The sequence below is a fragment of the Helicobacter pylori genome, assembly GCF_001653475.1.
GTDB classification, from domain to species: Bacteria; Campylobacterota; Campylobacteria; order Campylobacterales; family Helicobacteraceae; genus Helicobacter; species Helicobacter pylori_CM.
This window is the reverse complement of record NZ_CP011487.1, coordinates 115,344-346,029: the sequence shown is the minus strand read 5'-3', so window position 1 is coordinate 346,029 and position 230,686 is coordinate 115,344. Positions and strand designations below refer to the sequence as shown.

The window sequence follows — 230,686 nt, the reverse complement described above, 5'->3', positions numbered from 1 at the left end:
CTAATTTAAATGCAATCTTATAAAGGAGAAGCACTTTGAAACTACTGGTAGTAGATGATAGCTCAACTATGAGGAGAATTATTAAAAATACGCTTTCACGCTTGGGCTATGAAGATGTTTTAGAAGCTGAGCATGGGGTGGAAGCTTGGGAGAAACTAGACGCTAATGCGGACACTAAGGTGCTTATCACCGATTGGAACATGCCTGAAATGAACGGATTAGATCTCGTTAAAAAGGTGCGAGCCGATAGCCGTTTTAAAGAAATCCCTATCATTATGATCACCACAGAGGGCGGTAAGGCTGAGGTCATTACGGCTTTGAAAGCTGGCGTGAATAACTACATTGTAAAGCCTTTTACCCCCCAAGTTTTGAAAGAAAAATTAGAGGTTGTTTTAGGGACAAACGATTGAGTGTTAAAGCCAATGTATTATGAGTTTTTCTTTATCTTCCCTAAGGAGCAAGAGCTTTTTGAGAGCTTTCTTTTAGACACCACGCATCTAGCCTTAGAAGAATCAAGTCTAGAAAATTTAAAAGCGTTTGACGATAAAGAGACCATTGAATTTATAAGCCAATCCAGCTGGCGTTATTTTGCCACTCATGACCCTTTAAAAGAAAATTTAAAAGAAAAACCCCCACATCTCAAAAATTTCGTTATTTTACGCTCTGAAAAGGATTTGAACGACTCGCTCATTCCAGCATTAGAAGCGTTTTGTTTGAGCTTGCAACAAAACCTGCAAAGCGGGTTTGATTTTTTCCATCTTTCACGCAATCTTGCTTCAAAAGACTGGCTAGAAGCCTACAAACAAGCTATTTTACCGGTGCAATGTGCCAAATTTTACATACACCCTAGTTGGCATCAAAAACCAAGCCATGTCGCTATAAATGATAGCATCATGATTGATCCGGCTCTCGCCTTTGGATCAGGCCATCATGAAAGCACTTCTATGTGTTTGGAATTGCTCTCTAACCTTGATTTGAAACGCAAAAACGCTCTAGATGTGGGCTGTGGGAGTGGGATTTTAAGCATCGCCTTAAAAAAACAAGGCGTTAGCGTTTTGATTGCTTGCGATACGGATAGTTTAGCCGTTGAAGAAACCCTAAAAAATTTTAGCTTGAATCAAATACCCCTATCAGTGCAAGATCAAGTCATTCATGGCTCTACGCAAAAAATTAGAGGGCGTTTTGATATTATTGTGGCGAACATTGTCGCTGATGTGATTAAGAGTTTGTATAGTGAATTTGTGCGGCTTTGTAACCACACTCTTATTTTATCAGGGATTTTAGAAACCCATTTAAACTCTGTTTTACAGATCTATTATAATGGATTTGAGGTTTTAGAGCAACGGCAGCGTAACGAATGGGTCGCTCTAAAATTGCTTAAAAAACAACCAATAAATTAAGGATTATAATGAAACCAACGAACGAACCTAAAAAACCTTTTTTTCAAAATCCCGTTATCCTTGCGGTTCTTGGAGGGATTTTACTCATCTTTTTTCTACGCTCTTTCAATTCTGATGGCAGTTTTTCGGACAATTTTTTAGCTTCTAGCACTAAAAATGTAAGCTACCATGAAATCAAACAGCTCATCAGTAATAATGAAGTGGAAAATGTGAGTATCGGTCAAACTTTGATCAAAGCCAGCCATAAAGAGGGTAACAATCGTGTGATTTATATCGCTAAACGAGTGCCTGATTTGACCTTAGTGCCTTTGTTAGACGAGAAAAAAATCAATTATTCTGGTTTTAGCGAGTCTAACTTTTTTACGGACATGTTAGGGTGGCTCATGCCTATTTTAGTGATTTTAGGGCTATGGATGTTTATGGCAAACCGCATGCAAAAAAATATGGGTGGGGGTATTTTTGGCATGGGGAGTGCGAAAAAACTCATTAACGCTGAAAAACCCAATGTGCGTTTTAATGACATGGCAGGCAATGAAGAAGCCAAAGAAGAAGTGGTAGAAATCGTAGATTTCTTAAAATATCCCGAACGATACGCTAATTTAGGGGCTAAAATCCCTAAAGGCGTGTTATTAGTAGGGCCTCCAGGAACCGGTAAAACCCTTTTAGCAAAAGCGGTAGCCGGCGAAGCGCATGTGCCGTTTTTCTCTATGGGAGGGAGCAGTTTCATTGAAATGTTTGTGGGCTTAGGGGCAAGCAGGGTTAGGGATTTATTTGAAACCGCTAAAAAACAAGCCCCCAGCATCATTTTTATTGATGAAATTGATGCCATAGGTAAGAGCAGAGCGGCTGGAGGCGTGGTGAGCGGGAACGATGAAAGAGAGCAAACCTTAAACCAACTCTTAGCCGAGATGGATGGTTTTGGGAGCGAAAACGCACCTGTGATTGTCTTAGCCGCAACGAACCGCCCTGAAATCTTAGATCCAGCCTTAATGCGTCCAGGGCGCTTTGACAGGCAGGTTTTAGTGGATAAGCCTGATTTTAACGGCAGGGTAGAAATCTTAAAAGTGCATATTAAGGGCGTGAAACTCGCTAATGATGTGAATTTGCAAGAAGTCGCCAAACTCACTGCAGGGCTTGCGGGGGCAGATTTAGCGAATATCATTAATGAAGCCGCGCTTTTAGCAGGAAGAAACAACCAAAAAGAAGTCAGGCAACAGCATTTAAAAGAAGCGGTTGAAAGAGGGATTGCAGGGTTAGAAAAGAAAAGCAGGCACATCAGTCCTAAAGAAAAGAAAATCGTCGCCTACCATGAAAGCGGGCATGCCGTGATTTCTGAAATGACTAAAGGGAGCACTAGGGTGAATAAAGTCTCTATCATTCCAAGGGGTATGGCGGCTTTAGGCTACACTCTTAACACGCCTGAAGAAAACAAATACTTGATGCAAAAACACGAACTCATCGCTGAAATTGATGTGCTTTTAGGCGGGAGAGCAGCTGAAGATGTCTTTTTGGAAGAAATTTCTACTGGCGCAAGCAACGATTTAGAAAGAGCGACTGATATTATTAAAGGCATGGTGAGTTACTACGGCATGAGCAGTGTCAGTGGGCTTATGGTGTTAGAAAAGCAACGGAACGCCTTTTTAGGAGGCGGTTATGGAAGCAGTAGGGAATTTAGCGAAAAGACCGCAGAAGAAATGGATCTTTTCATTAAAAACTTGCTAGAAGAACGCTATAAGCATGTCAAACAAACCTTAAACGACTATAGAGAAGCGATTGAAATCATGGTCAAAGAATTGTTTGACAAAGAAGTCATTACAGGCGAAAGGGTGCGTGAAATCATCAGCGAATACGAAGTTGCCAACAATTTAGAAAGCCGTTTGATCCCTTTAGAAGAGCAAGCGAGTTAAGAGTGTGGGCTTACAAGCAGATTTTTGATAAGGGTTTAAAGCCTTATTATAAACATTCTGTTTGTTTAAAGCTTTTTTTTAGGTTTTGTTTTCTAAAAACTCATGCTTATCAACAGCGTTATAAAGCGTTTGCTCTGACGCTCTTTTTTTGTAAGTTTTTTAACGCTTGTAAGATTTTTATTCTTGCAATTGATTTTAAAATCGTTTTTATTCCTGTTCTAAAATACCAAGCCAAGTTGAAAAGAGTCTCTAATGCCTATTAACCCTCTCTATCTTTTCCCTAATCTTTTTACCGCTAGCAGTATTTTTTTAGGCATGATGAGTATTTTTTACGCTTCCAGTTATCAATTTGTCATGGCGTGTTGGTTAGTGGTAGCGAGCCTTATTTTAGATGGGCTTGATGGGCGTGTCGCAAGGCTTACCAACACCACTAGCAAGTTTGGTATTGAATTTGACTCCTTAGCTGATGTGGTGGCTTTTGGAGTGGCCCCGAGCTTAATCACTTACTTTTATGTGGGGTATAACTTTGGACGCATAGGCATGGCGGTGAGTGCATTGTTTGTGATTTTTGGAGCGATACGATTGGCGCGATTCAATATCAGCACCAACACAAGCGACCCCTATTCTTTCATCGGTATCCCTATTCCTGCTGCGGCGGTATTGGTGGTGCTTTGTGTGTTATTGGATGACAAGTACCATTTTTTAGAAGGAAATACGGAAAAGTTATTTTTAGGCTTTATTGTCTTATTGGGGGTGCTTATGGTGAGCAATATCCGCTACCCTAATTTTAAAAAAGTCAAATGGAACCTCAAGCTTTTCATCTTAGTGTTGATTTTTTTATCGTTAGTGTTTGTGCGCCCTTTAGAGGCTTTAAGCGTGTTTATGGGGTTGTATTTGATTTATGGCATCATTCGGTGGCTCTTTTTAATGGTAAAAATTATTTTTAGTAAGAATAAGAACGCATGAAAGAATCTTTTTACATAGAGGGAATGACTTGCACGGCGTGTTCTAGTGGGATTGAACGCTCTTTAGGGCGTAAGAGTTTTGTGAAAAAAATAGAAGTGAGCCTTTTAAACAAGAGCGCTAACATTGAATTTAACGAAAACGAAACCAATTTAGATGAAATTTTTAAACTCATTGAAAAGCTAGGTTATAGCCCTAAAAAAACTCTAGAAAAAGAAAAAAAAGAATTTCTTAGCCCTAATATTAAATTAGCGTTGGCGGTCATTTTCACGCTTCTTGTAGTGTATCTTTCTATGGGGGCGATGCTTAGTCCCAGCCTTTTATCCAAAAGCTTGCTTACGATTAACAATCATAGTAATTTTTTAAACGCTTGCTTACAGCTTACAGGCACTCTCATTGTCATGCATTTGGGGAGGGATTTTTACATTCAAGGGTTTAAAGCCTTATGGCACAGACAACCCAACATGAGTAGCCTTATCGCCATAGGCACAAGCGCTGCCTTAATTTCAAGCCTGTGGCAATTGTATTTCGTTTATACCAATCAGTGGTCTTACGGACATTATTATTTTGAAAGCGTGTGCGTAATTTTAATGTTTGTGATGGTGGGCAAACGCATTGAAAATGTTTCTAAAGACAAAGCGTTAGACGCTATGCAAGCCTTGATGAAAAACGCCCCAAAAACCGCCCTTAAAATGCAAAATAACCAACAGATTGAAGTTTTAGTGGATAGCATTGTGGTGGGGGATATTTTGAAAGTTCTCCCTGGAAGCGCTATTGCGGTGGATGGCGAAATTATAGAGGGCGAAGGGGAATTAGATGAGAGTATGTTAAGCGGTGAAGCGTTGCCAGTTTATAAAAAAGTCGGCGATAAAGTCTTTTCAGGGACATTCAATAGCCACACGAGTTTTTTAATGAAAGCCACGCAAAATAACAAAAACAGCACCTTGTCTCAAATTATAGAAATGATCCATAACGCTCAAAGCTCAAAGGCAGAGATTTCTCGCTTAGCGGATAAGGTTTCAAGCGTGTTTGTGCCAAGCGTGATCGCTATCGCTATTTTAGCGTTTGTGGTGTGGCTCATCATCGCGCCTAAGCCTGATTTTTGGTGGAATTTTGGAATCGCTTTAGAAGTGTTTGTATCGGTTTTAGTGATTTCTTGCCCTTGCGCTTTAGGATTGGCTACGCCTATGAGCATTTTAGTAGCGAATCAAAAAGCGAGTTCTTTAGGATTATTTTTTAAAGACGCTAAAAGTCTAGAAAAAGCAAGACTGGTCAATACGATCGTTTTTGATAAAACCGGCACGCTCACTAACGGCAAGCCTGTCGTTAAAAGCGTTCATTCTAAAATAGAATTATTAGAGTTATTGAGTTTAGCGAGCAGTATTGAAAAGAGCAGCGAACATGTCATTGCTAAAGGGATTGTAGAATACGCAAAAGAGCATAACGCCCCCTTAAAAGAAATGAGTGCAGTTAAAGTGAAAACGGGTTTTGGCATTAGCGCTAAAACAGATTATCAAGGCGCTAAAGAGATCATTAAAGTAGGTAATAGCGAGTTTTTTAACCCTATTAACACGCTAGAAATTAAAGAAAACGGGATTTTAGTGTTTGTAGGTAGAGTAATCAACGAAAAAGAAGACGAGCTTTTAGGGGTGTTTGTTTTAGAAGATTTGCCCAAAAAAGGCGTGAAAGAACATATCGCTCAAATCAAAAATTTAGGCATTAACACCCTTCTTTTAAGCGGGGACAATAGGGAAAATGTCAAAAAATGCGCGCTTGAATTAGGGATTGATAGTTATATCAGCAACGCTAAACCACAAGACAAGCTCAATAAGATTAAAGAGCTTAAAGAAAAAGGGCAGATCGTTATGATGGTGGGCGATGGCTTGAATGACGCTCCTAGTCTTGCTATGAGCGATGTGGCGGTGGTGATGGCTAAAGGAAGCGATGTGAGCGTGCAAGCAGCGGATATTGTGAGCTTTAATAACGATATTAAATCGGTTTATAGTGTGATCCAATTAAGCCAGGCGGCCATTAAAAATATCAAAGAAAATTTGTTTTGGGCTTTTTGTTATAATAGCGTATTTATCCCTTTAGCTTGCGGGGTTCTTTATAAGGCTAATATCATGTTAAGCCCGGCGATTGCGGGTTTAGCGATGAGTTTAAGCTCTGTGAGTGTGGTCTTAAACTCCCAAAGGCTAAGGAATTTTAAAATTAAGGATCATTGAATGAAAGCAACTTTTCAAGTGCCAAGTATTACTTGCAACCATTGCGTGGATAAAATTGAAAAATTTGTGGGCGAAATTGACGGCGTGAGCTTTATTGATGTGAGCGTGGAAAAAAAGAGCGTGGTTGTAGAATTTGACGCCCCAGCGACACAAGATTTGATCAAAGAAGCTTTATTGGATGCTGGGCAAGAGGTGATATAGAAGTAGCGGATTAATGATAAAGGTGGTTTGATGCAAAAATAATCCAGATACTGCAACATTCAAAAGGGTTGTTGTCTTTTAATATTTGGGTTTGTTTGGGGTGTTTTTACGCCTTTCAATGGTGGTTTATCATAACGATAAGAGAAAAAACTATCACTTTTTCCTTTTGTTTTTGTTGTTTCTGGATTGCGAACGAATATCTCCAAACATTTCAACAAGCAATAGGCATAGCTCGTTAGGTTTCATATTGCCAACACCGTATAAGCGAGAAATGGATCCAATAGGGACATAAACACGAGAGTCACCATCTTTTAAGTCATTGTCTAATCGCTCCGTTAAGTTATCCACGCCCTTTTGGATTATCGCATGCATTCCTCCTAATGAATGCATGGTATTAAGGCTTATTTCTCATTCCGCATAGCCTCTTTTTTAAGTCAGGTAATGATAAATAAAGACCTCTAATGTCTAGCATAAGTATATTTGTCGCTATCGTATTTTATCATGCGTTGCCTTAAAAACGCTATGAGTTTTGGTAAGATTTAGTCATTCCTACACAAATTTCACTAAGATCATCCCGCTAAACGCGTTGTTTTTATAAAATTCTATGCGATAGATCCTTTCTTGCCTATCCAGTGAAAAGCGTTTTTGAAAATCTTTAAATTTAATCGTATAACCCGCTTCATTAGGCTTGCTCTCATTAGAAACGCTAAAGCCAATCACATTCGCGCGGATATTGTCAATAGCATGGATATAAAAACTCTCTTTCACTTCAACCACGCTCCCTATTTTAACCATTTGATCCTTATTGTCAATTTGCATTTTCACTTCTTCTAGAGAATGATCAAACTCTATGTAGAAAGGCGATAATCGTGTCATGAGCTTATTGCCATATTTTAAAAACACTTCTTGTTTGTTTTTGACTAGCCCCACAATGTAAGCGTTGCTCTCTATGGGGATTTGTGGGATTTTAGTGTTGTGGGGTAAGGGGAAATGATTGAGTTTAGGGCGCAAGTTAAAAAGGGGCATTTTAGGCAGAGAGCTGATTTTTGCCCACAAGCTTTTATTATTGATTAGGGCATGCACGCTGCTAGGGTTAAGCTCAAAATCGCGCTTAAAAGGGATATTGAGCTGATTGAGTAAGCCCTCAATGGCTTGCAAGTGGTAAAACACCCTTGATTCTAAAGGGAGCTCTTTGCTGGTCTCATTGGCAAAAGCGCTCTTTTTTTGATTGATCGCATAAAAAGTTAGGGCTTTTTGCATTTCTGTATTGCCTTGTGCGGTGCGCGTGTTTTTTAAATGATACTCTTCAATGGGGTGCAATAAATGGGCGTTGATGCTCTCAATCGTATTGTTTGCAAAAGCAAGCAGGTTAGGGAATTTCGCCCCTTTAACCTCATCTTGATCAATGATAAAGCAATTCCCCCAGCGCTTAGGATTGAGCATCGCATCAACATAAACAGGGCGATAATACCCACCGCCATCATGCAAGTGCAAGACGGCATCTATATTGGGTTTTGCAATCAAAGATTTGATTTCTTGGATAGTGGGATATTCAGGGTCATTCTTGTCTAAAGCGGCAAATTTGCGGTTCATATCCCCATACAAGCCCCTATGATTTCTTAACATGGAAGGCTTATTCAATACTGGAACCACTTCAACCAAGCCTTTTAAAACGCTATAGTGCATTAAAAACAAATTAGCCGCATTAAACCCTCCAGGCTCATCGCCTTGAATCCCTGCTAAAAGCAACAAATGGGGGGCTTTGTCTCTATCCTCTACATCTATAGGGGCTTTTTCTATCGTTTCTATCGCATGCAAAAACACCAAAGAATACAAGCCCCACACTAAAAGCCATATTTTTTTCATCCAATCTCTCTACTATTTGAAACTAAAAGATCGCTAATTATACCTAAAAACCTTTTTAAGGGTGTTTTTTAAAGTTTTCATAAAAAGGAACGAAAAATGCTTGTGAATAATTAATTCTATTTAAAAGGTTTTTTATGGATATTTTAAAAACTCTTCAAAAGCATTTGGGCGGTGTTGAAACAAGCGATTTTAAAACCAATGCGATAGAAAAATCCCAACAAATCGCCAAATTCAGCAGGGACATGAAAAATATAAACGAGAGCGTTGGAGCGTTACAAATCTTGCAAATCGCTTGCAAAAAGCTTTTCAATAAGAGCATGGGTTTAGAAGATAAAGACGCTTTGCAAGCTTCTATCATTAAACAGGAATTGCAAGAAATTGTAAAAAATTGCCAGTTTTTAGCCTCCCCTTTGTTTGACACCCAGCTCAACATTGCAATCAATGACGAAGTTTTTTCCATGATTGTGGCTAATCCTTTGAATTTATTGGAAAATGCGGGCGAATTTCAAGCTTATTTGGAAGAAAAATTAAACGAAATTAAGGAATTATTAGGTTATTTGAGCGAAAGCCTTTCAAACCCTAAAGCCTTTATGCCAAGTTTTTCAAATAAAAGCCTTAAAGATTTGTTAAGCGATAATTTGAGGGCTTAAAATCTAGCTCTCTAATTTAGAAAACTTGATTTTCCATAAAAAGAATGAGCCTAAAAACGCTATTACAAATAAGCCCACCAAGTAATAGCCCAAGTCTGTAAATTCTAGACTTTGTAAGGTGTTTAAAAGGCGGTTTTCAAATTTTAAATGGAGTTTCTCGCTAATGACTTGAAAAAGTTCAATCAATCCGATAAAAAGTGCGATAAAAACGCTTAAGGCGGTGATGGAGATATTGTAATAGATTTTTCTTAAAGGGGTTTTGAACGCCCAGTCATACGCCTTGAGCATGAACGCCCCATCTAAAGTGTCAAACAAACTCATGCCAGCGGCAAAAAGAATGGGTAAAGAGAGCATGCCCACCACACTCACTTTAATCGCACTGCTAGAGAGAGCCAAAAGCGCGATTTCACTAGCGGTATCAAAACCCAGCCCAAAAAGAAAACCCACAGGATAAATATGCCACGATTGAGAAACAAAATTAAACAAGGGTTTAAAAAAGCGATTGAGTAAGCCCCTACTCGTTAAAAGCCGTTCAATCTCTTCATTTTGTTGCTGACTCAAGCTTTCATTAGAATGCGATTTTTTGAATATTTTTAATAAATCCACCAGAATAACCGCATTCAACAGCCCTATAATGAGCAAAAAAAGCCCAGAAACTAAAGTCCCCACTACCCCCCCTATTTCTTCTAGCATCGGCGTATGCTCTTTAGCCCAAGCGATCGCAAACGCACTGATGATGGTCATTAAAATCACCACGCTTGAATGCCCCATAGAAAAGTAAAACCCCACACCATAGGCGTTTTTGCCTTGTTGGGTGAGCTTTCTGATGGTGTTGTCTATGCAAGCGATGTGATCAGCATCAAACGCATGCTTTGCCCCTAGCATGTAAGCCATAGACGCCGCCGCATAAAACGAAGCGTTATTGGCCATAAAGAGCAACGCTAAACCTAATGCATGCAAGAACACAATCGCTAAAAAATAAGGAAACCACAATTTCACAGCGTGCCTTTTTGTAAAAATAGTATTTTTTAGATAATTGTAATATATTTTGTTAAATTAGAAAATTTTAGGATTTGTTTTTTGATCATTTTCTGCAGTAGATTAATTTTCCCCACCCAAAAATTTGATCCATTCGTCTCTGTCAATCAAAAGCACTCCATTAGCTTGAGCCAGTTTTTGAGCGGCTTGTGTGAAATAGCTATTGGTGATCACACAAGCTTTTTCGCAAGCGTAGTAAGCTTTAGAAGAGACCACCTCTTGAATAGCTTTGGGCGAAACTTTATGCGAGTAGCGTTTGGCTTGAATTGCCCACTTGATGCCGTCTTTTTCTACAATCAAATCCGCTCCATAATCGCCGCTTTTTTGCGTGATGCTCACTTCAAAACCCTTTGAAGTGAAAAAGATTTTGGAATATTCTTCAAATTCAAAGCCATTCATGGCGTCTATTTTTTGTAAAGCGTGTTTGAGTTGGCGCTTCTTATACGAAGAAATAACGCCTTGAAAAAGCACTAACATTGAAAAAACGCCAAGAATCGCCAACAATTTTAAAAGCAAATCATTAGCTGATGTTACTAATTCCAATTCTAGGGCTTTTTCCAATAAAACATGCCACGCTAAATCAATCCCTACCGAAAACAAAATGACAAAAATAAAAAATACAATCTTTTTCATGCCTTAAAGCCATTGTGCATTTTCTGTAGCGTTCAAACGCTTTTCTAAACCCTCCATAAGAGAATAGTAAGCCTTATTGAGGGCTTTGATTAAAGCGTTATGGTAGGATTTATCCTCTTGGGAAAAAAGAGAGGGGTTATCGCCCAAACGATTAGCGTAATAAACAGGCACGCTGAAAGCGGTGGGGATTAAAAGGGTGTCAAACGGGCAAGTGGTTTGTGGGACGCATTCTAAAATCAAGCTCGCTTGAAGGTTTAAAAAATGCATGACGGATTTTGGGTCAGCGTTAGGCTCAATCGTCTTTTTAAGCCTTTCTTTAATGGCTTTTAAATTTTTAGGACTCTCTTCAAAAGAAAAAAAAACATTGCCTGAAACATTGAGAGTGAAAGCGCTTTTATCTTTTAAAAAATAAGCGATTTGTCGGGTGAGCGCTTTTTTAAATTCTTTTTGGTAAAAGGGCGGCACAAAACGGGCATTAAAAAAGATTTTAGGAGAACTTAAAGTGAAAGCGGTTTTTAAAGTGCTGTTTTTGGGGTAATCTTTATATTTTAAATGCAGCGTTATTTTGTTGAAAAACTGACACCCTAGTAAAATAAAAACAACACCAACGCTTAAAATCCTTAGCATTCTGTCAAACGCCCATGCTCTAATTTCACATGCTTAGTGGCTAATTCTAGCGTGCTTGGGTTGTGCGAAATGAGAATGATCAAGCGATTTTGTTTCAATTCTAAAATGCTTTGTTTGATGCTCTCTTCTGTGTTATTGTCCAAAGCGGAAGTGGCTTCATCAAAGATTAAAACTTGAGCGTCTTTATACAAAGCTCTTGCAATGGCGATTCTTTGGCGTTGACCGCCGCTAAGATTAGCACCAAATTCATCTAAAACACTCTCTATCCCATGAGGCATTTTTTCCACAAAATCTAAGGCTTGAGCTTTTTTTAGGCATTCTTTGATTTTTACCTCATCAATTTCTAAACCATACGCCACATTTTCAGCCACGCTCCCGTTAAAAATAAACACCCTTTGAGTGACAACGCTAATCTTTTCTCTTAAGGATTTTTGCGTGATGCTCTCAATTTTTTGATCATTGATGAAAATTTCGCCCTTGCTTGGCTCATAAAGGCGTAAGATTAGATTCACTAATGAGCTTTTACCGCTCCCGCTTTCGCCTTTTAAAGCGATGATTTCATTTTGTTGGAATTTCAAACTAATATCGCTTAAAACATAACGCTCTTGATTATCTAGCGTATAAGCTAGCCATACCTTTTTAAATTCTATGGTGTGTATAGCGTTATCTAGCGTTAATTCCCCATCAACAATAGCTGGCTCTCTTTCTAAAATCTCATGGATTCTATCGCTAGCGACTAAGGCTTCTTGAAAATTAGAAGCGATCCTAGTTAAGCGTTTAATCGGCGTATAGAGCATAAAAAGGGCCGTGATGAAAGAAAAAAACGCCCCCACGCTAATATGACCCTTAATCACTTCATTCCCCCCTAAATAAATCACTAACGCTATAGCGATAGAGCCTAAAAACTCCATTAAAGGCGAAGAAATTTCAGCCACGGCGATGTTTTTGATACCGATTTTAAAAAACGCTTCATTTTCTTTCACAAAAGCCTTATGCTCTAATTTTTCGCCATTAGAGATTTTAATCGCTTCCACATTGTTAAAGACTTCACTCAAACGAGCGGTGATTTTGGCGTTACTCTCTTGATGGGATTTAGCGAGTTTTTTAACCTTACGAATGATTTTGCTGATAGGAATGGCGGCTAGCGGCATGATCACTAGCCCCACTAGCGCTAATTTAGGGCTTTGATAGATCACCACCCCCACTAATCCAACAATCGTTAGCCCCTCTCTTATGCTCTCTGAAAGGTAATTGGACAAACTCGCTCTAATCACACCTATATCATTGGTGATCCTTGCGATCAATTCGCCCTTTTTAGTCCTGTTAAAAAAAACCATTTCCATTTTTAGAAGGCTTTCTAGCATAATGTTGCGTATTTTTTTGACAATATCAAGCCCGATAAAGTTAGTGAAATAAGTGCCTAAATACATGCCCCCACTCTTGCCCAAATACGCCAAAATCACCAAAAAAGGCAGGATTTTGAGCATGTGAGTGTCTTTATTGATAAAAATTTCATCTAAAGTAGGCTTGACTAAATAAGTCCCCCAAGCCGTGCTTAAAGCCACCACTAAAGAAGAAAATAAAACCACTATAAAACTTTTATAATGCTCTTTAAGATATTTAGAATAACGCCTGAAAAAGAGTTTCAAATGTTTAACCTTTGGATTTGATTAAACTCGTATTATAGTGTTTTTATTAAGGGATTTTTAACGCTTTAATAAACAGCTTAAAGCTATTGATTAAAATTTAGCGCTAAGAGTTGTCATCAAATGGCTCCTGTCTGAATAAAGCGCTTTAGAGCCGGGCGTGGGCCTGTAACTCCCTACCGTAAAGCCTGCATGCGTCATCACGCCTAAATATTCTAATTTCACGCTCGCTGTCAAACTCTTACTGATCTTATAGCCCACATTAACAGCCGCGCTCGCTTCATTGGCGATGGTGCCGCTAGTCCAACGCCATAAAGTCCCCCACAGCCACTTTTTATGCACGCCCCCACCAAAAACCCAACCAGAGATGGCATCAGCGGTTACCACATGGCTTATCGCTTGCCCTATATCATAAACGCTATTGGTCCAAAAATCAATGCCTAAAGGGTTTCCTGTCGTGCCTATGTAAGCGTTTGCGTTTTTCCATACTTTATAAAACGCTCCCCCAAAATTGAATTCATTGTAATCAAATCGTTGCCTAATGAGTAAGCTTTGCCCGGCGATGCCAGCCTTTATAGCATAACGATAAGTATCCCTTTTTAAGGGGGCATGGACAGGGAGCAAGACATAGGCTTTTGTTTCTGATCTAAAGCCCACGCCATTAAAATTAGGGTTACTATCATAGCCCACAACCACCCCAGGGCTATAGTAAGTCCCGGGCGAAAATTGGAAAAAAGGGCTGACGCTAACCCCTTTTCTTTCATAAGTGTAATTTACTAAATGGATACCATAATTCAAAGTACGCCCATTTTTAATCACGGTTCTTGGAGAATAAAAATCATAAATCCACTCCCCATAAGCGAACGCCCTACCCCATGAGCTAAACCACCATAATTTGTGGCTTCCTTCATTTTTATCCTTAACTTTAACACTAATTTCAAAACCTTGCGTGTAAGCGCTCATATAAGGAGCGCTGGATTGATAACGCCCCCCTTTAGCTAAAAAAATATCTTTATAGCGGTATTCTAAAAAAGCGTTATTCATCAAGTAATTACGGCGGATTTTATTGGCCCTAGCGTTCCCGCACGCTATAGAATCAATCACCTTGCCATCAGACCCAAGCGCGCACTCATGGATACTCGTGCCATCAAGCAAGGCTCTTTTACCCCCTAAATAGCCATCCCAATAACCGATGTAGTTATAAATAACCGATCCGCCTTGATTGAATTTGGTGTCATCATAAGCGACCCCTCCTAGCGTGCCACCGACTTTTCCCTCTAAAACATGCCCTTGATCTTTAAGGCCTTTGGATAAAAAATCCGCATAGATATTGCCCTGACCTACAGCGGTTACAAAAGTCTCTGTAGGATAAATCCCCCTAGAAATATCAATCTTTTTTTTATTAAAGCCAACTTTAGAAAAGGACTCCGCTAAAACTTCAATTTTATAATCAAACGCTTGCAAAGAAGCGCTCAAACTTAAAACATATAACCCACAAAAAACTTTATTCTTTAAAGGCGTACTATTTTTCATTTTTTTCCTTGTTAATAGCAAATACATCTTAAAGATTATAATTTAAAGACTATACAATTCTTAACTGATTTAAAAACAAAGAAGCGTAATCAAGCTATTTATTTACTTTTAATTAGCTCAACTATTTTAGATTATAACGAAATTTTTTTAGTTTCATACTAAAATGAGATAAAGTAAATCAAAATTTAATCAAAGTGGGATTTTTGTGCCGTCTTATAACCAAACTGATTTTTTTAATATGAAAATTCTCATATTGATTGTAAAAAATGCCAAAAAGCATTTTTTAAGTTTGATGATCAGTCTAATAGCAAAAACTCCAACACCGCCATGCGCATTGCCACGCCATTTTTGACTTGCTCTAAAACTTTAGATCGCTTATCTTCTAACACCGCGCTTTCTATATCAATATCCCTATGCACCGGGCCTGGGTGTAAAATAATTACCTCTTTATCTTTAGCGTGAGCCTCTAGGCGTTTTTGGGTGATGCAATAAGCGTTGCCATAATCTTTCAAGCTCGCAAAAATGGGTGCGTTGTGCCGTTCGGTTTGGGTCCTCAAACTCATTAAAATGTCTGCAAATCCTATCGCTTCTTCAATGTTATGCGTCGTTTTTAAAGAAGTGCTAGGGAGCATGGAGCTTGGAGCGCACAGCATGATCTCAAGCCCTAGTCTTTGGAGTAATTTAATGTTGCTATTAGCCACTCTTGAATTTTTCACATCGCCTATAAAAGCGATTTTCTTCCCTTTTAAATTTTCTAAACTGCCAAAATGCTGATAAAGTGTGAGCAAGTCTAATAACGCTTGGGTAGGATGAGCGCTAGTGCCGCTTCCTGCGTTAATCAAGGGGCATTGTGAAAACTCGGCTAATTTAAAAGGCGCGCTTGAAAAAGCATGCCGTGTGATGATAGCATCAGGCTGCATGGCATGGATATTTTTAAAAGTGCCTATTAGAGTTTCACCCTTTGAAGTGGAGCTTGTTTGCATGTTTAATTTCACTATTTTTGCCCCCAATCTCAAGCTTGCGATTTCAAAACTAGACACCGTTCTGGTGGAATTTTCAAAAAATAAAGCCACGATGATTTTATTTTGCATTTTTTCTTTTGTTTCTAAAGATACGGCGTTAAAATCGTTCGCATAAACGCTCGCCTTTTTTAATAAAAGCTTGATTTCATCTAGGCTTAAATCGCTGGTTTGGAGCAAGTGTCGGCATTTTTTTGGCATAAAACCCCCTTTTAGTTATAATATAGATTTTATTTTAGCTAAAAATGGCATGGGTTTTAGCAAGGAATGGGCTTGAAAAATCTCTCAACACTTTTGGTGTTTTTATTCTTTTGTTTAGGGTGTGTGAGCAATTTTAATGAAGAGACTTACACGCTAGACTTAGTTTTAGAAAAAAAGATCCAAGCCAGTAGGAAAGGCGAAATCACAAAAGATAATGTGCCTATCATCACGGCTATCGCTACGCATTTAAACGATGTGGATAGCGGCACTTACTATGACCATGAGTATTTTTTAGTGGAGATTTTCACGCAAAATAACGATTGGATAGATGATGGCTATATTTCTTATGAACTTTTTGGCACAAAACCCATAGGCTCAGAGCCTTTATGGGTGCGAGAAATCACAAAAGATGAATTTGATGGCATTTTAGAAACCACGAATAGGTGGAGTAGAGCTTTTTTACTCGCTTTTAATAAATTGGATTATTTAGCGGTGCAAGAAGCCAAACTAGAGCTTGATGCCTATAGTTTAGGCAAGATTGTTTTTAATTTCGCTTATCAAGTCCCCTTACCTCAATTTTAATGCGATTAGATTACGCCTTATTCAACCAGCATTTAGTGAGTAGCAGAGAAAAAGCTAAAGCGTTGGTTTTAAAAAATCAGGTTTTAGTCAATCAAATAGTCATCTCTAAACCCTCTTTTATCGTTAAAGAGGGTGATAAAATTGAACTCATCGCTGCAAATCTATTCGTTAGCAGGGCTGGGGAAAAATTAGGGGCTTTTTTAGAAGATCACTTTATAGATTTTACAGAAAAGGTTGTTTTAGATGTGGGAGCGAGCAAAGGGGGTTTTAGTCAAGTGGCTCTTTTAAAAGGGGCTAAAAAGGTGCTTTGCGTGGATGTGGGGAAAATGCAATTAGATGAAAGTTTGAAACAAGATAAGCGCATAGAATGTTATGAAGAATGCGATATTAGAAGGTTTAAAACACCAGAAAAAATTGATTTAGTGCTTTGTGATGTGAGCTTTATTTCTTTATATTGTATTTTAGAAACGATTTTACCTTTAAGCGGTGAATTTTTGGCGCTTTTCAAACCGCAATTTGAAGTGGGCAGAGCAACAAAACGCAATAAAAAGGGGGTGGTTGTGGATAAAGAAGCCATTTTAAGCGCTTTAGAAAACTTTAAAAACCATTTAAAAACAAAGGATTTTCAAATCTTAAAGATCCAAGAAAGCTTAGTGAAAGGGAAAAACGGGAATGTTGAATTTTTTATCCATTTCAAGCGCGCCTGAGATTAAAAGCCTAGCTATCGGTAAATTTGATGGCTTGCATCTAGGGCATCAAGCCCTTTTTAAAGAATTAAAAGACCCCAAAGCCCTTTTAATCATAGAAAAAAAATATTACACGAAAGGCTATTTAACCCCCCTAAAATACCGTGCTAAACTCGTGGGCATGCCTTTATTTTTTGTATATTTAGAAGAAATTTCGCAATTAAACGCTTTAGAATTTTTAGATCTTTTAAAAAAGAAATTCCCCAATTTAGAACGCCTGGTTTTGGGCTATGATTTCAGGTTCGGGCATGAAAGACAAAATGACGCTTTATTTTTAAAAGAGCGTTTTGAAAAAACCATTATTGTGCCTGAAGTGAAAATCCAAGAGATTAGCGTGCATTCTAAAATCATAAAACTAGCCCTAAGTCATGGCGACTTATCTCTAGCTAACAAGCTCTTAGGCAGGCCTTATGAAGTGTGTGGGGAAGTCATTAGTGATCAAGGCTTAGGGCATAAAGAATTGGCGCCTACTTTAAATATAAAGACTAAAGATTTTATCCTCCCTAGTTTTGGAGTGTATGCGAGTTTGGTGAAAATAAAAGATCCAATTTATCAAAAAAGCGTGAGTTTTATAGGCAATCGCTTAAGCACGGATCAACATTTCGCCATAGAATGCCATGTGCTTGATACCATCATAGAAAACCCACCCAAAGAAATCGCTTTGCGTTTGGTTCAAAAAATACGAGACAACATGCGCTTTTCTTCTTTAAAAAAGCTTAAAAATCAGATCCAACAAGACATCTTAACAGCCAAAGAGATTTTGAGATAATTTGTGTTAAAATGGCTTTTAAAAACCTTAAAAATGGAAAAATTTGATGCGATTTAATAACGCTGACTTAGAACGATTGAAAAGCATGGCTAACACGCTTCGCTTTTTGTGCGCAGACATGATAGATAAGGCTAATAGCGGGCATCCGGGCGTGTGCTTGGGGTTAGCCGATGTGATGGTGGTTTTAAGCTTGCACCTCAACCTCAACCCCACTAACCCTAAATGGCTCAATAGGGACAGGTTGGTTTTTAGTGGAGGGCATGCGAGTGCGTTAGCGTATAGTTTGTTGCATTTGTGGGGATTTGATTTGAGTTTGGAAGATTTGAAGCGTTTCAGGCAATTACACTCTAAAACCCCAGGACACCCTGAATTACACCACACCGAAGGCATTGAGATCACAACAGGCCCTTTGGGGCAAGGTTTTGCTAACGCTGTGGGCTTTAGCATGGCGAGTCAATACGCTCAAAACCTTTTAGATAAAGAAGCCATTTCTCATAAAGTCTATTGCTTGTGTGGGGATGGGGATTTGCAAGAAGGCATTAGTTATGAGAGCGCTTCTTTAGCCGGGCACCTTCGCCTTAATAATCTCATTGTGATTTATGACAGCAACCAGATCAGCATTGAAGGTGCTATTAATATTAGTTTTAGCGAACAGGTTAAAACGCGTTTTTTAGCGCAAAATTGGGAAGTGCTAGAATGCGATGGGCATGACTATCAAGCGATTCATAACGCTTTAGAAGAAGCCAAAAAATCCACCAAACCCGTGCTTTTAATCGCTCATACGATTATTGGTAAGGGGGCTATTGGCTTAGAGGGGAGTGAAAAAACGCATGGCTCGCCTTTAAACAAAGAAGTGTTAAAACGATCCAAAGAAAACGCTCGAATCAATCCTAATGAAAGCTTTGTAATTAGCCCAAAAAACAAAATGCATTTTGAAGAAGTGAAAGTTAGAGGCGTTAGTTTAGAGGCCTTATGGGAAAAATCTTTAAGCCCTAAAGCAAAAGAAAAGATTCATGTGTTAAAGGATTTTGATTTTAGTGCCATCAATTACCCCACCTTTAAAAAAGGCGAATCTCTAGCCACTAGAGTGAGTAACGGCATGATTTTAAACGCTATCGCTAAAGAATGCGAAGGCTTTTTAGGGGGGAGTGCGGATTTAGCCCCATCCAATAACACGCAGTTAAAACACTCTGGCGATTTCCCTTTAGGGCAAAACTTGCATTTTGGGATCAGAGAGCATGCCATGGGGGCTATCACTAACGCTTTAGCGGCGTATGGCTTGTTTGTGCCTTTTTGCGCGACCTTTTTTGTGTTTAGCGATTATTTAATGCCAAGCATTCGTTTGAGCGCTTTAATGAAACTAAAAGCCCTTTTTATTTTTACGCATGACAGCATTGGCGTGGGCGAAGACGGAGCCACGCACCAACCCGTAGAGCAGTTGAGCCATTTACGCGCCTTGCCCAATTTCTATGCTTTCAGACCCAGCGACGCTTTTGAAAATATAGCTTGCATGCAAGTAGCGTTAAGTTTGAGTGCTCCTAGCGGGCTGATTCTATCGCGCCAGAATTTACCCGTGCTTGATGAGATTTCTAAAGAGCAGGTTTTAAAAGGTGCATATGTTAAATATGATGCTAAAAATCCCGTTATCACGCTAGTTGCGAGCGGGAGCGAAGTCTCTTTGGCTTTAGAGAGCGCTAAAATTTTAGAGCGAGAAAATATCCCCACTCAAGTGGTGAGCGCACCTTGCTTTGATTTATTGATAGAGCAAGAAGAAAGCTATCTTAAAGAACTCTTTAAGGGTAAAGTCTTAATGATTGAAGCGAGCCGTGCGATAGAGTGGTATCGTTTTGCGGATAAAATCATTTGCATGGATTCTTTTGGGAGTTCAGCAAAGGGCGATAAACTCTTTGAAAAATTCGGCTTTAGCGTTGAAAACATCACCACTCAAGCTAAAAAGTTACTCAACGCATGAACTTAGAAAAACTTTTTTCACAAAAAGCCCCCTTGTTTATTTTTAGCTCCACTAGGCGTTTAAAACATTTCTATTTAGAGCAAGGCGAAGGGTTTTTGCCTCATGCGATGAGCATGGGGAGTTTTTTTGAACAGGCTTTTTACATCCCTAATAAAAAGAAAATCCCTAACAGTGCGCGCCAAATTTTAATGATAGACACCATTAAAGCTATCGCTAAAGAAAAAAAATCCGTTCTTGAAGGGCTTTTGCTTTTTGAAAATAGCTTTTTGGGGTATTTGGAAAGCACTTCTTTTTTGTTTGATTTGTTTGATGAGTTAAGCTCTGCTTGTATCAAGATCAATGAACTTTCTTCTAAAGACATTTATTTGGATTATGAAAAGCATTTAGAAGTCTTAGAAATGATTTATAACCGCTATATTAAAAAGCTAGAAGAACTAGGCTTTTATGACAAAATCATGCAAGAAAAGCCCGCCATTTTAAAAGAATTTTTTGAGCATTTTTCCTCCATTGAATGGCATTTAGACGGCTTTATGAGTGTTTTTGAAAGGCAATGCCTATTAGAAGTGACTAAGTTAGTGCCCATCACTTTACACCTATCTTGCGATAAATACAACCAAAAATTTTTGGAATTTTTGAATCTCAAATTAGAGACAGATTGCGATTATTCCATTGATTTTAAAACCCAAAAGATCCTTTCTCAAACTTTTAATGATCAAAAAATAGAGCCAAAGTTTTACGCCAACTCCAATTATTTAAAACAAAGCGCTTTAGTTTTACAAACCATAGAAGAGTATTTGCAAAAAGATAACGACCCTAATAAAATGGCGATCATCACGCCTAATGCGGATTTTTTGCCTTTTTTAAAACTCTTAGATAAAAACAATAATTTGAATTTCGCTATGGGTTTAGGGGCTAAAAACAGCCCTTATTATACAGAGCTTGTAAAAAAATTAGAAGTTTTAGAAACAAGCGATTCCAATTTGAGTGAGTCTGCGTTATTAGATTTAGAAAACCTTACGCTCCAGCTTTTAGAACAACAAAGCTCTAAAGAAAAAGCGCCATTAAAAGAAGCGCATTCTCAAATCATGCACCAGTTTCATCTTTTAAAAGACACGCTTAAAAACTACAGCCTTAAAGATTTATTGCATTTGTATTTACAAGAATTTGAAGCCAATTTCCGTTTAGACGATTCTAGCGGGGGCAAAATACGAGTCATGGACACTTTAGAGACAAGGGGCATGCAATTTGATAAAGTGGTTATTGCGGATTTCAATGAAACTTGCGTGCCAAGCCTTAAAGATTGCGATTTATTTTTAAACTCTGCTTTAAGAAAATCGCTCAATCTCCCCACTTTATCAGATAAGAAAAATTTGCAAAAACACTATTACTACCAGCTCTTTAAAAATTCTAAAGAAATGGTGCTTTCTTATATAGAGAGCGAAACTTTAAAAGCCTCTAACATGCTTTTGGAATTAGATTTGTATATAGAGCCTATCAAAGACGCTTACACGCTTTTTGCACCAACCCCCCTAAAAGACTACCAAGAAGAAGAAATCAAAGCCACTATCCCTAAAGATTTTAGCTTTAGCGCTAGCTCATTGAACGCTTTTTTAACTTGCAAGCGCCGTTTTTACTACCACTACATTAAGCGCTTCAAAGAAAGCCCTAAAGATGAAAGTAATAGCGCTGTGGGCAGTTTGCTCCATGAACTTTTAAAAGAAGCTTATGAAAAAGATAAAACCCCCTATGCATTAGAAGAGAGACTCATTCAGCTATTAAAAACAAAAAACATTACCCCTAAAGAGCGTTTAGACACTCTTGTAGCGCTCAAAAAAATCCAGGCTTTTTATATTAAAGAAAAAGAACGCTTTAATGCAAAAATCAAAATCCTTGATCTTGAAAAAAGCTTTGAAACAACCATTCAAGGCATTGCGTTTAAAGGGCGTATAGACAGGATTGACAAAACGGCTGACAATGAGATTATTTTATTGGATTATAAATTCAAAAGCGATTTGAAATTAGACAACATGAGTGAAAAACAAAGAGGAAGTTTAAGCCCCATAGAAATCGCTCAAATAAGCACCGATTATCAAATGGCTGTTTATGCGTTTGCCCTTAAAAATTTGGGTTACAAAGAGCCTATAAAAGCCTTTTTTTATGATTTAAGAAAGGGCAAGTTACTGGAAGAAGAAGGGCCTGATTTACAGGCTAAAATGGATTATTTGGAATTTTCTCTTATCCCCAAGCTCAAACAAGAAATTGATTTTGAAAAAACTCCAGAAGTTAAAGATTGTGAATACTGCTCTTTTAAAGACATGTGCAACCGATTTAAAGACATGTGCAACCGATGAAATCTAAAAAACTTTATTTAGCTTTAATTATAGGGGTTTTATTAGCGTTTTTAACCCTATCTTCATGGCTAGGTAATAGCGGTTTAGTAGGGCGTTTTGGGGTGTGGTTTGCCGTAATCAATAAAAAATATTTTGGGTATCTTTCATGGATTAATTTACCCTATTTAGCGTGGGTTTTATTCCTTTTATACAAGACTAAAAACCCTTTTACAGAAATCGTTTTAGAAAAAGCTTTAGGGCATCTGCTTGGCATTTTATCTTTGCTCTTTTTGCAATCTAGCATGTTGAATCAAGGGGAAATCGGCAACAGCGCGCGTTTGTTTTTACGCCCTTTTATAGGGGACTTTGGGTTTTATGCACTTATAATGCTTATGGTAGTTATTTCTTATCTGATCTTATTCAAACTGCCCCCTAAAAGCGTTTTTTATCCTTATATCAACAAAACACAAAACCTTTTAAAAGAGATTTATAAACAATGCTTGCAAGCCTTTAGCCCTAATTTCAGCCTAAAAAAAGAGGGTTTTGAAAACACCCCATCAGATATTCAAAAAAAAGAAACTAAAAACGATAAAGAAAAAGAAAACCCTATTGGTGAAACCTTAAACCACAAAACCCCTAACGAAGAATTATCTCTAGCGATCCCTACCCCCTATAACACGACTTTAAACGCTCTAGAGCCACAAGAAGGCTTAGTCCAAATTTCCTCTCACTCTCCTACCCATTACACCATTTACCCTAAAAGAAACCGATTTGATGGTTTATCCCATCCCACTAAACCCCCTTTAAAAGAAACTAAACAAGAAACTAAAGAAAGAGAACCCACGCCTAAAAAAGAAATTCTTATGCCCACCACACTCAAACCTATCATGCCCGCACCTGTGCTAAACACAGAAAATGACAATAAAACAGAAAACCACAAAGCCCCAAACCACCCCATAAAAGAAGAAAGCCCACAAGAAGAAATGATAGAAGAAAATATAAAAGGAGAAGAAAAAGAGGCGCAAAACGCTCCAGGTTTTAGCCCCATAACCCCCGCAAGCGCTAAAAAACCCGTTATGGTTAAAGAATTGAGCGAAAATAAAGAGATATTAGACGGATTGGATTATGGCGAAGTGCAAAAACCCAAAGATTATGAGCTTCCCACAACGCAATTATTGAATGCGGTTTGTTTGAAGGACACTTCTTTAGATGAAAACGAGATTGACCAAAAAATCCAGGATTTATTGAGCAAGCTACGCACCTTTAAAATTGATGGCGATATTATCCGCACTTATTCAGGCCCTATTGTAACCACTTTTGAATTCCGCCCAGCTCCTAATGTTAAGGTGAGCCGCATTTTAGGCTTGAGCGATGATTTAGCGATGACTTTATGCGCTGAATCCATTCGCATTCAAGCCCCTATCAGGGGTAAAGATGTCGTTGGCATTGAAATCCCTAACAGCCAAAGCCAAACCATTTATTTAAGAGAAATTTTAGAGAGCGAATTGTTTCAAAAAGCCAGCTCGCCCTTAACTCTAGCTTTAGGCAAAGACATTGTGGGTAACCCTTTCATCACGGATTTAAAAAAGCTCCCCCACTTGCTCATCGCTGGCACGACAGGAAGCGGTAAGAGCGTAGGCGTGAATGCGATGATTTTATCCTTACTCTATAAAAACCCCCCTGAACATCTCAAATTAGTGATGATAGATCCCAAAATGGTAGAATTTAGCATTTATGCGGATATTCCTCATTTACTCACGCCCATTATCACCGACCCTAAAAAAGCTATTGGGGCTTTGCAAAGCGTGGCTAAAGAAATGGAGCGCCGGTATTCTTTAATGAGTGAATACAAGGTTAAAACCATTGATTCTTATAATGAGCAAGCCCCAAATAATGGCGTTGAAGCGTTCCCCTATTTGATTGTAGTGATTGATGAATTAGCGGAGTTGATGATGACAGGGGGCAAAGAAGCGGAGTTTCCTATCGCCAGAATCGCTCAAATGGGGCGAGCGAGCGGCTTACACCTCATCGTAGCGACCCAACGCCCAAGCGTGGATGTCATAACCGGCTTGATTAAAACCAACTTGCCTTCAAGGGTGAGTTTTAGGGTAGGCACTAAAATTGATTCTAAAGTGATTTTAGACACCGATGGGGCGCAAAGCTTGTTAGGAAGAGGCGATATGCTCTTTACCCCCCCAGGAGCGAACGCCTTAGTGCGCTTGCATGCCCCCTTTGCCACTGAAGATGAAATCAAAAAAATCGTGGATTTTATTAAAGCCCAAAAAGAGGTGGAATACGATAAAGATTTCTTGTTAGAAGAATCGCGCATGCCTTTAGATTCGTCTCACTATCAAGGCGATGACATTCTAGAAAAGGCTAAAGCGGTGATTTTAGAAAAAAAGATCACTTCTACGAGTTTTTTACAACGCCAGTTAAAAATCGGCTACAACCAAGCCGCTACCATTACTGACGAATTAGAAGCTCAAGGCTTTTTATCCCCAAGAAACGCCAAGGGCAACAGAGAGATTTTGCAAAACTTTTAGGATTTGTTTTCATTGGATATTGGCAATAAAAACATTATTTTTAATTTTTAAAATTCATTTTCTTTAAGGGGATAGGGGGTATTTTGAAATAACTCTCCCCCTACAACCCCCTTAAAATCCCCCTAACCCCCAAAAGCGCTTTAAAAAGTTACCGCTGATACCGACCTTTCATCTATTAATCAAATATTATCTGTGCATTCCCTAACTCCTAGTAAAATTACCTAAAAATTTCATGTTCAAGGATAGCCATGAACCCAGAAACCCAAAAAGCCACCAAAAAACCCTTAAAATCCCTTTTAGCCGCTAGTTCAGGTAATTTAGTAGAATGGTATGACTTTTACGCTTATGCGTTCCTTGCCCCTTATTTTGCTAAGGAATTTACCCACACTAACGACCCCACTCTGGCGCTAATCTCAGCTTTTTTAGTTTTCATGCTAGGGTTTTTCATGCGCCCTTTGGGGAGTTTGTTTTTTGGTAAATTGGGGGATAAAAAGGGGCGTAAAACTTCTATGGTGTATTCCATTATCCTTATGGCGCTAGGCTCTTTTCTGCTCGCATTGCTCCCCACTAAAGAAATCGTAGGGGAATGGGCGTTTTTGTTTTTATTATTAGCCAGGCTTTTACAAGGCTTTAGCGTGGGAGGAGAATACGGCGTGGTCGCTACTTACCTCTCTGAATTGGGCAAGAATGGCAAAAAAGGTTTTTATGGCTCTTTTCAATATGTAACTTTAGTTGGAGGGCAACTCTTAGCTATTTTTTCACTCTTTATCGTTGAAAATATTTACACGCATGAGCAAATAAGCGCGTTTGCTTGGCGTTATTTATTCGCTTTAGGAGGTATATTAGCCTTATTCTCACTCTTTTTAAGAAATATCATGGAAGAAACTATGGATAGCGGAACCACTTCCAAAACCACTATTAAAGAAGAAAGAGGCAGTTTAAAGGAATTACTCAACTATAAAAAAGCCTTAATGATAGTCTTTGGGCTCACTATGGGAGGGAGTTTGTGTTTTTATACTTTTACGGTGTATTTAAAAATCTTTTTAACCAACAGCTCATCATTCAGCCCTAAAGAAAGCAGTTTTATCATGCTTTTAGCGCTCAGTTATTTCATCTTCTTACAACCCTTATGCGGGATGCTTGCAGACAGGATCAAACGCACCCAAATGCTGATGGTTTTTGCTATCGCAGGGCTTATTGTAACGCCCGTTGTCTTTTATGGTATCAAGCATGCCACTGGCGTGTATGAAGCCCTATTTTATGAAATGCTTGCATTGAGTGCGATGAGTTTTTATACTTGCATTGCTGGGGTTGTTAAAGCGGAATTATTCCCTGAACATGTGCGAGCGCTTGGCGTGGGTTTAGCCTATGCGATCGCAAATGCGCTTTTTGGAGGGAGCGCGAGTTATGTAGCGTTGCAATTCAAACAACATGGTTTTGAAGCGGGGTTTGTGGGCTATGTCATGTTGAGTATTGTTATCTTTATGGTTATGGTTATCATATTTCCTAAAAAAACCTATTTGGAATAAATCATGGTTTTTATTTGATTTTTGCTATAATTTTTCTTTTAAAAGGATTCTTGCATGCAAAATGGGTATTATGCGGCTACTGGAGCTATGGCGACACAATTTAACCGCTTGGATTTAACCTCTAATAATTTGGCTAATTTAAACACCAATGGCTTTAAAAGAGACGATGCGATTACAGGCGATTTTTTAAGGCTTTACCAACAATACCGAGAGCAACTGCCTTTAGAAGATCAAACTAAAGCGAGCGCGAAGTATTTAAACCGTAACCTCAATCGTGTGCCTGTTTTATCAGAAATCTATACGGATAGGAGTCTTGGCGCGTTTGAAGAAACGCATAACCCCCTAGATTTTGCCCTAACAAGCCCTAACCTCTATTTTGCGATACAAACTAATGAGGGAGTCGCTTATACCAGAGACGGGCATTTTAGCGTTGATAAAGACGGCTTTTTAGTGACTATTAATGGCTTTAGGGTGCTTTCTCGTTCGGGCTTGAACGAAAAAGGGGGGATCATGCTCATGCCTAACGCTGAAATTGAAATTAATCAAAATGGTGGAATCACTTTTAGGGATAATGAAGCCCCCATTCAAGCAGGCGCATTAGCTTTAGTGAGTTTTAGCGAACCTAAAAATCTTAAAAAAATAGGGCAAAACCTCTATGCTTATCAGGGCGAAGGCGTTCATCAAGCCTCTGATTCTGGCGCGTTAAGACAATACATGCTAGAGAAAAGCAATGTCAATGCGGTGCGTGAAATGAGTGCTTTGATTGGAATCAACCGCTTTTTGGACATGTATTCTAAAGTGCTAAAAACCCATCAAGATGACATGAACGCTGAAGCGATCAACAAACTCGCTACAAAAGCTTAAAAACGAATGATTTAGGGTTATTTTCAACTTGTGAGCCTTCAAAAATTTCTTTTGTCTCTTTGACTTGTGAAAAATTTTCATGCGTGCGTGTTTGCATGTTTATTTTTTCTCTTTTATTGTTTAGTTTGTTGTGGTTCTTGTGTTTTAAACTCGTTTGTGGTAGGATTATTCCCATTAAGGTTTGAGACGCTATAGTTGGTGCCGTTTCTGTAATGATTAGAGAGAGCCGCAATGGTCTCTAATCCCCTTAATGTTTTTGATATTCAATTAAATTAGAGCCATTGTAGAACTTCTCTTTTAGTCATTCTTTTCTGATTTGATTGCACCCTTTTAGCATAACCAACACCATATCTAAAGAGATCTTTTTTCTTATCTATAAATGTAATTTTATATTTTTACTCCAACGCCAAGTCAATCAAAATCTGCCAATTCTCTTTATAGTGTTGGAGCTGCGACAAGCTCTTTGCGTTGCCCCATTCTTGTATGTCTTCAATAGGGATAATATAACATTCGCTTGTGCGAGTGTCTATCCCTAAAATCAAATCGCAATCTTTTTTGGTGTATTTGTAAGTGCGTTTAGGGGCATTCCTATCAATTTGAACCCCACTCCTATAGCCCCCTGTAAAATTCAAAGCTATTTTATTTGCCCTATTAAGTGGTATTCTAAAATGCTTTTTTGCTTTCTCTCGCATGCCTTAAACTCTAAATGCTTTAAGGGGTTAGCAATGGATAAAAGATGGGGTTTTTCACTCAAACCCAATACCACCACAAGCACACAATCATGACTATAAGTTTGTGCTTGCTCGTATTCTTTTTGGGTCAATCTCAATGTCCCTTGCTTTTCTCTAATCCCCTTAACTTCCACTAAAAACGCTTGCTTGTTGGTTTGAATATAGAAGTCATACCCATCGCCAAAAAGACGCATGTCTTTTAAATGCCCACAAGAAAATATTTCGATGTTTTTATAGTGGTTTAAGAAATACAATTCGGCTTCTAAACCTGTTTCTTGCATGCTTTTATAGCGGGTTTTAAGGTAAGCGTTAGGGGTAATGCCTAAATCTTTGACGCCGTATTGTTCTTGCAAAAACAATTTCACAATATGGCTAAAACCCTTAACGCTTTCATTTTCAAACAAACTATCAATCCATAATTTTCTATGGATATAGGCATCGCCTTTTTGCCACCAACCTTTGCGTTTGTTAGGAAAAAAATAATCAAATAAATCCATGCGATTTTTGATAACGCCAGTCGTGTCAGCCAAGCCAATTTGGACGCAATATTCAAAAAAAGCATTTTTAGTAGAAAAACCAAATTCTTTAATAAAGTCATTATCAAATTTTGCCAAAGCATAGATTATGAGATTTAAAATTTCATAGTTCTTATGTTTTGCCATAGAAGCTAAACGCCCTAATCAATCTTTAATATCGCTAAAAACGCTTCTTGGGGAAGCTCCACCTTGCCGATAGCTTTCATGCGTTTCTTGCCTTCTTTTTGCTTTTCTAAGAGTTTTCTTTTTCGTGTAATATCGCCCCCATAGCACTTAGCCGTTACATTCTTACCGACAGATTTAATCGTCTCTCTGGCGATGATTTTATTCCCCACGCTCGCTTGGATAGCGACTTCAAAAAGCTGTCTTGGGATAAGCTCTTTCATCGTTTCCACTAAGGCTCGCCCCTTTTCATACGCCTTGTTTTTATCTATAATGATAGAAAGTGCATCCACCACATCGCCTGCCACCCTAACATCCAACTTCACTAAATGAGCCTCTCTGTTTTCTATAGGCTCATAATCAAAGCTCGCATACCCTTTAGTGCAAGATTTGAGCTTGTCATAAAAATCCATCACAATTTCATTGCTCGGCAAGGAATAAGTGAGCATGACACGAGACTGGTTCAAATATTCCATTTTTTCTTGAATGCCTCTTTTATTATTCAATAATTGCATTAAATTACCCAAAAATTCACTCGGCGTGATGATCGTCGCCCTCACAAAAGGCTCTTTGATACAAGCGATATGGTTTTCAGGGGGCAATTCGCTAGGGTTTTGGACATATTTGATGCTGTTATCCGTTAAATGCACTTCATACACCACCGTGGGAGCGGTAGCGATGAGGTTAAGGCCAAACTCCCTCTCCAGCCTTTCTTTAATCACTTCCATGTGCAATAGCCCTAAAAAACCCACCCTAAAGCCAAAGCCAAGCGCCACAGAGCTTTCAGGCTCAAAATTTAAAGCGCAATCGTTAAGCTGGAGTTTCAATAACGCTTCTCTTAAATCTTCAAACCTGTCCGTTTCTATAGGGTAAAGCCCCGCAAAAACAAAGGGTTTAGCCGGCATAAAGCCTTCAATAGGTTTAGGGGTAGGGTTTTTAGCGTCTGTGAGCGTGTCACCCACCGCAATATCAGTAACGCTTTTTAGCCCTAAACTCACAATGCCAATCTCGCCGCATTCTAAACTTTTAGTAGGGATTTTTTTCAAAGGGTTAGGGTAGTATAGCCCTAAAACGCCATGTTTTTTACCCGTTCCCATCACTAAAATTTCTTGCTCTGTATTAACGCTCCCATCCATGATGCGCACCAACGCTAACGCCCCTAAATAATTGTCAAACCATGAATCATAAATGAGCGCTTTTAAGGGAGCGTTAGGATCACCGCTAGGGGCAGGAATGGTTGTAATGATTTTTTCTAACAAATCTTTAATGCCCAGTTTAGCTTTAGCGCTCACTTCATTAGCGCTAGAGCAATCAATCCCTATCGTATCCTCTATATCCTGTTTGACTTCTAAAACATTCGCATTGGGCAAATCAATTTTATTAATCACCGGTAAAATTTCTAAATTGTTATCTAAAGCGATATAAGTGTTGGCGATGGTTTGCGCTTCCACGCCTTGAGTGGCATCCACCACCAATAGCGCCCCTTCGCACGAACACAAAGAGCGAGACACTTCATAGCTAAAATCCACATGCCCTGGGGTGTCAATGAGGTTTAAAACATAATCCTCCCCCTTAAGCGTGTAATTTAAGCGCACGCTTTGAGCCTTAATCGTAATGCCCCTTTCTTTTTCAATATCCATAGTGTCCATCACTTGGCTGGTCATTTCTCTGTTACTGATAGCGTTGCATTCAGCGATCAAACAATCCGCTAAAGTGCTTTTACCATGGTCAATGTGGGCGATAATGGAAAAATTGCGGATATTTTTCATTGGCGCTTTTGATTTCATCTCTCTTGTCCTAAATCTTTTAAAATAGCGTCAGTCAAACTCTCTGTGTCTAATCCTAAGGATTTTTCCACTAAAGCGGTATTCCCATGCATGATAAATTCATCAATGATTTCAAAGCTTTTAACAGGCTTTAAAATATTTTGTTCGCTCAAAAACTCTAAAATCGCGCTAGCCACCCCCCCAAGCTTGTAATTATCGCTAAAAACATAGAGCTTTTGATAAGGGGCAATGATCACGCTTAAATTTTGATCTAAGGGTTTAAGGAATCTCAAATCCAAAAGCGCGCACTCTATGTTTTTTTCTTTTAAAGCCAGTTGGACTAAATACGCCCTCCCCACGCCATTACCATAGCCAATGAGTAAAATTTCGCCCTCTTTTTTCAACAATTCGCTTTGCCCTAAAACAAAACCGCTAGGCTCAAAAACCCCCTCTTTTAACGCAAACGACCCCCTAGGGTAGCGGAACGCGCAAGGGCTTGAATCGTGTTCATTGGCAAAATGCACGGCGTTTTTTAAAGTCTCATTGTCTCGTGGGGCAAAAATGACCATGTTGGGGATAGAGCGCAAATACGACACATCTAAAAGCCCTTGGTGCGTTTCGCCATCTTCACCCACAATCCCAGCCCTATCAATGGCTAATTTAATCGGCAAGCTAGAAATGCAAGCGTCATGCACAATGGAATCATAAGCCCTCTGCAAAAAAGTAGAATAAATACTCACAAAAGGCTTAAACCCCTCTTTAGCCATAGCGCTGCTAGAAGTTAAAGCATGTTGTTCAGCGATAGCGACATCAAAAAAGCGCAAAGGGTAAGCGTTAATGAGTTTGTCTAATCCTGTGCCGCTCGGCATCGCAGCGGTTACGCCTACGATTTTTTCATCTTTCTTGGCTAATTCTAAAAGGGTGTTAGAATACGCTTCAGTGGGCGATAAAATCGCGCTTTTGGATTTTTTAGACAAACCGGTATCCAAATCAAAAGGCCCCACCCCATGCCATTTTTCATACCGCCCTTCAGCGATTTTATAGCCTTTGCCCTTTAAGGTTTGCGCATGAACTAGCACCGGCTCTTTAAGCTCTTTGGCTAATTTTAAGGTTTCAATAATCGCGCTCAAATCATGCCCGTTAATAGGCCCTATATAGTTAATGCCTAATTCTTCAAAAAACACGCCCGGGGTGATGAGTTTAAAAGATTCTTCAAAACGGCTCGCTAAGTAATTCACGCTTTCAGGCAAAGTGTTTAAGATTTTTTTAACTTTAGAGCGGAAAGACTGATAAAATGGGCCTTTCATCAGCTGGCTAAGGGCTTTGGATAAGGCTCCAATAGGCGTGCTGATACTCATTTCATTGTCGTTCAAAATCATGATCATGGGGTATTTCCTATCGCCCAATTCGTTTAAGGCTTCATAAAAAATCCCTGCACTAATGCTCCCATCGCCCAATAAAGCTATAGGCATGCCTAGCGCTTGTTTCAAACAAAAAGCTTTAGCCACCCCCACGCCTATAGACACAGAAGTGGAGCTATGGCCGGCAATGAAATAATCGTATGCGCTCTCGCTGGGTTTAGTAAAACCGCTCAAACCTTTGAATTGCCTTAGAGTGCTAAAGCTTTCAAAGCGCCCGGTTAAGAGCTTGTGAGCGTAAGCTTGGTGCGAAGTGTCAAAAATGAAAGGGTTTTTTTGACAATCAAATAAGGCATGCATGCCTACAATCAGCTCCACAGCCCCTAAAGAAGAGCTTAAATGCCCCCCATTAGCGCTCACCACTTCTAAAATACGACTCCGCAGCGTTTGACACACCAACTCCAAGCCTGCAATATCATTAGGGTTTAAATCAAAAGTTTTATTTTGCAAAATCACACCTTAAAATTTTCCAACACGCTTTCTTTGAGCGTTTTAAAGCGTTCCATTAAATTCCCATCAAGGCTCCCATTAGAGCTAGTGATCATAACGCCTCCTTTAGAAATAGCCTCATTGCTCTCTAATTTGATTTTAGAAGCGTTTTGCAAATGCTCGTTTAAATAAGGGTAATCCAAAGGATTGACTTTTAAATGAATATCCGTTGCGTCTAAAACATTTTTTAAAAGCTCTTCAGCTAAAGCTAGGGCCACTTTTTGGCTGTTGTCTTCCACTTCTTTAAGGATCACTTCTTTAGCTATATCTATCGCAATCGCGCTCAGTTCCTTTTCTAAAGCCATTAAATGATCTTCTGATCTTTTCATTTTTTCATCTAAAGCCGTGATCGCATGCAAAAGCTGGTTTTTTTCTTCATTCACGCTATGAGTGAGTTCGTTACGCATTTTTTCTTCGCCCTCTTTAAAGCCGATTTTATAGCCATCGTTTTTAGCGTTTTCAATCAAAGCCTTGCTCTCTTCTTGGGCTTTTTCAAATTGCATTTGCAATTTCACTAAATGGCTTGAAAGCTCATCGGTTTTTTTTAATAAGCAATCAATCAAATCGTTTTCTATCGCTTTTTTTTCCAAAGGCTCTTGGGGGTTAGGCGTTTCTGAAGACGCGCTATTAGGATTAGTTTTAGGGGGTAAGTTTGCCATGCTCTTAAATTCGTATTTTTGAATGTCATGCTTACTCAAATGGTCTTTTTGGATCAAATTTTTACGGCTATTCAATGACATCTTCCTCTTCACCGGTTTGGATCACGCCTTTTTCTTGCAAGCTCTGCACGATTTCAATGATTTTCCTTTGAGCCACATCCACATCTTTGATTTTGACTGCCCCTAAATATTGCATTTCTTCTACAAACTGCTCTGCAGCCCTACTGCTCATGTTGTTTAAGAATTTATCGGTTAAATCTTGGGTAGAAGTTTTTAGCGCCAAAGACAAATCTTTTTTATCTGCTACTTTCAAAATCTCTCTGATAGCGAAATTGTCTAGTTTGGCGATGTCTTCAAAAGTGAACATCATTTCTTTAATCGCACCGGCGAGCTTGTTATCCACGCTTTCAATGCGAGCGAGCGTGGTTTTAGCACTCTTTTGACCCAAGCGGTTAAAGATTTCAGCCACCGCTCTTAAACCACCCACTTCAATTTTATAGCTAGTGAGCGATTCTAGTTTGTTTTCTAACACCGTGGAAACCCTTTTAACCACTTGGGGCGATATTTCGCCTAAATTCGCCATTCTAATAGAAATCTCCGCTTTCATTTCATCAGGGAAATAGCTCAAAGTCTCAGCCGCATTAGGGGCTTCCATGTGGGCTAAAATCAAGGCAATGGTTTGAGGGTGTTCGTTAATGATGAAATCAGCGAGTTGTTGGGGCTTGATTTTGCCTAAATAAGCGAAGTTTTTTTGCGTTTGCAAGCTTTTAGTGAGTTTATCCATCACTTTTCTGGCTTCTTCGCTCCCCAAAGTCCTGGTTAAAAGCTCTCTGGCGTATTCTAAACCGCCGGTATTGATGTATTGGTTAGACTGAAAAATCGCAAAAAATTCCTCTAAAACTGCCGCGCCGATTTGCTTGTCTGTGCCGTTTAATTGCACGATTTGCTTAGAAATCTCTGTAATGGAGTCAATGTCTAAATGCCTTAAAATCTCGCCTGTAGTGTCTTCGCCCACTTGAATGAGTAAAATAGCGATTTTTTCACTCATGGAAAGTTCGTCTAATTGGGCCTTTTGTTTGGGGGTAAGCTTGGTTGCCATTTTTAACCTTTTGTCTTTTAGCCTTTCGCGCTGTCTGAAGAAATTTCATCTTTGATTAGGAGTTTAAAGAGCATTGCGATTTCATCAGGACGCTCTTTAAGGGTCCCTCTAATCTTTTCTAAGATAATTTCGTATCTTACTTCTTCTTCGCTAAAGGTTGCATTAAGCCCTAATTGATCTTCTACTTTTTTTCTCAAATCGCCTAGTTTGTTCAATTCATCTTCTTCTTCATCCATTTCTTCAAACATGGATTTCACTTCCTTATCTTCATCAGGTACCACTTCTAGCATGCGTTCACTGAAAGGCACAATCACTTTTTTATAGAAAATGAATAGCACTATAAACACCAAAACATACTTGATTAAAGGCGTGAATGAACCTAAGATTTTTTGAGTCTTGTGCATGATTTTTTCGCTCAAAGTAGCGTTATCAAGCATGGGTATTATAGGGTTAAACTCAAAATTACTCACCGCCACATCATCGCCTCTATTTTGATTATAGCCAATGGCTTGTTTCACCAGAGCGTTGATTTTTTGAAGCGATTCATCGCTCAAGGGCTCGTATTCTAAAGTATTTGCCCCATCTTTAAGCGCAATCTTATACTTGCCATCCACCACAACCGCCGCATTCAAACGCACTAAAGTGCCAAACTCGCCCTTAATCTCGCTAATGGTTTTACCCACTTCATAATTGGTCGTGTTTTGAGACTTTTCGTATTTTTCTGGCTCTTTATTGTCTTTCAATCCTTGCACAGGCCCGATATTGCTCACAACCCCAGGCACACCGCCGACTTGTTTTTTAGAAGCGCCTTCTTTTTTTTCTTCTAAATTTTGCTCGCTCCTTACGACATTATTGGGATCAAAAGTCTCTTTAGTGCTTTTCTTCTGGCTGAAATCAAACTCCGCATTGACCCTTGCGACCACCTTGTTTTTACCCCCCACAATAGGGGCTAAGATATTGACAATCTTATTTTCTAAAATGTTTTCAAAATTTTGTTTGTAATGCAATTGCTCTAGGGCTAATTCTTTGGAGTTTTCCAGTATATCGCCTTCGCCTATTGATTCGCCGTTTTCATTCACGATTTTCACATTTTCTATCGTGAGTTTAGGCACAGCTGCAGCGATTAAATTTTTAATCCCTAAAATTTGAGTGGGTGAAAGCTTCATGTCAGGCTTGAGTTTGAGCATCACTGAAGCGCTAGGAGGCACTTCTTTAGCCACAAACACGCTGTCTTTAGGGATTGCAATATGCACATTGGCTTTAAGAATGGGGTTTAAACTTTCAATCGTGCGCGACAATTCCCCCTCAATGGCGCGAATGAGTTTGATATTTTGATCAAAATCAGTCGCCCCAAAGTCTTTAGTGTCAAAGATTTCAAAGCCCACTTTACTCGTTTTAGGGATCCCTTGAGAAGCCAGAGTGATCCTTTCTTCATACACTTTGTCTTTAGGGATAAGAATGGTGTCATCTTTTGAGACTTTATAAGGGATTTGGTTTTGCTGGAGATGCTGTAAGATTAAAGCGTTATCGCTAGAGTCTAATCCTTCAAATAAAACCCCATAACCCCCTTGCGCGTAGTCTTTTTCTTTAAAGGGATAGAGCAATAAAAACACAAGCAAAGCCGTGATCAAAACCCCCGCTGCAATCAGGGCGATTTTTTGCTTTTTATTGAGTTTGATGAAAAAATCAACAATCCGTTGCAATAATACCTTTAAATCCAATATTAAAACCTTGATAAAATTTTCATTCTTTTAAGCCGTTCGCTTAGATCTTTTGAAACACGCTCAAATAAATCCCTATGGAAAAACAAGCCCCTAACGCCCCTAAACAAAACCCTCCTAAAACACTGCTAAAAGAAACCCCTAAAACAATCAGCACTAACCCTATTAAAAAAATCAAACAAAGAAAACTATAAGAAAGAATGTTTTTAAGCGTTTGATGCGTGATCAAATGGGGTATCAATAAAATAAGCAACCCGTAAAATAGCGTTAAAGAAAGCGCAGAAGCGTTAGGGAAATTAGCGTTGTGCGAAAACCACTGAATAAAATGCGCCAAAAGGTGTTTTAAAGATTCTAAAAGAGCTTCAAACAAGACCACGCTTAACACAAACCACACTCCAAGCACTAAGTTTGTGCGATAAAGGCTTAAAAACGCCCCCACTAACAAACTCAAAGGCAACACAAATTGAGAAGAGCCTAAAAAAACAATGCGTTGGAGCGTTTGATCTAAAATAGGGTTAGAAGAGTTTGAACGCATCAATCTAAAAATCGCATTATCCATTAAATTAACATAATCAAAAAAAACCAAGCCAACCATAAGGATAAAAAATGCGCTAAAAACGCCTCCTAAAAGAAACAGGGTTTTAACTTGTAATAAGAAAAATACTTTGGGTTGTGTAGAAACATTTTTGAAAGAATTTTCAGCCATTATTTAAAACCCTTTTAGTTAGTTCATTCAAACTTGATATTATACGCCAACGAACTTTAAAATTGCTCTTAAAAGTTTTAAGACAATGAAGTTTAAACACATAAAAAGCTTTTTATTTTAATCAAACCTAGCTAATAAGAAACTGAAATTGTTTTTTTTTTTTTTTTGAAATCGCTTTAATTTTTACTCTCTTTTAAAGCTTTTTAACCCTTTTTAGACTACAATTTAAGAAGCAAAAATTAAAGGAACACGACATAATGGATAGAGTCAAATTTATATTCGTTACAGGGGGCGTGTTAAGCTCTCTAGGGAAAGGGATTTCATCTTCTTCAATCGCTACGCTTTTACAGCATTGCAATTATCAGGTTTCTATTTTAAAGATTGACCCTTATATCAATATTGATCCAGGCACCATGAGCCCTTTAGAGCATGGGGAAGTGTTTGTAACTAGCGATGGCGCTGAAACGGATTTAGACATAGGGCATTATGAACGCTTTTTGAACAAGAATTTAACAAGGTTGAACAATTTCACTACCGGGCAGATTTTTTCAAGTGTGATAGAAAATGAAAGGAAAGGGGAATATTTAGGCAAAACCATTCAAATCGTCCCCCATGTAACCGATGAAATCAAAAGGCGCATTAAAAGTACGGCTAAGGGGTTGGATTTTTTAATCGTGGAAGTGGGCGGAACCGTGGGCGATATGGAGGGCATGTTTTATTTGGAAGCGATCCGCCAGCTTAAATTGGAATTAGGGAATGAAAAAGTCATCAATGTGCATGTAACCTTGATCCCCTATATCCAAACCACTAACGAACTCAAAACCAAACCCACGCAACATTCCGTCCAAGAATTACGGCGCCTTGGCGTAACCCCTCAAATCATTTTGGCGCGATCGCCTAAACCTTTGGATAAAGAATTGAAAAATAAAATCGCTTTGAGTTGCGATGTGGAGCAAGACAGCGTGATTGTGGCCACAGACACTAAAAGCATTTACGCATGTCCTATCCTTTTCTTGCAAGAAGGCATTTTAACTCCCATTGCCAGACGCTTTAATTTGAATAAATTACACCCCAAAATGGCGGCTTGGAACACTTTAGTAGAAAAGATTATCGCTCCTAAACACAAAGTCAGGATTAGTTTTGTGGGCAAATATTTGAGTTTAAAAGAATCTTATAAATCCTTGATTGAAGCCTTAATCCATGCGGGTGCGCATTTGGATACGCAAGTCAATATTGAATGGTTGGATAGCGAGAATTTTAATGAAAAGACTAATTTAGAGGGCGTTGATGCGATTTTAGTGCCTGGGGGCTTTGGAGAAAGGGGGATTGAAGGCAAAATTTGTGCCATTCAAAGAGCGAGGTTAGAAAAACTCCCTTTTTTAGGGATTTGTTTGGGCATGCAATTAGCGATCGTTGAATTTTGCCGCAATGTTTTGGGTTTAAAAGGGGCTAACTCTACGGAGTTTAACCAACACTGCGAATACCCTGTGGTGTATTTGATTGAAGATTTTATTGATCAAAACCACCAAAAACAGGTGCGCACCTATAATTCGCCTTTAGGAGGCACCATGCGATTAGGCGAATATGAATGCGAAATCGTGCCAAATAGCTTGTTAGAAAAAGCTTATAAAAAGCCTAGCATTAAAGAAAGACACCGCCATCGTTATGAAATCAACCCCAAATACCGCCAGGAGTGGGAAAATAAGGGCTTGAAAGTGGTGGGTTTTGGAGCGAATCATTTGATCGAAGCGATTGAATTAGAAGATCACCCTTTCTTTGTGGGGGTGCAATTCCACCCGGAATTCACCTCTAGGTTGCAAAGCCCTAACCCTATTATTTTGGATTTCATTAAGAGCGCTCTTCATAAATCCTAATCTAAAACATGAAACAAAAGCTTAAAGCTCAAATCAAAGAGCGAGTGGCTTCTATCGCTTATAGTGGAAAAGGGTTTCCTAGCCCCTTTTTATTTAAAGACTTGAAAAAAGCCGCGCTCAAAATCATAGAAGCCATGCACGCAAACACAGAAATTTTAGTGGTGGGCGATTATGACGCTGACGGCGTGATTAGCTCTACTATCATGGCAAAATTCTTTGAAAGTCTAAACTATAAGCATGTTCGCATTGCAATCCCTAACCGCTTCATTGATGGCTATGGGATTTCTAAAAAATTTTTAGAAAAACACCACGCCCCTTTAATCATCACGGTGGATAATGGGATTAGCGCCTTTGAAGCCGCGCGATTTTGTAAAGAAAAAAACTACACCCTTATCATTACGGATCACCATTGCTTACACCATGATGAAATCCCAGACGCTTATGCAGTGATCAACCCCAAGCAAGAAGATTGTGATTTTATCCAAAAGGAAGTGTGCGGGGCGTTGGTGGCGTTTTATTTGTGCTATGGAATCCACCAGCTTTTAGGAAAAGAAAAAAGCCATTCTAGTGAGTTGTTATGCTTAGCGGGTGTGGCGACTATTGCTGACATGATGCCTTTGACTTTTTTTAACCGCTTTTTAGTTTCTAAAGCCTTGTATTTTTTGCAAAAAGAATCCTTAGGGGCGATGGGGTTTTTGCGCCAAAGAGAAGTTTTTAGAAAACGCTCTTTAAAAGCGAGCGATATTTCTTTTAATATCGCCCCCCTAATCAACTCCGCAGGGCGCATGCAAGACGCAAAAATGGCTTTAGATTTTTTAAGCGCGAATAATTTTCAAGATGGCTATTTTTTGTATGAACGCTTGAAAGCATGCAATATGAAGCGTAAAATGATCCAACAGAAGGTTTTTGAAGAGGCTTTTAAGCATGCGATGGTTGGAGAAAAGATTATCGTCGCTTTTAAGGATAATTGGCATGAGGGCGTGCTTGGAATTGTGGCTTCAAAATTAGTGGAAGCCACTCAAAAGCCAAGCCTGGTTTTTACCTTTAAAGAAGGGGTGTATAAAGGGAGCGGGCGCAGCTCTCAAAATATTGACTTGATTGACGCTTTGAATGGGGTTTCTTCTTTATTACTCGGCTATGGAGGGCATAGGCAAGCTTGCGGGTTGAGCGTTGGAAAAAACAATATCATCTCGCTCTTTGAAACTTTAGAAAATTTTGATTTTAAAGTCTTACCTTTTTGTGAAAAAGAACCCCCTTTAACGCTAAAATTAAAAGACATTGACAGAGAGCTTTTAGAGATTATAGAAGCTGGCGAACCTTACGGGCAAGAAAACCCTGAACCCCTATTTCAAGCACAAAATTTAGAAGTCATAGAAGAAAAAATCATTAAAGAAAGCCACCAGGTTTTGCGTTTTAAGGATAAAGAATGCGTCAAGGAAGCTATTTATTTTAACACTGAGCGGTTTTTGAAAGCGGGCGAAAAGGTGAGCGTGCTTTTTAGCGTGGAATTAGATGAATATTCTAATGAGCCTAAAATGTTTGTTAAAAGTTTGTTGTAGTGCCTTTTGTTGAAGAAGAATTTGAAATTTTAAAACCCACCAAAGCCTTGTTTTTTGTGCACGATGTTTTAAAATGCTCTTTAAAAGAAGCCCAACGGCACCTTGACAAACAACGCCTAAAACACAACCAACAAGTTGTGCGTAAATCCCAAATGATTCAAGGGGTCGTTAGCTTGATTCATTTCAAGCCTAATGAAAAACAAGAAAAGCTTGTTTTTGAGACTAAAGATTTTGGCGTGTTTGACAAACCCGCTCAAGTCTATACCCACCCTAAAGGCTATTTTTACCATGAAAGCTTATTGGATTGTATCCAATCTCATTTTGGCAAAAACGCCCACCCAGCCCACAGACTGGACTATGAAACGAGCGGGTTAGTTTTAGCGGGTAAAACCTTGCAAAGCGCTAAGGATTTAAAAGCGCTTTTCATGCAAAAAAAAGTGAAAAAAACTTATTTAACCCTAGCGCATGGGTTGGTTGATAAAAGTATCATCATAGACAAACCCATTCTAACGCCTAAAAACATTCAAAAAGATTTGCACATTAGATCTAAAATTTCTCCTTTAGGCAAGCCTTCAATTACGCTTGTTGAGCCTTTAAGCTATAATCCTTTTTTAGATATAAGCTTACTCAAAATAACCCCACTCACCGGGCGCACGCACCAGATCCGCTTGCATTTAAGCAGCGTGAATCACAGGATCGTAGGCGAAGGGCTTTATGGGGTCATGGATGAAAACGCCAGAGAATACCTTCAATTAAAGCGTGAAAATAATGCCCCATTACTCATGCTCCATGCCTCTAGTTTGGAATTTGAATTTAAAAAAGCGATCTATAAAATCACTTCTCAAATGCCTAAGCACTTCATGCCTTTTTTAAAAAATTGACCCTCCACTGATTGATTATTTTCTTGATTATTTTCTTTGGGGGGGGGTTTTTGATTAGAATTTCTATATATCCCTTAAGGGTTATTGCTGCTTGCAAAGCATCTTAATAAAATCCTCTTAAATGTTCCCTTCGGTAAATAAAGCGTTCCACGCTCTTTTTAATTCCCCTTATCATTTCTAGCTTTCAATTCCTCTAGTTTTTTTGAAATGATTTCTTCAGTAACGCTAGAGAGCCTTTCTCCATCATGCTTACTCTCTGGGGTTTCTTTGCTCTGTAATTCTTCTTGTTTTTTTAAAATGATTTCTTCAGTAACGCTGGAGAGCCTTTCTTTAGGGGAATTTTTGGCGTCTAGTTGATTGTATCGATTTTTCAAATTCTCCCTAATCCGCCTCTTTTTTTGGATGATTGCAAACATTTTTTGGCTGAACTTATAGCACCGATGCACGCTAAAAACGATCACGCCCCACTTTATTAACAAAGCGCTTAAAAGCAAAACAAACGAGCTAGAAGTATCCAATAAAAACTGGCGCACATCGCTATAAACCCAAATATCCACTAAAATAACCAACAAAGTAATCAGAATAGAAAATACAATGCTTTTAAACCTGAAAAGCCACGCCACTATCACAAACCCTCTCGTGTGCCTGTGGGCTAACAGCCAGCGTTCATTCTTTTCGCTAAAAAACCCCATTAAGCTAGAGATAAAGCTATTTTCCTTGCTCATTTTCGCCCTTTTCCCAAACTTCTTTAAAATGCTTAGTTTGGATTTGTTCTAAAAGCCTTTTTTCTTCCGCTTCAAACATGATTTTCAATTCTTCTTCGTTAAAATCGCTCAATTTCATACCCTTTTCTTTCAAGCGTTTTTCTACGATTTTAACCGCTTGCTCTCTGATTTTTTGAGATTCTTCTTTAAAAAGCGCTCGTTTGGTTTTTTGAAAGACTTCATTAGAATTTTTTTGGATCGTTTGTTTGCAAGAATCTAAAAAATCCCTAACTTGATGCATGATTTTCATTGTTATCCGTTTTTAAAGAATTTTTAAAACTAATGATCTCTGAAAGAATACCAAAAAAAGATTAAAACTCTCTAGTAAAAATATTTTCTTAAAAGAATAGCAAGCCTTCCATTTTGAGCATCAAGCATGCCGTTTCAATTCCTAACTTACAACCCTTTTTTTACAATTTCTCATCGCTTGTTTTTTAAAACCTGCTGGCAATAGCGCTCTAAGATCCTGCAAGCGCTCAAAGAGTCTAACCGGCCGTCTTTGATAGCGAGCCGCTTGTTTTTCTTACCCAAATGCTCTAAATTTTCATAGGCTTCTATGCTGGATCTGTCTTCATTAATAAAAACGATTTCGCCCTTAAAATCTACAAACTTGATAAAATGCTCAATGCGTGCACGGGTATTTGCATAGCTTTCATGGGGCTTGCCCACCACTAGCACTTGAATGTTTTTTTCCTTTAATAAATCGCTCAAATCCCTAGCGGCCTGATTCCTGTTGCGGCGTAAAATCGCTTCTAATGGCAAGATAACGCCGTTTAAAAGTGCAGCGATCCCAATGCGTTTTAACCCCACATCGCATGCCAAAATCACGCTAACACCACGATATGATTGATGCGCTTGATCTTACCCAACAGCTCGTATTCTAAAAGCTTATCCCCAAATTTGAGATACGCTTCTTCATAGCTAGGGTTTTTCGCGCAATATTCTAAAAATTCATCTTCCATTTCAGGCATTTCTTTTAAATGGTAGTCTTTTAAAAGGGTATTTATAAAATTTTGAATATTAAATATCCCTTGAGCCTGCCCTTTTTCTAAAAGCTCATTAGTGCCATCGCTCTCATTCAGGCGCTGGGGTAAAACAAATAAGGGTTTTTGATACTTTTGGGCTAATCTAGCGCTGCTCATAGAGCCGCTTTTTAAATCCGCTTGAGTGATAATTATTGCATCACTTAAAGCGATCACCAGGCGGTTTCTGGCTAAAAAAGAGCCTTTAATGGGCATAAAATCCTTTTCATATTCGCTTAAAATCAAGCCGTTTTGCGCGATTTCTTGGATCACTTTATGATTGTTCGTGGGATAGATAAAATCCAAACTGCAAGGCGAAAGCATGATCGTTTTGGGTAAGGCGTTTTCTTGAGCGATAATATCCACGCCTAACGCTCCTCCACTCACAATAACCGCGCCATTTTTAGCAAGCTCTCTGGCTAGAGTGATGGTGTGTTGCTTGCTGTAAGGGGTGGGTCTTCTTGTGCCTATGATAGCCACTTTTAAAGGCGCATCTAAAAGCTTTATATCGCCCACACCATAGAGCTTTTTAGGGGGGTCTTTGAGCGTATCAAAGGCTTTAGGGATATTCTCTAGCGCGCTGTATTGGAAATTGCTTTTCATTCGTTGATTGACTATTTAGGCAATATGATCTCTATTTCAATCGTTTCCACGCTTTGATTGCCATCAAGGGTTTTGAAATGGATGTCTGAAGATTTAGTGTATTTTTGAATAACGGCAATGATTTCTTTACGCATCTCTTCCATGTAGGGTAAATTTAAAGTGCGCTCTTTGGCTAAAATCAATTTCAATCTGTCTGTTGCGGTAGCCGCGCTCCCTTTGTTTTTAAAAACATCAAACCAGCTCATGAAAATATCCCTTTTAACGCGCTAAAAAAGCCTCTTTTAGCCTTAAATTCCACATATTCCACTTCTTCGCCTAAAATCCTTCTGGTGATGCGTTGGTAAGCTTTCGCGCTCTCGCAATCCATGCGAATCACCGGCTCGCCCTTATTGGTCGCTGAAATAATATGGCCGTCTTCAGGGATGATCCCAATTAAAGGCAGGCATAAAATCTTAAGCACTTCTTCTATGGAAATCATCTCGCCATTTGCCACTAATTCAGGTTTTAAGCGATTGATTATCAAGTGCTTATGCACTTCTTCGCCCCTTTTAGCCCGATTAGACTTCGCATCAATAATGCCAATCACTCTGTCGCTATCTCTTAAGGAACTCACTTCAGGCGTTACCACCACTAACGCCATGTCTGCATGCAAAATCGAATGCTCAAAACCGCTTTCAATCCCAGCCGGCGAGTCAATCAAAATATAGTCAAAATCCGCCCTTAAAGCGTTGATTAGAATCGCTACTTTTTCCTTATCTAAAACATTTTTATCCTTGCTTTGTGAAGCCGCTAAAAAAGAAAGGTTTTTAGTCTTTTTATCCGTGATTAAAGCCTGCGAAAGGTTGCAATTTTTTTCCATCACATCCACCACATCATAAACAATGCGATTTTCTAAGCCTAAAATCATATCCAAATTCCTAAGGCCTATGTCAAAATCAACCGCCACGACCTTTTTACCGCTCTCAGCCAAGCCGATCGCTAAATTAGCCGTGGTGGTGCTTTTACCCACGCCCCCCTTACCTGAAGTGATAGTAACTACTATTGCCATATGGTTCCTTTTAATTTAATGATTTATTTTTTATGATTGAATGGGGCACGTAAAATTTCCCCAATTTGTTCTATTTTAGTCTCTTTAAGGGCTTTCCTCTCTGTGTTTAACCTAGGGTAATTCAAACTCTTTTCTAGTAAAAAATCCTTAGCGAATGAGCCGTTTTGGATCTTTTTTAAGATTTTTTGCATGCGTTTTTCCAACCGATTTTCCATAGGCTCTCTATTTTTAATCGCTCCAAATTCAGCGGTGTTAGAAATATGTTTCCTTAAGCCCTCTATCCCCTTATAATGCAATAAATCCGCCACTAATTTCACTTCATGCACGCATTCAAAATAGGCTAATTCTTCAGGGTATCCTGCCTTAATTAAAGTTTCAAACCCCATTCTCACAATCGCTTCTAACCCCCCGCACAAAACCGCTTGCTCGCCGAATAAATCGCTCTCGCATTCTTCTTTAAAGCTCGTTTCTAAAACCCCCATTCTCCCCCCACCCATCGCTTTAGCGTAGCTTAAAGCCACTGCTTTAGCGTTATTTTTTGAACTTTCTTGCTCTATGGCGATCAAATGGTATAAGCCCCTATTTTTAAGGTATTCCTCTCTTAAAGCGCTCCCTGGCCCTTTTGGCGCGACTAAAATCACGCCAACGCCTTTTGGAAGAATAACCTGATTGAAATGCACGCTAAAACCATGAGCAAAGCCCACAATTTGCCCCTCTTTTAAAAAAGGAATCACTTCTTTTTCTAACACTTCCTTATGCAATTCGTCCGGGAGTAATACCATGATCACATCAGATTGTCGGGCTAATTCTTTGACTTCTAGCACCTCAAAGCCCTCTGCTTTTGCTTTTGAAGTGCTCAAACTCCCCTGATACAAGCCAATACGCGCTTTCACTTTAGAGTCCCTCAAATTGAGCGCTTGGGCTTCTCCTTGTGCGCCATAGCCAATAATGCCCACTTGTAAGGATTGGATAACGCCTAAACCAATGTCTTTATCATAATAAACGGGTAATGCCAAAATCAAATCTCCTAGCGTGTTTAAGCAAGCGTTCATTTTACCATAATGGGAGCGATAATGTTTAAAAACATGCAGAATATTAAGAAATGGTGTGCTCGGAGGGATTCAAACCCCCGACCTACAGGACCGCAACCTGTTGCTCTATTCAGCTGAGCTACGAGCACCTTTAAAGAAGTGAAACGATGATTATAGCAAGAAAAGCTAATTTTTCACTTAAACGATGCGTTTTTTCTATTATAATTTAAGGCATGCAAAAAGATTACCAAAAACTCATCGTTTATTTATGCGATTTTTTAGAAAAAGAAGCGCAAAGACGAGGCTTTAAAAAAGTTGTTTATGGGCTGAGTGGGGGGCTAGATAGCGCGGTCGTTGGAGTGCTGTGCCAAAAAGTTTTTAAAGAAAACGCCCATGCCCTTTTAATGCCCTCTTCAGTCTCTATGCCAGAAAGTAAAACAGACGCTTTAAATTTGTGTGAAACATTTTCTATCCCTTATACAGAATATTCTATCGCTCCCTATGATGCCATCTTTGGCTCTCATTTTAAAGACGCAAGCCTTACCAGAAAGGGGAATTTTTGCGCAAGATTACGCATGGCTTTTTTATACGACTATTCTTTAAAAAGCGATTCTTTAGTCATTGGCACGAGCAATAAAAGCGAAAGAATGCTAGGCTATGGCACTTTATTTGGGGATTTGGCGTGCGCGATTAACCCGATTGGGGAATTATTTAAAACCGAAGTTTATAAACTCGCTTGCCATTTAAATATCCCTAAAAAGATTTTAAATAAGCCCCCTAGTGCGGATTTATTTGTGGGGCAAAGCGATGAAAAAGATTTGGGCTATCCTTATAGTGTGATCGATCCTTTATTAAAGGATATTGAAGCGTTGTTCCAAACAAAGCCCATCCATTTAGAAACGCTCACTCAATTAGGCTATGATGAAATTTTAGTAAAAAACATCATAAGCCGTATCCAAAAAAACGCTTTTAAATCAGAATTACCCACTATCGCTCAAAAGTTTAACCCTAAATGAAAAGCGATAAACCCTTTTTAGAACGCTATTTTTATAATCCCACTCTTTTGCAAAAGGGGTTGATTTTTGCGCTCTATCCTTTTTCTTTAATCTATCAAGGCATCGCCACCCTTAAACGAAAAACCGCCAAAAAACATGATTTTAAAATCCCCATTATCAGCATAGGTAATTTGATCGCTGGGGGAAGCGGTAAAACGCCCTTTATTTTAGGAATCGCTCCAAGATACCAAGAAGTAGCGGTTGTCTCTAGGGGGTACCAACGAGATTCTAAAGGCTTAGTAGTGGTGAGCGTTAAAGGAAACATTTTAGTTTCTCAAAAAACAGCGGGCGATGAAGCCTATCTTTTAGCCTTAAATTTAAAACAAGCGAGCGTGATTGTGAGCGAAAAAAGAGAGCTTGGCGTTTTAAAAGCCCTTGAATTAGGGGCAAAGATCGTGTTTTTAGACGATGGTTTTAGGTTTAATTTCAACCAATTCAATGCGCTTTTAAAGCCTAAAGTCCCCCCCTACTACCCCTTTTGTTTGCCCAGCGGGTTGTATAGAGAAAGCGTTAAAAGCTATAAAGAAGCCCATTTAGTCATTACAGAAGATAAGGATTATAAAAGAATAACCTCTATCACCCGCCCCACCAAACGCATGCTTTTAGTAACGGCTATCGCTAATCCTAGCAGGCTTGATGCGTTTTTGCCCAAAGAAGTGGTTAAAAAATGGTATTTTAGAGACCATGCCCCTTTTGATTTGAAGCTTTTAGAAAAAGAGTTTTATAAAAATAACGCCACTTCCTTATTGGTTACTTCAAAAGATCTCGTCAAATTACAAGATTGCAACTTGCCCTTAAGCGTATTGGATTTAAAGCTAGAAATTTGCCCTAAAATTTTAGAGCAGATCGATCATTATATCCTTTCTTATCCTTGTAATACAAAAGAACATCTATAAATCCCTTTTCTTTAGAGATAAAGCCTTTCAAACGCCCCTCTAACTCATAATGGTTTTTTTCATAAAAAGCGATCGCTTTGAAATTGTTTTCCATCACTTCTAAATGTAAAGAATTTAATTGGAACTCTTCAAAAGCGATGCATTCTAAGGCTTTTAAAATAGTCTCTCCTTTATTCTTCAAAAAAGGGTTTTTATAGATCCCCAAATACCCATGCTTATGAAAAAAATTGATTTTAGTGATAGAGCCAACCCCTAAATAAACGCCCTCTTCTTTAAACAAAAAATACCGGTGGTTAGGCGAGTTTTTTAAATCTTCTATGAATTGCAAATGCGTTTTTAAAGAAATAAAATCGCTATACATCCATAAGGCAGTGTTTGGGTGGTTACGAAACTCTAAAACCAACAACTTTTCTTCATCGTTTAAACGGGTGAAATCAATCGCGTGGATATTTTTATAAGAATAATTTTTTTTCAAATTTCTAAAAACTCCCTTAATGCGCCCTCTAGCTCACTCCCAAAGACCAGGTTTTTTGCCCAGGCTTGATTTTTTTGAATTTGTAATTTTTCAAAATCTTTAGCTAAAGTTTTTAAACTCGTTTGTTTGAAAAGGCCCAAGCTTTCAAATTCTTTGCTTTGAATGATTTGATTAGAAGCAACGGGAATGATAAGAGAGGGCGTTTGAGAAAGGGCTAATTCATAGAGGGTTTGACCTGCAGCGCTAATGGCGCAAGCGCAAAATTTCATCAAATAACTGAACTCTAAAGGGCTTAAAGGGCTGTAATAATGCGTGTTTTTGGGAGGATTTTTGGGGATATGGGGTGAAATGATATGCAAATGCATGCCCTTATTTTCTAAAATTTTGACGATCTCTTTGAGCGTTTTTTGCTCGCTCCCCCCTAGAGTGATCAACACTTCTTTATTTTCTGTATTGATAGGGCGCTCATAGACAAAGCGAATATCAACAGGGTAAAACCCCACCCCCAAATAATACTGATAATCTTTTGATAAATAATGGTAGTGTTTTAAAGCGTTCAGCGTGGAATTTAGGATCTTGGTGTTTTTAGGGTAAAACCCCTTAGCATGCTCTTTATCTTCTATAACCATAAGGCTTTTAGCTTTTTCTTTTAAAAGATAAAAATCCTTTGAATTCAAACAATAGCTGTCTGTAATCAAAAAATCATCATTGCTAACGCCCTCTAAAAAAGCGCTTATATTATTTTGCTTGTGTAAATAAAGACCCGCTTTAACCCCTAATTTTTCTATAAAAGAAAGGATTTTTTCACAACGCCTCACATGCCCTAAACCGCTTGTTAAAAAACAATCGCACAAAATTTTTACTGGCATGCGTTTTTCAAACGGCTGTATTTGAGCTTGGCTAATTCTAAATCTTCTAAAGTGTCAATATCTTGGACTTCTAAAGGCGATAATTCTAAAGCGACAGAATTTTGACTGAAAATAGGCCGCATTTCTTTAAAGGCTTGAGCCTTCCCCATATAAAGCAATCCTGCGTCATGATAGAGCGTTTTTAAATCTTGCGTGCGCATGTTTAAATGCTCTTTAAAAGCCATTTGAACGCCGTTTTCAAGGCTAAAAGAACGATAGGGCGAAGCACTAAATGGAGAACATGTGAAAACATAATCCGTATTTTCTTTTAAAGTTTCAAAAGCGTTTTTTAAATGCTTTTCTTGTAAAAGCACTGATGTGCCATACAAACAACACGCAATATCTTCATCTTTTAACTCTAATTCTTTCATGTGATAGGCCATCACCTCTAAAGTCGTGGCTCTGTCATCCGCTAAAACTTTAGGGCGTAAATTCAAAAAACTCGCCCCATAATTTTTCGCTAAATGGACATACTCCATGCTATCGCTAGAGATAAACACCTTTTCAAAGAGCTTGGAATTTAGCGCCGCTTCAATGGGGTAAGCGAGCATAGGTTTATTGAAAAAATCAATAATATTTTTATTCCTGATCCTTTTACTGGAACTTCTAGCTAAAACAATAGCGATCGCTCTCATGCTAGGCTTTCAAACGCTCTTTTCAATAAGGCATTTGGGTTTCCATCGCATCAGCAGCGAATTTCTTTTTATTGGAATCGCTCAAATGCCCTAAATTCGTGTATTCAATCTTAGCGTCGGCTAAAAACTTGGATTGGATGGTGTTATTCCTTTCAATATCATAAGGGCGGATCACCCCACTCACCTTAAGGATTTGCTTTTCCCCATCCACTAGCACCTCCTTATTCCCATAGATGAAATAATTTCCGTTTTCTAGCACTTTAATGATTCGAGCGCTCAACACAATCTCTAAATCTTCGCTCTTTTTTTGCGAGCCACCGCCTTTAAAATTCGTGTTATTGCTAGATTTGGTGAAATTGTAATTATTCTTATCGTCTAAATACTGCACTTCTTTTTTCTTTCTTTCATCTAGCCCGTTATAAGTGAGTCTTGGGGGCGTGGAATTACCCCCTGAAGCGCTTTTATAATCTTTAGAGCTGGAATAATTTGCGCTCGCTTTTTCAGAGACAATGATTGTGATCAAATCGTTAGGCTTCATCGCCCTCCTATCCGCAAATAAAGGGCGCTCGCCCTGCCCAAACAAACTCCCCAACTTGTTCAATTCAGGGATAAATTCTTTAGAGGGGGTTTCTTCTACATAATTAGGAGGGTTAAAATCAATTTTTGGCTCATTGGCTGATGCTATGCTGAATGCAACGCTAAACGCAACAGTCCCTAAATAAAGCACTTCTTTCATCCACTAGCCTTACTTGAGTTATTTTAAGCCTTTAAATTATACTCTCTTATAAAGAATAAATGCTTAATTTTGAGTAAATTGTTGTAAAATTTAGATCTTTATAATGAAACTTAACTTGCAGGAGATAAAATTGAGAGCCTTGTTAAAAATGTTAGTTGGCACAAGCTTGCTAACACACGCCTTAGCCGCTAAAGAAGAAAGCGCAGCACCTTCTTGGACAAAAAATTTGTATATGGGAGTCAATTACCAAACAGGTTCTATCAATTTAATGACTAATATCCATGAAGTTAGAGAAGTTACTAACTATCAAACCGGTTACACCAATATTATGACTAGCGTTAATAGCGTTAAAAAACTCACCAACATGGGATCTAATGGGATTGGATTAGTCATGGGCTATAACCACTTTTTCCATCCGGATAAAATCTTGGGCTTGCGCTATTTTGCTTTTTTAGATTGGCAAGGCTATGGCATGAGATACCCTAAAGGCTATTATGGCGGCAATAACATGATCACTTATGGCGTGGGCGTGGATGCGATATGGAATTTTTTTCAAGGGAGTTTCTATCAAGATGATATTGGCGTGGATATTGGCGTTTTTGGGGGGATTGCGATTGCAGGGAATAGTTGGTATATTGGCAGTAAAGGGCAGGAATTATTAGGCATCACTAACAGCAGTGCGGTTGATAACACCTCTTTTCAATTCCTTTTTAATTTTGGTCTCAAGGCTTTATTTGTAGATGAACATGAATTTGAAATCGGTTTTAAATTCCCCACTATTAATAACAAATACTACACCACTGATGCGCTCAAGGTTCAAATGCGTAGGGTCTTTGCCTTTTATGTGGGGTATAATTACCACTTCTAAAGGGCTTTAAAACCCAACGCAACTCCCTAACATCTTTTGGTAGTAACTCTTGGCTTTGAGGATTGTCTCTGTGTCATCGGTTTTTAAAAGCACTTCATAATTGTTTTCAAAAGCGTTTTTGCTCCAGTTCGCTGAGCCTAAAAACACGATCTTATCATCAATGATCGCTACTTTTTGGTGCATGATGCCGTAATAATTCCCGTTTTTAGCCTTAAGCCCTTTCAATAAGCACACTTTCGTGTTAGGGTATTTGTCCAGATAGCCAATAGTGGATTGCTTGTTATTATGATTGCTTTCATAATCATAAATGATTTGCACCTTAACCCCCCTACTCGCTACGCTTTTAATCGCTCTTGCAATATCTCTGTGCGTGAAACTATAGATAGCGATTTTCACGCTCTCTCTGGCGTTACTAATGCCAGAAACCAAAGAATTGAGAGCGTCTCTTTGCTCATAAGGTAAGACAAATAAGCTGTTTTTAGCTTGCAAAACCCCTAAACAGCCCACTAACACACTAACGCCAACGATTTTTTTAAACTTGTCTAACATCAAATGATCCTTATTTTAAATTACACTCATGATAAAAACAACCAACCAAGTGGATTTTTGATTATAATAAAAGATTTAAAAAAAGCGATAAAAATTGATAGGCTTAAAGAAGCGTTTCTTATCAAATAAGGAGTCCCTAAAATGAAAATGATTCTATTCAACCAAAACCCCATGATCACAAAGTTGCTTGAGAGTGTCTCTAAGAAATTAGAATGGTCTGTGGAAAATTTTAACCACTATCAAGAGCTATCCGTGCGCCTTAAAGAAGATCAAGAATGGATTTTGATAGCCGATGATGAATGTTTGGAAAAACTAGACCAAGTGGATTGGCTAGAATTAAAAGAAATCATCTCTCAAAATAAAAACAGCGTGTGCGTGTATAAAAAGGGCAATGAAGTGCAACCCTTCTTAGAGGGCTTTGAGATGAAAATCAAAAAACCTTTTTTACCCACTGAGATTTTAAAAATCCTTCACAAAAAGCTTGGTTCTAACATGAGCGAGCTAGAGCCTAGCCAGAATTTAGACCCAACTCAAGAAGTTTTAGAAACCAATTGGGACGAATTAGAAAATTTAGGCGTTTTAGAAGCCCTAGCCAAAGAAGAGCCTAACAATGAAGAGCAACTACTCCCCACTTTAAACGCGCAAGAAGAAAAAGAAGACATTAAAGAAGAGAAAAAAGAAACTCCCCAAGAAGAAGAAGAAAAACCTAGAGATGATGAAACACAAGAGGGTGAAACTCTCAAAGATAAGGAAGTTTCTAAAGAGTTGGAAACGCAAGAAAAAGTTAAAGAAGAAACGCAAGAAGAGTCAATCAAAGAACAAGAGCCAATCAAAGAAGAAACACAAGAAATTAAAGAGGAAAAACAAGAAAAAACACAAGATTCCCCAAGCACGCAAGAATTAGAGGCCATGCAAGAATTAGTCAAAGAAATCCAAGAAAACTCTAACGGCCAAGAGAATAAAAAAGAAACGCAAGAGTTAGAAATCCCTAAAGAAGAAAGCCAAGAAAAAGAAACGCAAGAAAATACAAAAACCCCACAAGAAATACCGCAAGAATTAGAAATCCCACAAGAAACCCCACAAGAAAGTGCAGAAACACCGCAAGAAAAAGAAGCACAAGAAAAAGAAACCCAAGAAGACCATTACGAAAGCATTGAAGACATTCCTGAGCCGGTGATGGCTAAAGCGATGGGGGAAGAATTGCCTTTTTTGAATGAAGCCGTTGCAGAAACTCCTAATAATGAGAACGATACAGAAATCCCTAAAGAGAGCGTTATAAAAACCCCGCAAGAAAAAGAAGAAAGCACAGAAACCCCCAAAGAAAGCGATAAAACTTCTAGCCCCCTAGAATTGCACTTGAATTTGCAGGATTTATTAAAAAGCCTCAATCAAGAGTCCTTAAAAAGCCTTTTAGAAAACAAAATCTTAAGCATTAAAATCACTTTAGAGGATAAAAAACCTGATGCATAATGATTTTAATTTACTCATCCTTTCAGGCCCTAGCGGAGCGGGTAAAAGCACCCTTACAAAGTATTTGCAAGAAAAAATCCCAAAAACCCATTTTTCCCTTTCCACCACCACACGAAAGCCTAGAGAGGGCGAAGTTGATGGCTTGCATTATAACTTTGTCAGCAAAGAAGAATTCAAACAAGGCATAGAAAAAGGGCAGTTTTTAGAGTGGGCGATCGTGCATAACCACTATTATGGCACTTCTAAAATCCCTGTAGAAAAAGCCTTAAAAGAGGGCAAAATCGTCATTTTTGATATTGATGTGCAAGGGCATGAGATCCTTAAAAAGCATTACCCCAACGCATGCTCTGTGTTTATTAGCACTAAAAACCAAGAAATTTTAAAAGAGCGCTTGCTTTTAAGGGGGACGGATTCTAAAGAGACGATAGAAAAACGCTTGATCAACGCTTATAAAGAAATGCAGTGCTTGGAGAGCTTTGATTACCTTATCATCAATGAAGATTTAGAAAAATCCAAAGAAATCATCTTAAGCATCGCAAAAACTTTAGTCCATCGCTTAAAAGCGTTTAATTTTGAAAAAATATGCAAGGCTTGGAAAAACGAATCCTTATAAAACCTATCAATTATTTTTTAAAAAAGCTATAATTCAAGGAAAAACTAACCAATAGATTAAGGAGTAAAATATGGGCGGGTTCACAAGCATATGGCATTGGGTCATTGTTTTATTAGTGATTGTGTTGTTATTTGGGGCTAAAAAGATCCCAGAGTTGGCTAAGGGTTTAGGCAGTGGGATTAAAAATTTCAAAAAAGCCGTGAAAGACGATGAAGAAGAGGCTAAAAACGAGCCAAAAACCCTAGACGCTCAAGCAGTGCAAACCAAAGTGCATGAGAGTAGCGAAATTAAAAGCAAACAAGAAAGTTAAACATGCACACTCTCATTAAGGGCGTTTTAGAAGAGATTTTAGAAGAAGAAGTCATTATTGAATACCCTAAAGACAGAGAGCATGGGCATTACGCTACGCCCATTGCTTTCAATCTCGCCAAAGTTTTTAAAAAATCGCCCTTAGTTATCGCTGAAGAGTTAGCCCTTAAAATCAGCACACATGAAAAAACTCAAGGGCTTTTTGACAGCGTAGTGGCTTGTAAGGGCTATATCAATTTCACGCTTTCTTTAGATTTTTTAGAGCGTTTCACCCAAAAGGCTTTAGAATTAAAAGAACAATTTGGCTCTCAGCCTAAAAGCGAGCGTTCTCAAAAAATCTTTTTAGAATTTGTGAGCGCTAACCCCACAGGACCCTTACACATAGGGCATGCTAGAGGGGCGGTGTTTGGCGATAGTTTGGCTAAAATCGCTCGCTTTTTAGGACATGAAGTTTTGTGCGAATATTATGTCAATGACATGGGATCTCAAATCCGCTTGCTAGGGCTTTCTGTATGGCTCGCTTACAGAGAGCATGTTTTAAAAGAAAGCGTAACTTATCCGGAAGTCTTTTACAAAGGCGAATACATCATTGAAATCGCTAAAAAGGCCCACAACGATTTAGAGCCAAGCCTTTTTAAAGAAAACGAAGAGACGATTATTGAAGTTTTAAGCGGCTATGCTAAGGATCTAATGCTTTTAGAAATTAAAGATAATTTAGACGCTTTAGGCATTCATTTTGATTCTTATGCGAGCGAAAAAGAAATTTTTAAACATAAAGATGCGGTGTTTGAACGATTAGAAAAAGCGAACGCCCTTTATGAAAAGGATTCTAAAATCTGGCTCCAATCTTCACTCTACCAGGATGAAAGCGATCGGGTGCTCATTAAAGAAGATAAGAGCTACACTTATTTAGCCGGCGATATTGTCTATCATGATGAAAAATTTAAGCAAAATTACACCAAATACATCAACATTTGGGGGGCAGACCACCACGGCTATATCGCTAGAGTGAAAGCCAGCCTTGAGTTTTTGGACTATGATTCCAACAAGCTTGAAGTCTTGCTCGCTCAAATGGTGCGCTTGCTCAAAGATAACGAGCCTTACAAGATGAGTAAAAGAGCGGGTAATTTCATTTTGATTAAAGATGTGATTGATGATGTGGGTAGAGACGCTTTAAGGTTTATTTTTTTAAGCAAACGGCTTGACACCCATTTAGAATTTGATGTCAATACTTTAAAGAAGCAAGACAGCTCCAACCCTATTTACTATATCCATTACGCTAATTCGCGCATCCACACCATGCTAGAAAAATCGCCCTTTTCTAAAGAAGAGGTTTTGCAAACCCCTTTAACCCATTTAAACGCTGAAGAAAAATACCTACTTTTTAGTGCTTTAAGCTTGCCTAAAGTCATTGAATCTTCTTTTGAAGAATACGGCTTGCAAAAAATGTGCGAATACGCAAAAACCCTCGCTTCAGAATTCCACCGCTTCTATAACGCTGGTAAAATCTTAGACACCCCTAAAGCTAAAGAGCTTTTAAAAATTTGTTTAATGGTGAGTTTGAGTTTAAGCAACGCTTTCAAACTTTTAGGTATAGAGATAAAAACCAAAATTTCCGCTAAAGATTAAGCTAATATTTAATTTTTTGTTATAACATTCCCCTTATTTTTTTGAAACTAAGGAGAATATTATGCTTAATCGTATTATAGAACACATGAACGCCCACCATGTAGAAGACATGAAAGCTTTATTGAAAAAATTCGGGCAAGTCCATCACGCTGAAAATGTCGCCTTTAAAAGCGTGGATCCTCAAGGCGTTGTGATTGGTTATAACAACAATCAAACCTTAAGGATTGAATTCAACCACGAAGTCAAAGATCCTAAAGACTACAAAAACGCGATCATTGAATTGTGCCAAAGCGTAGAAAAAACCCATGATTTAAAAGGCGTGGAAGAAGAAGTTAAAGCCTTTAAAGAAGGCTTTGATTCTGTTTGTTTAGCGACCTTACACCCTAATGGGCATGTGGTATGCTCTTATGCGCCTTTAATGAGCGATGGCAAACAATACTACATTTATGTGAGCGAAGTGGCTGAACATTTTGCCGGTCTTAAAAACAACCCCCACAATGTGGAAGTGATGTTTTTAGAAGATGAAAGCAAGGCTAAATCAGCTATTTTGAGGAAACGCTTGCGTTATAAAACCAACGCTCGTTTTATTGAGAGAGGGGCGGAGTTTGACAAAGCGTTTGATTCTTTCATTGAAAAAACCGGCGGAGCTGGGGGCATTAAAACCATTCGTGCCATGCAAGATTTCCATTTAATCGCATTGGATTTCAAAGAAGGGCGTTTTGTGAAAGGCTTTGGTCAAGCTTATGACATTTTAGGCGATAAAATCGCTTATGTTGGGGATAAAGGCAACCCGCACAATTTCGCTCACAAGAAATAAATCTTTTATTCAAACCATTTAGAAAGATTTCCCGAACACCTTAGTGTTTGGGATATTAGGATAAATAGAACGCATGCGTTAAACTAAATCCCACCACTTGTCAATCGTTTAATTCTTTTTGCTCAATCGTGGGGTCTCTTTAGCGATATGATAAAGGACGCTCCTTAAATTTATTCTTATCTTGCTTCCATTATGCGCTATCAATTAACAAGTTTCAATATAATACAAAATCTTTTTATAACTTGTCGTTTGTTAAGGATCAAAATGCGCGTGTTTGTTTGTTTTTTAGGGGTTTTTGTGTCTAACGGCTTGGCTCGTTTTGGCTATGTGGTTTTAATCCCCCTACTCATTTTATCAGGGAGTTTAACCCCACACCAAAGCTTCCAATTGGGTATTGCGGTGTTAATGGGCTATGTTTTTGGGAGTTTTTTAATCCAATTCTTAAGCCCATTGATGTCATTAGAAAGCATCGCTAAAATCAGTTTTGGTTTGATCGCTTTGAGTTTTTTAATCTGTTATTTTGATAGTATCCCTTTCTTTTGGCTTTGGATCTGGCGTTTTATCGCCGGTGTGGCTAGCAGCGCGTTAATGATTTTAGTCGCTCCTCTCTCTTTACCCTATGTCAAAGAAAACAAAAGGGCCTTAGTGGGGGGGCTTATTTTTAGCGCTGTAGGCATTGGATCTGTCTTTAGCGGGTTTGTTCTGCCTTGGATTAGCTCTTATAATATCAAATGGGCATGGATTTTTTTAGGGGGCAGTTGTTTGATAGCCTTTATTCTTTCCTTGATTGGGTTGAAAAACCATTCTTTAAGGAAAAAATCCGTTAAAAAAGAAGAAAGCGCGTTTAAAATCCCCTTTCATTTGTGGTTATTACTCATTTCTTGCGCACTCAATGCGATTGGTTTTTTACCGCACACGCTTTTTTGGGTGGATTATTTGATCCGCCATTTAAATATCTCCCCCACCATCGCTGGAACTTCATGGGCGTTTTTTGGTTTTGGAGCCACGCTTGGCTCTTTAATTAGCGGTCCCATGGCTCAAAAGCTAGGGGCTAAAAACGCCAATATCTTTATCCTTATTTTAAAATCTATCGCATGCTTTTTGCCCATTTTTTTCCACCAAATCTCTTTACTCAATTTAAGCATCTTTATAATGGGAGCGGCCACAACCGCCAATATCAATTTATTCAGCATGATGGCTTTAAAAATTGCAGGCGCAAAACATTTCGCTAAAGCGTCTTCGTGGGTGGTGTTTTCTTTTGGCATTTTCCAAGCGCTTTTTTCGTATCTTTTTACGATCTTTTTAGGGGATTTGGGCTATCTTTTGATCTTTGTTATTTGTGGGGTGTGTTTGGTTTTAAGCTTCATCGTTCTTTTCCCTATCAAAATGCAAACAGCTATCCATAAATAGAAAAATTATTGGGTTTCAAAACCCTTAATGCCGAGAAAACCCTTAAAACCCTCTAATGAATTTAAGATTTTTTCACGCTCTAAATGGCGCATGATAAAAACGAGGTTAGAGCCGTTTTGATCCTTTAAAATGTGCTTGGGCGGGTAAATGATATGCATCACGCCGTTAATGCTCACCAAAAAGCCGCTTCCAGTGTCAATAATCCCCTTGATGCGTAAAATCTGTGTGCCGTATTTATGCAATAACAAACTCAGCCAAATCCCAAACGCGCTCCATTCCATCGCCCCTTCAAAACTGATGCTTAAAACCTCAAAGCCTTGCGAGTGTGAATCTTTTGGCATTCTTGGCATAAAATTTCGTGCCCTATTTTTGCGTGAAAAAAAGCTTTCGTAATTGATATTTTTCTTGTCAAAAATTTCTGCACTAGGGTTAATGGCTTGAATCCGCTCTTTTAATTTGATTAAAGCCACGCTGTCGTTTTGCAAATCCGTTTTGGTCAATAAAACGCTATCAGCAAAAACGATTTGTTCTTTAGCTTCATTGTTGGTTAAATGCATTCTAGCATTCAAAGCATCCACGCAAACCACCACGCTTTGAATCTCAAAATGCGCCCCTAAAAAAGTATCGCTCAAAATCGTCCATAAAATCGGTGCCGGGTTGGCTAAACCGGTGGTTTCAATGATGATGCGCTTTAAAATTTCGCCGCGCCATTCATAGTTATTGAGCGTGGCTTTTAGAGACTCCACTAAATCCATGCGTTTGTTGCAACACACACACCCTGCGTTAAGATAGAGCATTTTTTCACCGCAATATTGAACGCTTAAGATGCGCTGATCCAAGGCGGCTTGACCGATTTCATTGATGATAAGAGCAACGCCTTGGTGATCTATTTGGTTTAAATATTCGCTTAAAAAACTCGTTTTACCGCTGCCTAAAAAACCTGTGATGAGCGTGATAGGGATTTTGGGCATTAGTGAATGGCGTTTGTATTTTGATTTAAAAACGCTAACAGATTAGAATCTAGAGCGTCCATCTCTTTTTTGGCTAAGTTTTGCGCCTTATCCCACAAATCGCCTAAATCATTCACGATCGCACTTTGCCCTTTTTTATCGCACAGCACAAACTTCGCGCCTTGCCAATCATCGATTTTTAGCCCATAAAACGCCAAAATTCTATTGAGCAATCCCACTCGTTTGAGCCGTGCTCTTTTGCGTTCTTTGGCGTTTTCATTGGCACTAATAAGCACATTTTGCTCTTTCAAATTTTCATCATTCTCATAACTATCGGTCCAATGAAAAGAACGGATAAGCTCCCCGCATAAAACGCACATCTTTCAACCTTTTAAATCTAAATCATGCTACAATTTTACTGAAAAAACAAGAATAAATCTCGTGCTTTTTAATTGTTTATTGATTAGGAAATTTAATGCAAGATTATAGAACTCTTACGCTAGAAAATATTTATGCACCAGATGAGATAACAGGCGCACTTTCATTGTTACAATCTTGCGGTATTGAATCGATTGTTAATCCTTCAAATATCACGCTTAATTTTGACATTGTGGATTTAAAAATGCTTGAATCCACTACACAAAATACGCTGGTTCAAAAGACATTAGAGGAGTTGTATAAAATCCGCTCATTTTCTAGTCAAAATGGCAAAATCGTATTTAAGAGCTTCAACAAAGCCAAAAAAGTCGCCAACAAAAAGCAAAACGCAAAGGCAAGATTGGCTTACGAATCTTACAAAAAAGAGTTTAGCAAGGAGACAAATGAGATTCAAAGCTGTCTTAATCAAATTTACTGCGAAGATAGCTTGGAGTTTTTAAAAAAGCTCCCAAATAATTGCATAGATATAGTGCTAACTTCGCCACCTTACAACTTTGGCATCAATTACAACGCAACGCAGGATGCAAATCTTTGGCAAGAGTATTTCAACACGCTTTTTGCCATTTTTAAAGAGTGTATTCGTGTATTAAAAAGCGGAGGGCGAATCATTGTCAATATCCAGCCTATGTTTAGCGATTATATCCCTACACACCATTTTATCAGCAAATTTTTCATTGATGAAGGGCTTATTTGGAAAGGCGAGATTTTATGGGAAAAGAATAACTACAACTGCAAATACTGCACTTGGGGAAGCTGGAAAAGCCCTGCTGCACCATATTTAAAATATTCGTGGGAGTTTATTGAAATTTTTTGCAAAAATAACCTTAAAAAAGAGGGCGATAAAGACAGCATTGACATAACCGATGATGAGTTTAAAAAGTGGGTTTATGGCAAGTGGAACTTTGCCCCAGAACGCAACATGAAACAATATGGGCATGATGCAATGTTCCCAGAAGAATTAGTAAAGCGGTGTTTAAAGCTATTTTCCTATCAAAATGATATTGTATTAGATCCATTTAATGGTGCAGGGACAACGACAAAAGTCGCCAAACAACTAGGGTGCAGATTCATAGGCATAGACATTAGCGAAAAGTATTGTGAAGTAGCAAGAGCAAGACTAAAAGAAGTAACAAATTTATTTAATTGAGAGGTATGATTTGAATTCTATAGAAGATATTATACAAGTTTATAGTAGTATGGTTAAGGGTGTTGATAAAGATGCTCTAGAGCAACAGACAAGGGCGTATGGCGGAGTTATAAGAAGTACCAAAGGCAAATTGCAAGAATACATCAGCGAAGAGATTGTAAAAATAGCGTGGCAAAATATTGGCGCTAAAGCTAATAGGCTTGAAATAAATTCCAATAAAATAAAGATTCCTATCAAAGACAGCTACATAGAAAATATAGCTAACAAACAAGTAAGGGCATATATATTAGAGCATAAAAAAGATTATTATTACGGATTGAGCGTTGATAAACATATATTTATTTGTGGATAATCAATTGGTTATGGGGATAGAGTGTAAAGCCTATACGGAAAATGCTATGCTAAAGCGAATATTAGTAGATTTTCATCTCCTTAAAACTTTATATCCAAATATATCTTGTTATTTATTTCAGCTAGAAAGTCAATTGGGAGGGGATTATTCAGCTTTACCAGAAACCCTATTGGGATCAAAACCCACGCATTCTATAATGAGCTACTTTGAAAGCGTGAATCTAAATATAATAACCTTACTCAAAGGCGAAAGAGACATAAACCAGCCCATACACAAAAATTTCAAACCTTTAGAAAAAGAAAGTCTAAAGAAAACAATCAAACTAATGGAAAATGAATTGAAGGTTTATTTGTAGCAGTTGGTGTGGATCCCGCCAAATTCACACCAACTCAGATACAATCCCAACCGCTATTTTTTTCTGGGGCTTCGTTTTAAGAAATCATCAGCGATTTCATTGAATGTTACCCAACGCACGCCCTCGTGCTTGTTGATATGCTCAATGATTTTTTCATGCATGAGCAACACTTGCGGACGAGCACTCACATCAGGGTGGATTGTCATGCTAAAGACCGCATAATCCATCTCACGATAAACCCAATCAAATTGATCGATCCACATTTGCCCTATATCGTGCGGGCTTACAAAACCAAAACTATTGGGGGATTTTTTGATAAACATCATCGGCGGTAAATCGTCCAAATACCAATTCGCAGGGATTTCCACCAAATCTGTTTCCACCCCACGGATTAAAGGCTTCATCCAATCTTTGGCTTCCAGACTATAATCAATCTTGCTCCAACTATCCCCCACACGCACGAAATAGGGCGTGAAATCATTGTGCATGAGCGAGTGGTCGTATTTGAAGCCGTGTTTTAAAAGCAATTCATTAGTGATATTAGAAAACTCCCACCACGGTGCCACATAGCCTGTGGGGGCTTTGCCGGTGAGATCTTTAATCAACTCAACGCTTTTTAACAAAACATCTTCTTCTTGCTTGGCAGTCATAGCGATAGGGTTTTCATGCGAATACCCATGCGCACCCACTTCATGCCCTGCATCCACGATCATTTTCATTTGTTCAGGGAAAGTTTCAATAGAATGCCCAGGCGCAAACCAAGTCGCATGGAGATGGTATTTTTTAAACAATTTCAAAAGCCGTGGGATCCCCACTTCACCCGCAAAAAGCCCACGCGAAATATCATCAGGCGAATCCTCCCCACCATAGCTCCCTAGCCAACCAGCCACCGCATCAATATCCACGCCATAAGCCACTAAAATTTCTTTTGCCATAATCGCTCCTTTTTAAGTGAGTTTTCCAAACCCCTTTTTGGTGAGTTTGGTGTCAAAATCTTGTAAATAGGGAATTTTTTGGCGTTGCAGTGCCACTTCGTTTAAATCCATTTCAGCGATAATGACTTCATTAAGCTTGGTGGCTTGTGCGATGATTTTCCCATTGGGTGCGATGATTCTTGAATCGCCGGCAAACTCTAGCGTTTGTTTTAATTTAGCATTCGTTTCTTCCCCACTATGGTTGCACGCACACACAAAACATCCATTTTCTAACGCTCTAGCTTTGCTCAATAAATCCCAGTTATAAGCTCTAGCTTTGCCAAACGCACTAGGATAAATTAAAACTTCCGCTCCTTGTAACGCTAAAAGATTCGCGCCCACGCCAAAGCCGATTTCATAGCAAATTTGCAAACCCACTTTCGTGCTAAAATCCCCAAAATCCAGCGTAAAAACCTTGTATTTTTTGCCCCTTTTGAAGCGCGATTTTTCATCGCCCCACAAATAAATCTTGCGGTGTTTTCCAACGATCCCGCCTTTTGGCGCAATGATATAAGCACAGTCGTAGAGTTTTTTATCCGTTTTTTCAATGCTACACGCCACTAAATGCACTTTATTAGATTTTGCAAAATGGCTTAACGCTCTCAACGACTCGTTTTTTAGCGTTTCCTTTCCATGCTCTATCGCTTTAAAATCTATCCCAAAATCCGCATCCTTATCATTCACGCAATAACCGCTGTCAAACAATTCCGGTAAAACAATGAGATTCGCGCCTTTGTCGTGGGCTTCTTTGGCCAGATTGAGCGCTAATTGCAGGTTTTCATTTAAGGCGTAGGGTTTGGATTGTATTTGAATCACAGCAGTTTTTAGGATTCTTTTAGCGAGATTTTTTGTTTTCAAGATCCACTCCCATTTTTGTTTTTATTGTATAGGATTAGAAATTAAAAGAGGGTTAAAGGGGTTAAAATCCACATGAGTTTGTGTCAAAACTTATCATTATTGTTTAAAAATCGTAACCACGCGCTAGAGAGCGAGCTCACAAACACGCCAATAAGAAAGATTAACCCATCAAAAAGATGCCAAAATAAAAGCGCTCCTAAAATGCCTAGTAAAACCACATACCCCCCTAAACGCCACGCATTAAAAGACATTTCCAAGCCCAGGGCGAATTTTTGGAATTTTTGCTTTTCTTCTTTTTCTCCTGAATTTTGTTTTCTTAAATCCAAACGCTTTTTAACGCCGTAATACGAAGACAACGCCACGATAAAAAACCCTAAAAACCCCCCTTCAAAATTCAAAACCCCTTGAAATGCTTGGAAAAAATAAACGATGATCGCACTAACTATTATATTAATAGAAAGTAAAATAAGCAAGCATTTGATTTGGCACATGGGCTTGTATTTATTTTGTTTTGTTTTGTGTGTATTTAGGGTCTTTGGCTAATTCTTCATAATCTTTTTGCATGTTTTTATAAGCTTTATAGACATTGAGAAAGCTCGCTAACACGCCCCAAATAACCCCAAGCCAAAAAAGCCACGAAACATGAGTGAGCTTTTTAAGCCCATAGCCTATAGCCACGCCCATAAGGATCGCTACCACCATAGAAAGCCCCAAGCTCAAATAATTCGCCCCCTCTATGAATTTATAATACTTTGGCTTTTTCAAAAATTCACACACCTTTTATGATTTCATCAAAACTTTCATCGGCTTTTGCAACCGCTAAATCAATCATCTCTTCAGTCATAGGCTCACAAATAAAGCCGGTTTCAAAGCTTGAACACGCCAAATACACGCCCTTAAAGAGCATTTTTTGGTGGAATTTTGCAAACATTTTCGTATCGCTTTTTAAAGCGTCATCAAAATTGCACACCGCATTTTCGTTAAAGAAAAAGCCAAACATACTCCCTCTATTGAGCGTCTCTAAAGCGATGTTATAGCTTTGAGCACTCTTTTTTAAACTTTGGGTCAAACGAACGGCTAAAGCGTTTAAGCGAGTATAAAGGGTTTTGTCTCTTTTGATTTTATAAAGCGTGCTCAACCCCGCACACACCGCTAGGGGGTTACCGCTTAATGTGCCTGCTTGATACACGCCTCCAATGGGTGAAAGCAAGTCCATAATTTCCGCACGCCCCCCAAAACACGCCAAAGGAAGCCCCGCGCCTATCACCTTACCAAAGGTTACTAAATCCGGCACAACGCCATAAAATTCTTGCGAACCGCTCAAACTCGCTCTAAACCCGCTCATCACTTCATCTAAAATCAACACCGCTTGGTATTTTTCACACAAAGCCTTTAAGCCCAGTAAAAACTCTTTTTGAGCCGGCACTAACCCCATATTCCCGGCAATGGGTTCAATAATGACGCAACCCACATCGCCTTTTTTAAAGCATTCTTCTGTGGAGTTTAAATCGTTATAACGAGCCACTAGAGTGTGTTTGCTAAAATCGTTCGGCACGCCTAAAGAAGAAGGAGATCCAAAAGTGGCACACCCGCTACCCGCTTTCACCAATAAGGAGTCGCTATGCCCATGATAGCACCCTTCAAACTTGATCAAATCGTCTTTTTGGCTATAAGCTCTAGCGAGTCGTATCGCGCTCATGGTCGCTTCTGTGCCGCTACTCACTAAACGCACCTTATCTAAGCCTTCATAACAAGAAATGATTTCCTTAGCTAAAGTGGTTTCTAATTCTGTGGGAGCGCCAAAAGAAGTGCCTTTTTTTAATACGCTAATAATATTTTCTTCAATCTCTTCATCAGCATGCCCAAAAATCAAAGGTCCCCAGCTTTGCACAAAATCTATATAATGGTTGTTATCCACATCATAAAGATACGCCCCCTTACCTTTTAAAATAAAAGGTGGAGTGCCTTCAACGCTCTTAAACGCCCTCACAGGCGAATTGACCCCCCCAACGATCACCTGCTTAGCTTCATTAAAATCATTAATGCTGTGCAACAACTCCATGATCTTTAATTATCCCTTAATCATGCTTTCAAATTGGATTTCCACTTGCGACCAAGTCAAGCCCTCATGAAAACTCTCGCATCGTTTAGCCAAGCTCGCTAATTCGTTTTTCAAGCCAAAATTCAATAAATCCAAGACCCCCTTAACCACGAACTTATCACCAGCAACCGTGTATTGCATAGGCACTTTCACCAACTTTTCATTCATCCTCACATAAGCCGTAAGAGAACCTTCATGATCGCCTTCTATCACATTCCTGAAAGTGACTTTAATGTTAGTGTTTTTAAAAAGAGCGAAAAAAGCTTCTTTAACATTTTTGTTTTTAGTGTCATCGCCTAAATTGACTTTCAAGCTATCCATGCTCGCGTTTGCCCCTTCTAAAAGGGTTTTTAAACTATCTTGAGATTTACCCAGTTTATAGGTGATGCTTTCAAAACTCCCATTTACTGGTGTTTTAGCCTTAGTTTTAAAGGCTGTCCATGTTACCTTAGCCGAAGATAAATCCAAATTCACCGCTTGCAAAAACCCTACTAGTAAAACCGGTACCAAAACCATTTTTTTCATTCATTATCCTTTAATGTGGTCTTATCAATAACGCTTATTATTTTAGTGTAAATAAGCACGCTTACAACTAAAACGATTCATTTTGATAATCATTTGCACTCTAAAGACGACTCAAGAGATACAATTGCGTTTATTTTAAACTCTTTTTGTAAATAATGCTGACTGAACCAAACTTTCTAAACCATTCATAAAAAGGTTAAAGTGCACAGCTATCCTTAAAGCTATAATCTTGAATACAGAAAAATTCACAGCGATCGGAGTTTAAGCCTGAAACCATCTTCGTGTAAATCGCCTTGCTTTAAAAGCTCATCCGCGCTAGGGCTAGAATAATGCTTGGCTAAAATAATGAAATAGGCGTTGTTATGCACCCCGATAAGGTTAGGTTGGAAATAAGGAAAAGTTTCAGGGTTTAAAATCCATGTCGCGACTTTGTTATACGCCACAGAGAGCCTTTTCCCGGCCTCACTACCCCACAAATCATACCCGTTCTCAAAAAGTAATTCGCCTGATATAGTTAGCGCAAGAAGTGCAAAATTGGTATAAGCTATCCCCTTAATGCCCTTTGTAGGGCCACCATGATAATCGCTCGTATCGCCCCTAGTGATCGCACTGGCAATAACCCCATTCTCATCTATGGCTTTAAATACCCACTCTTGCCACCGATTAGCGCTACTTTGCAAAAGGGCATGATCATCTAGCGCTAGCGCAGAGCTCACATCAAAGAGAATGCCCCACGCCCCATGGTTAGTGTTAAGAGCTGATTGAGAATACTGGTGCATCCGCTTAATGAAATCTTCATATTCTGGGCTAGGAAACGCCTTTTTGACAAACCAATAAGCCATGTTCATATAAGGCATGTAAAAATTGATATTATCCTCGCTCTGATAAGTATCTACGCTTTGAAGCTCTTTAGCCCAAGCGTTTAAAATTTCTATAGCTTTTAAGCCGTATTGTTTGTTTTTGCTCACCAAATAGCCTAGCGCTAAGTCATAAGACATGATGGCGGATTTTTTAAAACTCTTTGTGCATGCATCAGGCTCTCTAACTCCGGTAGAAGTGTAGTGTTTTGATGCGTTAAGTTGCGTGCATGGCTGTATTTTTTGGGAGAGCTTTTTATCAAGATGGAGTTTTTGGGGCAAGTCTGTAGATTTAAAATCCCTAAAAAAGTAATCTTGCTCAGCGTGAGCTTGAACGCAAATGCAAACACATATGAATAATAAAAACAAAACAAATCTTTTCATTTCTCGCCTTTCTTTTAATGGATTGGTTTAAAAATAGCGTTTTATGGTAACGCTTCCAACAACACAAATTTAAGCGCATGCACATTAAGAGCGCTAACCGCTGAAAGGGGTAAGACAAAGAGCGCTGATTTTTCATTGGGGTTATTTTCAAAATCGCTGGTTAAATGGGGGTGTAAAAACCCTAAATACGGCTCTAAACCAAACGCCTCTAATTTTTGCACTTCTAAGTTTAAAAAGGCGCAAAAATCCTTAGTCATCTCATCAATGTTTTCTACAACATCGCATTTATTGAGCAACACCCCAAAAGGCTTATTGGCCAAAGTGGGTGAAAATTTTTCCAACTCCAATCTCAAGCGTTGGTATTGCTCTTTAATACCTAAATCCAGCCTAGAAGCGTCTAAAACAAAGGCTAAAACTTTGGTGCGCTCAATATGCTTTAAAAAGCTAATCCCTAAGCCTTTTCCCTCACTAGCTCCTTCAATAATGCCAGGAATATCAGCCATTAGAAATCCACTTTTCTCATCCACGCTCACAACCCCTAAATTAGGCACTAGAGTCGTGAATTCATAATTAGCGATTTTAGGCTTAGCGTTGGAGATTGTGGAAATGAGCGTGGATTTACCCGCATTAGGGAAGCCAACTAACCCTATATCAGCGATGAGCTTTAATTCCAAACGCACGCATTTTTCAACCCCCTCCAAGCCTTTTTGCGCATAAGTGGGTTGTTGTTTAGTCGCACTTTTAAAATGCGCATTCCCTAACCCCCCCTTGCCTCCTTTTAAGGCTAACACCCTTTCTTTAGGTTCCACTAAATCAAGCCACAACTCATCATCTACAAAAACTTGCGTTCCTGGAGGCACAACAATGATCTTGTCTTCGCCCTTTTTGCCTGCGCAATTTCGTGTGCCTCCTGGAGCCCCGTTTTTAGCCTTATGGTGTTTGGTGCCTCTAAAATTCGCTAGAGTATCGGTATTATTATCCACTTCAAAATACACATCGCCCCCATCGCCCCCATCGCCCCCATCAGGACCTCCTTTGATGACAAACTTTTCTCGCCTAAAACTCACCATTCCAGGTCCCCCCTTACCCGAAGCGATGATGATTTCCACGCTATCTACAAACACAGCTTAAAAATCCTTTCTTTTATTCAGCAAATCTTTGCATGGATTTTTCCAAATGCGGCACCGCATTGAGTAATTTCTGCGTATAAGGGTGCTTTGGAGCACTTATCACGCTATCCACATCCCCCGTTTCTACGATTTGCCCTTGATTCATTACGATAATTTTATCGCTTATATGCTCCACCACCCCTAAATCATGGCTGATAAAAATATAAGTCAGCCCCATTTCTTTTTGCAAATCCAAGAGCAAATTCAACACTTGCGCTTGAATAGACACATCTAACGCAGACACAGGCTCATCGCAAATCACCACACTAGGGTGCAAAATGAGCGCCCTAGCAATGCCGATCCGTTGCCTTTGACCGCCTGAAAATTGGTGGGGGTAACGATCGATCCATTCTAATTTCAAGCCCACTTTTTGCATGATCTCTAGCACTTTTGTTTTGATTTCTTTTTTTGAAAAATGAGAATTTAAAAGCAAGGGTTCAGCGATGATCTCGCCCACTTTCCACCGAGGGTTTAGGCTAGAATAAGGGTCTTGAAAAATCATTTGCACCTTTTTGCGGTAATCAAACCAATCCTGTTTGCTAAAATGCAAATGGCGCTTACCATTGAAATAAATCGCCCCGCTATCTTGCCTTTCAATCCCGGCTAAAATTTTTGCTGTCGTGCTTTTCCCGCAACCGCTCTCCCCTACGATGCTTAAAACTTCATTTTGTTCCACTTCAAAACTAATCCCATTGAGCGCACAAATCACTCTTTTAGACTTGAATAGTCCCCTGTCTATCGCATAGGTTTTTTTCAATTCTTTAATTTCTAAGAGCTTCATCGTAACTCCTTTTGAAAACTCAAATAATCTATACTTTCATCCACGGTTTCTAAGCGTTTTTTGCGGTATTCTTTGCCCGGTTTAGGGATCGCGCTTAAAAGAGCTTTCGTATAAGGGTGTCTTGGATCAGCAAAAAGCTCTTTGGCGCTCGCTTGCTCCACCACATGCCCTTTATACATCACCACCACTTCATCAGCGATTTGCGCCACCACGCCTAAATCATGGGTGATAAACAAAATAGAAGTGCCTTTTTTTTGTTGCAACTCTTTCATCAATTCTAAAATCTGTGCTTGAATGGTTACATCTAACGCCGTCGTAGGCTCATCAGCGATCAAGATTTCAGGCTCACACACCATAGCCATAGCGATCATCACCCTTTGGCGCTGCCCTCCACTGAGATTGAAAGGGTATTCGTGGTATTTATCCCCTGCATGGGGAATGCCTACGCGCTCTAACTCATAGACCACCCTTTCTAAGCGTTCTTTTTTATTAAGGTTAGGGTGGTGGATTTTCAACACTTCATTGATTTGAAACCCCACCGTGTAGGAAGGGTTTAAGCTTGTCATAGGCTCTTGAAAGATCATGCCAATTTTTTTACCCCTGATTTCTTTTTGCATTTGCTTTTCTTTGAGCTGCAACAAATCCTGCCCTAAAAATTGAATGCTCCCCCCCACAATTTGACCGGGTTTTTCAATAAGCCCTAAAATAGAAAGCGAAGTGATGCTTTTCCCGCTCCCGCTCTCCCCTACAATGCAGAGCGTTTGAGACTTTTTCAAGCCAAAACTCACGCCATCCACTGCTTTATTCACGCCCTTATCGGTGAAAAAATAAGTTTTTAAATCTTTAACTTCTAAAATCATGCAAGCTCCTTTTAAGAGGCGCGTTTAGGATCTAAAGCATCCATGATGCCATCGCCTACCAAATTAAAACTCATAACCGTTAAAAAAATCATCACCCCAGGGAAAACAAGCATCCAAGGAGCGGTAGCGATATATTGCATGGAGTTAATAAGCATCGCTCCCCATTCAGGTTTGGGAGGTTGGGCCCCAAGACCTAAGAAGCTCAGTGCGGCCGCTTCTAAAACCGTGGAAGCAAAACCCATTGTTGTTTGCACGATTAAAGGGATAATGCAATTAGGGAAGATCACCTTACACATCAAACGAAGATGCGAAGAGCCATTGATTTTAGAAGCGATCACATATTCTTTTTCTTTTTCGCCCAACACGGAACTACGCACCAATCTTGCAAATCCAGGAATCCCTACAAACCCGATAGCGAGCATGGCGTTAGTGAGCGAAGGCCCTAACACAGCGACCACAATCACGATCAATAAAATAGAAGGCAAAGCGAACATAATGTCCATGATACGCATGATAATTGCATCTGTTTTCCCCCCAAAATACCCCGCTATTAGTCCTAGTATCGTGCCAAAAAACACCGCAATCCCCATAGAAACAATCCCTATGGTCAAAGAAATCCTAGCCCCATAGATCAAGCGGCTCAAAATATCGCGCCCCAAATCATCGGTGCCTAAAAGGTATTTAGCATTCCCCCCATGCTCCCATATGGGTTTTAAAAGGCGATCCTGCGCGTTTTGTGCATAAGGGTCATGCGGAGCCAAAAGGGGCGCAAAAATCGCGCAAACCACCAATAAAAGCACAATCCATGTGCCAACTACTGCCGCCTTATTTTTTTTGAATTGTTGGATAAACTCTCTAAAAGACTCCATTATGACAACCTTATTCTGGGATCAATAAAAGCGTATAAAATATCCACCAAAAGATTAGCCCCAATATACATCATGGCAATAATCAAAGACATGGACTGGATAATCGGGAAATCGCGCTGGTTGAGCGCATTAACGATCCACTTACCAATCCCAGGCCATGAGAAAACCGTTTCAGTTATCATGCTCCCCCCTAAAAGCCCGGCCAACATCAAGCCTGCGATAGTCGTTACAGGGATTAAGGCGTTACGCAAAGTGTGCACAAAAATCACCCTAAAGGAGCTACACCCCTTAGCTTTAGCGGTGCGCACATAATCTTCTTTAGACACTTCCGCCATGCTCGCGCGAGTCATTCTGGCAATAACAGCGGTAGAAACCGTGGCTAACACAATGCTAGGCAAAATCAAGTGCTTGATGGTATCCACAAACGCCCCATAATCCCTTGCGATCAAGCTGTCTATCAAATAAAAACCTGTGGGGCCATCTAAATAATACACATCGCTCAAGCGCCCAAAAACAGGCAACCACCCCAATTGCACGCTAAAGATATAAATCAGCATGAGCCCTAGCCAAAACACCGGCATAGAAATCCCGGCTAAAGCGAAAGTCATGCTGGAATAATCAAATACGCTATAGCGTTTGATTGCGGCTAACACGCCAACACTGATACCTAAAACAAGAGCCATAAACAGAGCGATCAAAGCCAATTCCACCGTAGCCGGGAATCGTTGCAAAAATTCATGCATCACAGGCTCACCGGTCATGATAGAAGTGCCAAAATTGCCATGTAACACATTATTGATAAAGAAAAAATACTGCTCTATCAAGGGCTTATTCAAACCAAATTGTTCCCTTAAAGCGTCAATAGCGGCTTGATTGGCCTTTTCGCCTAAAATCACTAACGCCGGATCTCCTGGCACTAAATGCACCATCATAAACACAATGATACTCACCCCAAACAGCGTGGGGATCGCCCACAAAATACGCTTGATGATAAAACTCAGCATACAACCCCTTTTACTTTTCTATATACACTTTGAAGAAGCGATTCACGCTCACTCCAGTCGTTTTATAGCCTTTAACTTTAGACAAGTGCGGCACCACCGAATAAGGGTAGGCTAAAGGGACATAAGGCGCATCTTTATGGATAATTTCTTGAGCCTTTAAATAAAGGGCTTCCCTCTCTTTTTGATCAAAAACCCGTTTAGCCTTTAAAAGAAGATCTGAAAAGGCGTCGCTCTTATAAAAGGAACCATTTTGAGTGGGTATAGCTGAGGCTGCTTGCTTGCTCCATAAGGTGTATAAGAAATTATCCGGATCCGCAATGTCTGCCATCCAGCCTGCAAACGCCATTTCATGCTCGCCTAAGCCCGTTCTTTTCAAATAAGCCCCCCATTCATACACTTCAATTTTCACATCAATGCCAATTTTAGCCAAGCTCGCCTGTATGAACACCGCTCCTTTTGGGTTACGCGTAGCAGTGGTAAAAATGGTGGTTTTAAAGCCGTTAGGATACCCCGCTTGTTTCAATAACTCTTTAGCTTTTTTCAAATCGTATTCATAGGGTTTGATGCTGTAGTTATAACCCCATATGGTGGGCGGGAAAGGATTGACCATTTTTTGGGCAAAGCCTTCATAAATCACCTTAATGTAATCATCCACATTAATGGCATGATTGATAGCTAAACGCACCAAAGGGTTGCTAAAATACTTTTTTTGCGTGTTCAATGAAAGCCAGTTGGCGATTAGTCCAGGGCTTTTATCCACCACGACATTAGGAAGTTTTTCTAACTGCTCCACTTCATTGAGATTAGGCCCGGTCATGAGCATGATTTCGCCGGTCCGCAGTGCCAAAGCGCGAGTGGAAGAATTAGGAATGGTGCGCACCACCACCTTATCCAAATAAGCTTTAGGCCCCCAATAATCCTGATTTTTTAAAAGAATGATTTTTTCATCTTTATTCCACAAAAAGAATTTGAAAGGCCCTGTCCCAACAGGTTTTTTAGCCAACTCGTCTTTTTTATTATTTTGTTCTAAATAATCAGCGTAATCCTTACTCAAAATACTCAAAAAGTCCATGCCTAAATTGGCTAAAAATGGGGCTTCTGGCCCATTAAGGGTGAATCTAATCGTGTAATCATCTAAAGCTTCAATGCTCTTAATAATGTGAGACATGCCCATGCCTTCCCAGTATTTATAGCTTTTAGCCCCTGGGCTATAGTATCGTTTAGCCTTATCCATCTGGCGCTCAAACGAAAACAGCACATCTTTAGCGCTAAACTCTACTTTTTTATTCCAATACTTCGTCTGGTGGAAATAAACCCCTTTGCGTAAATGAAAGGTATATACAAGACCATCTGGGGATATTTCCCAGCTTGTCGCTAAGGCCGGTTCAATTTCTGTGGTGCCGTATTTGAATTGCACGAGCGTGTCATAAATATTGCCCGTTGCCACATAGCTTTCGCCATCAGTCACTAAGGCAGGATCCATGCTTGAGCCATCAGCGCCTCTAGCAAAAACTAAAACGCCTCCAAAACGCTTTTGCTCTTCAACAGAAACACTTTCTTTAGAGGGATTAAGAGTAGCGTTTGGGCTTTCTGAAGCTTTCAAAAAGAACCCAAACAACAAAAGAAAAAAAACAAACCCTTAACAAAAACATTATTCATAAACCAATCTCCACAACGAATTCTATAAAGGATAGAGATCTAAATTATAAATATTTTATTGCGTTTATAGGTGTTTAACAAACACCTAAAAGTTTAATTGACCTTTAAAGGTTACGCTACTCCCCAAAATTTTGACTAACCACAGAAACCTTCTTGCGGTTTCTGTCTTTATGCTCAAACTTCACAACGCCATCTATGAGCGCGTATAAGGTATGGTCTTTCCCCATGCCCACATTATTACCTGGATGCATTTTAGTGCCTCTTTGGCGCACGATAATATTCCCTGCTCTCACAAACTCTGAGCCAAATTTTTTCACGCCTAAGCGTCTTCCTGCAGAATCTCTGTTATTCTGCGTGCTCCCTTGACCTTTCTTGTGTGCCATTGTTTAATACTCCTTTATGCTACAATTTTAGTGATTCTAACGCGAGTGAAATCTCTTCTAAAACCACGCTTGGTTTTGCTGTCTTTTCGGCGGCGTTTTTTGAAAGTGATGACTTTTTTGCCACGCCCTTCATTGATCACTTCCGCTTCAATTTTAGCCCCATTCACAAAGGGTTTCCCGCAAGAGAGCTTGCCCTCCTTGGATACGGCTAACACTTCCACTAATTCCACTAAAGTCTTAGGCTCTTTATTCATTTTATCCAGTAAAACAATATCGCCTTCAACGACTTTATATTGCTTACCGCCATGCTTGAATATTGCGTATGACATTTCTACTTCCTTAAAAATTGAACGCTCTTTTTAAAATAAACGCTTATTATAGTGAGTATTTGCTAAAATTTAACTTTAAATTTAAATTAAATTCATATTGAAAGATTTTTTTTACTCAAAATAACCCCATATTAATCCGCCATTATTATTATCCGCCATTATTACCCCACTCAAACCATTCACCATTGTTATCAACTTGTTTTGGAATACTTTTAGCTTGTTTGTTAAAAAACCAATCAAGGATTTGATCATGCGCGTTACCTTTGGCTCGAAATACAACCAAATGAACAACTATCAAAACGCTTTACAAAACAAAATCAACGACGCTAACACGCAGATAGCTTCAGGGCTAAAAATCCGTTATGGTTATCAAAACAGCGGCATTAACAACCAGAATTTAAAATTCCAATACGAAGAAAACACCTTAGATCAAGGCATTGATGTGGCTCAAAACGCTTACACTTCAACGCTCAATACCGACAAAGCCTTGCAAGAATTTTCTAAAACGATGGAGGCTTTTAAAACCAAGCTCATCCAATCCGCTAACGATGTGCATTCAGAAACTTCTCGCACCGCTATCGCTAACGATTTGGAACGCTTGAGGGAGCATATGATGAATGTCGCTAACACCTCTATAGGGGGGGAATTTTTATTCGGGGGCAGCAAGGTGGATAGACCTCCCATTGATAGCGAAGGGAAATACCATGGCAATGGCGAAGATTTAAACGCACTAATCAGCTCTGATAACCTTGTGCCTTATAATATCAGTGGGCAAGATTTGTTTTTAGGCACAGATAAAGACAAGCACAAACTCATCACCACCAACATTAAATTATTCAATCAAAACAAGCTCCACCCTGATGTGATGGACGCTTTAGAGCATTCTTCATTACCTGAAGAAGTTTTTATTAAACCCAGCGATACCTTGCGAGAACTTATCGGCGATAACGATAAAGACCCCACCAATGACCCTAAAGAGTTTTTTTATTTGCAAGGCATTAGGCCTGATGGCTCTAGTTTTAAAGAAAAATTCGCGCTGGATAAAGCTTATCAAAATCGAGAAAGCGCGACTAAAGTGAGCGATTTGTTGGATAAAATCGGTCATGCTTACGGGAACACTTCGCAAAATAAAGTCGTGGATGTGAGTTTGAATAATTGGGGGCAAATTGAGATTAAAGACCTAACGCCTGGCAGTGAAAATTTGGATTTTCATTTGATCTCTAGCGATGGGGATTTTGATGATTTAGACGCCTTGCGTTCGAGCGGTAAAAGGGTTACTGAATATGTCAAAAGCGCGTTTGTAACTGATAGGAGCTTGAGCCAAGTTAAAGCGGTGCCCAACATGTATAATCCTAAAACGCTTGAAATCCCTAGCGTGTTTGTAACTAAAGACAATGTTTTAGCCAACAAAAACACTAAATTGAGCGAGATTTTTGGCAATAGCGTGGAAACTTTAAAAATCAATGCCAGCCGTTTGGACAATTCAAGCGCTATTAAAATCCCAAATCTCCCTATTGGTTTGGATATTCCCATTCTTTTGGATGTGAAAAATTCTACGATTAAAGATTTGAAAGATGCGATTAAAGAACGCTTTAATAATGAAGTGGATGTGGAAATTGAAACAAATGGGCGTTTGAGGATCATTGACAATTCTTCTAACCAATCGCCTATTTCTTTGGTTTTAAGCACCTTAGACCAAAAAGGGCTAGAAGTGGCCGGTATCCCTACTAATAATGCGAGCGAATACCAAAAAACCTATTTCAATAAAGAAGGGGCAAAATTAAAAAGCAATGCCGCTCAAATCGCTCAAAATGGCGCGGCTAATGGCTCTACTAAACTGAGTGAAGTCTCTAAGGGGAATTTAGAAAACAGCGTTTTCAACATGAAATTAAACGATGTGAATGGCTTGTTTTTAAAAGTGCAAATGATCTTGGATAATAATGGGGCTTTTTTGAGTTTGCCTAATGGCATTAAAATCCCGCTTTATGACCCCACAACCGCTGATATTCAAGCTTCTAAACCCAATGAAGTCACTTACAGGCAACTTATGGATGCGATGAGTATCGCGCTCAATTACAGCAATACTGACCCTACAATCTACCAACAAATCAGCGATAACCCTACTTCAAAAGAAAGCAAGGAGCGATTTATTGAATTGTTAAAACAAGCTAAAGACAACCTTTCTGTTAATTTGAATGAAGAGGGAAAAGTCATTATCCAAGACAACATGCATTCAAACACCAAAATGCAGTTCATGTTTTTTGATAAAGACGCGAATGATTTTTCTCAAAACGCCTTGCACAGCGACAAACCAAGCCTTAAATTAAACGCCAATAACGCTCTAATTATTGACAAGCCAAGCGTGAATTTTTTTGATCAATTAGAAAATATCATCACTTCTGTAAGGAAAGGGATTTATCGCCCGGACGCTTTAGGGGATACTTATTCTAGCGACATGCGTAATTTAGGCATTCAAAACGGCATCACCCTTATAGATCACTTGAGCGATCACATAGAAAAAATGATCGCTAAAAACGGCACTCATGGTAAGGCGTTTGAAAACATTATCAGGCGTAATGAAGTTTTAAAAACGCAAGTTCAAAGCATTCGTGGGGAAACGACTGGTGCTGATATGGCAGAAACTTACAATAAATTTTCCAATCTCACTAACAACTATAACGCCGTGTTGGCTTCCACGAACAAAATCAATAATTTGTCTTTAACGAAATATTTGTAATCTTTTGGTGGTTTTTAAGCGTTCTAAAAAGAGACATTTAAAAGAGACATTAAAATCGCTTTTAAGTTTCTATGAAGCCCCCCTCCTTTTGCCCTTTATTTCGTGGGCAAATCGCCTACAGGACAAGCGGCCACACCCACGCTTGGGCGAGTGAATTTTTCTACATTTTCTTGAGCTTTTTTGGGGTCATTAACCCAAGTTTTATAGAACTCAAAAGGGCATTCCGCCACACCCTTATCCCCATCACCACTAGCAAAAACCCCACTATAACCTCTGTGTAAGAGTTTGAAAAGTTGGTTTTGGCTTTGGTCGTATTTTCTCGCATCACGGATTTGTTGCACAGAAAGCTGAGCGTATTGAAGACCATTTTCTTCTTCCCCACATTCGCCCAAAGTATGCCCGTCAAAACCAATAATGCTAGAATGCCCGAAATAGGAATACACCCCATCAAAGCCGGTCGCATTCGCTACCGCTACATAACATTGATTAGCCCACGCCATAGCTTTCACTATCGCAATTTGTTGCTCCTTAGCAGGATACATGTAACCTTGACAGCGCACAATGAGTTCTGCCCCACGCATCGCACAATCGCGCCAAATTTCAGGGTAGTTACCATCATCGCAAATAATCAAAGAAACTTTCAAGCCCTTAGGCCCATCAACCACATAAGTTTTATCCCCAGGATACCAGCATTCAATAGGACACCAAGGCAAGATTTTGCGGTATTTTTGCACGATCTCACCCTTATCATTGACAAGAATCAAAGTATTATAGGGATTCTTGTTAGCTTGCTCGTGTTTTTCACCAGTCAAAGAGAACACTCCCCAAACCTTGTTTTTCTTACAAGCCTCAGCAAGGATTGCGGTTTCTTCTCCAGGAACGCTTGCAGCTGTGTCAAACATTTCTTGTCTGTCATACATAATCCCATGCGTGCTGTATTCGGGGAAAATAATCAGATCCAACCCAGGTAGACCCTGTTTGACCCCACCAATCACCTTAGCGATATTGCGACAATTTTCCAACACCTCTTCTTTAGTGTGGAGTCTAGGCATCTTATAATTAACTACCGCTACACCCACAGTATCTGGGCTGCTACTAATATCTCCATGTCTCATGTTATAACTATAACTCCTTGTTTTTTGATGAGAGTTCCTACAAACCCTCTGTTTGAATTTATAAAATAATTGTGTAAATGGATCTATAATGAATATGAAAACTTTAATTATTATGATGATTGTGGGCGGGTTTTAACTTTTTTGCTTTATTTGGTAACCTATTTCTAAAAAATGAGGTTTTAGTCGCTCTATTTTGATGGTTATTTTATTTTCACTTCCACTAAGCCATATAGCGCATTAATGCAATAGATTTTGGCCGCTCTTTGCAAGTCTTGTAATTTTAAAGGGGCATGATCAACAAGACCCTTTTTTAACAATCCCATCACACCCGTCCCGTTTAACGCGCCCGCACTAAAATAAGGGGTTAAAAGCCTGTTATGAATTTCTAAAATAAGATTGCTCCTAGCGCCCTCAGTGAGTTCCAAATCCTGGTTATAAAAGATTTCATCAAAAATAACGCCTTTTTTAATGAGTATTCGAGCGTTTTGATAAAAAGGGGCATAAGTGGTCTTGTGGTATAAAAAATCATTGTGTTTATCAATGGGGGCTTCACTCAAACGAATTTCTAGGCTTTTTAAAGGCTCTAAGGTTTTGTATTCTTTAATGAGCTTGCCCTTTTTATTGAGTAAAACCCTTAAAACCCCTTCTTTTTCCAATTCAAAGTCTAAAAGATTTTCATCATGTTTAAAATTAAAATATTGGGCGCTATTCATTAAGCGTTCTTTATGGGCGTTTTTATTATTAATCTCTAATTTTTGATCCTTTTTGATAATTTTCATCGTCTCTACAATCTCAAATTCTATTTTGGGCATCACAAAAAAGGATTTTAAAAAGCTCTCTTCATATTCTTTTGGCGCTTTACTTTTATAAGTTACCCCACTCCCTACCCCTAAATGCAAAAAATTTTCATGCGCTCTTTTTTCTAAAGTGCGGATAGGCACGCTAAAAAGGGCTTTTTTTTCTTCAACCATGCCTATCGCTCCGCAATACACCCCCCTAGGGCGTTTTTCTAAACTTTCAATGATTTGCATGGTTTTTATTTTAGGGCATCCGGTCACAGAGCCGCAAGGGAACAACGCCTTAAAAATCTCAAACAAGCTTGTTTTTAGGGGCAATTGGGCTTCAATCTCGCTTATCATTTGATGCACGCTAGACAAGCTGATGATTTCAAACAATTGATTGACTTTCACGCTATTTTTCAAGGCTAAACGGCTCAAATCGTTACGCAGTAAATCCACAATCATCACATTTTCACTTCTATTTTTGTCATCATTTTGCAAAAACAATCGGTTTTTTTCATCTGTTAAAGGATTATTTGAGCGAGCGATCGTGCCTTTCATGGGTTTTGTAATAATCTTAATCGCTGTATCTAAAAACTCTAATTCAAAAAACAATTCCGGTGAAAAGCTTAAAACGCTCCTAAACTCATTTTCTATAAAAGCTTTAAAAGGCGTGTTTTGGTTGTGTATCACTTCCTTAAAAACGCGCTCTAGCTTGGCTTTAGTGTCTAAAAATAAATCCATTGTGAGATTCACTTGATAGGTATCGCCGTTTTTGAGACGCTCTTTAACGGCTTTAAACTGCTTGAAATAAGTTTTTTGATCTAAAGAGCTATGGATTTTAGGGTAAAACGCATGCTCTTTTAAAGGCTCTAAAGAATATTTTTTTCTTTCTAAAAATTGTTCAAAATACAAAAAAGGGGTTTGGCTTTGAAAAGTTTCATCTAAAAACGCTAAGCGCGCTTCATATAAAAGATACCCCACAAAATACCCATTCCCCCTATTTTGAGAGATGAAATCCAGGGCGTTTTTAAGCTCATTAAGATTAGTGGCTGTGAGTTTTTTAACCCTTTTTTGATATTTAAAATCCCCAAAAATCATTTAATTTTTAGCAACGGCTTCGTATTTGTCTATCAAAAACACCGGGTTATAGCTCATTTTAGACCTTCTCAAACCCTCTAATCCTAGATCTTCTTCTCTGTTAGTGTAAGTCAGATGGCTAAATTCATTCAAAAGCAATTGCTGGTTGATGATTTGATACGCGCCTGCAATATCCATGCGGGCTTTTTCAATGTGAATGAGTGCAGTTTCTTCGTTTAAAACTTCTCCAAAACTAAACGAGACTATTTCGCCATTAACCCTAACAAGCCCCCCTTTCACATCCAAGCTTTCATAATTTTCTAAAACGCTTTGAATGCCCTTATTTTCATTGATTAGCCCTATATCATCTGTCTGGCTTTCTAAAAACCACTCTTGAGAGGCTTCTAAAACTTCCTTTCTGTTTTGAGAAGAAATTTTTTCATAAACAAAATTCGCATGATTAGTTAAAAACTGGTTTAAGTGGTTTTTTTTCTTGTGGTATTTTTTCCCTTTGAGTGCGATCAATTCTTCAATAGAATAAATATAATCGCTCCTATCTCTGTTGTAAGTGAAATCAAACACCCCTACAAAATTGTCTTTCAAATCGTCTTTTTGCTCTAAAGTCAAAGAGTGGAATCTTAAATTTTTTTCTTGCTTCAAAAGCTCTTTTACGCATTCATGCGTATTCTTACCGATAGGATAGAAATAAAAGGGTTTTTGATTTTCATAAGTGGTTTGAATCACCAAACAATCCCTAATCACAGCCACTTGAATGAGCCTTGCGTGCTGCCATAAGAAACAATTGGTAAAACTCACATCCGATAAAACGATTTTTTGAGCGCTTAAAAACCTTGAAAACAAGTCCTTATGCGCTAGGGTAATTTTTTCAAACATAAACAACTCTCTTTTATTTTTTTAACTCTTTTAGGGCGTTTTCTTGAAATTTTCTAGAAATCTTAAAAACCTCTACATAAAAACCCGTAAGAATTTCTTCATTCAAATGCTTGAAACCCCTTTGGCTGAGTCGTTTTAAAATTTCTTGTTCTCTTTTGGGACAATAAATGGGGTTTTCTTGTTTGATGAGAGCGATTTTTAAAGCGATTTCTAAGCGTTTGTCTAAAAGATCACTCAATGCATTATCCAACACATCAATTTCAGCCCTTAAATTTTCTAAAAGACTATCCAAATTCTTTTGCATCTCATCAAACCCCTTTTAAGCCTTCTTCTTCTAACCGCCATAAATCTTCTAAAGCCTCTCTTTTTCTTATCACTCTGATTTTATGATCTTCTAGGGCTAGTTCTAAGAGTTTGGGGCGTGAATTGTATTGACTGGCCATGCTAGAGCCATAAGCCCCAACCTTTTCTATGACTAATTTATCGCCTGGCTCTAATTCTGGCAAATGGACATCTTTTAAAAAAGTATCGCTGCTCTCACACACAGGCCCTACCACATCGCAAGGCGAGATCTTACGCCCTTTAGAGGGCGTTATAACCCTTATGGCATGCTTAGCATGATACAAACTGGGGCGTAAAAAATCATTCATGCCCGCATCCACAACCACAAAGCGCTTGTTTTGGGCCTTTTTTTCATACAAAACCTTCGTGATCAATTCCCCACTCTCAGCCACGATCGAACGGCCCGGCTCACAAATAATCGTCAAATCCAAGCCTTGAAGCGCGTTTAAAATCCCTTGCGCGTAATCATAAAGCTTGATAGTCTCTTCATTTTCATAGCTCACGCCAATCCCTCCGCCCACATCAAAAAAACGCAAATCTATCCCTAGCGCTATCAAAGATTTAGCGATTTTAGCCACCTTTTGGCTCGCTTCTATAATCGGCTCTAAATCTAAGAGTTGTGAACCGATATGAAAATGCACGCTAATAGGCTCTAAAAACGTGCTTTTTTTAGCCCAAAGAAACATTTCTAAAGCTTCTTTTTCTCCCACGCCAAACTTATTTTCTTTCAAACCGGTAGAAATATAGGGGTGCGTTTTAGCGTCAATGTTAGGGTTGATTCTAATGGAAATCCTAGCCTTTATCCCTAAAGATTGGGCGATTTTTTCAATCGTTTGCAATTCCATAAAACTTTCTACATTCAAAAATAAAATGTTGAGTTTTAGGGCTTGTTCTATTTCAAACGCGCTCTTACCTACCCCGCTAAACACGATCCTATAAGGCTTGATCCCGGCTTTTAAAGCCCTATGTATCTCGCCTATGGAAACGCAATCTGCACCGCTCTCTAAATTGGCTAATAAAGAGAGGATACTCAAATTGGAATTCGCCTTTAAAGCGTAACAAATCAAAGACTTACGCCCCTTAAACGCTTCTTTATAATTCAAAAAAGCCTGTTTGATTTTGTCAAAATCATAGAGGTAAAAAGGGGTTTTGTGAGTTTGAAACAGCTCTTCATAATTAAACATAGAAAAACCTAACCATAAAATTTGAACGAAGCATTATAGCAAAAAAGCTAAAACGCCACTCGCATGCCCACATTCCCGGTTATATTAATGTCCTGGTATTGCAGCCCCATCTTAAGCCCCACCCCCGCATTCACATACATCAAACGCCACAAATGCATTTCGCCCCCTGTAACCACGCTCGCAAAAGTGTTGAAAATTTCCCCCTTGCGATACAATAAAGTGTTTTCGCCCACAAAACGCACCGTATTAGTGCCTTTAGATTTGATCAAAAGATCCCTATCCAATCTCACCGTTACAAAATAATAGGAATTTTTACCAAAATATTTACGGCTCTCCAACCCCATGTTGAGCGTTAAAACCGATTCGTTAGAGGGGTTTGAATGCATGGCAAATTGCTCATAAGCAGCACCATTCATTTTGCCTTTCATCCCACTCAAGCCTATAAAATGATAGCTCAAGCCCACTTGAGGTTTTAACACCACGCTTTTTTGTTTGAACATGAAATCATAGCCGTAATTCCCATTCACGCTCGTTGTCCATGTGTTGTAACTATAGCTTTGGCTCAACACAGAAAGCAAGGAGTTAGAAGAATTAATATTACTTGCATTGCCTCCATAAGTTTCATTCGCGCTCAAAGTGAATTCGTTTCTTTTTAAAAAAGCCCTCGCATACATCCCCACATCCACATTATTAGCCAAAGAATGCATGATGTTCCCGTTAAAACCGCTATACCCATAAGCCACATAACCCCCAAGGATCACATTTTTAACCAACCGATCATAGCCCGCATTCAAGCCATAAAGCGTGCCATTGCCCCCAGCAATAAAGCTCGCTCCCCCAATCCCTTGAACCCAAAGGTTATTTGAGTGTTTGTTATATTGTGAATATTTGACAAAAACCTCTCCAGGGTTAGGTTCGCTAAAACGCTTGTTTTTAAGCTCTAACAAGCGCTCAGAAAAATCAGACTCTCCCTCTCTAGTCCTAAAATCAGAAAGTTTCGTTAAACGGCTGGTTTGTTGGGTGTAACTCGCCAATTCTAAAAGGTTGGTAGCGTTATTCCTAAAATTAGGGTTAGAAATCAAGCTTGCGGTGTTTAAAAGATCTTTAGCCACGCCTAAGATTTCATTCAAAGAGTGGTTTTCTAAATAAATCGGTGCAAAAAGCGGGTTTTCTTTAGTCTCCATCATCAATGTTGAAAACCACTTGATAGCGTTATTCCCCCCAACAGCTTCAATTTGATTCAATGCGCTTTGCCCTTGAATGCCCACAATGTAATCTTGTAAAGTAGGGGGAGTAAAATCCATCACTTTATTGCCGTAAGATATTTTAATCTGGTTATAAAGGACAGAAAGGCTTAAAATGTTGTTTTGAGAGGCATTGTTTGAAGAAGGCAACGCTACGCTTAATAATAACCCCTTATCTTGCAACAAAACCCGTTGGCCCAAATAAGTCAATACGCCGTTTTTTTCCTCCATGTGGTTCCCGTTGATATTGATTAAAGTATAGAGCTTCAGATACGATTGCAAGCTGTTTGGGTTGATATTGTAATCAATGTAACGGCTGCTTTTTAATAAAGTGTGAGTCGTATTATCCGCCATGCTGTTATTGGTATTTATAAAAGGCGTTTGGGTGGTGTTGAGATGAATGATCCCTTTTGCTTGAATGAGCGGCGTTGGCGTTTGAATATTTTCTAAATTAAAATGGATCGCTCCAAAATTATTCAAAGCCCCCCCTACTTCTAACCCATAAATTCCGGTGCTTAAAGAAGCGTTTGAAGCGATCGTTAAATTTTGAAATACCTCTATTTTGCGCGTGGCGTTGTTGTTAAACGCCCCTTGAATGTTTAAATTATTCGCTCTAAAGCTAGCGTTTTTTTCTAACACCGCTTGATTGGAAATAGTGAGGTTGTTGGCTTGGAATTGAGCGTTATTGTAAAGATACAGGTTTTTAATGTTTGCAGAGCCTTTAATCTTTGAAAAATCAACCACCCCGTTAGCGTAAATATTGCCTGAAAAATTGAAATCATTCGCTGTAATTATCAAGCTTTCATCGTTATTGTTCAAGGCGATTTGCGCATTATTTGACGCATTACTAGAAGAAGCGCCATTAACGCTTTGGGCAATAAGCACACAAGGGTTTGCAACGCTAGCTGTAGTCGGATCGTTTTGTTCCACACAGCTAGCGTTGATAAGCAGATTGCCTTGAGACACAGAAACATTGTTATTAGTGGCGTTAATCTTAAGGCCGTTGCTGGCGTTAAGTGCGGTAATATCAATGTTAGAAACTTGATCGGACAATAAATTGAGCGTTCCAGTGTGGTTAATGAACGAAATACGATTGTTTCCGGCAAAAATGAGCGAATTTCCTGCATTAAAAGAGAGCGTGCCTCCATTGGCGTTAGAGAAAGTGGAATTTTGCACAAAAACATTGCCTTGCGCGTTGAAACTAAAATCCCCTTTTTGCCACACTTGACTCAAGCCATAGGGAGCGAAAAGCCCTCTTTTACCAAGATTAGGCATCAAATCCCCCAAACCTTGTTTATAAACAGGCCCTAAACCTTTAGCCGCTAGGACTTTGTCTAAAACGCTTTTAATCTGCTGGTTTTGCAGCAAGCTTTCTAAAGAATTGAGCGCGTCTTGGCCTAAAAATTCGCCAATCATTTGTTTACCTAAAGCGGCTACATCGTTTTGTAAAGCCTCACTCGGTTTGACAATATCTTGTAACATCACGCTTATCACTTGCCCTATATCGTTAGCGGAAATAAAGCCGGTAATCTGATTGAACAACTCTTTTTTACTCAATAAATCATTGATTGACATGCTCCCTATAAGCTTTTCAGGGTTTTGCAAATCAATGCCTCCCAATCCGGCTAATCCCCCCACTAGCCCGGTCCAAAAGCCTAATTTTTGTCTGATTAAATCCTTAATCGCCGTATTCAAACCGCTATCATTCATGAGGTTATCAAAGTTATTCTGCCCCAAAAGCTGGCTTAGGGTTTGGTTTTTTTGTTCAGGCGTTAAATACCCTCCAATCACGCTATCACTCCCTAGCGTATCCGCTATCAAATTCCCTAATCCCCCGGCTTTATTAATGGATTGCACTGCTACTTCACCCAAAATATTAGCGAGCCCGGCCTGATTGAAAACCTTATTAATACCCTCTTGACCCAGCATGCTAAAAATCCCATCAGTTTGCGAGCTTACGATATTAGCCTGATTGAGAATGAGCGAAGTTTGGCTGTTAAAAGTCACACTAGCGCTCCCCCCAGTTCCCCATGCGTTCCCACTCCCTAAAGTGCCGGTAAGATAAATTTCTTTAGCGTTAAAAGTCGTGTCAATATAGCCCAAATCAGCCGAGCTGGACTCTAGAAGCTGCCCTAAATAAGTGCCTCTAAATTTTTGGCATACAATATCGGTGTGATCGCAAGGCTTTTGATAGCCTAATCCCCCAAAAACAACCGCGCTATTGGTGTCCGTTTGCCCTATTTTAGCCGCTCCTACAATCAAAGCGCCGTTATTGAAATTTTGCACGACCGAATTGTTTGCGTTATCAATAAACTCATTAATGTTTTTCCAGTCGTTAAGCATGATGAGCTTGGTAAGCTGGTTTAGCGCATTAGAGTTTAAAGCGCTCAAACTTGAGAGCGAAAAATCATTCCCTAATATCTTTTTGATTTCAGGGTAGAGTTTGAGAGCCATTTGGCCTAACGCTTTGATATTATTGAAATGATAGCCCTTGTTATAGACATGTAACGCGCTAATAGGGTTGCCTTGCGCGTTATAGGTTTGCGAGACGATAGAAGACTCAGAAGTTAGGTTATTGTTTTTCGTGGTGTTATTGCTGCCGTTGGCTTGATAGGATTGGTTGGGGTTGTAATAGCCTTTCACATTGCTCGTGAGATAAAACACGCCTTCTGCGTCATCGCTATAAGAATACACGCCATTAGCGTTGTTATAAACTTTTTGGTAGTTAAAGACTTCAGAGCTAATGTTATAAAGCGTGTTTTTAACGCCCGGAATTTGAGAGAGCGTAACGCTTAGTTGGTTGTCTTTAAAGCTCTCGGTGATTTTTAGGGCGTTATTGAGAGGGTTAGTGAAACTATAAGTTTGGTTAATAGCATCATAGATCCCATCATTGATGCGCATGCCAAAGAAGTTGATACGCTCATACCAATTCTTATTCATACCCGCTTGAATGATGTTATACACACGATTTTTATTATCGTTTAGATCGCTTAGTAAATCAATGTTAGCGATGTTCAAACTCCCTTGATCGCTAAAAACAAGCTGGCTGTTTTTCAAATTAAGCGCGCTGCTGTTGTTAGGGTTTAAAAGATTGCCTCCCAAACTTAAGGGTGCTTTAATGTCAAGGGATTGATGGAAAGTGATCGGGCTTTGAGAAAAAGCGTTATCATAGAAATTAAACGCCGTGTTAGAGGTAATCGCGCTAGAGCCTTGAAAATCTAAAGAAGAATGATTGCTTAAATTAAACTGCCCTCCTAAAGAGATCGCTCCCTTAAACACGATAGAAGAATTATTCAAACTCGTAGTAATATTCGCTGAATTGAAATGGGTTGTCCCGTTAAAATTGATATGAGCGTTATTGCTCGCAACCAAACTCGCATAATCGTTGATCGTGGCGTTATGGGAAACATTGATGGCGCTTTGGTTGAGGTTGAGCGAGCTGGTGTCGTTCAAATTCAAATCGCCTTGAAGCTCTAAAGTTGAATGGTTGCTAGCATTGATAGAGGCGTTTTGAGAAAGATTGATCGCATTGGCTTTAATACTGCTTGTCCCCATTGAAACGCTTAAATTGGAGTTATCAAACGACACGCTTTTAGCTTGCATTTGATACAAACCAGAGCTTAAATTCGTGTTATTAGTGAAATTAATCGCATTGGCGGCATTGAATTTAAAAACCGATTGCGTTTTCCCCACATAGCCCCTAAAAGAGCTGTTAGAAAAATCCAGATTCAAAGCGTTGAAACTGAAATTAGGGTTGCCGCCATTTTGCGCGGTATCGTCTATAAAATAGGAGTTTTGAGCCTGAATGTTCGCGCTGTTAGAAGCAAAATTCATAGACGAGCTTTGCGTGCCAGCGGCGCGGTTATACAAAGTCGCGTTCGTTAAAAGAATGCCTTCAAGCCCGTTAAAATTAAGGTTCGCTCCCCCACCGCTAGAAATGCGATTCCCGCTTTCAATGCTGCCGGTGATGTAAATCTTTTGTACTTCATAATGCCCTGTAATAAAGCCTATACATTGCAAATTCCAGCAATGCCCGCTCGCATCATTACTCCCTGCCCCCTTATTGTCCCCAAAGCGGATGATGGTATTAGATTGTGGTGCATCGCTTTCATTCGCCCATATGCTTTTAGCCCCAAAAACGATCACGCTGTTTTGCCCGGTAAATGTTTGAGAAAATTCCGCTTTAGTGAATAAAGTTTTCCCGCTCGCATAAAAATCAACGCTCTTGTCGTAATAGTAAATGGTGTTGTTTGGATTCCCTAAATTATTGTTATAGCTATTAGGCATGTAGGTCATAAAACCGAGAGCGTTTTGATAATACAAATGATCCGATTTTTCCATATCCACATAATCAAACACCATGCCAACACCCAAACGCCGGATAGAAATGCTGTTTTGTGAAAAAATCTCTTGGAAATTGTAGGTTTGGTTATTGAAAGAATACACCACATCATAGACGCCATTACCCACGCTAGAAACGAGCTTTTCGCTGCTAGCCCCATGCCCTTGGTAGTTGATGAGCTGCCATAGATTTTTACTAAAAGCGTTGTTGTATTCAATTTCTTTAGAAGAGCTTACAAGGGTGATAGGGTTGCCATTAGCGATAGCTTCACTAATATTAATAACAGAATAAGCGTTAAAACTAATCGTCCCATCGCCAAAAGACAAAGGGGCGTTGAGATTTTTTAAAGTGATGTTGTTTAAAGTAACCTGCCCTTTCACGCTCGTGTTCGTAGGGCCATTAAAAACCACATTATCAAAAGTTGCATTCCCTGAAATATTAACAGAACCGGTATTGTTAAAATTAGCGTTATTTTGAGAGCCATTACGATTAGCAGAGTTCCCAAAAACAGCGTTCCCGGCGATTTGCAAATTGGAATTAGCGTTAGTGAAATCCCCCATAAACGAAGTGGTTGCGTTAGAATTATTGAAATTAAAAGAAGCGCTATTGTTAAAGTTAGCGTCATTAAACGAAGCGTTTTTGGCGCTAATCTCAAACGAACCGCTATTAAACTGGTTGTTATTTGAAAAATTCAAGCTATCGCCCTTGAATTGGTAACTCCCTCCATTAAAGTTGGTGTTTTCAAAAGCGGCTTGCCCTGCATTGAAAATGAATTTTGCGTCTTTGGCTTGGTTAGTGAAAGTTGTGCTATACACCAAAAGCGTGCCGTTAGCGTTTAGAGCATTCAAATTCTGCGAATGATCCATGCTTTGCGTGGAAAAAGTCATAGAGCTTGAATAAATCCCGGCGTTATGTTGCGTGATGGTAGCGTTAGCGATATTGACACTATCTACCCCATTAAAGATTAAATTAGCTGCCCCACCCGTGCCTATACGATTGCCAGAACGCAGATTCGCTGTGATATACACATGATAAGCGCTATAAGTTCCATTAGTCGTACCTGTGCATTGATAATAGGGCCAAGGCCCGCAATGCCCATTAAGAGCGCTCCCTGAAGTGTCCCCAAAAGACACCGTTTCGTTAGAAGAGATATTATGATCAGTCCATGTTGAGTTATACCCAATCACCAGATTACTACCACTCGCGCTAAAGGTTTGTTTAAACGAGTTCGTATAGCTCCCCCATATTTGAACGCTCGGCAAGTAATAAGTCCCGCTCTCTGTAAAATTTTGAGATTTGGGGATGTAATATTTATGATCATACCAAGGCATGTCAGAATTAATATAATTTGAAGCGGATAAGTCAAATTTGGAGCCGCTAATGATGGGGGGTGGCGTGTAAGTCCCGCTCTCTAAAGCTTGAATAATGATGGAATTATGGCTAAAAGTTTCTTGCAGTTTGTAGATAGTATCCCCTATTTTGTAACCCACTTGATAGACTTGCATAGAGTTTGTAGAGGGTTTAGAGAGCGAAGAGTCAGTGGGTTTAGATGCCGCAATGTTTTCATTCAAAAGCTGTCCAATAACCCCATTATAAGTGATCATATCCCACAAAGCGAAAGTTTGCGGCCTTGAAGAGCTTTCGTTCGTTTTTAAGGCGTTTGTCAAGCTATTGAGCGCATGGTTTAAAAGATTATTATAAGTGATCCCACCGCTGGAATTTAAAATCGTTACGCTATTTTTACCCCCTAAACTTGTGAGATTGAAAGTCGTCCCTTGAGTGAGAGTAACTTGAGAACTCCCAAGATCAAGGGTTGAGCCATTTTTCAAGTCATTCTTACCGCTTAAAGTAACGCTACCGGTAATGGTCATGTTGCTTGTATTAACAGAAGTGTTGAATATCGTGTTGTTAAAGCTCGCGCTCTCATTAATGGTAATTTTTCCGGTATTGTTAAAATGAGCGTTATTAAAGGAAGCGTTTTGCATTATCAATTGGTGGTTTGAATTGTTAAAGGCTTGCCGGAAATTTACAAAGCCCTTAAGAGTGGTAGCGCCACCACTAAAAGAGCTGTTTTCAAATAAAATTTGGGGGTGCTGAGCGCTTTTAGTTTGATTGTTTTGGTGATTAAAAGTGAAAGTCCCCCCATTAAAGGAGCCGTTTTGGAAAATGGCTTGACGGTCAAAAGTATAGGAAGCATCACTAAAAATTGCACCGTTAAAGGAACTTGCACCTTTAAAATGAAAATTGCCGCTATTAAAGGCGGTATTATTGGTAGCACTAAATCCTTTATTGAAAGTGAATGCCCCTCCGTTCAATTTCGCCCCGTTAAAAGTGGCGTCCTATTCAAAAGTGAAACTGCCATTCGCATTACTAAAAGCCGTATTAGTAGCGCTAGTCGTCCCTTTAAAAGAATAGCTAGGTCCAAAAGTGGAGCAATTAGCCCCTACGCCAACACCAGCTAAAGAACTGCAAGTATCCCCACTTAAAGAAACCGAACCAATAATAATAGTGCTGTTGGCATTGCCTATATTCACTTGCGAAGTTTTAAACGCGCTGATATTGGAATGGATATTGACCTTATTAGCGTTCAAGTTTAAAGTGGCTGTGCCGGTGTGCGTGCCAGCTCCAGTTCCCACACGATTGCCCACTTCTAAAGTGCCGTTTAAATTGATTGCGCCAACATTAAAGCTTACATCATCTTTGCCTTGATTATAACCTTGATACGAAGTGAAACTATTAGAACCGCTTAAATCTAAAACAACGCTATTGCCTAGATTGATCGTGAGATTGCCCCCAACATAATTGGTAAAACCGCTTAAACTATAAGTCCCTGTTTCATTCCCGCTACCCACAGAAATAGCTTGATAGTTTTGAGAATATAGGTAGTTAGCGGCATTTCCAGCATCATAGCCTTTATGATTTGCCCCCCATACATTCTTTAAACACCCTGCAAATTCCCACCATGCGCAATACTGACTGCCCTTAACCCAATGCACATACTCACCCCCCACTTTTGGGTTTAACAAATCCCACAGATCATTCGCATACACCCCACTAGCAAACCCACTGATTAGTAAAGGCACAAGCCATAAAGGACGCTTTAAGATTGTTTTTTGATTTTGATGCGATTGTTTTACACTTTTTGGTTTCTTTTTAAACTTTTTCATTAAACGCTACTTTCTCATTTCCTAGATAGTAACTAAAACCTCCCCTTTAAATCAAAGCGCATTTTTCCCAAACAAACGCCAAAAAAACAAAGCGCACACCAGCACAAACAATTCCTTAAACAGCCATTCGCTTTGAGCGTGCGAGCGGGCAAATTCAGCGCTTTGAAGCACAACTTCACCCGCTTTTTGAGCGTTTAAAATATAAGGCGTGTAATAAAAAACAAAGAGCAAACACAACGCCCCTATCGCCACGCCAAGGATCAAATACACTAACGATCTTTTATAACAAATAAACGAAATGATTTCATAAAGTAGCACCACAAAACCGATCACGCCTAAAACATAATTGAAACGCACAAAGATTTGCGCCATGAGTTTCCCGCTCTCAAATGGAGTTAGATTCAATTCAGGTAAAATGCTTGAAGCTTTGAACACAATCGGTGCGACTATCGCTCCTAGAATGATCAAAGAGCCGCCCAAAATGCCTAAAAGAAGCAAATACACCCCTAAACCAAATTTTTTCATCTTCCACCTTTTTTAAGATTTTTGCAACAAATGGTTGCAATCCTTAAACTGCCACACTTGAACTAAAGGCATAAAAAATTCTAAAAGGGCTTGAATGTCAGTGATCCTGTCTTTTAACCCGATAAACACTTCAATCTTCACGCCTTTTTCTAATAAAAATCTAATTATAGAATCACTATACTTGTAATCCAATAAAAATTCTAATTCTTCTAAAGAACCCTTTTTTTTAAAACGCTCCAATTTAGCGTTCAAGCCCGCTTCTTGGTAAAAGTTATCCATGTAGCTTTGCGGATCTTTTTGAAACGAAAAAAGTTGCAAGCGTTTGAACGCCAAACTCTTATGCACTAGCATGCAAGGCGAAAACAATAACAAAGAATTGATGCGCCTCTGTTGTAAGATTTCATTATAAGCGTATTCTATCGCCTTAATCGCTCCCATAGAAAAGCCTGACACATCATAAACCCCTTTTAAAAGCCACTCTTCAAACAAAATGCTTTCATTAACGAACCCAAAACCACTAAAAAAACGCATTTTCACCCGTTCAACCAATCATACAAATGAGAATGTTCTAAATATTCTTGCTCCAATAATAGAGCGCTCAAGCGCTTGCAAGCCGCTATTTGTGGCTTTAAAAACTCCAATTGCTCTTCATAAAGAACGCTTAAAGATTCTTTTGTAGGGGCTAAAAGAAGCTCACTAGCCATAAATTCATTCAAAAATTTCGCTTTTTGCAAGTCTTGTTTGGACAGACTATAACGCTCCTTATAGAGCAACTCTAAAATAATCGTCCCGCTCAAATACACTTTAATGTAATTTTTAATCTCGCTCTCGCTATGGATTTTATTTTCATTAAAAGCGATAAATTCCCCCAATAAAGGCGCTTTATCAAATTCAATTTCTAGCCAATACGCGCTCAAGGCTTTCGCACTTTGATACAAAGCGACTAATTCTTTTTGGTGTTCATCTAAGGTTTGGGGCTTTTTCTTGCCATAAGCGATCTTGTCTTTCACTTCTAAAATGTCGCTCTCAGTGATTTGGGTTCGTTGGTGTTTTAGGGCGTTTAAGGCGCTTTCATTGATTAAAGTCGCTAACATCGCTCCGCTAAAACCCACGCAAATTTTAGCGATCTTAAGATAATCTAGCGCATGCTTTTTGTTTTCTAAAAGCTTTTCTAAAATGCTCTGCCTTTCTAGCAAATCCGGTAAAGAAATGAAAATACGCCGATCAAAACGCTTGCTCCTTAATAGCGCTTCATCCATCACTTCCATTTGGTTAGTCGCCCCTATCACCACCACCTCATCGTTTTGTAAAAACCCATCCATTTCGGTTAAAAGCTGATTGAGCGTGGTCTCTCTTTCATCGCTCCTATGCCCTCCCCTAGCCTTACCCAAAGCGTCAATTTCATCAATAAAAATAATAGAGGGGGCATGCCTTTTAGCGTGCATGAAAAGTTCATGCACTTTTTTAGCCCCAGCCCCCACATAAATTTGAGAAAACGCGCTCCCGCTTTCATAAAAAAACGGCACTCTAGCTTCACTCGCTAAGGCTTTAGCGATCATGGTTTTCCCCACTCCAGGAGGCCCGATTAAAAGCACGCCTTTAGGGAGAAAAATCCCTAAATCCTGGTATTTTTTAGGGTTTTTTAAATAATCTATCACTTCTAATAATTCTTCTTTAACTTCATTCACTCCTGCAATATCTTCAAAACGCACTCCTAACGCATCGTATCGTTGGAACGAATTTTCTAATTCATTTTTAGAAACGCTTTCTAAATTCATTTTAGTGTCCAATCTTTTAGGCAAGCGCCAAAAGATCCCAAAAAGCATGCTAGAAATGAAAAAAAGCAGCGCTAAAAAGATTTTAGAAACCTTGTTTAAATTTTCTCGTTTTTCTATGGGCATGCTTTCTGGGATTTTATAGGCTCTTAAAAAGGCTTCTTTGTTGGTTTTATAAAGACCCTTGTTAGCATAAAAATAATTTTCATCTTCTGTTAGAGTTTGCTTAGGGTGGGATTGGATCACATAAAAAAAGTCCTTACTGGATATGAGCCTAGAAACATCGCTCAAAACTAAAAAAAGAAGCAGGCAAAAAGTAAGGATTAAAAACCCTAACGCCAAAACAAGCGAGCGGTTTTTGATGCGTTTAAAGGGAGCGGTGAGGTTTTCTAAATTTTTAGAAAACGGCATGGTTTTCCCTCTCCTTAATTTCATACTCTTTGATTTCTAAAAAACTAGCCCTTAAAGGCTTATCGCTTTTGATTTTAATGGGGTTAAAGAATTGATCTAAGGCTTTAAATTCACCGTCTTTTTGCGCTTCCACTAAGGCTTTTAGGGGCGTATTGAGCTTGAGTTGTAATTGCCTGAACGCCTTATTTTTATGCAAAATCAAATCTTTAATCGCATTCAAACGCTTTTTAGAATCTTCCAAACTCACGCTATCGTGCATCAAGCTAGAGGGGGTGTCTTTGCGTTTGCTGTAAATAAAAGGGTGGATGTGCGTTAAGGGCAAGCTTTCTAAATTTTTAAACGCTTTTTCAAAAACGCTTGCACTCTCGCCCGGATGCCCTACAATAAAATCCGTGCCGATAGCAAAATTCTTAGAAGCGATTACCTCTAATAATTCCCTATCGCTTTTAGTGCGGTTTCTTCTGTTCATCCTTTCCAGCATGAAATCATGGCTGTGCTGTAAAGCGATATGCAAATGTTTTTCTAAAAAATCCTCTTCTAAAAGCTCTAAAAATTCATCGTTGATTTGATTAGGCTCTAAGCTCCCAATTCTTATGCGTTTTAATCCAATAATCTGGCTTAATTTTTTAATCAATCTTGCGATATTACTTTCTCTATCTTTCCCATAGCTCCCCACATTAGTGCCGGTTAAAACCACTTCTTGAACCCCTTTAGAGCACAAAAGGCCCACTTGTTCTAAAATTTTCCTCTCTTCAAAACTCCTAGCCCTCCCTCTCACGCTTGGGATAATGCAATAATTGCAATCAAAATCACAGCCCTCTTGGATCTTGATAAACGCCCTAGTTTTTCCAACAAACTCGCTCACCATCGTGGTGTCTAAGTGCTTGTTTTCTAAATTATCGTCTATAAAAAAACGCTTTTTTTCTTGTAAAAGCGCGTTAATCTTTTCTTTATTGTCATGCCCAAAAACGCCCTTTAAAAACCCTTTTTCAAAAAGCTCTTTGCCTTGGGTTTTCACCCCGCAGCCGGTAAATAGCACTTCCTTATTCAATCGCGCCATTTTTTTAGCGTAACTTCTTACCGCGCTATCGGCCCCATTAGTCACGGTGCAAGAATTGATAATGATAATATCGGCTTCTTGTTCTTCTAAGGTCGCGCTAAAATCCTTCAAATTCTCGCCCATCACTTGCGTGTCAAAAAGATTCGTCCTGCACCCAAAAGTTTTGAAATAGACTTTTTTCATTTTTGTTCCCTTTTATTCCCAAAGCCATCGCCTTCAGTATCCACTTTAAGCAGCTTGCTGGTCGTATAAGCGATATGGATATTTTCTTCTTTCAAAAAAGCTTCAATAATTTCAGCCACAATCTTGCTCCTTAAAGACATGGTCGCATACGAATTGGTTTGATACCACACCGAGATCTTTATCCCGTTATTTTCAGGCATCAAAAAGCATCGTGGTTTCACGCTCAAACTCCTTAAAGAATACCGATCGCGCATTTTATTGAGCTGTTTATAGGTAATATCCGTGTATTCTTTAGACAATTCTGTAGCGATATTGAGCGCAATTTTAGAAGCTTTTTTAAAATCAGAATCAAATGTAACGCAAAAATCCACGCCATCCCAAACCGTTTTCATCCCAAAATGGCTGTAATTAGCGAACATGGTGGTGAAAATATAATTATTAGGCACAAAAATAATCCGACCCGCTCTCCTGTTGTTCGTATAAGTGGTAAAGGTTACATCTTCTAAAATCGTAATGTGCAACATAGAAATATCCAACACATCGCCAATAAAAATATCCGTCCCCTTAGCGATACGCACCCTATCGCCCACATGCACGCTCCCCCCAATCAAAATAATAAACCACCCGAGCAAACTCATGAACAAATCTTTCATCGCAATCGCTAATCCCGCGCTCGCAAAGCCTAAAACCGTGACCAAGTAAGTAACATTTTCTAAATACGAAAAAAGAAAGATTAAAATGATCACGCTCACATTCACGAAGTTAATGGCTTTATTCACGGTATAGACGCGCTCATTATTTTCAATGTATTTACTGGAAATGATTTTTAAAATCCAAGCAAACACCACGCTCAAAAGGGCTGCTAAAAACACATAAACCAATTTAAAAAGCTGGTTTTTAACTTGAGATTTAACAATGCTTATAGCCTCATCGCTGTCTTTTTGGAAAATCCCGATCGTGGTTTTTAGAATGTTTTGAGCCCCTTGCAATTCCAGGCGTTTGGCTTGAGTTTGATAAATCTCATCGCTTAATTTCGCGCTTTTATCCAAAGCGTGCCACTGGTTTAAAAGCTGGTGTTTTTGATCTAAAAGCCTTAAAACTTCTTCTAAAGAAGTCTGGTTGCTTTTAAGACTCTCATGCTTTAAACGCATGCTTTTAATGAAAGAAATGCCATCAATGATCGCAATAGGGTTAGCGATATTGGGGATATTGGGGATATTGGGTCGCTCTATCAAGTCCTTAAAAGGATTGACCCCATAGCTTTCAAACATTTTTTGCTGGGACTCTAAAGCCTTTAAGGTGTGCTCTAAGGTGCTAATCTTTAATAAATCCTTGCTTTTTTTGTTTTTTAAACGCCTTAATTCCTGCCTCACGCTCTCTTTTTCGGTATAAATTTGATTGTAGATCTTATAGTTTTCAAATTTTTTCAACCACACATTATCGTCTTTGGCGAGTTTTTTATCCACTAAAGCCATTTGTTTTTGTATGGACGATAATTCTTGGCTTTTATCTTCTGCTTGTAAAAACAAAAAACAAAAGAATAATAATACCCTTAACACCATTTTTCTAACACTCTTATGATCGTTTCTCTAGGGATATGAGAGGCAATCTCAAACGCTCCAATGCCTTTAGGCAGAATGAATTTTATTGTCTCATTCTCGCTTTTTTTGTCTAAAAACAAGCGTTCGTAAAATTTTTGAATATCGGTGATTTTGTAATTGAATATCAAATCAAATTTTTTCAATAAATTTTCTATGCGTTCGTATTCTTTTAAAGTGAGCATGCCTAAAGAAAGGGCTAAATCATTAGCCATGCGCATGCCAATAGCGATCGCTTCGCCATGCAAAAATCGCTCATAATGAGTCTCTTTTTCTATCGCATGCCCAAAGGTATGCCCGTAATTCAACCCGGCCCTGATATTGCGCTCTTTTTCATCTTGCATAACGACTTGAGCTTTGATACTGACGCTTTGAAAAACCACTTCTTCTAAACAATCTTTTAAATCCTTTGTTTCTAGTATTTCTACTAGGTTTTTATCAAAACACACCGCCATTTTAATGATTTCAGCAACCCCTGCTTGAAATTCCCTTTTTTCAAGGGTTTTTAAAAAAGACAAATCAATATAAACCGCTTCAGGCTGGTGGAACGATCCGATTAAATTCTTGCCATAAGGCGTATTAATCCCTGTTTTCCCCCCCACGCTCGCATCCACTTGAGCGAGTAAAGTCGTAGGGATATTAATAAAATCAATCCCCCTAAAATAAATACTGCTCGCAAACCCCACCATATCGCTTATCACTCCCCCACCAAGGGCTATCATTAAAGAATGGCGGTTTAATTGCATTTCAAAGGCGTTGTTTAAAATGCGCTCTAATGAATTAAAATTCTTGTATTTTTCTCCGGACTCTATCACACACACTCTCACTTCTAAGGCTTTCAAGCGCTCCAATAAATACGATAAATGCAACCCGGCCACGATGCTATCGCTAATAATGAGAGCTTTTTGTTTCAATTCAATTTCAGGCAGTTCCCCCAAAAACACTTTATAGCTTTTTTCTTTTAAGGGGATTAAAATTTCTTGCATTCTTTCACTCCGCTATAGGGATAAAAATTTGAGGATTATCATCGTTTAAAAACGCTAATTTTTCCACTTTAGTGGATAAAAACCACCAAAAGCGCGTGTGCGTGATACACTCTTCAAAAGGCATGAAATGCAACATGGGATTTCTTAAAGAATTGAGATACATGATAGGATTTCTAGTGTCCGTTTGAAAGATCTCAATCTTGCGGTTGAGCGCGTTGGCTAAATTTTCATAATGATTGATAATCTCGTTTTTATAGCGCCTGTTAGGGTCAAAATCATAGAGCAACAAGCCTAAATCCATCTGCATAGACACATCAAAAATCACTGAAGACATGTCCTCATTAATATCCAAACTTTCATTCAATACCACCACGCTTTGAGAGGTTTTAGAGAAGCCAGAAGTGTTGGTTTTATAAACTGGGGTGGCTGTTTTATACAAGGCTTTTCGGTGTTTTCTGGATAAAAAAAGCTCTCTGCCTACCACGATTAGGCCCATTTTTTTCTGGTGGTCTTCATGGAGTTTTTGGATAAAACTTTTCCCATAAAAATCAAAATTCACTTCAATGCTTTCGGTTTCTAGCGATAAAAATTTATGATAAAACTTAGGGCTAGTGGGGTGTAAAACTTGGATATAGAGCTTGTAACTCTTTAAATGTTTGTGCAAAAACAAGGCTTGATACACATCGCACATCATCGCTTTTCTGCTCTGCAAACGCATATCAATGTATAAATAAATGCTCTTACCAAAAGGGGCTGGAAACTGCCCCACATTGCTTTTGACTTGATGATACACCGCATTTAATATTTCCGGGTTGCCTGCCACTAAGAGAATGTCTCGCGGCTGGATAACCAAAGACTTAGTGGAGAGCAAAAAAACATCGTTGCGATAAAGCCCTACAATCCTGTATTCTTTTTGCCTGATAGAGCCAATATGTCTGTAAGCAAAAATACTCCCAAAAGGCACATCAATCTCCATAATCTCGCCCTTGCCTAACCCAAACTCTCTAGGGGTGCTAGGGATATTAGGCAAACGAGAAATGAATTTATTGGCTAAAACTTCAAATTCATCAATCAAAATGAGCTTTTCATCTTTATTTTCTTCATTATTTTCTAAAGTTTTTTCACCATCTTTTTTCACGCTCAAAACCACACGCATGCGTTTGAAATGGGTTTGAATGATTTTATGAATGGTGCACTGTTCTTTAAAATCTTGTATGATTAAAAACGCATCGCTCACCTCATCGTTTAACACTTGCAAAAGCCTGAAACTAGAAGTCGCATCAAAACAATGAAAAGCGAAAGTGCTCGGGTAGTTTTTAGGGATAAGGCTCTCATTTTTGACAACCACTATATAAAAATTATGATTAGAATAATGCCTTAGCACCAAGTCTAAAAAATTTTTTGCTACAATGCCATCTAATATAAGGGCGATTTTTTTCAATTCCAAACTTCCTAAAAAATGATTACGCCATTATATCCAAAGATTAAGGCTTAAACGATGGATTTTCAACTCCAAGCTACTGACAATAATGCGCGAGCTAGTATTTTAAATTTAGCCCATTCTCAAGTAGCAACGCCTGTTTTTATGCCAGTAGGCACGCAAGGCTGTATCAAATCTTTAGACGCTAACGACATGCAAGAACACTTAAAAGCCAAACTCATTCTGGCTAACACCTATCACATGTATTTAAGACCCGGTGAGAAAGTTGTTGAACAATTAGGGGGCTTGCATCGTTTCGCTCAATTTCATGGGAGTTTTTTAACCGATAGTGGAGGGTTTCAAGCCTTTAGTTTGAGCGGTAATGTCAAATTGCAAGAAGACGGGGTTGTTTTTAAATCCCATATTGATGGGAGCAAGCATTTATTCACGCCCATTAAAGTTTTGGACATTCAATATTCTTTGAATAGCGATATTATGATGGTTTTAGACGATTTAGTGGGCTTGCCCGCTCCGCTAAAGCGCCTTGAAGAATCTATTAAAAGAAGCGCTAAATGGGCGAATCTTAGCCTAGAATACCACAAGCAAAAAAACCGCCCCAACAACAACCTTTTTGCCATTATCCAGGGTGGCACGCATTTGAAAATGCGCAGCCTTAGCGTGGGATTAACGCATGAGGGTTTTGATGGCTATGCTATAGGCGGTTTAGCGGTAGGGGAAAATGCGGATGAAATGCTAGAAACCATCGCGCACACTGCCCCCTTGCTCCCTAAAGACAAGCCTCGCTACTTAATGGGCGTGGGCACGCCTGAAAACATTTTAGACGCTATCAGTTTAGGGGTAGATATGTTTGATTGCGTGATGCCCACCAGAAACGCCAGAAACGCTACCCTTTTCACGCATTCTGGCAAAATTTCTATCAAAAACGCACCCTATAAATTGGACAATACCCCTATTGAAGAAAATTGCGCTTGTTACACTTGCAAACGCTATTCTAAAGCCTATTTGCACCATTTATTTAGGGCTAAAGAACTCACTTACGCTCGTTTGGCCAGCTTGCACAATTTGCATTTTTATTTAGAGCTGGTTAAAAACGCCAGAAACGCTATTTTAGAAAAGCGGTTTTTGAGTTTTAAAAAAGAATTTTTGAAGAAATACACAATGGAGCACCAATAAAAAAATGCTTAAAAGCGTTTTTTACAATAGAAAATGAGTTTTATTATAAAAAAGTTTTAAAAATCTTATTTTTTTAAAAACTAAAGCAATAAAAGTTTTTCTTAAAATAAGGCTTTAGTTTTTTAGTTTTTAATTAAAACAAAACCCTATCTTTGATAAATCTCAGGGTGGGTGCTTTTAAAGCGCCTGTGGAACCAAAAATAACTTTCTGGGTGGTTTCTGATCACTTCTTCGCACAAACTCGCTTGGGCTTGCGTGCATTCTAAAATATCATTTTGCGCGTTATCGGTGATTTTAGAGCGGATACTCGGGTAATAGGTCGCTGTGTAATGCGAATAATCGTCATTAAAATCAATGAATACCGGCTGAATGTCTATATTGTAACGGCGCGATAAAACAGAAGCGATCGTGGTGTGCGTAGCGTCTTTACTGAAGAATTTCACCACCACCCCATCTTTAGGCGCGACATTTTGATCCACTAAAATCCCCACAAGACCATTGCCTTGATTATACATTTTAATGAGTTCTTTCATCGCTCCCACTTTATTGACAAAACGCACCCCAAACGCCTCTCGCCGGCTCATGATCATGTGATTGATGGGGGCAAATTTAGTCAAACGCCCCAAACACCCCCTACCATAGTCCTTATAATATTGCGCTAAAGTCGTGCCTACCGCTTCCCAATAGCCAAAATGCATGCATAAAGTGATCGCTTGGCCTTCCTTGTTTAAAGACTTCCACACATTTTCTTCATTGATGATCGTGAAACGAGAGTCGTATTCATCTTTAGGGATAAAAACCACTCTAATGGTTTCTAAAAGAATGAAAGCAAAATTTTCATAACCCTTTTTAATAATCCTTTTTTTCTCTTCTTCGCTTTTAGAATCCCCAAACACAAAATCCAAATTGGCTTTAGCGTCAAAATAACGGCGCCTATCAAAAGTTTTCATGAGCCACGCCACAGCTTTAATGCACCTTAAAAACCACGAATGAGGCATTTTGGCTAAAATAAACCCCAGAATATTCACTAAAGATTCCACGATAAAAACACTCAAAATGCACAGTTCTGTTTTAAAACCCTTGTCGTCTTGTTTTAATATTTTTTCGTGTATGAGTCGTTCTTTATAAGTCATTCTTTTCCTTTAAAATGTTTAAAACGCATTCTTTAATTTTTTTAGGCTCTATGTTTTGGATAGAAAAATCCTTTTTATGGTAGTTGGCGTTTGAATTACCGGTGAGCGAAACATTGATCGGACTTTCTAATTTAAAACGCTCCATGGGTGTGTTGCCATAAAGGGTGATGCTGGGTTTTTGCAACGCCCATGCTAAATGCGTAATACCCGTATCGCCCCCAATAATCAAATCCATTTTAAAGAGCAACGCCTTAACCTCGTTTAAAGTGAGTTTGGGGAGCAATAACACATCGTGCTGGTTTTTTAAAGCACCATAAAGCGCATTAGCCTTATCTTCATCAGCATGCCATAACAAGCAAATTTGAAAATTTTCTAACGCTAACGCTAACTCTTTAAAACGCTCTATGGGGTAAGTTTTATTGATTTTAGAAGTTTCTAAAACAAAAAGGATTTTTGGCTTGTTTTCATTCAAATTTAACGCATCAATTTTTGGAGAATCTTGATAAGAAAACACTTTAGATCGAGAGCTTAAGATCTCTGAAATTTCTTTTTTGGGCAAGTTTAGAGCATGAGATAGGAGCGTGAAATTGCGCTTTAAAACAGATTCATTATAAGCGATAGAAACTTTTTGCGAGTAAAAAAATGCGCTCAAACCCTCCCTAGCCGAAGCGTAATCAAAGCCGACTTTTTTAGGGGCTTTTAACATTTGAGTGATGAGAGCGGATTTGATTAGGCCTTGCATGTCAATGATTATATCGTATTCATAAGCCCTTAAAGATTTAAAAAGTTTGAAAATCTTCAAAGGGTTAAAGGTTGTAAGCGTGCTTTTTAAAGCGATGGGGTGTAATTTATCAATATAAGGGGAATGCTCTAAAATCGCACTGAATCTTTCATCCACGAACCATTCTATTTGAGCGTTAATAAAACGCTCTTTAATCACTGCTAAAAACACCGCACTCACGATAACATCCCCAAGCGCTGAAAGCCTGACAATCGCTATTTTCAAGCGAACTCTATCATCAAAGGAATGGGTTTAATGAGTTTAGGGAGCATCTCTTTAGCCAAGTAAAGCGTATCATCAGAATGGATCACAAGCTTGTTTTTTTCTAGCGTGTATTTTAGATGATGGCTGTCTGTTAGGCACAGATTTTCGGCTAAAGAAAGGATAAAACTCAGCCATTGTAAAGTTAAAAGGCTTGGCATCATCGTGCTCATGTGGGCGATAGCGTTGTCTTTAGGGATTTTTTTATGGCTGAATTGCGCTAGTAAGCAAATGATCGCTCTATCCTGGTGGCTAAAGCCATAACTCAAAGCGTTTAAAATAAAATACGCGCTGTGCTTGTGGGCTAAATAGACGCTTAAAATCTTACCCATGCTCGCTAATTCCCCCGCAATCTTTAAATGGAAAAGGTATTTTTCATCTATTTTATGCAAAGGCGATAAAGCTTCAAACAATTTCACGCATTCTTTTTTGACCTTTTGGCTGTGCTTTTCATGGGGCAAAAAGCGATCTTTTAAAGAGATTAGAGAAGGGTTGATATTGGGGGGGAATTTATGGTAATGGTGGCGCAATAAATCGCTTAAAAACACGCCCTCTCTCACTCCTACGCCACTGGTGATCATCAAAGAAGTTTTTAAATGCTCCAAAACGACCAATAAAATCAACGCCCCGCTCCTGATACTATCCAAACGCTCTTCATTCACCCCTAAAAGCCGCAGTTTGTCTTCTTTAAGCATGATAATTTGTTCAATGAACGCTAAATTTTTATGTGCATCTATTTCATAACCATGCAAAGAATCAATAGGGTAATCAAAGCGTTTCATCAATACCTTACTCAACGCCCTAATCGTCCCCCCCACCCCGAAGGCGTTTTTATGCTTAAAGGGCAGTTTAGAGACCTCTTTTTGGATAAAGGCTTTAGCCAATTTGACATCTAAGTCTTTGTCCAAAAACATTTCTTTAATGCGGATCGTCCCAACATCAAGCGAGATGAGATCCTTAATCTTGCCTTTTTCAATCAACGCGCACTCCGTGCTACCCCCTCCAATATCTATCGTGATCCCTGAATTTTTATGCAACAAATTCGCGCACGCAATCCCACCATAGAGCGCTTCTTTTTGTCCGTCAATGATTTTGATTTGCAAACTGCAAGCCTTTTTCACCCTCGCTACAAACTCCAGCCGATTAGGGGCATCGCGCACCGCTGAAGTCGCCACGCACAAGATTTTTTTGCTTTTGTGCTTGAGAGCGATTTCTTTAAATTCGCTCAAGGCTTTAATGGCTCTTTGCATGGGGATTTCTTGTAAAACCCCATTAAACGCATAACAGCCCTCTGAAATCCTAACCCTAGATTTGGTCTCAAAAAGCAAGTAAAACCCAAACTGGCTCGTCTTTTTAAAGACAGCCAAACGCACTGAATTAGAGCCTATATCAATCACGGTTGTGATTTTAGCCATTGCTAGCCTTTAATCTTGCTCTTTTAAGCTTTCGTATTTGTATTTCAATTCCTCTTTGCTCTCTGCATTGTTAGGATCCGGTAAAATCGCATCTACAGGGCACACGCTCACGCAACGCGGCTCATCATCATACCCATAACACTCTGTGCATCTGTCTGGATCAATATTATAAATGGGATCGCCCTCTTCAATCGCCTCACTAGGGCATTCTTCTCTGCAAGCATCGCACGCAATGCATTCATCATTCACCAATAATGACATGACTAACTCCTTTTAAAAAGTTTGAATACGATTTTTACTCTAAATTAGCTTAAAATTCAATCTAAAAAGACTATTTTTTGATTTTGAGAATAGGGGACTTTTTCTAGCACGCCTAAAACCCCTAAATCTTTTAAATGAGTATAGTCTGGCTTGTGGGTTTCTACAAACACGCTCAAGCCCAAACGCCAAGCGAATTCTACCATGCCCCTTAAATCTTCTTTTAAAAGCTCTTCGTCTAAAATAACCCCATCAGAGCCTTGAACAAGCGATTCTAAAAGCTGGTAATGGCTGATGAAAAGATCCTGATGGACAATCAAAGAACTCGCATGGCGGCGCAATAACCCTAAAACTTCTAAATCAAACACGCTTGGCACACCTATTTCGTATAATCCTTTAAAATTGACAATGACGCATTCTGTGCGGGTGTTTTCTTTCAAAAGCTTTTCTAAAACCTCATCAGGGGTTACAAAAACACAATCTTTAGTTTGAGGAATGACTCTAGGCAAGTAGGGGTTATACGACAAGCTTTTGCCTAGCATTTCATAAGAAAGCATGCCCTCTTTTAAGGCTAAGCTTTTTTGTAAATTTTCTAAAATCCCTATTTCTTGCATTCTTGAATGATCTTATTGTGCTCTTTCAATTCGGGTTCGGCTTGAATAAACTCTTTAGCGATGCTAGAAAAGATTTTTTTAGCCTCCAAACAATTCCCTAATTTGTAATAACCCCATGCTAAAGAATCCAAATAAAGCACTGATCCAGAATCTAACGCCAAGGCTTTCCTCACAAAATCCATGCCCCTTTTAATATCCATGTCATAATCTATTAAGGAATACCCTAAGAAATTATAAAAGAAAGCGTCTTGCGCGTCTTCTTTATCTTTAGTTTTAGCAAGCCAAGCCTGGCGCTCTTTGGTGGCTTGCTCTAATTTTTGAATGATAGGCAATATCTCTTGTTTGGTGGGTTTTTTATTTTTCGCGCTCAAGCTTTCATAATGATAAATAGCCTCTAATCCTAAGAATTTAGGGTCTTTTTTTTCTTGATAGATCAAAGAAGCCTGTTTGGAAGCTTGAGCGAATTTTTTTTGTGCGGTGTATAAGTCTAACAACAAACGCCTGTCAAAAGGGAATAATTCTGCGATTTGCTGGGCCTTATCAAACTCTTTTAACAAGATTAACACCCCTATGTAAAATTGGGCGTTTTGAACAATAGGGTTTTTTTCATACAAGCGGCCAAAAGTTGTTTTAGCCAAATCAAGCTCGTTAAATTGCGTGAAAGTGTTGAGCGCTTTTTGGCACAATTGCTCTGAGCAACCATACCTGTCTATATGAGATTGCAACAAATCCAAGCCCTCTTTTTTACGATTTTGCAAAAAATAGATCGTAATGAGTTTTTCTAAGCTGTCTTCATCATGCACTTGGTTATAAAACTTATTCAACAACGGGAAAGCCTTATCCAAACGCTTTTGAGTCAAATACAAAGTCCCTAACACATTGTCTGTGGCTATGGTCTTTTCTTCTTTACGGATTTTGTGCAGCAATTCAATCGCCTTATCAATCTGCCCCATTTGCGCATAGCCATCCACTAAAATCTTATTAATAGAAACATCATTACGATTATTGGTGATTTTTTGATAGAGCATGGCTAAATGCATAGCGGTTTTAATATCCCCTAAACTCGCCGCTGAAATGGCCGCTTCTTTAGCATACACCACCTTATTGGTTTGCTTATAGAGATTCATATAGCCTTTTTGAGCGCTAGCAAAATCCCCTCTATGGAAAGCGTCTGAACTCAATAGGATTTGATGATCTTCTGAAAGGGTTTCAGCCTTGAGCCAAGAAAACAAGCTAAAAAGCAATAAATTTGCTAAAAATCTTTTCTTTATTTGAATATCCATTATTTTATTTCCTTTTTTGTATCACTGAAGTGAATTTTAGCGCACTTTAGTTTCTTTGGTTTTTTGTGTAATGCCCGGACAGCTTTGACAAAAAGCTTCTTTTTGCTCTTTAGAGAAAGTTTTCACGCTCTCCCAAAAAGGAAAAGTTTGGCATTGCTTGGGGCGCACGCTATAAATCTGGCATTTTTTCGTCTCTAAATCCAAAAACACGCACGCTAAACCCAACTCTTTAGCGTCTTTTTCCAGTAAAGAGAACTTATACCCTACCTTTTTAACATATTTTTGACTGAATTCTTCCAATTCTAATTTTAAAAAAGCGCTAATTTTTTGCATTTCTTGGATATTTAAAAAAATATACCCGCTTTCCCCCACGCAACACTTTGCCCCACAACCCTCGCATGCCTTATGATTAAAACTAAAATCAAAATCTTGCATTAAACTACCCCTAATCCTATTGGAGATCAATACTCACGCTAAATTGCACCAACAATCCTTCATCATCTTTAGAGATTTTTAAAGGCAATTGGCTTTGAGCGCTCGGTAAATACTTGTTGATTAAGGTGAAAAAAAGATAGGTTTTTTCTAATTCGCTCGCTCTGGCCATGATAAAAAATTGGGTTTTTTGAGAGGGGTTTTGAGAGAGCAAGGGTTTGATTTTATAGGCATCAAAACATTTTTTTAAAATCTTTTCTAAAATCCGCCTGGACTCTTCATCGTTAAAAATCTTTAATAAGGATTCGCTTGTTTCTTTTTGATTGCGATAATTGGTTAGAGCTGTTTCAAAATGCCTTTGCGCATATTCTAAAACGCTTTTTTTACGATTTTCTTCTAAAAGGATTTTTTTTAATTCTAACATGCTAGGCCATAGAAAATACTCGGTATTCAACCAACCAAATAAGGAAAAAACCCCTAAAAAAACAAGGTTTTTAATGATAAACCCCACATCGCCTGATTGCTCTCTGTCCAGGTGCGAAAAATGCAATGGCTTCATTTAATAGACTCCGGGTTTTTTATCAGTAAGGAATTAGAAAAGTTAGTGGAGACAAAATTAAACCACCCGTCGCTTAAGGGGAAAAATTCCGCCCTAGAATAATCAAACATGGGGTTTAGCTTGTTTTGAAACAAAAAATAAAAGGCTTCTTTAGAAGGGGTTTTACCGCTAACCACCACACTTTGCTGATCTATTTCAATGCTATTAATAGTAATGAGATCCGGCACAATATTTAAAAGCCCTTGCAAAACATCTCGTATATCATCATTGTAATTCAAACGCTTTTTGGCTTCTTTAATGAGTTTTAAGGTTTCATCAGTCTTAACCTGCAAGCGGCTGATTTCATGGCGATAGAGCCTTTCTTGGATCGCCAAATCAGACGCATTATCTTGAGTGTTTTTAATGGCGTTGTGCATAAACCACACTAACCCCCCTATTACCACAAAAGATAAAAAAATGTAAAAAACCCAAATTTTAGAAAGCTTGCTGATAAGGTATTTCGCTCTTGGATCAATGTAGCTAAAACGCATAATTTTCATTCTCCATGCGCGCTAAAATATTCAAGCGCTCCACTAAAGAAAAATCAAGCCTATCCACTTCTATCATCAAAGTTTCTTGCAAATGCATTAACGCTTTTGGGTGGATTTGACAGCTGTCTAAAACAACCACTTTTTCTACAAAGTCTATATCTCTAGAATGATAGACGCTGCGCAATCCTTCTTGCAAAACATCTGCAATTAGGGGGATATTCGTCATGCCTTCAATCAAGCTATAAGCGTCCTCTGTTGTTTTTTCGCCATTATCCTTACTGCTATCTAGGCCTATCGCTTCTTCAAGGCTGTCAATATCTTCTTGGATTTCACTCAAAAACAAATCCACAACCTCATTATCCATCTCCATAGAATCCTCTTCCTTGCTCTCTATAAACTCTTCAGGTTGTTCTTCTAAAAACATGGATTTGGCTAAAAAAATCTCTTTTTTATCCGCAATCAAAAAATAAAATCTTGAACGCTCCAAAAGCAAATACAACAACGGCTTTTCTTCTAAATTATCGCGCACAAAATCATAAATAAGGCTAAAAGGCGAAAACAAAAAATCCACATCCTGGATTTTAAAACGCTTGAAATCCTTTAAAAAATCCTTAGATTCCACATAAACGCAATACTTTTGATTGACTTCACAAGCCTGATAATCTTGATTTTCTTGTTTGATTTGTTCAAACGCCTGCTTTTCGCATAAAACCTCTTTAGCTTTACTCATCGCGCTAAAATAAGTGTAGGGGTATTTTTGGCTATAAGTTCTGGCGATTTTTAAGGCTTGAATAGGGACTTCACCATTTTTAGTCTCCACTTTAGTCTCAAAAGTTTTAAAAAATTTCTCTTTAATGCGGTGGTTTTTGATCCTTATGACTTGAGCGGATAAGAGATTGTGATCCACATTAAAAGAGATGTACACTTGAGAGCAAAACCTCTCTTTAAACGCTTTTTTTAACCCTTTAAGCACTTAAACCCCTTTGAGGTTCTTCAAATCCAGCAGAATCCATGCACGTCTTTAAATATTCTTTAGCCTTTGAAAGCTCCCATTCTTTAGGGATAATTACAGATTCTAGCATGTAATAATGCACTTCGCTAAAAGGCTTAGGGATTTCAAATTGATCCCAGGTATTCAACCGCCATGCGTTTTTACAAACCACCCGACAAGCGCTAATCCCCACGCCTGATTTTTGAGCTAAAGCGATCACCCCATCCGCTATGCTGTGTCGTGGGCCTTTAGGACCATCAGGAGTGATAGCGACATCGCAACCTTCTTTCAAACGCTTAAGCCCTTCTATCAAAACCTTAACCCCCCCTTTTTTGCTAGAGCCTCTAATGTTTTTAAAACCAAAGCTTTCAAACAAACCCGCCGCAATAGAGCCGTCAAAATGCTGGCTTGCGATCACATAAATAGAAGGTTTTTGAAGCCTTAAATACGCAAATCCGATCATGCCAAGCTCCCCATGCCAACAGCTTACAATAAAGGGTTTTTCTTTTAAATTTTGAGCTAAAAAATAGCGGTTTTTACAAGTTTTATGCAACAACCAAAGGACTCCAAACGCCAAGCGTGGGACAACCTTTAAAACGATATTTTTTCTGAAAAATTTTAAGCTCAATTCTCGCCTTTAAACCCGCTCTTTATAGGGTGTTGCCTTTAGTGGCCGCCATCAAGCGCCCTTTGGAATGAGAAACAATCTCCACTTCTACAAGCTCGCCTGGATTTCTTTTTTCTTTACAAGTCACTTCAATGAATTTCCCCGTATCGCTGCGCCCTTCAAAACCCACGATTTGATTGTCAATTTCACGCCTATTTTCCACCAACACCACATGCGTTTTACCCACTTCCAACTTGGCTTTTTCTTCTAAAATTTCTTTGTGCCTGTTTTGCAACCTCTCCAACCTTGAAGATGAAACTTCTAACGGCACTCTTTCTTTCCAAGCTCCCGCTTCAGTGAAAGGGCGTGGGGAGTAAATAAAGCTATAGAGCGTATCAAAGCGCACTTTTTCTAGCACCTCCATCGTGTCTTCAAAATCCTTATCGCTCTCATTAGGGAAGCCTACGATAATATCCGTGCTAATGCCCACTTCAGGCACTAAAGCTTTTAACCTCTCCACCCTATTTAAAAACCACTCTTTACTATAACCTCTTCGCATCATCTTTAACACCGCACTAGATCCGCTCTGTAAGGGCATGTGGATACTCTTGCACACTTTGGGGTTTTTGGCAAAGCGCTCTAAAAACCCGTCATTCATGTGCAAGGGGTGAGGCGAAGTGAATCGTATCCTTTCAATGCCTTGAATCTCGCTCAATTTATCCAACAAATCGCTAAAATCCACTTTCGCATGCTCGCTACTGAAACGCGCGCCATAATTATTCACATTCTGCCCTAAAAGCATGAGCTCTTTAGTGCCGTTATTCGCTAATTTCTCAGCTTCTTTTAAAATCAAATCCATAGGGATAGAAATTTCTTTTCCCCTAGTGTGCGGGACAATGCAATAAGCACATTTCTTATCGCAACCTATAGAAATATTTAGTAGCGACCTGATTTGAGCCTTTTTTTCAAAAAATTCAAACGCATACGCGCTTTCATCATAATCAATCGCTACTTCAACGGCTTTTTCTTTATGGATCACTTGAGAGATTTTAGACACATTCCTAGCCCCTAACACAAAGCTCACGCTCGGGGCTTTTTTCAAAATATCCGCTCCCATGTGGCTTGCAGTGCACCCGCAAACCCCGATTTTGGCGTTGGGTTTTTTGATTTTAGCGAATTGACCGATTTCTGAAAACAATTTCCTCTCGGGTTTTTCGCGCACGCTGCAAGTGTTGATTAAAATCAAATCCGCTGTTTTAGGGTCGTTAGTCTCTTTATAGTCTAGTTTAGATAACTCGCTCAATAAATGCTCGCTATCCCTAGAGTTCATGGCACAACCCATTGTTTCAATATAAACTTTCAATACAAGCCTTTAAATAATGTGCAATTCATAAAGAAAATCTTTTTCATCGGTGCTGACCCTCACCTCATCTAAATAAGCCGTATGGCCTTTTGCTTTGAAAAAATCCACCGCTTTGAGCATGTCTTTGTGGGCGTTTGTGGGGGCAAAATAGAAAATAGAACGCTTGTCTTCGCTAAATTTATGATACAAATCCTCTAATTCCACGCTCTTGGAGTCTGATTTTCTTGTATTCTTGGCTAAAACTAATTTCATTGATCTTTCCTTAATTGATTTGGATTTCTCATTTTAACGCATTCTGTCTTTAAAACACATTAGATTACCCTTTTCCCCCCTAAAAACAAGCGTTCCACTTCTTTAGCATGCAATAAAAATTGCAAAACCGCTTGCTCTTTAGTGAATTTTTCACCAAAACTAAACACGCTCAAATCCGCCCTCTTATTGGCTTCTATCTCGCCATTATTTAAAGCTAAAGCTTTAGCCCCATGCCTAGTCGCTCCTAAAAGAGCGATCTTGGCTAATTCCAATAACGGCATGTTATGGGTGAGCAAGAACGCTCTTAATTCGTCTAAAAGGCTCAGCGAAATGTTAGAACTCAATCCGTCAGTGGCCACGCTCACGCTCAAACCGGCTTCTTTGGTTCTTTCTAAATCCAGCACTTTCCCGCTCAATAGGCGGTTAGAAAAGGGGCATGTGATTAAAAAAGCGTTTTTGACTTGAGATTTAATCCTTTTTAATACTTCCAAAGAAGCGAACTGGTTATGCACGAATAAAGTGTGTGCGTCTTTAAACATGTCAATGTAATCATTCGCGCCCTTATAGAGCGATTTGAAATTGGACTCGTTTAAAAAATGCTGGTAAAAATTTTCAAACCACCCTTTAGAATTTTCTACCCATTCTAATTCTTCAAACGATTCTAAAAAATGCGTAGAAAGCAGGCTTTGTGAATCTTTAGCTAATTGAATAACGCTTAAAGCCATGTCTTTTTGAACCGAATAAGGGGCATGCACAGCGAGAGCGGCTTTAAGCTTTTTGTCTTCTAAATCTTTTAACTCTTTAAATTTTGCCTCAAACGCTTTTAGTTTTTCTAAAGAATAACGACTCCCTAAAAACTCTAAAAACACGACAGCACTCAAAGGGCTTTCTTTCAATAAATTAACTTCTATCAAGTGGTTAGAAATCGCTCCCACGCTCCCCACTCCGCTTTTTAATTGCATAGCGATAGCGTTTTGAATAGCCCCTTGGCAATTTTCTAAAATCGCCCCCCCTTTGTTCAACACGCTCCCTAACCAGCCAGAAAAACTCCCGTAATCAAAACTCGCCTTGTTGTTGGAGAATTCAAAATGGGTGTGCGCGTTGATAAAAGCGGGCAAAAGAACGGAACTTTCAAAAAACTGCGCCTTTAAATGGGGGTATTTAAGCGTTAGGCTTTTATAATCGCCCGCTTCAACAATCTTTTCATCAAAGACTACGCCATAATCTTCTAACACTTCGCATTTTTCATTGCATAAAAAAACTAAAGACGCTCCTATGATTTCTTGCATGCATCCTCCTTAATAAATGTGGTTTGCCCTTTTAAGATCATTCTTTGAACTTCGCCATATAATTCTAAACCATAAAAGGGCGAATTTTTATTATTAACTCTTGTTTGAGCGTTTAAATCCACGATCATCAAATTGGCTAATTGATTTTCTTTAACCTCGCCTGCATTGAGTTTTAAAAATCTCGCTTGATTGATCGCCATGACTTTAATGAGCTGTTGGAAGCTGATAACCTTTTTTTGAACTAAAAAAGTATAAGCCACGCTAAAAGCGTCCTCTATGCTCTCACACCCAAAAGCGCTTTCTTCAAAAAGCTCTGCGTTAGAGTTCTTAAAAACATGAAGGTTTGTGAGCATGGCGATTTCGTTATTCTTTAGAGCATCTTTTAAAGCGTTTTGGCTTTCTTTATCCCTTAAAGGAGGGGCGATTTTAAATCTGGGCTCATAATCTTCATACACGCTTTCATCTAAAACCAAATGGCTTAAGGGCGTTTGGGCTTGCAAACGCGCTCCTAAATGATTAAAGGCTTTGATGAGTTTAAGCGTGGCGATGCTATTTACTTTATCTAAAAGCATAGGGATTTGTAACGCTCTAGAAACTTCCATAAAACGCACCAAGCGCGTGTTTTCAAACGCATTTTCTACAAAATTTTGCCCCAATTCATAGGCTAACGCCTCATTATTTAGGGCTTCAAAAGAATTTTCTAAAGAGATTAAAAGAGGCAAGTTGTAGGATTTGGCATAGTGGCTGATGAGTTCTAAAAAAGCGTCAGATTGCACGATTAAAATTTCCCCCCCTTTATTTTTAAGCGTAGCGATGTCGGCTAGTTGGTTGTTTTTAACCGCCATAATATTTTTAATGCCGCTTTGATCGCAATTAAAAACATTGAGTAACCCCACCCCCCCTTTAAAAGCCTTTTGTTTTAAATTTTCATAACCCTCAAAATCAGTAACGCTCAAATCAATGAAGCTTGGCAACACGAATAAATTCTCACACTCAATCACCTCTTCGTTTTTGGTAGGGCTTAAGTTTTCTTTAATCTCTGCAATGAGAGAATCTTTTAAGCGAATATCCGCTTTTTTTAAAACCTCATCATCATAAAACGAAGCGTTTTTTAACAGCATCAAACCCTCCTAGTTTTGCAAGAAATCCGTCAAGCTTTCTAAAGAATTTGTCATGATCAATATTCCCATTAAAATAAGCACCAACCCTGAAATAATTTCAATCGCGCGGTTGTATTTCTTTAAGGATTTTAAAAACAAAAGCGCTCTTTCTAGCATTAAAGCCACCAATAAAAAAGGGATCGCTAAGCCCACCACAAACACCACCATAAGCATTAAGCCATAAGCGTCCTTACTCGCGCTCATGATCACTATAGAAGTGAATATCGGCCCGATGCATGGCGTCCAGCCTAAAGCGAAACTCATGCCTAAAAGAAAGGGGTAAAAGCGTTGCATGCTATTAGATTTGCTCGCTAAACGAACGCTTTGAGTTTTATACAAAAATGCAAAACGAAACACGCCTAAAAAATGCAAACCAAAAAGGATCACAACCCCCCCGGCGATATAATTCACCCATGCAAACGAAAAGCTATGGATAAGCTTGGCCATAGACATGCCCACGCCCAAAAACACGAGCGAAAACCCCACCACAAACATCAAGGATTTTAAAAAAACCGAAACCCTTTTAGCCTTACCATCTTTAATATCCTCTAAAGAAATTTGAGAAATATAAGACATATACGCCGGGATTAAAGGCAACACGCAAGGGCTTAAAAAAGTTAAAATCCCGGCTAAAAGCGAAGTTAAAAGAGGCGCTGTGTCAAAGAGATTAACAAGCGTGTTATCAAACATCATTCAATCCTTTTTTAAAAATAACCATTTCTTATTCTTTTTTAGGATAACAAAACTTCACTTAATCTTAGGCACAATTTCGTTATCTTCTACCACAAATGCCACGCTGTCATTCTCTTTAATTTTATCCTCCAAAATGAGTTCAGCGAGCTTGTCTTCTACCATTTCATAGAGCGCGCGCTTTAAGGGTCTAGCGCCATAGAATCTGTCAAATCCCGCTTCTGCGATCAACGCTTTTGCCTCTTCGTCTAGGGTTATATTAATGCCCCTTTCAAGCGCTTTTTTTTGAATGTTTTCAAAAAGTATCCCCACGATCTTAGCGATAGCATGACTATCTAGGGCGTTAAAGGAGATGATTTCATCTAAGCGGTTTAAAAATTCCGGCTTGAAAAATTGCCTCAAGCTCTCCTTAACCGCTTTTTGTTTATCGGCTTCACTCAAATTTTCTTCTAAAAGCGCACCGCTAGCCACATTGCTGGTTAAAATCAAAATCGTGTTTTTGAAATCCACTCTCACGCCCTTACTATCGGTTAAATGCCCTTCATCTAAAACCTGTAACAAGAGGTTAAACACATCCGGATGGGCTTTTTCCACTTCATCTAATAACACCACGCTATAAGGCTTCCTGCGCACCGCTTCTGTCAATTGCCCGCCTTCTTCATAGCCCACATACCCAGGAGCAGCCCCAATAAGACGGCTTATGGCATGCTTTTCTAGGTATTCGCTCATGTCAATTCTTATCAGATTTTTATCGCTATCAAACAAGAATTGCGCCAAAGCTTTAGCGCTCTCGGTTTTACCCACGCCTGTTGGCCCTAAAAAGAGAAAACTCCCTATGGGCTTATTGCTATCGCTAAGCCCAGCCTTATTCCTTTTAATCGCTTTAGCGATCGCTTTGAGCGCTTTTTCTTGCCCCACCACTCTTTTTTGCAATTCGCTTTCAATGTTTAAAACCCTATTTTTTTCGCTTTGGAGCATTTTTTGGACTGGGATATGCGTCCATTGGCTCACGATCTCAGCGATGTTGTTTTCGGTTAAAGCGTTTTGCAATAACGCCCCGTTTTGTTGCATGATCTCCCATTTATGCTGCAATTCTTCTTCTTTCTTTTTATTTTCAGGGATTTTAGAATATTCAATTTCACCCGCTTTTTGGTAATCCCCATTGCGCTTAAACCTCTCAGCCTCTTTTTTCAAGCTTTCCATTTCCATTTTCAAGCGTGAAATTTCTTTAAACACTTCTTTTTCGTTTTCAAATTGCACTTCTAATTGGATTTTTTCTTCTTTCAAACCGCTCAATTCTTTAAGGATTTCTTGCATGCGTTTGGCATTGCTCTCTTTTTTTTCCATTTCAAGGGCTTGTTTTTCCATTTCCAGTCTTTGAATGGAGCGCTTAACGCTAGAAAGTTTTGCCGGCTCTGATTCCATTTGCATTTTTAATTGAGCCGCCCCCTCATCAATCAAATCAATCGCTTTATCGGGCAAAAACCTATCGGTGATATAACGGCTAGAGAGTTTGGCACTCGCTATGAGCGCAGAGTCGTTGATGGTGATATTATGGTGCGTTTCTAAAGTTTCTTTTAACCCCCTTAAAATTTGTAAAGCTTCATTGATGCTAGGCTCATTGAGTAAAATGGGTTGGAAACGCCTTTGTAGTGCCATGTCTTTTTCAAAATATTTGCGGTATTCTTTTAAAGTGGTCGCTCCAATCGTGTGTAATTCCCCCCTAGCGAGCGCAGGTTTTAAAATATTAGCCGCATCCATGCCCCCCTCACTAGCCCCAGCCCCTACAATCGTGTGGATTTCATCAATGAATAAAATCACATTCGTGCTTTTTTTAACTTCTTCAATCACCTTTTTCAAACGCTCTTCAAACTCGCCTCTGTATTTCGCTCCAGCCACCAATAAGCTTAAATCTAAAGCGATGACTCGTTTGTTTAAAAGCGTTTTAGGCACTTCCTTATTCACAATGCGCTGGGCTAAACCCTCCACAACAGCCGTTTTCCCCACTCCAGGCTCACCCAGTAAAATAGGGTTATTTTTTGTTTTTCTTATCAAAATTTGCATCATGCGAATGATTTCTTCATCCCTCCCAATCACCGGATCCAGCTTATTGTCTAAGGCTTTTTGCGTCAAATCAATGCCAAATTTTTCTAAACTTTCTAAATTAGAATCATCGTTCTTATCTTGGATAGTCGCGCCTTTTCTCAAAGATTCTAAAGTTTTTTGCAATTCCTTAGTGTCTAAATAAGGTTTTAGAACGCTTTCAAAAAGGCTCATATTCGCCAAAAGATACACATCTACAGCGATAAAAGAATCGCCTATTTTAGCCATCAAGCCTTGAGCGTTTTCTAAACTTTGGATTAGAGCTTGGTTTAATTGGATATTTTGCTTGTTGATTTGTGAAACTTTAGCAAACTTATTCAACTCGCTTTGAACGCTAAGCCTTAAGGCTTGAATATCCACAGACATTTTTTGTAAGGCTTGAATGAGGATGCCTTGGGAGTTATTAAGCATGACAAAGAGCATGTGTAAGGGCGTTACTTCAGCGTTTTTATGGTGTAAAGCTAAAGCGAGCGCGCTGTCTAAAGTCTCATGCAACTGGTCAGTCATTTTTTCAAATAAATTCATTATCAATCCTTTTTGAGTTTTAAAATCTTTACTATTTTACACTATTTTAACCCTCAAAGGTTTTTAAAACGCTCACACTAATGACAAACTCTCTAAAATACGCTTTTTAGACAACTCGCAATATTCTTTTTCAATCTCTAAACCCACGCTAAAACGCCCTAAAGCGTTCGCCTCTAAAATAGTCGTGCCAGATCCACTAAAAGGATCAAAAATCGTGTCTTCCAAAAAAGAAAACAATTTAATGCAACGCCTGGGTAATTCCCTTGGGAATGGGGCTGGGTGTTTTAAGCGCTTTTTGGATTCGCCACTAAAACTCCACAACCCATTCGTGTAGAGCAAAAACTCCTCTTTACTGATTGTAGAAGTTTGCTTTTGGCGTTTGTATGCGTTTTTATAAAAAACGACAATCAACTCCACAGGAGCGATAGCATAAGGCGCGCTAGCTTGCAGCCAACTCCCCCAAGCGGTGCGTCTTGAGATATTGCTTTCATTCCAAATAATCGTATTTTGGTATTTCCAACCGCATTCCTTGGCTACTGCTGTGATGTCTGCCCCTAAACTTTGCTTGCCATGTTTATTCGTGTCTAAAGGGACATTCAAGCACAATCTCGCCTGATCCTTACCCCAAAAATAACAATTTTTAAGCCAATTTTTGCACCAATTTAAATAATCATCATAAGCCCTAAAATCATCACTCCCTTGATATTCAATACTCAAATTATAGGGCGGTGAAGTAACGCACAAATCATAAAAACCTTTTTCAAAAGTCTCTAAAACGCTGGCATCGCCATGGTATAAATCCAATTTCTCCAAACTGAAATAAGGTTTCATAAAAGCCTTTTTAAATCTTCTAATAAATTTTCTATACCCTTAATCTTAGAGCTTTGATCAAAATGGCTTTTGGCTAAATAGAGACCGTCTAATTCATGCTCCATCACAATCCTAGCTTTTTTAGGTCTGTCTTTAAAACTGATCTCATCATCGTTATCCGGTGTTATCATAAAGACCTTAATGTGAGAAGTTATAGGCGATTGCAGAAGTTTTAATTTCCAATAAGGCGTTTCTGTAAAACGCTCTCTAAACGAATTTTTTATTGATAAAACCGCTAGAATTTTGATATTATCCTTGTTGGTTTGATAAAGAACAATATCTCCATCAGGCAAAACGCTATATCCTCCAAAATGCACCAATAAAGCCCGTTTGACTCTATCCAGCTCGTCATTAAGGCGCTTAGCCCTTAAGACTTTATCGTTTGTCATTTTTACATTGTTTTTAATACAAAAATCTTTTAATAAAAGTTCTATGATTTTTTCTAACGCCCTTCCTATGGCGCTCACAAAGCCTTGTCTGGCTAAAATGCTAGCTTCTTCTTTGCTTTTATTTTGCTTAATATAATCGTTCATTTTGTCATTTAAAAAGCGTTCTTTTTCTTGTGCGTAAAAAACTTGCAAAAACTTGTAAGGCTCAGGTTGTTCTCTCATAAAATCTTTAAAACGCTCTAAAATCATATCGGCTAAACTCAATTCAAACACCTTAATCAATAGAAATCAATCAAATTATAATACAAAACTTTTTGATAATGGCTGGTGTTTAAAAATCCCTTTGGCTCTATACAAGGGATTAAAGAGAAGAGTTATTTCAAAATACCCTCTATCCTCTTAAGAGTTTTATTATAGAATAAGTCTAAAACGATAAAACAAAGTTTTAAGAAGCAATTTTTTTCAAACCCCTACACCCTATCCACGCTCAAAATTTCAGCACTCGCTCTGGCTTTTTCATTATTCAATTCAATTCTATCGCCCGTTTTTAATGCCTCTAATTCTATCGCTTGATTATTTTTGCTCACAAACGCCCCGAATTGGGGTAATTTCAAATTGGCATGAGCGAGTTTAAGGGCGTTTTCTAGTCTGTTCAATCGCTCTGTTTTAGTTGGTAAAAAAGGGCTTGTTAATGTTTGAATAGAGATTTTTTCTAAAAGCGTTTTTTTAAAGCGTAAAAATTCCAGGGTTTTATTTTCTAAAGCGATTTTTAGTTTCTCTAGTTTTAAAGCGTTTAAATGGTGTTTGTTCTCAAAACTCAATCGTTTTAGAGAAGCCGCTAAATGCTCTAAATGCACCTTTTTTTGATGGAGCAAAATTTTAAAAGAGCGGTGCAATTTCACATTAAACCCATCAAGTCTTTGCAACCATTCATCGCTGCTAGGGAGTAAGATTTCCATCGCATTTGAAGGCGTAGAAGCCCTTAAATCCGCCACTAAATCGCTCAATAAAAAATCGCTCTCATGCCCAATAGCTGACATGCTGAAAGTTTTAGCCAAATGCAATGCATCAGCAATTTTCTCATCATTGAAAGAATACAAATCCTCCATGCTCCCCCCACCCCTAGCCACCACAATCGCATCAAAAGCGTTTTTTGTACCATGAAAACTATCCGCATAAGCGATGCTCTCCACCACGCTTTGAACGCAGCCCTCCCCTTGCATTAAAGTGTTGATGCAAACTAATTCGCACATCGGCCATCGTTTGGAAGCGATCTTTTTTGTGTCCGCCCAAGCGGCTGAATTTTGAGAAGTGATGACTGCCACTCGTTTAGGAAAATGCGGTTTGGGTAATTTATTCGCTTCATCAAAATAGCCCTTAAGGCGTAATTTTTCTTTCAATTGCTCTAAAGCTAGGGTTAATGAACCTATATCTTTAGGCTCTATTTCAAAGCAATTGATTTGATAATCCCCCCTTGGAACATACACGCTAATGCCCCCAAAAACAACCACTTCCTGCCCTTCTTTTAAAGCGAATTTAAGCCTGTTAGCGTTCCCTTTAAACAGCACGCATCTCATTACTGACTGGCTGTCTTTGAGCGAAAAATACGCATGGCCGCTCACCTTATGGATAGTCAAATTGCTCACTTCCCCTTGAACCCTAACTTGCAAAAAAGTCGCTTCTAAAAGGGCTTTGATTTGCGCATTGACTTCACTCACGCTCAATACATTCACCAACTCCCCCTTTTATAGCAAACGAGTGATGTCATTGAAAAGCCCTAAAAACATGATAAAAACCAAAAAACCCACACCCGCTAACCACAACGCATTTTGCATAAACGCCGGCAAAGTGATCTTAAAAATATTTTTAAAAACAACCCCTAACATTTGCGCCCCATCCAGCGCTGGAATGGGTAATAAATTTAAAATCCCTAAATTGATCGACAAAAACGCTCCAAACAACAAAAGCATGCTCAAACTATTGGCATGGCTTAACGCTCCCACAATGCCTACCACCCCACTCAATTCTTTAACTGAAGCGCTCCCTATAATCAGACGCCTTAAAGAATCCACAATCAAAACAACGCTCTCTTTAAACCGACTCAAGGCCTGCTCAAACGCTCGAAACAAGGAATAAGAGACAACGCCTGTTTTTTGCATGTCCGGTTTAATGCCTATCACTTTGTATTTGATGATTTCATTAGGATCGTTAGAATCGCTTATTACCGCCACGATTTTGGGGGTCAGTCGTTTTTCTAAAATCTGATGGTTTCGCTCTATTTCTAAAACCAACTCGCCTCTAGCACGCGCCACTATGCCTCTAATCTCTCTAAAACTCGCTATTTTTTTGTGGTTGATAGAAAGGATTTTATCCCCCTTTAATAACCCGGCTTCTAACGCGTTACTTTCTAAATCGCCAATGACAGGCAGTAAGACTTTTTCCCCACCCAATGCCAGAAAAAAATACACTAAAATCGCAAAAAGAAAATTAAAAAATGCCCCCCCAAATAATATCCATAGCTTTTGAAAAGGGCTTTTTTGCGCATAGCTGTCATTAGCTTGATGGGTTTCATTCGTTCCATTTTCTTCTTTGTCCATGCCCTTTAATTTCACATAGCCCCCAAGCGGGATCAAAGACAAAGCGAATTGCGTGCCAAAAAGCTTAAAAAAACAGAGTTTTTTACCAAAACCAATGCTAAACACTTCTACCTTCACCCCACAAATCCTAGCGATAGTGAAATGCCCTAATTCATGGACAAAGATTAAAAACGCCAGCATCAAAACCGCTACAATTAACATCATACCCCTGCAGGCTCTTTTGTGTTAGGATCTTTTATAATCGGCTCTTTGGGAGGCATGGGCACTATAGGGGGCGTGGGCACTGTGGTTTTTTGGCTTTCTTTATTTTCTCGTGGGGGTTTTTGCCACAACTCTGTCAAAGCCGCCGCTTTTTTAGGATCCATTTTGGCTAAAATTTTACCTAATTCTTGAGGTTTTAGCGCCATTAAAATTTCTAAGGCGTTTTGAGCGGGTAAATTTTCTAAAATCAAGGCGGACTTAGAATCTTTCATTTTAGAATAAGTCTCGCCAATCTTGCTATCTTTAGCTTGCTTGATTTCTCTCAAAATGCCTTCGTTTTCTTCTATCAAATTTTTAAGGCGTTTTTTTCTTCCGTTTGTAAGGTTTTAAAGGCTTCTTCTTTAGCGGCTAAATTTTTCAGTTTTTCTTCCACTTCTTTTTCTTTTTTGTTTAACAGATCGTTTTTCTCATCTAAAAGGCGGGCGTTTTCGGTTTGCAAGATCCTTAAAGACTGCTCTTTTTCGCTCAATCGGTGCAAATCGTCTTTTAATTCGGCTTTTTTAGATTCAAAAATCGCAGAGCATTGCAACAATTCCTGCACGGCTTCTTCGCTAAAGAGCGCTTGTAAAATCAAGCCCATTAACAAGATTTTACGCATGCAAGCCCTCTTTTTGCCAGTGTAAAATCATGGCGTTTTCGTCTAAAAGAGCCTGCTCTTTTTTTTCCAAAATTCCCTTTTCTTTTTGCTTTTCATTTTCTAAAATGATTTTAGCTTTTTCTAATTCCTGGTTAGCCAAAAGACAATCTTTTTCTAAAATTTTTAAATCCTTAGTTAAATTCTCGCTCTGTTGTTGGTAATATTCTATCTCCATTCTTAGAGCGCTTTTTAATTGCTGGGTTTGTAAAAAAAGGCTCATTCCCCCCAATTCAGGGTTTTTAAACGTGCTCAATTGGGCTTGTTTGTCCAAAACTTCTCGCTCATTTTGCCGCAATTCTAAACGCTTGCTTTCAAGCTTTTGCTCTATTTTTTCTAACGCAAGGGTTTTTAATTGCACCAATACAGAAGCGAATTTTTTCATAGAAAAATCGTGTCTTCTCTTTCAGGGCTTGTAGAAATAAGGCGGATTTTCACCCCCACTTCTTTTTCAATAAAACGGATATACTCTCTAGCGTTTGACTCTAAATCGTCTAATTTTCTCACGCCCACGCTTTTTCCCCAGCCATTAAAAGTTTGATAGATCGGCACGCAATCTTTCAGATCGCTAGGGAAAGCCTCTAATCTTTCGCCCTTTCTTTCATAAGCCACGCACACCTTAATCGCATCAATCCCGTCTAAAACATCTAATTTCATTAAAGCTAATTGCGTGCAACCATTCAAAGCGCAAGCGTATTTTAAAGCCACCAAATCCAGCCACCCGCAACGCCTTGGGCGCTTGGTTGTCGTGCCAAACTCCGCACCCTTAGTCCTTAAATGATCGCCCATGGGTGTGGTGTCTTCGCTAGGGAAGGGCCCGTTACCCACACGAGTGGAGTAGGCTTTCGTGATGCCTATCACTTCATTGATCGCTTTAGGGTTTAAGCCGGTGCTCACGCAAGCGCTAGCGCTCGTGGTGTTAGAGCTTGTTACAAAAGGGTAAGTCCCTAAATCAATGTCTAAAAGCGTGCCTTGAGCCCCTTCTAGTAGGATTTTTTCACCCTTTTGGTTCGCTTCCATCAGCATACTTGTCGTGTCTTTGATAAAGGGGCAAATTTGTGGAGCATAAGTTTTAAAATACCCTCTCAAATCTTTTTCGTAATTCTCGCTTAAATCATACAATTCCTTAAAAGGCTCAATGGCTTTGAAATGAGCGTTTAGCCTTTCTTCTAAGATTTTATCGTCTAATAAATCCCCCATTCTTATCCCGCTCCTCGCCATTTTATCCTCATAGCAAGGACCTATGCCTTTTTTAGTCGTGCCGATGTTTTGAGATTTTTCTTTAAAAGCGTCTTTTTTGGCATGATAGGGCAAGATCACATGGGCTCTGTCGCTGATAAACAAACGATTTTCTAAATCCTCAAACGCGCTGATTTCTTCGCACAAATCCTTAATGCTCACGACCACTGCGCTAGAAATGATGTTCTTGCATTGGGGGTATAAAACCCCTGAGGGCATTAAATGCAAAGAATGCTTAACCCCCTTATGCACAATGGTATGCCCAGCATTATGCCCGCCTTGATAGCGCACCACAAAGTCATAATCTTTAGCGATCCTATCAACAATTTTTCCCTTCCCCTCATCTCCCCACTGAATCCCCACAACGACATCTGCCATAAAATATTATCCTTAAAACAAAGTAGATTGGTGGTTTAAAAGCCTGTTAGAATACCAAAAAAAAGTAAAGAGCCTCTTTAATAAGCCCTAAAAAGAGCTTAAAAACCTATCGTGTAATTGATATAGAACGCATACAAACGCCTGTAATCCACATCAGCCCCATTCGCTTTCAAATATCTTTGATTGATAGCCGGGATTTTCACGCCAAATTCCATCCCATGCTGAATGCTTTGAGACGCGCTCAAAAACCGGCGGTGCATGGTGCTGGCAAAATGAGCCCTTAAGCCCAAATTAAATAAAAATTGGAAATTCGTGGGAGTGGGGTATTCTTTAAACGAGTCTTCAATTTGATTTCTTAAAGAGCTATCCCAAGTGTTACCCGCTATTTGAATGCCTCCAAACACCCCCACAGTCAAGGACTGATCACTAAAAACCCTTCTAAAGATATTCCATAAAAAGTCTGTGCCAGCACCATAAGTGAAGATATTCGCTTTAACAGCGCTGCTAAGACTGCCCAATTGCGTAAAACCATAATCAAAGAAAGCGTAATACCGTAAGCCTATATTCCTCTTTCTCCCAAAAAATTGCTTATAGCCCATTTGAATGCCAAAGCCATTAATAACCCCATGCTGAGAGCTTTTGCCTGGCCCAAACTGGGGCAAGTAGGGCTCATCGTAATTGTTTAGCATTCCTCCTAGCTGTTTTAGATTTTCTTGGTAAGTAGCGATTCGATCCTGGATGGTTTTCACATCCTTTTGAAGCATTGATCCGGCACCACCGCTATTATTCAAGCTTTCTGCAATCTGGTTTAGCTTTGCTGAAGAAGTGTCATTAAAAAGCTGCATTTGGGCTAAGAGCCCTTTTAAAAACACCGAATTACTATCCAGATTCACTCTTGTAAGCGTGTTTAAAAGCGCCACACTCTCCGTGGCTAAAAGACTGAATTCACTTTGAGAACCATAGAGAACTTTTATAATCCCTACATATCCAGGAACTACTCCATTATTACTGCCATTATTGCTATTATTAACCAAGTTATAAAGCACATTACTCAAATACACTTGCAGGGCTTGAACGCTATAAGCGTTTTTATTCACTTCAAAGCGTTGCTCAATTTGGGGGAGTATTTTTTTAAACTGGGTTAATTCTGGGTTGTTGTTACTAATAGCTTTATTAGTATTGACAATTTGATTGCTTATCCCTAAAAGAGCGTCCATAGTCGTGTTTGTCGCTAAAGTTAAAAGCCCGTTACCCCCTGCCATACCCACGCCCACTTGGCGGAAATCATCAATGACATTATTCCTTAGGGTGCTACCTTTGTTATTGATATTTTGTTGTGCACCGCCGATTTGATAGCCCACTCCCATATAAAAGCCATTGTCTTCAGCTAACGCCATGCTTAAAGGAAGGCTAAAAAGCAGAGCGGTTTTTAAAAGCCCTCTTTTGAGCACATGGTATTGACCTTTTTTCATTCTTGTATTCTTCATCTCTTTTGTATTGGTATTTTTCATCAAGAGCCTTCCTTAAAAACCGACTGAATAGCCCACATAGAAGCTAAAATTCCTCATATAGCTTGCACTTGAGCCTTGGGTTGCAAAATATTTATGAGCGATAACAGGGATTTTCACCCCAAATTCTATCCCTTGGTCTAGCTTGTGCTTATTGAAATTGGTTTTTGCAAAGTTGGTGCGCACGCCCAAATCAAACAAGAATTGGAACGAACTGGATTTGACATCAGGCCTTTGCCCGCTCAATAAGTTCGTTACATTAGTGCTCCAAGTTTGCCCTGCAATTTGAGCGCCAAAGAAAAGACCGATTGTAGTCCTTTCCCTCCTTCTAGAGCGTTCATACACATTGTATAAAAAATCCGTTCCTACCCCATAAGTAACAAGATTCGCTCCCACTTTTAAATTCGTATCGCTAAAATTCGCATAGCCATAATCCAAAAACCCATAATACCTTAAGCCAATATTTTTCTTATGGGTGAAAAATTGTTTATAACCCATTTTAGCCCCAAAGCCGTTCATGCTCGCTGACTGATAATCTTTGAGCGAAAAGAGATTAGGGATATAAGAAATCTTATAAAGAGAACTAGCCGAATATTCAAACTGATCTAAGCTCGTATTAATGATGCCTATGACTCTATCTAGCCCTTTCTTATAGATAAGCTGGTTCCCGCTAAAACAAGACGATGCACTGCTACAGATATTTTTTTCAATAAAACTCCCTAACCCCAAAGTCTCACGATCTAGAGAAATCCCGCTCTTAATCAAAGCGTTCAGCTCGCTCACCGTAGAATTAGCCCCTATCAAGCCCGTTTGCGAAGAAAAATTTTGCATGCCTGTGGCAATATCGCCCACACTCACGCCATTATACGCTCCATTAGTCCCGCCTGCGCCTAAAAGCATGACTTTCACAATGTTTTCGTATAGCTGTTGGTTATTAGTTTGTTGGATTTTGCTCAAATCCACTTGCCCTAAAGCTAAAACGATGTTTTGGGCCACTAAGAGCATGCTATCAGTGATACCGATTTGTTCTTTCCCCACATCCACCACCAAAGGCTTAATGATATTTTGTTGAGCGTATTGTTGGGATAGATCTAATAGCTTTCCTAAAATCCCTAGAGATTGCTCTAAATTGACTAAGGCTTGGTATGGTTGTGTGTTTTGCTGTGATGGTTGTGCATTGGTTTTCACGCTTTCACTCAGAAGCATTTTTGTTTTATTCCCTAAAATATCCAAGTAGTAGGATAAGGGAATGGCAGAAGTTTGCAACCTTACAGCCCCATCTCTAATCAACTGCTTTAATTCTTGTGCTTGAGTGAAGCCTGGATTTTTCAATTCCTGTCTGGCCAAACTCGTTTGGTAATCTATGACAAAAAACGCCCCATCTTCTTCGGCATTACACAGAGACATGCCCGCCAGTAAGGAAAGAGCGATCGTTTTTTTAAAGGAGTGGTTTTTCAAAAATATCCTTTTGCTTTGATAAGTGATTTTACTTAATCCATAAAAGAAACTTTCTAATTTTAAAATAATCATTCTTAATTTGCTATTAAGCGTTTCAAAAAAGCATCAAATTGACATCTTTTAAGCAAAATGTTATAATGCTTGCTTAATTTTATGGGGTGTTAGCTCAGTTGGGAGAGTGCAACGCTGGCAGCGTTGAGGTCAGGGGTTCGAACCCCCTACACTCCACCATATGCTACGCTTATCCTCTTTCTCTATGCAGACCCATTTTTTTGCTAGTATTACCCATAATTAATTATAATCTTAGGGATTGTTTTTTATCAAGGGAGTTTGAGCGTGAGCAGTTTGTTTAAAATGCGCATTCTTAGTTTTAAAAAGAATAAGCGGGCGGTGTTTTCACTCTATCTTTTTATCGCTTTATTAGCGCTTTCTCTTTTAGTCCCCTTGTGGGTGAATGATCGCCCCTTATTCATCTATAAAGATAATAAGGCGTATTTCCCCATGTTCAAAAACTATGCGGAAGTGGAGTTTGGAGGCGATTTTTTCACCCCCACGGATTATAACGATCCTTATGTGAAAAACACGCTTTTAAAAGACGCTTTTATTATCCATGCGCTCATCCCCTATAGCTACGATACGATCATTATGGATTTAGACTCGCCTGCCCCCACTCCCCCAAGCTTCAAACACCTTTTAGGCACAGACGATCAAGCTAGAGATGTATTAGCCAGACTGGTTTATGGCTATCGCGTTTCGTTAGTGTTTGGGATTTTACTCACCCTTTTTAGCGTTCTTATTGGCGTGAGTTTGGGAGCGTTTCAGGGGTATTATGGAGGGTTAATGGATTTAGTGGGGCAAAGGTTGAGCGAGATCTGGAGCGCAATCCCTATGCTTTTTTTACTCATTGTGATTTCTAGCGCGTTTAATTCTAATTTTTGGATCATTTTATTTTTAGTCTTGCTCTTTAGCTGGATGGGGCTTTCTCAAGTCGTGCGCACGGAGTTTTTAAAAGCAAGGAATATGGACTACACCAAAGCTGCTAGAGCGCTTGGGGTGAATGATTTAAAAATCATTTTCTACCATGTTTTACCCAACGCTTTAGTAGCGACAATCACTTATGTGCCGTTTTTAATGGCGGCTAGCATTTCTACTTTAGTGTCTTTAGATTTCTTGGGTTTTGGCATGCCTATAGGGAGCGCGAGTTTGGGCGAATTAGTCAATCAAGGTAAGGATAATCTTACCACGCCCCATTTAGCCATCGTTGCATTTGTAGCCATTAGTTTGTTGCTTTCTGTTTTGGTGTTCATTGGCGAAGGGGTGCGCGATGCTTTCAACGCTAACATGCTCAAATAAGGGGGTTGCATGCTAGAAATCAAAAACTTGAACTGCGTTTTAAACGCGCATTTTTCGCTCCAAAACATCAACATTTCGTTAGATTCTAGCGAAAGGGTGGCGATCGTGGGCGAGAGCGGGAGCGGGAAAAGCTCTATCGCTAATATCATCATGCGTTTAAACCCCAGATTCAAACCTCATAGCGGCGAGACATTGTTTGAAACAACCAACCTTTTAAAAGAAAGCGAAGAATTTATGCAGCATTTAAGGGGTAATGCAATCGCTTACATCGCTCAAGACCCTTTATCCAGCCTAAACCCCTTGCATCAAATCGGCAAACAAATGAGTGAAGCCTATTTTTTACACCATAGAAACGCTTCTAAAACGCTCCTTAAAGAAAAAGTTTTAAACGCCATGCACCAAGTCCAATTAGATGAAAAATTTTTGGATCGTTACCCTTATGAATTGAGCGGAGGGCAACGCCAAAGGGTGTGTATCGCTATGGGCATTATTAATGCGCCCAAACTGCTCATTTGCGATGAGCCTACCACCGCATTAGATGCGCAAATCCAAAACCAGATTTTAGACTTGCTCAAGCGATTGAGCGTGGAAAAAAACATCGCCCTTTTATTCATTAGCCATGATTTAAAAGCGGTCAAACGCTTAGCCGATAGGGTTTATGTGCTAAAAAAAGGCGAGATAGTAGAAACCAATTCCGCTAAAGAGCTTTTTAATGACCCCAAGCATGAATATTCAAAACTCTTGATTCAAGCTTCAAACTTGCCCGCTAAAAATTTAAAAGCGCTAGATGAAACGCTTTTAGAGGTGAGAGATTTTAGCGTTTATTACTTGCAAAAACGCTTCTTTAGGCCTTCTTTAAAAAAACCCCTTATCGCATCAGTCAATTTTTCTCTCAAAGCTAAAGAAAACATCGGCATCATTGGCGAAAGCGGGAGCGGGAAAAGCTCTTTAGCGTTAGGGCTTTTAAAACTCGCTTTAAATAGCGGGGAAGAAAAGATTTTAGGCCAAAGCGTGGGGCTTTTAAATTCTAAGGCGTTCAAACCCTACCGTAAGATTTTGCAAATGGTGTTTCAAGACCCTTACGCATCATTAAACCCTCGCTTAAGCATTCAAAGTATTTTAACGGAAGCTTTGCGCTTTGCTTACCCTAAAGCTTCCAAAGAAGAATGGCACCATCTCGCAAAACTTTGTTTAGAAGAAGTGTGTTTAAACCCTGAATTGCTTAACTTTTACGCTTATGAACTCAGCGGTGGGGAGCGCCAAAGAGTGGCGATCGCTAGAGCGATTGCTTTAAAACCTAAAATCATTCTTTTAGATGAGCCCACTTCTGCTTTAGATAAAAGCATTCAAAAAAGCGTGTTGGAATTGTTGTTGGATTTACAAGAAAAGCAGGATTTGAGCTATTTGTTTATCAGCCATGATTTAGATGTGATCAAAGCTTTTTGCGATAAGGTGTTAGTGATAAGTGAGGGGAAAGTCGTAGAAACAGGCACTATTAAAGAGGTGTTTGACAACCCTAAGCACGCTTATACGAAGCGTTTGTTGGAGTCCAGGCTTTAAAAAAGCTTTATTGTAAAAATTTATGCCTTTAGTGTTTTTAATCGCTTTTTAATGGGTGTTATCTTTTCGTTTTCTACAAACAAAACAAAGAAACTTGATAGGGGGCTGTTTTTAAATAAGGGTAGTTGTCAATAAAGAATGAAAAAACCTTGGATTCTTTGGGCAAAATCTTTTCTTTAAAGGTTTTTTCATAGCTTTTTTTGACAAACAATTTAAACGCATGCTCTTCCACAAAATTGTGAGGGTTTTTAAGCACTTCTAGGCGTAAAACGCATTTGTTTAGACTGAATTTAGAATGGTTTTTGACTCCCACTTGCAAAGAAAAGGCGTTGCTATAACTTAAAGGGTTAGCGTGCAAGATGCGTGTTTCTATGGGGTAAATCGCTTGAGTGAGTAGAACATTCAAAACAAAAGGCATGCTTAAAAACGCGCCCAAAAAAGCTGCTGTTACTATATAGCTAGCCAAGCGGTTTCTTAAAAGCAAAGCCAAAAGGAGCAAAATCGCGCAAAAAAGGGTTAAAACGCTCGCTATTAAAACGCTAATTAAAGTCGCTTGACTTAAAAATCCCTTAAAAGACTCCAAAAAGGCTTGGATAAAGGCAAGAGATGCCATGCGTTTTTAAGGCTCTTTAGTCTCGGCAATACTAGATTTAACTTTGCTTTTAGTATCAATCCAAATATTAGGCACAGCCCCACCTGGAGTGAGCATGATTTGAGCGTTATTGTTCGTTTTTAACGCTTCATTAAACTGGCCTTGAACTTCAATTTGGCGCAGTCTTAAAAGCTTGTCGCTCAAGCTTTGTGAAATGCTTAAATTAGCTTGAGATTTTGCCTTAGCCTCAATCACGATCGCATCAGCCACGCCTTGAGCCTTAATCCTGTTAGCGTCCGCTTCCCCTTTAGCCAGAGCGGCTTGTTTTTGAGCTTCTTGCTTGGAGCGTTCCACCTCGTATTTCACCCTTTCTGATTCTTGGCGCGCGATTTGGACCTTTTCTATTTGCTCTTTAATCTTAGCGGGCAAGACGATTTCTCGTAATTGGATAGAGCTTAATTCCACAGGGGTGTTGGGGAGTTTAGAAACTTCTTTATTGATACCGCTATTGATAAGAGCGGCGATTTCATTGCGCTTAATGGGTAAATCTTCAGCCGGATAGCGCCCCACGACAGAGCGCACCACATCACGCACCACAGGGTTGATGATTTTTTGCTCCCAAGATAAGCCATAAGTAGCGATCGTTTGGGGGGTGGTTTGAGGGTTTAGGCGGTATTGCACGGTGAGTTCAATAGAAACGGTCAAACCCCTACTATCCATCACATTAATAGCGTCGTTTCTAAAAATCCCTTGGTTTTTACCCGCCACGCCCATGTCTTCGGTGCGTGAAAAATTGATATTTCTAATCCTTGTATCTACAATGAGAATGTCTTGAATGATAGGCACAAAAAAGTGGATTCCTGGCTGTAAGGGGGTGGGTTCGTATTTCCCGGCGGTGATCTTAATGCCAATTTCTCCTGAGCTAATCACTTCAAAAGGCTTGGCCAAAAAAGCGATAACGCCTAAAAGGACAATGACAATTAAAACCGATAGTTTTTTAGAATTAAAAGAGTTGGACGGCGGGATGAAACGCCCCCCATCATTAGGTGTATTAGGCGTGGGGGTTTCTCTTTGAGAATTTTTCTTTTTTAAATGTTCATTCAAATCAATGGGCATGAATTTCCTTTTTAAATATTTTAACGGCGTTTGGGTTTTTTAGAATGGTGGCTTGTTTTAGGGTGTCTGTCTCTGTGCTGACCCTTTTTGAAAGAACGCGCTTGCTCGTGCTGGTGCGTTTTTTTGTTAGGGGTTTTTGGCGTTTTTTCTTTAGGGTTTTGAATCGCATCAATTTCTTGCTGGTTTAAGCCAATTTTACTGGTTTCAAACTGCAAACTCAAAAGTTTTAAAACCAATTGAGACGGCTCAAAAATTTCAGTAAGCTGTTCATAAAGGCTGATGATCCCTTCAGACACTTTAGCGTCATGTAAGGTTTTGATGATCTGGTTTTCGTTAATGGTGGGGATCTCAAAAAGTTCAATCTCTGAATCAATTTCTTTTTGCATGCGTAAAAGCTCTTTGTATTCTAAGGGGGTTACTAAAGTGATCGCCATGCCTTTTTTGCCCGCTCGCCCGGTTCTTCCGATGCGATGGATATAGCTCTCGGTATTTAGGGGCAAGTGGTAATTAAACACATGGCTTACACCGCTAATGTCTAGCCCACGGCTCGCCACATCTGTAGCCACCAACACATCAGCGTCATTTTTTTTAAACGCCATGATAGAAGCGCGCCGATCCCTTTGATCCATATCCCCATGCAAGGCGGTGCTTTTATAATTTTTAGAAGCAAGGAATTGGTGCAATTCATCGGCTTCTTTTTTGGTGCGCGTGAAAACAATGCTCTTTTCAGGCGCTTGGGTGTCTAAAAGGCGCATGATCGCTTCGGCCCTCTCATGCTCATTGATCACATAAAAGCGTTGGGTGATATCAGTGTTAGTGATATTAGAAGGAGCGATATGGATTTTAATAGGGTTTTCTAAAATCTTATCCGCTAGCCTTTTAATCGGCTCTGGCATCGTGGCTGAAAAAAGCAAAATCTGCGCTTCGCTAGGGAGGTAGTCAAAAATCTCTTCAATATCGTCTAAAAACCCCATATCCAGCATTTCATCGCTTTCATCTAAAACGACTACTTTAGGCACAAATTTATGGATGCGTTCGTTTTTTAAATGATCCAACAACCTTCCTGGTGTAGCGATCATCACTTGGGGGTTTTTCTTAATGAATTCGCATTGTTTTTTAACGCTCTGGCCTCCATACACGCACACGGTTTTAGTCCTGGTGTGTTTGCCCAATTTGAAAATCTCATCGCTAATTTGCATGGCTAATTCTCTGGTGGGCGTGATCACTAATGCCTCTATGGTGTGGTTGTTTTTAAGGTTGTTGATAATGGGCAGAGCGAAAGCGGCGGTTTTTCCTGTGCCTGTTTGGGCTTGCGCGATGACATCTCTGCCTTGCAAAACAGCCGGAATGGCCTTTTCTTGAATGGGGCTTGGGGAAGTGAAACCGGCTTCATAAACGGATTTTAAAACCGATTCTTTTAAGCCCAAATCATTAAAACTAGGCTTATGATAAGCGTCATCATCAATTTCTGTAGGGAGTGGTGGTTGATTAAATTCCATGGGAGATTCATACCTCAATTTAATTTGAAACTTTATAAAAAGCTAATAAAAGGCTAAAATTAAAATCTTTGATTTAAAGTTTATAAGATTTTTGAGTATAGCATAAAAATGTGCTCAATTAGGTTTAAAGTTTTTATAAAAGGCTTATGCTAAAATAATTAGAATTTAGGGAATTGAGAAAGGGTTTGATTGAAACGGGTGTTTTTATGGCTTATTTTTGTATTAGCCCTTCAAAAGCTTTTGGCCGAAAAAATAGGCGATATAGCGGGCGTGGTGGGCGTAAGGGATAACCAGCTGATTGGTTATGGGCTTGTGATTGGCTTAAATGGCACAGGGGATAAATCCGGCTCAAAATTCACCATGCAATCCATTTCTAACATGCTAGAGAGCGTGAATGTCAAAATCTCTGCAGATGATATTAAATCTAAAAATGTCGCTGCAGTGATGATTACGGCTTCTTTGCCCCCCTTTGCAAGACAGGGCGATAAAATTGATGTTCAAATTTCTTCTATTGGGGATGCAAAATCCATTCAAGGAGGGACTTTGGTGATGACCCCTTTAAATGCGGTAGATGGGAATATTTACGCTCTCGCTCAAGGGGCTATCACTTCGGGTAATTCTAATAACTTGCTCTCAGCCCATATCATCAATGGGGCGACTATTGAAAGGGAAGTTTCGTATGATTTATTCCATAAAAATGCCATGGTTTTGAGCCTAAAAAACCCCAATTTTAAAAACGCTATCCAAGTGCAAAACACTTTAAATAAGGTATTTGGCAATAAAGTAGCGATAGCATTAGATCCAAAAACCATTCAAATCACTCGCCCAGAGCGTTTTTCTATGGTGGAGTTTTTAGCCTTAGTGCAAGAAATCCCCATTAATTACAGCGCGAAAAATAAGATCATTGTAGATGAAAAATCAGGCACGATCGTTTCAGGAGTGGATATAATAGTGCATCCTATAGTGGTTACAAGCCAAGACATCACTCTTAAAATCACTAAAGAGCCATTAAATGATTCTAAGAACACGCAGGATTTAGACAATAACATGTCCTTAGACACCGCTCATAACACGCTGAGTTCTAACGGGAAAAACATCACCATTGCCGGGGTGGTAAAAGCCTTACAAAAAATTGGCGTGAGCGCTAAGGGGATGGTTTCAATCTTGCAAGCCCTAAAAAAAAGCGGTGCGATTAACGCTGAAATGGAGATACTATGATCAACAACAATAAAGCCATGTTAGAGCAATACAATGTTTCTAAATTAGCGAGCGAAGAGAAATTAAAAGCGCTAGCTCAAAATAAAAACGACAAGCTCCTCAAAGAACAAACCGATTCTTTTGAAGCGTTACTTTTAAAATTCATGCTGGATAGCGCCATGAAAATGGATAACCCTTTGTATCCTAAAGCCCCAGGCGATGAGATTTACACATCCATGTATAAGGACACCCTTTCTAAAGAATTGAGCGGGAATTTTGGCTATAGCGAAATGCTGTTTAATTTCTTAAAAGAGCAAGAAAAACAAAAACCATGAAAAAATCTAAGCGTTTAAAACACCCTTATTTAAAGCGTTCCCATTTGAAACACTCTCATAAGGCTCCTTCTTTCAAGGGGTTGTTAAAAAAAGAGGATAATGTGATTTCATTAGAAAATTTTAAACCCAAAGAGAGCGAAGATTTATTAGAAAATTTTTCCAACAAAAAAGACATGCAAGAATTGCTAGGGCTTTTAAACCAATTTATTTTACAAAGCTACAAGGTAGAAAAGGAATTTAAGGATTATAAAGCCCTTTATGAATGGGTCATAGAGATTTTACCGCAAGCCATTTGGGTGATGAATGAAAACGGGAGCTTTTTTTATAAAAATTCTTTAGCCAATCAAAGCCATGAGGTATTTAATAAGGCTAAATTAGAAAATTTTAACACTGAAATTGAACATGAAAATAAAAGCTATTTAGTCCAGCAAAACAGCATTCAAGGCAAGCAAATCATCACCGCAACCGATATTAGCGCTCAAAAACGCCAAGAGCGGCTCGCTTCTATGGGGAAAATCTCAGCACATTTAGCCCATGAGATCAGAAACCCTGTAGGCTCTATCTCTCTTTTAGCTTCGGTGTTATTAAAGCATGCGAACGAAAAGACTAAGCCCATTGTTGTAGAATTGCAAAAAGCTTTATGGCGCGTGGAAAGAATCATTAAAGCCACCTTGCTTTTTTCTAAAGGCATTCAAGCCAACCGCACCAAGCAAAGTTTAAAAACGCTAGAGAGCGATCTCAAAGAAGCCCTAAATTGCTACACTTACTCTAAAGACATTGATTTTCTTTTTAATTTTAGCGATGAAGAAGGGTTTTTTGACTTTGATTTAATGGGGATTGTGTTACAAAATTTCTTGTATAACGCCATTGATGCGATTGAAGCCTTAGAAGAGAGCGAACAGGGTCAAGTGAAGATTGAAGCGTTCATTCAAAATGAATTTATTGTCTTCACTATTATTGATAATGGCAAGGAAGTGGAAAACAAAAGCGCTTTATTTGAGCCTTTTGAAACCACTAAATTGAAGGGTAATGGCTTAGGGTTAGCCCTGTCTTTACAAGTCGTTAAAGCCCATGAAGGGAGCATTGCGCTATTAGAAAATCAAGAAAAAACCTTTGAAATTAGGATTCTTAACGCTTCTTAATTTTTGATAACTATCCCCCTTAAAAAATGAGTTTTACTATAAAACAAAATTTTAAAAAGATTAAATCATATTAAATTGAATAGGTTTTATCAATATTTGACAAAAATAAGATCAAAAAAATTCTTCATTAACTCTTTTGATGTAGGATAGCGATCAAGGTTTTTATGAAAATAAAAGCCTAAAACAATTTTAAAAAAAGGACTTTTGATGAAAACATTTGAAATTTTAAAACATTTGCAAGCGGATGCGATCGTGTTATTTATGAAAGTGCATAACTTCCATTGGAATGTGAAAGGCACGGATTTTTTCAATGTGCATAAAGCCACTGAAGAAATTTATGAAGAGTTTGCGGACATGTTTGATGATCTCGCTGAAAGGATCGCTCAATTAGGACACCATCCCTTAGTCACTTTATCCGAAGCACTCAAACTCACTCGCGTTAAAGAAGAAACTAAAACGAGCTTCCACTCTAAAGACATCTTTAAAGAAATTCTAGAGGACTACAAACACCTAGAAAAAGAATTTAAGGAGCTCTCTAACACCGCTGAAAAAGAAGGCGATAAAGTCACCGTAACTTATGCGGACGATCAATTAGCCAAGTTGCAAAAATCCATTTGGATGCTGCAAGCCCATTTGGCTTAAGCTACCCAAAAGAAGCCTGCATGAGAGATTACAGCGAGCTTGAAATTTTTGAGGGAAACCCCTTAGACAAGTGGAATGACATTATTTTTCATGCGAGCAAAAAGCTTTCTAAAAAAGAGCTAGAAAGGCTTTTAGAGCTTCTGGCTCTTTTAGAAACTTTTATAGAGAAAGAAGGCTTAGAAGAAAAGTTTGAATCTTTCGCTAAAGCTTTAAGAATGGATGAAGAGTTGCAACAAAGAATAGAGAGCAGGAAAACAGACATTGTGATCCAATCCATGGCGAATATTCTTAGCGGGAATGAATGAGATTATCCGCTATGGCTTGATATTTCTCTTTTTTTTAAAGGCGTTTGGGCTTGATTATGGGATAGATAAAACGCTAGAATTAAAAAAAGATGAAGTGTTTAAAGCGATCATCAAAGACACTTCAAATGGACAAACCAAAGAAATCACGCTCTATTGGACGCTATATGCAAATAAAGGTTTAGCCATCAACATGCGTTTTAACCATTTCCCTTACCAGTTTATTTTATACACCGATCATGCGAGAAACACCTATAACCTCAAAGTTTTTGAAGAAAAATTTTCTTCTAACAGCGTTCTGTCGCTTGTGTTTAAAGATTTTAAAGAAGATAAAGCCACTTTAAGATTTTTAGCCCTTATGCCCCTTGTTTTTTTCCCTAAAGAGCCTTAAGGAATTTGCATGCAAGAAAAACAACTTAAAGCCATTCAAAATAAGATCGCTTCTTGGATCAAAGAAATAGAAAGTAGCTTTATAGATGAATTGTTTTCTAAGATTGGCCCTTCAAAAATGCTGCGCTCCAAACTCATGCTCGCTTTATTGAATGAAAAAACAGACGCTATTTTGTTGGATAAAGCGCTCCATTTGTGTGCGATTGTAGAAATGATACAGACCGCTTCTTTATTGCATGATGATGTGATTGATAGAGCCACCATGCGCCGAAAACTCCCTAGCATTAACGCTCTTTTTGGTGATTTTAACGCCGTGATGCTTGGGGATGTGTTTTATTCTAAAGCCTTTTTTGAACTATCTAAAATGGGGGAATCCATTGCTCAAGCCCTCTCTAATGCGGTTTTAAGGCTCTCTAGGGGTGAGATTGAAGATGTGTTTGTGGGGGAATGTTTCAATAGCGACAAGCAAAAATACTGGCGTATCTTAGAAGACAAGACCGCTCATTTCATAGAAGCGAGCTTAAAGAGCATGGCGATTCTTTTAAATAAAGACGCAAAAATATATGCGGATTTTGGACTGCATTTTGGCATGGCGTTTCAAATCATTGATGATTTATTGGACATCACTCAAGACGCCAAAACTTTAGGTAAGCCCAATTTTAGCGATTTTAAAGAAGGCAAGACCACTTTACCCTACTTGCTTTTATATGAAAAATTAAATCAGCATGAACAAGGGCTTTTGATTTCTTATTTTAAACAAGATAGCCATGAAATCATAGAATGGACTAAGGAAAAATTCAAGCAATATGGTATCATAGAAGAAACCCTTAAAATCGCTCAAGTTTATTCTAAAAAAGCCCTTGAAGCCATTAAAGGGGAAAATAATTTGATTTTAGAAAAACTAGCGCAAGATGTCATTTATAGGACTTTTTAATGGAGTTAGAAACTCATTTGTCAAAATATTTCACCCTAGCCTTTACGCATAAGAGCATGAGCTTAGAAATGCGAGAAAAACTCGCTATCAATTCGAGCGCAACGCTTAAAGAATTTTTACAAACCATTAAAAACCATTGCCCTAACATCAAAGAGTGCATGGTGTTATCCACATGCAATCGCTTTGAAATCTATGCGAGCTTAAAACACGGCGCTCATGCTAATGAACAAAAAAGCGCGTTATTAAAAATTTTGGCTCAAAATAAAAAAATGAGCGTGTCTGATTTAGAAAGATGCGTTTTAATGAGCACTGATGAAAGCGCAGTCCATCATGTCTTTAGCGTGTGCAGCAGTTTAGATAGCCTAGTAGTGGGGGAAACTCAAATCACAGGGCAGATGAAAAACGCCTATAAATTCGCTTTTGAAGAGAAATTTTGCTCCAAAGATTTGACCCGATTGCTCCATTTTGCTTTCAAATGCGCCGCTAAAGTGCGGAATCTAACCGGTATTTCCAAACAAGGGGTCTCCATTTCTTCAGTGGCGGTCAAAGAAGCGCTTAATATTTTTGAAAAAGAAAGGATTAAGGATAAAAAAGCCCTTGTGATAGGGCTTGGCGAGATGGCTCAATTAGTCATCAAACACCTTTTAAACAAGCAATTTGAAGCACTTGTTTTAGGGCGTAATGCGGCTAAATTTGAAGATTTTATCAAAGAATTAGAAGAGCCTAAAAAAGTGAGCTTTCAAAATATAGAAAATTTAAACGCTTATATCAATGAATACGAACTGCTTTTTTGCGCCACTTCTTCGCCGGATTTTATCGTGCAAAATCGCATGTTAAAAGAAACGATTTTCAGGCGTTTTTGGTTTGATTTAGCCGTGCCACGGAATATTGAAAAGCCAATATTCAATAATATTTTCTTATACAGCGTGGATGATTTAGAGCCTATGGTGAGGGAAAATGTAGAAAACAGGCAAGAAAGCCGAACGAAAGCTTATGAGATTGTAGGGCTTGCCACAATGGAGTTTTACCAATGGATCCAAAGTTTGGAAGTAGAGCCTGTGATTAAGGATTTGAGGGAATTAGCCAGGATTTCAGCCCAAAAGGAATTGCAAAAAGCGCTTAAAAAACGCTATGTGCCTAAAGAATACGAAAGCAATATTGAAAAAATTTTGCACAACGCTTTCAATACCTTTTTACACCACCCTACTATCGCCTTAAAAAAGAACGCTCAAAAAGAAGAATCCGATGTGCTTGTGGGCGCGATTAAAAACTTGTTTAATTTAGACAAATCTAACGCTAATCATGCCCAGAATTTGAATCTCTATAAATGCGAATATTACGAGGAATAATGCATGTTATTTTCAAAACTCTTTGCCCCCACTCTCAAAGAACCCCCTAAAGATGCCGTATTAAAAAGCCATAAACACTTAGCTCAAGCAGGATACATTTATCAGGTAGGCAGCGGGATTTATAATTTTTTACCTTTAGCTAAAAAAGTGCTAGACAAGATAGAAAACATCACGCACAAACGCATGCAAGAGCATGGGGCGCAAAATATTTTAATGAGTTTTGTGGTTTTGGCGAGTTTGTGGGAAAAATCAGGCCGCTTGGATAAATACGGCAAGGAATTACTGGTTTTTAAAGACCGAAAAGACAATGATTTTGTTTTAAGCCCCACTTTAGAAGAAAATATCACCGAAATTGCCGCCAATTTCATTAAAAGCTACAAGCAATTACCCGTCCATCTCTATCAAATCCACACGAAATTCCGTGATGAAATCCGCCCGCGATTCGGGTTAGTGAGAGCGAGGGAATTTATCATGAAAGATGGTTATAGCTTTCATGAAGACGCTGAGAGCTTGGATAGGGAATTTTTAAACACGCAAAGCGCTTATAAAGAGATTTTAAGCGATTTGGGTTTGGATTTTCGCATTGTGGAAGCAGATAGCGGGGCGATTGGGGGGAGTAAAAGCAGAGAATTTGTCGTTTTAACAGAATGCGGGGAAGACACGATCGTGGTGTGTAGAAATTGCGATTATGCAGCCAATATTGAAATCGCTAAACGCTCTAAAAGACCTGATCCCTTAAGTGTCCCAAAAGCACAATTAGCGAAATTCCCTACCCCTAATACCACTAGCGCTGAAAGCGTGGCGGGGTTTTTTAAAACAGAGCCTTATTTTGTTTTAAAAGCTGTTGTTAAAAAAGTGATCCATAAAGATAAAGAAACCCTAGCGTGCTTTTTTGTTAGGGGCGATGACAATTTAGAGGAAGTTAAAGCCCTAAACGCCTTGAATCTTTTAGGGGCGAACGCTTTAGAATTAAAAGAGGCCAGTCAAGAAGATTTAAACAACGCAGGATTAATAGCGGGTTTTATAGGGCCTTATGGCTTGAAAAAGCATGTTTCTTACATTATCTTTGATGAAGATTTAAAGGAGGGCGATTGTTTAATTGCTGGGGCTAATGAAAAGGATTTTCATGCGGTGGGCGTGGATTTAAAAGGGTTTGAAAATCTTGTTTATGCGGATATTGTCCAGGTTAAAGAGAGCGATCATTGCCCTAATTGTCAAGGAGCGTTGAAATACCATAAGAGTTTGGAAGTGGGGCATATTTTCAAACTCGGGCAAGGCTATGCTAAAAGCTTGAAGGCTAGTTTCTTGGATAAGAATGGTAAGGAGCGGTTTTTTGAAATGGGGTGCTATGGGATAGGCATTAGCCGATTGCTCAGCGCGATTTTAGAGCAAAAAAGCGATGATCTAGGCTGTGTATGGACGAAAAATACCGCCCCTTTTGATGTGGTGATCGTGGTTTCTAATTTCAAAGATGAAGCGCAAAAAAAACTCGCTTTTGAAGTGTATGAAAGGCTGCTTCAAAAAGGCGTTGATGTGCTCTTAGATGACAGAGACGCACGTTTTGGGGCAAAGATGAGGGATTTTGAATTGATTGGGGAAAAACTAGCGCTCATTGTTGGGAAGCAAACTTTAGAGAGTAAAGAATTTGAATGCATCAAACGCGCTAATTTAGAAAAACAAACGCTTAAAGATACAGAATTAGAAGAAAAAATTTTAGAAATATTAGCGAGCGAATAAGGGGGCGTGAGTGGGAAATTTAGTGATTGGCTCTAGGGGGAGCGAATTAGCCTTATGGCAAGCGAATTACATTAAAGAACGCCTGAAAAAGGAATGCTTTATAGAAAGCGAGATTCAAATCGTTAAGACTAAGGGCGATAAAATCTTAGACACCCCTTTAAATAAGATTGGCGGTAAGGGGCTATTCACTAAGGAATTAGAAGAATTGCTTTTAAAAGGCGAAATTGATTTGGCGGTGCATTCTTTAAAAGATGTGCCGGTCGTATTTGAAAAGGGGTTAGACTTGGCATGCATCACCAAAAGGGCTGATGCGAGAGACACTTTTTTAAGCGTGAAATTCCCTGATTTGATGAGTTTGCCTAAAGGGGCAAAGGTTGGCACAACTTCTTTAAGGCGCTCCATGCAGCTCAAATTCAAGCGCCAGGATTTAGACACAGAAAGCTTAAGGGGGAATGTCCAAAGCCGTTTGAAAAAGCTTGAATGTGGGGAATTTGACGCTATCATTTTAGCTGAAGCCGGGTTATGCCGCCTAGAAATTCAAGGAGCGAAATACCGCAAGGCTTTTAGCGTAGAAGAAATGATTCCTAGCATGGGTCAGGGGGCTTTAGGGGTAGAAATGCTCAAAAACCACAAGCATTTTGCCACGCTTCAAAAACTCAACGACGAGAAAAGTGCGTTTTGCTGCCATTTAGAAAGGGAGTTTATCAAAGGGCTTAATGGGGGGTGTCAGATCCCTATAGGCGTGCATGCGAGTTTAGCGGGTGATGAGGTTAAAATCCATGCGGTTTTAGGCTTGCCTAACGGGAAAGAAGTCATCACTAAAGAAAAGCAAGGGGATAAAACTAAAGCGTTTGATTTGGTTCAAGAGCTTTTAGAAGCGTTTTTGCAAAGCGGGGCTAAAGAGATTTTAGAAAAGGCGCAGTTGTTTTAATGCGTTTGTTTATCGCGCTGGTTTTGTTTTGGTGGTGGTTAAGCTTGAATGCTAAAGAAGCAGATTTCATCTCTGATTTGGAATACGGGATGGCTCTTTATAAAAACCCTAGAGGTATTGCGTGCGCGAAATGCCATGGCATTAAAGGCGAAAAACAAGAAATCACTTTTTATTATGAAAAAGGCGAAAAAAAAATCCTCTACGCCCCTAAAATCAACCATTTGGATTTTAAAACCTTTAAAGACGCCTTGAGTTTAGGCAAAGGCATGATGCCTAAATACAATCTCAATTTAGAAGAAATCCAAGCGATTTACCTTTACATCACCTCTTTAGAGCATAAGGATTCTCTTAAGCCCTAATCAAAGCGCGTGATTTATGTTAAAATGGAGCGTTATTTTTTGTCTTGATTAAAGAGGGTTCTAAAAATTAGAATTTAAAAGAAGGTAAAAATGAGTGTCAAAATTTTAAAAATATTCGTTTGTGGGTTATTTTTTTGGAACTTGAATGCCCATTTATGGGGGAAACAAGACAATAGCTTTTTAGGGGTTGGTGAAAGAGCCTATAAAAGCGGGAACTATTCTAAAGCGGCGTCTTATTTTAAAAGAGCATGCAACAATGGGGTGAGTGAAGGTTGCACGCAATTAGGAATCATTTATGAAAACGGGCAAGGCACTAAAATAGATTATAAAAAAGCCCTAGAATATTACAAATCCGCATGCCAGGCTGATGATAGGGAAGGGTGTTTTGGTTTAGGGGGGCTTTATGATGAAGGGTTGGGCACGACTCAAAATTATCAAGAAGCCATTGACGCTTATGCTAAGGCGTGCGTTTTAAAACACCCTGAGAGTTGCTACAATTTAGGCATTATTTATGACCGAAAAATCAAAGGCAATGCCTCTCAAGCGGTTACCTACTATCAAAAAAGCTGTAATTTTGATATGGCTAAGGGGTGTTATGTTTTGGGCGTGGCTTATGAAAAAGGCTCTTTAGAAGTCAAACAAAGCAACCATAAAGCCGTCATCTATTATTTGAAAGCGTGCCGATTGAATGATGGGCAGGCTTGTCGCGCGTTAGGGAGTTTGTTTGAAAATGGCGATGCAGGGCTTGATGAAGATTTTGAAGTGGCGTTTGATTATTTGCAAAAAGCTTGCGGGTTAAACAATTCTGGTGGTTGCGCGAGTTTAGGCTCTATGTATATGTTAGGCAGGTATGTCAAAAAAGATCCCCAAAAGGCTTTTAATTATTTCAAACAAGCATGCGATATGGGGAGTGCGGTGAGTTGCTCCAGGATGGGCTTTATGTATTCCCAGGGGGACGCTGTTGTAAAAGACTTGAGGAAAGCCCTTGATAATTATGAAAGGGGTTGCGATATGGGCGATGAAGTGGGTTGCTTCGCTCTAGCGGGCATGTATTACAACATGAAAGATAAAGAAAACGCCATAGTGATTTATGACAAGGGCTGTAAGCTAGGCATGAAACAAGCATGCGAAAATCTCACTAAACTTAGGGGGTATTGAAACATTTAATCAATCCCCTAAATTATCATCGTGTTTAATTAAACTTTTCAAAGATTTGGCTCTGTTTTAAGAACCAAACCAAAAATCCCAAACATCTTCAGTGTTTGTAATGAATGCTGTTAATTTATAACATTGCGTTCGTATCTAGGGCAGAAGTTTTACGCCTTTAAAGACATGACGCACAAAAGAGCGGATGCGTTAGAGATTAAAATCTGTAAAATCCCTATTATTAGGGATACAGAGTGAAACCCAAACTCTCGCATCAGCCTAGGGGGAAAATCCCAAATACCTTTAGTGTCGCTCCACTCCTCTATGAACAAGCTTATTCAGCATTAACTTTAATTTTTTAAAAAATAGGATTTTTAAAACTTATAAGGGGATAGGGGGTATTTTGAAACAACTCTCCCTAAAACTAAATCCCTGATAACCCCATAAGAGCGCGTTATGAGAAACTACCACTCGATTAGCTCTTTTATTTTAGTTGTGAAAAATACCTTTAGCGTTTTAAAACCCTACAAAGACCAATAGATCGCTGTAAAAAACACCACACTCCCTATCAAAACGCTTACAAACATGCGTTTAGTGTCCTTAAAAGCCACCATTAAAAACGCGCTCAAATAAAACAGCAATAAAAACACGCAAAAAATCCCCAAAAGCGCCTTAAACACCACGCCCACCTTAGCCTTATGCAGCATGATGAGCGCACCTAAAAAGCCCCTTTCAATGGTTTTGATTTTTGTTTGAGTGCCTTGAGTTTCAAGGTTGATTTCATACAAAGGCGTGCCAATAACCAACGCTCCCCTATGCTCTCTGGGCTCTATCTTTTTAGGCATAGCGATATGGTTTTGTTTTAGAAAGTCTTTTAAAAAATCCAATCGTTCTTCTTTTTTTAAGGATTTTTCTAAAACCCACTCTTTGATCTTAGCGCCAGTGTCTTGGCGCACCCCAAAGAGCAACGAAAGCCCGCTAACCGCAAAAAGAAGTGCCAAAGGGAAGAAAAAAGTGGTCGCATAGATGTGGAAATAACGCATCATTGCAGCCATTATTGCAATCTGTGGCTCACGAATTTAGAAAAATTATCCAAGATCAACCCCCCTTTTCTAAACCCTAGCGCGCAAGATTCATAAGCAAAAAACACATTAGGCTGATAATACAACCCATTATGCGAATTGAGCTCGTAAAACTCTTGATAAACGGGTTTGTGGTTAGAATAAACGCCGTCCGTCTTTAAAAGCGATTGCATGGAAGCTTCAAAGATTTCACTATTCGCCCCTTCCCTACCAAAAGCCACTTTTTTGATTTGCTTTTTATTGGCTAAAGGTTCATAGCTCGTTTCTAACAATAAGGGGTGGTTGGGGTATCTGTCCCATAAAAGTTTTAAAAAACGCTTGGATTGGAAAAGGATCGTGTAAGCGGGGTTTAAAAAAATCGTGTTTTTATTTTCCATCATGCTTTGCATCAAAAGAGCTAATTCTGGTTCATCAATAGCGATATTTTCCCATGGGATTAGTTTGAATAAAAACTCATAATTCAAGCCGTTTTTAAACACGCCCTCTTCTGCATTAAATTCCACCTCATCAATGTAAGAAAAATCCGTTTCAAACCCCACGCTCTGAGCAGCGTCTTGCAAAAAACGCATGGTGCGCTCTTCTTCAATATTCCCCCTAACGCTTGAAAAAAGGATTTTCCACCCCTCATACATTTCCTCAAAACGGCTCGTGTCTTCGCCTAAAGTTACCATGCGTTTAAAATTCTCGCCAAGCGCTTCATAAAGGTTATTGAATTGCTTGTTTTCATCATAGCCATTCGCTTTGAGTAACGCCCATTGAACCACCGCAGTTTCATAGAGCATGGTGGGGGTATCAGCGTTAAATTCCAGCAATTTAATAGGCTTGCCATCAAGCCCCCCAGCTAAATCAAAACGCCCGTAAATATGCCAATGCACTTCTTCTTCAAAACTCTGTTTGATCATAGGAATGAGCGCGTTAGGAATATCCAATTCAAAAAAGCGATCGTTTTTAATGGCCTCTTCAGCCGTCTCTACAAACATGTCATAAAGCTCATTACAAGCGTCATAATAAGCGTCCGCTTCTTTTTGAGAAACAACCACCATTTCATCAGCGATATAAGATGACATGTCGTCATTAGTGTGCCAATCTAAGCCGATTTCTTCTAAGGTCTTATTGTCTAAAGGTTTTAAAGGAATCACTTGCATTTTTTAGCCTTGAATAGATTAAATTATGAATTAAAGCCCCTTGTCCCAGAGCTTACCGCAGGCGAACTAGTAGGCCTACTAGAGCCAAAAAACCCGCTCTGTCCCCTACTCGCTCCGCCCATGCTTGAAGCACTGGGCGCACTTTTAGAAAAGGAATTTTGAGAGCGTTGGTAAGCTTGTGGGGATTTATAGGTCCGTTGGGCGTTTTGCTGATAATTAGGGTTATTGAAAAGCTTATTGCCAATATAACTCCCTAAAATCGCCCCCGCTGCACTCCCTAAAATTGCGCTCCCCAAGCCAAAGCCTGAGTTTTCATTACTCCCTCCATTATTAGGCTGGACAAGCTTGCTCGTGCCGTTATCAATTTTGGCTTCTTCTTCTTTGATGAGCTTTTGAATCTCTTCATTGCTTAACACGCGTTCATTGCCTTGCAAATCGCGCACTATAATGTGGGTTCTTGAACTGGGGTATTCTTCAACAACCTTGTAAGATTTATCCTTTTGCTCTTCTAAAATCACAAATGCGCCTTTTTGAACGCTTTGACTTAAAGAGCTTTGCTCTTTTGGTTTGTCATCGGCATTGCTCTTACACCCCACAATGCTCACCATCACCAACGCGCTCAAACCACCCACGATCGCATAATCAGAAATCTTTCTGTAGGGTTTTTTCATGAGAGTAGCCTTATATCATGCCTTATAATGATACAAGAAAGGCACGCCCTTAATTACGCCCGATTCAAAAATCTTTTTAGTGGTATTTTCCACTTTAGTGCGTAAATCTTCAGGCTCTTTTTGAGCGTTAATATCGTATTGGGTGGAATAAATCTTTTCAAGAATAGAGATTTTATCTTCCACGCTCGCTCCCTTAGCCCTAGCTTGCGCCATTTCTTCTTGGATCAAAGCCGCTTTTTTAGCTGAATTGACCCCAAGCCACCCCACTACAACCATTCTCACGGTGTTTTCTTTCAAGTGATCCCTGAGTTTAGTGAGCTCTTTTTGGCAATGCGGGCACATGGGATCAGAGACAATATAAAGGATTTTATCCTTATTTTCAGCCTTAGTAGAGGGCAACTCTATCACATAATCAGCCGGTATTTCGTTAAAAATAGCGTTCAATTTCGCGCTATTTTGTTGGGTGGCGTTAAGGGCTTGGACTTTTTGATTGGTTTCTGCGACTAATTGCACATCATCGCTTTTATTGCTAAAAAAGATATTGCTAAGACCTATGATTAAATTACCATCCTTACTCACCACAAGCGGGATATTGTATTTAGTGTCTGGGTCTTCTACCACCACGATTTTCAAATCCTGGCTGGATTTTAAAGGTTTGATTTCTAAAACACGCACCTTTTTATTGGTCTGTTTTTCAATCACGCTCACTAAATTATCCTGCATCCGTTTGTCATTAGCCGAAGCTGAATGTTTAGGGGCTGCCCCTAAGCCTACAAGAAGTAATGCACTCAACACGCTCGCTCTTAACATCATTAAAACTCCTAAAGTTCAACAGCCTAAACCCTTACAATAAAAGGAATAAGCTTTTAATGGGTATAATACCATAAAAATCCCCTATTTTCATAAGGCTTAAAAAGGTTTAAAGATGATTATCATTCCTGCTAGATTAAAATCCAGTCGTTTTGAGAATAAAGTGCTAGAAGATATTTTTGGCTTGCCTATGGTAGTGCGTTGCGCTAAAAATGCGAATCTGGTAGATGAATGCGTAGTCGCTTGCGATGATGAAAGCATCATGCAAACATGCCAAAAATTCCACATTAAAGCACTGCTAACCTCCAAACACCATAATAGCGGCACAGAACGCTGTTTGGAAGCGGCGCAAATTTTAGGGTTAAAAAACGATGAAAGGGTTTTAAACCTGCAAGGCGATGAGCCTTTTTTAGAAAAAGAAGTCATTTTAGCGTTATTAGAAGCCACCAAAAACGCCCCTTTCATGGCAACTTGCGCTAAAGTCATTGATGAAGAGCAAGCCAAAAGCCCTAATTTAGTCAAGGTGGTTTTAGATTATCACAATAACGCCTTGTATTTTTCGCGCTCCCTTATCCCCTTTTTACGAGACGCTGATATGAAACGCCAAACCCCCCTTTTAGGGCATATCGGTATTTATGGCTTCCACAATAAAGAAATATTAGAAGAATTATGCACTTTAAAACCTTGCGTTTTAGAGGAACTGGAAAAATTAGAGCAATTAAGGGCTTTGTATTATCAAAAAAAGATTGCAGTGAAAATCGTTCAAAGTGAAAGCGTGGGCATTGACACCAAAGAAGATTTGCAAAACGCTTTGAAAATTTTTAGCCCCAATCCCCTTGATTGGTAAAATTTAAAAAAAATACTCAAACATCTTTCACCATCAAAACCTCTTTTTAAATCCAAAAAAAAGCAAAATTGGTTAATTTTTGCTGAATTTTATTAAAAATTTAATTAGATTTATGGTATACTTTAAACACATTGTAAATAAAGTTTTAATTTGATACGATTTTACAAACAGAACATTACTTTAAGGAACATTTTATGAAAAAAACGATTTTACTTTCTCTTATGGTTTCATCGCTCCTTGCTGAAGATGACGGCGTTTTTATGAGCGTGGGCTATCAAATCGGCGAAGCCGCTCAAATGGTGAAAAACACCGGCGAAATCCAAAAAGTCTCCAACGCTTACGAAAATTTAAACAATCTTTTAACCCGCTATAACGAACTCAAACAAACGGCTTCTAACACTGATTCAAGCACCGCTCAAGCGATTAATAATCTAAAAGAGAGCGCTAGTAGATTAAAAACGGCCCCTAATACCGCTAAAGAAGCCGTGTCTTCAGCGCTCAGCTCTGCGGTGGGCATGTGGCAAGTCATAGCCTCTAATTTAGCCAATAACTCGCTGTCTTCTAGCGAATACGAAAAACTCAAAGCAACTTCTCAACTGCTCCAAAATACCTTAGAAAATAAAAATGCAGCCAACAATAATACCACCATTGATAATGACGCCTCAAAACTTTTGGATGACGCCAAAACCATTATTAACACCCTTCAAAGCCAATGCCCAGGGATAGACGGGGGCAATGGCAAACCATGGGGCATTAATGCAAGCGGGAACGCATGCAATATTTTTGGCAACACCTTTAACGCTATCACTAGCATGATTGATAGCGCTAAAAAAGCCGACGAGCAATTTAGAAGAACCGACCCAAGCCAAGGCGCAAACCAACAAAACGCCTTTAGCAACGCTGATTTCAATCAAAACCTTAATCAAGTGTCAAGCGTTATTAACGACACTATTTCTTACCTCAAAGGGGACAATTTAGAAACCATCTATAACGCCATTCAAAAAACGCCTAATTCTAAAGGGTTTCAAGGTTTGGTGAGCAGGTCTAGCTATAGTTATTCTCTTAACGAAACTAAATATTCTCAATTCCAAACCACCACCAAAGAGTTTGGCCATAACCCTTTCAGAAGCGTGGGTTTGATTAACTCTCAAAGCAATAACGGAGCGATGAACGGCGTGGGCGTGCAATTAGGCTATAAGCAATTCTTCGGGAAAAGTAAATTTTTTGGGATTCGGTATTATGCCTTTTTTGATTACAACCATGCCTATATCAAATCCAACTTTTTTAACTCCGCTTCTAATGTTTTCACTTATGGTGCAGGCAGTGATCTTTTATTGAATTTCATCAATGGCGGATCCAATCAAAACCGCAAAGTCTCTTTTGGCATTTTTGGAGGCATCGCTCTAGCAGGCACGACATGGCTTAACAATCAATCTGCGAACTTAAAAGCCAGCAGCTACAACGCCAAAACCAACAACACCAATTTCCAATTCTTATTCAATACCGGTTTAAGGCTTCAAGGGATTCACCATGGCGTTGAATTAGGCGTGAAAATCCCCACCATCAACACGAATTACTATTCTTTCATGGGCGCTAAATTGGCATACCGAAGACTTTATAGCGTGTATTTCAATTATGTTTTGGCTTATTGATATTGAATCTGTTCTCATCACTAGTGAGGACAAAGCCAACTTTTTGGCTCTCAATGAATAACGGCATCATTTTACTTGACTTTTTACAAAAAACACACTAAAATTTCTTTTCATTTTTGAGCGAAATTCCAGATTAGCTCAGCGGTAGAGTAGGCGGCTGTTAACCGCTTGGTCGTAGGTTCGAATCCTACATCTGGAGCCATACTTTTAACCCATCTTTTTTCTTTTTTATAGCAATAAAATTTCACGCAATCCCTTCAGATTTGATCCATAACGCATTGACTAAAACCCCCACCACAACCCCTATCGCTAAATTATGCGTGTATAAAACCACCGCCACGACTAAGAGCATGTTCAGCGTGTCATAGAGCTTGATTTTTTTAATGTTAATAATTGATTGGAAATTAAAAGTGGTGAAAGAAATCATCACCATCACCGCCACAACCGCCACAATGGGGATCTTAACCACATATTCATTAAACACTAGCACTAACACCATTAAAGAAAAGCCGGCAAAAAAAGTAGAAAGTCTGGTTTTAGCCCCGGATTTTGCGTTAATGATAGACTGCCCCACTAAAGCGCACCCTGTCATTCCCCCCAAAAGCCCTGAGATGATATTCCCCAAGCCTTGCGCTTTAGTTTCTTTATTTTTATCGCTCACGCCGTCTTTTAAAATAATATCTAAAGTTTTAGCGGTCAATAAACTTTCTATCGTGCCCACTAGCGCTAAAGAAAGAGCGTAAGGCAACAATCCTATCAAAATTTTAAAATCCAAATTTTTTGGGATAATGATGCAATGAAAGCCTGAAACCCCTTGCTCAATGCTCCCTAAATTCGGCGCATGCGTATCAAAAATTAAAGCGATTGCGCTCACTAAAAGGATACAAATCAAATTAGAGGGGATTTTTTTAGTGATTAAAGGGAAGAGGTAAATGATCAATATCCCAATAGCGAGCAAGATAAACACCCCTGAATTTTGGTTTTCAAGGAATTTGAATTGCTCCATTAAAAGCAAAATGCCTAGCGCATTTACAAAGCCATACATCACTGATTGGGGGATAAACCTCAAAAGATTCCCTATTTTCAAATAGCCTAAAAGAATTTGCAATATTCCTGCCATAAGAGTCGCCACGCCCGCGTATTCAATCCCGTAATTTTTAACTACACCCACTAAAATGAGCGCCACTGAGCCGGCCGCTGCACTAATCATCGCCTTTCTAGCCCCAAAAAGAGACAAAACAAAAGCCATATAAAAGGTCGTATAAAACGCCACGCCCACATCTAAACCCACCATGATCGCAAAGCCGGCCGTCTCTGGGATCACAGAAAGCCCCACCACAAAACCAGACAACAAATCTTTTTGAATGTTGCTCAGCCATTCTTTTTGTATCTTTTCAAACATGCCTTTCTTTCCCAATTAGAATGGCTTGATTGTAACCAAAGATTTAAAAACCAATTTCAAACCCGATAAAATTCCTTTTCTTAAATCAAGCTCTATGATATTTTATTGTAAAAAATACTTAAAAGCGTTTTTTTTTTTTCAAAATATAGATTTTAAGTTAAGAATAACATTATTTATGGTAAAATCCAGAATTTCCATAAACATGACTATCATGGGAATGTGAAATAACAAAAATCTACTAAAAGGAGAAAACATGAAAATCAAAAAATCTCTCTTGCTCTCTCTTTCTCTCATGGCTTCATTATCGAGGGCTGAAGACGACGGGTTTTATATGAGCGTGGGCTATCAAATCGGTGAAGCGGTTCAAAAAGTTAAAAACACTGGAGCGTTGCAAAACCTTGCGGACAGATACGATAACTTAAGCAACCTTTTAAACCAATACAATTACTTGAATTCCTTAGTCACTCAAGCCAGCACTCCCAGCGCGATCACGAGCGCGATTGGTAATTTAAGCTCAAGCGCCATTAATCTCACTAGTGCTACCACCACTTCCCCAGCCTATCAAGCCGTCTCTTTAGCGCTCAATGCCGCCGTGGGCATGTGGCAAGTCATAGCCCTTTTTATTGGCTGTGGCCCTGGCCCTACCGATAATCAAAGCTATCAATCGTTTGGTAACACACCAGCCCTTCGTGGGACAACCACCACTTGCAATCAAGCATATGGGACAGGACCAGGTGGTATTCTATCCATTGACGAATACCAAAAGCTCAACCAAGCTTATCAAATTATCCAAACCGCTTTAAACCAAAATCAAGGGGGTGGGATGCCTGCCTTGAATGACACGACCAAAACAGGGGTAGCCAACATACAACAAACCAATTATAGGACCACTACACAAAACAATATCATAGAGCATTATTATAATGAGAAGAAAGATGGAAAAGAAGTTGAGGTCCCGCAATATTATTCAGGCGGATCATCTTTCTCGCCTACAATACAACTTTCATTCAAGAATGACGCTGAATACCTTTTGCAACAAGCCGCTACTATCATGCAAGTCCTTACCACTCAAAACCCCTATGTGCAAACGAGCAGTGGCGGTAAAGCGTGGGGGTTGAGCTCTACGCCTGGGAATGTGATGGACATTTTTGGCCCTTCTTTTAACGCTATTAATGAGATGATTAAAAACGCTCAAGCCGTTTTAGAAAAAACCAAACAGCTTAACGCTAATGAAAATACCCAAATCAAGCAACCAGACAATTTCAACCCCTACACCTCTAAAGACAAAAGTTTCGCTCAAGAAATGCTCAACAGAGCTAACGCTCAAGCAGAGATTTTAAGCTTAGCCCAACAAGTTGCGAACAATTTCCACAGCATTCAAGGGCCTATTCAAGGGGATTTGGAAGAATGTAAAGCAGGATCAGCTGGTGTGATCACTAATAACACTTGGGGTTCAGGTTGCGCGTTTGTGGAAGAGACTTTAAAATCTTTAGAGCAACACACCGCTTATTACGGCAACCAGGTCAATCAAGAGAAAGCTTTGGCTCAAACCATTTTGGATTTTAAAGGAGCCCTTAACACTTTAGGGAACGACTCAAAAGCGATCAATAGCGGTATTTCTCACTTGCCTAACGCTAAGTCTCTTCAAAACATGACGCATTCAACTCAAAACCCCAATTCCCCAGAAGGTCTGCTCACTTATTCTTTGGATACCAACAAATACAACCAGCTCCAAGCCATCAGGCAAGAATTAGGCAAAAATCCCTTCAGGCGCATCGGCGTGATTGACTTTCAAAACAATAACGGCGCGATGAACGGGATCGGCGTGCAAATGGGCTATAAGCAATTTTTTGGTAAAAAAAGGAATTGGGGGTTAAGGTATTACGGCTTTTTTGATTACAACCATGCTTATATCAAATCTAATTTCTTCAACTCGGCTTCTGATGTTTGGACTTATGGGGTGGGCATGGATGCGCTTTATAACTTCATTAACGATAAAAACACCAACTTTTTAGGCAAGAATAACAAGCTCTCTGTGGGGCTTTTTGGAGGCTTTGCGTTAGCTGGGACTTCGTGGCTTAATTCTGAATTCGTGAATTTGACCATGATGAATGGCATTTATAACGCTAATGTCAGCACTTCTAATTTCCAATTTTTATTCAATTTAGGCTTGAGAATGAACCTCGCTAGGCCTAAGAAAAAAAACAGCGATCATGCCGCTCAGCATGGCATTGAATTAGGCTTTAAAATCCCTACCATTAACACCAGCTATTATTCTTTCATGGGTGCTGAATTGGAATACAGAAGGATGTATAGCCTTTTCCTCAATTATGTGTTTGCTTATTAAAACCCTCTTTAAAAAAGGGGGCTTGTTCAAAAACGCTTAAAGGCATTTTTAAAATTAAATAATAAAGAGAGCTTTAATAATCTCTTATAAAGCACTCTCAAGCTATGAAATTAAAGCAATCAAAACCCTATTTTTGCAATCATTAAAGAAAGATTTTTTAAAGATTATCACTTTTTTTTGATAAAGTAATAATTTAGAATTTAGGGAGTTTTTTATGGAAGAATCAACAGCGTTTATTTTGGCTCTTGTGGGGCTATTCACCGGCATTACCGCTGGGTTTTTTGGTATTGGTGGGGGGGAGATTGTCGTCCCTAGCGCGATTTTTGCCCATTTTAGCTATAGCCATGCGGTGGGTATTTCGCTCATGCAAATGCTTTTTTCTTCAGTGGTCGGCTCTATCATCAATTACAAAAAGGGCTTATTGGATTTGAGAGAAGGCTCATTTGCTGCGTTTGGAGGGCTAATGGGGGCGATTTTAGGGAGCTTTATCTTAAAGATCATTGACGATAAGATTTTAATGGCGGTGTTTGTGGTGGTGGTGTGCTACACCTTTATCAAATACGCTTTTTCTAACAACAAGAAACCAGAACATTTTGAAGAAATGCATTTTGATTTGCATGCGAATAACAAAACGCCGGAAAAAAAGCGCTCGCTCCCTTTTGTGTCTATGGATAGAACGCATGGGGTTTTAATGCTCGCCGGTTTTGTTACCGGCATTTTTTCTATCCCGCTAGGCATGGGTGGGGGGATTTTAATGGTGCCGTTTTTGGGCTATTTTTTGAAATACGATTCTAAAAAAATCGTACCTTTGGGGCTATTTTTTGTGGTGTTCGCTTCTTTATCTGGGGTTATCTCTCTTTATAATGGGAGGGTTCTTGATAATATAAGCGTTCAAGCGGGGGTGATTACCGGTATTGGAGCGTTTTTAGGGGTGGGCATTGGCATTAAGCTCATTGCTTTGGCTAATGAAAAGGTGCATAAAATCCTGTTGCTCCTCATTTATGCTTTAAGCATTTTAGCGACTTTACACAAGCTCATTATGGGGTAAAAACGCTCAAGGGCATTTTTAAAAAAGTTTTAATGATCCTTATTTAATAAAAACAGAGCCAAAACATCCATTTTTTAAAATTTCTTTTAAAAAATAAAAACTATTTTATAGGGGTTGTTTTTTGAATAAGAATAGTTAAAAATAAATCAGTGAAGCGGTTTTTAGCGTTTTTAAGATAACGCTTTAACCCCCCCCATTTTACCCCCATTAGGAGGCTTAGTCATTACCCCTTAATGCGTTTTTTTATCTTGGATGTATTTTTTCAATTCACCCTTTTTGATATAAGGGATAAACTCGCCATAGCCCTCTTTTTCCATGTCTTTTAAGGGAATAAACCTTAAAGCCGCGCTATTAATGCAATACCTTAAGCCCCCCAATTCTTTAGGCCCATCGTTAAACACATGCCCTAAATGCGCCTTACCAATACGGCTCAACACTTCAATGCGTTTCCTATTAAGGCTCTCATCGTCTTCGTATTTCACCACATCCTTATTGATAGGCTTAGAAAAGCTTGGCCACCCGCAACCGGAGTCGTATTTATCCGCTGAAGAAAATAACGGCTCGCCGGTGGTAATATCCACATAAATGCCCTCTTCTTCTTTGTTGTAATACTCATTTTCAAAGGGTTTCTCAGTGTGTTTGTTTTGAGTCACTTCATACTGGAGTTTGGTGAGTTTTTTCTTTAAAACTTCATCGCTTGGTTTGGCGTATTTATCGTCATCCACAATCACTTCATCCGCCTTTTTCAAATCAATATGGCAATAGCCACCAGGGTGTTTTTTCAAATAGTCCTGGTGGTATTCTTCAGCCCTCACATAATTTTTTAAAGGCTCTACCTCAATAGCGATCTTGCCTTTCACTTCTTTCTGCAACGCTTTTAAGGCGTGATCTATCACTTCTTTATCCGCGCTATTGACATAATAAATCCCTGTGCGATACTGCCTGCCCACATCATTACCCTGCTTATTCACGCTCACCGGATCAATCACCTTAAAATAATAACGCAACAACTTGTCCAAACTGATTTTTTTAGGATCATAAATGACTTTCACGCTTTCAGCATGATCGCTCTCATGCAAATTTTCATAATTCGTGCTTGAAGTCTTGCCGTTAGCGTAACCAGAGCTTGCGTCTATGACGCCATAAATCCTCTCCATATACGCCTCTAGCCCCCAAAAGCACCCCCCAGCCAAATAAATCACTCTTTCATCGGTTTTTTGGTGTTTAACCCCCATGTTTTCATTCGCTTGCATAATTGCTCCTATTAGTAAAAAAAAATAAAATTTTTTCAAGTAAGATAATACTTTCATTGAATAACCCTTTTTTTAATTTTAATGGTGTCCGCTATTATAACTAAAAAAAATGGTAGTTGATCTTTAAATTGAGTTTAAATTTTAATAAGGTTCTGTCCTATTAGGTAACAAAAGTTAAAATCACATCCATTCAACAATCTTACCCACAACATTGGCTTCATAGCATTTGATGGAGGTTTTTTGATTGGGTTTTTTAGGCAAAATGGCTTTTAAAAAGCCGTAATTTTCCATTTCTTTCAATCTGGCGTTCAAATTAGGGGCTTCTAAAATCCTGCCATTCAAACTCACTTCGCCCAAAAACGCCGTTTTATTGTCAATTTTTCTGTTTTTAAAGCTTGAAAGAATACTGGCAATGACCGCTAAATCGCAAGCCGGCTCGCTAATCTTAATGCCTCCACTCACATTGATAAACACATCATGGCGGTTTAAGGGGATTTCTAGCTTTTTTTCTAATAAAGCGATGAGCATGTTAAGGCGGTTGGTGTCAAACCCGTTCGCTAATCGTTTGGGCGCTCCAAAACTGCACTCGCTCACCAACGCCTGGATTTCTAAAATCAACGCCCTTGAGCCTTCTAAAGTGATGGTAATCGCGCTCCCCTCCATAGGCTCTTCTTTAGAAAAAAACAAGCTTGAAGCTTCTTTAGCACTCACCAAACCCTGCTCTTTCATCTCAAACAAGCCAATTTCACTCGTGGGGCCAAAGCGGTTTTTAAAACTCCTTAAAATCCTTAATTCTCTACTGGGATCGCCTTCAAAATACAGCACGCTATCTACCATATGTTCTAGCACTCTAGGCCCTGCGATGCTCCCTTCTTTAGTGATATGACCGATGATAAAAACAGCAATATTTCTTGTTTTTGCCAAACGCATGAGCTCAAAAGTGATCTCTCGCACTTGCGAAATAGAGCCTGGCGCTGAAGAAATCTCTGGCGAATAAAGCGTTTGAATGGAATCAATCACGCAAGCAAAATAATTTTCGCTTTCAATATTAGCCTTAATCACAGGCCAATTGATTTCATTGAGCAAATACAATTCTTTTTCTATGTAATCCAATCTAGTAGCGCGCATTTTAATCTGGCTCAAGCTCTCTTCCCCGCTCACATACAAAACCTTTTGCTGGTTTTTGGCTAAGCCAGACGCCACTTTTAAAAGCAGAGTGGATTTCCCCACCCCAGGACTCCCCCCCACTAAATACAACCCCCCTTTAACAATCCCCCCACCCAAAACAATATCCAATTCGCTTTGAGTGGAAGAAAATTTGAGCACTTCTTCATGCTCAATTTCAGCGATAGAAACGCTTTTTTGCGCTTTTGGGAGAGGATTTTTAAGCGTGTTTAAAACTTCCTTTTGGGTTTGGTTCAATTCTATAAAACTCTCCCATGCGTTGCATTGAACGCACTTGCCCAGCCACTTAGGGCTTGTAAAACCGCAATGCTGACACTCAAATAAAGAAGTTTTTTTAGCCAAAATATCTCTCTTTTTTAAAACCACACAGCTAAAGGCCAGATAAAAATGGGGTTTTAGTTTTGTTCTATAGCAAAACTCGTGGAGCTAAACTAAAAACAAGTTAAAAAATTATCAAGCACCATTTTGCTCTATTTTTCTTAAAGCCTTCAAAATATAGCGTTTGATATAAGATCCCACGCTTTCTTCTTCTTCGTTAGCCATTTTCTCTAGTTTTTGGTATTGCTCATCAGAAAAGTACAAGCTTACAGCGCAAGTTTTTTTATTAGCGTCTGCTTTTGGTTTGCGTCCTAGTTTGTTTTTAGTGCCCCTTAAGCGAGTTTCATCCGTGTTTTCTGTCGTTTCCATCAAGTTCCTTCAATCATCATCGCAAATCGCTTCAAAATAACATATTAGCATAAAAGTAGCGTATTAACGAATAATGCTGTAAGCGCTAATCATTCCTCATTCTGAGTTGATTAGCGCTTCGCTTAAAAAAGGCCTTCACCCCCTAAAAAGTTCAAAACAAATCAAATCGGTAACACCCTGATACTGCGATCCAATAATTCCTGTAAGGCGTTTTCAATGGCAAATAAAGTCCCGGTAGTCGCGCTCATGCACCCATCGCATGCCCCCATGTAGCGGATATACACATCAATGTAATCATCGCTTTCTTTAATGTCTAAAATCTCTAAATCCCCTCCGTCCATCATAAGCATCGCGCGGATATTTTCATCAATGACTTTATCCACGGCTTTAATCTTTTGAACCATAGTCATTTCCCTGAAAGCCAATTCCCCGCTTTGGGATTTGTTAGCGGTGGCTTTAAGTTTTTCAGCTTCCATTTCTTCGCGCACTTCTTTAAGAATATCCACCAGGTAATAATCCCTTTTTTCATGCCCTCCTGGTCTCACACAACTTTTACAAAAAGCGCCGGCTTTGGTGTAGTTAGTGATTTCTTCAACGCTTTTTAAATCATTGAGCCTGATCACTTCTTTAATCGTGCCTAAACTCACCCTAGCGCACTCACACACGATGATTTCTTCTTCAAAATCTTCGGCGTTTTTCCCTAAATACATGCCGGCCGCTTTTTTGATCACATCATACGCCATCACGGAGCAGTGCATTTTTTGCCCAGGAACAGCCGGCGTGTCCGGGTCGTCTCTTAAGCCTCTTTCCACATCCAAATTCGTGATTTTTACCGCATCTTGGACTCTTTTATTCAAACACAACTCTACCATCATATCTGAGCTTGCGATCGCCGTTCCGCAACCAAAGCTTTTAAACTTCGCGTCCATAATAGTATCCGTGCTTTCATCTACAAGCCAATACAACCTCACCGCATCCCCGCATGCTTCTGCGCCATAATCCGCCACAATGAGCTTAGCGTTTTTGGCTTTAGCCTGCTCTTCTGTGATGACCCCTAAATGCGTAGGGTTATCCATGCGCCTTTGAACTTCTTTAGAATACGCGTCCCAAAGGACTGATCCCACTAAATCATGTTTTGCCATTTTGATTCCTTTATTAATATTTTAATAAGAGCTTGAAATATTTCTCAATCTTGTAGCCGCTTGAGAGAAAACTTTAATCGTTTTATCAATTTCAGCTTCCGTGTTGAAACGGCTCAATGAAAGCCTGATAGCGGTATGAGCTAATTCCTTACTCGCTCCAATCGCCACCATGACAGGATTAGCCTCTAAATCCTCACTCGCGCACGCACTCCCTGTGGAAGCGGCGATATTAGAGCGATTCAAATCCCACAGCATGGCCTCTCCTTCAATCCCTCTCACGCTGATTAAAGTCGTGTTAGGCACACGATGGACTCGATCCCCTACCACCATCACATCAGGGATTTTCAAAAGCGCTTCTTCTAATTTGTCGCGCAATTTCCCTACCACTTCTTTTTCATAGTCTAAATGTTCTACGGCTAATCTCATCGCTTCGCCCATGCCCACAATATAAGGCACATTTAAAGTCCCGCTGCGCCGGCCATTCATATGCTCCCCGCCATGAAAAAGAGGGGTCAATCCCACCCCACTTCTAATATATAGCCCCCCAATGCCTTTAGGCCCATGAAACTTGTGCGCGCTAAAAGAAAGGAAATCCGCATTCGCTTTTAACACATCTACAGGGATTTTACCAATCGCTTGCACGGCATCGGTATGGAACAACACGCCCTTTTCTTTACAAATAGCCCCAATTTCTTCAATAGGGAAAATGAGACCGGTTTCATTATTCGCCCACATCACGCTCACTAAAGCGGTTTTTTCTGTGATCGCTTCTTTGACTTGCTCTGCGGTGATACTCCCATGCTCATTAATAGGCAAGTAAGTCACTTCCACCCCCAAGCTTTCTAAAAAATTGCAAGTGGATCGCACCGCCGGATGCTCTGCAACCGTGGTTATAATATGATTTTTACCTTTTTTTAAGCATTCATCAAAATACACGCCCTTTAAAACCCAATTATTGCTTTCTGTCGCGCAAGAAGTGATGATCACATCATCTATATCCCTAGCGTTAATGCCCTTATAAAGCTTATCCAGCGCTTCTGCAATAGCCGGGTGGGTTTCTGTGCCAAACTGGTGCAACGAGCTAGGGTTCCCGTAATGATCCCTTAAAAAAGGATCCATGATCTCTTTGACTTTAGGGTCAATCCTAGTTGTAGCGTTATTATCTAAATAAATTCGTTGTAACAAATGAGTGTTCTCCTTAAAAATTTTACATAGATTTTCTTATCTAGGTCTAAATTATGATTAAATACAAGATATTTTCTTAATTTTAACTTAAAATAAGATGAATTTTTAAAAACATATTGAGAAATGCGAATAGCCTCCTATCAAAAACTAACAACAACCGCTACCAACCCGCTTAAGGTTTTTTAAGGGGTCTCCCACGCCTGTCTTTTAAAGCGTCTATCCCCCCTTGTTGGTAACGCTTCTCCCACACATAGAGTTTTTGCAATTGTTTCGCCACTTCTTTTTTAGTGGGCTTAATGCCCCTAAGGTTATAAAGAGCGGTAACTATAATGGGCTTTGGGACATTAAACCTTTGGATAAATTCCAAACAATCTTTTTTGAGTTGGGAGTCTTGCTTGTTTTTAGTAATATCCACATGGCTTAAATATTGCAACACATAAAGGCGTTTTTCTTCATCTCCTTGCGCGATTTCTGGGGCTAACTCCATCCCTTGACTAACGCCTTTAAAAAACTTATTTGAAACCTCTTGGGCGGGATAAACGCTCAAATAAGTTTCTAGTAAAGAAATCACTCTTTTTTGCTGTTCCAATAGTGCGTCTATCTTGGCGCTCAAACGATTTATTTTACTTTCCATGCGTTCAATACTAACCACTAAAAATAAATAGCTATTTAATCATTAAAAATGATTATTCTAATATCATGCTCCAAATCAAGATGTATTTTTATAATCATGCTACAATAAGAATACGCAAAATGATTCCAAAGAAAAAAGGCTTAAAATGAAAACTTTTGAAGTGGTGATTCAAACCGATTCGCAAGGGTATTTGGACGCTAAATTTGGCGGTAACGCTCCTAGAGGGTTTCTCAACCCAAACGGCTTACCCACTTATTCGCCTAAAATCTCATGGCAAAAAGTAGAAGGCGCTCAAAGCTATGCATTAGAACTCATCGATCATGACGCTCAAAAAGTGTGCGGCATGTCGTTTGTCCATTGGGTAGTGGGCAATATTCCTTATAATGTTTTAGAAGAAAACGCTTCCATGATGGATAAAAGGATTGTTCAAGGGGTCAATTCGCTCACTCAAGGCTTTATCCGTTCTTCTCTCAATGAAAATGAAAAACAACGCTCCAATCTCAATAACAGCGTCTATATCGGTCCCATGCCCCCTAATGGTGATCACCATTATCTCATTCAAGTGTATGCCCTAGACATTCCTAAACTCGCCTTAAAAGCCCCTTTTTTCTTAGGCGATTTGCATGACAAAATGCGCAACCATATCATCGCCATAGGGAGAAAGGAATTTTTATACAAGCAGTTTGTGAGGAAATAGGCTACATGCTTGTAGCTATTCTTTCGCTAAATTGAATTTTTGATACATCTCTAAAATTCTCTTTTCATCTAGCATGTTTTCTTCAATTCTTGTGCCTATCAAATCGGCATGGTGCTTTTTAAAATCTTTTAAAGGGATTAAATCATTATAAACAAGAGCGTTTCGCCTCTTTTTAGCTAAAGGGAAGTGCCATTGCACGAGTTCTTTATCCTTAATATGGTGTTTATCTTTAAGCTTTAAAATTTCAATACCCACACCATCGTATTGCCAAAGTTCAAAAGGCTCACAATCGTTATAAAACAACCATTGATCCCCCCATGCGTCTAAAAACCCAAAATCCCCATCATTACGCGCAAACACTTCAAGATTCCGCACCACAAAATTAATGCGCGAATACACCACAACCTCTTTAATGCTCTTAGGGATATAAAAACTTTCATAAAGTTTTTTAGCGTCATAAATATGATCGCAATCAATTTTGATAACCCACTCATTTTTAGGGATAAAAGAAAGCGTATAATTACAATAATGATAAAATTGGTGCCACAAACTCGGGCAATCCTCTAGTATGACTTCATAAGGATAGCTGATAGGGATAAATGAGGGGAACTTTTCACAAAACTCTAAAATCACTTCTTTAGAGCCATCATCGCAATCATTAAAACCAATGACCCCCCTTTGAATGGCAGGAAGCATAGAAAACAAGCTCTCTTCTAAAGTAACGATTTCATTTTTGACTCTAATAAAAGCCCATGGGTTTAGAGGGCTTTTAGGGTTTTGACTTTTTTTATCATAGTCAAAATAACCCGAATGCGTGGGATTGGGTAGAGTTAAAGTGGGATGGATAACCCTATCTTCTAAATGCCCCCCCCCCATAATTATAATTAAGAGAACTATTTTTATAAATACTCCTATTGCGTTCAATGAAACTTTCATTATTTAAAGAAGCGATAGCTAAAAACACGCTTTCGTCATGGTTGAATAAAGCTTTTTCTTGAAGGGAATGGAGTTTTTTAGCCTCCAACATTTCCTTAATTTCATGATTAATTCCATCATGAATGTTTTTGGCCCCTTTTAAACTACGAACACATCTGACTAAAAAAGGCATTCTCTCTTTAATAAAACCCTTGATTTGATTTTTTAACCCCATAAAAACTCCTGATTGAAATAAAACGCTATTAAAAGCAAAATCTTATTATACTACACTCTCGCTACGCTTCCAAAACGATCCCTAACTTCCTTATCTAACGCCAGCACTTCATCTAAATTGGAGAGCTTGAAAGGCATTTTAGCGTATGATTCTAAAGCTTGAGAAATGGTTTTGATAAGACCACCAAAAGCGATTTCTTGATTTAAAAACTTCTTCATCGCTACTTCATTGCTCGCATTCAGCACCACGCCAAGCTTTGGGTTTTCCAACAACAAGTCTTTATAACGCCACAAAGTGTAGCGCTCCATGCTAATGGGTTCAAATTTAATCGCGCTTAAAGCGTATAAATCTAAGGGCTTGATGGAAGCGTTCAAAGAAGCTAATTTAGGGTTAATGGCATAGCTTATGGGTAATTTCATGTCCGCGCTTGCTAAATGCGCGATGACAGAGTTGTCTTCAAACTCCACCAAAGCATGCACGATAGAGCTTCTTTCAATCAACGCATCAATCTTTAAAGACGCGCCAAAAAGCCAATAGGTTTCTAGGATTTCAAAAAGCTTATTGACCATGCTCGCTGAATCAATGGTGATTTTAGATCCCATGCTCCAATTAGGGTGCTTGAGCGCGTTTTGCGCGTTTTGAACAGGAATAAATTCTGGAGGCGTGTCTCTAAAAGCCCCCCCACTCGCGCTAATGATTAAAGATTTAGGTTTTAAAGTCTTGTTTTGCAACAACGCCCACAAACCAAAATGCTCGCTGTCAATGGGCGTGATTTGTGAAATGTCTAATAAATGCCCCGCGCTCACTAAGCTTTCTTTATTCGCTAGGGCTAGTTTTTTGTTAGTTTGTAAGCTTTTAAAGCTCGCTTTCAATCCAGCCACGCCCACAATGGCGTTAATGACTAAATTTGAAACGCACTCTTCTATCATCGCATCAATGCCCTCTAGCCCTACAAACACTTCCGCGCCCAAAGGCTCTAAACAATGCAAATCGTTAGGATCTAAAATGGCCACTTTCTTGGGTTTGAACACTTTGATTTGCTCATTGATTAAAGCGATATTTTTCCCACAGCTTAAGGCTTCTATTTCTACCTTGAATTTTTTTGCGATTTTTAAGGCGTTTTTCCCAATAGAGCCGGTGCTTCCTAAAACAACCATTCAATCCCCTAAAAACACCGCCGTCTCTTTCCAAATTTCTAAAAAATACAACAACGCATGCAAGCTTAAAGCCCCAAAAAGCATGGAATCCAATCGGTCTAAAACGCCCCCATGCCCAGGTAAAATCTTACCGCTATCTTTGATCCCAACCTTTCTTTTCAAATAGCTTTCATACAAATCCCCAAACACCGCCATAAGAGCGATTAAAAAACTAAAAAAGAGTGCCATAAAAAAGCCTCCGCTCAATTTCCCCATGCCCACAAACGATCCTAAAACGCTCGCCACAACAACGCCAATCAACGCGCCCTCTAAGGTTTTATTCGGCGAAGTCGGCGTGAAAGGGGTTTTGCCTAAAAGCTTACCTCCAAAAAACGCCCCCACATCGCTTGCAACCACCACGACTAAAAGCCAAATGATCGCTACTGCACCAAAATCCTTATAAACCCCAAAAAGCGCAAAAAACCCAACACCCGGGTATAAAAAGGGTAAAATGGCTTCACTATGGTGTGCTTTTTGATAAGCGATGATACTAGCCATGACCATCGCGCTGATAAGAGCGCATTCTATAGGGTGCCCGTTAAAATACGCCGCTACCCATGACAGCACTAAAATAAGATACAAACTAAAGCTCGCTTTAACTTGAAATAGCCTTAACGCTTCAGAAAACCCTACCACATAAATCCCCCCTAAAACCGCCCAAAACAACAACAAATTGTCCGCATACAAAATCAAGCCTGCCGCAATGATTAAAACAAACCCTGTAATGTAACGAGATTTTTCTCTAAATAACTCTTCTTCCACTTTTTTCCTTAATCAATTAAATACCAGCGAAACTAAAAAATAACTGAACGTGCTAATCAAAACAACGCCCACTAGATTAAGCCACAAACCGGCTTTAATCATATCCGTTATTTTAACATACCCAGAGCCATAAGCTATCGCATTCGGTGGGGTGGCTACAGGGAGCATGAACGCGCAAGTCGCGCTCAAGGCTACAGGAATGGTCAATAACAAGCTCTGATGATTTTCATAACCCATGCCCATCGCAACCCCTCCAATCACCGGTAAAAACGCTGCAGCAGTGGCGGTGTTAGAAGTGATTTCGGTTAAGAAAATGACCATTAAAGTGACCATGACAATGATGAATAAAATCGGTAAATGCGAAAAGCCAGAGACTAAATGCCCGATCCACAAACTCAACCCGGTTTTAGAAAATTGCGCGCTCAAGGCTAACCCGCCGCCAAATAAAAGCAACACATCCCAAGGGAGTTTTTTAGCAACACCCCAATCAATGAGCCTATCACCCTGATTGTTAGCGGGCAAAATGAATAAAAGTGCAGAAACCCCCATAGCGATCACCGAATCGATTTTATCTATCTTAACACCCCAAGATTTTAAAATCGTATCTAAAAAAATCCACCCTAAAGACGCTAAAATAAAAATAACGCCCACAGAGATTTCCGCCTGACTCAAACGGCCTAGTTTGTTTAACTCTGATCTAACGACTTCCTTACCCCCTGGGATTTCTTTAATCTTTAAAGGGAAAATCACATAAGTGAGTAAGAACCACGCTAAAATGAGCATGATAAAGGCTAACGGCGTCCCAAACACCATCCACTGAGCGAAATCAATTTCAATATTGAAAGCGGTTTTCATATAGCCGGCCAATAAAGCGTTAGGTGGCGTGCCAATAAGAGTGCCTAAAGATCCAATAGAAGCCGCATAAGCGATGCCAAGCATCAAGCAAATACTGAAATTCGTGCGATAGATGATGGTCTTTTCTTGAATGACTCGGGTAATATCTTTTCCCTTATGCACGATATTACTCATAATGCCCCCATGCGCTTTGGTGATTTCTTCTTTTTGATACCATGAATTAGAGGCGTTTTCTTTGCCCACAAGTTTAGCGATTAATTGCAAAACGCTCATGCCAACAGGAAACATCATCACTGCTGTTGCGGTATTGCTCACCCACATAGACAGAAAGCCTGTAGCTATCATGAAACCTAAAATCAACCTCCTAGGGCTTGTGCCTACTAATAAAATAATGCTTAAAGCGATGCGCGTGTGCAAGTTCCATTTTTGCATGCTTAAAGCTAAAATAAACCCTCCCATAAAAAGAAAGATGATCGGCGATGCGTAAGAAGAGCTGATATTAGCGAATTGATCCACGCTAAAGACGCTAAAAAGCACCAAAGGTAAAAGCGCGGTTGCAGGCAGGTCAATGGCTTCAGTCATCCACCATATCCCCATTAAAATGGCCACCCCAGCCACAACGGGCATCGCCTTATAATTTAAGGAACTAAGCTTGGGGATTTCTTCTGCAATGTGAGGCAGTTGAGAATTAAGCGCATAATAGATAATCAGTGCGATTAAGACTCCCCCTATTAAACCAAACAAGCGCACGATCTTAGTGCCTTTATCATCGGTGCTCGTATCTGTATGCGTATTGGCATGCGAATGATTTTCCATTTTATTCTACCCTTTAAAATTACTAACCTCCATGCTACAATAAAACTTTTTCAAAACTAAGGTTTTAGAAAAATCATATCAAAACAGGAAAAAGAGTGGTAAAAGAAAGTGATATTTTAGTGATTGGTGGGGGGCATGCAGGCATTGAAGCGGGCTTGATTGCAGCCAAAATGGGGGCTAGAGCACATTTAATCACCATGCTCATAGATACGATCGGTTTAGCGAGCTGTAATCCAGCGATTGGGGGCTTGGGTAAAGGGCATTTGACTAAAGAAGTGGATGTTTTAGGGGGGGCTATGGGGATAATTACGGATAGTAGCGGTTTGCAATATCGTGTGTTAAACGCTTCTAAAGGGCCGGCAGTTAGAGGGACTAGAGCACAAATTGATATGGATATTTACCGCATTTTTGCAAGAAATCTTGTTTTAAACACCCCTAATTTGAGCGTCTCTCAAGAAATGGCCGAAAGTTTAATCATTGAAAATGATGAGGTAGTGGGCGTAACCACGAACATTAATAACACTTATAAGGCTAAGAAAGTGATCATCACCACAGGCACTTTTTTAAAAGGGGTGGTGCATATTGGCACGCACCAAAACCAAAACGGGCGCTTTGGGGAAAACGCTTCTAATTCTTTAGCCTTGAATTTGAGGGGGCTTGGCTTTAAGGTGGAAAGACTAAAAACCGGCACTTGCCCAAGAGTGGCGGGCAATAGCATTGATTTTGAAGGCTTAGAAGAGCATTTCGGGGACACAAACCCTCCCTATTTTAGCTATAAAACCAAAGATTTTAACCCCACCCAACTCTCTTGTTTCATCACTTACACCAACCCTATCACCCACCAAATCATTAGGGATAATTTCCACCGAGCCCCCCTGTTTAGCGGTCAAATTGAAGGCATAGGCCCAAGGTATTGCCCTAGCATTGAAGATAAAATCAAGCGCTTCAGCGAAAAAGAACGCCACCAGCTGTTTTTAGAGCCTCAAACCATCCACAAAAGCGAATATTATATCAACGGCTTAAGCACCTCTTTACCCCTAGATGTGCAAGAAAAGGTCATTCATTCTATCAAAGGCTTAGAAAACGCCCTCATCACGCGCTATGGCTATGCGATAGAGTATGATTTTATCCAGCCCACAGAATTGACCCACACTTTAGAAACCAAAAAAATCAAAGGGCTTTATTTGGCCGGGCAAATCAATGGGACTACCGGCTATGAAGAAGCGGCGGCTCAAGGGCTTATGGCTGGGATTAATGCGGTATTGGCTTTAAAGAATCAAGCTCCCTTTATTTTGAAGCGCAATGAAGCTTATATCGGTGTTTTGATTGATGATTTGGTTACTAAAGGCACGAATGAGCCTTACAGAATGTTTACCAGCCGAGCCGAATACCGCTTGCTTTTAAGAGAGGACAACACGCTTTTTAGGTTAGGCGAACATGCCTATCGTTTAGGGCTTATGGAACAGGATTTTTATAAGGAATTAAAAAAAGACAAACAAGAGATACAAGACAATCTCAAACGCCTTAAAGAATGCGTCCTTACCCCTAGCAAAGAAGTGTTAAAACGCCTAAACGAATTGGACGAAAACCCTATCAATGACAAGGTTGATGGCGTTAGCCTTTTAGCGCGCGATAGTTTTAATTCAGAAAAAATGCGCTCCTTTTTCAGCTTTTTAGCCCCCTTGAATGAGCGGGTTTTAGAGCAGATTAAAATTGAATGCAAATATAATATTTATATTGAAAAGCAACACGAAAATATCGCTAAAATGGACAGCATGCTCAAAGTTTCTATCCCTAAAGATTTTGTGTTTAAAGGCATTCCAGGCCTTAGCTTAGAAGCGGTAGAAAAGTTAGAAAAATTCCGCCCTAAAAGCCTTTTTGAAGCCTCAGAAATCAGCGGGATCACCCCAGCGAATTTAGATGTTTTGCATTTATACATCCATTTGCGGAAAAACTCTTAAAGGATTTTTAATGAACGCTTTAGAAATCACCCAAAAGCTCATCAGCTACCCCACCATTACGCCCAAAGAATGCGGTATTTTTGAATGCATTAAATCGCTTTTTCCTAATTTTAAAACTCTAGAGTGTGGGGAAAATGGCGTGAAAAACCTTTTTTTATACCGCATTTTTAACCCCCCTAAAGAGCATGCAAAAAAAGAGCATGCAAAAGAAAATATTAAACCCTTGCATTTTTGCTTTGCAGGGCATGTTGATGTCGTGCATCCTGGAAACAATTGGCAAAGCGATCCCTTTAAACCCATTATTAAAGAGGGGTTTTTATACGGCCGTGGGGCACAAGACATGAAAGGGGGCGTGGGGGCGTTTTTGAGCGCGAGTTTGAATTTTAACCCTAAAACCCCTTTCATGCTTTCTGTTTTACTCACAAGCGATGAAGAAGGGCCAGGGATTTTTGGCACTAGGCTTATGTTAGAAAAACTCAAAGAAAAAGATTTGCTGCCCCATATGGTGGTTGTGGCTGAACCCACTTGCGAAAAAGTCCTAGGCGATAGCATCAAAATTGGCCGAAGAGGCTCTATTAATGGCAAACTCATTTTAAAAGGCATTCAAGGGCATGTGGCTTACCCAAAAAAATGCCAAAACCCCATTGATGCGCTCGCTTCTGTTTTGCCCTTGATTTCAGGAGTCCATTTAGATAATGGAGATGAGTATTTTGACCCTTCAAAATTGGTTATCACGAACTTGCATGCAGGGTTAGGGGCGAATAATGTAACACCCGCAAGCGTAGAAATCATCTTTAATGCGCGCCATTCTTTAAAAACCACCAAAGAGAGCTTAAAAGAATATTTAGAAAAAGTTTTAAAAGATTTGCCTTACACTTTAGAATTAGAGTCAAGCAGTTCGCCTTTCATCACGGCTTCTCATTCAAAGCTTACCAGCGTTTTAAAAGAAAACATTTTAAAGACATGCCACACCACCCCCCTTTTAAACACCAAAGGCGGCACGAGCGATGCGCGATTTTTTAACGCTCACAGCATAGAAGTGGTAGAATTTGGCGTTATTAATGACAGGATCCATGCCATTGATGAAAGGGTGAGCTTGAAAGAATTAGAGCTTTTAGAAAAAGTGTTTTTAGGGGTTTTAAAGGATTTAAGCGAGAAATAAACGGGCATAATGATAGTTTTGGCGTAAGGATTTTTTCTTTTAATACTAACGCCACCAACGCCTTTTTCGCTGATACAAACCACCAAACCAACTCAAGCTTTAGCGTGCTTGCAATCTATTTATTGTAGCCTTTATAGGAGTGGGGTAATGCTTGACAAATTAATTAAAGCTTGCTATAATTTTTTCGCTCTTTCTGTTTTAATAAAGAAATGTTATTGCTCCTTCAATGTTAGTTTTTAGTTTTTACTTTAAGGGCTTTTACCAAAGAAAGCCGCTCTTAAAAGGGTGGCGGTTCTATCAATTTTTTAAACAAAATCTTTTAATACAGCCCTGTCTTTAGAAGTATCCCTTTTAGCATAGCAATCCAACTCAAGCAATGCGCAGTCATTAAAAGAAAAATCATTTTTTCTTTATTTCATCAATAAAAGTTCAATAAGGCTTTAATCATCAATATTTGATTATAATTATAAAGGATTACATTTTTTTAATAGGAGATATATCATGCTAGGAAGCGTTAAAAAAACCCTTTTTGGGGTCTTGTGTTTGGGCGTGTTGTGTTTAAGAGGGTTAATGGCAGAGCCAAACGCTAAAGAGCTTGTTAATTTAGGTATAGAGAGCGTGAAGAAGCAAGATTTCACTCAAGCTAAAACGCATTTTGAAAAAGCTTGTGAGTTAAAAGATGGCTTTGGGTGTGTTTTTTTAGGGGCGTTCTATGAAGAAGGGAAAGGAGTGGGAAAAGACTTGAAAAAAGCCATTCAATTTTACACTAAAGGTTGTGAATTGAATGATGGTTATGGGTGCCGTCTGTTAGGCAATTTATACTATAACGGACAAGGCGTGTCTAAAGACGCCAAAAAAGCCTCACAATACTACTCTAAATCTTGCGATCTAAAGCATGCTGAAGGGTGTACGGTATTAGGAAGCTTGCATCATTATGGCGTAGGCACGCCTAAGGATTTAAGAAAGGCTCTTGATTTGTATGAAAAAGCTTGCGATTTAAAAGACAGCCCAGGGTGCATTAATGCAGGATACATATATAGTATAACGAAGAATTTTAAGGAAACTATCGCTCGTTATTCTAATGCATGCGAGTTGAATGATGGTAGGGGGTGTTATAATCTAGGGGTTATGCAATATAACGGAAAAGGCACAGCAAAGGACGAAAAGCAAGCAGTAGAAAACTTTAAAAAAGGTTGTAAATCAGGCGTTAAAGAAGCATGCGGCGCTCTTAAGGAATTGAAAATAGAACTTTAGTTTCAATGAAGTTAGATAAACACTGTGTTTAGTTGGCTTTTACGCTTTTTAATGTTTTAATGAAAGCATAAACCCTACAAACTCATCTTTTAATCATAACAAGGTTTTTATCGCACCCATTCATCTTAAACGCCGTTTTTAGATTGGTGCTTTGAAGGGTTTAAGCGAGTTTATTCAAACCCTTTAACGCTTTCAATAGCACGCTATTCAAACGCTCGTTAAAACTTTTAGCGTCTTTTAAAGCCCCTTTTTCTAAAAGCTTCGCCCCATCATAAAGCAACCAGATAAAAGCACTCAACTGCTCTTTATCTTCGTATTTTAAGAGTTTTTGCAAAATCGCATGGTTAGGGTTTAATTCTAGCGTCTTCTTACTTTCAGGAACGCTTTGCCCCATTTGACGCATCCAATTAGCCATCATCGCATTTTGTTCATCGCCTATTAAAGCCACTGCTGAAGTGAGATGGTTAGAAAGCTCTACGCCTTTAATCTCATCTTTAAGATTTTCTTCAAACGCTTTCATTAAATCTTTAAACCGCTCTTTTACCTCATCGTTGATTTCTTCCAAACCAAGCTCTTTTAGGCTCTCGCTATGGCTAGCGTCTCTAAAGGGCGTTTTATCGTATTCATTCACGCCTGGCATCACAAACGCATCAATTTCATCGCTCAGCAACAAAACATCATAGCCTTTTTGAGCGTATTTTTCTAAAAGTGGGGACGCCTTTAGTAAGTCTAAATTTTCACCTAAAAGGTAGTAAATGCTTTTTTGATTTTCTTTTAAATTTTCTTTATATTCTTTTAAAGAAACCAATTTTTCTTTGTCTTTAGAATAGAATCTTAACAATTCTAAAAGTTTTTCTTTGTTTTCAAAATCCCCATACAAGCCTTCTTTTAACACTTTCCCGAAAGGCTCATAGAATTTATGGTAATTTTCATTATCCTTGCTCAAGCGTTCAATCTCGCCTAAAATCTTTTTCACTGAAGCCGAACGGATATTGGCTAAAATCTTGTTTTGCTGCAAAATTTCACGGCTCACATTCAAGGGTAAATCTTCGCTGTCAATCACGCCTTTAACAAACCTCAAATAAGACGGCAACAATTCTTTGTCATCATCAGTGATAAACACCCTTTTAACATAAAGTTTGACCCCGCTTTTATAATCCACCCTAAACATGTCAAAGGGCGCTTTGCTGGGGATGTAAAAAAGCGTTGTGTATTCTAAAGAGCCTTCCACTTTATTGTGGATATAGCTCAAAGGTTCGCTGTTATCATGCGCAAACGATTGGTAAAACTCTTTGTAGTCTTTTTCTTTCAACTCGCTCTTATTCATTTTCCATAAAGCGCTCGCTTGATTGATTTGATCGCATTTTTCTTCTTTAATTTCTTTTTTATCGTCCCCTTCACTTTCAAATTTCGTATCGGTGTAAGTTAAAAAAATAGGGAAAGGGATATGCTCAGAATACTTTTTAATAACGCTGTCAATCTCCCAACGGCTCGCAAAATGAGAATCTTCATCTTTTAAAAAGAGGGTGATTTCTGTGCCTTGTTCATCTTTAACGCATTCGCTGATTTCAAACTTGCCCTTACCATCGCTCACCCATGTATAAGCTTGATGGCTAGTAACTTTCTTGGTTTGAACGACAATTTTACTCGCTACCATAAACGCTGAATAAAAGCCCACGCCAAATTGGCCAATCAGCGCACTATCTTTTTTCTTATCCCCGCTCAAAGCGCTTAAAAAACTCTTCGTGCCTGATTTAGCGATCGTGCCTAGATGCTCGATTAGATCGTTTTTATCCATGCCTATACCATTATCTTTAATCGTTAAGGTTTTTTTCTGGCCATCAAAACTCAAATGAATGCTAGGCGTGGTATTCAGCCCTTTTAATTTTTCATCGGTCAGCATCAAATAATTCAGCTTGTCCAAAGCATCGCTCGCGTTAGAAATCAACTCTCTTAAAAAAATCTCTTTATTAGAATACAAAGAGTGGATCATCAAATCCAAAAGTTGGTTGATTTCAGTTTGGAAGGTGTATTCTTGATTAGACATTGATCTTTTCCTTTAATAAAATTTTTAAGATTATACTATAAAAGTGCACTTAAAAGGGGTATGCTATGGCTTAAAAAATCGCATGAAAGAATGTTAATTTCTTAAAAACGATAACTCATAGAGCTCATAAAATAGCTTCTGTCTTGAATGGTTTGAGCGAAATCAGGGTTGTAACCGCTTGTAAAAAACCCCACCTTATAACCCTTATGCATCGTGATTTGATAACCATTAAACATGAGCATCAAATAGATATGTTTTTTAAGGTTATATTTAAAAGTAACCCCTAAACTTTGCGAATCAGCCCTTGGGGAATAGGTCAATTTCCCATACAATTGCACCAAAAGATTCTTAATGCTCTTTCCTATAAAAGCGTTAATGGTCATGGAATTAGCGTTGTAGAAATTGGAATAAGCGTCTTCATAAGGGGTGTCATCTTTAGTGTCATAAAAAGGATCCACTGGTGAGCCGTTCCAGCCTAATTGAGCGCTCCCGTTCCCAAAATTCTTATACACGCTCCAGCCAAAACGATAAGATCGGAAATTGATTCTTTGAAAAACAAACAAAACTTGCGCTTTTTTACCCACTAAAGCGGCTCTGTAATAATCTTTAGACAAATAATCGCTATAAAGGGGAAACCATGCGTAAAAAGTCGTTTGGATGCGCCAATCAGATCTCCAATAAGACTTTGTATCATGGGTGATTTCAAATCCAGGAGCGTTAAAATTCTTAGGGTAAAACCAGATAAAAGGTGCAACCCTAATGTATTTATTTTCGTAAATGAGGTTTAAATTGTGCATGCCGTAGTTGGTTTTTTGCTTATAATTGACAGAAGCGTAAAAATCTCTAATGGATTGCTCATTAGCTAAAGCCCTTCCAAAGGTGCTAAACCACTCTATCCTAAACTTTTTCCACCGGTAAAAAAGCTCAAACCCTTGATTAAACCCGCTCAAAAACAAAGCTTTAGAAGGGTAACGCCCTAATTTAATCCCAAAAATATCCTTATATTGATAATCTAAATACAAATTGTATAACACATAAGGCCTGGCGTTTTGAGCCTTTTGCTCTCTGGTCCAATTTTCGCTGTGTTGCATCAAATAGCCCTCCCATCGCCCCATATAATACCAGTTCGCTGGCTGAAACCCTGCCTTAGGGTTGGCTTCATCAATCAAAAATTTCGTGGAATCATACGCTAACGATCCTATTTCGCCCCCCACCCCAAAACCCAGTTTGTGGTTTTCAATCCCTTTAGGGAGCAAACTAGAATCAACTTGTAAAGCCCCGGTAGTGGTTACATAACTCCCTGTAGGATAAATCCCTTTTTTTGAATTGATAACCGACTGATTGAAAGCGATGTGCGAAAACGATCCCACTCTCGCACTGATTTGATACTCAAAAGCGTTGAGAAAAACCCCATTCAAAGCTAAAAGCCCTAGCCAAACTTTTTGATTAAGCACCTTTTTATGAAACACCTTTTTTATTGGAGTCTAATATTATGCCATAAAACCAACTCGCCAGTGGCTCGCTCATTGTAGAAAAAAAAAAAACGATAAAATCACAAACCCCCTTTTTACAAAAAGCGGGTTCAATTTAAAGATTTAAGGAGTGCGCATGCAAGAAATTGTCCCTATTGTTGTGGCTTTTGATAACAATTATTGTATCCCTGCTGGCGTGAGCTTATTTTCCATGCTAGCAAACGCCAAACGAGAGAGAGAGAGTAAAACTCTTTTATAAAATCCATTGTTTGGTGGAGGGTTTAAGCCCAGAGAATATAGCCAAATTAGAAGAAACGATCGCTCCTTTTAGTGCTTTTTCTAGTATAGAGTTTTTGGATATTACTGATAAAGAATTAGAACCACGCCATAATTACCGCAAACTTGATCCTTTAATAGCTGGTGAAATTAAAAAATTGCATTTAAAACTCAATGCTTTTTCACAAAAACGCTTTTCTAAAATGATCATGTGCCGTTTCTTTTTTGCCTCCCTTTTTCCGCAATACGATAAGATGATCGCATTTGATGCGGATACTTTGTTTGTTGGCGATATTAGCGAGAGCTTTTTTATCCCCCTTGATGATCATTATTTTGGGGCTGTGAGAGAAAAAGATTTGATCGCTATGAACAGGAATTCGGCTAAGGATTTATACGAATTACGCCAAATGCACGCAAAAACGATTGGTGTCGCCAACAATTTCCCTAATTTAAAAGAAGCTCAAATCCTTTTTGACAACTACTTTAACGCCGGGTTTTTAGCCTTAAATTTAAAATCATGGCGTAAAGAAAATCTTGAAAACCAATTGATGGGATTTTTCCTTTTGAAAAATGAAAAACTTTTATTTACCGATCAAGATGCTCTGTGTTTTGTGTGCCGTGGTAGGATTTTAGAATTGCCTTATTCATACAATGCCCACCCTAGTTTCCTTGATACGCCCTCATTCCCTAGCGTTAAAGAAGCGTGCATGTTGCATTTTTGGGGCGATAAACCCTGGAAACTCTTAAGCGTCATTGGCGCAAAAAAATGGCATGAAGCGTTGATTCAAACGCCTTTTAAAGACGCCTATTTTAACGCTCCCTTTTTAGATCACCTCTTTGAATCCCTTCAAAATAAAGATAAAGAAATCCAAAATAAGGATAAAGAAATCCACGCTCTTAAAAAAGCCCTATCTTTTTCAGACAAACGGCATTCTTTTGACTTTCTTCTGCCTAGACTTTCTTCTAAACTCCTTATAGAATTTTTGCTTTTTAAAGTCAAACAAAAAGTGAAGCGGTTGATTAAAAGGGTTTTTTAAAACCCTTTTAAAACTAATGCGAACAAGCATGCGTTTGCGTGGGCTGGATGTCCTTGTTATCGGCTAGTTTTTCCCTTTCCACTTTGTCTAAAAAAGCGCTCAAATCTTGCGCCATTTTTTCAAAAATCTTAGCACTCACGCTATTAGGGTGAGAAATTACAATCGGTTCGCCCCTATCCCCCCCTAAACGCACTTTAGGCTCTAAAGGGAGCTTGGCTAAAATCTGCGTGTGGTAAGCTTCTAACAATCCGCTCATGGAATTTGAGCCAAAAATCTCACTCTCTTTCTTGCAATGCTCGCACACAAAACTCCCCATATTTTCTACAATGCCCGCAATAGGAATGTGTAATTTCTTAAACATGTCCAAACTCCGTTTAGCGTCATCTAAACTTACGATTTGGGGCGTAGTCACAGTAATTCCTGCGCTCAAAGGCACAGCTTGGGCTAGCGTGAGTTGCGCATCGCCTGTTCCTGGGGGCATATCCACCACCAAAACATCTAAATCCCCCCAAATAATATCGCTTAGCATCTGCTCAATCGCTCGCATCAGCATGGGCCCTCTCCAAATGAGACTCTGCCCTTCATCATACAAAAGCCCCATGCTCATCACAGAAACGCCAAAAGCTTTTAAAGGAATGAGTTTTTTACCGCTAGGATCCATGATCACATCAGCGTTTTGTAAGCCCATCATTCTAGGGATATTAGGGCCATACACATCAGCGTCTAGTAGCCCCACTTTTTGGTTTAAATTCGCTAGAGCGATGCTTAAATTCACGCTGGTGGTGCTTTTACCCACACCACCCTTACCCGAGCTTATCATCACTACATGCTTAATATTTTTCGCCAGATTTTTAGTAGCAGGCTTTGGGGCTTGCGGTTTGGGCGGGGTTTTAATATCCAAATTCAAAGCTTTCACGCCTAATTCTTGCATCGCTTTGGAGATATTTTCCCTTAAAACCTCGCTCGTTTCTTCAGAGCTTGAAGGGATTTCTATTAAAAGCCCTAATTGATTGTCATGCAAAGCGATGTTTTTGACAAAACCAAAGCTGACAATATCCTTTTCAAAATTAGGGTAGATGATCGTTTTTAACGCGTTTAAGACCTCTTCTTGAGTGAGCATTTTAATCCTTAAAATGATAGTATTTGAATTTTCTTTATAGCATGTTTTGTTTAATTTTGCATTATAAATTAAATTTGATAAAAAAGGATAAGGCATGAAATTTTATAAGCGTGTTTTGAAATTGCACCATTTTAGGAATTTGGGTAAAAACTTGCCTGCGGAGTTGCTTTTAAATTCAAGTCTTGAAAAACATGGGGGGTTTTGGTGGTTTTAGTGGGAGAAAACAATGTCGGTAAAAGCAATGTTTTAGAAGCTCTGAAAATCTTTAACGATGCGGGTGTTAAACTTTGCAGTGAGAACGATTATTTCAAAGCCCATGAAAAAGATTCTATTCTGATTTTAGAAGAAGAAACAATCCTTGATGATAAAATCACCGGTTTTTCTTGCGTGGGTTTGAGAATCCGATCTAAAGAAATTAAATACATGATGTGCTGAGTTCACAGAATATTGCCGAGAGTGTAACCCTTACACAGCGTTTGGTTTTCTCTACAATGTGGGATCAAATTTTAGTTTTAACAAGAATATTGTCTATGTCATGGACGAGCCAGCCACCCACTTGAGCGTGCCAGCCAGAAAGGAGTTTAGGAAATTTTTAAAAGAATACGCTCATAAACATCATACCACTTTTGTTTTAGCCACCCATGACCCCTTTTTAGTGGATATGGATCATTTAGACGAAATAAGGATTGTAGAAAAAGAAACAGAAGGCTCTGCGATTAAGAATGAATTTAACTACCCTCTAAAGAATGCGGAAAAAGACTCTGATGCCCTAGATAAAATCAAACGCTCTTTAGGGGTGGGTCAGCATGTTTTTCATAACCCCCAAAAACACCAAATCATCTTTGTAGAAGGCACCACAGATTATTGTTATTTGAGCGCTTTTAAATTGTATTTCAATAAGCATGACCCACAATACAAAGACAACCCCATTCCCTTCACTTTCTTACCCATTTCAGGGCTTAAAAACAATCCAAAAGATATGAAAGAAACCATTAATAAACTTTGCGAGTTAGACCATAACCCTATTGTTTTGATAGATGATGACAGAAAATGCGATTGTGACCAAAACACAACGAGCGAACGATTTAAAAAAGCTAATGAAGAAAGGCATGATCCTATCACAATCTTACAACTCTCAGACTGCGATAAAAAATTCAAACAAATTGAAAATTGTTTCAGCGAAAACGACAGAGAACAATACGCTAGAAACAAGCAAAGGGGATTGGCCATGGCGTTCAAAACAAAGCTTTTGTATGGCGAACAAAATGCGATAACCGAAGAAACCAAAGAAAATTTTCTATTTTTATTTGAATGGATAAAAAAAGAGTGCAACAACCCAACGATTAAAAAAAGAGTATATCAAATTTGGTTATAATACCCTACAAACATTATTGGTGAAAGGATTTTGATGTTTAAGAAAATGTGTTTGAGCCTGATTGTTATAAGCGGTGTTTATGTGGGGGCAAAGGATTTGGATTTCAAGCTGGATTATCGTGCGACTGGGGGGAAACTCATGGGGAAAATGACGAATTCCAGTCTTTTAAGCATCACTTCTATGAATAATGAACCGGTGGTGATTAAAAATCTTATTGTCAATAGGGGAAATTCATGCGAAGCGACTAAAAAAGTGGAACCCAAATTTGGCGATAAGTTTAAAAAAGAAAAGCTCTTTGATCATGAATTAAAGTATTCACAACAGATATTTTACCGCCTGGATTGCAAGCCTAACCAATTGTTAGAAGTTAAAATCATCACGGACAAGGGCGAGTATTACCATAAATTTTCTCAATAAAAAGAGTTTTTAGTCTCTACTCTGATGAAGTGTTGGTCATAAAATTCAAAAATGCTAAAAGCTTTTTTAATGTCAAAAAGTTTGCTTAGCAAGCGGTGGTTTCTTAAAAACAGACTAAAAAATATTAATTGATCTATACTTGGTTCTCAATTGGTTGTTGGTTGAGTTTTTGATTGAGAAGCTACTAATCATTACCTATCAAAACAAATATAATAAAACAAATATTAAGACATCTATTAAGACAGCTATAAAAAGTATGAGTGTAAAACACCCACCATCATCATCGTCACCACAAATAACACAAACAACAATCATGATAAGAATTATTGATCCTAACATGATTTGTCTTTTACTTTAAAAATAATTTCTGCTATAAGAAATAAAATCCCTAAAGAAACCCCTTTATGGAGTTCCTTTTTGAGCTTGCTCTAAAGCCATTTGCGCATGCTTGCAATCTTTTTTAAAAGACTTCGTAATAAAATTAACCTTAAGCGTCGAATCAAAGGCTTTGTGGCATTTTTCAAGCTTGTGATCGCGCTCTTGCGGATCTTGCAAGTAATATTTCACTGAATGCACAAAACTGAAATGAAACTCCATAGGAGGGATACGGCTATCTGGCGTGCCTTCGCAATGATCGCTGCAATAAGTGCTTTGCGCTTCTAAACCCCCTAGCATGACTAAAAATAAAAAAATCATCTTTTTCATCAAAATATTCCTTCAATCTTTTCCTAATTTCCTCCAAAATACACCAATGCTGAACCCCAAGTCAATCCCCCACCAAAAGCATCTAGAAGCATTAAATCGCCCTTTTTCAAACGCCCCTCTTCATAAGCTTCGCACATGGCCATAGGGATACTGGCTGCTGAAGTGTTGCCGTATTTATGCACGGTTAAAACCACTTGCTCATCTTTAAAATCCAAATGCTCTCGCACCGCTTGAATGATCCTAAAATTAGCTTGATGCGGGATAAACAAACGCACATCTTCAGGTTTGAGAGCGTTTTTTTCTAAAATCATTTCCACATCTTTTAAAAGCGTTTTCACCGCTAGTTTAAACACTTCATTGCCTTTCATGCATAAAAAAGGCTCTAAAGCTTCTTCTTTAGCGTTAAAGGGAGTGGGTTTTAAAGTCCTTGGCGTATAAAGATAATTAGAAAAATTCCCATTCGCTGAAATTTGCACATCCAAAATGCTTTCTTTTAAACGCTTGGTTCTGCCTATCACGCACGCTCCAGCCCCATCGCCAAATAAAATACAAGTCCCCCTATCTTTAAAATCTAACACGCTGCTCGTTTTTTCTGCCCCCACAATCAGCACATTTTCATACATTCCACTCTCAACATAAGCCTTAGCCACCGATAATAAATAAATAAAACCCGTGCAAGCGGCTGAAATATCAAACGCCGGCTTGTTTTCAATGCCTAATTTCGCACTCAACACGCAAGCGGTTGAAGGCATGGCTAAAAAATCAGGACTTAAAGTCGCTACAACCACCAAATCAATGTCTTTGGGGGTTAAATGCGCTCTCTCTATGGCTTGTTTAGCCGCTATTACCCCTAAATCGCTGCTTTTTTCTTCATCGTTAGCGAAACGGCGTTCTTTGATACCGGTCCTTTTTTCTATCCATTCATCGCTGGTATCCAAAAATTGCTGGAACTCTGCATTTTTCACACGCTCGCTTGGAACATGCATCGCAATGGATTTAAGAGAGGCGTAAAATTCCATTCAATCCCCTTAACATAGTCATCTTTAAGCGTCTTGCTGATCACTTTGAGGCACAGAAACGCTAGGCTTCAAGCTCTCAAACGCCTTAGTGATCCTCAAACAAACCTGACTTTCAACAGCGCTAATAGCCTGATAAATCGCGCATTCAACCGCTCTAGCATTGCTCTTGCCATGGCTAATGATCACGCTTTTATTCACGCCTAAAAGCGGCGCTCCCCCATATTCAGCGTAATCGGTTTTTTGTTTTAAAATATCAAACGCATTCTTAAGCATCAAAGCCCCCATTTTAGATTTAAAAGAGCTTTTAATTTCATCTTTAAAAATAGAGCCTATCGCGCTAGCGACCCCTTCTGTTGTCTTTAAGACCACATTCCCCATAAAGCCATCGCAAACCACCACATCCACAACCCCTTTGAAAATATCGCTCCCCTCCACATTGCCATAAAAGAAGTCATAAGCTTTCAGCATTTTATGCGTTTCTTTAACGAGCATGTTCCCTTTAATATCTTCTTCGCCATTACTCAAAAGACCCACCTTAGGGCTATCATAATGCAACACGCTTTTAGCGTATTCATACCCCATAAGAGCAAAATCAATCAAATATTCAGACTTGCAATCCGTGTTCGCTCCTGCGTCTAATAACACGCTAGGGCGTTTGCCAACGCTTGGCATTAAAGTGCAAATGGCAGGCCTTTCAACCCCCTTGATACGCCCTAAACGCAAGGTTGCTAAACCCATAGTCGCTCCGCTATGCCCCGCTGAAATCAAAGCGTCAGCCCCATTTTTCAAAATATCCATACCCAAGTAAATGGAAGATTCCTTACGCTTAATCGCCTCAGTGGCGGCTTCTTCCATTTTAATATAATCTTGCGTGTGGATCATTTCCACTTTGCTGGCTAACTCTTTAGAAATAAAAGGGGTTGCTTTGTCTTTATCCCCCACTAAAACCGCACTAAAACTCTTATTTTCTAAAGCCCTTGAGACTCCCTCAATAACGGGTAAAACCCCATGGTCAGCCCCCATTAAGTCTATTACAATTTTCATCATGCGTCCTTAAAAGGCTTGTTGCAACCCGTTGCAATCCTTTAAAATACTTTCTATCATTAAAGATAGCTTTTATACTAGTATTCTTTAGTAAATTTGTTAATATGGTGGGGAAGCTTCCAAGTGCCATCTTTAGCTTTTATGGGCTTAGCCAACTTAACGCTGTAATGCGTGCGCCTTTTTGCCGCTCTTGTCTTGCTCACTCTTCTATCAGGTACTGCCATAAATTCTCCTTAATTTCAATCTGCATAATGGTAGTCTAATCTAATAGACTCCACTTCAGAGCGTAAAATTTCGCTCAAATCAATAAAACCATTGAAAGACTCAATAACATCTAAATTATCAAAATCCAAACTTTGGCTTTGCGTATCCCATAACCCGTCTGAAATATGCAAAACCAACGACTCATCAAGACTTTTTTTAAACTCTTTACCGCTTGTATCGCAAATAAGCATCAATTCACCCTTAAGACGCACTTTCAAGCGGAACAATTTCGCCCCCACTCGCATAACTTCGCCCTCTAAAACCACTCCCTCATGCTCTAAAGAAAACGCTTTAGGCACATTAAAAGCGATTTTACGCATTTCAAATTGCATGCTTAACTTAAAACGCCCTTAAATCTTAAAGATCTCTAGCGGCAAAAAAGAAAGCGATTTCATTGTGCGCGTTTTCCAAACTATCGCTCCCATGCACCGCATTAGCGTCAATGCTTTCAGCAAAATCCGCTCTAATAGTGCCTTTTTGGGCGAGTTTGGGATCAGTCGCTCCCATAAGATCTCTGTTTTTAGCCACCGCATCTTTGCCCTCTAAAACCATAACCACTACCGGACCACTGACCATAAATTCTATTAAATCTTTAAAAAAGGGTCTCTCTCTGTGGATCGCATAAAAGTTTTCAGCGTCTTTAACGCTCAAATACAAGCGTTTCATAGCAACCACTTCCAAGCCGTTACTCTCAAAGCGATCAATGATTTTGCCTACCACTCTTTTCTTAAGTGCATCCGGTTTAATAATAGACAGCGTTCTTTGTTTCAATTTAAACTCCTTGTGAATTGTTGATTATACAAAAATTTTTTAAAATATTACCCTTAAAACATTTTTTTAACGCTTAAAGAACGCTTTAATCTCTTCGGCTTTGTTGGTTTTTTCCCAAGTGAATTCCTCTAATTCGCGCCCAAAATGCCCATAAGCTGAAGTGAGCGAATAAATGGGTCTCAACAAATCCAAGCTTTCAATAATGCCTTTTGGCGTGAGTTTGAAAACCGATTTCACGCATTTTTCCAACTCCGCACTTGAATACTTGCTCGTGTTATGCGTATTCACATAAACAGACACCGGCTCTATCACCCCAATCGCATAAGCAAGCTGCACAGTCGCTTTATCGCAAACCCCACTCGCTACCAGATTTTTAGCCACATAGCGGGCCGCATAAGCTGCGCTCCTATCCACTTTACTAGGATCTTTCCCGCTAAACGCTCCCCCCCCATGCGGGCAACTCCCCCCATAAGTATCCACGATGATTTTTCTACCCGTTAAGCCCGCATCGCCTTGTGGCCCACCGATAACGAATTTTCCTGTAGGATTGACAAAAAACTTGATATTGTCATGCAAATATTCTTTGGGTAAAACCTTATACACGATCTCTTCAATCACGGCTTCTTTTAAATGTTTTTGCGAAACTTCTGGGGAATGTTGGGTGGAAATGACAATCGTATCAACGCTTACAGGTCTGTTGTTTTCATAACGCACGCTCACTTGAGACTTGCCATCAGGCCTTAAAAAAGGCAGAGTGTTGTCTTTTCTTTTTTGAGCCAGAGCGAAAGTGAGCTGGTGCGCTAAATGAATGGGTAAGGGCATGAGCGTTTCAGTCTCCTTGCACGCATAACCAAACATAAGCCCTTGATCCCCTGCCCCAATCTCACCATCTTCTCTATCCACACCCTGATTAATATCAGGACTTTGCTCGCCAATGCCATTTAAAACCGCTGCACTTCTATAATCAAAGCCATAAAGAGCGTCTGTATAACCAATCTTTTTAACCACTTCTCTTGCAATCTCTTGCATAGGGGCATAAACAGAAGTTTTTAACTCGCCAGTGATCATGCAAAAACCATTAGCAACCAAAGTCTCACATGCGACTTTGGCTTTTTGATCCCGCTCAATAATATAATCTAAAACCGCATCGCTGATTTGATCAGCCATTTTGTCAGGATGCCCCTCGGTTACTGATTCAGAAGTGAAAAGAAAACTATCTTTCATGGATTGTCCTTATTAAAATAATCATTCGTATTCAAAATGGGCTTATTATAGCTTATTTCATTCTTTAACTTTAAGACTTAAAAAACCCTTTAGCTTTTTGCAACAAACTCGTTTTTTGCTGTTTTCTAAAATTCGTTCGTAAATGAGCCAAGAAATGGTGCCACTCATGGATTTCCATAGCAGGGATCGCTCCGGCAAAATTAGTGTTAGGGGGCAAGTCTTTACCCACTGCGCTTTTACCCCCAATTTGAGTGAATTCGCCCACATGCAAATGCCCCCCAATGCCCACTTGACCGCCAAAAACCACATTACGGCCAGTGGTTGTAGAGCCGCTCAAGCCCACTTGAGAGACCACAATGCTGTGTTCGCCTAAAACGCAATTATGCCCAATTTGAACCAGGTTATCAATCTTAACGCCCTCTTTAATCAAAGTCTCACCAAACACCGCCCTATCAATCGCCGTGTTAGCTCCAATTTCTACATTTTTTTGAATCCTAACAATCCCCACATGCTCAATTTTGACATGCTCTCCTAAAGCGGTGTGTGCATAACCAAAGCCATCGCCTCCAATCACACTGCCTGCATGGATGGTAACATTGTCTTCTAAAATCGTGTTTTGATACAAAACCACACGAGGATACAAAATACAATTTTTACCGATTTTGACTCCATCAGCGATCACCACGCCCGGATAAATCAAAGAATTTTCGCCAATTTCTACGCCCTCTCCAATCATAACATTAGGCATGATCGTTACTTTTTCAAAATGTTTAGACTCAATCACGCTTTCTGGGTTTTTAAAAAAAGGGATTTTAAAGGCATGCGAAACTTTAGCGAAAGCTAGATGCGGGTTATCCACGATTAAAGCTTGCATGTGTTTTGGCACTTTAGAAGATTCTTTTTTACGGATAAACACTGCCCCGGCTTTGGAATCTTTTAAAAGTTTAAGGTAACGCGCTTGGTCAATGTAGCTAATATCATTGGGCGTAGCCTTATCTAATTCCGCTAAAGCATGCACTTCAAAATCGTTTGAAAATCCCGTTTCAATAGAATAGGCACTTAACAATTCGCTTAATTTCATCAATACCCCTTATTGTTCTTTATGCAAATCCCACAACAACACGGCTTTATTATCTTTTTCTTCCACAGCTCCCATGCCCATAACATGATAGCCAGCATCCACAAAATGTACTTCCCCACTCACCCCACTAGACAAGCTAGAGAGCAAATACATCCCGGCATTGCCCACTTCTTCTAAACTCACATTTTTTCTTAAAGGGGCGTTGATTTCATTCCATTTCAAAATCATCCTAAAATCAGCGATCCCGCTAGAAGCGAGCGTCCTGATAGGCCCAGCTGATAGGGCATTCACTCGTATATGGTGCTTGCCTAAATCCACCGCTAAATAACGCACCGCGCTCTCTAGGGCCGCTTTAGCCAACCCCATCACATTGTAATGAGCCATGTATTTGGTGCTGCCCAAATAGCTTAAAGTCAAAACAGACGCTCCGTTATTTAATAAAGGTTTTAGAGTGTTTGTCAGCTCTATTAAAGAATAAACAGAAATTTCCATAGCGGTGTTAAACGCGCTTTTAGAAGTTTCTAACAAGCTCCCCTCTAAAGCCTCTTTTGGAGCAAAGGCCACGCTATGAACGATAAAATCCAATGAGCCTAAATCCTGCTTAACGCTATTGTATAGCGACTTGAAATGCTCTTCTTTGCTCACATCTAATTCATACACATAGGGGCTATTCAATTCCTGTGCGATAGGCCTCACGCGCTTTTCTAAGCTCTCATTCAAATAAGTGAAAGCCAAAGTAGCCCCTTGATTGAAACAAGATTGTGCGATCCCATAAGCGATGGATTTATTGTTTGCCACCCCTACAATAAGCCCTTTTTTACCTTTTAAAAATCCCATGATTTTCCTTTATAAAAATGAAATGATTGTTTTAAAATTTTCTAATTCCAAAGACGCACTCCCGATCAATAAGCCGTCCACGCTATCAATCCCTAAAATTTCTTTAGCGTTTTGTGTATTCACGCTCCCCCCATACAACAAGGGCGTTTTTTGATTTAAAATTTGCTTTAGAAAACCATGCGTGAGATAAATATCTTCTAAAGAAGCGCTCTTTTTTGCGCCAATCGCCCAAATAGGCTCATACGCCACCACTAAATTGGGATAATCAAGATCAATATTTTCTAATTGCTCATTTAAAAATTCCTTTACAGCCTTAAAACTCTTTTCTCTGGTCGTTAATTCTTCGCCAATACAATAGATGATTTTAAAATTTTTACTTTTAAAAAAATCAAACTTTTCTTTCAAAAAGCTAGGACTTTCCTTTAAAAGCATTCGCCTCTCGCTATGCCCTATTAAAAGCGTGTTGATTTTCAATTCTTCTAAATGCTTTGAAGTGATTTCACCGGTAAAAGCTCCACAATCTCTAGGGTAAGCGTTTTGCACTCCTAAAGTGAAATGCAAAAATGCGTTAGGCAATAACCCCAAAAAATCAGGGAATACAAACACCCTATCAAAATGCTGCGGTTTTAAAGTCTTTTCTAATTCTTTTAAATACGCATGGCTTTTAAAAATAGGCATAGCGGATTTAAAATTAGCCATGGCAATTTTTGTCATTGAATGATCCTTATTTTATTAGGTGGTAACTATCCCTTATTATATCCAATAGCGTTTAAAAAATGTAAATTTTAAACAATAGCCCCCTTGAATTGAATTTTTTCTTAATTTAGGTTTTGTTTATAAGAAAAATTATTTCAAATGTAGTAAAATTAAGGCAGTGTTTTTGCATCAAACGATTCAGGTTAATTTTGAGTTTTTAGGAGCAGTTTTTATGCAACAAGAAGAAATTATAGAGGGTTATTATGGCGCTAGCAAAGGGCTTAAAAAAAGCGGTATTTATGCTAAGCTAGATTTTTTACAGAGTGCTACGGGCTTGATTTTAGCGCTCTTTATGATCGCACACATGTTTTTGGTCTCAAGCATCTTGATTAGCGATGAAGCCATGTATAAAGTAGCGAAATTTTTTGAAGGGAGTTTGTTTTTAAAAGCAGGCGAGCCGGCTATTGTGAGCGTGGTTGCAGCAGGGATTATTCTTATTTTAGTCGCACATGCTTTTTTGGCACTTCGGAAATTCCCTATCAATTACAGGCAATACAAAGTTTTTAAAACCCATAAGCATTTGATGAAACATGGCGATACGAGCTTGTGGTTTATTCAAGCCATAACCGGGTTTGCGATGTTTTTCTTAGCGAGTATCCACTTATTTGTCATGCTCACAGAGCCTGAAAGTATCGGGCCCCATGGCTCAAGCTATCGTTTTGTAACGCAAAACTTTTGGCTTTTGTATATTTTCTTATTGTTTGCCGTAGAATTGCATGGCTCTATTGGGTTGTATCGCTTAGCGATTAAATGGGGGTGGTTTAAGAATGTGAGCATTCAAGGTTTGAGAAAAGTCAAATGGGCGATGAGCGTGTTTTTTATTGTTTTAGGGCTTTGCACCTATGGGGCTTACATTAAAAAAGGTTTAGAAAATAAGGACAATGGCATTAAAACCATGCAAGAAGCCATAGAAGCTGATGGGAAATTCCACAAAGAATAAGGGTAGAAAATGAAAATAACATATTGTGATGCACTAATTATTGGAGGCGGATTGGCTGGGTTAAGGGCTAGTATCGCATGCAAACAAAAGGGTTTAAACACCATCGTTTTAAGCCTAGTGCCTGTCAGGCGTTCGCACTCTGCAGCCGCTCAAGGGGGCATGCAAGCAAGCCTTGCGAACGCTAAAAAAAGCGAGGGCGATAATGAAGATTTGCACTTTTTAGACACGGTTAAGGGGAGCGATTGGGGGTGTGATCAGCAAGTGGCTAGGATGTTTGTAACCACTGCCCCTAAAGCCATTAGGGAATTGGCCAGTTGGGGGGTGCCTTGGACTAGGATTAAAAAAGGCGATAGGCCTGCGGTCGTCAATGGTGAGCATGTTACGATCACTGAAAGAGACGATAGGCATGGTTATATTCTAAGCCGTGATTTTGGCGGCACTAAAAAATGGCGCACATGTTTTACGGCTGATGCTACAGGGCATACCATGCTTTATGCGGTCGCTAATGAAGCCTTACACCACAAAGTGGATATTCAAGACAGAAAGGACATGCTCGCTTTCATTCATCATAATAATAAATGTTACGGGGCGGTGGTAAGGGATTTGATCACAGGCGAAATTTCAGCGTATGTTTCTAAAGGCACGCTTTTAGCTACCGGAGGTTATGGACGCGTGTACAAACACACCACTAACGCCGTGATTTGCGATGGATCTGGGGCTGCAAGCGCTTTAGAAACCGGCGTGGCTAAATTAGGCAACATGGAAGCGGTGCAATTCCACCCTACCGCTTTAGTGCCAAGCGGGATTTTAATGACTGAAGGCTGTAGGGGCGATGGAGGGGTTTTAAGAGACAAATTTGGCAGACGCTTCATGCCCGCTTATGAGCCGGAGAAAAAAGAGCTTGCGAGTAGGGATGTGGTCTCAAGGCGGATTTTAGAGCATATCCAAAAAGGCTATGGAGCCAAATCGCCTTATGGGGATCATGTGTGGCTGGATATTGCTATTTTAGGGCGTAACCATGTGGAAAAAAATTTAAGGGATGTGCGCGATATTGCCATGACTTTTGCGGGTATTGATCCGGCGGATAGCGAAGAGCAAACCAAAGACAACATGCAAGGAGTGCCCGCTAATGAGCCTGAATACGGGCAAGCGATGGCTAAGCAAAAAGGCTGGATCCCCATAAAACCCATGCAACACTATTCTATGGGTGGGGTTAGGACAAACCCTAAAGGCGAAACCCACTTGAAAGGCTTGTTCTGTGCGGGCGAAGCGGCATGCTGGGATTTGCATGGGTTTAACCGCTTGGGGGGTAATTCCGTGAGTGAGGCCGTGGTAGCTGGCATGATTATAGGGGATTATTTCGCCTCGCATTGTTTAGAAGCACAAATTGAAATCAACACGCAAAAGGTGGAAGCTTTCATTAAAGAAAGCCAAGATTACATGCATTTTTTATTGCACAATGAAGGCAAGGAAGATGTGTATGAAATCAGAGAACGCATGAAAGAAGTCATGGATGAAAAAGTGGGCGTTTTTAGAGAAGGCAAAAGACTAGAAGAAGCCCTTAAAGAATTGCAAGAACTTTATGCACGCTCCAAAAACATTTGCGTGAAAAACAAGGTTTTGCACAATAACCCTGAATTAGAAGACGCTTACCGCACCAAAAAAATGCTCAAACTCGCGCTTTGCATCACTCAAGGGGCGTTACTGCGCACTGAAAGCAGAGGGGCTCACACAAGGATTGACTACCCTAAAAGAGACGATGAAAAATGGCTTAATCGGACTTTAGCGAGCTGGCCTAGCACTGAGCAAGACATGCCCACGATTGAATACGAAGAATTAGATGTGATGAAAATGGAAATCAGCCCTGATTTTAGGGGCTATGGCAAAAAGGGCAATTTCATTCCCCACCCCAAAAAAGAAGAGCGCGACGCTGAGATTTTGAGAACGATTTTAGAATTAGAAAAGCTTGGAAAAGACAGGGTAGAAGTCCAACACGCACTCATGCCTTTTGAATTGCAAGAAAAATACAAGGCTAGGAATATGCGTTTAGAAGATGAAGAAGTGAGGGCTAGGGGGGAACATTTGTATTCTTTCAATGTCCATGATTTATTAGACAAACACAACGCTAACCTAAAAGGAGAACACCATGAGTGATAATGAACGAACGATTGTAGTTAGAGTGCTAAAGTTTGACCCTCAAAGTGCGGTGAGTAAGCCGCATTTTAAAGAGTATCAATTGAAAGAAACCCCATCCATGACGCTCTTTATCGCTTTAAACCTCATTAGAGAGCATCAAGATCCGGATTTGAGCTTTGATTTTGTGTGCCGTGCTGGGATTTGCGGCTCTTGTGCGATGATGGTTAATGGGAGACCAAGATTGGCTTGTAAAACCCTAACTTCTAGCTTTGAAAGCGGGGTGATCACGCTGATGCCCATGCCTAGTTTTACACTCATTAAAGATTTGAGCGTGAATACGGGAGATTGGTTTAGCGATATGACTAAAAGGGTGGAGAGCTGGGCGCATTCTAAAGAAGAAGTGGATATTACCCAGCCGGAAAAAAGGATTGAGCCTGATGAAGCCCAAGAAGTCTTCGAACTGGACAGGTGTATTGAATGCGGGTGTTGTATCGCTTCTTGTGGGACTAAACTCATGCGCCCTAATTTCATTGGAGCTGCTGGCATGAACAGAGCCATGCGTTTTATGATTGACAGCCACGATGAAAGAAGCGATGACGATTTTTATGAGTTAGTTGGCGATGATGATGGTGTTTTTGGGTGCATGAGCCTGATCGCTTGCCATGACACTTGCCCTAAAGAATTACCCTTGCAAAGCAGTATCGCCACTTTGCGTAACAGGATGTTGAAAGTGGGTAAAAGCCGCTAATTTCTTTTTAGTGGGTCGTTTTTGAAAATCTTTTTAGTCCTTTTAAGCGTCTTTTTTTTTAACGGGTGTTTTGGGTTAGTCTATAAGACTCCCATCTCAAGCCCCCCTATCTCTTATGATCCCTACACTACCACCATTGGGAGCTTATACGCTAAAAATTTAAAAGAAAATCCTAACCATAGTGCGGCTATTCTTTTAGAAGACGGCTTTGATGCCTTGTTGCATAGAGTGGGTCTTATCAGAATGAGCCAAAAAAGCATTGACATGCAAACTTATATCTATAAGAACGATCTTTCCTCTCAAGTGATCGCTAAAGAACTTTTAAGTGCGGCCAATCGTGGGGTAAAAGTGCGCATCCTTTTAGACGATAACGGATTGGATTCAGATTTTTCAGATATTATGCTCTTAAATTTCCATAAAAATATTGAAGTGAAAATTTTTAACCCCTACTATATCCGCAATAAAGGCTTGCGTTATTTTGAAATGCTTGCGGATTATGAGCGCATTAAAAAACGCATGCACAACAAGCTTTTCATCGTGGATAATTTCGCTGTCATTATAGGGGGGCGCAATATCGGGGACAATTATTTTGATAACGATTTAGAGACGAATTTTTTAGATTTAGACGCTTTGTTTTTTGGGGGGGTTGCTTCAAAAGCCAAAGAAAGCTTTGAACGCTATTGGAGGTTCCACCGCTCTATCCCTGTTTCATTATTGAGAACCCATAAAAGACTCAAAAATAACGCTAAAGAAATCGCTAAACTCCATGAAAAAATCCCTATCAGCGCTGAAGACAAAAACCAGTTTGAAAAAAAAGTCAATGATTTTATAGAACGCTTCCAAAAATGCCAATACCCTATTTATTACGGGAATGCAATTTTTTTAGCCGATTCACCCAAAAAAATTGACACGCTCTTGTATTCGCCTATCAAAATCGCTTTTGAGAAAGCCCTTAAAAACGCTAAGGACTCCGTTTTTATCGCTTCATCGTATTTTATTCCAGGTAAAAAGATGATGAAAATCTTTAAAAATCAAATTTCTAAGGGGATTGAATTGAATATTCTTACCAATTCCCTTTCATCTACTGATGCGATAGTGGTCTATGGGGCATGGGAAAGGTATCGCAACCAATTAGTGCGAATGGGCGCGAATGTCTATGAAATACGAAACGATTTTTTCAACCGCCAGATTAAAGGGCGTTTTAGCACCAAACATTCCTTACACGGCAAGACGATTGTTTTTGATGACAATTTAACGCTTCTAGGGAGTTTTAATATCGATCCGCGCTCTGCATACATCAACACTGAAAGCGCGGTCTTGTTTGACAACCCGTCTTTTGCTAAAAGGGTGCGTTTGTCGCTTAAAGATCATGCCCAACAATCATGGCATTTGGTGGTGTATCGGCACAGAGTTATTTGGGAAGCGGTGGAAGAAGGGATTTTAATCCATGAAAAAACTTCGCCTGATACTTCCTTATTCTTACGCTTGATTAAAGAATGGTCTAAAGTCCTTCCTGAAAGAGAGCTTTAAAACTTTTAATGCCCTTTATTTTGCGAAAAAGCGATATTATTGGTAACGGCGGCTAAAAGCGCTGAACACACAAACACCAAATGGATCACCACTTGCCAAAAAATGGGGTTATGCGATAGGGGTGTGTCTTTAGGAATACTGGATAAAACATCTTCCAAACTCATGTAGCGTTTGAGCAAGAAAATCGCCGAAATGGCTACAATGGAGAGTGAAACCTTTAATTTTAAAGCGTTAAAATCCGTGTGCTTTAGCCAAGTGATTTCACTAGCATCCACCTTGTCTAATTTAGAAACAAAGCTTTCATAACTGGCGAGCAACACCATTAAAACAAGCCCGGCCATAAACAACAAATCCACTAATCCTAAGGCTGATAAAACCAAATCCGTTTCGCTGATCGTGTCTAAATGGCTGAGCATGTGCCACAACTCTTTCATGAACACATAGCCTAAAACCACCAGCACTAACGACATGGCAATGCATAAAGGGGCTAGCAACCAACGAGTGGCAAACAACACTCTTTCAATCAATTTTTCTAACATGTTCAAACTCTTTTTTAAGGATTATGTCTTTTTTAAACCCTTAATTATAGCTAATTTTAAAAAACCCATTAAAATGACTGATACTTTCTTGTTGGTAAAATCATACGGATTAATAATCTTAAAAGCCGTTTCAATCTTTTTTATATTATAATTCTTTCGTGCGGTCTAATATTTGTTGTTTCCCCTTGACTGCTAGTAGTGGGTATGAATATTTGATTTAAAACGCATGTTTTTCCATTTTTTTCTCCTCTCACCCCTACTTTACTAAAGGCTATCACTTTGTTTTAGCTGTCTTAGTTTTTGCCCGTTAGTCAAAAAGCCATCATATTTTTTGCTACCCATTAAATTCATAACGCTCTTTATTTTTTTTGGGATTACTTTAGTTTTATACAAAACTCTTAAGGGAACAGGAGATATTTTGCGAACTCTCCCTCATAAATCCCTCTAATCCCTAAAAGCGTATCACAAAAGATTACCGCTTGATTAAGCTCTTTTAAATTTGTAAAATCTTTAACGCACTTCTATGACAACCGGTTTAGTCATCTTTTTGCTGACTTCATCGGCATGCATTAAAGCTTCTTGCTTGCTCTTATAAGGGCCTATGAGATAGCGTTTAGTAGCCCCCCTATCTTCAATCTTATGGGGGAATTGGTTAAACGCTTGCAAAAACGCTTTGTTAGGTGTGTGTGCAAAAACCCCCACTTGCAAATAATGCCCTTTAGTAAGATTGGTTTTAGAATTGGCTTTTTTAGAAACTTCTTTATGAGCTTCTTTTTTGGCTTTTGGCTCTTTAGCCACATGCTTATCTTTATCTTTATGAGCTTCTTTATCTTTAGGGGTTACTTTAGGCTTTGTATGGGGGGTTTCTTTTTTAGCCACAGCTTGAGATTCTTTTTGAGCGTTCATGGGAGTGCGCTCAACAACTTTTAATTCTTTTTTAGCTTCTTGCGTTTCTTCTGTTGTTTTTGTTGTTTTCATCTCCGTTTGAGTTTGATTGGTTTGAATGGGCATGTTAAACGCATCATTTTCTTGCTTTTTAATATTATCCGCCACTTTGTCCAGATCGCTTTCTTGCTTGGAAGGATCCAAATTCAAGCTTTCAAACGCATCGTCTTTTTTCTCGTCTTTAGTGTTGCCTATTTTTTGCATGCCGCTATCGGTTTGTAAAAAAGTCTCTTTAGGAGCGACTCTCGTGCTTTTCCAAAACACCATTAAAAGCACCGCTAAAATGATAATGGCTATAGCCACGATCAAAAACACCTTTTTAGTGCCGCCCCCATTATTTTCTTCTTCTAAGATCACTTCATTCAGTCTTTCTTTTTCTGACATCAAAAATCCTTTCAAAAATTGTTATAAATGCTTCGCCCAAGAGCTCCCTCGCTCTTTTGCAAACACTTCATAAGGTAAAGCTAAAATATTAAATTCCTTAGGCCATTCATTGCTAGGGAAGACTCTCCATTCTTTAGGCAACCCTTGCGCTAATTTCATAGACAAAGTTTTAACCAACCTTTCACCCTCGCCTAATTCCGTATGCCCCTTATGCACATACAAATGCAAATGCCCTGGCGTCTTCGTGTTATAAGCGGTAAAATTCATAAAACCTTCCTCACGAAGCAATAACTGCGCCTTATGATAAAAACGCTCCGGGTTCCTCCCGTTATAATCAAACACAATGTTTTCCACCTTATCGTTACGCAAGATGAGATTGTGCGCGATTTCTATTTCCCTTTTCAAATGCTTTTGAATGAGCGAGCTTGTGAGCATGGCATTCACTCTTTGGAATTTATTATAGTAGCAACGCCCCGCATAATCCACCCTCTCCCCCAAGCCTGGTTTTTTTTCAAAATAATGGCTTGTGTCTATCTTAATGAGCTTTAATTCCATTTCTGTCATCTTGACTTCCTTAAAAAATAGGTTGGTGGTACACAGGAAATTGATTAATCATTGCTTTCAATTCTTCTTTCACATGCAATTGCAAACTAACATTATTAATATCATTCAAAATATCTGATATTTTATTCCCTATGATTTCAAATTCTTTAGCTCCCATGCCCCTTGCACTCAATGCCGCTGATCCAATCCTTATCCCGCTCGTTACAAAAGGGCTGCGCGTTTCGCCAGGAATGGTATTTTTATTCACGGTGATTCCGGCATTCCCTAATGCAATATCAGCGTCTTTCCCGCTATAAGGCTTGTCTAAGAAATCCATTAAAAGCAAATGGTTAGAAGTGCCACCACTCACTAATTTATGGTTTTTTTCTTTTAACGCTTTAGCGAGAACTTGCATGTTAGATTTCACTAATTTTGCATAAGCTTTAAATTCTGGTTTTAGATTCTCTTTAAACCCCACCGCTTTAGCAGCAATGACATGCATCAAAGGCCCGCCTTGAGTTCCTGGAAAAATCGCTTTATCAATCTTAGCCGCTATCTCTTCATCATTGGTTAAAATAAGCCCCCCTCTAGGCCCTCTTAAGGTCTTATGAGTGGTGCTTGAAACCACATGGCAATGCGGGAAAGGATGGGCATGCTCACCGGTTACCACAAGCCCTGCCACATGGGCTATATCGCCTAATAGTAACGCCCCCACTTCATCAGCGATTTCTCTAAATTTCTTAAAATCAATCTCCCTTGGATAGGCTGAGAACCCACACACAATGATTTCTGGCTTAACGCTTTGAGCGATTTTTAGCGCTTCTTCATAATCAATATAGCCATCCAAATTCACGCCATAAGAAAAGCTCTGATAATGCTTGCCGGTTAAGCTCACTTTAGCGCCATGCGTTAAATGCCCTCCACAGCTTAAATCCATGCCTAAAATCTTGTCATAAGGCTTTAAAAGAGCGTGATAGACAGCGTTATTGGCTTGTGAGCCTGAATGCGCTTGCACATTAGCGAACTGGCAATTAAAAAGCTTTTTAGCCCTTTCTATAGCCAAGCTTTCTATTTTATCCACCACTTCACAGCCTCCATAGTAGCGCTTGTTAGGATAGCCTTCAGCGTATTTATTCGTTAAAACACTCCCCATAGCCTCCATAACGCTTGCAAAAGTGTAATTCTCGCTCGCTATCATTTCTAAATGCTCATTTTGCCGCTTATATTCTTCAAAGATGAGCTCAAAAATTTCACTATCAGTTTGTTCTAAAAAATACGCCATTATTCTTCACCCTCAACATTAAAATCGTTTTTAACAGGACGCATCGCTGGGAATAAAATCACATCTTTAATGCTTTTAGCTCCAGTGAGTAGCATCACTAATCTGTCAATGCCTATGCCTTGCCCTGCAGTGGGGGGCATTCCATGGGCTAACGCCCACACATAATCTTCATCCATGTATTGGGCTTCTTCATCGCCTTTTTCTTTTTCAGCCACTTGATTTTTAAAGCGTTCTAATTGATCTAAAGGATCGTTCAACTCGCTAAAGCCGTTAGCGATTTCTTTTCCTGCAATAAACAATTCAAACCTGTCAGCAACATTAGGGTTATTATCGTTGCGTCTGGCTAAGGGGCTAATCTCAATGGGGTATTGGGTTACAAAAGTGGGGTTAATGAGTTGGTGCTCTACAAAATGATCAAACGCTTCAGCGAGCAATTTACCATAAGTGAGATTGGGCTCTACTTTGATGCCTTGCTCTAACAAATAAGCCAAAAGCCTATCTTCTTTTTCTAAAATATCCCTACTAATGCCCCCTATTGTTTCCAAAGCGTCCAAATAGGAAATCACGCTCGTTTGGTTGAAATCCACTTCCATATCGTTATAAATGATTTTTGAATCTAAATTTAAAGTCTTTAGCAAGTAGTCAAATAGCCTCTTGCTGAGTTCAATCAAATCTTCATAAGTGTGATACGCCCAATAAAACTCAATCATCGTAAATTCGGGGTTATGGCTGTGATCCATGCCCTCATTCCTGAAATTACGATTGATTTCAAACACCGCTTCAAACCCCCCCACAATCAAGCGTTTGAGGTATAATTCTGGAGCGATTCTTAAATACCTTTCAATTTCTAAAGCGTTATGATAAGTGATAAAAGGCCTTGCGTTCGCCCCGCCAGGAATGGGGTGCATCATGGGGGTTTCCACTTCTAAAAACCCTTCCATTTCAAAGAATTTCCGCACGCTAGAGACAATCAAACTGCGTTTTTTAAACACATCTTTAACGCCAGGATTGACTATCAAATCCAAGTAGCGCTGGCGGTAACGCAATTCTATATCGCTCAGTCCATGGAATTTTTCAGGTAAAGGCACAATGGTTTTGCTTAAAATATGAAATTCTAGGGCATGAACGCTTAATTCACCGGTTTTGGTAGCAAAAGGGAAACCTTTCACCCACACAATATCGCCCACTTCTAAATGCTTTTTCAGGCTTTTAAACTCATCATTCAATTCATTTTGCGAAACATAAGCTTGTAAAATCGCACTTTCATCTTCAATTTTAATAAAGCATGCCTTACCCATTAAACGCAAAAGCTTAACTCTTCCTACAATACTCTCGCATTTTTCTTTGTCTTTAGGCTCTTCTAAGTCCTTAACATAAGCGTATTTTTCTAAAAAAGCGGCGTTTGTAAGGCTTCGTTTCAAGCCATTTTTATAAGGGTTTTTCCCTTCTTTTCTCAAGCTATTGGCTTTATGGATACGTTGTTGGATGTATTGGTTAGAAAACATGTCATGCCTTTATAGGGGTTCTTTATTAGGTGGGGTGGGGTTTGGTGGGGTTTGGTTAGCTTTTGGATCCAGCATGTTTTTAGGCAATTCTTTAGCCTTTTCTTTTAAAGTCTCCACGCCCTTATCCATCGCTTTATCAAAAGACTCTTTAGCTTTATTGAAAGATTCTTTATTTTTGACTCCATCGCTCATTTCTTCAAGGTTGTCTTTAAGGTTTTGCTCCACATGTTTGACGCCATCAAGGCGCATGATCTTACTGGCAATGCTTTTCATGGTAGAAAAAAAAGCGCTTTTTTCTTGCAAGTAGGCGTTAGCGTCTTTCATTACTTCCATTTTAGAGAGCACATAAAGGATGAAAGAAAGCACTAAAAAAGTCTTCAAGCATGAAAAAATAAACCCTAACGCTTTGTCTATAATGCCTAATCCACTAAAGACTAACACCTTGCCCAGCAACACTCCAAAAGCTAAAAAAAACACCCAAATAGACGCTAACACCAATAAAAAACCGATGAAATTCGTCATGGTTTCATTTCTTAAATCATACAAATGCTGTGAAAATAAATTTCCAACAGCCACAGAATAGCGAGACGCTAAATACACGCCAAGCACAATCCCTAAAATCCCCGCCACTTCACTCACGAAGCCATGATAAAATCCCCTAATCCCAAAGGCTACCACCACCACAAGTAACGCCAAATCAATATAATTCAAACCCTAAACCCAAACCTTTCTCTCATATATCTCGCATAAAGATAGTGAGCGTTCAAAAACGCCCATGACTTTTAACGCTATCAACCCGCACTCTTTAGACTTGAAATTTGAAAATAATAACACAACTTAAAAAAAACTACCCTTAAAAAAATCAATCTGAAATTCTTAAATTAAAATATAGCTATAATACACTAAAACAATCTCAAGGTTTCACAATTTAGCCATGCGTCTTATTCCATTCAATCAAAACGCCTTTTTATTAGCGTGCACGTTTGTTTCAAGCGTGTATGTGAATGCTGTTTTAGACGCTTATGCGATTGAAAACCCCTATATTCCTATCATACTCACAAGCCTGTTAGCCCCTTTAAGCATGCTAGCGTTTTTAAAAACCCCCAGAAATAGCGCTTTTGCTTTGGGGTTTTTTGTGGGGGTGTTATTGTTTTATTGGTGCGCTTTAAGCTTTCGTTACTCGGATTTCACTTATTTATTACCCTTAATCATTCTTTTAATAGCGTTAGTTTATGGGGTTTTATTTTATTTGTTGCTCTATTTTGAAAACCCCTATTTCAGGCTTTTGAGTTTTTTAGGCTCTAGTTTTATCCACCCCTTTGGATTTGATTGGTTAGTCCCGGATAGCTTTTTTTCTTATAGCGTGTTTAGGGTGGATAAATTATCGCTAGGGCTTGTTTTTTTGGCTTGCATTTTTTTGAGCGCTAAACCATTTAAAAAATACAGGATCATAGCGGTTTTATTGTTACTTGGCGCGTTGGATTTTAATGGTTTTAAAACAAGCGGTTTGAAAAAGGTTGAAAATATTGAATTAGTCTCTACGAAAACGCCCCAAGATTTGAAATTTGACTCAAATTACCTTAACGATATTGAAAACAACATTCTTAAAGAAATCAAGCTCGCTCAAAGCAAACAAAAAACCTTGATTGTTTTTCCAGAGACTGCATACCCTATAGCTTTGGAAAACTCCCCCTTTAAAGCCAAGCTAGAAGATTTAAGCGGTAATATTGCTATTTTAATAGGGACATTACGGACTCAAGGCTATAGCCTTTATAACAGCTCGTTTTTATTTTCTAAAGAAAGCGTTCAGATCGCTGATAAAGTGGTTTTAGCCCCCTTTGGTGAGACAATGCCTTTACCGGAGTTTCTTCAAAAACCCCTTGAAAAACTCTTTTTTGGCGAGAGCGCTTATTTATACCGCAACGCTTCTAGTTTCAGCGATTTTACATTAGACGATTTTACTTTTCGCCCCCTGATTTGCTATGAAGGCACTTCCAAACCCGCTTATTCAAACAGCTCTTCAAAAATTTTTATCGTGATGAGCAATAACGCATGGTTTAGCCCAAGCATTGAACCCACCTTACAAAAAACGCTTTTAAAATACTATGCAAGGCGTTATGATAAAATCATCTTGCACAGCGCGAACTTTTCAACTTCTTACATTCTAAACCCTAGTTTATTAGGCGATATTCTTTTTAGGAAACGATAATGATTAAAGCGACCAATATTTCTCATGCCTTTGAAAAACCTCTTTATAATGGCGTGAATTTGCGCATTAAACCCAAAGAAAGCCTAGCGATTTTAGGCGTGAGCGGGAGCGGTAAAAGCACGCTTTTAAGCCATTTAGCCACCATGCTAAAACCGGATAGCGGAATAGTTAGTTTGTTAGAACACCAAGATGTTTATGCCTTAAATTCCAAAAAGCTTTTGGAATTACGGCGCTTAAAAGTGGGTATAGTCTTTCAATCACATTACCTTTTTAAGGGTTTTAGCGCTTTAGAAAACTTGCAAGTCGCTTCAATCCTAGCCAAGCAAGAAATCGATCATTCCCTTTTAGAAAAATTAGGTATAGCCCACACCCTAAAACAAGGCGTGGGTGAATTGAGCGGCGGCCAGCAACAACGCTTAAGCATCGCTAGAGTGCTTTCTAAAAAACCTAAAATCATTATCGCTGATGAACCCACTGGGAATTTAGACACCACTAGCGCTAATCAAGTCATCAGCATGCTGCAAAATTACATTACGGAAAAAGAAGGGGCGTTAGTTCTAGCCACGCATGATGAGCCTTTGGCTTTCACTTGCTCTCAAGTCTATCGCTTAGAAAAAGAAGTTTTGATTAAGGAGAAATAAGAAATGTTACAACGCCCTAAAATTGTCGCCGAATTGAGCGCTAATCACAACCAGGATTTAAATCTCGCCAAAGAAAGCCTTCATGCCATTAAGGAAAGCGGCGCAGATTTTGTCAAGCTCCAAACCTACACGCCAAGCTGCATGACTTTAAACTCTAAAGAAGATCCTTTCATCATTCAAGGCACTTTATGGGATAAAGAAAATTTGTATGAATTGTATCAAAAGGCTTCCACCCCCCTAGAATGGCATGCTGAATTGTTTGAATTGGCTAAAAAGCTTGATTTAGGCATTTTTAGCTCGCCTTTTAGCTCAAAAGCTTTAGAACTTTTAGAGAGCCTAAATTGCCCCATGTATAAAATCGCTAGTTTTGAAATCGTTGATTTAGACTTGATTGAAAAAGCCGCTCGCACAAAAAAGCCCATTATCCTTTCTAGCGGTATCGCTACAAGCATTGAATTGCAAGACGCTATCTCGTTGTGCAAACGAGTGGGTAATTTTGACATCACCCTTTTAAAATGCGTGAGCGCTTATCCTAGCAAAATAGAAGACGCTAATTTATTGAGCATGGTTAAATTAGGCGAAACATTTGGCGTTAAATTTGGCTTGAGCGATCACACGATTGGCTCTCTTTGCCCCATTCTAGCCACCACTTTAGGAGCGAGCATGATAGAAAAGCATTTCATTTTAAACAAATCCTTACAAACCCCAGACAGCGCTTTTAGCATGGATTTTAACGAATTTAAAAGCATGGTTGAAGCCATCAAGCAAAGCGTTTTAGCCTTGGGCGAAGAAGAGCCTAAAATCAATTCAAAGACTTTAGAGGAGCGAAGATTCTTTATGCGCTCTTTATTTGTCATTAAGGATATTCAAAAAGGCGAAGCATTGACTAGCGATAATATCAAAGCCTTACGCCCCAACCTTGGCTTACACCCTAAATTTTATAAAGAAGTTTTAGGCCAAAAAGCATCAAAATTCTTAAAAGCCAACACCCCTTTAAGCGCTGATGGTATAGAACGCCCATTGCAGGTTTGATTAAAAAATGGGGGTTTTAAATTTTGTTTTGTGGTTTTAGATTTGATTTTAGGCTCATTTTCTTTATTTTAAACTCTTATTTTAAACTCTTAAGGGGATAGGGGCATCGTTCTCATCACATATTGCAACTAGAACCTTATTTAAATTTCAATTAACTTTAATTTTTAATAAAAATAGGATTACCTTGTCGTTATCGTTTTAAACTTTATAGTAAAACCCATTTTTTAAGGGAATAAAGAAATACTTTGTGCTTAATACCCCCAAAAAGACAGCTTTTTTAAGAGATTATTCGTTTGGTTAAATCAAGCTCTTTCTTAGATTGTAAAAAATACTAAAACATTTTTTATATTTCATAATCAATTCCAAGCGAGAACAGAGAAAAGAAATTTTAAATCATTTTTAATCACAGATTCCACACGCATTTTAAACAAAGCCCATTGAACAAAACCCAAATAAGGGGCTAGTAACACCCCTTATGACAAAAAAGCTGTGTCTGAAGCACTAACTCAATAAAAAAATAATCTCACTTCACCTTTTCAAGATACTCTTCTGTTTCCGTATTGACTTTAATTATCTCACCCTCTAAAACATGGAAAGGCACTTGCACGACCGCACCGGTTTCTAAAGTCGCTGGTTTTTTGCTCGCACTTGAAGTATCGCCCTTAAAATTAGGGGCTGTTTCTACAATCTTTAGAGCCACAACTTGCGGCACATCCACTGAAATCGCCTTGTCATTATGCAATAAAACCTGCACTTGCATGCCGTCTAGCATCCATTTAGAAGCCTCGCCCACTTGAGAGTCGTTCAAAGCGATTTGCTCATAGCTCTCTATGTCCATGAATTGGTATGTATCGCCATCATGATAAAGGTATTGCATCGTTTTTTCAACCAGATTAGGCTCTTCGCACTTATCCCCCGCATGGAAAGTCTTCTCAATCACCTTACCATCTAAAAACGACTTGATTTTCGCGCGCACAAAAGCCGCACCCTTGCCAGGCTTGACATGCTGGTATTCTACGATCCTATAAGGCACACCACCCAATTCAATTTTTAAGCCCTTTTTGAGCTCACTCATCCCAATCGCCATGTTACATTCTTTCCTTGTTGATTAAATTCTATTAGCACTGCCCAAAAGTTTCATGCGATCTTTGACCACATTTTTAAGCGCTAATTGGGCCGGAGAAAAAAACTTCCTCAAATCAAATTGGCTCTTATCTTCATTGGCCACCTTGCGCACTTCTGCAATGAAAGCGATCCTTAAATCCGTGTCGGTATTGACCTTATTGATCCCCCCTTTCACGGATTCTTGTAAAAATTCAAAAGGCACGCCCTTAGAGCCTTTCAAATCGCCTCCAGCGTCCAAATAAGATTTCCTCACACTATCTGGTATCGCGCTCGCTCCATGCAAAACTAAAGGGATATTAGTGAGCCTTTTAACTTCTTGCAAGCGTTCAAAATCCAATTTTGGCTCGCCTTTAAACTTAAACGCTCCATGGCTTGTCCCAATGGCTGGGGCTAAGTAATCCACTTGAGATTCTTTAACAAACTGCTCCGCTTCTTTAGGATTCACTAACACTGCGTCTTTTTCATCTACCGAAATATTGTCTTCAATCCCCATTAAACGCCCCAACTCCGCTTCCACACTCACTCCAGCGTTATGCGCCATTTTGACCACTTTGGAAGTCAATTCCAAATTTTCTTCAAAAGCATGATGAGACGCATCAATCATCACAGAAGTGAAACCCGCTTTCACGGCTTTTTCGCAGCTTTCAAAAGTCGTGCCGTGATCTAGGTGTAAGGCTACAGGAATGTGCGGGTAGCGTTCGCACATGATTTTCACCATGCCCACCGCCATATCAATCCCCATGTATTTGATCGCTCCCTCACTCGCTTGAATGAAAAGCGGGGAATTTTCCTCATTTCCTGCTTCAAAAATAGCGTTTAGCATTTCAAAATTCACGAAATTAAACGCCCCTACCCCATAACCTTCTTTATGGGCTTTCAACAAGATTTCATTGCCTTTAACTAACATAATAACACCTCATCAATCACTTGTTGATAACAATTTTAGCGTGCTTTCTTAATTCCTCAATCCGTTGATTCATGCGTTCTTGGAAAAGCTTTTCTTGTAACATCCCCTTAATGGTGGGTTTAGCCTGCTCATAAGTATAAGTTACAGGGCTATCTTTAGAAATCAAATAGATAATATGATAACCAAACTCTGTTTTAACAGGGGTTTTAGTGTAATTCCCAGGAGTTAAAGCGAAAGCGGCTTTAGAAAAATCCGGAGCCATTTGGTTTTTTTGGAATTTCCCTAAATCACCGCCATTTTGCGCATTCTTGCTGTTAGGATCAATCGTATCGCGATTGGCTAACTCAATGAATTTGGCTTCTTTTTTAGTCTTTGGCTGTTTGTCAATCTCAGAAATAATCCGTTTAGCCTCATCTTCGGTTTTCACTAAAATATGCCTAGCATGGGCTTCTTGCTTGACAAAAAGCTGATCTTTATTAGCGTTGTAAAAATCTTGCATTTCTTTTTCTGGGATTTGGATTTTTTTCACTTCTTCAGCCTGTTTTTTAGCCCAAAATTCCACTAAAGCCTGTTTTTTAACCGCTTCCATCATCGCTTTAAATTCTGGAGTGCTGTCCAATTTCTCGGTTTTAGCTTCATTTTCTACAAGTGCGGTGCGAATGGCTTGATCAATCAAGGCTTCTTTTTCTTTCTCTTTAAGCTTGTCAAAATCAAAATTAGGATTTCGTTGCTTAATCATATCAAAATCGCTTTTAGTGATAGGCCTGCCATCCACTGTAGCTAACACGCCTGCTGAAGAATCAGTCGTTTTTTTCGTGTTATGCGTAGCGTTATTTGCGTTATGAGCCGGCTTGGCCATCAAAAACGACGCGCTCAACGCACCCACTAACGCTAAATTCAAGATATTTTTTTTCATTGTATGTTCTCCACCTTAAACTAATTTTCATCATTAAATTTACATTATAGCAAATTTAAAGCAAAATCAGCTATCATGATTACAGAAAACTCACATTAAGGGGTAAGAAATGCTTAAAGTTATTCATTCCATTAAAAGTGGGTAAAAATGTTTGTTAGAAGATTCCAAGTTACAAAAAGGAATAATAATAAAGATAATAGGTATTATGATCGCTATAGCAATTTGTTGTCCTTGGGTCTATGTTATATCATTCTTCATAGGAGTGTATTTAGCAATAAATGTGATTCCATCTTGAATAACTTCTATACTCCTTTACTCCTTTAGTCAATCTCATATTTATAAGCCTGCTATGTAAGATTAAGGGACTTTGCACTTAAATTACCCCCAACAAAGTGAGTTAAGAAGGATTTCAAGTCATGGTTTTGTCTTTATCTATCCTTAAAAAAAGCTTTAATGATTTTTTAAGCGCTAGAATGCTTTTAATCAATCTTGGCCCTACCCTTTTGAGTCTGGCTTTTTTTGGAGCTGTTTTTTACTACAATGGCGGGAGTATTGTGGGTTATTGCCAAACTTTATTACCGCAATTTTTGAATGACTATTCCCATTTTCAAGGCTTTTTTGCTGGTGTGTTTGCATGGGTTTTTAAAGCGTTAGTGTATTTTCTTATTTTTTGGATCGTGATTCTTTTGAGTTTAGTCATCAATATTTTTGCGTCTATTTTTTACACCCCTTTGGTGGTTTCTTATTTACACCAAAAATATTATCCCCATGTTGTTTTAGAAGAATTTGGCTCAGTCCTTTTTTCTATTAAATATTTTTTAAAATCGCTCACCTTTATGCTTTTATTGTTAGCGGTTTTAACGCCCTTTTATTTCATTCCCTTTATAGGGTTCTTTGGGGTCTTTTTTTCTACAATCGCGCATTTTCTTTTTTTCAAAAACACCATGAGTTTGGATATAGCCAGCATGATTTTTAATTATCAAAGCTATCAAAACCTACTCAAACAGCACCGATTGAAGCATTATCGTTTTTCGTTTTTTTGCTATCTTTTTTCCTTAATCCCTTTTTTTAATTTTTTTGCTACTTTATTGCAAACCCTAATGCTAACGCACTACTTTTTTATCCTTAAAGAAAAAGAATGCTAGATTTTATTCAAGAGCTTAGCACTCCGCATGTCAGGGATTTTTTCTTGTTGTTTTTAAGGGTTAGCGGCGTGCTGTCTTTTTTCCCTTTTTTTGAAAACCATTTAGTGCCTTTGTCGGTGCGTGGGGCTTTGAGCTTGTATGTAAGCGCGATTTTTTACCCCACTTTAGAGTTTTCAAACGCCGCTTACACGCCAGAGGGTTTTATTATTGCTTGTTTATGCGAGCTGTTTTTAGGGGTGTGTGCGTCTATCTTTTTACAAATCGTCTTTGCAAGCTTAGTGTTTGCAACCGATAGCATCAGCTTTTCTATGGGGCTTACGATGGCGAGCGCGTATGATCCTATTTCAGGATCGCAAAAACCCATTGTGGGGCAAGCCCTTTTATTGTTAGCGGTTTTAATTTTATTAGATTTATCGTTCCACCATCAAATCATTTTGTTTGTGGATCACAGCTTAAAAGCCGTCCCTTTAGGGCAATTTGTCTTTGAACCAGCGTTAGCTAAAAACATCGTCAAAGCCTTTTCGCACTTGTTTGTCATAGGGTTTTCTATGGCGTTCCCTATTTTATGCTTGGTGTTATTGAGCGATATTATTTTTGGCATGATCATGAAAACCCACCCTCAGTTCAACTTGCTCGCTATCGGGTTTCCGGTTAAAATTGCGATCGGGTTTGTGGGTATTATTTTAATCACTTCGGCTATCATGGGGCGTTTTAAAGAAGAAATCAGCCTGGCCTTTAGCGCCATTAGCAAAATCTTTTAAAGGATCAATATGATTAGTTTTAAAGAAGCTCTAAAAATCCATTCTAGCATTCCCCTAAAACCCTTAGAAATAGAGGTTATTTCTTTGTTTGAAAGCATGGGGCGCATTTTAGCAGAGGATATTATTTGCGCTCATGCCTTGCCTAAATTCAATCAAAGCGCTATGGACGGCTATGGGTTTAAAATGCAGGATTTAGGCAAAAAAACTCAAGTCGTTCAGCGCATTTTTGCCGGGGATGATGTGAGCGCTTTAGAAGTGAAAGAAAATGAATGCGTTAAAATCATGACTGGAGCGATGGTGCCAAAGGGAATAGAAACGATTATCCCTATAGAATGCATGCTAGAAAGCCATAAAAATTTCGCCCTAGCTCCCAAAGATTTTAAAATAAACGCCAATATCCGTCAAAAGGGTGAAAACGCTTCTTTAAACAGCGTGTTAATCCCTAAAAATACCCGTTTGAATTATGAGCATATCGCACTTCATTGCCTCTCAAGAGTTAAAAGAAATCAAAGCGTTTAGAAAATTAAAAATCGCTTTATTTAGTAGCGGCGATGAATTAGTGCCTTTAGGGCAAAACGCCCTAGAATACTAGGTTTATGATGTTAATTCAGTGGGTATTTTTAACATGCTTAAAAACTACAACACGCATTTTCTAGGGGTTTTAAAAGATGATAAAAATTTACAGCTTAAACCACTTGAATCACAAGACTATGATGTCATCCTTTCAAGTGCAGGGGTGAGTGTAGGGGATAAAGACTTTTTTAAAGATGCTTTGAAAGAAAAAAACGCCCTTTTTTACTATGAAAAAGTCAATCTCAAACTTGGAAAACCGGTAACTTTAGCCCGACTCAATCAAAGTATTATTATAGGCTTACCGGGTAATCCTTTAAGTTGCTTATTGGTTTTACGAGTTTTGATTCTACCCTTGTTAGAGCGGTTATCCTTAAATAAAGATTTTAAACTAAAAACCTTTAAGGCTCAAATCAATGCCTCTTTAAAGCTTAAAGGCGAACGCGCGCATTTAATTTTAGGCAACTATTTAAACAACCAATTCATTCCTTACAACAACAACCGCTATGAATCAGGAGCGATTCAAGCCCTTGCACAAGTTGATTCTATCACTTTAATTGATGAAGGAGTAAGATTAGTTCAGGGCGAAATTGAAATTTTAAGGTTTGAAAATTAAAATGGCTTTTAACAATGCTATAATGATAAGTTTAAAACCCCACTCATAAAGGTTCTGTTTGTGGATAACTACACCTATAGCGAATTGTTAAAAAGCTTGCAAAACAAATGCGATAATATCGCCTTAATCATCAAGCCTGAAAAGATCAAACAAGAATTAGAACGCATTGAAAAAGAGCAAGAAGATCCTAATTTTTGGCAAGATGTCTTAAAGGCTAGAGACACCAATAAAGAAAAAGTGCGCTTGAACCGCTTGCTAGAAACCTATCAAAAAACCAAAATTTCTTTAGATGAAAGCGTAGAATTGTTCGAACTCGCTCAAAACGATAACGATGAGGTTACTTTATCCTTGCTCTATGAAGAGGCGCCTGTTTTAGAACACAGCGTCCAAAAAGTAGAAATTGAAATCATGTTAAGCGGTGAAAATGACGCTTCAAACGCTATGATTACCATCCAGCCTGGAGCGGGGGGGACTGAAAGCCAGGATTGGGCGAGTATTTTGTATCGCATGTATTTGAGATGGGCAGAAAGAAGGGGCTTTAAAAGCGAGATTTTAGATTATCAAGATGGCGAAGAAGCGGGCATTAAAGGGGTTGCCTTTATCATTAAGGGTGAAAACGCTTATGGCTATTTGAAAAATGAAAGCGGGGTGCATAGGCTTGTAAGGATTTCGCCCTTTGATGCGAACGCTAAACGGCACACGAGTTTTGCGAGCGTGCAAATTAGCCCTGAATTAGACGATGATATTGATATAGAAATTGATGAAAAAGATGTCCGTTATGATTATTATAGAGCCAGTGGGGCAGGCGGTCAGCATGTCAATAAAACAGAAAGCGCGGTTAGGATCACGCATTTTCCTACCGGTATTGTGGTGCAATGCCAAAACGATAGGAGCCAGCATAAAAACAAAGCGAGCGCGTTAAAAATGCTCAAATCCAAGCTTTATGAATTGGAATTAGAAAAGCAGCAAAGCATTGCCAAAAATGAAGAAAAAAGCGAGATCGGTTGGGGGCATCAAATAAGAAGTTATGTTCTAGCCCCCTACCAGCAAGTCAAAGACGCGCGCTCCAATACCGCTTATAGCAATGTGGAAGCGATACTGGACGGCGATATTGATGCGATTTTAGAGGGCGTTTTGATTGCTAAAGCTTAAGTGCGCTAAAATGACAGCTAGGAATTATGGTTAAGAAACGCTTTTTAAAACCAATTGGCAAGGAACAACAATGACACAAGAAGAATTAGACGCTTTGATGAATGGTGGCGATTTAGAAAATTTGGAAGCCCTAGAGGCTAAAGAGGAAGCTAAAGAGAAGGTTAAAGAGACTAAAGAGAATAAAGAAAATTCTAGTTATAATGAAAAAATGACCGTCAAAAAAGAAGACGCTGAAAAATACGGCAAGATTAGCCCCAATGAATGGCCTCCCCCTCCTCCTACCGAAGAGCATAAAGTCGTGCATCAATTAGATGATGTTACAAGAGATTCTGAAGTGAAAGCCACGCAAATTTTTGATCAATTGGATTTGATTGGGGCTAGCGCTGAAAAAATCGCTAAAATGGTTAAAAAAATCCAAGAACCTTTGCAAAAACACCAAGAAATTTTTGACAATTTGCATGGCCATTTCCCCAATGTTGAATCTTTTAAAACCGCGCTCAATGAGCAACAAGAAATCCTAAACGCCCTTAAAAGCATTGAAGAAGAAGCTACTAATTGCTCTGATAGCTCCATGCAAGCGATGGATATCATGCAGTTTCAAGACATTCACCGCCAAAAAATTGAACGAGTGGTCAATGTCATGCGAGCGCTCAGCCAATACATGAATTCGCTTTTTGAAGGCAAAATTGATGATTCTAAGCGCGTGAGTTCAGCGACTTTTATCACCGGCGATGACGATAAAGATTTAGCCAGTGCTGATGATATTGAAGCCTTGATCGCTTCTTTTGGAGCCAAGTAGTTTTGAACCAGGTTGAATTGCTCTCTCCAGCTGGTAATTTAAAAAAACTTAAAATCGCTCTCAACTATGGGGCTGATGCGGTTTATGGGGGGGTGAGTCATTTTTCTTTACGCAATCGTGCGAGTAAAGAATTCACTTTAGAGACCTTTAAAGAAGGGATTGACTACGCCCATGCGTTGGATAAAAAAGTCTATGCCACGATCAATGGTTTCCCTTTCAATTCACAGCTCAAACTTCTAGAAGAACATATTTATAAAATGGCAGAATTAGAGCCAGACGCTTTTATTATTGCTGCACCTGGTGTGGTGAAACTCGCTTTAAAAATCGCCCCACATATCCCCATCCATTTATCCACGCAAGCGAATGTCTTAAACTTGCTAGATGCGCAAGTGTTTTATGATTTAGGGGTTAAACGCATTGTGTGCGCTAGGGAATTGAGTCTGAATGATGCGGTTGAGATTAAAAAAGCCTTACCCGATTTAGAATTAGAAATCTTTGTGCATGGGAGCATGTGCTTTGCCTTTTCAGGGCGTTGCTTGATTTCGGCTTTACAAAAGGGGCGTGTGCCTAATAGAGGGAGTTGCGCGAATGATTGCCGGTTTGATTATGAATATTATGTGAAAAACCCTGATAATGGCGTGATGATGAGGCTGGTTGAAGAAGAGGGCGTAGGCACGCATATTTTTAACGCTAAAGATTTGAATCTCTCTGGCCATATCGCTGAAATTTTGAGTTCAAACGCCATTAGCGCGCTTAAGATTGAAGGGCGCACCAAGTCCAGTTACTACGCCGCGCAAACCACGCGCATCTATCGTTTAGCGGTTGATGATTTTTACCATAACACCCTTAAACCGAGTTTTTATGCTAGCGAATTGAACACGCTTAAAAACAGGGGTTTTACGGACGGCTATTTGATACGAAGGCCTTTTGAAAGATTGGATACTCAAAACCACCAAACAGCCATTAGCGAAGGGGATTTTCAAGTCAATGGCGAAATAACAGAAGACGGGCGTTTTTTTGCATGCAAATTCACCACTACCACTAACACCGCTTATGAAATCATCGCCCCCAAAAATGCGGCTATCACGCCCGTAGTCAATGAAATTGGCAAGATTTATACCTTTGAAAAACGCTCTTATTTAGTGCTGTATAAAATCCTTTTAGAAAATAACACCGAGCTAGAAACTATCCATAGCGGGAATGTGAATTTAGTGCAGCTTCCCGCGCCCTTACCGGCTTTTAGTTTTTTACGCACCCAAGTAGAGTCTAAAAATGGCGTTTAGAGATTAGGTATTAAAACGATTAAGAGAAGTGCATGCCATTAGAAACTATCACGCTCGCTCGTATTTATGAAGAACAAGGGTTTTTTGAAGAAGCGTTGCAAATTTATACTAATATTTTAAAAAAAACCCCTGACCATACAGAGGCGTTAAAACAAGTAAAGCGTTTGGAAAAAATCCAAAAAAATCTCGCTCCTTTCAAACACGATGCAATGTTAGAGCGGCACTATTTAAATTTTATCAAAGGGGATCGTTTGAGCGTTGAGAATTTAGAAAAATGGCTGGTAGAATGGAATTGAAAAACATTATTTCAGAAACCCTTAATGAAATTGAAAAAATGGCTAAAACCATTGATGATGGTTTTAATACGGTGCAAAAAACACCCTCTTTTTTCAAAACGCCCTCTCATTTGCAAAACACATTAAACCCTCAAAACGCTAATGCCTCTTCAGAGCCAAAAAACGCTGCTAAAATAGAAACGCAAGAAAAAATCACAGAAGAAAATCAAGAAGAAGCAAAAGAAATCATTACAGAAGAAATCACGCCAAAAACCCCCACGCAAGCGCCAATTTCAAACGAGCGGATTTTTTTAAAAAGCTTACTAGAAAGAACCTTAGTGTTATTTAAAGGCATGCAGGCTTTAGAAGAAAAAGAAGTGCTGAAGCGTTTGGATTTAGTGGCGTGTTTCTTGCAATACCAATTGAGCGTGCTTGAAAAACGATTAGAATCTTTGGAGCGAGAAAACACAGAGTGAAAAATGAGCGAAAGAATTTTTTAAAAACATTAAAAAATAAGACTTTAATTTTCAATATTCCATGAAAACAAAGCCTTAAATCCCATTAATAACTATGATAATGTTTTGAAATTTTATTTTTAAAACATTTTCAAGGCATCTTTAATAATAAAATGCTAGAATTAGTCCCCTAAAACATTAACAAAGTTAATCGTTTTTAAAGTTGCAAAAATCATTGAAGGAGTTAATTGAAGTATGATAGAAGTTTTAATGATAGAAGATGATATAGAATTAGCCGAGTTTTTGAGCGAGTTTTTGCTCCAACATGGCATTCATGTAACCAATTACGATGAGCCATATACCGGTATTAGTGCGGTTAACACACAAAATTATGATTTGTTGTTATTGGATTTAACTTTGCCTAATTTAGACGGGCTTGAAGTGTGTAGGCGCATCTCCAAACAAAAACATATCCCTGTTATTATTTCTTCAGCAAGAAGTGATGTGGAAGATAAAATTAAGGCGTTAGATTATGGGGCTGATGATTACCTCCCTAAACCCTATGATCCTAAAGAATTATTAGCTCGCATCCAATCGCTACTCAGGCGTTCCCATAAAAAAGAAGAAGTGAGTGAGTCGGGCGATGCGAATATCTTTAGAGTAGATAAGGATAGCCGAGAAGTGTATATGCATGAAAAAAAGCTAGACTTAACTAGGGCTGAATATGAAATCCTTTCGCTTCTCATTAGCAAAAAAGGTTATGTGTTTAGCCGTGAAAGCATTGCGATTGAGAGCGAGAGCATCAACCCTGAAAGCTCTAATAAAAGCATTGATGTGATCATTGGCCGTTTGCGATCTAAGATTGAAAAAAATCCTAAGCAACCGCAATATATCATCTCTGTTAGAGGGATTGGTTATAAATTAGAATACTGATATTCTAATAAGGAGTTAAGGGATTTTGCGTTTCTCTATCTTTTTTAAAGTTGTCGCTTTGTTTATAATAACGCTCTTTAGTTTTGGAGCGTTCGCTTACTATTTCGTGTCTTCTCAAATCAGTCACGAAAACTATCAAAACGAAATGCGCCATTATCAGTTTGTTACCACTATCAATGAAATTTTAAACAACTACTCTGATTACAGAGCCATAGAAGATTATCTCTATAAAATTGGTTTTAGAGAAACCACAATAGAAAATTTAGAAAAGGTTTTAGCCAAAAGACGCCACCAGTTGCACCATAGAAATATTGGGTATGCTGAAGTGTTTAAATTCAGCGATATGGTTTTTATCCTTTTAAAAAAGGATGAGCATTTTGTGCTTTATAAGGATTTGCATTCGGTTTCTTATAGGAATTATTTCTTATCTATTATGGTGGGTTTATTATTGATTTTATTCCTCTTTTTATTTGTTTTGCAGAGCTTATTGCCCTTAAAGGAGTTAAGATCTCAAGTGAAACGCTTCACTCAAGGGGATAAAAGCGTGAGTTGTAAAAGCAAGCAAAAAGATGAAATAGGGGATCTGGCTAACGAATTTGACAATTGCATCCAAAAAATCAATGCGATGAATGAATCTCGGGTTTTATTTTTGCGCTCTATCATGCATGAATTACGCACCCCTATCACTAAGGGCAAGATACTAAGCTCTATGCTCAAAGAAGAGCTGTCTTACAAACGCTTTTCATCTATATTTGATCACTTGAACATGCTGATTGAGCAATTTGCCCGCATTGAGCAGCTCGCTTCCAAAAATTACGGGAGCAATAAAGAAAAATTTTTAATGAGCGATTTGATAGACAAGATTGAAAAAATGCTTTTAATTGATGAGGATAAAAAAAGTCCTATCCATGTATCCTCTTCAAATTACATTATTGAAGCGGATTTTGAATTGTTTTCTATAGCGTTAAAAAACATGGTAGATAATGCGATTAAATACAGCGATGATAAACAGGTGTTTTTGGATTTTATAGGAAATAATTTAGTGGTGTCCAATAAAAGCAAACCTTTAAAAGAAGATTTTGAAAAATATTTGCAACCCTACTTTAAATCTTCTAACCCCAGCCAAGCCCATGGCTTCGGATTAGGCATGTATATCATTAAAAACGCTTTAGAGGCTATGGGATTGAATTTGAGCTATCATTATGGCAATGGAAGAATTTGTTTCACTATCCATAATTGCGTTTTTAATAGTTTTTACGATTTAGAAGAGAATAATGAAGAGCTACCCCCCCCCCGAAAATTTGAGAGAGGTGAGCGGGATGAAGGGAATAGAAAAAGCCAATTGTGGGGTTAAAGAAAAACCATAAAGAGAGAACATGTTCAAACGATTGAGAAGATTACGAAGCAGCGAAAACTTAAGGGCGATGCTAAGAGAAACGCATCTGGATATTGATGATTTCATCGCTCCTTTATTTGTCATAGAAAGCGATAATTATATTAAAAATGAAATCATTTCCATGCCTGGCGTTTATCAAATGAGCATAGAGTCTCTTTTAAAAGAATGCGAAGAATTAGTGGGTTTAGGCATAAAAGCCGTTTTATTGTTTGGCATTCCTAAAAATAAGGACGCTACAGGAAGCCATGCGTTAAATAAGGATCATATTGTCGCAAAAGCCACTAGAGAGATTAAAAAACGATTTAAGGATTTAATCGTTATAGCGGATTTGTGTTTTTGTGAATACACCGACCATGGGCATTGCGGGATTTTAGAAAACGCTTCGGTGTCTAACGATAAAACGCTAGAGATTTTAAATCTTCAAGGGCTTATTTTGGCTGGAAGCGGTGTGGATATTCTAGCCCCAAGCAACATGATGGATGGAAATGTTTTAAGCTTGAGAAAAGTGCTAGATAAGGCTGGGTATTTTTACACGCCCATCATGAGCTATTCCACTAAATTTGCGAGCAGTTACTATGGGCCTTTTAGAGATGTGGCAAACTCTGCACCGAGTTTTGGCGATCGGAAAAACTATCAAATGGATTACGCTAATAAAAAAGAAGCGCTTTTAGAAAGTTTAGAAGATGAAAAACAAGGTGCGGATATTTTAATGGTGAAACCGGCTTTGGCGTATTTGGATATTGTTAAAGAAATTAGAGATCACACTTTACTCCCTTTAGCGCTCTATAATGTGAGCGGGGAATACGCCATGCTCAAACTTGCTCAAAAACACAACCTAATCAACTATGAAAGCGTTTTATTAGAAACGATGACTTGTTTTAAAAGAGCGGGAGCGGATATGATTATTAGTTATCATGCTAAAGAAGTGGCTAACTTATTACAAAGGAATTGAATGGGACGAGCGTTTGAATACAGAAGAGCAGCTAAAGAAAAACGATGGGATAAGATGAGTAAGGTTTTCCCCAAGCTCGCCAAAGCGATCACTCTAGCGGCAAAAGATGGCGGGAGCGAGCCGGACACGAACGCCAAACTACGAACAGCGATTTTAAACGCTAAAGCGCAAAACATGCCTAAAGACAATATTGACGCAGCGATTAAAAGAGCGAGCAGTAAAGAGGGGAATTTGAGTGAAATCACTTATGAGGGTAAGGCGAATTTTGGCGTGCTGATCATTATGGAATGCATGACTGATAACCCCACTAGAACCATTGCTAACCTTAAAAGTTATTTCAATAAAACGCCAGGGGCGAGCATCGTGCCTAATGGCTCTTTAGAGTTTATGTTTAACCGAAAAAGCGTGTTTGAATGCTTGAAAAATGAAGTGGAAAATTTAAAACTCAGCCTAGAAAATTTAGAATTCGCTCTCATTGATTATGGTTTGGAAGAATTAGAAGAAGTAGAGGATAAAATTATTATTAGGGGGGATTATAACAGCTTCAAGCTCTTAAATGAGGGGTTTGAAAGCTTGAGATTGCCCATTTTAAAAGCGAGTTTGCAACGCATCGCCACAACGCCCATTGAATTGAATGACGAGCAAATGGAGCTTACCGAAAAATTACTGGACAGGATTGAAGACGATGATGATGTGGTCGCGCTTTATACGAATATTGAGTGAAATGCAAAAAGACTCAAAGTATTTTTTAACAATGAAAACCAGCAAAAAGTTTTGTTGCTATGATCTTGTAAAATCCTATAAAAAGTTATAAAACTCCTTTTTTATTGGATTTTTAACCTTATTTTCATTGAATAAAGGTTTTTGTTTTTATCAAATATTAATAGTTTTATGCAATATTCTTTTTAAAAAACTTGTTTTTAGACTTTTTATAGTCAATTTTTATTTTGTGGTAAAGTTATTTTTTAAAGCGGATAGGAGGATTTTGAAATACTTTAGCCCCATTAAATCCCTTAAGAGCGCTTTAAAAAATGATTGCTTGTGTCTCTGTTGTTAAGCTCTTTTATTTTATTTTAAAATGCCTTTGAGTGTTTTATTATCAATACGAGAGCGAACCCTAGATTTGTAGATTTTATGTAGCCTCAATACCCATCAATAAAGACGCTTGATCCCTATTTGATAGCACAAGAATGGAGAGATTTCTATAAGATGGTTTTTAATAATTAGCCCCTAAGCTTTAGCTTATTGCGTATCATCTTGAGTGTCGTTTTGCGCGTCATCTTGCAAATCATCAGACTTCTTGCCAACCACTTCTAATATCTTACAACTACCACTAAAGCCTAAAGTGCACCCTTTCTTATAATATGAAATGGCTTTATCTAAATCCTTTGGAGTGCCCTTACCCGTGTAATACATCACCGCCACATTATGACAACCGCTCCCTTCTTTTAAAGAACAACCCTTTTTATAAAGATTCAAGGCTTGCTCTTCACTTTGTTTGACATTCATACCGACTTCATACATGTATCCCAAGCTCACACAGCTTGTTCCGTCTTTTAAATGGCACCCTCTTTTAAAATTCGCAAGGGCTTTTTTCAAATCCTTCTCCACGCCTTTTGCGTTCCTATACATATACCCTGCAAAGTTACAACTAATGCCATAATTCAAACTGCAAGCGTATTTAGAAAGAGAAAGGGCTTTGGCATAATTTTGCTTCACGCCCACGCCATTAAAATACATAAAGCCTAAACTACCGCAACTCACCCCACCCTTTAAGTGGCACCCTCTCCTATAATAATAGACAGCCTTTGGAAGGTTTTTTTGAACGCTATCACCATCTTCATACATAGAACCTAGACTCGCGCAAGCGAGATGATTCCTTAAATTGCACCCTCTTCTGTAATAAAAAACGGCTTTTGGAATATTCTGATCCACGCTATCACCATCTTCATACATAGAGCCCAAACTCGTGCAACCAACCCCCACCCTTAAATTACAGCTCCTCTTATAAAAAGCCACCGCTTTATGGTAATCCCCTCTCTTAAAGGCTTGAGTAGCCATTTTAAAATAGGTCTCACCGGTTGTAGCCGCCAAATAGCTGAAACAACTTGCCATTAAAAATAAAATCAAAAACCACTTTTTAGTCCAACTCTTTATCATCTCATTCCTTACAAAACTAAGCCAAAGCTCACACAAAGAAAAACCAGTAAAACCTCAATCTAATTGGTTATTATAGTATAATATTCAAAAAAATTAATCCAATTTTGGATTAATTTTAATTGAAAACCTATTTTAGGAAACCACTTAAAATGAGTATTATTATTCCTGTTGTCATCGCTTTTGACAATCATTATACCATTCCAGCTGGCGTGAGCTTGTATTCCATGCTAGCTTGCGCTAAATCAGAAAACCCCCAATCGCAAAATGATAGTGAAAAACTTTTTTATAAAATCCACTGCCTGGTGGATAACTTAAGCTTTGAAAACCAGCGCAAGTTGAAAGAGACTCTAGCCCCCTTTGATGCTTTTGCGAGCCTAGAATTTTTAGACATTTCAACCCCTAATCTTCACACCACTTCAGTAGAACCCTCTGTGATTGATAAAATCAATGAAGCTTTTTTGCAACTCAATATTTACGCTAAGACTCGCTTTTCTAAAATGGTCATGTGCCGCTTGTTTTTGGCTTCTTTATTCCCGCAATACGACAAAATTATCATGTTTGATGCGGACACTTTGTTTTTAAATGATGTGAGCGAGAGTTTTTTTATCCCGCTAGATGGCTATTATTTTGGAGCGGCTAAAGATTTTTCTTCTCCTAAAAACCCTAAACACTTTCAAATAGAAAGGGAGAGAGATTCTCGCAAAGCCTTTTCCCTTTATGAGCATTACTTGAATGAAAAAGACATGAAAATCATTTTTGAAAACCACTATAATGTTGGGTTTTTAATCGTGAATTTAAAGCTGTGGCGCATGGATCATTTAGAAGAGCGCTTATTGAACTTAACCCGTCAAAAAGGCCAGTGCGTGTTTTGCCCTGAACAGGATCTTTTAACGCTCGCATGCTATCAAAAAGTTTTAATCTTGCCTTATATTTATAACACCCACCCTTTCATGGCCAATAAAAAACGCTTCATTCCTGACCAACAAGAAATTATCATGCTGCATTTTTATTTTGTAGGAAAACCTTGGGTTTCACCCGCCGCTTTATATTCTAAAGAATGGCATGAGACTCTTTTAAAAACCCCTTTTTATGCTGAATATTCCGTGAAATTCCTTAAACAAATGACAGGATGTTTAAGCCTTAAAGACAAACAAAAAACCTTTGAATTTCTCGCCCCCCTACTCAATCCAAAAACCCTTTTAGAATATGTCTTTTTCAGATTGAACAGGATTTTCAAACGCTTAAAAGAAAAATTTTTTAACTCTTAGCGTTCTCGTTTGGGCAACACGCTATAGGCGAATTTAACATAAATCGCTAAACTGATCAAAAGCACTGCCACACCAATAGCCAAATACACCGCATAAGTGATTTTATCCGGTTCGCTCACGCTGAATTTAAACACTAGCATTAACGCTTCAATGGCTAATGCGATAATGATAGAGCCTAAAAACCTGATCATCGTGCGGTGGATTGCATGGTGGTTGTCCCCGCTATTTTTACCCAAAACTTCCTCTTCAAAAATCGCCTTGACTAGATCAAAGGTGGCTAAGGCTAGGGTTAAAAGCACAATGGGATGGAACACTTCTTTGATGTCAAAACTGCTAAAATTGACAATCGCTGTCCAAAAGCTAGAAATGCATTTCACAAACAAAAGCAACGACACTAAAGTGAGCATGATAGAAATCATAAAATACATGACCATGCTCCCTTCGCTAAAGGCTCTGAAATACTTTGAAGGCGAGCTGATTTCAATCGCCACTCTCAAAGGGATTTGCAAGCACACCACAAACGCTAAATCATTATTTTGATCATACACCGGGTAAGACGCGCTCACTACCAAATGGTTCCCTTTCTTAGAAGGATAGGGATCAGTTAAAATGCAACGCTTTTCATTCACGGCTTGATAAAAATAATATTTATCGCTAAAGCTGGCATGCGATTCTAATTCAATCCCTTCTGTTAAATCATGCTCTAATATCCCCTCCTTATGCCCTTGCTCTTTAAGTTGGCTTGGCTTAAGCACTAGCATGCCCTTAGCGTCTAACACAAAAAAATTTTTTGCCATTTTGATTTCAGCATGCATTTTTTTGATCTGTTTGTTTAAATAATCCAAAGTGATTTCAGGGAGATGGTTGCGGATATTGTGCGAAAACAAATAGGTAAGATAAGCGTATAGCTCGGTGCGGATCTTGGAATATTGGACAATATCTCTACTCAACATCAAAAGACCTTTAAAAAAAATTTATGCGATGAATTGTAGCACTTGTTTTAAAGAATTATTTAAACCGCCCCTTGCATCAATGATAAAAGAGGCGTTTCTTTCATAGAGGGCTTGGCGTTTTTTAAAAAGCTCTTTGGCTTGAGTGAGATTATTCAAAAGGGGGCGTTTTTCCCTTTCTTTTTGATTCAAACGCTTAATCAAGGTCTCAAAATCCATTTTGAGATAAAAAGTTGTGCCTAAACCCTTAAGGTTATCATGCATCACAATGCCCCCACCGGTAGAAATAATATGGGGGGTTTTGAGCGTTTTTAATTCATCAATCAAATTTTTTTCAAACATCCTGAAATTGTCTTCGCCAAGCTCTTCAAAAATCCCTCTCACGCTCAAGCCCACCCTCTCGCTAATGATCATATCCGTATCCAACACTTCTAATTTCAAAATAAGCCCCAATTCTTGCGCTAAGGAGCTTTTACCGCTCCCCATAAAACCGATTAAGACTAAATGCTGCATGCTTTTATTTCAATTTTAATTCATACGCCCCGTTTTTTTCTTCCAAAAGATAGCGGTATTTCCCGTCTAAAATGAGCGTGATGCGGTAATAATCTTTGTGCGTGCCGACTTTAATTTGAGAAAAAAACTTCTGGTTTAAATCCATATTTTGATAAATATCCAAAGGGCCTTTTTGCGTGTCCAACACGATTCTATAGGGATTGACTAGCACAAAAGAGCGCAAAATTTTATAAGGGGAGCGCAAAATCATCGTGTTGTTTGCCATGGAAAAATCAAAATCTTGGATCTGGTAGCGTTTTTCAAAGGCTGCTTGATCAAGGGTGTGTTGGGAGAGTTTTAAAGGGTAATGCCAATCAATGCTTTTATCAACACCCACGACTTTAGAATGGATAGAGCCATCAATATCCTGGTAAGTGAGCGTGATTTGTTTTAAAATCCTAGCACTCGTGGGCAAATCCACATGGATTTCTTTAAAATAACTATCATAGATCCCATTAAAGCCCCCTTGCAAATTCTTGGAATTGATTTCAGGCTCAAAAGGGTTGTCTCTAGCCAACAAAACGCTTAAAACTACCACCAAACCTATCATCTTTTTTAACACTATCATTTTCCTTAAATCTAATCTCTAGGCCGTAATTCCTTCAACTCAAACAAACGCTTTTGCAAGTGCACATTCTTGCTTTGCAATTCGGTGATTTCTTGTTGTAATCGTTCATGCTTGTCTCTTAAATCCAAATAAACTTCTAAAGAAGAACCACCAAAAAGCAACTTCCCTAAATAATACCCAAACCCAAGCAGTAAAAGGAAAAAGACGATAAGGGAACTGTGGCTATAGAAAAAATCTCGTGCTTTGTTGTCTTTGATTTTATCGTTTTCAAAAAGGCCATCAGCCATGCTTAAACAACTCTTTACCGATATAAATCCCCCCTTTTAATTCATGCTCAATCTCTAAAAGGCGGTTGTATTTAGCGGTCCTTTCACTCCTTGCGGTGGATCCGGTTTTGATTTCTCCCGTATTGAGTGCGACAGCAAAATCAGCGATAAAGCTGTCCTCACTCTCCCCACTTCTATGACTCATCACGCATTGATAGGCATGGTGTTTGGCTAATCTTATGGTCTCTAAAGTCTCACTAATGGTGCCGATTTGATTGGGTTTGATTAAAATGGCGTTCGCAATGTTTTTTTCAATGCCTTTTTGCAAGATGCTCGTGTTCGTTACAAACAAATCATCGCCCACTAATTGGATTTGACGCCCTAATTCCTTGCTTAAAAACGCCCAACCCTCCCAATCGTCTTCGCTCAAACCATCTTCAATGGATACAATTGGGTATTTTGCCACCAATTTCTTATAATAAGCCACTAATTCATGCGAATCTAGAATCTTGTTTTCACCCTTTAAATGGTAATTGAAATTTTCATCCACCAATTCGCTGCTCGCTACATCTAAAGCGAGTGCTATTTCTTCGCCTAATTTATAGCCAGCTTTTTCAATGGCTTGAGAAATGACTTCAAGGGGTTCTACATTGTTGTTAAAATTAGGTGCAAAACCCCCCTCATCGCCCACGCTTGTGAACTGATTGTTTTCATCTAAAAGTTTTTTAAGCGTGTGATAGACTTCCGCGCTCGCTCTTAAGGCTTCTTTAAAACTCTCAAACCCTAAAGGCATGATCATGTATTCTTGAAAGTCTATGGAATTATTCGCATGCGTTCCGCCGTTGATGATATTGAGCATCGGCACAGGCAAAGTCAGAGCGTTAGCCCCCCCTAAATAGCGGTATAATGGCAGATTTAAAGCCTTCGCACTAGCCCTTGCTAACGCCATAGAAACGCCCAAAACAGCGTTCGCTCCTAAATTAGCGTAATTAGGCGTGCCGTCCAAAGCCCTTAACCTCTCATCTACAAAGGCTTGATTGATCGCTTCAAGCCCTATTAAATGGTGTTTGATCACGCTATTGACATTTTCGCATGCCCTTAAAACCCCTTTACCCAAAAAACGGGTTTTGTCATTATCCCTTAATTCTAACGCTTCTCTTTTACCGGTGCTCGCCCCGCTAGGCACAATCGCGCTCGCCTTAGTGTTATCGCTTAAAATCACGCTGGCTTGAATGGTAGGATTGCCCCTACTATCCATCACTTCTAAAGCATGAATATCTTTAATGGTTAGCATCAAAATCCTTTCTATTCCATTTCTTCTAAAGGCTCATCCGGTAAGGGCATGATCTCTTCATTAGAGCCAATACTCTCTTTAATCTTAAGAGTGATTTCATTCGCTAGGGCTTTATCTTCTTTCAATAAGGCTTTAGCGTTTTCTCTGCCTTGCCCTAGTTTTTTATCCTGGTAGCTAAGCCATGCCCCACTCTTATCCACAATGTCTAATTTCACGCCATAATCAATGATTTCGCCCTCTTTAGAAATCCCCTCCCCAAACATGATGTCAAATTCCGCTTCTCTAAAGGGTGGAGCGACTTTATTTTTAACCACTTTGGCTTTAGCCCTATTGCCGATATGCTGTTCGTTTTGTTTTAAAGCCGCGATTCTTCTAATATCAATCCTAACGCTCGCATAGAATTTTAAAGCATTACCCCCGGTTGTGGTCTCTGGACTCCCATAACCCATCATGCCAATCTTCATTCTGATTTGATTGATAAAGATTAAAGTAGTGTTCATCTTGTGCAAGACACCGGTGATTTTTCTTAACGCATGGCTCATAAGCCTTGCTTGCAAGCCCACATGCTGATCGCCCATATCCCCATCAATCTCCGCTTTAGGCGTAAGAGCCGCTACAGAATCCACCACCACTAAATCAATCCCTCCGCTTCTGGTGATCGTTTCTAAAATTTCTAAAGCCTGCTCGCCCGTATCAGGTTGGGAAACGAGTAAATTTTCCGTATCCACGCCCAATCTCTTAGCATAATGCACATCTAGGGCATGCTCAGCGTCAATAAACGCACACACGCCGCCATTTTTTTGGCATTCTGCAATAATATGCAAGCTTAAAGTGGTCTTCCCGCTTGACTCTGGCCCGTAAATTTCAATGATTCTGCCTTTTGGAACGCCCCCAATCCCTAAAGCCAGATCCAACCCTAACGAGCCTGTAGAAATAGCGTCAATCTTTTCTACTTGCTTATCCCCAAGGCGCACCAACGCCCCCTTGCCAAAAACCTTATCAATTTGTTTGATTGCTAAAGAAATCGCTTTTTGTTTGTCTTCATCTATTGCCATTAAATTACCTTATTGAATTTGATTTGTTTATTCTATCAAATCCTAGCCTAAAATCTATTATAATAAAAGAACTTACCCTATCACAAAAGGATTTTACTTTGATTAGTGTCGCTCATAGCCCTGATGCTGATGATATTTTCATGTATTATGCGATTAAGTTTGGCTGGATAGATTGCCCCATTAAAAATAAAACATTCCACAATATTGCCCTTGATATTGAAACCCTAAACCAAGAAGCCCTAAAAAACACTTACGATGTGAGCGCAATCAGCTTTGGGCTATACCCTAAAATTGCGAACGATTACGCCTTGCTCCCCACAGCGACTAGCTTTGGGAATGGCTATGGGCCTAAATTAGTGAAAAAAAAGGGCGTGAAATTGAAAAAAGATTTTAGAGTTGCATTAAGCGGGGAGCACACCACAAATGCTCTCTTGTTTAAGATCTATTACAAACATGCGCGCACCGCTTACATGAATTTTTTAGATATTGAAAAAGCGGTTTTGGAAGAAAAAGTGCATGCGGGCGTGCTCATCCATGAAAATATCTTAGATTTCCATAATGAATTAGAAGTGGAAAAAGAATTGTGGGATGTTTGGCAAGAACTGACCCAAAGCGATTTACCCTTGCCTTTAGGGGGCATGGCGATTAGGCGCTCTATCCCCTTGTATCGCGCGATTTTGATTAAAAAGGCTTTGATTAAAGCGGTTGAAGTCGCTTTAAAACACCAAAATTTGCTCTCTGGCATGCTGTTAGAACGCTCGCTCATTCGTGTCAATATAGAGCGCTTACAAACTTATTTAAGCTTGTATGCGAATGAAACTTCAACGCGCTTAAGCGAGATTCAAATTCTCGCAATAGACAAGCTTTTTGAATTAGGCTATCAGCATGGGTTTTATGCCAGTTTGTTAAAGACTAAAGATTGCTTGCTCACTGATGAATATTTGCAATACCGCTTTTCTTAATCCAATTCTAATTTATGCATAAGCAAGTAACGGATCATCGCATACAATAAAAGGATTTTTAAAAAATCCACCCCCCACAAAAGGTAGTATTTATTTTCTTGTAATTCTTGTTGTTGTAGGAAGTAATAAAACCCCTCATTGATGCTTAAATTAGAGCTCATTAAGGGCAGTAACGAATTAAACGCTAATTCTAAAACAACCCCCACAAGAATGAATAACAGCCCCCCTAGTAAAAAACGCGCTTTTTTGATCCTAGCAGTATTTAAAACGCTCAAAACAAATAAAAATTTCATTAAAACAAGCCCTAAAAACAGCGCGATACCTAAAGTTTTAGTGGGTTTTAACACAAAGGTTTTTAAAGCGGTGTGCAAGATAAATAACACGCTGGATTGCGCGTTAAAAAGATAATAGCCCAAACGCACGCTCGCCACAAACCAGAACAAACTGAAGATAAAAAACGCCACAGGGAGCAAGATCTTAGGGAGCAATAAAGACTCTAAACTAATGGGTAAAGAAAAGCTTAAAACCCCCCTTTTAGAAAAAAGCGTGTTGAGATTTCTGATCGCTCCCACACTGATTGCGACTAGTAAAAACGCCCCCAAGACAAAAAAAAGCGTGTAGCTTAGGGTGAGCATGGTTGTTTCTTCAGCGCTTTGAGAAGAGAAACAAACCGCTAAAATAGTGAGCGTTATTAAAAAATTCCCCACAACAACATTCCCTACTTGCCCCAAGGCGTCATGTTTAAAAACTTTTAAAAAACCCATAGCCTTATTATACCCATTCGGATAGAAAATTTAGGCTTTTTAAGGATTGAGTAATAAAAAACGCTAAAAGCATTTTTTAATGCGCTACTTGAAAAAAGCCAATTGCTCTAAAATCAATTCTTCTTTATTTTTAAAAACAAATTTAAAAAGGATCTTATAACGCCCCCTTTTGTCGCTCTCTAACAAATCAAATTTTAAAGGCTCGCATGCGATCTTGCAATCAAGCGTTCTTAACAATCTGGGCTGTGATTGGCTGGGATAAAACGCTAAATACACTTGAATATTTGGCGGATCTAAAGCGGTTTTGAGCGGTTGCAATTGCGCATAAAGCGTGTTAGATTTTTCCAAAATCAAAGCGTTCTTTAAAAGGTTTTCTTGGAGTTTTTTATCCCCATGCGTGCCTTTAGAAAAATAGGGTAAAATGGGGGTTTTAGGGCTTTCTGTAAGAGGTTTTAAACCCACTAAAAAACGATAATTGGCTTTAAAGTTTTCATAGGTTTTGAGCATAGCGTTAAAGTTTAAATCTACTTCGTTATGGCCCTTAAAATACACTAAATCGTTTTTAGGCGAATTTTTTAAGGCAAACACCACCAAAAACACCACAATCCCAAGCCCAAGAATGAGCACGCTCAAAATCCCTAAAGGCCAAAAGTTTTTTTCTTTCATTGATTTCTCTCTTAAGATTTTTTAAAAAAATAAAGCCCCAAAAACGCGCCTAAAAGCGTCAATAACAAAATATAAATAACCACCTTTACAAAAGTTACTCCCTTAGGAGCGTTAAAATTTTGCATAATATTCACCCGATATTTTTCCGCTAAAATATCTACTGCGACCGAATAGCCGTTAATAAGCATGGCTGAAATCCTTTGAGGCGTGTATTCTTTAGCGTTTGTGGGGAGTAAGGGAGCGATTTTTTCAAAAAAGATCCTATCAGTGTCTAACAAATCTTTAGGGTTAGCCACTAATTCTATTTTTTGAGCGTCATGGTAGAAAAAGAATACCACAAAAGGGGGTTTGAGCTGCTTTAAAAAGCCCTCTTGATAATTTTGGCGTTCACTTTTAGCCACCAAAGCAATAGGATTTTTTTCAAAATCCGTCATATCAATCACAAAACGCACGCCTGTTTTAAGATAAAGTTCTTTAGAAACGCTCTCTACAAACGCAACGCTTTTTCCTACCAAACGCCCTTTAGAATTATTAAAAACATAATCATTGCCCCCCAAACAACAAACAAAGGCTATTACAAGCCATAAGATCCTCATGTGCTAAACAAAAACAAGTTAGGCACAAAAGAAATAACAATCGTCATTAAAATGGTCGCTACTACCATTAAGGCTAATATTTTTTCTAAAGTCGTGAATTTCATTTTTTACTCCCTTGATTGACTAATTCATAATTAGCCCGGTTTTGGGTGTTTTTTGTCTCTAAAGCGTTAATATCCTTATAGCGGTAATAATTGGTGGCTTGCTCTTTTTGGATATGGATCGCTTTGAGTGCAAAAAAAACGGCCACACACAATAAAATAACCACAATCAGTAAATTCCCTGCTAATCCGTTTAAAAATTTCATCTCTTTTCCTTTAATCTTCTAAGGGTTTTAGCGATTGGATAAATTCGGCTAACGCTTTAACTTGCAAATCGCTAAAGTTTTTATACTTGAATGACGGCATATGCCCTATATTGCCCTTTTTGCCATGCGTTAAGATATTTCTTAAAAAATTCTCTGTGCCGTAAGCGGTCAAATCGGCTGCAAACACTTGATTTTCTTGCAAGCCCTTACCATCATTGCCATGACAGCCTGTGCAACCCATGCTTTCAAACAGCTCCTTGCCTTTATCAATGAGTTGAGGGTTTTTCGTCTTTTTAACGCTAGAAATTTCTGCCATCACATAGCTCGCAATCGCTTTAGCGTCTTTTTCGTCTAATTCCATAGCGGGCATTTCCCCAGCGAGATAATCCATGCCTTTAGAGCCATGCTTAATGGTGTCCACAATGCCTTCTTCTTTACCCCAGCGCACCAGATTTTGAGCACTCCCATGCAAACCCTCAGCGGTGACGCCATGGCATTGCGAACAATGGACTAAAAAGATGCCTTGACCCATATCCACCAATTCCTTTTGGCCCAAATGCTTCCATTTGGCTTCAAATTTTTGGTTGTGCGCTTTAACCTCTTCATTATATTGCCCGATTTGAGAAAAGCTATTCAGCGGATACCCAAAGAAAAAATACCAAAAAGCCCACACAATCGTGCACATAAAACTTGCGATCCAGCCTACTGGCACATTATTAGCGAACTCCCCTATCCCATCAATCAAATGCCCGTTTTCCATGAGCTCCCCTTGGGATTTGCTGTCGCGCATTTCTTTAATGAGCGAGCTGGATTCATAGATGGTTAAAACTAAAATCACAAGCGCTGCAATCAAGCCAAAAACATTTATATGGTCGTTTAAAAAATCCATTTCAACTTTCCTTTATGCCATTATCATGAACTTTTTTATGGCGCGGTTCAATCAACTCATCTTCTAAAGCATCATTTAACGCTAAGTATCCGTATCGCTCATAATCCACGATACCCTTTTTTTGCTTTTTATACATGCTAAAAATATAAGCGTATAAAAAGAGTGTAAAAAGAATAGTGAAAAACGCATACGCAAAACCTCTCAAACTTTCTAAATCCATCATTCACCCCTTATTTAGCGTTTTGATTAGTGTTGATCCTGGAATTACCCAAGCTATTCAAATAAGCGATCAAAGCCACAATTTCTAACACTTCACCTCTCTCAATCGCTTCTAGCACCCTCTTGTCTTTCATGTCGGCTGTGATTTTTTTAGCTTCTTCTAAATAGGCTTTTTTCGCTTCTTCTGCATTCCCTAATTTCACGCCGTTTTCTGTGTCATAAGGCACGCCAAAAACCTTTTTTTGCGTCAAAGCTTCTGCATAAGCGGTGTCAAAGTCGCTCTTTTTTATGAATAAATGCTTATAGGCTGGCATGATGCTGTGCGGCACAACGCTTTTAGGATCAAACATGTGCTTTTCATGCCAATCGGTTGTGCGATAATCCCCCACCCTGTGCAAATCAGGGCCAATCCTTTTAGAACCCCATAAAAATGGCCTGTCATACGCATATTCCCCGCTCAAACTATATGCGCCATATCGATCCACTTCAGCTTGGAAGGGGCGGATGAGTTGGGAATGGCAATGATAACAACCCTCTTGGATATAAATTTGTCTCCCCGCTGTCTCTAAAACCGTGTAAGGCCGTAAGCCTTCAATCGGGCGAGCGGATTTAAAGAAATTGGGCAAAATCTCCACCAAGCCTGCAATCGCAAACACAAAAATAAACGCAAGAGTGAAAAAGAACGGGTTTTTTTCTAAAAAACTAAACATTTCCAACCTCCCCTATCTAGACATAGGCGTGGCATAATTGGGCTCACGCTCTAATTTTTTGCCTGCTGTGATTGTCATAAAAATATTGTAAGCAAAAATAATAAATCCGGTAAAATACATAAGACCCCCAACGCCTCTAATATTGTAATAAGGGATCAGCACCTTAACCGTGTCAATGAACTGGTAAGTGAGATTCCCATACTGATCCACATCCCTCCACATCATCCCTTGCGTGATCCCTGCAATCCACATGGACGAAAAGTAAAGCACAATCCCTAAAGTCATGATCCAAAATTGGAAATCCACAAGCTTGCCTGAATAAATCTCTCTTTTAAAAAGCCTAGGCGTCATGTGATACATGCTCGCGATTAAAGTGAAGCCTACCCACCCAAGCACGCCGTCATGCACATGCCCTATAATCCAATCGGTGAAGTGGGCTAAGGCGTTCACGCTCTTGATGGCTTGAATAGAGCCTTCTAAAGTGGAAAGCATGTAGAAAGTTGAAGCTAAAACTAAGAATTTAATCAAAGGGCTTTCTTTGAGCTGGTGCCACTGGCCTCGCATCGTTAAAAGCATGTTAATGGCTGTCCCCCACGAAGGCAAGATCAACACCACTGAAAACACGCTAGAAAGGGTTTGCACCCAATCAGGCACGGTGGAATAAATCAAATGATGCCCGCCTGCCCAAATATAAACAAACATCAAGCTCCAGAAAGAAAACAAAGTGAGTTTGTAAGAAAAGATAGGCTGACCGCTCTCTTTAGGCAAAAAATAATAAATCGTGCCAATCACCCCACTCGTAAAGACAAAAGCGACCGCATTATGCCCCCACCACCATTGAATGAGCGCATCATTACTGCCTGAATACATAGAAATAGAATGCCAAACACTCCCCATATCAGCGACAAAATAGGTGGGGATAGAAAGGTTGTTGAAGATATACATCACCGCTATACCCACATAAGTAGCGATATAATACCATAAAGACACATAAATGGTATTTTCTCTCCTAACGCTCATGCTCCCAAACATATTAACCCCCCATAGCACCCATGCCACAACCACAATAATATCTAAAGGCCACATCAATTCAGCGTATTCTTTAGATTGAGTAAGACCAGCAAACAAGCTAATAACCCCTAGAATTAAAAGAATAATCCAGAGCCAAAAATGCAATAACCCTACAATTTTCAAAAAGGGGTGTTGGTGGTAAGTGATTTTAAGCACCCTTTGACCGATATAATACCAACTCGCCCAAATCCCCCCAAGAGTGAAACCATAGATCACCGCATTCGTGTGTAAAGGGCGTAAGCGGCCAAAAACGCCATACTCCCCTGCAATATAATTCAAGTTAGGGAAAGACAATTCAAAGGCTAGCACAATCCCTATTAACATGCCTATTATCCCAAAGGCAACCATCGCATAAAGAAACAATTTGCTAATGGAATAATCATAACTCAAAGGCACATTTTCTTGCATGCAATACTCCTATTTTTGTAGTAAATTCAACAAAGATAAACATAATTATAAAATTTTATCTTTTTCAAAAAGCTTAATTTTTAATATTTTTCTGTAACATTGCTAACTTAATCCAATTTGAATGACATTTTTAAGCCAAACCACTACTATCTTTGGCTAAAGGCTAAACATGGTTAAACCAATTCTCTCAATCCTTGCCCCTTTTTTTATCGCAACGCTGTTGTATTTTTTAGGCACACCGGATGGGTTAAACCCTAACGCATGGCTTTATTTTTGTATTTTCATAGGCATGATTATAGGGCTAGTGTTAGAGCCGGTGCCATCAGGTTTGATAGCTTTAAGCGCATTAGTGTTGTGCGTGGCGTTAAAAATTGGAGCGAGCGATAAAATAGCGAGTGCTAATAAGGCTATTTCGTGGGGTTTGAGCGGGTATGCGAATAAAACGGTGTGGCTTGTGTTTGTCGCTTTTATTTTGGGTTTAGGGTATGAAAAAAGCTTGTTAGGGAAACGGATCGCTCTTTTACTCATTAGGTTTTTAGGGCAAACCCCTTTAGGTTTAGGCTATGCGATTGGTTTGAGCGAATTGTGTCTAGCCCCCTTTATCCCTAGCAACTCCGCTAGAAGTGGGGGCATACTCTATCCAATCGTTTCATCTATCCCGCCTTTAATGGGATCCACTCCAAATAATAACCCTGACAAAATCGGTGCGTATTTGATGTGGGTCGCTTTGGCTTCAACTTGCATCACTTCGTCCATGTTTTTAACCGCGCTCGCTCCTAACCCCCTAGCAATGGAAATCGCTACCAAAATGGGCGTGAATGAAATCTCATGGTTTTCGTGGTTTTTAGCGTTCTTGCCTTGTGGGGTGGTTTTGATCTTGCTTGTGCCTTTATTAGCGTATAAAACCTGCACTCCCACCTTAAAAGGCTCAAAAGAAGTGAGTTTGTGGGCTAAAAAAGAATTAGAGGGCATGGGGAAGTTTTCTTTAAAAGAAATTTTAATGCTCAGCCTCACTTTATTGGCTTTATTGGGTTGGATTTTTGGCAAACCTTTAGGCTTGCATGCGAGCGCGACGGCTTTGATTGTCATGGTTTTAATGGCGTTTTGTAAGATTGTGAGCTATGAAGACATCCTTAAAAACAAGAGTGCATTTAATATTTTTTTATTGCTTGGATCGCTACTCACGATGGCTGGCGGGCTTAAAAATGTAGGGTTTTTACATTTTATCGGCAATGCAGCTAAAGATTTTTTAGAGCATGCTAACTTGGATCCGTTAATAGCAGTATTGTTTATTATAGCCCTCTTTTATCTGTCGCATTATTTTTTCGCTAGCATCACCGCTCATGTGAGCGCGTTATTCGCGCTTTTTGTAGGGATTGGTTCGAACATTCAAGGGGTCAATCTGCAAGAATTGAGCTTGTTTTTAATGTTCTCTTTAGGAATTATGGGGATTTTAACCCCCTATGGCACAGGCCCATCCACCATTTATTACGGGAGTGGGTATATTCAAAGCAAGGATTTTTGGAAATGGGGGTTTATTTTTGGCTTTTTGTATTTAATCGTGTTTTTAAGCGTGTGCGTGCCTTGGGTCAAATTCATCGCTTATAGGTGGTTGTAACTGGAAACTTTACACAACGCCCTTTTAAAATGGTATGAAAAATTTGGGCGGAAGGATTTACCTTTTAGGAATTTAAAGGGCATTAACGCCCCTTATGAAGTCTATATCAGTGAAGTGATGAGCCAACAAACCCAAATCAACACGGTGGTTGAGCGTTTTTATTCCCCTTTTTTAAAAGCTTTCCCCACTTTAAAAGACTTAGCGAACGCTCCATTAGAGGAGATTTTATTGCTCTGGAGAGGGCTTGGCTATTATTCAAGGGCTAAAAATTTAAAAAAAAGCGCTGAATTTTGCGTTAAAGAGCATAACTCACAATTACCCAATGACTATCAAAGCCTGTTGAAACTCCCCGGGATTGGCGCATACACGGCTAATGCGATTTTATGTTTTGGCTTTAGAGAAAAGAGCGCATGCGTGGATGCTAATATCAAACGAGTGCTTTTAAGGCTTTTTGGTTTGGATCCTAATATCACGGCTAAAGATCTGCAAATTAAGGCGAATGATTTTCTCAATCTTAATGAAAGCTTTAATCATAACCAAGCCCTAATTGATCTAGGGGCTTTAATCTGCTCCCCTAAACCCAAATGCGCACTTTGCCCTTTAAATCCTTATTGTTTAGGTAAAAACCACCCAGAAAAACACACGCTTAAGAAAAAACAAGAAATCATTCAAGAAGAGCGTTACTTGGGCATTGTGATCCAAAATAACCAAATCGCTTTAGAAAAAATAGAGCAAAAACTCTATTTTGGGATGCACCATTTCCCTAGTCTAAAAGAAAATTCAGAATGCAAACTCCCCTTTTTAGGCGCAATCAAACACAGCCACACTAAATTCAAGCTCAATTTAAACCTCTATTTAGCTGGGATAAAAGATTTAAAAAACCCTATCCGTTTTTATAGCCTTAAAGACTTAGAAACCTTACCCATAAGCTCTATGACGCTTAAAATCTTGAATTTTTTAAAACAAAAAAATTTATTTGGGGGTTAAAGTTTGCCAAATCTAAAATGGCTCTACTTTATCGCAGGCACCACTTCAGGGATCAAATACGCAATCGCGCTAATCACGACTCCCATGATCGTTACAAAAATAAGGGAGTATTTAACCGTGAATTTGAATAAATCGCTCTCTTTCCCGGCCAATCCCACTGCCGCGCAAGCGATAGCGATGCTTTGAGGGCTTATCATCTTGCCCAAAGTGCCACCCACGGTATTAGCCGTTAGGGTTAAAATCTCAGGGAGGTGCAATCGTTGGGCGGTGAGTTGCTGTAAAGAGCCAAATAAAAGATTAGAACTCGTATCGCTCCCGGTTAAAAACACGCCCACCCACCCGATCAAGGGCGAGAAAAAGGTGAAAGCTAATCCCGTATGGGTGAGCGCTAAGGCTAGAGTGGAAGAAATACCGCTGTAATTAGACACATAGGCAAAGCTTAAGACTAAACCAATGGTAAGAATGGGGTAGCGCATTTCTTTTAAAGTCTCGCCAAAGACACTCAGCGCATCGCTCACTCGCACCCTTAAAACGAGCATGCTAATGAGAGCGGCTAAAAAAATGGAAGTGCCAACCGTGTTGATTAAGAAAAATTTAAACACCACCGGAAAACTCACGCTTTGATCGGATTCTACAAAAGGCGGGCTTTTAAAGATGTGGTTGCTGATGTTATTGAATTCAAAATAAAAATTAGAAAAAGCTAACAAGCCGTCTTTTTCAAATAAAGCCTTAAAAAAAGGCTGTATCCATAACACAATCACTAAAACCAAAATCACAAAAGGAGACCAAGCGACATAAACCTTACAGATATGATGGTTACTCTTAGTGAATGAAGCCGCTTTGCCATCGCTTCTAAAAATCACTTTAGGCTGCCAAAATTTCAAAAAGAGCGCGGTTGCAACGAGTGAAACAAGGGCTGAAATAATGCCAGGCAATTCTGGCCCCAAATAATTAGAGCTTAAAAATTGCGCACCAGCGAAAGAAAAAGCCGCTATAAAAACGGCCGGAAAAGTTTCTTTAATCCCCTTAAAGCCATCCATTAAAAACACAATGAAAAACGGCACTAACAAGCTCACAAAAAAGAGGATTTTACCCGTCATGGCTGAAATCAAAATCGCTGGCACCCCTACCGCGCTCGCCATCGCACTTATAGGGATACCCACCGCACCAAAAGCCACAGGAGCGGTATTAGCGATTAGGCACAATCCGGCAGAATATAAAGGGCTTAACCCTAATCCCACTAAAATCGCTGCTGTAATGGCAATAGGCCCTCCAAAACCAATCGCTCCTTCTAAAAACGATCCAAAACAAAAGCCAATCAAAATCACTAAAATGCGGTGGTCTAAAGTGATGGACTGGACGCTTTCTTTTAAAATTTCAAAATAGCCGGA

The 230,686-nt window shown here is 39.1% G+C and carries 216 protein-coding genes, 3 tRNA genes and 8 pseudogenes (1 of these 227 running past the window's edge); 84 read left to right on the top strand and 143 right to left on the bottom strand.

Annotated features, from left to right (window positions below):
* Positions 1 to 35 precede the first annotated feature (35 nt).
* Genes AA974_RS01670 through copP form a run of 7 tightly spaced genes read left to right on the top strand, consistent with a single transcriptional unit; the run spans position 36 to position 6,696 of the window.
* Complete coding sequence (locus tag AA974_RS01670; protein ID WP_000772148.1) at positions 36 to 410, top strand: chemotaxis response regulator CheY; 375 nt, start codon at positions 36 to 38, stop codon at positions 408 to 410.
* Positions 411 to 422: 12 nt separating this feature from the next.
* Positions 423 to 1,400 (top strand): 50S ribosomal protein L11 methyltransferase, encoded by a 978-nt coding sequence (prmA, locus tag AA974_RS01665; RefSeq protein WP_196207238.1) that lies wholly within the window; start codon positions 423 to 425, stop codon positions 1,398 to 1,400.
* Positions 1,401 to 1,408: 8 nt separating this feature from the next.
* Positions 1,409 to 3,307 (top strand): ATP-dependent zinc metalloprotease FtsH, encoded by a 1,899-nt coding sequence (gene ftsH, locus AA974_RS01660; protein ID WP_064433148.1) that lies wholly within the window; start codon positions 1,409 to 1,411, stop codon positions 3,305 to 3,307.
* Between the two features lie 2 nt (positions 3,308 to 3,309).
* Positions 3,310 to 3,570: a hypothetical protein gene (locus AA974_RS01655; protein ID WP_064433147.1), complete on the top strand. Its 261-nt coding sequence runs from the start codon at positions 3,310 to 3,312 to the stop codon at positions 3,568 to 3,570.
* Positions 3,560 to 4,273 (top strand): CDP-diacylglycerol--serine O-phosphatidyltransferase, encoded by a 714-nt coding sequence (pssA, locus tag AA974_RS01650; RefSeq protein ID WP_064433146.1) that lies wholly within the window; start codon positions 3,560 to 3,562, stop codon positions 4,271 to 4,273. The genes AA974_RS01655 and pssA overlap by 11 nt, the downstream gene beginning before the upstream one ends.
* Positions 4,270 to 6,495 carry a copper-translocating P-type ATPase CopA gene (gene copA / locus AA974_RS01645; RefSeq protein WP_064433145.1) on the top strand — a complete coding sequence of 742 codons (2,226 nt, stop codon included), beginning with the start codon at positions 4,270 to 4,272 and terminating at the stop codon, positions 6,493 to 6,495. Before pssA ends, copA begins: the two co-directional genes overlap by 4 nt.
* Complete coding sequence (gene copP / locus AA974_RS01640) at positions 6,496 to 6,696, top strand: copper-binding metallochaperone CopP (RefSeq protein WP_064433144.1); 201 nt, start codon at positions 6,496 to 6,498, stop codon at positions 6,694 to 6,696.
* Positions 6,697 to 6,849: 153 nt separating this feature from the next.
* On the opposite strand, the gene AA974_RS01635 is transcribed toward copP, so the two are convergent.
* Positions 6,850 to 7,086, bottom strand: coding sequence for a hypothetical protein (locus tag AA974_RS01635; RefSeq protein WP_230380953.1), 237 nt, complete (start codon positions 7,084 to 7,086; stop codon positions 6,850 to 6,852).
* 159 nt (positions 7,087 to 7,245) lie between these two features.
* Entirely contained in the window at positions 7,246 to 8,562 is a 1,317-nt protein-coding gene (gene csd4, locus AA974_RS01630; protein WP_064433143.1) for a DL-carboxypeptidase Csd4, read from the bottom strand.
* Positions 8,563 to 8,696: 134 nt separating this feature from the next.
* On the opposite strand from csd4, the gene AA974_RS01625 reads away from it, so the two are divergent.
* Positions 8,697 to 9,212: a flagellar FLiS export co-chaperone gene (locus AA974_RS01625; RefSeq protein ID WP_064433142.1), complete on the top strand. Its 516-nt coding sequence runs from the start codon at positions 8,697 to 8,699 to the stop codon at positions 9,210 to 9,212.
* 3 nt (positions 9,213 to 9,215) lie between these two features.
* Here the strand turns inward: AA974_RS01625 and AA974_RS01620 are convergent, their stop codons facing one another.
* The 6 genes from AA974_RS01620 to pyrB form a co-directional block, all read right to left on the bottom strand.
* Positions 9,216 to 10,211, bottom strand: coding sequence for a HoxN/HupN/NixA family nickel/cobalt transporter (locus tag AA974_RS01620; RefSeq protein ID WP_064433141.1), 996 nt, complete (start codon positions 10,209 to 10,211; stop codon positions 9,216 to 9,218).
* 102 nt (positions 10,212 to 10,313) lie between these two features.
* Positions 10,314 to 10,883, bottom strand: a complete 570-nt coding sequence (locus AA974_RS01615; RefSeq protein WP_064433140.1) for a restriction endonuclease — start codon at positions 10,881 to 10,883, stop codon at positions 10,314 to 10,316.
* A 3-nt stretch (positions 10,884 to 10,886) separates the two neighbouring features.
* Positions 10,887 to 11,510 carry a hypothetical protein gene (locus tag AA974_RS01610; protein ID WP_064433139.1) on the bottom strand — a complete coding sequence of 208 codons (624 nt, stop codon included), beginning with the start codon at positions 11,508 to 11,510 and terminating at the stop codon, positions 10,887 to 10,889.
* Positions 11,504 to 13,159: an ABC transporter ATP-binding protein gene (locus AA974_RS01605; protein WP_064433138.1), complete on the bottom strand. Its 1,656-nt coding sequence runs from the start codon at positions 13,157 to 13,159 to the stop codon at positions 11,504 to 11,506. Before AA974_RS01605 ends, AA974_RS01610 begins: the two co-directional genes overlap by 7 nt.
* A gap of 90 nt (positions 13,160 to 13,249) precedes the next feature.
* Positions 13,250 to 14,689: an outer membrane beta-barrel protein HofB gene (gene hofB, locus AA974_RS01600; protein ID WP_064433137.1), complete on the bottom strand. Its 1,440-nt coding sequence runs from the start codon at positions 14,687 to 14,689 to the stop codon at positions 13,250 to 13,252.
* 296 nt (positions 14,690 to 14,985) lie between these two features.
* Positions 14,986 to 15,909, bottom strand: coding sequence for an aspartate carbamoyltransferase (gene pyrB, locus AA974_RS01595; RefSeq protein ID WP_064433136.1), 924 nt, complete (start codon positions 15,907 to 15,909; stop codon positions 14,986 to 14,988).
* Between the two features lie 66 nt (positions 15,910 to 15,975).
* Between pyrB and AA974_RS01590 the strand changes: the two genes are divergently transcribed.
* The 8 genes from AA974_RS01590 to AA974_RS01555 all read left to right on the top strand — a co-directional run bounded on the left by AA974_RS01590 (position 15,976) and on the right by AA974_RS01555 (position 27,244).
* Positions 15,976 to 16,491 carry a hypothetical protein gene (locus tag AA974_RS01590; RefSeq protein WP_064433135.1) on the top strand — a complete coding sequence of 172 codons (516 nt, stop codon included), beginning with the start codon at positions 15,976 to 15,978 and terminating at the stop codon, positions 16,489 to 16,491.
* Positions 16,491 to 17,198, top strand: coding sequence for a 23S rRNA (cytidine-2'-O)-methyltransferase TlyA (gene tlyA, locus AA974_RS01585; RefSeq protein ID WP_064433134.1), 708 nt, complete (start codon positions 16,491 to 16,493; stop codon positions 17,196 to 17,198). The genes AA974_RS01590 and tlyA overlap by 1 nt, the downstream gene beginning before the upstream one ends.
* Positions 17,164 to 18,006: a bifunctional riboflavin kinase/FAD synthetase gene (locus AA974_RS01580; RefSeq protein WP_064433133.1), complete on the top strand. Its 843-nt coding sequence runs from the start codon at positions 17,164 to 17,166 to the stop codon at positions 18,004 to 18,006. Before tlyA ends, AA974_RS01580 begins: the two co-directional genes overlap by 35 nt.
* A 46-nt stretch (positions 18,007 to 18,052) precedes the next feature.
* A complete protein-coding gene (gene tkt / locus AA974_RS01575) occupies positions 18,053 to 19,978 on the top strand; it encodes a transketolase (protein WP_064433132.1) in 1,926 nt (641 codons plus the stop codon).
* Positions 19,975 to 22,329, top strand: coding sequence for an ATP-dependent deoxyribonuclease AddB (gene addB, locus AA974_RS01570; RefSeq protein WP_064433131.1), 2,355 nt, complete (start codon positions 19,975 to 19,977; stop codon positions 22,327 to 22,329). Before tkt ends, addB begins: the two co-directional genes overlap by 4 nt.
* Positions 22,326 to 24,851: a DNA translocase FtsK gene (locus tag AA974_RS01565; RefSeq protein ID WP_064433130.1), complete on the top strand. Its 2,526-nt coding sequence runs from the start codon at positions 22,326 to 22,328 to the stop codon at positions 24,849 to 24,851. The genes addB and AA974_RS01565 overlap by 4 nt, the downstream gene beginning before the upstream one ends.
* 248 nt (positions 24,852 to 25,099) lie before the next feature.
* On the top strand, positions 25,100 to 26,380 hold the full coding sequence (locus AA974_RS01560; protein WP_064433129.1) for an MFS transporter: 1,281 nt from the start codon (positions 25,100 to 25,102) through the stop codon (positions 26,378 to 26,380).
* 54 nt (positions 26,381 to 26,434) lie between these two features.
* Complete coding sequence (locus AA974_RS01555; RefSeq protein ID WP_064433128.1) at positions 26,435 to 27,244, top strand: flagellar hook-basal body protein; 810 nt, start codon at positions 26,435 to 26,437, stop codon at positions 27,242 to 27,244.
* Positions 27,245 to 27,639: 395 nt separating this feature from the next.
* Here AA974_RS01555 and AA974_RS01550 read toward each other — a convergent pair whose 3' ends face one another.
* The 8 genes from AA974_RS01550 to AA974_RS01515 are packed head-to-tail and all read right to left on the bottom strand — an operon-like array spanning position 27,640 to position 36,531.
* Entirely contained in the window at positions 27,640 to 27,876 is a 237-nt protein-coding gene (locus AA974_RS01550; RefSeq protein ID WP_025447069.1) for a hypothetical protein, read from the bottom strand.
* A gap of 2 nt (positions 27,877 to 27,878) precedes the next feature.
* On the bottom strand, positions 27,879 to 28,637 hold the full coding sequence (locus tag AA974_RS01545) for a protein NO VEIN domain-containing protein (protein ID WP_064433127.1): 759 nt from the start codon (positions 28,635 to 28,637) through the stop codon (positions 27,879 to 27,881).
* A 14-nt stretch (positions 28,638 to 28,651) separates the two neighbouring features.
* Entirely contained in the window at positions 28,652 to 30,442 is a 1,791-nt protein-coding gene (lepA, locus tag AA974_RS01540) for a translation elongation factor 4 (RefSeq protein ID WP_064434041.1), read from the bottom strand.
* 14 nt (positions 30,443 to 30,456) lie between these two features.
* Positions 30,457 to 32,307: a 1-deoxy-D-xylulose-5-phosphate synthase gene (gene dxs, locus AA974_RS01535; RefSeq protein WP_064433126.1), complete on the bottom strand. Its 1,851-nt coding sequence runs from the start codon at positions 32,305 to 32,307 to the stop codon at positions 30,457 to 30,459.
* 2 nt (positions 32,308 to 32,309) lie between these two features.
* Positions 32,310 to 33,086 carry a flagellar assembly protein FliH gene (gene fliH, locus AA974_RS01530; protein ID WP_080470983.1) on the bottom strand — a complete coding sequence of 259 codons (777 nt, stop codon included), beginning with the start codon at positions 33,084 to 33,086 and terminating at the stop codon, positions 32,310 to 32,312.
* Entirely contained in the window at positions 33,073 to 34,104 is a 1,032-nt protein-coding gene (gene fliG, locus AA974_RS01525) for a flagellar motor switch protein FliG (RefSeq protein ID WP_000201859.1), read from the bottom strand. The genes fliH and fliG overlap by 14 nt, the downstream gene beginning before the upstream one ends.
* 17 nt (positions 34,105 to 34,121) lie before the next feature.
* Entirely contained in the window at positions 34,122 to 35,825 is a 1,704-nt protein-coding gene (gene fliF, locus AA974_RS01520) for a flagellar basal-body MS-ring/collar protein FliF (protein WP_064433125.1), read from the bottom strand.
* 43 nt (positions 35,826 to 35,868) lie between these two features.
* On the bottom strand, positions 35,869 to 36,531 hold the full coding sequence (locus tag AA974_RS01515; RefSeq protein WP_064433124.1) for a phosphatase PAP2 family protein: 663 nt from the start codon (positions 36,529 to 36,531) through the stop codon (positions 35,869 to 35,871).
* A 257-nt stretch (positions 36,532 to 36,788) separates the two neighbouring features.
* Between AA974_RS01515 and pyrG the strand changes: the two genes are divergently transcribed.
* The 3 genes from pyrG to AA974_RS01500 are packed head-to-tail and all read left to right on the top strand — an operon-like array spanning position 36,789 to position 40,845.
* Positions 36,789 to 38,405, top strand: a complete 1,617-nt coding sequence (gene pyrG, locus AA974_RS01510; protein WP_064433123.1) for a glutamine hydrolyzing CTP synthase — start codon at positions 36,789 to 36,791, stop codon at positions 38,403 to 38,405.
* An 8-nt stretch (positions 38,406 to 38,413) separates the two neighbouring features.
* Positions 38,414 to 39,964, top strand: coding sequence for a single-stranded-DNA-specific exonuclease RecJ (recJ, locus tag AA974_RS01505; protein WP_064433122.1), 1,551 nt, complete (start codon positions 38,414 to 38,416; stop codon positions 39,962 to 39,964).
* Positions 39,964 to 40,845, top strand: coding sequence for an RluA family pseudouridine synthase (locus AA974_RS01500; RefSeq protein WP_064433121.1), 882 nt, complete (start codon positions 39,964 to 39,966; stop codon positions 40,843 to 40,845). The genes recJ and AA974_RS01500 overlap by 1 nt, the downstream gene beginning before the upstream one ends.
* Before the next feature lie 158 nt (positions 40,846 to 41,003).
* Here the strand turns inward: AA974_RS01500 and AA974_RS01495 are convergent, their stop codons facing one another.
* The 8 genes from AA974_RS01495 to AA974_RS01460 all read right to left on the bottom strand — a co-directional run bounded on the left by AA974_RS01495 (position 41,004) and on the right by AA974_RS01460 (position 45,462).
* Positions 41,004 to 41,570: a hypothetical protein gene (locus AA974_RS01495; RefSeq protein ID WP_064433120.1), complete on the bottom strand. Its 567-nt coding sequence runs from the start codon at positions 41,568 to 41,570 to the stop codon at positions 41,004 to 41,006.
* Positions 41,554 to 41,859, bottom strand: a complete 306-nt coding sequence (locus tag AA974_RS01490) for a hypothetical protein (RefSeq protein ID WP_064433119.1) — start codon at positions 41,857 to 41,859, stop codon at positions 41,554 to 41,556. Before AA974_RS01490 ends, AA974_RS01495 begins: the two co-directional genes overlap by 17 nt.
* A 170-nt stretch (positions 41,860 to 42,029) precedes the next feature.
* The gene (gene ruvX, locus AA974_RS01485; RefSeq protein ID WP_064433118.1) at positions 42,030 to 42,437 is read right to left on the bottom strand and encodes a Holliday junction resolvase RuvX; all 408 of its coding nucleotides are present in this window, start codon (positions 42,435 to 42,437) and stop codon (positions 42,030 to 42,032) included.
* A complete protein-coding gene (gene dprA, locus AA974_RS01480; RefSeq protein WP_064433117.1) occupies positions 42,434 to 43,234 on the bottom strand; it encodes a DNA-processing protein DprA in 801 nt (266 codons plus the stop codon). Before dprA ends, ruvX begins: the two co-directional genes overlap by 4 nt.
* Before the next feature lie 11 nt (positions 43,235 to 43,245).
* Positions 43,246 to 43,479, bottom strand: coding sequence for a cell division topological specificity factor MinE (minE, locus tag AA974_RS01475; protein WP_064433116.1), 234 nt, complete (start codon positions 43,477 to 43,479; stop codon positions 43,246 to 43,248).
* Entirely contained in the window at positions 43,476 to 44,282 is an 807-nt protein-coding gene (minD, locus tag AA974_RS01470) for a septum site-determining protein MinD (protein WP_064433115.1), read from the bottom strand. The genes minE and minD overlap by 4 nt, the downstream gene beginning before the upstream one ends.
* A gap of 23 nt (positions 44,283 to 44,305) precedes the next feature.
* Positions 44,306 to 45,298: a ketol-acid reductoisomerase gene (ilvC, locus tag AA974_RS01465; RefSeq protein ID WP_064434040.1), complete on the bottom strand. Its 993-nt coding sequence runs from the start codon at positions 45,296 to 45,298 to the stop codon at positions 44,306 to 44,308.
* Positions 45,299 to 45,385: 87 nt separating this feature from the next.
* Positions 45,386 to 45,462, bottom strand: a tRNA-Arg gene (locus AA974_RS01460).
* 84 nt (positions 45,463 to 45,546) lie between these two features.
* Between AA974_RS01460 and AA974_RS01455 the strand changes: the two genes are divergently transcribed.
* Together AA974_RS01455 and AA974_RS01450 are read left to right on the top strand one after the other, a co-directional pair.
* A complete protein-coding gene (locus tag AA974_RS01455; RefSeq protein WP_064433114.1) occupies positions 45,547 to 46,329 on the top strand; it encodes an NAD+ synthase in 783 nt (260 codons plus the stop codon).
* On the top strand, positions 46,326 to 47,264 hold the full coding sequence (locus AA974_RS01450; RefSeq protein ID WP_064433113.1) for a tetraacyldisaccharide 4'-kinase: 939 nt from the start codon (positions 46,326 to 46,328) through the stop codon (positions 47,262 to 47,264). Before AA974_RS01455 ends, AA974_RS01450 begins: the two co-directional genes overlap by 4 nt.
* Here the strand turns inward: AA974_RS01450 and pseH are convergent.
* Genes pseH through flgH form a run of 4 tightly spaced genes read right to left on the bottom strand, consistent with a single transcriptional unit; the run spans position 47,197 to position 50,018 of the window.
* Entirely contained in the window at positions 47,197 to 47,739 is a 543-nt protein-coding gene (gene pseH / locus AA974_RS01445; protein ID WP_064433112.1) for a UDP-4-amino-4,6-dideoxy-N-acetyl-beta-L-altrosamine N-acetyltransferase, read from the bottom strand. The genes AA974_RS01450 and pseH overlap by 68 nt on opposite strands.
* Complete coding sequence (locus tag AA974_RS08170; RefSeq protein WP_064433111.1) at positions 47,736 to 48,608, bottom strand: hypothetical protein; 873 nt, start codon at positions 48,606 to 48,608, stop codon at positions 47,736 to 47,738. The genes pseH and AA974_RS08170 overlap by 4 nt, the downstream gene beginning before the upstream one ends.
* On the bottom strand, positions 48,599 to 49,282 hold the full coding sequence (gene pseF / locus AA974_RS08165; protein WP_064433110.1) for a pseudaminic acid cytidylyltransferase: 684 nt from the start codon (positions 49,280 to 49,282) through the stop codon (positions 48,599 to 48,601). Before pseF ends, AA974_RS08170 begins: the two co-directional genes overlap by 10 nt.
* A gap of 22 nt (positions 49,283 to 49,304) precedes the next feature.
* A complete protein-coding gene (flgH, locus tag AA974_RS01430; protein ID WP_064433109.1) occupies positions 49,305 to 50,018 on the bottom strand; it encodes a flagellar basal body L-ring protein FlgH in 714 nt (237 codons plus the stop codon).
* 130 nt (positions 50,019 to 50,148) lie between these two features.
* Here flgH and AA974_RS01425 point away from each other — a divergent pair, with 130 nt between their 5' ends.
* A complete protein-coding gene (locus AA974_RS01425) occupies positions 50,149 to 50,886 on the top strand; it encodes an outer membrane protein (protein WP_196207231.1) in 738 nt (245 codons plus the stop codon).
* A 6-nt stretch (positions 50,887 to 50,892) separates the two neighbouring features.
* On the opposite strand, the gene AA974_RS01420 is transcribed toward AA974_RS01425, so the two are convergent.
* The gene (locus tag AA974_RS01420) at positions 50,893 to 51,435 is read right to left on the bottom strand and encodes a phospholipase D-like domain-containing protein (RefSeq protein WP_064433108.1); all 543 of its coding nucleotides are present in this window, start codon (positions 51,433 to 51,435) and stop codon (positions 50,893 to 50,895) included.
* A 141-nt stretch (positions 51,436 to 51,576) separates the two neighbouring features.
* On the opposite strand from AA974_RS01420, the gene AA974_RS01415 reads away from it, so the two are divergent.
* The 6 genes from AA974_RS01415 (at position 51,577) to AA974_RS01390 (ending at position 57,683) form a co-directional block, all read left to right on the top strand.
* Positions 51,577 to 52,905, top strand: a complete 1,329-nt coding sequence (locus tag AA974_RS01415; protein WP_064433107.1) for a hypothetical protein — start codon at positions 51,577 to 51,579, stop codon at positions 52,903 to 52,905.
* Positions 52,898 to 53,518 carry a guanylate kinase gene (gene gmk / locus AA974_RS01410; protein ID WP_064433106.1) on the top strand — a complete coding sequence of 207 codons (621 nt, stop codon included), beginning with the start codon at positions 52,898 to 52,900 and terminating at the stop codon, positions 53,516 to 53,518. The genes AA974_RS01415 and gmk overlap by 8 nt, the downstream gene beginning before the upstream one ends.
* A 70-nt stretch (positions 53,519 to 53,588) precedes the next feature.
* Complete coding sequence (tatA, locus tag AA974_RS01405) at positions 53,589 to 53,828, top strand: twin-arginine translocase TatA/TatE family subunit (RefSeq protein ID WP_000508594.1); 240 nt, start codon at positions 53,589 to 53,591, stop codon at positions 53,826 to 53,828.
* Positions 53,829 to 53,830: 2 nt separating this feature from the next.
* Positions 53,831 to 55,456 (top strand): arginine--tRNA ligase, encoded by a 1,626-nt coding sequence (argS, locus tag AA974_RS01400; protein ID WP_064433105.1) that lies wholly within the window; start codon positions 53,831 to 53,833, stop codon positions 55,454 to 55,456.
* A gap of 61 nt (positions 55,457 to 55,517) precedes the next feature.
* Positions 55,518 to 56,273: a HugZ family heme oxygenase gene (locus tag AA974_RS01395; protein ID WP_064433104.1), complete on the top strand. Its 756-nt coding sequence runs from the start codon at positions 55,518 to 55,520 to the stop codon at positions 56,271 to 56,273.
* Positions 56,274 to 56,537: 264 nt separating this feature from the next.
* Positions 56,538 to 57,683, top strand: coding sequence for a YbfB/YjiJ family MFS transporter (locus AA974_RS01390; protein ID WP_064433103.1), 1,146 nt, complete (start codon positions 56,538 to 56,540; stop codon positions 57,681 to 57,683).
* A gap of 5 nt (positions 57,684 to 57,688) precedes the next feature.
* Here the strand turns inward: AA974_RS01390 and AA974_RS01385 are convergent, their stop codons facing one another.
* Both AA974_RS01385 and AA974_RS01380 read right to left on the bottom strand, forming a co-directional pair.
* Positions 57,689 to 58,654, bottom strand: coding sequence for a CobW family GTP-binding protein (locus AA974_RS01385; RefSeq protein WP_064433102.1), 966 nt, complete (start codon positions 58,652 to 58,654; stop codon positions 57,689 to 57,691).
* The gene (locus AA974_RS01380; protein WP_064433101.1) at positions 58,654 to 59,013 is read right to left on the bottom strand and encodes a hypothetical protein; all 360 of its coding nucleotides are present in this window, start codon (positions 59,011 to 59,013) and stop codon (positions 58,654 to 58,656) included. The genes AA974_RS01385 and AA974_RS01380 overlap by 1 nt, the downstream gene beginning before the upstream one ends.
* 95 nt (positions 59,014 to 59,108) lie before the next feature.
* On the opposite strand from AA974_RS01380, the gene AA974_RS01375 reads away from it, so the two are divergent.
* Together AA974_RS01375 and AA974_RS01370 are read left to right on the top strand one after the other, a co-directional pair.
* Complete coding sequence (locus AA974_RS01375; protein ID WP_064433100.1) at positions 59,109 to 60,218, top strand: DNA-methyltransferase; 1,110 nt, start codon at positions 59,109 to 59,111, stop codon at positions 60,216 to 60,218.
* A gap of 10 nt (positions 60,219 to 60,228) precedes the next feature.
* A pseudogene (locus tag AA974_RS01370) lies at positions 60,229 to 60,925 on the top strand (restriction endonuclease).
* Between the two features lie 53 nt (positions 60,926 to 60,978).
* Here the strand turns inward: AA974_RS01370 and AA974_RS01365 are convergent.
* The 16 genes and pseudogenes from AA974_RS01365 to AA974_RS07990 all read right to left on the bottom strand — a co-directional run bounded on the left by AA974_RS01365 (position 60,979) and on the right by AA974_RS07990 (position 73,961).
* A complete protein-coding gene (locus tag AA974_RS01365; protein ID WP_064433099.1) occupies positions 60,979 to 61,860 on the bottom strand; it encodes a polysaccharide deacetylase family protein in 882 nt (293 codons plus the stop codon).
* Between the two features lie 12 nt (positions 61,861 to 61,872).
* Positions 61,873 to 62,757 (bottom strand): carbon-nitrogen hydrolase family protein, encoded by an 885-nt coding sequence (locus tag AA974_RS01360; RefSeq protein WP_064433098.1) that lies wholly within the window; start codon positions 62,755 to 62,757, stop codon positions 61,873 to 61,875.
* Between the two features lie 83 nt (positions 62,758 to 62,840).
* Complete coding sequence (locus tag AA974_RS01355) at positions 62,841 to 63,248, bottom strand: hypothetical protein (RefSeq protein ID WP_064433097.1); 408 nt, start codon at positions 63,246 to 63,248, stop codon at positions 62,841 to 62,843.
* A gap of 10 nt (positions 63,249 to 63,258) precedes the next feature.
* Positions 63,259 to 63,522, bottom strand: coding sequence for an AtpZ/AtpI family protein (locus AA974_RS01350; protein WP_001885479.1), 264 nt, complete (start codon positions 63,520 to 63,522; stop codon positions 63,259 to 63,261).
* A 4-nt stretch (positions 63,523 to 63,526) separates the two neighbouring features.
* Entirely contained in the window at positions 63,527 to 64,819 is a 1,293-nt protein-coding gene (hemL, locus tag AA974_RS01345) for a glutamate-1-semialdehyde 2,1-aminomutase (RefSeq protein WP_064433096.1), read from the bottom strand.
* 9 nt (positions 64,820 to 64,828) lie between these two features.
* Complete coding sequence (locus AA974_RS01340; RefSeq protein ID WP_064433095.1) at positions 64,829 to 65,383, bottom strand: YceI family protein; 555 nt, start codon at positions 65,381 to 65,383, stop codon at positions 64,829 to 64,831.
* A gap of 245 nt (positions 65,384 to 65,628) precedes the next feature.
* Positions 65,629 to 66,624: an alginate lyase family protein gene (locus AA974_RS01335; protein WP_064433094.1), complete on the bottom strand. Its 996-nt coding sequence runs from the start codon at positions 66,622 to 66,624 to the stop codon at positions 65,629 to 65,631.
* A 41-nt stretch (positions 66,625 to 66,665) separates the two neighbouring features.
* Positions 66,666 to 67,748: a GTPase ObgE gene (obgE, locus tag AA974_RS01330; protein WP_064433093.1), complete on the bottom strand. Its 1,083-nt coding sequence runs from the start codon at positions 67,746 to 67,748 to the stop codon at positions 66,666 to 66,668.
* Positions 67,749 to 67,767: 19 nt separating this feature from the next.
* Positions 67,768 to 68,574 (bottom strand): ABC transporter ATP-binding protein, encoded by an 807-nt coding sequence (locus AA974_RS01325; RefSeq protein ID WP_064433092.1) that lies wholly within the window; start codon positions 68,572 to 68,574, stop codon positions 67,768 to 67,770.
* The gene (locus AA974_RS01320; RefSeq protein WP_064433091.1) at positions 68,571 to 69,434 is read right to left on the bottom strand and encodes an ABC transporter ATP-binding protein; all 864 of its coding nucleotides are present in this window, start codon (positions 69,432 to 69,434) and stop codon (positions 68,571 to 68,573) included. The genes AA974_RS01325 and AA974_RS01320 overlap by 4 nt, the downstream gene beginning before the upstream one ends.
* An 11-nt stretch (positions 69,435 to 69,445) precedes the next feature.
* Positions 69,446 to 70,303, bottom strand: coding sequence for an ABC transporter permease (locus AA974_RS01315; RefSeq protein WP_064433090.1), 858 nt, complete (start codon positions 70,301 to 70,303; stop codon positions 69,446 to 69,448).
* Positions 70,303 to 71,307 (bottom strand): ABC transporter permease, encoded by a 1,005-nt coding sequence (locus AA974_RS01310; RefSeq protein ID WP_000947985.1) that lies wholly within the window; start codon positions 71,305 to 71,307, stop codon positions 70,303 to 70,305. The genes AA974_RS01315 and AA974_RS01310 overlap by 1 nt, the downstream gene beginning before the upstream one ends.
* A gap of 10 nt (positions 71,308 to 71,317) precedes the next feature.
* Positions 71,318 to 72,966 (bottom strand): annotated as a pseudogene (locus tag AA974_RS01305) (ABC transporter substrate-binding protein).
* 116 nt (positions 72,967 to 73,082) lie between these two features.
* A complete protein-coding gene (gene rpmA / locus AA974_RS01300; protein WP_000940618.1) occupies positions 73,083 to 73,349 on the bottom strand; it encodes a 50S ribosomal protein L27 in 267 nt (88 codons plus the stop codon).
* Positions 73,350 to 73,363: 14 nt separating this feature from the next.
* Positions 73,364 to 73,678, bottom strand: coding sequence for a 50S ribosomal protein L21 (rplU, locus tag AA974_RS01295; RefSeq protein ID WP_064433089.1), 315 nt, complete (start codon positions 73,676 to 73,678; stop codon positions 73,364 to 73,366).
* A 92-nt stretch (positions 73,679 to 73,770) separates the two neighbouring features.
* A pseudogene (locus tag AA974_RS07990) lies at positions 73,771 to 73,961 on the bottom strand (hypothetical protein).
* On the opposite strand from AA974_RS07990, the gene flgL reads away from it, so the two are divergent.
* Positions 73,929 to 76,415, top strand: a complete 2,487-nt coding sequence (gene flgL / locus AA974_RS01290) for a flagellar hook-associated protein FlgL (RefSeq protein WP_064433088.1) — start codon at positions 73,929 to 73,931, stop codon at positions 76,413 to 76,415. The pseudogene AA974_RS07990 and the gene flgL overlap by 33 nt on opposite strands.
* A 95-nt stretch (positions 76,416 to 76,510) precedes the next feature.
* On the opposite strand, the gene AA974_RS01285 is transcribed toward flgL, so the two are convergent.
* From AA974_RS01285 to AA974_RS01225, 13 genes and pseudogenes are all read right to left on the bottom strand, one after another.
* Complete coding sequence (locus AA974_RS01285) at positions 76,511 to 77,530, bottom strand: aliphatic amidase (RefSeq protein WP_064433087.1); 1,020 nt, start codon at positions 77,528 to 77,530, stop codon at positions 76,511 to 76,513.
* 200 nt (positions 77,531 to 77,730) lie between these two features.
* A complete protein-coding gene (locus tag AA974_RS01280; RefSeq protein WP_064433086.1) occupies positions 77,731 to 79,410 on the bottom strand; it encodes a bifunctional chorismate-binding protein/class IV aminotransferase in 1,680 nt (559 codons plus the stop codon).
* Entirely contained in the window at positions 79,411 to 80,283 is an 873-nt protein-coding gene (locus AA974_RS01275; RefSeq protein WP_064433085.1) for a DUF2156 domain-containing protein, read from the bottom strand.
* A 13-nt stretch (positions 80,284 to 80,296) separates the two neighbouring features.
* The gene (locus tag AA974_RS01270) at positions 80,297 to 80,587 is read right to left on the bottom strand and encodes a chorismate mutase (RefSeq protein ID WP_064433084.1); all 291 of its coding nucleotides are present in this window, start codon (positions 80,585 to 80,587) and stop codon (positions 80,297 to 80,299) included.
* Positions 80,588 to 80,591: 4 nt separating this feature from the next.
* Positions 80,592 to 81,809: a diaminopimelate decarboxylase gene (gene lysA / locus AA974_RS01265; protein WP_064433083.1), complete on the bottom strand. Its 1,218-nt coding sequence runs from the start codon at positions 81,807 to 81,809 to the stop codon at positions 80,592 to 80,594.
* 47 nt (positions 81,810 to 81,856) lie between these two features.
* Positions 81,857 to 90,562: pseudogene (imaA, locus tag AA974_RS01260) on the bottom strand (immunomodulatory autotransporter protein ImaA).
* Positions 90,563 to 90,613: 51 nt separating this feature from the next.
* Positions 90,614 to 91,087, bottom strand: coding sequence for a DUF4149 domain-containing protein (locus AA974_RS01255; RefSeq protein WP_064433082.1), 474 nt, complete (start codon positions 91,085 to 91,087; stop codon positions 90,614 to 90,616).
* 12 nt (positions 91,088 to 91,099) lie between these two features.
* Complete coding sequence (gene bioV, locus AA974_RS01250) at positions 91,100 to 91,618, bottom strand: pimelyl-ACP methyl ester esterase BioV (RefSeq protein WP_064433081.1); 519 nt, start codon at positions 91,616 to 91,618, stop codon at positions 91,100 to 91,102.
* Between the two features lie 2 nt (positions 91,619 to 91,620).
* The gene (locus tag AA974_RS01245; RefSeq protein WP_064433080.1) at positions 91,621 to 93,273 is read right to left on the bottom strand and encodes an AAA family ATPase; all 1,653 of its coding nucleotides are present in this window, start codon (positions 93,271 to 93,273) and stop codon (positions 91,621 to 91,623) included.
* Entirely contained in the window at positions 93,260 to 94,516 is a 1,257-nt protein-coding gene (mtaB, locus tag AA974_RS01240; RefSeq protein WP_064433079.1) for a tRNA (N(6)-L-threonylcarbamoyladenosine(37)-C(2))-methylthiotransferase MtaB, read from the bottom strand. Before mtaB ends, AA974_RS01245 begins: the two co-directional genes overlap by 14 nt.
* Positions 94,513 to 96,078 (bottom strand): mechanosensitive ion channel family protein, encoded by a 1,566-nt coding sequence (locus AA974_RS01235; RefSeq protein WP_064433078.1) that lies wholly within the window; start codon positions 96,076 to 96,078, stop codon positions 94,513 to 94,515. The genes mtaB and AA974_RS01235 overlap by 4 nt, the downstream gene beginning before the upstream one ends.
* Entirely contained in the window at positions 96,069 to 97,100 is a 1,032-nt protein-coding gene (gene aroB / locus AA974_RS01230) for a 3-dehydroquinate synthase (RefSeq protein ID WP_064433077.1), read from the bottom strand. Before aroB ends, AA974_RS01235 begins: the two co-directional genes overlap by 10 nt.
* Positions 97,101 to 97,104: 4 nt before the next feature.
* Positions 97,105 to 98,541, bottom strand: a complete 1,437-nt coding sequence (locus AA974_RS01225) for a COG3400 family protein (protein WP_064433076.1) — start codon at positions 98,539 to 98,541, stop codon at positions 97,105 to 97,107.
* 57 nt (positions 98,542 to 98,598) lie between these two features.
* Here AA974_RS01225 and tgt point away from each other — a divergent pair, with 57 nt between their 5' ends.
* Positions 98,599 to 99,714, top strand: coding sequence for a tRNA guanosine(34) transglycosylase Tgt (tgt, locus tag AA974_RS01220; RefSeq protein WP_064433075.1), 1,116 nt, complete (start codon positions 98,599 to 98,601; stop codon positions 99,712 to 99,714).
* A gap of 146 nt (positions 99,715 to 99,860) precedes the next feature.
* On the opposite strand, the gene AA974_RS01215 is transcribed toward tgt, so the two are convergent.
* From AA974_RS01215 to hopF, 26 genes and pseudogenes are all read right to left on the bottom strand, one after another.
* Positions 99,861 to 100,847 carry a lipid A biosynthesis lauroyl acyltransferase gene (locus AA974_RS01215; protein WP_064433074.1) on the bottom strand — a complete coding sequence of 329 codons (987 nt, stop codon included), beginning with the start codon at positions 100,845 to 100,847 and terminating at the stop codon, positions 99,861 to 99,863.
* Complete coding sequence (gene waaC / locus AA974_RS01210) at positions 100,837 to 101,853, bottom strand: lipopolysaccharide heptosyltransferase I (RefSeq protein ID WP_064433073.1); 1,017 nt, start codon at positions 101,851 to 101,853, stop codon at positions 100,837 to 100,839. The genes AA974_RS01215 and waaC overlap by 11 nt, the downstream gene beginning before the upstream one ends.
* Positions 101,850 to 103,304, bottom strand: coding sequence for a Ppx/GppA family phosphatase (locus AA974_RS01205; protein WP_064433072.1), 1,455 nt, complete (start codon positions 103,302 to 103,304; stop codon positions 101,850 to 101,852). The genes waaC and AA974_RS01205 overlap by 4 nt, the downstream gene beginning before the upstream one ends.
* 9 nt (positions 103,305 to 103,313) lie before the next feature.
* On the bottom strand, positions 103,314 to 103,565 hold the full coding sequence (locus tag AA974_RS01200; RefSeq protein ID WP_000055470.1) for a YfhL family 4Fe-4S dicluster ferredoxin: 252 nt from the start codon (positions 103,563 to 103,565) through the stop codon (positions 103,314 to 103,316).
* Between the two features lie 56 nt (positions 103,566 to 103,621).
* Complete coding sequence (locus AA974_RS01195; protein ID WP_064433071.1) at positions 103,622 to 104,176, bottom strand: beta/alpha barrel domain-containing protein; 555 nt, start codon at positions 104,174 to 104,176, stop codon at positions 103,622 to 103,624.
* Positions 104,164 to 105,459 carry a tetratricopeptide repeat protein gene (locus AA974_RS01190; protein ID WP_064433070.1) on the bottom strand — a complete coding sequence of 432 codons (1,296 nt, stop codon included), beginning with the start codon at positions 105,457 to 105,459 and terminating at the stop codon, positions 104,164 to 104,166. Before AA974_RS01190 ends, AA974_RS01195 begins: the two co-directional genes overlap by 13 nt.
* Before the next feature lie 36 nt (positions 105,460 to 105,495).
* On the bottom strand, positions 105,496 to 105,894 hold the full coding sequence (locus tag AA974_RS01185; protein WP_001150507.1) for a YkgJ family cysteine cluster protein: 399 nt from the start codon (positions 105,892 to 105,894) through the stop codon (positions 105,496 to 105,498).
* Between the two features lie 16 nt (positions 105,895 to 105,910).
* Positions 105,911 to 106,450, bottom strand: a complete 540-nt coding sequence (locus tag AA974_RS01180; protein ID WP_064433069.1) for a hypothetical protein — start codon at positions 106,448 to 106,450, stop codon at positions 105,911 to 105,913.
* Complete coding sequence (locus AA974_RS01175) at positions 106,447 to 106,980, bottom strand: hypothetical protein (protein ID WP_064434038.1); 534 nt, start codon at positions 106,978 to 106,980, stop codon at positions 106,447 to 106,449. The genes AA974_RS01180 and AA974_RS01175 overlap by 4 nt, the downstream gene beginning before the upstream one ends.
* Positions 106,970 to 107,953: a hypothetical protein gene (locus AA974_RS01170; protein WP_064433068.1), complete on the bottom strand. Its 984-nt coding sequence runs from the start codon at positions 107,951 to 107,953 to the stop codon at positions 106,970 to 106,972. The genes AA974_RS01175 and AA974_RS01170 overlap by 11 nt, the downstream gene beginning before the upstream one ends.
* Positions 107,946 to 108,599, bottom strand: coding sequence for a lysophospholipid acyltransferase family protein (locus AA974_RS01165; RefSeq protein WP_064433067.1), 654 nt, complete (start codon positions 108,597 to 108,599; stop codon positions 107,946 to 107,948). The genes AA974_RS01170 and AA974_RS01165 overlap by 8 nt, the downstream gene beginning before the upstream one ends.
* A gap of 22 nt (positions 108,600 to 108,621) precedes the next feature.
* Positions 108,622 to 109,941: a tRNA (N6-isopentenyl adenosine(37)-C2)-methylthiotransferase MiaB gene (gene miaB / locus AA974_RS01160; RefSeq protein ID WP_080470978.1), complete on the bottom strand. Its 1,320-nt coding sequence runs from the start codon at positions 109,939 to 109,941 to the stop codon at positions 108,622 to 108,624.
* 9 nt (positions 109,942 to 109,950) lie between these two features.
* A complete protein-coding gene (locus AA974_RS01155; protein WP_064433066.1) occupies positions 109,951 to 110,193 on the bottom strand; it encodes a nuclease in 243 nt (80 codons plus the stop codon).
* Positions 110,194 to 110,252: 59 nt separating this feature from the next.
* Complete coding sequence (gene mqnF / locus AA974_RS01150; protein ID WP_064433065.1) at positions 110,253 to 111,482, bottom strand: aminofutalosine deaminase family hydrolase; 1,230 nt, start codon at positions 111,480 to 111,482, stop codon at positions 110,253 to 110,255.
* Positions 111,467 to 112,603: an amidohydrolase family protein gene (locus AA974_RS01145; protein ID WP_064433064.1), complete on the bottom strand. Its 1,137-nt coding sequence runs from the start codon at positions 112,601 to 112,603 to the stop codon at positions 111,467 to 111,469. The genes mqnF and AA974_RS01145 overlap by 16 nt, the downstream gene beginning before the upstream one ends.
* 9 nt (positions 112,604 to 112,612) lie before the next feature.
* Positions 112,613 to 113,332 (bottom strand): cytochrome c biogenesis protein CcdA, encoded by a 720-nt coding sequence (locus tag AA974_RS01140; protein WP_064433063.1) that lies wholly within the window; start codon positions 113,330 to 113,332, stop codon positions 112,613 to 112,615.
* A gap of 57 nt (positions 113,333 to 113,389) precedes the next feature.
* Positions 113,390 to 115,960 carry an ATP-dependent Clp protease ATP-binding subunit gene (locus AA974_RS01135; RefSeq protein WP_064433062.1) on the bottom strand — a complete coding sequence of 857 codons (2,571 nt, stop codon included), beginning with the start codon at positions 115,958 to 115,960 and terminating at the stop codon, positions 113,390 to 113,392.
* Positions 115,961 to 116,032: 72 nt separating this feature from the next.
* Entirely contained in the window at positions 116,033 to 116,791 is a 759-nt protein-coding gene (locus AA974_RS01130) for a DNA-methyltransferase (protein WP_064433061.1), read from the bottom strand.
* On the bottom strand, positions 116,788 to 117,483 hold the full coding sequence (locus tag AA974_RS01125) for a BsaWI family type II restriction enzyme (RefSeq protein ID WP_064433060.1): 696 nt from the start codon (positions 117,481 to 117,483) through the stop codon (positions 116,788 to 116,790). Before AA974_RS01125 ends, AA974_RS01130 begins: the two co-directional genes overlap by 4 nt.
* Before the next feature lie 206 nt (positions 117,484 to 117,689).
* Positions 117,690 to 118,952, bottom strand: coding sequence for an exodeoxyribonuclease VII large subunit (gene xseA, locus AA974_RS01120; protein WP_064433059.1), 1,263 nt, complete (start codon positions 118,950 to 118,952; stop codon positions 117,690 to 117,692).
* A 12-nt stretch (positions 118,953 to 118,964) separates the two neighbouring features.
* Positions 118,965 to 120,017, bottom strand: coding sequence for an RIP metalloprotease RseP (gene rseP, locus AA974_RS01115; protein ID WP_154815457.1), 1,053 nt, complete (start codon positions 120,015 to 120,017; stop codon positions 118,965 to 118,967).
* Positions 120,017 to 120,675: pseudogene (locus tag AA974_RS01110) on the bottom strand (MotE family protein). The gene rseP and the pseudogene AA974_RS01110 overlap by 1 nt, the downstream one beginning before the upstream one ends.
* Entirely contained in the window at positions 120,668 to 121,096 is a 429-nt protein-coding gene (locus AA974_RS01105) for a flagellar export protein FliJ (protein WP_064433057.1), read from the bottom strand. The pseudogene AA974_RS01110 and the gene AA974_RS01105 overlap by 8 nt, the downstream one beginning before the upstream one ends.
* Positions 121,093 to 122,328 (bottom strand): adenylosuccinate synthase, encoded by a 1,236-nt coding sequence (gene purA / locus AA974_RS01100; protein WP_064433056.1) that lies wholly within the window; start codon positions 122,326 to 122,328, stop codon positions 121,093 to 121,095. Before purA ends, AA974_RS01105 begins: the two co-directional genes overlap by 4 nt.
* Before the next feature lie 98 nt (positions 122,329 to 122,426).
* Positions 122,427 to 123,839, bottom strand: a complete 1,413-nt coding sequence (gene hopG / locus AA974_RS01095) for a Hop family outer membrane protein HopG (protein ID WP_064433055.1) — start codon at positions 123,837 to 123,839, stop codon at positions 122,427 to 122,429.
* Positions 123,840 to 123,851: 12 nt separating this feature from the next.
* Complete coding sequence (hopF, locus tag AA974_RS01090; protein ID WP_064434036.1) at positions 123,852 to 125,294, bottom strand: Hop family outer membrane protein HopF; 1,443 nt, start codon at positions 125,292 to 125,294, stop codon at positions 123,852 to 123,854.
* Between the two features lie 155 nt (positions 125,295 to 125,449).
* Here hopF and AA974_RS01085 point away from each other — a divergent pair.
* The 3 genes from AA974_RS01085 to AA974_RS01075 all read left to right on the top strand — a co-directional run bounded on the left by AA974_RS01085 (position 125,450) and on the right by AA974_RS01075 (position 128,207).
* Positions 125,450 to 125,525, top strand: a tRNA-Ala gene (locus tag AA974_RS01085).
* Between the two features lie 99 nt (positions 125,526 to 125,624).
* Complete coding sequence (locus AA974_RS01080) at positions 125,625 to 126,647, top strand: ABC transporter permease (protein ID WP_196207230.1); 1,023 nt, start codon at positions 125,625 to 125,627, stop codon at positions 126,645 to 126,647.
* Between the two features lie 9 nt (positions 126,648 to 126,656).
* The gene (locus tag AA974_RS01075; protein ID WP_064433054.1) at positions 126,657 to 128,207 is read left to right on the top strand and encodes a dipeptide ABC transporter ATP-binding protein; all 1,551 of its coding nucleotides are present in this window, start codon (positions 126,657 to 126,659) and stop codon (positions 128,205 to 128,207) included.
* A gap of 73 nt (positions 128,208 to 128,280) precedes the next feature.
* Here the strand turns inward: AA974_RS01075 and AA974_RS01070 are convergent, their stop codons facing one another.
* Genes AA974_RS01070 through AA974_RS01060 form a run of 3 tightly spaced genes read right to left on the bottom strand, consistent with a single transcriptional unit; the run spans position 128,281 to position 131,414 of the window.
* Positions 128,281 to 128,820 carry a DUF2393 domain-containing protein gene (locus tag AA974_RS01070; RefSeq protein ID WP_064433053.1) on the bottom strand — a complete coding sequence of 180 codons (540 nt, stop codon included), beginning with the start codon at positions 128,818 to 128,820 and terminating at the stop codon, positions 128,281 to 128,283.
* A 6-nt stretch (positions 128,821 to 128,826) separates the two neighbouring features.
* Entirely contained in the window at positions 128,827 to 129,915 is a 1,089-nt protein-coding gene (locus AA974_RS01065; RefSeq protein WP_001121071.1) for a prohibitin family protein, read from the bottom strand.
* 20 nt (positions 129,916 to 129,935) lie between these two features.
* Entirely contained in the window at positions 129,936 to 131,414 is a 1,479-nt protein-coding gene (locus AA974_RS01060; RefSeq protein WP_064433052.1) for a DEAD/DEAH box helicase, read from the bottom strand.
* A 189-nt stretch (positions 131,415 to 131,603) separates the two neighbouring features.
* On the opposite strand from AA974_RS01060, the gene AA974_RS01055 reads away from it, so the two are divergent.
* From AA974_RS01055 to hcpE, 12 genes are all read left to right on the top strand, one after another.
* On the top strand, positions 131,604 to 132,632 hold the full coding sequence (locus AA974_RS01055; protein ID WP_064433051.1) for a flagellar basal body P-ring protein FlgI: 1,029 nt from the start codon (positions 131,604 to 131,606) through the stop codon (positions 132,630 to 132,632).
* Entirely contained in the window at positions 132,629 to 132,946 is a 318-nt protein-coding gene (locus AA974_RS01050) for a hypothetical protein (RefSeq protein ID WP_000609406.1), read from the top strand. Before AA974_RS01055 ends, AA974_RS01050 begins: the two co-directional genes overlap by 4 nt.
* A complete protein-coding gene (flgS, locus tag AA974_RS01045; protein WP_064433050.1) occupies positions 132,943 to 134,088 on the top strand; it encodes an acid survival sensor histidine kinase in 1,146 nt (381 codons plus the stop codon). Before AA974_RS01050 ends, flgS begins: the two co-directional genes overlap by 4 nt.
* A 207-nt stretch (positions 134,089 to 134,295) precedes the next feature.
* Positions 134,296 to 134,730 (top strand): DNA starvation/stationary phase protection protein, encoded by a 435-nt coding sequence (gene dps, locus AA974_RS01040; protein ID WP_064433049.1) that lies wholly within the window; start codon positions 134,296 to 134,298, stop codon positions 134,728 to 134,730.
* Positions 134,731 to 134,750: 20 nt separating this feature from the next.
* On the top strand, positions 134,751 to 135,035 hold the full coding sequence (locus tag AA974_RS01035) for a DUF2018 family protein (RefSeq protein ID WP_064433048.1): 285 nt from the start codon (positions 134,751 to 134,753) through the stop codon (positions 135,033 to 135,035).
* Entirely contained in the window at positions 135,028 to 135,423 is a 396-nt protein-coding gene (locus tag AA974_RS01030; protein ID WP_064433047.1) for a hypothetical protein, read from the top strand. Before AA974_RS01035 ends, AA974_RS01030 begins: the two co-directional genes overlap by 8 nt.
* A gap of 9 nt (positions 135,424 to 135,432) precedes the next feature.
* Positions 135,433 to 136,356, top strand: coding sequence for a polyprenyl synthetase family protein (locus AA974_RS01025; RefSeq protein WP_064433046.1), 924 nt, complete (start codon positions 135,433 to 135,435; stop codon positions 136,354 to 136,356).
* Positions 136,356 to 137,705 (top strand): glutamyl-tRNA reductase, encoded by a 1,350-nt coding sequence (hemA, locus tag AA974_RS01020; protein ID WP_064433045.1) that lies wholly within the window; start codon positions 136,356 to 136,358, stop codon positions 137,703 to 137,705. Before AA974_RS01025 ends, hemA begins: the two co-directional genes overlap by 1 nt.
* A gap of 3 nt (positions 137,706 to 137,708) precedes the next feature.
* Positions 137,709 to 139,442 (top strand): proline--tRNA ligase, encoded by a 1,734-nt coding sequence (proS, locus tag AA974_RS01015; protein WP_064433044.1) that lies wholly within the window; start codon positions 137,709 to 137,711, stop codon positions 139,440 to 139,442.
* A gap of 10 nt (positions 139,443 to 139,452) precedes the next feature.
* Complete coding sequence (gene hemC, locus AA974_RS01010; RefSeq protein WP_064433043.1) at positions 139,453 to 140,373, top strand: hydroxymethylbilane synthase; 921 nt, start codon at positions 139,453 to 139,455, stop codon at positions 140,371 to 140,373.
* The gene (locus tag AA974_RS01005; RefSeq protein ID WP_064433042.1) at positions 140,373 to 140,732 is read left to right on the top strand and encodes a c-type cytochrome; all 360 of its coding nucleotides are present in this window, start codon (positions 140,373 to 140,375) and stop codon (positions 140,730 to 140,732) included. Before hemC ends, AA974_RS01005 begins: the two co-directional genes overlap by 1 nt.
* Positions 140,733 to 140,822: 90 nt before the next feature.
* Positions 140,823 to 141,890, top strand: a complete 1,068-nt coding sequence (hcpE, locus tag AA974_RS01000; RefSeq protein ID WP_064433041.1) for a Sel1-like repeat protein HcpE — start codon at positions 140,823 to 140,825, stop codon at positions 141,888 to 141,890.
* 512 nt (positions 141,891 to 142,402) lie between these two features.
* On the opposite strand, the gene AA974_RS00995 is transcribed toward hcpE, so the two are convergent.
* The 4 genes from AA974_RS00995 to dsbK are packed head-to-tail and all read right to left on the bottom strand — an operon-like array spanning position 142,403 to position 145,589.
* Positions 142,403 to 142,933, bottom strand: a complete 531-nt coding sequence (locus tag AA974_RS00995) for a hypothetical protein (RefSeq protein ID WP_064433040.1) — start codon at positions 142,931 to 142,933, stop codon at positions 142,403 to 142,405.
* Positions 142,933 to 144,105: a glutathionylspermidine synthase family protein gene (locus tag AA974_RS00990; RefSeq protein WP_064433039.1), complete on the bottom strand. Its 1,173-nt coding sequence runs from the start codon at positions 144,103 to 144,105 to the stop codon at positions 142,933 to 142,935. The genes AA974_RS00995 and AA974_RS00990 overlap by 1 nt, the downstream gene beginning before the upstream one ends.
* A 23-nt stretch (positions 144,106 to 144,128) precedes the next feature.
* Positions 144,129 to 144,776 (bottom strand): UPF0323 family lipoprotein, encoded by a 648-nt coding sequence (locus AA974_RS00985; protein WP_064433038.1) that lies wholly within the window; start codon positions 144,774 to 144,776, stop codon positions 144,129 to 144,131.
* A gap of 15 nt (positions 144,777 to 144,791) precedes the next feature.
* Entirely contained in the window at positions 144,792 to 145,589 is a 798-nt protein-coding gene (dsbK, locus tag AA974_RS00980; protein ID WP_064433037.1) for a protein disulfide-isomerase DsbK, read from the bottom strand.
* A 112-nt stretch (positions 145,590 to 145,701) separates the two neighbouring features.
* Between dsbK and kdsB the strand changes: the two genes are divergently transcribed.
* From kdsB to AA974_RS00965, 3 genes are all read left to right on the top strand, one after another.
* The gene (kdsB, locus tag AA974_RS00975; protein WP_064433036.1) at positions 145,702 to 146,433 is read left to right on the top strand and encodes a 3-deoxy-manno-octulosonate cytidylyltransferase; all 732 of its coding nucleotides are present in this window, start codon (positions 145,702 to 145,704) and stop codon (positions 146,431 to 146,433) included.
* Positions 146,434 to 146,627: 194 nt separating this feature from the next.
* Complete coding sequence (gene hopA / locus AA974_RS00970) at positions 146,628 to 148,085, top strand: porin HopA (RefSeq protein WP_064433035.1); 1,458 nt, start codon at positions 146,628 to 146,630, stop codon at positions 148,083 to 148,085.
* A 127-nt stretch (positions 148,086 to 148,212) separates the two neighbouring features.
* Positions 148,213 to 148,287 (top strand) — tRNA-Asn (locus tag AA974_RS00965).
* Between the two features lie 42 nt (positions 148,288 to 148,329).
* Here AA974_RS00965 and AA974_RS00960 read toward each other — a convergent pair.
* The gene (locus AA974_RS00960; protein WP_064433034.1) at positions 148,330 to 149,487 is read right to left on the bottom strand and encodes a SulP family inorganic anion transporter; all 1,158 of its coding nucleotides are present in this window, start codon (positions 149,485 to 149,487) and stop codon (positions 148,330 to 148,332) included.
* 253 nt (positions 149,488 to 149,740) lie between these two features.
* On the opposite strand from AA974_RS00960, the gene hopM reads away from it, so the two are divergent.
* Positions 149,741 to 151,834, top strand: a complete 2,094-nt coding sequence (hopM, locus tag AA974_RS00955; RefSeq protein WP_064433033.1) for a Hop family outer membrane protein HopM/HopN — start codon at positions 149,741 to 149,743, stop codon at positions 151,832 to 151,834.
* A gap of 214 nt (positions 151,835 to 152,048) precedes the next feature.
* Complete coding sequence (locus AA974_RS00950) at positions 152,049 to 152,882, top strand: sulfite exporter TauE/SafE family protein (RefSeq protein ID WP_064433032.1); 834 nt, start codon at positions 152,049 to 152,051, stop codon at positions 152,880 to 152,882.
* Between the two features lie 230 nt (positions 152,883 to 153,112).
* Here the strand turns inward: AA974_RS00950 and msrB are convergent, their stop codons facing one another.
* The 6 genes from msrB to AA974_RS00920 all read right to left on the bottom strand — a co-directional run bounded on the left by msrB (position 153,113) and on the right by AA974_RS00920 (position 158,968).
* Positions 153,113 to 154,192, bottom strand: coding sequence for a peptide-methionine (R)-S-oxide reductase MsrB (gene msrB / locus AA974_RS00945; RefSeq protein WP_064433031.1), 1,080 nt, complete (start codon positions 154,190 to 154,192; stop codon positions 153,113 to 153,115).
* A 123-nt stretch (positions 154,193 to 154,315) separates the two neighbouring features.
* A complete protein-coding gene (gene radA / locus AA974_RS00940) occupies positions 154,316 to 155,662 on the bottom strand; it encodes a DNA repair protein RadA (protein ID WP_064433030.1) in 1,347 nt (448 codons plus the stop codon).
* A 111-nt stretch (positions 155,663 to 155,773) separates the two neighbouring features.
* Positions 155,774 to 156,007 (bottom strand): ribbon-helix-helix domain-containing protein, encoded by a 234-nt coding sequence (locus AA974_RS00935; RefSeq protein ID WP_064433029.1) that lies wholly within the window; start codon positions 156,005 to 156,007, stop codon positions 155,774 to 155,776.
* Between the two features lie 161 nt (positions 156,008 to 156,168).
* Entirely contained in the window at positions 156,169 to 157,149 is a 981-nt protein-coding gene (locus tag AA974_RS00930; RefSeq protein WP_064433028.1) for an iron-sulfur cluster assembly scaffold protein, read from the bottom strand.
* A gap of 21 nt (positions 157,150 to 157,170) precedes the next feature.
* Positions 157,171 to 158,334 (bottom strand): NifS family cysteine desulfurase, encoded by a 1,164-nt coding sequence (locus tag AA974_RS00925; protein ID WP_064433027.1) that lies wholly within the window; start codon positions 158,332 to 158,334, stop codon positions 157,171 to 157,173.
* 172 nt (positions 158,335 to 158,506) lie between these two features.
* Positions 158,507 to 158,968 (bottom strand): helix-turn-helix domain-containing protein, encoded by a 462-nt coding sequence (locus AA974_RS00920; protein WP_064434034.1) that lies wholly within the window; start codon positions 158,966 to 158,968, stop codon positions 158,507 to 158,509.
* Between the two features lie 145 nt (positions 158,969 to 159,113).
* Here AA974_RS00920 and AA974_RS00915 point away from each other — a divergent pair, with 145 nt between their 5' ends.
* Positions 159,114 to 159,665 carry a YbhB/YbcL family Raf kinase inhibitor-like protein gene (locus tag AA974_RS00915; RefSeq protein WP_064433026.1) on the top strand — a complete coding sequence of 184 codons (552 nt, stop codon included), beginning with the start codon at positions 159,114 to 159,116 and terminating at the stop codon, positions 159,663 to 159,665.
* A 15-nt stretch (positions 159,666 to 159,680) separates the two neighbouring features.
* Here AA974_RS00915 and AA974_RS00910 read toward each other — a convergent pair whose 3' ends face one another.
* The 5 genes from AA974_RS00910 to AA974_RS00890 are packed head-to-tail and all read right to left on the bottom strand — an operon-like array spanning position 159,681 to position 164,444.
* Positions 159,681 to 160,541 carry a beta-1,4-N-acetylgalactosamyltransferase gene (locus AA974_RS00910; RefSeq protein WP_064433025.1) on the bottom strand — a complete coding sequence of 287 codons (861 nt, stop codon included), beginning with the start codon at positions 160,539 to 160,541 and terminating at the stop codon, positions 159,681 to 159,683.
* Complete coding sequence (locus tag AA974_RS07900; protein ID WP_064433024.1) at positions 160,516 to 160,815, bottom strand: hypothetical protein; 300 nt, start codon at positions 160,813 to 160,815, stop codon at positions 160,516 to 160,518. The genes AA974_RS00910 and AA974_RS07900 overlap by 26 nt, the downstream gene beginning before the upstream one ends.
* A 50-nt stretch (positions 160,816 to 160,865) precedes the next feature.
* Positions 160,866 to 161,972: a 1-deoxy-D-xylulose-5-phosphate reductoisomerase gene (dxr, locus tag AA974_RS00900; RefSeq protein ID WP_064433023.1), complete on the bottom strand. Its 1,107-nt coding sequence runs from the start codon at positions 161,970 to 161,972 to the stop codon at positions 160,866 to 160,868.
* Entirely contained in the window at positions 161,973 to 162,773 is an 801-nt protein-coding gene (locus tag AA974_RS00895; RefSeq protein ID WP_064433022.1) for a phosphatidate cytidylyltransferase, read from the bottom strand. It abuts the gene before it with no gap.
* A 12-nt stretch (positions 162,774 to 162,785) separates the two neighbouring features.
* Complete coding sequence (locus AA974_RS00890) at positions 162,786 to 164,444, bottom strand: SLC13 family permease (RefSeq protein ID WP_064433021.1); 1,659 nt, start codon at positions 164,442 to 164,444, stop codon at positions 162,786 to 162,788.
* Between the two features lie 95 nt (positions 164,445 to 164,539).
* On the opposite strand from AA974_RS00890, the gene mnmG reads away from it, so the two are divergent.
* The 3 genes from mnmG (at position 164,540) to hcpA (ending at position 168,821) form a co-directional block, all read left to right on the top strand.
* Positions 164,540 to 166,405 carry a tRNA uridine-5-carboxymethylaminomethyl(34) synthesis enzyme MnmG gene (gene mnmG / locus AA974_RS00885; RefSeq protein WP_064433020.1) on the top strand — a complete coding sequence of 622 codons (1,866 nt, stop codon included), beginning with the start codon at positions 164,540 to 164,542 and terminating at the stop codon, positions 166,403 to 166,405.
* A gap of 10 nt (positions 166,406 to 166,415) precedes the next feature.
* Positions 166,416 to 167,567 carry a succinyl-diaminopimelate desuccinylase gene (dapE, locus tag AA974_RS00880; protein ID WP_064433019.1) on the top strand — a complete coding sequence of 384 codons (1,152 nt, stop codon included), beginning with the start codon at positions 166,416 to 166,418 and terminating at the stop codon, positions 167,565 to 167,567.
* 501 nt (positions 167,568 to 168,068) lie between these two features.
* A complete protein-coding gene (gene hcpA / locus AA974_RS00875; protein WP_064433018.1) occupies positions 168,069 to 168,821 on the top strand; it encodes a Sel1-like repeat protein HcpA in 753 nt (250 codons plus the stop codon).
* 160 nt (positions 168,822 to 168,981) lie between these two features.
* Here hcpA and htpG read toward each other — a convergent pair whose 3' ends face one another.
* Positions 168,982 to 170,868 carry a molecular chaperone HtpG gene (gene htpG / locus AA974_RS00870; RefSeq protein WP_064433017.1) on the bottom strand — a complete coding sequence of 629 codons (1,887 nt, stop codon included), beginning with the start codon at positions 170,866 to 170,868 and terminating at the stop codon, positions 168,982 to 168,984.
* Between the two features lie 101 nt (positions 170,869 to 170,969).
* Positions 170,970 to 172,322: an outer membrane beta-barrel protein HofA gene (gene hofA / locus AA974_RS00865; RefSeq protein ID WP_064433016.1), complete on the bottom strand. Its 1,353-nt coding sequence runs from the start codon at positions 172,320 to 172,322 to the stop codon at positions 170,970 to 170,972.
* Between the two features lie 154 nt (positions 172,323 to 172,476).
* Between hofA and AA974_RS07985 the strand changes: the two genes are divergently transcribed.
* Both AA974_RS07985 and AA974_RS00855 read left to right on the top strand, forming a co-directional pair.
* On the top strand, positions 172,477 to 172,599 hold the full coding sequence (locus tag AA974_RS07985; protein ID WP_001156392.1) for a glycosyltransferase family 8 protein: 123 nt from the start codon (positions 172,477 to 172,479) through the stop codon (positions 172,597 to 172,599).
* Positions 172,600 to 172,612: 13 nt separating this feature from the next.
* On the top strand, positions 172,613 to 173,653 hold the full coding sequence (locus AA974_RS00855) for a glycosyltransferase family 8 protein (RefSeq protein ID WP_230380952.1): 1,041 nt from the start codon (positions 172,613 to 172,615) through the stop codon (positions 173,651 to 173,653).
* Between the two features lie 13 nt (positions 173,654 to 173,666).
* Here the strand turns inward: AA974_RS00855 and AA974_RS00850 are convergent.
* Positions 173,667 to 174,903, bottom strand: a pseudogene (locus AA974_RS00850) (Mrp/NBP35 family ATP-binding protein).
* Positions 174,904 to 174,977: 74 nt separating this feature from the next.
* Here AA974_RS00850 and AA974_RS08280 point away from each other — a divergent pair.
* From AA974_RS08280 to AA974_RS00835, 3 genes and pseudogenes are all read left to right on the top strand, one after another.
* Positions 174,978 to 175,208 (top strand): AAA family ATPase, encoded by a 231-nt coding sequence (locus tag AA974_RS08280; RefSeq protein WP_230380951.1) that lies wholly within the window; start codon positions 174,978 to 174,980, stop codon positions 175,206 to 175,208.
* 40 nt (positions 175,209 to 175,248) lie between these two features.
* Positions 175,249 to 176,182 (top strand): annotated as a pseudogene (locus AA974_RS00840) (OLD family protein); the annotation flags it as partial.
* Entirely contained in the window at positions 176,182 to 176,565 is a 384-nt protein-coding gene (locus AA974_RS00835; RefSeq protein ID WP_064433014.1) for a hypothetical protein, read from the top strand. The pseudogene AA974_RS00840 and the gene AA974_RS00835, both read left to right, overlap by 1 nt.
* A gap of 402 nt (positions 176,566 to 176,967) precedes the next feature.
* On the opposite strand, the gene AA974_RS00830 is transcribed toward AA974_RS00835, so the two are convergent.
* The 10 genes from AA974_RS00830 to AA974_RS00785 form a co-directional block, all read right to left on the bottom strand.
* On the bottom strand, positions 176,968 to 177,270 hold the full coding sequence (locus AA974_RS00830; RefSeq protein WP_064433013.1) for a hypothetical protein: 303 nt from the start codon (positions 177,268 to 177,270) through the stop codon (positions 176,968 to 176,970).
* A 23-nt stretch (positions 177,271 to 177,293) separates the two neighbouring features.
* Positions 177,294 to 178,289 carry a ketoacyl-ACP synthase III gene (gene fabH, locus AA974_RS00825; RefSeq protein ID WP_064433012.1) on the bottom strand — a complete coding sequence of 332 codons (996 nt, stop codon included), beginning with the start codon at positions 178,287 to 178,289 and terminating at the stop codon, positions 177,294 to 177,296.
* A gap of 24 nt (positions 178,290 to 178,313) precedes the next feature.
* Positions 178,314 to 179,333 carry a phosphate acyltransferase PlsX gene (gene plsX / locus AA974_RS00820; RefSeq protein WP_064433011.1) on the bottom strand — a complete coding sequence of 340 codons (1,020 nt, stop codon included), beginning with the start codon at positions 179,331 to 179,333 and terminating at the stop codon, positions 178,314 to 178,316.
* A gap of 77 nt (positions 179,334 to 179,410) precedes the next feature.
* A complete protein-coding gene (rpmF, locus tag AA974_RS00815) occupies positions 179,411 to 179,557 on the bottom strand; it encodes a 50S ribosomal protein L32 (RefSeq protein ID WP_000290428.1) in 147 nt (48 codons plus the stop codon).
* 15 nt (positions 179,558 to 179,572) lie between these two features.
* The gene (locus AA974_RS00810) at positions 179,573 to 179,929 is read right to left on the bottom strand and encodes a DUF177 domain-containing protein (protein WP_064433010.1); all 357 of its coding nucleotides are present in this window, start codon (positions 179,927 to 179,929) and stop codon (positions 179,573 to 179,575) included.
* A 25-nt stretch (positions 179,930 to 179,954) separates the two neighbouring features.
* Positions 179,955 to 180,368 carry a nucleoside-diphosphate kinase gene (ndk, locus tag AA974_RS00805; protein ID WP_064433009.1) on the bottom strand — a complete coding sequence of 138 codons (414 nt, stop codon included), beginning with the start codon at positions 180,366 to 180,368 and terminating at the stop codon, positions 179,955 to 179,957.
* A 66-nt stretch (positions 180,369 to 180,434) separates the two neighbouring features.
* Entirely contained in the window at positions 180,435 to 181,592 is a 1,158-nt protein-coding gene (gene metK / locus AA974_RS00800; protein ID WP_064433008.1) for a methionine adenosyltransferase, read from the bottom strand.
* 70 nt (positions 181,593 to 181,662) lie between these two features.
* Positions 181,663 to 182,673: a UDP-3-O-(3-hydroxymyristoyl)glucosamine N-acyltransferase gene (gene lpxD / locus AA974_RS00795; protein ID WP_064433007.1), complete on the bottom strand. Its 1,011-nt coding sequence runs from the start codon at positions 182,671 to 182,673 to the stop codon at positions 181,663 to 181,665.
* A gap of 9 nt (positions 182,674 to 182,682) precedes the next feature.
* Positions 182,683 to 183,510: an enoyl-ACP reductase FabI gene (fabI, locus tag AA974_RS00790; protein ID WP_064433006.1), complete on the bottom strand. Its 828-nt coding sequence runs from the start codon at positions 183,508 to 183,510 to the stop codon at positions 182,683 to 182,685.
* A 9-nt stretch (positions 183,511 to 183,519) separates the two neighbouring features.
* Complete coding sequence (locus AA974_RS00785; RefSeq protein ID WP_064433005.1) at positions 183,520 to 184,224, bottom strand: triose-phosphate isomerase; 705 nt, start codon at positions 184,222 to 184,224, stop codon at positions 183,520 to 183,522.
* 214 nt (positions 184,225 to 184,438) lie between these two features.
* On the opposite strand from AA974_RS00785, the gene AA974_RS00780 reads away from it, so the two are divergent.
* From AA974_RS00780 to clsC, 4 genes are read left to right on the top strand one after another with little or no spacing between them, the layout of a single operon-like run.
* Positions 184,439 to 185,206 carry a fumarate reductase cytochrome b subunit gene (locus AA974_RS00780; protein ID WP_064434032.1) on the top strand — a complete coding sequence of 256 codons (768 nt, stop codon included), beginning with the start codon at positions 184,439 to 184,441 and terminating at the stop codon, positions 185,204 to 185,206.
* Positions 185,207 to 185,215: 9 nt separating this feature from the next.
* Positions 185,216 to 187,360, top strand: coding sequence for a fumarate reductase flavoprotein subunit (locus tag AA974_RS00775; RefSeq protein WP_064433004.1), 2,145 nt, complete (start codon positions 185,216 to 185,218; stop codon positions 187,358 to 187,360).
* On the top strand, positions 187,353 to 188,090 hold the full coding sequence (locus AA974_RS00770) for a fumarate reductase iron-sulfur subunit (protein WP_042636042.1): 738 nt from the start codon (positions 187,353 to 187,355) through the stop codon (positions 188,088 to 188,090). Before AA974_RS00775 ends, AA974_RS00770 begins: the two co-directional genes overlap by 8 nt.
* Positions 188,091 to 188,111: 21 nt before the next feature.
* On the top strand, positions 188,112 to 189,620 hold the full coding sequence (gene clsC, locus AA974_RS00765) for a cardiolipin synthase ClsC (RefSeq protein ID WP_064433003.1): 1,509 nt from the start codon (positions 188,112 to 188,114) through the stop codon (positions 189,618 to 189,620).
* A gap of 5 nt (positions 189,621 to 189,625) precedes the next feature.
* On the opposite strand, the gene AA974_RS00760 is transcribed toward clsC, so the two are convergent.
* The 6 genes from AA974_RS00760 to AA974_RS00735 all read right to left on the bottom strand — a co-directional run bounded on the left by AA974_RS00760 (position 189,626) and on the right by AA974_RS00735 (position 195,529).
* The gene (locus AA974_RS00760) at positions 189,626 to 190,159 is read right to left on the bottom strand and encodes a TIGR00645 family protein (RefSeq protein WP_000890445.1); all 534 of its coding nucleotides are present in this window, start codon (positions 190,157 to 190,159) and stop codon (positions 189,626 to 189,628) included.
* A gap of 510 nt (positions 190,160 to 190,669) precedes the next feature.
* Positions 190,670 to 191,488 (bottom strand): hypothetical protein, encoded by an 819-nt coding sequence (locus tag AA974_RS00755; RefSeq protein ID WP_064433002.1) that lies wholly within the window; start codon positions 191,486 to 191,488, stop codon positions 190,670 to 190,672.
* 21 nt (positions 191,489 to 191,509) lie between these two features.
* The gene (locus tag AA974_RS00750) at positions 191,510 to 192,052 is read right to left on the bottom strand and encodes a DUF1882 domain-containing protein (protein WP_000138104.1); all 543 of its coding nucleotides are present in this window, start codon (positions 192,050 to 192,052) and stop codon (positions 191,510 to 191,512) included.
* A gap of 10 nt (positions 192,053 to 192,062) precedes the next feature.
* A complete protein-coding gene (locus AA974_RS00745) occupies positions 192,063 to 193,313 on the bottom strand; it encodes a serine hydroxymethyltransferase (protein ID WP_064433001.1) in 1,251 nt (416 codons plus the stop codon).
* Positions 193,313 to 194,818 (bottom strand): lysine--tRNA ligase, encoded by a 1,506-nt coding sequence (gene lysS / locus AA974_RS00740; RefSeq protein ID WP_064433000.1) that lies wholly within the window; start codon positions 194,816 to 194,818, stop codon positions 193,313 to 193,315. The genes AA974_RS00745 and lysS overlap by 1 nt, the downstream gene beginning before the upstream one ends.
* A gap of 9 nt (positions 194,819 to 194,827) precedes the next feature.
* Entirely contained in the window at positions 194,828 to 195,529 is a 702-nt protein-coding gene (locus tag AA974_RS00735; protein ID WP_064432999.1) for a CvpA family protein, read from the bottom strand.
* 223 nt (positions 195,530 to 195,752) lie between these two features.
* On the opposite strand from AA974_RS00735, the gene AA974_RS00730 reads away from it, so the two are divergent.
* Genes AA974_RS00730 through pseI form a run of 3 tightly spaced genes read left to right on the top strand, consistent with a single transcriptional unit; the run spans position 195,753 to position 198,700 of the window.
* Positions 195,753 to 197,027 (top strand): apolipoprotein N-acyltransferase, encoded by a 1,275-nt coding sequence (locus AA974_RS00730; protein ID WP_064432998.1) that lies wholly within the window; start codon positions 195,753 to 195,755, stop codon positions 197,025 to 197,027.
* Positions 197,027 to 197,668 (top strand): ATP-binding cassette domain-containing protein, encoded by a 642-nt coding sequence (locus AA974_RS00725; RefSeq protein WP_064432997.1) that lies wholly within the window; start codon positions 197,027 to 197,029, stop codon positions 197,666 to 197,668. Before AA974_RS00730 ends, AA974_RS00725 begins: the two co-directional genes overlap by 1 nt.
* 3 nt (positions 197,669 to 197,671) lie before the next feature.
* On the top strand, positions 197,672 to 198,700 hold the full coding sequence (pseI, locus tag AA974_RS00720) for a pseudaminic acid synthase (RefSeq protein ID WP_064432996.1): 1,029 nt from the start codon (positions 197,672 to 197,674) through the stop codon (positions 198,698 to 198,700).
* A 523-nt stretch (positions 198,701 to 199,223) separates the two neighbouring features.
* Here pseI and efp read toward each other — a convergent pair.
* From efp to cbf2, 3 genes are read right to left on the bottom strand one after another with little or no spacing between them, the layout of a single operon-like run.
* Positions 199,224 to 199,787, bottom strand: coding sequence for an elongation factor P (gene efp, locus AA974_RS00715; protein WP_000974265.1), 564 nt, complete (start codon positions 199,785 to 199,787; stop codon positions 199,224 to 199,226).
* 21 nt (positions 199,788 to 199,808) lie between these two features.
* The gene (locus AA974_RS00710) at positions 199,809 to 200,732 is read right to left on the bottom strand and encodes a class II fructose-bisphosphate aldolase (RefSeq protein ID WP_064432995.1); all 924 of its coding nucleotides are present in this window, start codon (positions 200,730 to 200,732) and stop codon (positions 199,809 to 199,811) included.
* A 16-nt stretch (positions 200,733 to 200,748) separates the two neighbouring features.
* Positions 200,749 to 201,648 carry a peptidylprolyl isomerase CBF2 gene (cbf2, locus tag AA974_RS00705; RefSeq protein WP_052936897.1) on the bottom strand — a complete coding sequence of 300 codons (900 nt, stop codon included), beginning with the start codon at positions 201,646 to 201,648 and terminating at the stop codon, positions 200,749 to 200,751.
* A 416-nt stretch (positions 201,649 to 202,064) separates the two neighbouring features.
* Between cbf2 and AA974_RS00700 the strand changes: the two genes are divergently transcribed.
* The 12 genes and pseudogenes from AA974_RS00700 (at position 202,065) to AA974_RS00645 (ending at position 212,708) form a co-directional block, all read left to right on the top strand.
* The gene (locus AA974_RS00700; RefSeq protein ID WP_064432994.1) at positions 202,065 to 202,793 is read left to right on the top strand and encodes an EI24 domain-containing protein; all 729 of its coding nucleotides are present in this window, start codon (positions 202,065 to 202,067) and stop codon (positions 202,791 to 202,793) included.
* A complete protein-coding gene (gene fliR / locus AA974_RS00695; RefSeq protein WP_064432993.1) occupies positions 202,787 to 203,554 on the top strand; it encodes a flagellar biosynthetic protein FliR in 768 nt (255 codons plus the stop codon). The genes AA974_RS00700 and fliR overlap by 7 nt, the downstream gene beginning before the upstream one ends.
* A 9-nt stretch (positions 203,555 to 203,563) precedes the next feature.
* Positions 203,564 to 204,740 (top strand): annotated as a pseudogene (locus AA974_RS07790) (molybdopterin molybdotransferase MoeA).
* 60 nt (positions 204,741 to 204,800) lie between these two features.
* Positions 204,801 to 205,892, top strand: a complete 1,092-nt coding sequence (gene prfB, locus AA974_RS00685; protein ID WP_064432992.1) for a peptide chain release factor 2 — start codon at positions 204,801 to 204,803, stop codon at positions 205,890 to 205,892.
* Between the two features lie 70 nt (positions 205,893 to 205,962).
* Complete coding sequence (cheZ, locus tag AA974_RS00680; RefSeq protein ID WP_064432991.1) at positions 205,963 to 206,691, top strand: protein phosphatase CheZ; 729 nt, start codon at positions 205,963 to 205,965, stop codon at positions 206,689 to 206,691.
* A 2-nt stretch (positions 206,692 to 206,693) separates the two neighbouring features.
* On the top strand, positions 206,694 to 207,974 hold the full coding sequence (locus AA974_RS00675; protein ID WP_064432990.1) for a peptidase U32 family protein: 1,281 nt from the start codon (positions 206,694 to 206,696) through the stop codon (positions 207,972 to 207,974).
* A gap of 32 nt (positions 207,975 to 208,006) precedes the next feature.
* Positions 208,007 to 208,270 carry a tetratricopeptide repeat protein gene (locus tag AA974_RS00670; protein ID WP_064432989.1) on the top strand — a complete coding sequence of 88 codons (264 nt, stop codon included), beginning with the start codon at positions 208,007 to 208,009 and terminating at the stop codon, positions 208,268 to 208,270.
* On the top strand, positions 208,261 to 208,725 hold the full coding sequence (locus tag AA974_RS00665; RefSeq protein ID WP_064432988.1) for a CiaD-like domain-containing protein: 465 nt from the start codon (positions 208,261 to 208,263) through the stop codon (positions 208,723 to 208,725). Before AA974_RS00670 ends, AA974_RS00665 begins: the two co-directional genes overlap by 10 nt.
* 234 nt (positions 208,726 to 208,959) lie before the next feature.
* On the top strand, positions 208,960 to 209,637 hold the full coding sequence (arsR, locus tag AA974_RS00660; RefSeq protein WP_064432987.1) for an acid response regulator transcription factor ArsR: 678 nt from the start codon (positions 208,960 to 208,962) through the stop codon (positions 209,635 to 209,637).
* Between the two features lie 25 nt (positions 209,638 to 209,662).
* Complete coding sequence (gene arsS, locus AA974_RS00655) at positions 209,663 to 210,991, top strand: acid-sensing histidine kinase ArsS (RefSeq protein ID WP_064432986.1); 1,329 nt, start codon at positions 209,663 to 209,665, stop codon at positions 210,989 to 210,991.
* A 22-nt stretch (positions 210,992 to 211,013) separates the two neighbouring features.
* Positions 211,014 to 211,985, top strand: coding sequence for a porphobilinogen synthase (hemB, locus tag AA974_RS00650; RefSeq protein ID WP_064432985.1), 972 nt, complete (start codon positions 211,014 to 211,016; stop codon positions 211,983 to 211,985).
* A complete protein-coding gene (locus AA974_RS00645) occupies positions 211,986 to 212,708 on the top strand; it encodes a YebC/PmpR family DNA-binding transcriptional regulator (protein WP_064432984.1) in 723 nt (240 codons plus the stop codon).
* Positions 212,709 to 213,227: 519 nt separating this feature from the next.
* Here the strand turns inward: AA974_RS00645 and AA974_RS00640 are convergent.
* Positions 213,228 to 214,145, bottom strand: coding sequence for a tetratricopeptide repeat protein (locus AA974_RS00640; protein WP_064432983.1), 918 nt, complete (start codon positions 214,143 to 214,145; stop codon positions 213,228 to 213,230).
* A 149-nt stretch (positions 214,146 to 214,294) separates the two neighbouring features.
* On the opposite strand from AA974_RS00640, the gene rfaJ reads away from it, so the two are divergent.
* Positions 214,295 to 215,413: an HP0159 family lipopolysaccharide 1,6-glucosyltransferase gene (gene rfaJ / locus AA974_RS00635; RefSeq protein WP_064432982.1), complete on the top strand. Its 1,119-nt coding sequence runs from the start codon at positions 214,295 to 214,297 to the stop codon at positions 215,411 to 215,413.
* Here the strand turns inward: rfaJ and AA974_RS00630 are convergent.
* From AA974_RS00630 to recA, 6 genes are read right to left on the bottom strand one after another with little or no spacing between them, the layout of a single operon-like run.
* The gene (locus tag AA974_RS00630; RefSeq protein WP_064432981.1) at positions 215,410 to 216,366 is read right to left on the bottom strand and encodes a PDC sensor domain-containing protein; all 957 of its coding nucleotides are present in this window, start codon (positions 216,364 to 216,366) and stop codon (positions 215,410 to 215,412) included. The genes rfaJ and AA974_RS00630 overlap by 4 nt on opposite strands.
* 21 nt (positions 216,367 to 216,387) lie before the next feature.
* Positions 216,388 to 216,876 carry a shikimate kinase gene (locus AA974_RS00625; RefSeq protein ID WP_064432980.1) on the bottom strand — a complete coding sequence of 163 codons (489 nt, stop codon included), beginning with the start codon at positions 216,874 to 216,876 and terminating at the stop codon, positions 216,388 to 216,390.
* A gap of 4 nt (positions 216,877 to 216,880) precedes the next feature.
* Positions 216,881 to 217,477: an AMIN domain-containing protein gene (locus AA974_RS00620; protein ID WP_064432979.1), complete on the bottom strand. Its 597-nt coding sequence runs from the start codon at positions 217,475 to 217,477 to the stop codon at positions 216,881 to 216,883.
* A 17-nt stretch (positions 217,478 to 217,494) separates the two neighbouring features.
* Positions 217,495 to 217,770, bottom strand: a complete 276-nt coding sequence (locus AA974_RS00615; protein ID WP_064432978.1) for a hypothetical protein — start codon at positions 217,768 to 217,770, stop codon at positions 217,495 to 217,497.
* On the bottom strand, positions 217,763 to 219,043 hold the full coding sequence (gene eno, locus AA974_RS00610) for a phosphopyruvate hydratase (RefSeq protein WP_064432977.1): 1,281 nt from the start codon (positions 219,041 to 219,043) through the stop codon (positions 217,763 to 217,765). The genes AA974_RS00615 and eno overlap by 8 nt, the downstream gene beginning before the upstream one ends.
* A gap of 11 nt (positions 219,044 to 219,054) precedes the next feature.
* Positions 219,055 to 220,098 carry a recombinase RecA gene (gene recA, locus AA974_RS00605; RefSeq protein WP_000952098.1) on the bottom strand — a complete coding sequence of 348 codons (1,044 nt, stop codon included), beginning with the start codon at positions 220,096 to 220,098 and terminating at the stop codon, positions 219,055 to 219,057.
* Positions 220,099 to 220,196: 98 nt separating this feature from the next.
* Between recA and AA974_RS00600 the strand changes: the two genes are divergently transcribed.
* A complete protein-coding gene (locus tag AA974_RS00600) occupies positions 220,197 to 221,060 on the top strand; it encodes a menaquinone biosynthesis family protein (protein WP_064432976.1) in 864 nt (287 codons plus the stop codon).
* On the opposite strand, the gene AA974_RS00595 is transcribed toward AA974_RS00600, so the two are convergent.
* The 8 genes from AA974_RS00595 to ccoN form a co-directional block, all read right to left on the bottom strand.
* Entirely contained in the window at positions 221,057 to 221,824 is a 768-nt protein-coding gene (locus AA974_RS00595; protein WP_064432975.1) for a hypothetical protein, read from the bottom strand. The two genes, AA974_RS00600 and AA974_RS00595, sit on opposite strands and share 4 nt — an antisense overlap.
* 84 nt (positions 221,825 to 221,908) lie before the next feature.
* On the bottom strand, positions 221,909 to 222,490 hold the full coding sequence (locus tag AA974_RS00590) for a hypothetical protein (RefSeq protein WP_064432974.1): 582 nt from the start codon (positions 222,488 to 222,490) through the stop codon (positions 221,909 to 221,911).
* A gap of 11 nt (positions 222,491 to 222,501) precedes the next feature.
* Complete coding sequence (locus AA974_RS00585) at positions 222,502 to 223,086, bottom strand: hypothetical protein (protein ID WP_064432973.1); 585 nt, start codon at positions 223,084 to 223,086, stop codon at positions 222,502 to 222,504.
* A gap of 100 nt (positions 223,087 to 223,186) precedes the next feature.
* Positions 223,187 to 223,393, bottom strand: a complete 207-nt coding sequence (locus AA974_RS00580; RefSeq protein ID WP_064432972.1) for a DUF4006 family protein — start codon at positions 223,391 to 223,393, stop codon at positions 223,187 to 223,189.
* Between the two features lie 10 nt (positions 223,394 to 223,403).
* Positions 223,404 to 224,282 (bottom strand): cytochrome-c oxidase, cbb3-type subunit III, encoded by an 879-nt coding sequence (ccoP, locus tag AA974_RS00575; RefSeq protein WP_064432971.1) that lies wholly within the window; start codon positions 224,280 to 224,282, stop codon positions 223,404 to 223,406.
* A gap of 1 nt (position 224,283) precedes the next feature.
* Positions 224,284 to 224,502 (bottom strand): cytochrome c oxidase, cbb3-type, CcoQ subunit, encoded by a 219-nt coding sequence (locus AA974_RS00570; protein WP_064432970.1) that lies wholly within the window; start codon positions 224,500 to 224,502, stop codon positions 224,284 to 224,286.
* A 10-nt stretch (positions 224,503 to 224,512) separates the two neighbouring features.
* Entirely contained in the window at positions 224,513 to 225,211 is a 699-nt protein-coding gene (gene ccoO, locus AA974_RS00565; RefSeq protein WP_064432969.1) for a cytochrome-c oxidase, cbb3-type subunit II, read from the bottom strand.
* Positions 225,212 to 225,223: 12 nt separating this feature from the next.
* Complete coding sequence (gene ccoN, locus AA974_RS00560) at positions 225,224 to 226,690, bottom strand: cytochrome-c oxidase, cbb3-type subunit I (protein ID WP_064432968.1); 1,467 nt, start codon at positions 226,688 to 226,690, stop codon at positions 225,224 to 225,226.
* Positions 226,691 to 226,859: 169 nt separating this feature from the next.
* Between ccoN and AA974_RS00555 the strand changes: the two genes are divergently transcribed.
* Both AA974_RS00555 and AA974_RS00550 read left to right on the top strand, forming a co-directional pair.
* Entirely contained in the window at positions 226,860 to 228,308 is a 1,449-nt protein-coding gene (locus AA974_RS00555; protein ID WP_064432967.1) for a DASS family sodium-coupled anion symporter, read from the top strand.
* Positions 228,309 to 229,295, top strand: coding sequence for an adenine-specific DNA glycosylase (locus AA974_RS00550; protein ID WP_080470966.1), 987 nt, complete (start codon positions 228,309 to 228,311; stop codon positions 229,293 to 229,295). It begins immediately after the preceding gene.
* Between the two features lie 23 nt (positions 229,296 to 229,318).
* Here AA974_RS00550 and AA974_RS00545 read toward each other — a convergent pair whose 3' ends face one another.
* On the bottom strand, positions 229,319 to 230,686 hold the 3' portion of the coding sequence (locus tag AA974_RS00545) for an L-lactate permease (RefSeq protein ID WP_064432966.1). The gene runs 288 nt beyond the window's last position; 1,368 of the gene's 1,656 nt are visible here — the last part of the coding sequence; its start codon lies off the right edge, out of view — the gene reads right to left on this strand; the stop codon is at positions 229,319 to 229,321.

Excerpts from the sequence above, each read along its gene's own strand:
- prmA (WP_196207238.1), top strand. The coding sequence starts at position 423 with ATGTATTATGAGTTTTTCTTTATCTTCCCTAAGGAGCAAGAGCTTTTT.
- ftsH (WP_064433148.1), top strand. The coding sequence starts at position 1,409 with ATGAAACCAACGAACGAACCTAAAAAACCTTTTTTTCAAAATCCCGTT.
- pssA (WP_064433146.1), top strand. The coding sequence starts at position 3,560 with ATGCCTATTAACCCTCTCTATCTTTTCCCTAATCTTTTTACCGCTAGC.
- copA (WP_064433145.1), top strand. The coding sequence starts at position 4,270 with ATGAAAGAATCTTTTTACATAGAGGGAATGACTTGCACGGCGTGTTCT.
- copP (WP_064433144.1), top strand. The coding sequence starts at position 6,496 with ATGAAAGCAACTTTTCAAGTGCCAAGTATTACTTGCAACCATTGCGTG.
- AA974_RS01635 (WP_230380953.1), bottom strand. The coding sequence starts at position 7,086 with ATGCATTCATTAGGAGGAATGCATGCGATAATCCAAAAGGGCGTGGAT.
- csd4 (WP_064433143.1), bottom strand. The coding sequence starts at position 8,562 with ATGAAAAAAATATGGCTTTTAGTGTGGGGCTTGTATTCTTTGGTGTTT.
- AA974_RS01625 (WP_064433142.1), top strand. The coding sequence starts at position 8,697 with ATGGATATTTTAAAAACTCTTCAAAAGCATTTGGGCGGTGTTGAAACA.
- AA974_RS01615 (WP_064433140.1), bottom strand. The coding sequence starts at position 10,883 with ATGAAAAAGATTGTATTTTTTATTTTTGTCATTTTGTTTTCGGTAGGG.
- AA974_RS01610 (WP_064433139.1), bottom strand. The coding sequence starts at position 11,510 with ATGCTAAGGATTTTAAGCGTTGGTGTTGTTTTTATTTTACTAGGGTGT.
- hofB (WP_064433137.1), bottom strand. The coding sequence starts at position 14,689 with ATGAAAAATAGTACGCCTTTAAAGAATAAAGTTTTTTGTGGGTTATAT.
- pyrB (WP_064433136.1), bottom strand. The coding sequence starts at position 15,909 with ATGCCAAAAAAATGCCGACACTTGCTCCAAACCAGCGATTTAAGCCTA.
- AA974_RS01590 (WP_064433135.1), top strand. The coding sequence starts at position 15,976 with ATGGGCTTGAAAAATCTCTCAACACTTTTGGTGTTTTTATTCTTTTGT.
- tlyA (WP_064433134.1), top strand. The coding sequence starts at position 16,491 with ATGCGATTAGATTACGCCTTATTCAACCAGCATTTAGTGAGTAGCAGA.
- AA974_RS01580 (WP_064433133.1), top strand. The coding sequence starts at position 17,164 with ATGTTGAATTTTTTATCCATTTCAAGCGCGCCTGAGATTAAAAGCCTA.
- tkt (WP_064433132.1), top strand. The coding sequence starts at position 18,053 with ATGCGATTTAATAACGCTGACTTAGAACGATTGAAAAGCATGGCTAAC.
- addB (WP_064433131.1), top strand. The coding sequence starts at position 19,975 with ATGAACTTAGAAAAACTTTTTTCACAAAAAGCCCCCTTGTTTATTTTT.
- AA974_RS01565 (WP_064433130.1), top strand. The coding sequence starts at position 22,326 with ATGAAATCTAAAAAACTTTATTTAGCTTTAATTATAGGGGTTTTATTA.
- AA974_RS01560 (WP_064433129.1), top strand. The coding sequence starts at position 25,100 with ATGAACCCAGAAACCCAAAAAGCCACCAAAAAACCCTTAAAATCCCTT.
- AA974_RS01555 (WP_064433128.1), top strand. The coding sequence starts at position 26,435 with ATGCAAAATGGGTATTATGCGGCTACTGGAGCTATGGCGACACAATTT.
- AA974_RS01545 (WP_064433127.1), bottom strand. The coding sequence starts at position 28,637 with ATGGCAAAACATAAGAACTATGAAATTTTAAATCTCATAATCTATGCT.
- lepA (WP_064434041.1), bottom strand. The coding sequence starts at position 30,442 with ATGAAAAATATCCGCAATTTTTCCATTATCGCCCACATTGACCATGGT.
- fliH (WP_080470983.1), bottom strand. The coding sequence starts at position 33,086 with ATGTCATTGAATAGCCGTAAAAATTTGATCCAAAAAGACCATTTGAGT.
- fliG (WP_000201859.1), bottom strand. The coding sequence starts at position 34,104 with ATGGCAACCAAGCTTACCCCCAAACAAAAGGCCCAATTAGACGAACTT.
- AA974_RS01515 (WP_064433124.1), bottom strand. The coding sequence starts at position 36,531 with ATGGCTGAAAATTCTTTCAAAAATGTTTCTACACAACCCAAAGTATTT.
- pyrG (WP_064433123.1), top strand. The coding sequence starts at position 36,789 with ATGGATAGAGTCAAATTTATATTCGTTACAGGGGGCGTGTTAAGCTCT.
- recJ (WP_064433122.1), top strand. The coding sequence starts at position 38,414 with ATGAAACAAAAGCTTAAAGCTCAAATCAAAGAGCGAGTGGCTTCTATC.
- AA974_RS01495 (WP_064433120.1), bottom strand. The coding sequence starts at position 41,570 with ATGAGCAAGGAAAATAGCTTTATCTCTAGCTTAATGGGGTTTTTTAGC.
- AA974_RS01490 (WP_064433119.1), bottom strand. The coding sequence starts at position 41,859 with ATGAAAATCATGCATCAAGTTAGGGATTTTTTAGATTCTTGCAAACAA.
- dprA (WP_064433117.1), bottom strand. The coding sequence starts at position 43,234 with ATGAAAAGCAATTTCCAATACAGCGCGCTAGAGAATATCCCTAAAGCC.
- minE (WP_064433116.1), bottom strand. The coding sequence starts at position 43,479 with ATGAGCTGGTTTGATGTTTTTAAAAACAAAGGGAGCGCGGCTACCGCA.
- minD (WP_064433115.1), bottom strand. The coding sequence starts at position 44,282 with ATGGCAATAGTAGTTACTATCACTTCAGGTAAGGGGGGCGTGGGTAAA.
- AA974_RS01455 (WP_064433114.1), top strand. The coding sequence starts at position 45,547 with ATGCAAAAAGATTACCAAAAACTCATCGTTTATTTATGCGATTTTTTA.
- AA974_RS01450 (WP_064433113.1), top strand. The coding sequence starts at position 46,326 with ATGAAAAGCGATAAACCCTTTTTAGAACGCTATTTTTATAATCCCACT.
- AA974_RS08170 (WP_064433111.1), bottom strand. The coding sequence starts at position 48,608 with ATGCCAGTAAAAATTTTGTGCGATTGTTTTTTAACAAGCGGTTTAGGG.
- pseF (WP_064433110.1), bottom strand. The coding sequence starts at position 49,282 with ATGAGAGCGATCGCTATTGTTTTAGCTAGAAGTTCCAGTAAAAGGATC.
- flgH (WP_064433109.1), bottom strand. The coding sequence starts at position 50,018 with ATGAAAGAAGTGCTTTATTTAGGGACTGTTGCGTTTAGCGTTGCATTC.
- AA974_RS01420 (WP_064433108.1), bottom strand. The coding sequence starts at position 51,435 with ATGTTAGACAAGTTTAAAAAAATCGTTGGCGTTAGTGTGTTAGTGGGC.
- AA974_RS01415 (WP_064433107.1), top strand. The coding sequence starts at position 51,577 with ATGAAAATGATTCTATTCAACCAAAACCCCATGATCACAAAGTTGCTT.
- gmk (WP_064433106.1), top strand. The coding sequence starts at position 52,898 with ATGCATAATGATTTTAATTTACTCATCCTTTCAGGCCCTAGCGGAGCG.
- tatA (WP_000508594.1), top strand. The coding sequence starts at position 53,589 with ATGGGCGGGTTCACAAGCATATGGCATTGGGTCATTGTTTTATTAGTG.
- argS (WP_064433105.1), top strand. The coding sequence starts at position 53,831 with ATGCACACTCTCATTAAGGGCGTTTTAGAAGAGATTTTAGAAGAAGAA.
- AA974_RS01395 (WP_064433104.1), top strand. The coding sequence starts at position 55,518 with ATGCTTAATCGTATTATAGAACACATGAACGCCCACCATGTAGAAGAC.
- AA974_RS01390 (WP_064433103.1), top strand. The coding sequence starts at position 56,538 with ATGCGCGTGTTTGTTTGTTTTTTAGGGGTTTTTGTGTCTAACGGCTTG.
- AA974_RS01385 (WP_064433102.1), bottom strand. The coding sequence starts at position 58,654 with ATGCCCAAAATCCCTATCACGCTCATCACAGGTTTTTTAGGCAGCGGT.
- AA974_RS01380 (WP_064433101.1), bottom strand. The coding sequence starts at position 59,013 with ATGTGCGTTTTATGCGGGGAGCTTATCCGTTCTTTTCATTGGACCGAT.
- AA974_RS01375 (WP_064433100.1), top strand. The coding sequence starts at position 59,109 with ATGCAAGATTATAGAACTCTTACGCTAGAAAATATTTATGCACCAGAT.
- AA974_RS01365 (WP_064433099.1), bottom strand. The coding sequence starts at position 61,860 with ATGGCAAAAGAAATTTTAGTGGCTTATGGCGTGGATATTGATGCGGTG.
- AA974_RS01355 (WP_064433097.1), bottom strand. The coding sequence starts at position 63,248 with ATGTGCCAAATCAAATGCTTGCTTATTTTACTTTCTATTAATATAATA.
- hemL (WP_064433096.1), bottom strand. The coding sequence starts at position 64,819 with ATGGAGTTGTTGCACAGCATTAATGATTTTAATGAAGCTAAGCAGGTG.
- AA974_RS01340 (WP_064433095.1), bottom strand. The coding sequence starts at position 65,383 with ATGAAAAAAATGGTTTTGGTACCGGTTTTACTAGTAGGGTTTTTGCAA.
- AA974_RS01335 (WP_064433094.1), bottom strand. The coding sequence starts at position 66,624 with ATGAAAAGATTTGTTTTGTTTTTATTATTCATATGTGTTTGCATTTGC.
- AA974_RS01325 (WP_064433092.1), bottom strand. The coding sequence starts at position 68,574 with ATGAAGCTCTTAGAAATTAAAGAATTGAAAAAAACCTATGCGATAGAC.
- AA974_RS01320 (WP_064433091.1), bottom strand. The coding sequence starts at position 69,434 with ATGATTTTAGAAGTTAAAGATTTAAAAACTTATTTTTTCACCGATAAG.
- AA974_RS01315 (WP_064433090.1), bottom strand. The coding sequence starts at position 70,303 with ATGGAGTCTTTTAGAGAGTTTATCCAACAATTCAAAAAAAATAAGGCG.
- AA974_RS01310 (WP_000947985.1), bottom strand. The coding sequence starts at position 71,307 with ATGCTGAGTTTTATCATCAAGCGTATTTTGTGGGCGATCCCCACGCTG.
- rpmA (WP_000940618.1), bottom strand. The coding sequence starts at position 73,349 with ATGGCACACAAGAAAGGTCAAGGGAGCACGCAGAATAACAGAGATTCT.
- rplU (WP_064433089.1), bottom strand. The coding sequence starts at position 73,678 with ATGTCATACGCAATATTCAAGCATGGCGGTAAGCAATATAAAGTCGTT.
- flgL (WP_064433088.1), top strand. The coding sequence starts at position 73,929 with ATGCGCGTTACCTTTGGCTCGAAATACAACCAAATGAACAACTATCAA.
- AA974_RS01285 (WP_064433087.1), bottom strand. The coding sequence starts at position 77,530 with ATGAGACATGGAGATATTAGTAGCAGCCCAGATACTGTGGGTGTAGCG.
- AA974_RS01280 (WP_064433086.1), bottom strand. The coding sequence starts at position 79,410 with ATGATTTTTGGGGATTTTAAATATCAAAAAAGGGTTAAAAAACTCACA.
- AA974_RS01275 (WP_064433085.1), bottom strand. The coding sequence starts at position 80,283 with ATGTTTGAAAAAATTACCCTAGCGCATAAGGACTTGTTTTCAAGGTTT.
- AA974_RS01270 (WP_064433084.1), bottom strand. The coding sequence starts at position 80,587 with ATGCAAAAGAATTTGGATAGTCTTTTAGAAAATTTAAGGGCTGAAATT.
- lysA (WP_064433083.1), bottom strand. The coding sequence starts at position 81,809 with ATGTTTAATTATGAAGAGCTGTTTCAAACTCACAAAACCCCTTTTTAC.
- AA974_RS01255 (WP_064433082.1), bottom strand. The coding sequence starts at position 91,087 with ATGAAAAAATTTGGTTTAGGGGTGTATTTGCTTCTTTTAGGCATTTTG.
- bioV (WP_064433081.1), bottom strand. The coding sequence starts at position 91,618 with ATGCGTTTTTTTAGTGGTTTTGGGTTCGTTAATGAAAGCATTTTGTTT.
- AA974_RS01245 (WP_064433080.1), bottom strand. The coding sequence starts at position 93,273 with ATGCCGTTTTCTAAAAATTTAGAAAACCTCACCGCTCCCTTTAAACGC.
- mtaB (WP_064433079.1), bottom strand. The coding sequence starts at position 94,516 with ATGAAAAAAGTCTATTTCAAAACTTTTGGGTGCAGGACGAATCTTTTT.
- AA974_RS01235 (WP_064433078.1), bottom strand. The coding sequence starts at position 96,078 with ATGGTGTTAAGGGTATTATTATTCTTTTGTTTTTTGTTTTTACAAGCA.
- aroB (WP_064433077.1), bottom strand. The coding sequence starts at position 97,100 with ATGCAAGAAATTTTAATCCCCTTAAAAGAAAAAAGCTATAAAGTGTTT.
- tgt (WP_064433075.1), top strand. The coding sequence starts at position 98,599 with ATGGATTTTCAACTCCAAGCTACTGACAATAATGCGCGAGCTAGTATT.
- AA974_RS01215 (WP_064433074.1), bottom strand. The coding sequence starts at position 100,847 with ATGACTTATAAAGAACGACTCATACACGAAAAAATATTAAAACAAGAC.
- AA974_RS01205 (WP_064433072.1), bottom strand. The coding sequence starts at position 103,304 with ATGGCTAAAATCACAACCGTGATTGATATAGGCTCTAATTCAGTGCGT.
- AA974_RS01200 (WP_000055470.1), bottom strand. The coding sequence starts at position 103,565 with ATGTCATTATTGGTGAATGATGAATGCATTGCGTGCGATGCTTGCAGA.
- AA974_RS01195 (WP_064433071.1), bottom strand. The coding sequence starts at position 104,176 with ATGCAAGAAATAGGGATTTTAGAAAATTTACAAAAAAGCTTAGCCTTA.
- AA974_RS01190 (WP_064433070.1), bottom strand. The coding sequence starts at position 105,459 with ATGGATATTCAAATAAAGAAAAGATTTTTAGCAAATTTATTGCTTTTT.
- AA974_RS01185 (WP_001150507.1), bottom strand. The coding sequence starts at position 105,894 with ATGCAAGATTTTGATTTTAGTTTTAATCATAAGGCATGCGAGGGTTGT.
- AA974_RS01180 (WP_064433069.1), bottom strand. The coding sequence starts at position 106,450 with ATGAAGCCATTGCATTTTTCGCACCTGGACAGAGAGCAATCAGGCGAT.
- AA974_RS01175 (WP_064434038.1), bottom strand. The coding sequence starts at position 106,980 with ATGCGTTTTAGCTACATTGATCCAAGAGCGAAATACCTTATCAGCAAG.
- AA974_RS01155 (WP_064433066.1), bottom strand. The coding sequence starts at position 110,193 with ATGAAATTAGTTTTAGCCAAGAATACAAGAAAATCAGACTCCAAGAGC.
- mqnF (WP_064433065.1), bottom strand. The coding sequence starts at position 111,482 with ATGCAAGAAATCATAGGAGCGTCTTTAGTTTTTTTATGCAATGAAAAA.
- AA974_RS01145 (WP_064433064.1), bottom strand. The coding sequence starts at position 112,603 with ATGCTGTTAAAAAACGCTTCGTTTTATGATGATGAGGTTTTAAAAAAA.
- AA974_RS01140 (WP_064433063.1), bottom strand. The coding sequence starts at position 113,332 with ATGTTTGATAACACGCTTGTTAATCTCTTTGACACAGCGCCTCTTTTA.
- AA974_RS01135 (WP_064433062.1), bottom strand. The coding sequence starts at position 115,960 with ATGAATTTATTTGAAAAAATGACTGACCAGTTGCATGAGACTTTAGAC.
- AA974_RS01130 (WP_064433061.1), bottom strand. The coding sequence starts at position 116,791 with ATGAAACCTTATTTCAGTTTGGAGAAATTGGATTTATACCATGGCGAT.
- rseP (WP_154815457.1), bottom strand. The coding sequence starts at position 120,017 with ATGTTAATTGTAGCGGTTTTGATGCTGGCGTTTTTAATCTTTGTCCAT.
- AA974_RS01105 (WP_064433057.1), bottom strand. The coding sequence starts at position 121,096 with ATGAAAAAATTCGCTTCTGTATTGGTGCAATTAAAAACCCTTGCGTTA.
- purA (WP_064433056.1), bottom strand. The coding sequence starts at position 122,328 with ATGGCAGATGTCGTTGTGGGGATTCAGTGGGGAGATGAGGGGAAGGGA.
- hopG (WP_064433055.1), bottom strand. The coding sequence starts at position 123,839 with ATGAAAAATACCAATACAAAAGAGATGAAGAATACAAGAATGAAAAAA.
- AA974_RS01075 (WP_064433054.1), top strand. The coding sequence starts at position 126,657 with ATGCTAGAAATCAAAAACTTGAACTGCGTTTTAAACGCGCATTTTTCG.
- AA974_RS01070 (WP_064433053.1), bottom strand. The coding sequence starts at position 128,820 with ATGGCATCTCTTGCCTTTATCCAAGCCTTTTTGGAGTCTTTTAAGGGA.
- AA974_RS01065 (WP_001121071.1), bottom strand. The coding sequence starts at position 129,915 with ATGCCCATTGATTTGAATGAACATTTAAAAAAGAAAAATTCTCAAAGA.
- AA974_RS01060 (WP_064433052.1), bottom strand. The coding sequence starts at position 131,414 with ATGGAATTTAATCAACCACCACTCCCTACAGAAATTGATGATGACGCT.
- AA974_RS01050 (WP_000609406.1), top strand. The coding sequence starts at position 132,629 with ATGATCAACAACAATAAAGCCATGTTAGAGCAATACAATGTTTCTAAA.
- flgS (WP_064433050.1), top strand. The coding sequence starts at position 132,943 with ATGAAAAAATCTAAGCGTTTAAAACACCCTTATTTAAAGCGTTCCCAT.
- dps (WP_064433049.1), top strand. The coding sequence starts at position 134,296 with ATGAAAACATTTGAAATTTTAAAACATTTGCAAGCGGATGCGATCGTG.
- AA974_RS01035 (WP_064433048.1), top strand. The coding sequence starts at position 134,751 with ATGAGAGATTACAGCGAGCTTGAAATTTTTGAGGGAAACCCCTTAGAC.
- AA974_RS01030 (WP_064433047.1), top strand. The coding sequence starts at position 135,028 with ATGAATGAGATTATCCGCTATGGCTTGATATTTCTCTTTTTTTTAAAG.
- AA974_RS01025 (WP_064433046.1), top strand. The coding sequence starts at position 135,433 with ATGCAAGAAAAACAACTTAAAGCCATTCAAAATAAGATCGCTTCTTGG.
- hemA (WP_064433045.1), top strand. The coding sequence starts at position 136,356 with ATGGAGTTAGAAACTCATTTGTCAAAATATTTCACCCTAGCCTTTACG.
- proS (WP_064433044.1), top strand. The coding sequence starts at position 137,709 with ATGTTATTTTCAAAACTCTTTGCCCCCACTCTCAAAGAACCCCCTAAA.
- AA974_RS01005 (WP_064433042.1), top strand. The coding sequence starts at position 140,373 with ATGCGTTTGTTTATCGCGCTGGTTTTGTTTTGGTGGTGGTTAAGCTTG.
- hcpE (WP_064433041.1), top strand. The coding sequence starts at position 140,823 with ATGAGTGTCAAAATTTTAAAAATATTCGTTTGTGGGTTATTTTTTTGG.
- AA974_RS00995 (WP_064433040.1), bottom strand. The coding sequence starts at position 142,933 with ATGGCTGCAATGATGCGTTATTTCCACATCTATGCGACCACTTTTTTC.
- AA974_RS00990 (WP_064433039.1), bottom strand. The coding sequence starts at position 144,105 with ATGCAAGTGATTCCTTTAAAACCTTTAGACAATAAGACCTTAGAAGAA.
- AA974_RS00985 (WP_064433038.1), bottom strand. The coding sequence starts at position 144,776 with ATGAAAAAACCCTACAGAAAGATTTCTGATTATGCGATCGTGGGTGGT.
- dsbK (WP_064433037.1), bottom strand. The coding sequence starts at position 145,589 with ATGATGTTAAGAGCGAGCGTGTTGAGTGCATTACTTCTTGTAGGCTTA.
- kdsB (WP_064433036.1), top strand. The coding sequence starts at position 145,702 with ATGATTATCATTCCTGCTAGATTAAAATCCAGTCGTTTTGAGAATAAA.
- hopA (WP_064433035.1), top strand. The coding sequence starts at position 146,628 with ATGAAAAAAACGATTTTACTTTCTCTTATGGTTTCATCGCTCCTTGCT.
- AA974_RS00960 (WP_064433034.1), bottom strand. The coding sequence starts at position 149,487 with ATGTTTGAAAAGATACAAAAAGAATGGCTGAGCAACATTCAAAAAGAT.
- hopM (WP_064433033.1), top strand. The coding sequence starts at position 149,741 with ATGAAAATCAAAAAATCTCTCTTGCTCTCTCTTTCTCTCATGGCTTCA.
- AA974_RS00950 (WP_064433032.1), top strand. The coding sequence starts at position 152,049 with ATGGAAGAATCAACAGCGTTTATTTTGGCTCTTGTGGGGCTATTCACC.
- msrB (WP_064433031.1), bottom strand. The coding sequence starts at position 154,192 with ATGAAAGTATTATCTTACTTGAAAAAATTTTATTTTTTTTTACTAATA.
- AA974_RS00935 (WP_064433029.1), bottom strand. The coding sequence starts at position 156,007 with ATGGAAACGACAGAAAACACGGATGAAACTCGCTTAAGGGGCACTAAA.
- AA974_RS00930 (WP_064433028.1), bottom strand. The coding sequence starts at position 157,149 with ATGGCAAAACATGATTTAGTGGGATCAGTCCTTTGGGACGCGTATTCT.
- AA974_RS00920 (WP_064434034.1), bottom strand. The coding sequence starts at position 158,968 with ATGGAAAGTAAAATAAATCGTTTGAGCGCCAAGATAGACGCACTATTG.
- AA974_RS00915 (WP_064433026.1), top strand. The coding sequence starts at position 159,114 with ATGAAAACTTTTGAAGTGGTGATTCAAACCGATTCGCAAGGGTATTTG.
- AA974_RS00910 (WP_064433025.1), bottom strand. The coding sequence starts at position 160,541 with ATGGGGGGGGGGCATTTAGAAGATAGGGTTATCCATCCCACTTTAACT.
- AA974_RS07900 (WP_064433024.1), bottom strand. The coding sequence starts at position 160,815 with ATGGGGTTAAAAAATCAAATCAAGGGTTTTATTAAAGAGAGAATGCCT.
- dxr (WP_064433023.1), bottom strand. The coding sequence starts at position 161,972 with ATGGTTGTTTTAGGAAGCACCGGCTCTATTGGGAAAAACGCCTTAAAA.
- AA974_RS00890 (WP_064433021.1), bottom strand. The coding sequence starts at position 164,444 with ATGGAAAATCATTCGCATGCCAATACGCATACAGATACGAGCACCGAT.
- dapE (WP_064433019.1), top strand. The coding sequence starts at position 166,416 with ATGAACGCTTTAGAAATCACCCAAAAGCTCATCAGCTACCCCACCATT.
- hcpA (WP_064433018.1), top strand. The coding sequence starts at position 168,069 with ATGCTAGGAAGCGTTAAAAAAACCCTTTTTGGGGTCTTGTGTTTGGGC.
- htpG (WP_064433017.1), bottom strand. The coding sequence starts at position 170,868 with ATGTCTAATCAAGAATACACCTTCCAAACTGAAATCAACCAACTTTTG.
- AA974_RS07985 (WP_001156392.1), top strand. The coding sequence starts at position 172,477 with ATGCAAGAAATTGTCCCTATTGTTGTGGCTTTTGATAACAATTATTGT.
- AA974_RS00835 (WP_064433014.1), top strand. The coding sequence starts at position 176,182 with ATGTTTAAGAAAATGTGTTTGAGCCTGATTGTTATAAGCGGTGTTTAT.
- AA974_RS00830 (WP_064433013.1), bottom strand. The coding sequence starts at position 177,270 with ATGAAAAAGATGATTTTTTTATTTTTAGTCATGCTAGGGGGTTTAGAA.
- fabH (WP_064433012.1), bottom strand. The coding sequence starts at position 178,289 with ATGGAATTTTACGCCTCTCTTAAATCCATTGCGATGCATGTTCCAAGC.
- plsX (WP_064433011.1), bottom strand. The coding sequence starts at position 179,333 with ATGAAAATTGTAATAGACTTAATGGGGGCTGACCATGGGGTTTTACCC.
- rpmF (WP_000290428.1), bottom strand. The coding sequence starts at position 179,557 with ATGGCAGTACCTGATAGAAGAGTGAGCAAGACAAGAGCGGCAAAAAGG.
- AA974_RS00810 (WP_064433010.1), bottom strand. The coding sequence starts at position 179,929 with ATGCAATTTGAAATGCGTAAAATCGCTTTTAATGTGCCTAAAGCGTTT.
- metK (WP_064433008.1), bottom strand. The coding sequence starts at position 181,592 with ATGAAAGATAGTTTTCTTTTCACTTCTGAATCAGTAACCGAGGGGCAT.
- lpxD (WP_064433007.1), bottom strand. The coding sequence starts at position 182,673 with ATGAAATTAAGCGAATTGTTAAGTGCCTATTCTATTGAAACGGGATTT.
- fabI (WP_064433006.1), bottom strand. The coding sequence starts at position 183,510 with ATGGGATTTTTAAAAGGTAAAAAAGGGCTTATTGTAGGGGTGGCAAAC.
- AA974_RS00785 (WP_064433005.1), bottom strand. The coding sequence starts at position 184,224 with ATGACAAAAATTGCCATGGCTAATTTTAAATCCGCTATGCCTATTTTT.
- AA974_RS00780 (WP_064434032.1), top strand. The coding sequence starts at position 184,439 with ATGCAACAAGAAGAAATTATAGAGGGTTATTATGGCGCTAGCAAAGGG.
- AA974_RS00775 (WP_064433004.1), top strand. The coding sequence starts at position 185,216 with ATGAAAATAACATATTGTGATGCACTAATTATTGGAGGCGGATTGGCT.
- AA974_RS00770 (WP_042636042.1), top strand. The coding sequence starts at position 187,353 with ATGAGTGATAATGAACGAACGATTGTAGTTAGAGTGCTAAAGTTTGAC.
- AA974_RS00760 (WP_000890445.1), bottom strand. The coding sequence starts at position 190,159 with ATGTTAGAAAAATTGATTGAAAGAGTGTTGTTTGCCACTCGTTGGTTG.
- AA974_RS00755 (WP_064433002.1), bottom strand. The coding sequence starts at position 191,488 with ATGTCAGAAAAAGAAAGACTGAATGAAGTGATCTTAGAAGAAGAAAAT.
- AA974_RS00750 (WP_000138104.1), bottom strand. The coding sequence starts at position 192,052 with ATGACAGAAATGGAATTAAAGCTCATTAAGATAGACACAAGCCATTAT.
- AA974_RS00745 (WP_064433001.1), bottom strand. The coding sequence starts at position 193,313 with ATGGCGTATTTTTTAGAACAAACTGATAGTGAAATTTTTGAGCTCATC.
- lysS (WP_064433000.1), bottom strand. The coding sequence starts at position 194,818 with ATGTTTTCTAACCAATACATCCAACAACGTATCCATAAAGCCAATAGC.
- AA974_RS00730 (WP_064432998.1), top strand. The coding sequence starts at position 195,753 with ATGCGTCTTATTCCATTCAATCAAAACGCCTTTTTATTAGCGTGCACG.
- AA974_RS00725 (WP_064432997.1), top strand. The coding sequence starts at position 197,027 with ATGATTAAAGCGACCAATATTTCTCATGCCTTTGAAAAACCTCTTTAT.
- pseI (WP_064432996.1), top strand. The coding sequence starts at position 197,672 with ATGTTACAACGCCCTAAAATTGTCGCCGAATTGAGCGCTAATCACAAC.
- efp (WP_000974265.1), bottom strand. The coding sequence starts at position 199,787 with ATGGCGATTGGGATGAGTGAGCTCAAAAAGGGCTTAAAAATTGAATTG.
- AA974_RS00710 (WP_064432995.1), bottom strand. The coding sequence starts at position 200,732 with ATGTTAGTTAAAGGCAATGAAATCTTGTTGAAAGCCCATAAAGAAGGT.
- cbf2 (WP_052936897.1), bottom strand. The coding sequence starts at position 201,648 with ATGAAAAAAAATATCTTGAATTTAGCGTTAGTGGGTGCGTTGAGCGCG.
- AA974_RS00700 (WP_064432994.1), top strand. The coding sequence starts at position 202,065 with ATGGTTTTGTCTTTATCTATCCTTAAAAAAAGCTTTAATGATTTTTTA.
- fliR (WP_064432993.1), top strand. The coding sequence starts at position 202,787 with ATGCTAGATTTTATTCAAGAGCTTAGCACTCCGCATGTCAGGGATTTT.
- cheZ (WP_064432991.1), top strand. The coding sequence starts at position 205,963 with ATGACACAAGAAGAATTAGACGCTTTGATGAATGGTGGCGATTTAGAA.
- AA974_RS00670 (WP_064432989.1), top strand. The coding sequence starts at position 208,007 with ATGCCATTAGAAACTATCACGCTCGCTCGTATTTATGAAGAACAAGGG.
- AA974_RS00665 (WP_064432988.1), top strand. The coding sequence starts at position 208,261 with ATGGAATTGAAAAACATTATTTCAGAAACCCTTAATGAAATTGAAAAA.
- arsR (WP_064432987.1), top strand. The coding sequence starts at position 208,960 with ATGATAGAAGTTTTAATGATAGAAGATGATATAGAATTAGCCGAGTTT.
- hemB (WP_064432985.1), top strand. The coding sequence starts at position 211,014 with ATGTTCAAACGATTGAGAAGATTACGAAGCAGCGAAAACTTAAGGGCG.
- AA974_RS00645 (WP_064432984.1), top strand. The coding sequence starts at position 211,986 with ATGGGACGAGCGTTTGAATACAGAAGAGCAGCTAAAGAAAAACGATGG.
- AA974_RS00640 (WP_064432983.1), bottom strand. The coding sequence starts at position 214,145 with ATGATAAAGAGTTGGACTAAAAAGTGGTTTTTGATTTTATTTTTAATG.
- rfaJ (WP_064432982.1), top strand. The coding sequence starts at position 214,295 with ATGAGTATTATTATTCCTGTTGTCATCGCTTTTGACAATCATTATACC.
- AA974_RS00630 (WP_064432981.1), bottom strand. The coding sequence starts at position 216,366 with ATGTTGAGTAGAGATATTGTCCAATATTCCAAGATCCGCACCGAGCTA.
- AA974_RS00625 (WP_064432980.1), bottom strand. The coding sequence starts at position 216,876 with ATGCAGCATTTAGTCTTAATCGGTTTTATGGGGAGCGGTAAAAGCTCC.
- AA974_RS00615 (WP_064432978.1), bottom strand. The coding sequence starts at position 217,770 with ATGGCTGATGGCCTTTTTGAAAACGATAAAATCAAAGACAACAAAGCA.
- eno (WP_064432977.1), bottom strand. The coding sequence starts at position 219,043 with ATGCTAACCATTAAAGATATTCATGCTTTAGAAGTGATGGATAGTAGG.
- recA (WP_000952098.1), bottom strand. The coding sequence starts at position 220,098 with ATGGCAATAGATGAAGACAAACAAAAAGCGATTTCTTTAGCAATCAAA.
- AA974_RS00595 (WP_064432975.1), bottom strand. The coding sequence starts at position 221,824 with ATGGGTTTTTTAAAAGTTTTTAAACATGACGCCTTGGGGCAAGTAGGG.
- AA974_RS00590 (WP_064432974.1), bottom strand. The coding sequence starts at position 222,490 with ATGAAAGAAAAAAACTTTTGGCCTTTAGGGATTTTGAGCGTGCTCATT.
- AA974_RS00585 (WP_064432973.1), bottom strand. The coding sequence starts at position 223,086 with ATGAGGATCTTATGGCTTGTAATAGCCTTTGTTTGTTGTTTGGGGGGC.
- AA974_RS00580 (WP_064432972.1), bottom strand. The coding sequence starts at position 223,393 with ATGAAATTTTTAAACGGATTAGCAGGGAATTTACTGATTGTGGTTATT.
- ccoP (WP_064432971.1), bottom strand. The coding sequence starts at position 224,282 with ATGGATTTTTTAAACGACCATATAAATGTTTTTGGCTTGATTGCAGCG.
- AA974_RS00570 (WP_064432970.1), bottom strand. The coding sequence starts at position 224,502 with ATGGATTTAGAAAGTTTGAGAGGTTTTGCGTATGCGTTTTTCACTATT.
- ccoO (WP_064432969.1), bottom strand. The coding sequence starts at position 225,211 with ATGTTTAGTTTTTTAGAAAAAAACCCGTTCTTTTTCACTCTTGCGTTT.
- ccoN (WP_064432968.1), bottom strand. The coding sequence starts at position 226,690 with ATGCAAGAAAATGTGCCTTTGAGTTATGATTATTCCATTAGCAAATTG.
- AA974_RS00555 (WP_064432967.1), top strand. The coding sequence starts at position 226,860 with ATGGTTAAACCAATTCTCTCAATCCTTGCCCCTTTTTTTATCGCAACG.